The 223,819-nt window shown below is 67.9% G+C and carries 217 protein-coding genes, 1 tRNA gene and 3 pseudogenes (2 of these 221 cut by a window edge); 113 read left to right on the forward strand and 108 right to left on the reverse strand.

What is annotated here, in order from left to right:
- The 5 genes from AC1DGE_RS03750 to AC1DGE_RS03770 form a co-directional block, all read right to left on the reverse strand.
- Positions 1-231: the 5' portion of a glycerate kinase gene (locus AC1DGE_RS03750; protein WP_476909241.1), read on the reverse strand. Its footprint begins 759 nt before the window's first position; only the first 231 of its 990 coding nucleotides appear in the window; it begins with the start codon at positions 229-231; its stop codon lies off the left edge, out of view.
- Positions 232-235: 4 nt separating this feature from the next.
- On the reverse strand, positions 236-1,168 hold the full coding sequence (gene kce, locus AC1DGE_RS03755) for a 3,5-dioxohexanoate:acetyl-CoA acetone transferase (RefSeq protein WP_476916932.1): 933 nt from the start codon (positions 1,166-1,168) through the stop codon (positions 236-238).
- A 20-nt stretch (positions 1,169-1,188) separates the two neighbouring features.
- Positions 1,189-1,953: an SDR family oxidoreductase gene (locus AC1DGE_RS03760; protein ID WP_476909243.1), complete on the reverse strand. Its 765-nt coding sequence runs from the start codon at positions 1,951-1,953 to the stop codon at positions 1,189-1,191.
- A 104-nt stretch (positions 1,954-2,057) separates the two neighbouring features.
- Positions 2,058-3,377, reverse strand: a complete 1,320-nt coding sequence (locus AC1DGE_RS03765; RefSeq protein WP_441416644.1) for an MFS transporter — start codon at positions 3,375-3,377, stop codon at positions 2,058-2,060.
- A 118-nt stretch (positions 3,378-3,495) separates the two neighbouring features.
- A complete protein-coding gene (locus tag AC1DGE_RS03770) occupies positions 3,496-4,554 on the reverse strand; it encodes a LacI family DNA-binding transcriptional regulator (protein WP_476891929.1) in 1,059 nt (352 codons plus the stop codon).
- A gap of 575 nt (positions 4,555-5,129) precedes the next feature.
- Between AC1DGE_RS03770 and clpB the strand changes: the two genes are divergently transcribed.
- Positions 5,130-7,787: an ATP-dependent chaperone ClpB gene (gene clpB, locus AC1DGE_RS03775; protein ID WP_476916933.1), complete on the forward strand. Its 2,658-nt coding sequence runs from the start codon at positions 5,130-5,132 to the stop codon at positions 7,785-7,787.
- 73 nt (positions 7,788-7,860) lie between these two features.
- Here the strand turns inward: clpB and AC1DGE_RS03780 are convergent, their stop codons facing one another.
- From AC1DGE_RS03780 to AC1DGE_RS03795, 4 genes are all read right to left on the reverse strand, one after another.
- On the reverse strand, positions 7,861-8,673 hold the full coding sequence (locus AC1DGE_RS03780; RefSeq protein WP_476909246.1) for a class I SAM-dependent methyltransferase: 813 nt from the start codon (positions 8,671-8,673) through the stop codon (positions 7,861-7,863).
- Positions 8,674-8,682: 9 nt separating this feature from the next.
- Positions 8,683-10,296 (reverse strand): putative bifunctional diguanylate cyclase/phosphodiesterase, encoded by a 1,614-nt coding sequence (locus AC1DGE_RS03785; RefSeq protein WP_476916934.1) that lies wholly within the window; start codon positions 10,294-10,296, stop codon positions 8,683-8,685.
- Entirely contained in the window at positions 10,283-10,663 is a 381-nt protein-coding gene (locus AC1DGE_RS03790; RefSeq protein ID WP_476916935.1) for a DUF7793 family protein, read from the reverse strand. The genes AC1DGE_RS03785 and AC1DGE_RS03790 overlap by 14 nt, the downstream gene beginning before the upstream one ends.
- A 114-nt stretch (positions 10,664-10,777) precedes the next feature.
- Complete coding sequence (locus tag AC1DGE_RS03795) at positions 10,778-11,548, reverse strand: septum formation family protein (protein WP_476916936.1); 771 nt, start codon at positions 11,546-11,548, stop codon at positions 10,778-10,780.
- Positions 11,549-12,121: 573 nt separating this feature from the next.
- Here AC1DGE_RS03795 and AC1DGE_RS03800 point away from each other — a divergent pair.
- Both AC1DGE_RS03800 and AC1DGE_RS03805 read left to right on the forward strand, forming a co-directional pair.
- Positions 12,122-12,355, forward strand: coding sequence for a DUF3073 domain-containing protein (locus tag AC1DGE_RS03800; RefSeq protein WP_476917052.1), 234 nt, complete (start codon positions 12,122-12,124; stop codon positions 12,353-12,355).
- Positions 12,356-12,678: 323 nt separating this feature from the next.
- Positions 12,679-13,455 carry a VOC family protein gene (locus tag AC1DGE_RS03805; RefSeq protein WP_476916937.1) on the forward strand — a complete coding sequence of 259 codons (777 nt, stop codon included), beginning with the start codon at positions 12,679-12,681 and terminating at the stop codon, positions 13,453-13,455.
- Between the two features lie 28 nt (positions 13,456-13,483).
- Here AC1DGE_RS03805 and AC1DGE_RS03810 read toward each other — a convergent pair whose 3' ends face one another.
- Positions 13,484-13,786 carry a helix-turn-helix domain-containing protein gene (locus tag AC1DGE_RS03810; protein ID WP_476916938.1) on the reverse strand — a complete coding sequence of 101 codons (303 nt, stop codon included), beginning with the start codon at positions 13,784-13,786 and terminating at the stop codon, positions 13,484-13,486.
- A 67-nt stretch (positions 13,787-13,853) separates the two neighbouring features.
- Between AC1DGE_RS03810 and map the strand changes: the two genes are divergently transcribed.
- Positions 13,854-14,630, forward strand: coding sequence for a type I methionyl aminopeptidase (gene map, locus AC1DGE_RS03815; protein ID WP_441416653.1), 777 nt, complete (start codon positions 13,854-13,856; stop codon positions 14,628-14,630).
- A gap of 2 nt (positions 14,631-14,632) precedes the next feature.
- Here the strand turns inward: map and purM are convergent, their stop codons facing one another.
- The 3 genes from purM to AC1DGE_RS03830 all read right to left on the reverse strand — a co-directional run bounded on the left by purM (position 14,633) and on the right by AC1DGE_RS03830 (position 17,923).
- On the reverse strand, positions 14,633-15,802 hold the full coding sequence (purM, locus tag AC1DGE_RS03820; protein WP_441416654.1) for a phosphoribosylformylglycinamidine cyclo-ligase: 1,170 nt from the start codon (positions 15,800-15,802) through the stop codon (positions 14,633-14,635).
- Positions 15,799-17,520 (reverse strand): amidophosphoribosyltransferase, encoded by a 1,722-nt coding sequence (gene purF, locus AC1DGE_RS03825; protein ID WP_476916939.1) that lies wholly within the window; start codon positions 17,518-17,520, stop codon positions 15,799-15,801. The genes purM and purF overlap by 4 nt, the downstream gene beginning before the upstream one ends.
- A 76-nt stretch (positions 17,521-17,596) precedes the next feature.
- On the reverse strand, positions 17,597-17,923 hold the full coding sequence (locus AC1DGE_RS03830; RefSeq protein ID WP_476916940.1) for a hypothetical protein: 327 nt from the start codon (positions 17,921-17,923) through the stop codon (positions 17,597-17,599).
- Positions 17,924-18,119: 196 nt separating this feature from the next.
- On the opposite strand from AC1DGE_RS03830, the gene AC1DGE_RS03835 reads away from it, so the two are divergent.
- The gene (locus AC1DGE_RS03835) at positions 18,120-18,968 is read left to right on the forward strand and encodes a class I SAM-dependent methyltransferase (RefSeq protein WP_441416657.1); all 849 of its coding nucleotides are present in this window, start codon (positions 18,120-18,122) and stop codon (positions 18,966-18,968) included.
- Positions 18,969-19,070: 102 nt separating this feature from the next.
- Here AC1DGE_RS03835 and AC1DGE_RS03840 read toward each other — a convergent pair whose 3' ends face one another.
- From AC1DGE_RS03840 to AC1DGE_RS03850, 3 genes are all read right to left on the reverse strand, one after another.
- Positions 19,071-20,018 (reverse strand): hypothetical protein, encoded by a 948-nt coding sequence (locus AC1DGE_RS03840; RefSeq protein WP_476916941.1) that lies wholly within the window; start codon positions 20,016-20,018, stop codon positions 19,071-19,073.
- Between the two features lie 168 nt (positions 20,019-20,186).
- Positions 20,187-20,666: a thioredoxin-dependent thiol peroxidase gene (bcp, locus tag AC1DGE_RS03845; RefSeq protein WP_175322394.1), complete on the reverse strand. Its 480-nt coding sequence runs from the start codon at positions 20,664-20,666 to the stop codon at positions 20,187-20,189.
- 117 nt (positions 20,667-20,783) lie between these two features.
- Positions 20,784-22,244: a chitinase gene (locus AC1DGE_RS03850; protein ID WP_476916942.1), complete on the reverse strand. Its 1,461-nt coding sequence runs from the start codon at positions 22,242-22,244 to the stop codon at positions 20,784-20,786.
- Positions 22,245-22,538: 294 nt separating this feature from the next.
- Here AC1DGE_RS03850 and AC1DGE_RS03855 point away from each other — a divergent pair, with 294 nt between their 5' ends.
- On the forward strand, positions 22,539-24,860 hold the full coding sequence (locus tag AC1DGE_RS03855; protein WP_476916943.1) for a glycosyltransferase family 2 protein: 2,322 nt from the start codon (positions 22,539-22,541) through the stop codon (positions 24,858-24,860).
- A 44-nt stretch (positions 24,861-24,904) separates the two neighbouring features.
- Here the strand turns inward: AC1DGE_RS03855 and AC1DGE_RS03860 are convergent, their stop codons facing one another.
- Together AC1DGE_RS03860 and AC1DGE_RS03865 are read right to left on the reverse strand one after the other, a co-directional pair.
- A complete protein-coding gene (locus AC1DGE_RS03860) occupies positions 24,905-25,705 on the reverse strand; it encodes a hydroxypyruvate isomerase family protein (protein WP_476916944.1) in 801 nt (266 codons plus the stop codon).
- Positions 25,706-25,733: 28 nt separating this feature from the next.
- Entirely contained in the window at positions 25,734-25,895 is a 162-nt protein-coding gene (locus tag AC1DGE_RS03865; RefSeq protein WP_441416662.1) for a hypothetical protein, read from the reverse strand.
- A gap of 38 nt (positions 25,896-25,933) precedes the next feature.
- On the opposite strand from AC1DGE_RS03865, the gene AC1DGE_RS03870 reads away from it, so the two are divergent.
- The gene (locus AC1DGE_RS03870) at positions 25,934-26,917 is read left to right on the forward strand and encodes an aldo/keto reductase (protein ID WP_476916945.1); all 984 of its coding nucleotides are present in this window, start codon (positions 25,934-25,936) and stop codon (positions 26,915-26,917) included.
- Between the two features lie 27 nt (positions 26,918-26,944).
- On the opposite strand, the gene AC1DGE_RS03875 is transcribed toward AC1DGE_RS03870, so the two are convergent.
- Complete coding sequence (locus AC1DGE_RS03875; protein ID WP_441416664.1) at positions 26,945-27,469, reverse strand: DUF488 domain-containing protein; 525 nt, start codon at positions 27,467-27,469, stop codon at positions 26,945-26,947.
- Between the two features lie 89 nt (positions 27,470-27,558).
- On the opposite strand from AC1DGE_RS03875, the gene AC1DGE_RS03880 reads away from it, so the two are divergent.
- Complete coding sequence (locus AC1DGE_RS03880) at positions 27,559-28,209, forward strand: uracil-DNA glycosylase (RefSeq protein ID WP_476916946.1); 651 nt, start codon at positions 27,559-27,561, stop codon at positions 28,207-28,209.
- 50 nt (positions 28,210-28,259) lie between these two features.
- On the forward strand, positions 28,260-28,550 hold the full coding sequence (locus AC1DGE_RS03885; protein WP_476891939.1) for a hypothetical protein: 291 nt from the start codon (positions 28,260-28,262) through the stop codon (positions 28,548-28,550).
- A 70-nt stretch (positions 28,551-28,620) separates the two neighbouring features.
- Here the strand turns inward: AC1DGE_RS03885 and AC1DGE_RS03890 are convergent, their stop codons facing one another.
- Together AC1DGE_RS03890 and AC1DGE_RS03895 are read right to left on the reverse strand one after the other, a co-directional pair.
- Complete coding sequence (locus AC1DGE_RS03890; RefSeq protein WP_476891940.1) at positions 28,621-29,094, reverse strand: hypothetical protein; 474 nt, start codon at positions 29,092-29,094, stop codon at positions 28,621-28,623.
- A gap of 309 nt (positions 29,095-29,403) precedes the next feature.
- A complete protein-coding gene (locus tag AC1DGE_RS03895) occupies positions 29,404-30,240 on the reverse strand; it encodes an alpha/beta fold hydrolase (protein ID WP_476916947.1) in 837 nt (278 codons plus the stop codon).
- A gap of 167 nt (positions 30,241-30,407) precedes the next feature.
- Here AC1DGE_RS03895 and AC1DGE_RS03900 point away from each other — a divergent pair, with 167 nt between their 5' ends.
- Positions 30,408-30,569, forward strand: coding sequence for a hypothetical protein (locus AC1DGE_RS03900; RefSeq protein ID WP_476916948.1), 162 nt, complete (start codon positions 30,408-30,410; stop codon positions 30,567-30,569).
- Between the two features lie 123 nt (positions 30,570-30,692).
- On the opposite strand, the gene AC1DGE_RS03905 is transcribed toward AC1DGE_RS03900, so the two are convergent.
- The 3 genes from AC1DGE_RS03905 to AC1DGE_RS03915 are packed head-to-tail and all read right to left on the reverse strand — an operon-like array spanning position 30,693 to position 33,964.
- Positions 30,693-31,637, reverse strand: coding sequence for an acetamidase/formamidase family protein (locus tag AC1DGE_RS03905; protein ID WP_476891942.1), 945 nt, complete (start codon positions 31,635-31,637; stop codon positions 30,693-30,695).
- Complete coding sequence (locus AC1DGE_RS03910; RefSeq protein ID WP_476916949.1) at positions 31,634-33,067, reverse strand: APC family permease; 1,434 nt, start codon at positions 33,065-33,067, stop codon at positions 31,634-31,636. Before AC1DGE_RS03910 ends, AC1DGE_RS03905 begins: the two co-directional genes overlap by 4 nt.
- A 36-nt stretch (positions 33,068-33,103) precedes the next feature.
- A complete protein-coding gene (locus AC1DGE_RS03915) occupies positions 33,104-33,964 on the reverse strand; it encodes a proline iminopeptidase-family hydrolase (RefSeq protein WP_476891944.1) in 861 nt (286 codons plus the stop codon).
- A gap of 140 nt (positions 33,965-34,104) precedes the next feature.
- Between AC1DGE_RS03915 and AC1DGE_RS03920 the strand changes: the two genes are divergently transcribed.
- Positions 34,105-34,866, forward strand: a complete 762-nt coding sequence (locus tag AC1DGE_RS03920; protein ID WP_476891945.1) for a FadR/GntR family transcriptional regulator — start codon at positions 34,105-34,107, stop codon at positions 34,864-34,866.
- Positions 34,867-34,968: 102 nt separating this feature from the next.
- Complete coding sequence (locus AC1DGE_RS03925) at positions 34,969-35,889, forward strand: 2-hydroxyacid dehydrogenase (RefSeq protein ID WP_476916950.1); 921 nt, start codon at positions 34,969-34,971, stop codon at positions 35,887-35,889.
- A 15-nt stretch (positions 35,890-35,904) separates the two neighbouring features.
- Here AC1DGE_RS03925 and AC1DGE_RS03930 read toward each other — a convergent pair whose 3' ends face one another.
- From AC1DGE_RS03930 to AC1DGE_RS03940, 3 genes are all read right to left on the reverse strand, one after another.
- On the reverse strand, positions 35,905-36,720 hold the full coding sequence (locus AC1DGE_RS03930; RefSeq protein WP_476916951.1) for an MBL fold metallo-hydrolase: 816 nt from the start codon (positions 36,718-36,720) through the stop codon (positions 35,905-35,907).
- Positions 36,721-36,907: 187 nt separating this feature from the next.
- Entirely contained in the window at positions 36,908-37,960 is a 1,053-nt protein-coding gene (locus tag AC1DGE_RS03935) for a S66 family peptidase (protein WP_476916952.1), read from the reverse strand.
- Between the two features lie 57 nt (positions 37,961-38,017).
- Positions 38,018-38,455, reverse strand: coding sequence for a VOC family protein (locus tag AC1DGE_RS03940; protein WP_476916953.1), 438 nt, complete (start codon positions 38,453-38,455; stop codon positions 38,018-38,020).
- A gap of 140 nt (positions 38,456-38,595) precedes the next feature.
- Between AC1DGE_RS03940 and AC1DGE_RS03945 the strand changes: the two genes are divergently transcribed.
- The 6 genes from AC1DGE_RS03945 (at position 38,596) to AC1DGE_RS03970 (ending at position 47,675) form a co-directional block, all read left to right on the forward strand.
- Positions 38,596-39,585: a DUF808 domain-containing protein gene (locus AC1DGE_RS03945; RefSeq protein WP_476916954.1), complete on the forward strand. Its 990-nt coding sequence runs from the start codon at positions 38,596-38,598 to the stop codon at positions 39,583-39,585.
- A gap of 116 nt (positions 39,586-39,701) precedes the next feature.
- Positions 39,702-41,438 (forward strand): ABC transporter ATP-binding protein, encoded by a 1,737-nt coding sequence (locus tag AC1DGE_RS03950; RefSeq protein WP_476916955.1) that lies wholly within the window; start codon positions 39,702-39,704, stop codon positions 41,436-41,438.
- On the forward strand, positions 41,435-43,453 hold the full coding sequence (locus AC1DGE_RS03955; RefSeq protein WP_441416678.1) for an ABC transporter ATP-binding protein: 2,019 nt from the start codon (positions 41,435-41,437) through the stop codon (positions 43,451-43,453). Before AC1DGE_RS03950 ends, AC1DGE_RS03955 begins: the two co-directional genes overlap by 4 nt.
- A 551-nt stretch (positions 43,454-44,004) precedes the next feature.
- Positions 44,005-44,223, forward strand: a complete 219-nt coding sequence (locus AC1DGE_RS03960; RefSeq protein WP_441416679.1) for a hypothetical protein — start codon at positions 44,005-44,007, stop codon at positions 44,221-44,223.
- A gap of 382 nt (positions 44,224-44,605) precedes the next feature.
- Positions 44,606-46,129: an SNIPE associated domain-containing protein gene (locus tag AC1DGE_RS03965; RefSeq protein ID WP_441416680.1), complete on the forward strand. Its 1,524-nt coding sequence runs from the start codon at positions 44,606-44,608 to the stop codon at positions 46,127-46,129.
- A gap of 418 nt (positions 46,130-46,547) precedes the next feature.
- Positions 46,548-47,675: an ATP-binding protein gene (locus AC1DGE_RS03970; RefSeq protein ID WP_476891951.1), complete on the forward strand. Its 1,128-nt coding sequence runs from the start codon at positions 46,548-46,550 to the stop codon at positions 47,673-47,675.
- Between the two features lie 224 nt (positions 47,676-47,899).
- On the opposite strand, the gene AC1DGE_RS03975 is transcribed toward AC1DGE_RS03970, so the two are convergent.
- Both AC1DGE_RS03975 and AC1DGE_RS03980 read right to left on the reverse strand, forming a co-directional pair.
- Complete coding sequence (locus AC1DGE_RS03975; protein ID WP_441416682.1) at positions 47,900-48,601, reverse strand: SCO1664 family protein; 702 nt, start codon at positions 48,599-48,601, stop codon at positions 47,900-47,902.
- A 13-nt stretch (positions 48,602-48,614) separates the two neighbouring features.
- Positions 48,615-49,280, reverse strand: coding sequence for an MSMEG_4193 family putative phosphomutase (locus AC1DGE_RS03980; RefSeq protein WP_441416683.1), 666 nt, complete (start codon positions 49,278-49,280; stop codon positions 48,615-48,617).
- Between the two features lie 92 nt (positions 49,281-49,372).
- Here AC1DGE_RS03980 and AC1DGE_RS03985 point away from each other — a divergent pair, with 92 nt between their 5' ends.
- The 3 genes from AC1DGE_RS03985 (at position 49,373) to AC1DGE_RS03995 (ending at position 53,436) form a co-directional block, all read left to right on the forward strand.
- Complete coding sequence (locus AC1DGE_RS03985; protein WP_476916956.1) at positions 49,373-50,761, forward strand: sigma 54-interacting transcriptional regulator; 1,389 nt, start codon at positions 49,373-49,375, stop codon at positions 50,759-50,761.
- 19 nt (positions 50,762-50,780) lie between these two features.
- Complete coding sequence (locus AC1DGE_RS03990; RefSeq protein WP_476916957.1) at positions 50,781-52,784, forward strand: vWA domain-containing protein; 2,004 nt, start codon at positions 50,781-50,783, stop codon at positions 52,782-52,784.
- Positions 52,785-52,908: 124 nt separating this feature from the next.
- On the forward strand, positions 52,909-53,436 hold the full coding sequence (locus AC1DGE_RS03995) for a hypothetical protein (RefSeq protein WP_476916958.1): 528 nt from the start codon (positions 52,909-52,911) through the stop codon (positions 53,434-53,436).
- Here AC1DGE_RS03995 and AC1DGE_RS04000 read toward each other — a convergent pair.
- The gene (locus AC1DGE_RS04000) at positions 53,433-54,326 is read right to left on the reverse strand and encodes an alpha/beta fold hydrolase (protein ID WP_476916959.1); all 894 of its coding nucleotides are present in this window, start codon (positions 54,324-54,326) and stop codon (positions 53,433-53,435) included. The two genes, AC1DGE_RS03995 and AC1DGE_RS04000, sit on opposite strands and share 4 nt — an antisense overlap.
- 196 nt (positions 54,327-54,522) lie before the next feature.
- On the opposite strand from AC1DGE_RS04000, the gene AC1DGE_RS04005 reads away from it, so the two are divergent.
- Both AC1DGE_RS04005 and AC1DGE_RS04010 read left to right on the forward strand, forming a co-directional pair.
- Entirely contained in the window at positions 54,523-54,846 is a 324-nt protein-coding gene (locus AC1DGE_RS04005; protein WP_476916960.1) for a YciI family protein, read from the forward strand.
- The gene (locus AC1DGE_RS04010; protein WP_476916961.1) at positions 54,843-56,078 is read left to right on the forward strand and encodes an RNA polymerase sigma factor; all 1,236 of its coding nucleotides are present in this window, start codon (positions 54,843-54,845) and stop codon (positions 56,076-56,078) included. Before AC1DGE_RS04005 ends, AC1DGE_RS04010 begins: the two co-directional genes overlap by 4 nt.
- A gap of 13 nt (positions 56,079-56,091) precedes the next feature.
- Here the strand turns inward: AC1DGE_RS04010 and AC1DGE_RS04015 are convergent, their stop codons facing one another.
- The gene (locus AC1DGE_RS04015; protein ID WP_476916962.1) at positions 56,092-56,574 is read right to left on the reverse strand and encodes a hypothetical protein; all 483 of its coding nucleotides are present in this window, start codon (positions 56,572-56,574) and stop codon (positions 56,092-56,094) included.
- Between the two features lie 180 nt (positions 56,575-56,754).
- Between AC1DGE_RS04015 and AC1DGE_RS04020 the strand changes: the two genes are divergently transcribed.
- A complete protein-coding gene (locus tag AC1DGE_RS04020; protein ID WP_476916963.1) occupies positions 56,755-57,096 on the forward strand; it encodes a YciI family protein in 342 nt (113 codons plus the stop codon).
- Positions 57,097-57,149: 53 nt separating this feature from the next.
- On the forward strand, positions 57,150-57,497 hold the full coding sequence (locus tag AC1DGE_RS04025; RefSeq protein WP_476916964.1) for a hypothetical protein: 348 nt from the start codon (positions 57,150-57,152) through the stop codon (positions 57,495-57,497).
- Here the strand turns inward: AC1DGE_RS04025 and AC1DGE_RS04030 are convergent.
- From AC1DGE_RS04030 to AC1DGE_RS04070, 9 genes and pseudogenes are all read right to left on the reverse strand, one after another.
- Positions 57,494-58,903, reverse strand: coding sequence for an MFS transporter (locus AC1DGE_RS04030; RefSeq protein ID WP_476891955.1), 1,410 nt, complete (start codon positions 58,901-58,903; stop codon positions 57,494-57,496). The two genes, AC1DGE_RS04025 and AC1DGE_RS04030, sit on opposite strands and share 4 nt — an antisense overlap.
- A gap of 79 nt (positions 58,904-58,982) precedes the next feature.
- Entirely contained in the window at positions 58,983-59,927 is a 945-nt protein-coding gene (locus tag AC1DGE_RS04035; protein WP_476916965.1) for a hypothetical protein, read from the reverse strand.
- Between the two features lie 109 nt (positions 59,928-60,036).
- The gene (locus AC1DGE_RS04040) at positions 60,037-60,849 is read right to left on the reverse strand and encodes an alpha/beta fold hydrolase (RefSeq protein ID WP_476916966.1); all 813 of its coding nucleotides are present in this window, start codon (positions 60,847-60,849) and stop codon (positions 60,037-60,039) included.
- A 22-nt stretch (positions 60,850-60,871) separates the two neighbouring features.
- A pseudogene (locus tag AC1DGE_RS04045) lies at positions 60,872-61,018 on the reverse strand (pyridine nucleotide-disulfide oxidoreductase); the annotation flags it as partial.
- Positions 61,019-61,611: 593 nt separating this feature from the next.
- Entirely contained in the window at positions 61,612-63,270 is a 1,659-nt protein-coding gene (locus AC1DGE_RS04050; RefSeq protein ID WP_476916967.1) for a cytochrome b/b6 domain-containing protein, read from the reverse strand.
- Between the two features lie 2 nt (positions 63,271-63,272).
- Entirely contained in the window at positions 63,273-64,256 is a 984-nt protein-coding gene (locus AC1DGE_RS04055) for an electron transfer flavoprotein subunit alpha/FixB family protein (RefSeq protein WP_476916968.1), read from the reverse strand.
- A gap of 10 nt (positions 64,257-64,266) precedes the next feature.
- Complete coding sequence (locus AC1DGE_RS04060) at positions 64,267-65,043, reverse strand: electron transfer flavoprotein subunit beta/FixA family protein (protein WP_476916969.1); 777 nt, start codon at positions 65,041-65,043, stop codon at positions 64,267-64,269.
- 211 nt (positions 65,044-65,254) lie between these two features.
- On the reverse strand, positions 65,255-65,827 hold the full coding sequence (locus AC1DGE_RS04065; RefSeq protein WP_476916970.1) for an MOSC domain-containing protein: 573 nt from the start codon (positions 65,825-65,827) through the stop codon (positions 65,255-65,257).
- Positions 65,828-65,870: 43 nt separating this feature from the next.
- Positions 65,871-66,518 (reverse strand): M15 family metallopeptidase, encoded by a 648-nt coding sequence (locus tag AC1DGE_RS04070; protein WP_476891965.1) that lies wholly within the window; start codon positions 66,516-66,518, stop codon positions 65,871-65,873.
- Between the two features lie 157 nt (positions 66,519-66,675).
- Here AC1DGE_RS04070 and AC1DGE_RS04075 point away from each other — a divergent pair, with 157 nt between their 5' ends.
- On the forward strand, positions 66,676-67,485 hold the full coding sequence (locus AC1DGE_RS04075; RefSeq protein WP_476891966.1) for a GOLPH3/VPS74 family protein: 810 nt from the start codon (positions 66,676-66,678) through the stop codon (positions 67,483-67,485).
- Positions 67,486-67,525: 40 nt separating this feature from the next.
- Here the strand turns inward: AC1DGE_RS04075 and AC1DGE_RS04080 are convergent, their stop codons facing one another.
- On the reverse strand, positions 67,526-67,873 hold the full coding sequence (locus tag AC1DGE_RS04080) for a cupin domain-containing protein (protein ID WP_441416706.1): 348 nt from the start codon (positions 67,871-67,873) through the stop codon (positions 67,526-67,528).
- Positions 67,874-68,781: 908 nt separating this feature from the next.
- Positions 68,782-69,852, reverse strand: a complete 1,071-nt coding sequence (locus AC1DGE_RS04085; RefSeq protein WP_441416710.1) for a LacI family DNA-binding transcriptional regulator — start codon at positions 69,850-69,852, stop codon at positions 68,782-68,784.
- Positions 69,853-70,024: 172 nt separating this feature from the next.
- Between AC1DGE_RS04085 and AC1DGE_RS04090 the strand changes: the two genes are divergently transcribed.
- From AC1DGE_RS04090 to AC1DGE_RS04110, 5 genes are all read left to right on the forward strand, one after another.
- Positions 70,025-70,912, forward strand: a complete 888-nt coding sequence (locus tag AC1DGE_RS04090) for an ABC transporter substrate-binding protein (RefSeq protein WP_441416711.1) — start codon at positions 70,025-70,027, stop codon at positions 70,910-70,912.
- 107 nt (positions 70,913-71,019) lie between these two features.
- On the forward strand, positions 71,020-71,808 hold the full coding sequence (locus tag AC1DGE_RS04095) for an amino acid ABC transporter permease (RefSeq protein WP_175323740.1): 789 nt from the start codon (positions 71,020-71,022) through the stop codon (positions 71,806-71,808).
- Positions 71,805-72,584 carry an amino acid ABC transporter ATP-binding protein gene (locus AC1DGE_RS04100; protein WP_346957928.1) on the forward strand — a complete coding sequence of 260 codons (780 nt, stop codon included), beginning with the start codon at positions 71,805-71,807 and terminating at the stop codon, positions 72,582-72,584. The genes AC1DGE_RS04095 and AC1DGE_RS04100 overlap by 4 nt, the downstream gene beginning before the upstream one ends.
- Positions 72,584-73,624, forward strand: coding sequence for a Gfo/Idh/MocA family protein (locus AC1DGE_RS04105; protein ID WP_476891967.1), 1,041 nt, complete (start codon positions 72,584-72,586; stop codon positions 73,622-73,624). The genes AC1DGE_RS04100 and AC1DGE_RS04105 overlap by 1 nt, the downstream gene beginning before the upstream one ends.
- A gap of 72 nt (positions 73,625-73,696) precedes the next feature.
- Positions 73,697-74,818: an NAD(P)/FAD-dependent oxidoreductase gene (locus AC1DGE_RS04110; RefSeq protein ID WP_476891968.1), complete on the forward strand. Its 1,122-nt coding sequence runs from the start codon at positions 73,697-73,699 to the stop codon at positions 74,816-74,818.
- A gap of 93 nt (positions 74,819-74,911) precedes the next feature.
- Here AC1DGE_RS04110 and AC1DGE_RS04115 read toward each other — a convergent pair whose 3' ends face one another.
- On the reverse strand, positions 74,912-75,115 hold the full coding sequence (locus AC1DGE_RS04115; protein WP_476891969.1) for a hypothetical protein: 204 nt from the start codon (positions 75,113-75,115) through the stop codon (positions 74,912-74,914).
- A 394-nt stretch (positions 75,116-75,509) separates the two neighbouring features.
- Between AC1DGE_RS04115 and AC1DGE_RS04120 the strand changes: the two genes are divergently transcribed.
- A complete protein-coding gene (locus AC1DGE_RS04120; RefSeq protein WP_476891970.1) occupies positions 75,510-75,959 on the forward strand; it encodes an RDD family protein in 450 nt (149 codons plus the stop codon).
- On the opposite strand, the gene AC1DGE_RS04125 is transcribed toward AC1DGE_RS04120, so the two are convergent.
- The 4 genes from AC1DGE_RS04125 to AC1DGE_RS04140 all read right to left on the reverse strand — a co-directional run bounded on the left by AC1DGE_RS04125 (position 75,935) and on the right by AC1DGE_RS04140 (position 79,891).
- The gene (locus AC1DGE_RS04125) at positions 75,935-76,876 is read right to left on the reverse strand and encodes an alpha/beta fold hydrolase (RefSeq protein WP_441416716.1); all 942 of its coding nucleotides are present in this window, start codon (positions 76,874-76,876) and stop codon (positions 75,935-75,937) included. The genes AC1DGE_RS04120 and AC1DGE_RS04125 overlap by 25 nt on opposite strands.
- A gap of 116 nt (positions 76,877-76,992) precedes the next feature.
- On the reverse strand, positions 76,993-77,997 hold the full coding sequence (locus AC1DGE_RS04130) for a PDR/VanB family oxidoreductase (RefSeq protein ID WP_441416717.1): 1,005 nt from the start codon (positions 77,995-77,997) through the stop codon (positions 76,993-76,995).
- 60 nt (positions 77,998-78,057) lie between these two features.
- Complete coding sequence (locus tag AC1DGE_RS04135) at positions 78,058-79,155, reverse strand: aromatic ring-hydroxylating oxygenase subunit alpha (protein WP_476891972.1); 1,098 nt, start codon at positions 79,153-79,155, stop codon at positions 78,058-78,060.
- A gap of 154 nt (positions 79,156-79,309) precedes the next feature.
- Positions 79,310-79,891, reverse strand: a complete 582-nt coding sequence (locus AC1DGE_RS04140) for a PadR family transcriptional regulator (RefSeq protein ID WP_441416719.1) — start codon at positions 79,889-79,891, stop codon at positions 79,310-79,312.
- Positions 79,892-80,156: 265 nt separating this feature from the next.
- Between AC1DGE_RS04140 and AC1DGE_RS04145 the strand changes: the two genes are divergently transcribed.
- From AC1DGE_RS04145 to AC1DGE_RS04155, 3 genes are all read left to right on the forward strand, one after another.
- Complete coding sequence (locus tag AC1DGE_RS04145) at positions 80,157-81,500, forward strand: MFS transporter (RefSeq protein ID WP_441416720.1); 1,344 nt, start codon at positions 80,157-80,159, stop codon at positions 81,498-81,500.
- 166 nt (positions 81,501-81,666) lie between these two features.
- The gene (locus AC1DGE_RS04150; RefSeq protein WP_441416721.1) at positions 81,667-82,017 is read left to right on the forward strand and encodes a DUF3846 domain-containing protein; all 351 of its coding nucleotides are present in this window, start codon (positions 81,667-81,669) and stop codon (positions 82,015-82,017) included.
- 74 nt (positions 82,018-82,091) lie between these two features.
- Complete coding sequence (locus AC1DGE_RS04155; RefSeq protein ID WP_441416722.1) at positions 82,092-82,472, forward strand: hypothetical protein; 381 nt, start codon at positions 82,092-82,094, stop codon at positions 82,470-82,472.
- 30 nt (positions 82,473-82,502) lie between these two features.
- Here AC1DGE_RS04155 and AC1DGE_RS04160 read toward each other — a convergent pair whose 3' ends face one another.
- The 3 genes from AC1DGE_RS04160 to AC1DGE_RS04170 all read right to left on the reverse strand — a co-directional run bounded on the left by AC1DGE_RS04160 (position 82,503) and on the right by AC1DGE_RS04170 (position 85,984).
- On the reverse strand, positions 82,503-83,072 hold the full coding sequence (locus tag AC1DGE_RS04160; RefSeq protein ID WP_441416723.1) for an acyl-CoA dehydrogenase family protein: 570 nt from the start codon (positions 83,070-83,072) through the stop codon (positions 82,503-82,505).
- Positions 83,073-83,205: 133 nt separating this feature from the next.
- The gene (locus tag AC1DGE_RS04165) at positions 83,206-84,927 is read right to left on the reverse strand and encodes a phospholipase C (RefSeq protein ID WP_476916971.1); all 1,722 of its coding nucleotides are present in this window, start codon (positions 84,925-84,927) and stop codon (positions 83,206-83,208) included.
- 28 nt (positions 84,928-84,955) lie between these two features.
- On the reverse strand, positions 84,956-85,984 hold the full coding sequence (locus AC1DGE_RS04170; protein ID WP_441416725.1) for a DUF6454 family protein: 1,029 nt from the start codon (positions 85,982-85,984) through the stop codon (positions 84,956-84,958).
- A gap of 196 nt (positions 85,985-86,180) precedes the next feature.
- Between AC1DGE_RS04170 and AC1DGE_RS04175 the strand changes: the two genes are divergently transcribed.
- The 4 genes from AC1DGE_RS04175 to AC1DGE_RS04190 all read left to right on the forward strand — a co-directional run bounded on the left by AC1DGE_RS04175 (position 86,181) and on the right by AC1DGE_RS04190 (position 89,646).
- Entirely contained in the window at positions 86,181-86,612 is a 432-nt protein-coding gene (locus tag AC1DGE_RS04175) for a DUF7793 family protein (RefSeq protein ID WP_441416726.1), read from the forward strand.
- Between the two features lie 146 nt (positions 86,613-86,758).
- Positions 86,759-88,693, forward strand: coding sequence for an ATP-binding protein (locus AC1DGE_RS04180; RefSeq protein WP_476916972.1), 1,935 nt, complete (start codon positions 86,759-86,761; stop codon positions 88,691-88,693).
- Positions 88,694-88,746: 53 nt separating this feature from the next.
- The gene (locus AC1DGE_RS04185) at positions 88,747-89,136 is read left to right on the forward strand and encodes an ArsR/SmtB family transcription factor (protein WP_476916973.1); all 390 of its coding nucleotides are present in this window, start codon (positions 88,747-88,749) and stop codon (positions 89,134-89,136) included.
- A 12-nt stretch (positions 89,137-89,148) separates the two neighbouring features.
- Entirely contained in the window at positions 89,149-89,646 is a 498-nt protein-coding gene (locus tag AC1DGE_RS04190) for an SRPBCC family protein (protein WP_441416729.1), read from the forward strand.
- A 78-nt stretch (positions 89,647-89,724) separates the two neighbouring features.
- Here AC1DGE_RS04190 and AC1DGE_RS04195 read toward each other — a convergent pair whose 3' ends face one another.
- Positions 89,725-90,264, reverse strand: coding sequence for a TspO/MBR family protein (locus tag AC1DGE_RS04195; protein WP_476891973.1), 540 nt, complete (start codon positions 90,262-90,264; stop codon positions 89,725-89,727).
- A 93-nt stretch (positions 90,265-90,357) separates the two neighbouring features.
- Here AC1DGE_RS04195 and AC1DGE_RS04200 point away from each other — a divergent pair, with 93 nt between their 5' ends.
- The 3 genes from AC1DGE_RS04200 (at position 90,358) to AC1DGE_RS04210 (ending at position 93,851) form a co-directional block, all read left to right on the forward strand.
- Positions 90,358-91,137, forward strand: a complete 780-nt coding sequence (locus AC1DGE_RS04200) for an SDR family NAD(P)-dependent oxidoreductase (RefSeq protein ID WP_476891974.1) — start codon at positions 90,358-90,360, stop codon at positions 91,135-91,137.
- Positions 91,138-91,260: 123 nt separating this feature from the next.
- Positions 91,261-92,949 (forward strand): long-chain-fatty-acid--CoA ligase, encoded by a 1,689-nt coding sequence (locus tag AC1DGE_RS04205; protein ID WP_476916974.1) that lies wholly within the window; start codon positions 91,261-91,263, stop codon positions 92,947-92,949.
- Positions 92,950-92,951: 2 nt separating this feature from the next.
- Complete coding sequence (locus AC1DGE_RS04210) at positions 92,952-93,851, forward strand: MBL fold metallo-hydrolase (protein WP_441416733.1); 900 nt, start codon at positions 92,952-92,954, stop codon at positions 93,849-93,851.
- A 97-nt stretch (positions 93,852-93,948) separates the two neighbouring features.
- On the opposite strand, the gene AC1DGE_RS04215 is transcribed toward AC1DGE_RS04210, so the two are convergent.
- Positions 93,949-95,784, reverse strand: coding sequence for a glycosyltransferase family 2 protein (locus AC1DGE_RS04215; RefSeq protein ID WP_476891975.1), 1,836 nt, complete (start codon positions 95,782-95,784; stop codon positions 93,949-93,951).
- A 359-nt stretch (positions 95,785-96,143) separates the two neighbouring features.
- Complete coding sequence (locus AC1DGE_RS04220; protein ID WP_441416735.1) at positions 96,144-96,377, reverse strand: hypothetical protein; 234 nt, start codon at positions 96,375-96,377, stop codon at positions 96,144-96,146.
- A gap of 201 nt (positions 96,378-96,578) precedes the next feature.
- Here AC1DGE_RS04220 and AC1DGE_RS04225 point away from each other — a divergent pair, with 201 nt between their 5' ends.
- Entirely contained in the window at positions 96,579-97,175 is a 597-nt protein-coding gene (locus AC1DGE_RS04225) for a DnaJ family domain-containing protein (protein WP_441416736.1), read from the forward strand.
- 172 nt (positions 97,176-97,347) lie between these two features.
- Complete coding sequence (locus AC1DGE_RS04230) at positions 97,348-98,034, forward strand: hypothetical protein (RefSeq protein ID WP_476916975.1); 687 nt, start codon at positions 97,348-97,350, stop codon at positions 98,032-98,034.
- 82 nt (positions 98,035-98,116) lie between these two features.
- Here the strand turns inward: AC1DGE_RS04230 and AC1DGE_RS04235 are convergent, their stop codons facing one another.
- The 4 genes from AC1DGE_RS04235 to AC1DGE_RS04250 all read right to left on the reverse strand — a co-directional run bounded on the left by AC1DGE_RS04235 (position 98,117) and on the right by AC1DGE_RS04250 (position 102,443).
- Complete coding sequence (locus AC1DGE_RS04235; RefSeq protein ID WP_441416738.1) at positions 98,117-98,767, reverse strand: NADPH-dependent F420 reductase; 651 nt, start codon at positions 98,765-98,767, stop codon at positions 98,117-98,119.
- A gap of 68 nt (positions 98,768-98,835) precedes the next feature.
- Positions 98,836-99,153: a DUF6221 family protein gene (locus AC1DGE_RS04240; RefSeq protein WP_175323884.1), complete on the reverse strand. Its 318-nt coding sequence runs from the start codon at positions 99,151-99,153 to the stop codon at positions 98,836-98,838.
- Positions 99,154-99,187: 34 nt separating this feature from the next.
- A complete protein-coding gene (locus tag AC1DGE_RS04245) occupies positions 99,188-101,062 on the reverse strand; it encodes a Na+/H+ antiporter (RefSeq protein WP_476916976.1) in 1,875 nt (624 codons plus the stop codon).
- Between the two features lie 52 nt (positions 101,063-101,114).
- A complete protein-coding gene (locus tag AC1DGE_RS04250; protein ID WP_441416740.1) occupies positions 101,115-102,443 on the reverse strand; it encodes an ammonium transporter in 1,329 nt (442 codons plus the stop codon).
- Between the two features lie 424 nt (positions 102,444-102,867).
- Between AC1DGE_RS04250 and AC1DGE_RS04255 the strand changes: the two genes are divergently transcribed.
- A complete protein-coding gene (locus AC1DGE_RS04255) occupies positions 102,868-104,346 on the forward strand; it encodes a purine-cytosine permease family protein (protein WP_441416741.1) in 1,479 nt (492 codons plus the stop codon).
- 113 nt (positions 104,347-104,459) lie between these two features.
- Here the strand turns inward: AC1DGE_RS04255 and AC1DGE_RS04260 are convergent, their stop codons facing one another.
- From AC1DGE_RS04260 to AC1DGE_RS04280, 5 genes are all read right to left on the reverse strand, one after another.
- A complete protein-coding gene (locus AC1DGE_RS04260) occupies positions 104,460-105,917 on the reverse strand; it encodes a S8 family peptidase (protein WP_441416742.1) in 1,458 nt (485 codons plus the stop codon).
- Between the two features lie 119 nt (positions 105,918-106,036).
- Positions 106,037-107,008 carry a CapA family protein gene (locus AC1DGE_RS04265; protein ID WP_441416743.1) on the reverse strand — a complete coding sequence of 324 codons (972 nt, stop codon included), beginning with the start codon at positions 107,006-107,008 and terminating at the stop codon, positions 106,037-106,039.
- 77 nt (positions 107,009-107,085) lie between these two features.
- Positions 107,086-108,603 (reverse strand): carboxyl transferase domain-containing protein, encoded by a 1,518-nt coding sequence (locus AC1DGE_RS04270; RefSeq protein WP_441416744.1) that lies wholly within the window; start codon positions 108,601-108,603, stop codon positions 107,086-107,088.
- Between the two features lies 1 nt (position 108,604).
- Positions 108,605-109,846 carry a CaiB/BaiF CoA transferase family protein gene (locus tag AC1DGE_RS04275; RefSeq protein WP_441416745.1) on the reverse strand — a complete coding sequence of 414 codons (1,242 nt, stop codon included), beginning with the start codon at positions 109,844-109,846 and terminating at the stop codon, positions 108,605-108,607.
- Between the two features lie 64 nt (positions 109,847-109,910).
- Positions 109,911-111,302 (reverse strand): SLC13 family permease, encoded by a 1,392-nt coding sequence (locus tag AC1DGE_RS04280; protein WP_441416746.1) that lies wholly within the window; start codon positions 111,300-111,302, stop codon positions 109,911-109,913.
- A gap of 131 nt (positions 111,303-111,433) precedes the next feature.
- Here AC1DGE_RS04280 and AC1DGE_RS04285 point away from each other — a divergent pair, with 131 nt between their 5' ends.
- A complete protein-coding gene (locus tag AC1DGE_RS04285; protein WP_441416747.1) occupies positions 111,434-112,135 on the forward strand; it encodes a FadR/GntR family transcriptional regulator in 702 nt (233 codons plus the stop codon).
- A 90-nt stretch (positions 112,136-112,225) separates the two neighbouring features.
- Here AC1DGE_RS04285 and AC1DGE_RS04290 read toward each other — a convergent pair whose 3' ends face one another.
- The 3 genes from AC1DGE_RS04290 to AC1DGE_RS04300 form a co-directional block, all read right to left on the reverse strand.
- The gene (locus tag AC1DGE_RS04290; protein ID WP_441416748.1) at positions 112,226-112,477 is read right to left on the reverse strand and encodes a DUF2630 family protein; all 252 of its coding nucleotides are present in this window, start codon (positions 112,475-112,477) and stop codon (positions 112,226-112,228) included.
- Positions 112,478-112,619: 142 nt separating this feature from the next.
- Positions 112,620-113,648, reverse strand: a complete 1,029-nt coding sequence (locus AC1DGE_RS04295; RefSeq protein ID WP_476916977.1) for a hypothetical protein — start codon at positions 113,646-113,648, stop codon at positions 112,620-112,622.
- Between the two features lie 90 nt (positions 113,649-113,738).
- Positions 113,739-114,350, reverse strand: coding sequence for a hypothetical protein (locus AC1DGE_RS04300; protein ID WP_476891981.1), 612 nt, complete (start codon positions 114,348-114,350; stop codon positions 113,739-113,741).
- A gap of 559 nt (positions 114,351-114,909) precedes the next feature.
- On the opposite strand from AC1DGE_RS04300, the gene AC1DGE_RS04305 reads away from it, so the two are divergent.
- Positions 114,910-115,476, forward strand: a complete 567-nt coding sequence (locus AC1DGE_RS04305; RefSeq protein ID WP_175323873.1) for a type 1 glutamine amidotransferase domain-containing protein — start codon at positions 114,910-114,912, stop codon at positions 115,474-115,476.
- Between the two features lie 159 nt (positions 115,477-115,635).
- Complete coding sequence (locus AC1DGE_RS04310) at positions 115,636-116,049, forward strand: VOC family protein (protein WP_441416751.1); 414 nt, start codon at positions 115,636-115,638, stop codon at positions 116,047-116,049.
- 19 nt (positions 116,050-116,068) lie between these two features.
- Here the strand turns inward: AC1DGE_RS04310 and AC1DGE_RS04315 are convergent, their stop codons facing one another.
- Positions 116,069-116,317 (reverse strand): hypothetical protein, encoded by a 249-nt coding sequence (locus AC1DGE_RS04315; RefSeq protein WP_441416752.1) that lies wholly within the window; start codon positions 116,315-116,317, stop codon positions 116,069-116,071.
- Positions 116,318-116,449: 132 nt separating this feature from the next.
- Between AC1DGE_RS04315 and AC1DGE_RS04320 the strand changes: the two genes are divergently transcribed.
- The 3 genes from AC1DGE_RS04320 (at position 116,450) to AC1DGE_RS04330 (ending at position 118,446) form a co-directional block, all read left to right on the forward strand.
- Positions 116,450-116,797 carry a cupin domain-containing protein gene (locus tag AC1DGE_RS04320; protein ID WP_441416753.1) on the forward strand — a complete coding sequence of 116 codons (348 nt, stop codon included), beginning with the start codon at positions 116,450-116,452 and terminating at the stop codon, positions 116,795-116,797.
- A gap of 168 nt (positions 116,798-116,965) precedes the next feature.
- Positions 116,966-117,766 carry an alpha/beta fold hydrolase gene (locus tag AC1DGE_RS04325; RefSeq protein ID WP_441416754.1) on the forward strand — a complete coding sequence of 267 codons (801 nt, stop codon included), beginning with the start codon at positions 116,966-116,968 and terminating at the stop codon, positions 117,764-117,766.
- The gene (locus AC1DGE_RS04330; RefSeq protein ID WP_441416755.1) at positions 117,763-118,446 is read left to right on the forward strand and encodes an esterase/lipase family protein; all 684 of its coding nucleotides are present in this window, start codon (positions 117,763-117,765) and stop codon (positions 118,444-118,446) included. Before AC1DGE_RS04325 ends, AC1DGE_RS04330 begins: the two co-directional genes overlap by 4 nt.
- 12 nt (positions 118,447-118,458) lie before the next feature.
- Here the strand turns inward: AC1DGE_RS04330 and AC1DGE_RS04335 are convergent, their stop codons facing one another.
- Entirely contained in the window at positions 118,459-119,193 is a 735-nt protein-coding gene (locus AC1DGE_RS04335; protein ID WP_441416756.1) for a GAF and ANTAR domain-containing protein, read from the reverse strand.
- A 311-nt stretch (positions 119,194-119,504) separates the two neighbouring features.
- Between AC1DGE_RS04335 and mgtA the strand changes: the two genes are divergently transcribed.
- The 3 genes from mgtA (at position 119,505) to AC1DGE_RS04350 (ending at position 124,125) form a co-directional block, all read left to right on the forward strand.
- Positions 119,505-122,252 (forward strand): magnesium-translocating P-type ATPase, encoded by a 2,748-nt coding sequence (gene mgtA, locus AC1DGE_RS04340; protein ID WP_476891982.1) that lies wholly within the window; start codon positions 119,505-119,507, stop codon positions 122,250-122,252.
- 101 nt (positions 122,253-122,353) lie between these two features.
- The gene (locus AC1DGE_RS04345) at positions 122,354-123,715 is read left to right on the forward strand and encodes a phosphoribosyltransferase family protein (RefSeq protein ID WP_441416758.1); all 1,362 of its coding nucleotides are present in this window, start codon (positions 122,354-122,356) and stop codon (positions 123,713-123,715) included.
- Complete coding sequence (locus AC1DGE_RS04350) at positions 123,712-124,125, forward strand: DUF302 domain-containing protein (protein ID WP_441416759.1); 414 nt, start codon at positions 123,712-123,714, stop codon at positions 124,123-124,125. The genes AC1DGE_RS04345 and AC1DGE_RS04350 overlap by 4 nt, the downstream gene beginning before the upstream one ends.
- A gap of 163 nt (positions 124,126-124,288) precedes the next feature.
- Here the strand turns inward: AC1DGE_RS04350 and AC1DGE_RS04355 are convergent, their stop codons facing one another.
- The 4 genes from AC1DGE_RS04355 to AC1DGE_RS04370 all read right to left on the reverse strand — a co-directional run bounded on the left by AC1DGE_RS04355 (position 124,289) and on the right by AC1DGE_RS04370 (position 126,568).
- Positions 124,289-124,549, reverse strand: coding sequence for a DUF6480 family protein (locus tag AC1DGE_RS04355; RefSeq protein ID WP_441416760.1), 261 nt, complete (start codon positions 124,547-124,549; stop codon positions 124,289-124,291).
- A 116-nt stretch (positions 124,550-124,665) separates the two neighbouring features.
- Complete coding sequence (locus tag AC1DGE_RS04360) at positions 124,666-125,343, reverse strand: hypothetical protein (RefSeq protein WP_476916978.1); 678 nt, start codon at positions 125,341-125,343, stop codon at positions 124,666-124,668.
- On the reverse strand, positions 125,340-126,107 hold the full coding sequence (locus AC1DGE_RS04365) for an SRPBCC family protein (RefSeq protein WP_441416762.1): 768 nt from the start codon (positions 126,105-126,107) through the stop codon (positions 125,340-125,342). The genes AC1DGE_RS04360 and AC1DGE_RS04365 overlap by 4 nt, the downstream gene beginning before the upstream one ends.
- Positions 126,104-126,568 carry a universal stress protein gene (locus AC1DGE_RS04370; protein WP_441416763.1) on the reverse strand — a complete coding sequence of 155 codons (465 nt, stop codon included), beginning with the start codon at positions 126,566-126,568 and terminating at the stop codon, positions 126,104-126,106. The genes AC1DGE_RS04365 and AC1DGE_RS04370 overlap by 4 nt, the downstream gene beginning before the upstream one ends.
- Before the next feature lie 148 nt (positions 126,569-126,716).
- Here AC1DGE_RS04370 and AC1DGE_RS04375 point away from each other — a divergent pair, with 148 nt between their 5' ends.
- Together AC1DGE_RS04375 and AC1DGE_RS04380 are read left to right on the forward strand one after the other, a co-directional pair.
- Entirely contained in the window at positions 126,717-127,589 is an 873-nt protein-coding gene (locus AC1DGE_RS04375; RefSeq protein ID WP_441416764.1) for an NAD-dependent epimerase/dehydratase family protein, read from the forward strand.
- A 37-nt stretch (positions 127,590-127,626) separates the two neighbouring features.
- On the forward strand, positions 127,627-128,658 hold the full coding sequence (locus AC1DGE_RS04380) for an aldo/keto reductase (RefSeq protein WP_441416765.1): 1,032 nt from the start codon (positions 127,627-127,629) through the stop codon (positions 128,656-128,658).
- A 73-nt stretch (positions 128,659-128,731) separates the two neighbouring features.
- Here AC1DGE_RS04380 and AC1DGE_RS04385 read toward each other — a convergent pair whose 3' ends face one another.
- A complete protein-coding gene (locus tag AC1DGE_RS04385; RefSeq protein ID WP_175323859.1) occupies positions 128,732-129,466 on the reverse strand; it encodes a FadR/GntR family transcriptional regulator in 735 nt (244 codons plus the stop codon).
- 134 nt (positions 129,467-129,600) lie between these two features.
- Here AC1DGE_RS04385 and AC1DGE_RS04390 point away from each other — a divergent pair, with 134 nt between their 5' ends.
- From AC1DGE_RS04390 to manD, 7 genes are all read left to right on the forward strand, one after another.
- On the forward strand, positions 129,601-130,890 hold the full coding sequence (locus AC1DGE_RS04390) for an ABC transporter substrate-binding protein (RefSeq protein ID WP_441416766.1): 1,290 nt from the start codon (positions 129,601-129,603) through the stop codon (positions 130,888-130,890).
- 158 nt (positions 130,891-131,048) lie between these two features.
- Positions 131,049-132,014, forward strand: a complete 966-nt coding sequence (locus AC1DGE_RS04395; RefSeq protein ID WP_441416767.1) for a carbohydrate ABC transporter permease — start codon at positions 131,049-131,051, stop codon at positions 132,012-132,014.
- Complete coding sequence (locus AC1DGE_RS04400) at positions 132,011-132,901, forward strand: carbohydrate ABC transporter permease (RefSeq protein ID WP_441416768.1); 891 nt, start codon at positions 132,011-132,013, stop codon at positions 132,899-132,901. Before AC1DGE_RS04395 ends, AC1DGE_RS04400 begins: the two co-directional genes overlap by 4 nt.
- Before the next feature lie 7 nt (positions 132,902-132,908).
- Positions 132,909-134,057, forward strand: coding sequence for a galactonate dehydratase (dgoD, locus tag AC1DGE_RS04405; RefSeq protein WP_441416769.1), 1,149 nt, complete (start codon positions 132,909-132,911; stop codon positions 134,055-134,057).
- A gap of 5 nt (positions 134,058-134,062) precedes the next feature.
- Positions 134,063-134,737: a bifunctional 4-hydroxy-2-oxoglutarate aldolase/2-dehydro-3-deoxy-phosphogluconate aldolase gene (locus AC1DGE_RS04410; RefSeq protein ID WP_476891983.1), complete on the forward strand. Its 675-nt coding sequence runs from the start codon at positions 134,063-134,065 to the stop codon at positions 134,735-134,737.
- Positions 134,734-135,723, forward strand: a complete 990-nt coding sequence (locus AC1DGE_RS04415) for a sugar kinase (RefSeq protein ID WP_441416771.1) — start codon at positions 134,734-134,736, stop codon at positions 135,721-135,723. The genes AC1DGE_RS04410 and AC1DGE_RS04415 overlap by 4 nt, the downstream gene beginning before the upstream one ends.
- A gap of 65 nt (positions 135,724-135,788) precedes the next feature.
- The gene (gene manD, locus AC1DGE_RS04420; RefSeq protein ID WP_346957868.1) at positions 135,789-137,018 is read left to right on the forward strand and encodes a D-mannonate dehydratase ManD; all 1,230 of its coding nucleotides are present in this window, start codon (positions 135,789-135,791) and stop codon (positions 137,016-137,018) included.
- Positions 137,019-137,146: 128 nt separating this feature from the next.
- Here manD and AC1DGE_RS04425 read toward each other — a convergent pair whose 3' ends face one another.
- On the reverse strand, positions 137,147-137,356 hold the full coding sequence (locus AC1DGE_RS04425) for a hypothetical protein (RefSeq protein WP_346957867.1): 210 nt from the start codon (positions 137,354-137,356) through the stop codon (positions 137,147-137,149).
- A 116-nt stretch (positions 137,357-137,472) separates the two neighbouring features.
- Positions 137,473-138,570, reverse strand: coding sequence for a DNA alkylation repair protein (locus tag AC1DGE_RS04430; protein ID WP_441416772.1), 1,098 nt, complete (start codon positions 138,568-138,570; stop codon positions 137,473-137,475).
- Positions 138,571-138,693: 123 nt separating this feature from the next.
- Here AC1DGE_RS04430 and AC1DGE_RS04435 point away from each other — a divergent pair, with 123 nt between their 5' ends.
- Positions 138,694-139,473: a phosphatase PAP2 family protein gene (locus tag AC1DGE_RS04435; protein ID WP_441416773.1), complete on the forward strand. Its 780-nt coding sequence runs from the start codon at positions 138,694-138,696 to the stop codon at positions 139,471-139,473.
- 29 nt (positions 139,474-139,502) lie between these two features.
- Here the strand turns inward: AC1DGE_RS04435 and AC1DGE_RS04440 are convergent, their stop codons facing one another.
- On the reverse strand, positions 139,503-139,790 hold the full coding sequence (locus tag AC1DGE_RS04440) for a MerR family transcriptional regulator (protein WP_441416774.1): 288 nt from the start codon (positions 139,788-139,790) through the stop codon (positions 139,503-139,505).
- A gap of 149 nt (positions 139,791-139,939) precedes the next feature.
- Here AC1DGE_RS04440 and AC1DGE_RS04445 point away from each other — a divergent pair, with 149 nt between their 5' ends.
- From AC1DGE_RS04445 to AC1DGE_RS04460, 4 genes are all read left to right on the forward strand, one after another.
- Positions 139,940-140,365, forward strand: coding sequence for an Hsp20/alpha crystallin family protein (locus tag AC1DGE_RS04445; RefSeq protein WP_441417825.1), 426 nt, complete (start codon positions 139,940-139,942; stop codon positions 140,363-140,365).
- Between the two features lie 120 nt (positions 140,366-140,485).
- Positions 140,486-140,905, forward strand: coding sequence for a DnaJ domain-containing protein (locus AC1DGE_RS04450; RefSeq protein ID WP_441416775.1), 420 nt, complete (start codon positions 140,486-140,488; stop codon positions 140,903-140,905).
- Positions 140,906-140,998: 93 nt separating this feature from the next.
- Complete coding sequence (locus tag AC1DGE_RS04455; protein ID WP_441416776.1) at positions 140,999-141,388, forward strand: hypothetical protein; 390 nt, start codon at positions 140,999-141,001, stop codon at positions 141,386-141,388.
- A gap of 127 nt (positions 141,389-141,515) precedes the next feature.
- Positions 141,516-143,069 carry a glycoside hydrolase family 1 protein gene (locus AC1DGE_RS04460; RefSeq protein ID WP_476916979.1) on the forward strand — a complete coding sequence of 518 codons (1,554 nt, stop codon included), beginning with the start codon at positions 141,516-141,518 and terminating at the stop codon, positions 143,067-143,069.
- Here AC1DGE_RS04460 and AC1DGE_RS04465 read toward each other — a convergent pair.
- The gene (locus tag AC1DGE_RS04465) at positions 143,066-144,148 is read right to left on the reverse strand and encodes an App1 family protein (RefSeq protein ID WP_441416778.1); all 1,083 of its coding nucleotides are present in this window, start codon (positions 144,146-144,148) and stop codon (positions 143,066-143,068) included. The two genes, AC1DGE_RS04460 and AC1DGE_RS04465, sit on opposite strands and share 4 nt — an antisense overlap.
- Positions 144,149-144,197: 49 nt before the next feature.
- Positions 144,198-144,962, reverse strand: a complete 765-nt coding sequence (locus AC1DGE_RS04470) for a DUF72 domain-containing protein (protein WP_441416779.1) — start codon at positions 144,960-144,962, stop codon at positions 144,198-144,200.
- A 170-nt stretch (positions 144,963-145,132) separates the two neighbouring features.
- Here AC1DGE_RS04470 and AC1DGE_RS04475 point away from each other — a divergent pair, with 170 nt between their 5' ends.
- The 4 genes from AC1DGE_RS04475 (at position 145,133) to AC1DGE_RS04490 (ending at position 149,300) form a co-directional block, all read left to right on the forward strand.
- Positions 145,133-146,896 carry a glycoside hydrolase family 15 protein gene (locus tag AC1DGE_RS04475; protein WP_476891985.1) on the forward strand — a complete coding sequence of 588 codons (1,764 nt, stop codon included), beginning with the start codon at positions 145,133-145,135 and terminating at the stop codon, positions 146,894-146,896.
- 144 nt (positions 146,897-147,040) lie between these two features.
- Entirely contained in the window at positions 147,041-147,343 is a 303-nt protein-coding gene (locus AC1DGE_RS04480; protein ID WP_441416781.1) for a YegP family protein, read from the forward strand.
- A complete protein-coding gene (locus AC1DGE_RS04485) occupies positions 147,330-148,046 on the forward strand; it encodes an HAD family hydrolase (protein WP_441416782.1) in 717 nt (238 codons plus the stop codon). The genes AC1DGE_RS04480 and AC1DGE_RS04485 overlap by 14 nt, the downstream gene beginning before the upstream one ends.
- A 78-nt stretch (positions 148,047-148,124) precedes the next feature.
- On the forward strand, positions 148,125-149,300 hold the full coding sequence (locus AC1DGE_RS04490) for a zinc-dependent alcohol dehydrogenase (RefSeq protein WP_476891987.1): 1,176 nt from the start codon (positions 148,125-148,127) through the stop codon (positions 149,298-149,300).
- A 30-nt stretch (positions 149,301-149,330) separates the two neighbouring features.
- Here AC1DGE_RS04490 and AC1DGE_RS04495 read toward each other — a convergent pair whose 3' ends face one another.
- On the reverse strand, positions 149,331-150,257 hold the full coding sequence (locus tag AC1DGE_RS04495; RefSeq protein WP_476916980.1) for a CHAD domain-containing protein: 927 nt from the start codon (positions 150,255-150,257) through the stop codon (positions 149,331-149,333).
- Positions 150,258-150,403: 146 nt separating this feature from the next.
- Here AC1DGE_RS04495 and AC1DGE_RS04500 point away from each other — a divergent pair, with 146 nt between their 5' ends.
- Positions 150,404-151,165 carry an SDR family oxidoreductase gene (locus AC1DGE_RS04500; RefSeq protein ID WP_476916981.1) on the forward strand — a complete coding sequence of 254 codons (762 nt, stop codon included), beginning with the start codon at positions 150,404-150,406 and terminating at the stop codon, positions 151,163-151,165.
- A 49-nt stretch (positions 151,166-151,214) separates the two neighbouring features.
- On the opposite strand, the gene AC1DGE_RS04505 is transcribed toward AC1DGE_RS04500, so the two are convergent.
- The 3 genes from AC1DGE_RS04505 to AC1DGE_RS04515 are packed head-to-tail and all read right to left on the reverse strand — an operon-like array spanning position 151,215 to position 154,301.
- A complete protein-coding gene (locus AC1DGE_RS04505; RefSeq protein WP_476916982.1) occupies positions 151,215-151,613 on the reverse strand; it encodes a sterol carrier family protein in 399 nt (132 codons plus the stop codon).
- 3 nt (positions 151,614-151,616) lie between these two features.
- A complete protein-coding gene (locus tag AC1DGE_RS04510; RefSeq protein WP_476916983.1) occupies positions 151,617-152,633 on the reverse strand; it encodes an asparaginase in 1,017 nt (338 codons plus the stop codon).
- A 36-nt stretch (positions 152,634-152,669) separates the two neighbouring features.
- Positions 152,670-154,301: a molybdopterin-dependent oxidoreductase gene (locus AC1DGE_RS04515; RefSeq protein WP_476916984.1), complete on the reverse strand. Its 1,632-nt coding sequence runs from the start codon at positions 154,299-154,301 to the stop codon at positions 152,670-152,672.
- 545 nt (positions 154,302-154,846) lie between these two features.
- On the opposite strand from AC1DGE_RS04515, the gene purD reads away from it, so the two are divergent.
- The gene (gene purD / locus AC1DGE_RS04520; protein ID WP_476916985.1) at positions 154,847-156,169 is read left to right on the forward strand and encodes a phosphoribosylamine--glycine ligase; all 1,323 of its coding nucleotides are present in this window, start codon (positions 154,847-154,849) and stop codon (positions 156,167-156,169) included.
- A 2-nt stretch (positions 156,170-156,171) separates the two neighbouring features.
- Complete coding sequence (locus AC1DGE_RS04525) at positions 156,172-157,119, forward strand: phosphoribosylaminoimidazolesuccinocarboxamide synthase (RefSeq protein WP_476916986.1); 948 nt, start codon at positions 156,172-156,174, stop codon at positions 157,117-157,119.
- Positions 157,120-157,152: 33 nt separating this feature from the next.
- Here AC1DGE_RS04525 and AC1DGE_RS04530 read toward each other — a convergent pair whose 3' ends face one another.
- Positions 157,153-158,418, reverse strand: coding sequence for a helix-turn-helix domain-containing protein (locus AC1DGE_RS04530; protein WP_175321502.1), 1,266 nt, complete (start codon positions 158,416-158,418; stop codon positions 157,153-157,155).
- A 143-nt stretch (positions 158,419-158,561) separates the two neighbouring features.
- Between AC1DGE_RS04530 and AC1DGE_RS04535 the strand changes: the two genes are divergently transcribed.
- A complete protein-coding gene (locus tag AC1DGE_RS04535; protein ID WP_175321501.1) occupies positions 158,562-158,807 on the forward strand; it encodes a hypothetical protein in 246 nt (81 codons plus the stop codon).
- 227 nt (positions 158,808-159,034) lie between these two features.
- Here the strand turns inward: AC1DGE_RS04535 and AC1DGE_RS04540 are convergent.
- The 5 genes from AC1DGE_RS04540 to AC1DGE_RS04560 all read right to left on the reverse strand — a co-directional run bounded on the left by AC1DGE_RS04540 (position 159,035) and on the right by AC1DGE_RS04560 (position 166,672).
- Positions 159,035-159,111, reverse strand: a tRNA-Pro gene (locus AC1DGE_RS04540).
- Positions 159,112-159,225: 114 nt separating this feature from the next.
- On the reverse strand, positions 159,226-161,058 hold the full coding sequence (locus AC1DGE_RS04545; protein ID WP_476916987.1) for an ABC transporter ATP-binding protein: 1,833 nt from the start codon (positions 161,056-161,058) through the stop codon (positions 159,226-159,228).
- A complete protein-coding gene (locus AC1DGE_RS04550; protein ID WP_441416792.1) occupies positions 161,055-162,872 on the reverse strand; it encodes an ABC transporter ATP-binding protein in 1,818 nt (605 codons plus the stop codon). Before AC1DGE_RS04550 ends, AC1DGE_RS04545 begins: the two co-directional genes overlap by 4 nt.
- Positions 162,873-163,370: 498 nt before the next feature.
- Entirely contained in the window at positions 163,371-164,318 is a 948-nt protein-coding gene (locus AC1DGE_RS04555) for a metallophosphoesterase (RefSeq protein ID WP_476916988.1), read from the reverse strand.
- On the reverse strand, positions 164,318-166,672 hold the full coding sequence (locus tag AC1DGE_RS04560; RefSeq protein WP_476916989.1) for a transglycosylase domain-containing protein: 2,355 nt from the start codon (positions 166,670-166,672) through the stop codon (positions 164,318-164,320). Before AC1DGE_RS04560 ends, AC1DGE_RS04555 begins: the two co-directional genes overlap by 1 nt.
- 37 nt (positions 166,673-166,709) lie before the next feature.
- Between AC1DGE_RS04560 and AC1DGE_RS04565 the strand changes: the two genes are divergently transcribed.
- The 3 genes from AC1DGE_RS04565 to AC1DGE_RS04575 are packed head-to-tail and all read left to right on the forward strand — an operon-like array spanning position 166,710 to position 168,366.
- A complete protein-coding gene (locus tag AC1DGE_RS04565; protein ID WP_175321496.1) occupies positions 166,710-166,865 on the forward strand; it encodes a DUF4177 domain-containing protein in 156 nt (51 codons plus the stop codon).
- A gap of 2 nt (positions 166,866-166,867) precedes the next feature.
- Positions 166,868-167,437, forward strand: coding sequence for a RidA family protein (locus AC1DGE_RS04570; protein ID WP_476916990.1), 570 nt, complete (start codon positions 166,868-166,870; stop codon positions 167,435-167,437).
- A gap of 17 nt (positions 167,438-167,454) precedes the next feature.
- Positions 167,455-168,366, forward strand: coding sequence for an NUDIX hydrolase (locus AC1DGE_RS04575; protein ID WP_441416796.1), 912 nt, complete (start codon positions 167,455-167,457; stop codon positions 168,364-168,366).
- Between the two features lie 671 nt (positions 168,367-169,037).
- On the opposite strand, the pseudogene AC1DGE_RS04580 reads toward AC1DGE_RS04575, so the two are convergent.
- Positions 169,038-169,678, reverse strand: a pseudogene (locus AC1DGE_RS04580) (Crp/Fnr family transcriptional regulator).
- A gap of 193 nt (positions 169,679-169,871) precedes the next feature.
- Here AC1DGE_RS04580 and AC1DGE_RS04585 point away from each other — a divergent pair.
- Positions 169,872-171,053, forward strand: a complete 1,182-nt coding sequence (locus tag AC1DGE_RS04585; RefSeq protein ID WP_476916991.1) for a MarP family serine protease — start codon at positions 169,872-169,874, stop codon at positions 171,051-171,053.
- A gap of 40 nt (positions 171,054-171,093) precedes the next feature.
- Here the strand turns inward: AC1DGE_RS04585 and AC1DGE_RS04590 are convergent, their stop codons facing one another.
- From AC1DGE_RS04590 to acs, 5 genes are read right to left on the reverse strand one after another with little or no spacing between them, the layout of a single operon-like run.
- On the reverse strand, positions 171,094-172,140 hold the full coding sequence (locus tag AC1DGE_RS04590; RefSeq protein WP_441416798.1) for a DUF2332 domain-containing protein: 1,047 nt from the start codon (positions 172,138-172,140) through the stop codon (positions 171,094-171,096).
- A gap of 2 nt (positions 172,141-172,142) precedes the next feature.
- Positions 172,143-172,616 carry a type II 3-dehydroquinate dehydratase gene (aroQ, locus tag AC1DGE_RS04595; RefSeq protein ID WP_476916992.1) on the reverse strand — a complete coding sequence of 158 codons (474 nt, stop codon included), beginning with the start codon at positions 172,614-172,616 and terminating at the stop codon, positions 172,143-172,145.
- 57 nt (positions 172,617-172,673) lie between these two features.
- Positions 172,674-173,096, reverse strand: coding sequence for an SRPBCC family protein (locus AC1DGE_RS04600; protein WP_476916993.1), 423 nt, complete (start codon positions 173,094-173,096; stop codon positions 172,674-172,676).
- Complete coding sequence (locus tag AC1DGE_RS04605; protein ID WP_476916994.1) at positions 173,093-174,334, reverse strand: protoporphyrinogen/coproporphyrinogen oxidase; 1,242 nt, start codon at positions 174,332-174,334, stop codon at positions 173,093-173,095. Before AC1DGE_RS04605 ends, AC1DGE_RS04600 begins: the two co-directional genes overlap by 4 nt.
- A 43-nt stretch (positions 174,335-174,377) precedes the next feature.
- Positions 174,378-176,414, reverse strand: coding sequence for an acetate--CoA ligase (acs, locus tag AC1DGE_RS04610; protein WP_476917053.1), 2,037 nt, complete (start codon positions 176,412-176,414; stop codon positions 174,378-174,380).
- Between the two features lie 442 nt (positions 176,415-176,856).
- Between acs and AC1DGE_RS04615 the strand changes: the two genes are divergently transcribed.
- The 3 genes from AC1DGE_RS04615 to AC1DGE_RS04625 all read left to right on the forward strand — a co-directional run bounded on the left by AC1DGE_RS04615 (position 176,857) and on the right by AC1DGE_RS04625 (position 179,850).
- On the forward strand, positions 176,857-178,296 hold the full coding sequence (locus tag AC1DGE_RS04615) for a hypothetical protein (protein WP_476916995.1): 1,440 nt from the start codon (positions 176,857-176,859) through the stop codon (positions 178,294-178,296).
- 106 nt (positions 178,297-178,402) lie between these two features.
- A complete protein-coding gene (nth, locus tag AC1DGE_RS04620) occupies positions 178,403-179,173 on the forward strand; it encodes an endonuclease III (protein WP_476892285.1) in 771 nt (256 codons plus the stop codon).
- Positions 179,170-179,850 carry an NUDIX hydrolase gene (locus tag AC1DGE_RS04625; protein ID WP_476916996.1) on the forward strand — a complete coding sequence of 227 codons (681 nt, stop codon included), beginning with the start codon at positions 179,170-179,172 and terminating at the stop codon, positions 179,848-179,850. The genes nth and AC1DGE_RS04625 overlap by 4 nt, the downstream gene beginning before the upstream one ends.
- A gap of 13 nt (positions 179,851-179,863) precedes the next feature.
- On the opposite strand, the gene AC1DGE_RS04630 is transcribed toward AC1DGE_RS04625, so the two are convergent.
- Positions 179,864-180,124, reverse strand: a complete 261-nt coding sequence (locus AC1DGE_RS04630; RefSeq protein WP_476916997.1) for a YegP family protein — start codon at positions 180,122-180,124, stop codon at positions 179,864-179,866.
- 167 nt (positions 180,125-180,291) lie between these two features.
- Positions 180,292-182,001: a bifunctional 3'-5' exonuclease/DNA polymerase gene (locus AC1DGE_RS04635; protein ID WP_476916998.1), complete on the reverse strand. Its 1,710-nt coding sequence runs from the start codon at positions 181,999-182,001 to the stop codon at positions 180,292-180,294.
- Between the two features lie 223 nt (positions 182,002-182,224).
- Here AC1DGE_RS04635 and ssd point away from each other — a divergent pair, with 223 nt between their 5' ends.
- The 7 genes from ssd (at position 182,225) to AC1DGE_RS04670 (ending at position 187,451) form a co-directional block, all read left to right on the forward strand.
- Positions 182,225-183,388: a septum site-determining protein Ssd gene (gene ssd / locus AC1DGE_RS04640; protein ID WP_476916999.1), complete on the forward strand. Its 1,164-nt coding sequence runs from the start codon at positions 182,225-182,227 to the stop codon at positions 183,386-183,388.
- A gap of 56 nt (positions 183,389-183,444) precedes the next feature.
- The gene (locus AC1DGE_RS04645; RefSeq protein ID WP_476917054.1) at positions 183,445-184,656 is read left to right on the forward strand and encodes a TadA family conjugal transfer-associated ATPase; all 1,212 of its coding nucleotides are present in this window, start codon (positions 183,445-183,447) and stop codon (positions 184,654-184,656) included.
- 197 nt (positions 184,657-184,853) lie between these two features.
- Entirely contained in the window at positions 184,854-185,498 is a 645-nt protein-coding gene (locus tag AC1DGE_RS04650; RefSeq protein WP_476917000.1) for a type II secretion system F family protein, read from the forward strand.
- On the forward strand, positions 185,498-186,109 hold the full coding sequence (locus tag AC1DGE_RS04655) for a type II secretion system F family protein (protein ID WP_476917055.1): 612 nt from the start codon (positions 185,498-185,500) through the stop codon (positions 186,107-186,109). Before AC1DGE_RS04650 ends, AC1DGE_RS04655 begins: the two co-directional genes overlap by 1 nt.
- Before the next feature lie 141 nt (positions 186,110-186,250).
- Complete coding sequence (locus AC1DGE_RS04660) at positions 186,251-186,550, forward strand: DUF4244 domain-containing protein (RefSeq protein ID WP_441416809.1); 300 nt, start codon at positions 186,251-186,253, stop codon at positions 186,548-186,550.
- Between the two features lie 170 nt (positions 186,551-186,720).
- The gene (locus AC1DGE_RS04665; RefSeq protein ID WP_476917056.1) at positions 186,721-187,062 is read left to right on the forward strand and encodes a TadE family type IV pilus minor pilin; all 342 of its coding nucleotides are present in this window, start codon (positions 186,721-186,723) and stop codon (positions 187,060-187,062) included.
- Positions 187,062-187,451: an Rv3654c family TadE-like protein gene (locus AC1DGE_RS04670; protein WP_476917057.1), complete on the forward strand. Its 390-nt coding sequence runs from the start codon at positions 187,062-187,064 to the stop codon at positions 187,449-187,451. The genes AC1DGE_RS04665 and AC1DGE_RS04670 overlap by 1 nt, the downstream gene beginning before the upstream one ends.
- Positions 187,452-187,463: 12 nt before the next feature.
- Here the strand turns inward: AC1DGE_RS04670 and AC1DGE_RS04675 are convergent, their stop codons facing one another.
- Positions 187,464-189,878, reverse strand: a complete 2,415-nt coding sequence (locus tag AC1DGE_RS04675; RefSeq protein WP_441416811.1) for a DEAD/DEAH box helicase — start codon at positions 189,876-189,878, stop codon at positions 187,464-187,466.
- 71 nt (positions 189,879-189,949) lie between these two features.
- On the reverse strand, positions 189,950-190,642 hold the full coding sequence (locus AC1DGE_RS04680) for a GNAT family N-acetyltransferase (protein ID WP_441416812.1): 693 nt from the start codon (positions 190,640-190,642) through the stop codon (positions 189,950-189,952).
- 211 nt (positions 190,643-190,853) lie between these two features.
- Here AC1DGE_RS04680 and trhO point away from each other — a divergent pair, with 211 nt between their 5' ends.
- Positions 190,854-191,750 (forward strand): oxygen-dependent tRNA uridine(34) hydroxylase TrhO, encoded by an 897-nt coding sequence (gene trhO / locus AC1DGE_RS04685; protein WP_476917001.1) that lies wholly within the window; start codon positions 190,854-190,856, stop codon positions 191,748-191,750.
- Positions 191,751-191,802: 52 nt separating this feature from the next.
- On the opposite strand, the gene AC1DGE_RS04690 is transcribed toward trhO, so the two are convergent.
- From AC1DGE_RS04690 to AC1DGE_RS04700, 3 genes are read right to left on the reverse strand one after another with little or no spacing between them, the layout of a single operon-like run.
- Positions 191,803-192,345, reverse strand: a complete 543-nt coding sequence (locus AC1DGE_RS04690) for a hypothetical protein (RefSeq protein ID WP_476917002.1) — start codon at positions 192,343-192,345, stop codon at positions 191,803-191,805.
- Between the two features lie 58 nt (positions 192,346-192,403).
- Complete coding sequence (locus AC1DGE_RS04695; RefSeq protein ID WP_476917003.1) at positions 192,404-192,952, reverse strand: hypothetical protein; 549 nt, start codon at positions 192,950-192,952, stop codon at positions 192,404-192,406.
- A gap of 40 nt (positions 192,953-192,992) precedes the next feature.
- A complete protein-coding gene (locus AC1DGE_RS04700) occupies positions 192,993-193,448 on the reverse strand; it encodes a hypothetical protein (RefSeq protein ID WP_476917004.1) in 456 nt (151 codons plus the stop codon).
- 198 nt (positions 193,449-193,646) lie between these two features.
- Between AC1DGE_RS04700 and AC1DGE_RS04705 the strand changes: the two genes are divergently transcribed.
- Together AC1DGE_RS04705 and AC1DGE_RS04710 are read left to right on the forward strand one after the other, a co-directional pair.
- Entirely contained in the window at positions 193,647-194,402 is a 756-nt protein-coding gene (locus AC1DGE_RS04705) for a MerR family transcriptional regulator (protein WP_476892007.1), read from the forward strand.
- Positions 194,403-194,475: 73 nt separating this feature from the next.
- Positions 194,476-196,113, forward strand: a complete 1,638-nt coding sequence (locus tag AC1DGE_RS04710; protein WP_476917005.1) for a DUF7059 domain-containing protein — start codon at positions 194,476-194,478, stop codon at positions 196,111-196,113.
- A gap of 57 nt (positions 196,114-196,170) precedes the next feature.
- On the opposite strand, the pseudogene AC1DGE_RS04715 reads toward AC1DGE_RS04710, so the two are convergent.
- Positions 196,171-197,424 (reverse strand): annotated as a pseudogene (locus AC1DGE_RS04715) (MFS transporter); the annotation flags it as partial.
- A 78-nt stretch (positions 197,425-197,502) separates the two neighbouring features.
- Between AC1DGE_RS04715 and AC1DGE_RS04720 the strand changes: the two are divergent.
- From AC1DGE_RS04720 to AC1DGE_RS04760, 9 genes are all read left to right on the forward strand, one after another.
- Complete coding sequence (locus tag AC1DGE_RS04720; RefSeq protein ID WP_441416819.1) at positions 197,503-198,165, forward strand: ArsR/SmtB family transcription factor; 663 nt, start codon at positions 197,503-197,505, stop codon at positions 198,163-198,165.
- 169 nt (positions 198,166-198,334) lie between these two features.
- Entirely contained in the window at positions 198,335-201,058 is a 2,724-nt protein-coding gene (gene topA, locus AC1DGE_RS04725; RefSeq protein WP_476917006.1) for a type I DNA topoisomerase, read from the forward strand.
- 140 nt (positions 201,059-201,198) lie between these two features.
- Entirely contained in the window at positions 201,199-202,224 is a 1,026-nt protein-coding gene (locus AC1DGE_RS04730) for a type IV toxin-antitoxin system AbiEi family antitoxin domain-containing protein (RefSeq protein WP_476917007.1), read from the forward strand.
- A gap of 130 nt (positions 202,225-202,354) precedes the next feature.
- On the forward strand, positions 202,355-202,804 hold the full coding sequence (locus tag AC1DGE_RS04735) for an SseB family protein (RefSeq protein ID WP_476892010.1): 450 nt from the start codon (positions 202,355-202,357) through the stop codon (positions 202,802-202,804).
- Positions 202,805-202,895: 91 nt separating this feature from the next.
- The gene (locus tag AC1DGE_RS04740) at positions 202,896-203,915 is read left to right on the forward strand and encodes a Ppx/GppA phosphatase family protein (RefSeq protein WP_476908381.1); all 1,020 of its coding nucleotides are present in this window, start codon (positions 202,896-202,898) and stop codon (positions 203,913-203,915) included.
- Positions 203,916-204,114: 199 nt separating this feature from the next.
- Positions 204,115-204,456, forward strand: coding sequence for a YciI family protein (locus AC1DGE_RS04745; RefSeq protein ID WP_441416824.1), 342 nt, complete (start codon positions 204,115-204,117; stop codon positions 204,454-204,456).
- Positions 204,457-204,703: 247 nt separating this feature from the next.
- Positions 204,704-205,537, forward strand: a complete 834-nt coding sequence (proC, locus tag AC1DGE_RS04750; protein WP_476892012.1) for a pyrroline-5-carboxylate reductase — start codon at positions 204,704-204,706, stop codon at positions 205,535-205,537.
- Positions 205,538-205,593: 56 nt separating this feature from the next.
- The gene (locus AC1DGE_RS04755; RefSeq protein WP_476917008.1) at positions 205,594-206,178 is read left to right on the forward strand and encodes an HhH-GPD-type base excision DNA repair protein; all 585 of its coding nucleotides are present in this window, start codon (positions 205,594-205,596) and stop codon (positions 206,176-206,178) included.
- A gap of 75 nt (positions 206,179-206,253) precedes the next feature.
- A complete protein-coding gene (locus tag AC1DGE_RS04760) occupies positions 206,254-207,771 on the forward strand; it encodes an FAD-dependent oxidoreductase (protein ID WP_476917009.1) in 1,518 nt (505 codons plus the stop codon).
- A 34-nt stretch (positions 207,772-207,805) separates the two neighbouring features.
- Here the strand turns inward: AC1DGE_RS04760 and AC1DGE_RS04765 are convergent, their stop codons facing one another.
- Both AC1DGE_RS04765 and AC1DGE_RS04770 read right to left on the reverse strand, forming a co-directional pair.
- Positions 207,806-208,444, reverse strand: coding sequence for a potassium channel family protein (locus AC1DGE_RS04765; protein ID WP_175321539.1), 639 nt, complete (start codon positions 208,442-208,444; stop codon positions 207,806-207,808).
- A gap of 40 nt (positions 208,445-208,484) precedes the next feature.
- Positions 208,485-209,918: a TrkH family potassium uptake protein gene (locus AC1DGE_RS04770; protein ID WP_441416828.1), complete on the reverse strand. Its 1,434-nt coding sequence runs from the start codon at positions 209,916-209,918 to the stop codon at positions 208,485-208,487.
- Between the two features lie 102 nt (positions 209,919-210,020).
- On the opposite strand from AC1DGE_RS04770, the gene AC1DGE_RS04775 reads away from it, so the two are divergent.
- Both AC1DGE_RS04775 and AC1DGE_RS04780 read left to right on the forward strand, forming a co-directional pair.
- The gene (locus tag AC1DGE_RS04775; protein ID WP_476892016.1) at positions 210,021-211,244 is read left to right on the forward strand and encodes an acetoin utilization protein AcuC; all 1,224 of its coding nucleotides are present in this window, start codon (positions 210,021-210,023) and stop codon (positions 211,242-211,244) included.
- Positions 211,245-211,333: 89 nt separating this feature from the next.
- Complete coding sequence (locus tag AC1DGE_RS04780) at positions 211,334-211,876, forward strand: ArsR/SmtB family transcription factor (RefSeq protein WP_441416830.1); 543 nt, start codon at positions 211,334-211,336, stop codon at positions 211,874-211,876.
- A gap of 87 nt (positions 211,877-211,963) precedes the next feature.
- On the opposite strand, the gene AC1DGE_RS04785 is transcribed toward AC1DGE_RS04780, so the two are convergent.
- Positions 211,964-213,334 (reverse strand): alpha-hydroxy acid oxidase, encoded by a 1,371-nt coding sequence (locus AC1DGE_RS04785; protein WP_476917010.1) that lies wholly within the window; start codon positions 213,332-213,334, stop codon positions 211,964-211,966.
- Between the two features lie 290 nt (positions 213,335-213,624).
- On the opposite strand from AC1DGE_RS04785, the gene AC1DGE_RS04790 reads away from it, so the two are divergent.
- The 3 genes from AC1DGE_RS04790 to AC1DGE_RS04800 all read left to right on the forward strand — a co-directional run bounded on the left by AC1DGE_RS04790 (position 213,625) and on the right by AC1DGE_RS04800 (position 215,435).
- On the forward strand, positions 213,625-214,737 hold the full coding sequence (locus AC1DGE_RS04790) for a 3-deoxy-7-phosphoheptulonate synthase (RefSeq protein ID WP_441416832.1): 1,113 nt from the start codon (positions 213,625-213,627) through the stop codon (positions 214,735-214,737).
- 192 nt (positions 214,738-214,929) lie between these two features.
- The gene (locus AC1DGE_RS04795; protein WP_346957799.1) at positions 214,930-215,142 is read left to right on the forward strand and encodes a helix-turn-helix domain-containing protein; all 213 of its coding nucleotides are present in this window, start codon (positions 214,930-214,932) and stop codon (positions 215,140-215,142) included.
- Positions 215,143-215,336: 194 nt separating this feature from the next.
- On the forward strand, positions 215,337-215,435 hold the full coding sequence (locus AC1DGE_RS04800; RefSeq protein ID WP_003792170.1) for a 30S ribosomal protein bS22: 99 nt from the start codon (positions 215,337-215,339) through the stop codon (positions 215,433-215,435).
- A gap of 163 nt (positions 215,436-215,598) precedes the next feature.
- Here AC1DGE_RS04800 and AC1DGE_RS04805 read toward each other — a convergent pair whose 3' ends face one another.
- Entirely contained in the window at positions 215,599-216,417 is an 819-nt protein-coding gene (locus tag AC1DGE_RS04805) for an HAD family hydrolase (protein WP_441416833.1), read from the reverse strand.
- Positions 216,418-216,538: 121 nt separating this feature from the next.
- Here AC1DGE_RS04805 and AC1DGE_RS04810 point away from each other — a divergent pair, with 121 nt between their 5' ends.
- Together AC1DGE_RS04810 and AC1DGE_RS04815 are read left to right on the forward strand one after the other, a co-directional pair.
- Positions 216,539-216,811: a glutaredoxin family protein gene (locus AC1DGE_RS04810; RefSeq protein ID WP_441416834.1), complete on the forward strand. Its 273-nt coding sequence runs from the start codon at positions 216,539-216,541 to the stop codon at positions 216,809-216,811.
- A 103-nt stretch (positions 216,812-216,914) separates the two neighbouring features.
- Positions 216,915-217,610 carry a redox-sensing transcriptional repressor Rex gene (locus tag AC1DGE_RS04815; RefSeq protein ID WP_441416835.1) on the forward strand — a complete coding sequence of 232 codons (696 nt, stop codon included), beginning with the start codon at positions 216,915-216,917 and terminating at the stop codon, positions 217,608-217,610.
- A gap of 47 nt (positions 217,611-217,657) precedes the next feature.
- Here the strand turns inward: AC1DGE_RS04815 and AC1DGE_RS04820 are convergent, their stop codons facing one another.
- The 3 genes from AC1DGE_RS04820 to AC1DGE_RS04830 form a co-directional block, all read right to left on the reverse strand.
- The gene (locus AC1DGE_RS04820; protein ID WP_476917061.1) at positions 217,658-218,515 is read right to left on the reverse strand and encodes a GtrA domain-containing protein; all 858 of its coding nucleotides are present in this window, start codon (positions 218,513-218,515) and stop codon (positions 217,658-217,660) included.
- A 214-nt stretch (positions 218,516-218,729) separates the two neighbouring features.
- Positions 218,730-219,314 carry a hypothetical protein gene (locus AC1DGE_RS04825; RefSeq protein ID WP_476917011.1) on the reverse strand — a complete coding sequence of 195 codons (585 nt, stop codon included), beginning with the start codon at positions 219,312-219,314 and terminating at the stop codon, positions 218,730-218,732.
- Positions 219,315-219,523: 209 nt separating this feature from the next.
- Complete coding sequence (locus AC1DGE_RS04830; protein WP_175321455.1) at positions 219,524-220,072, reverse strand: YceI family protein; 549 nt, start codon at positions 220,070-220,072, stop codon at positions 219,524-219,526.
- Between the two features lie 214 nt (positions 220,073-220,286).
- Between AC1DGE_RS04830 and AC1DGE_RS04835 the strand changes: the two genes are divergently transcribed.
- The 4 genes in view from AC1DGE_RS04835 to resB are tightly spaced (at most 10 nt apart) and all read left to right on the forward strand, a layout consistent with a single transcriptional unit that may run on beyond the window.
- Entirely contained in the window at positions 220,287-220,952 is a 666-nt protein-coding gene (locus tag AC1DGE_RS04835; protein WP_476917012.1) for a histidine phosphatase family protein, read from the forward strand.
- Between the two features lie 2 nt (positions 220,953-220,954).
- Positions 220,955-221,566: a TlpA family protein disulfide reductase gene (locus AC1DGE_RS04840; protein ID WP_441416838.1), complete on the forward strand. Its 612-nt coding sequence runs from the start codon at positions 220,955-220,957 to the stop codon at positions 221,564-221,566.
- A gap of 10 nt (positions 221,567-221,576) precedes the next feature.
- On the forward strand, positions 221,577-222,332 hold the full coding sequence (locus AC1DGE_RS04845) for a cytochrome c biogenesis CcdA family protein (protein WP_441416839.1): 756 nt from the start codon (positions 221,577-221,579) through the stop codon (positions 222,330-222,332).
- On the forward strand, positions 222,332-223,819 hold the 5' portion of the coding sequence (gene resB, locus AC1DGE_RS04850; protein ID WP_476917013.1) for a cytochrome c biogenesis protein ResB. Its footprint extends 342 nt past the window's final position; only the first 1,488 of its 1,830 coding nucleotides appear in the window; its start codon is at positions 222,332-222,334; the stop codon falls past the right edge of the window. Before AC1DGE_RS04845 ends, resB begins: the two co-directional genes overlap by 1 nt.

The following is a 223,819-nucleotide window of genomic DNA, read 5'->3' on the forward strand; positions in this document are numbered from 1 at the left end:
CAGCGCGATGACCGCCTCGACGTCGTCGCCCCAAGGTCCCACCGTGCGGACCCGGACCGGCCGGGCGTCGAGGCCCCGGACCAGCACGTCGAAGGTCCCCTCGCCGCCGTCGGCCACCGGCAGTTGGACGGCGGCCGCCCCGGCCGCGCGGATCCCGGCAGCGATGTGGGCGCAGACGTCCGCTGCCGGGAAGGTCCCCTTGAAACTGTCCGGGGCAACGAGGATGCTCACCGGCCTAGAATCCCACTTTGTCGCGGCCCTTGAGCTGCAGCATTTCGCGGGCCTCGTCCGGGGTGGCGATCTCGAAGTTGAGCGCCTCCAGGATGGTGCGGATCCGGGTGACCTGCTGGGCGTTGGACGTGGCGAGCTGGCCGGGGCCGATCCAGAGCGAGTCCTCCAGTCCGACGCGGACATGCGAACCCATGGCCGCACCGATCGTTGCGAGCGGCATCTGGTTCTTGCCGGCGCCCAGGATGGACCACTGGTAATCATCGCCCAGCAGCCGGTCAGCGGTGCGGCGCATGTGCATGAGGTCTTCCGGGTGGGCGCCGATCCCGCCGAGCAGGCCGAAAACGGACTGGACGAACAGGGGGCCGCGGGCCAGGCCGCGGGCGTGGAAGTGGGCCAGGTTGTTCAGGTGGGAGATGTCGTAGCACTCGAATTCGAACCGGGTGCCGTTCTCGTTGCCGATGCCGAGGATGGTTTCAATGTCCTGGAAGGTGTTCTTGAAGACCAGGTCGCGGCTCTTATCGAGTCCTTCGCGCTCCCACTCGTGGCCGAAGTCCGTGAAACGGTCCAGCATCGGGTAGAGGCCGAAGTTCATCGACCCCATGTTCAGCGAGGCCAGTTCGGGCTTGAACAGCGCGGCAGGCTGCATGCGCTCCTCCACGGTCATGTGGGGGGAGCCGCCGGTCGTGATGTTGATGACGGCGTCGGTATTGCGCTTGAGCTTGTCCAGGATCGGGGCGAAGTGCTCCGGGTCCTGCGAGGGCCGGCCGTCCTTCGGGTCGCGGGCGTGCATGTGCACGATCGCGGCGCCGGCCTCGGCGGCACCGATCGCGGCGTCGGCGATTTCATCCGGCGACACCGGCAGGTGCGGGGACATGGACGGGGTGTGGATGGCGCCGGTGACGGCGCTGGTGATGATGACTTTGCGTGCAGCAGCCATGGGGGTCGCTCCTTCGGGGCTCAGTAAAGCTTTTCGGTGTTGCCGTCGACGGCGAGGGCCTGGCCGTTGACGTTGCGGGCCAGGTCGCTCGCGGCGAAGGCGGCCATGTTCGCGATGTCCTCCGCCTCGATCAGCCGGCCGAGGGAGGACTGGTTGTGATAGAGCTCGGAAACCTGGTCCGCCGGGAGGTCCAGCATCTGCGCCTTGGCCGCGATGACGGCGTCGATCCGGGGCCCGTTGACGGCGCCGGGGCAGATCGCGTTGACCCGGATCCGGTCCGGTCCCAGTTCGATTGCGAGCGTCTTGGTCAGCCCGACGACGGCCCACTTGGACGCGGAGTAGGCGCTGCGCCCGGCCATGCCGAGCCGTCCCGCCGCGGAGGAGAGGTTCACGATCGAGGCGCCGGTGCCCTGCCGGAGCAGGGGCAGCGCGTGCTTGATGCAGTAGAACTGGCCGTGGATGTTGACGTCGAAGGTGGCCTTCCAGGCGGCGGCGTCGAGGGTTTCGAGCGGGCCGGTGGGGCCGGCGATGCCGGCGTTGTTGACCAGCACGTCCAGCCCTCCTAGTTCGTCGGCCACGGTGGTCATGAGGGCGCGCACCTGGGCTTCGTCGGAGACATCGCTGACCGCAGCGGCGAGGCCGTTGACGCGGGCCTTCTCGACGGCGTCGGGGTCAATGTCGGTGACGAAGACGGCGGCGCCGAGTTGCTGGAACTTGCTCGCGATGGCCAGGCCGATGCCGTTGGCGCCGGCGGTGACCAGAACGCGTTTTGCGGTGAAATCCATGGGTATTCCTTGCGGTGGTGGTTCGGTGAGCCGCTCCGCCGGCGCGCAGGGGCGCCGGCAGAGCGTTGGCGGTGGAGCGTTCGGTGGCGGCCGGCGTCGGGCGCTTAGTGGGCAGCGGGGACGACGTCGGGCTTCTCGGTGCCGCGCTTGAGCATCAGGGACAGCAGTGCACCGATGATGCACATGCCCACGATGAACCACAGGCCGGAGAGCTTGGAGCCGGTGGCATCCTGCATGAAGCCCATGACGTAGGGGCCGAGGAAGCCGCCGAGCAGGCCGATGGTGTTGACGAACGCGATGCCGCCGGCGAGGGCGGCGCCGCTGAGGCGGGTGGCCGGGTAGGTGAAGAGGATCGGCTGCAGGGCGAAGAAGTTGAAGGCTGCCAGGCAGAAGCCGATCATGCCGAGCAGCGGGCCGCCGACGGCGCCGAGCGCGAAGCCGGCGATGATGCCGATCATGGTGCCGGTGACCAGGAGGCGGGAGCGTTTGCCGTCGGTGGCGAAGCGGGGAACCAGCAGCGCGCCGGCCGCGGAGAAGATCCACGGGATGGCGGTCAGCAGGCCGATCTGCAGCGGGTTGAGCTTGCCGTAGGTGCCGATGATGGAGGGCAGGAAGTAGGACAGGGCGTAGACGGCAATCTGGTGGGTGAAATAGACGCCCACGACCAGGAGGATCTGCTTGTCTTTCAGGACGTCGCGGAGGCGGTGGTTGCCGGAGGCTTCCGCGCCGGCCTTCTCTTCGGCGGCGATCCGGGCCTCGAGGTCGGCGGCCTCCTCGGGGCTGAGGAACGTGGCTTTGCTGGGCCGGTCCGGGAGCTTCTTCCAGACGACGTAGGCCAGGACGCAGGCCGGCAGGCCCTCGACGAGGAACATCCACTGCCAGCCGTGCAGGCCGCCGAGGCCGTCCAGGGTCAGCAGCAGCCCGCCGAGCGGGGCTCCGACGATGTTGGCGATCGAGACGCCCAGCAAGAACATGCCGTTGGCCTTGGCGCGGTCCTTGACCACGAACCACTGGGTCAGGAAGTACATAACGCCTGGGAAGAGCCCGGCCTCGGCGACGCCGAGCAGCATCCGCATGATGTAGAAGGACCACTCTCCCTGCACGAAGGCCATGCCGGCCGAGATGATGCCCCAGGTGATCATGATCCGCATGATCCAGAAGCGTGCGCCCACCTTGTGCATGATCAGGTTCGAGGGGATTTCGGAGAGGGCGTAGGTCAGGAAGAACAGGCCGGCGCCGATGCCGTAGGCGGTGGCGGAGATGCCGAGGTCAATCTCCAGGCGGTCCTTGGCCATACCGATGTTGGTGCGGTCCAGGAACGCCATGATGTAGGCGCCGATCAGCAGCGGCATGACTCGGCGCAGGATCACGCCGTTAATTTCCTGCGGTGTGCGCATCTTCGTTGGTGCGGATACAACTGACATGGGTCTTCGTCCTTGAATTGAGGTCAGGATTGATGGTCAGGGCGGACAGCGGGCAGCGTTCAATCGGCAGCCGACGCTGCGAGGTGGTGCGTTTGGGGAGTTGCGGTTGGTGTGGTGACTAGGTGAGGGCGGGGGTACAGCCGCAGGTGCGGCCGATATGGAGGCGGTGCCGGCACACCAGCGAGGTGTAGTTCCGGGACGGGGCTTCGATGCGTTTGAGCAGCATGGCGAAGGCCTCATGGGCCATCTCCTGCTGCGGCTGGACAATGCTGGTCAGGTTGATCAGTCCGGAGCGGCTGTGCGGCAGCCCGTCGCAGCCGGCCACGGCCACGTCCTCCGGGATCCGCAGGCCCCGCGCCAGGGCGTACTCCATCACGCCGATGGCGAGCTCGTCGCTGCCGCAGACCACTGCCTGCGGCGGGTTTCCGGAGGCGAAGAGACGTTCCGCGGCCAGCCGGCCGCCTTCGTTGTTCACCCGGGTGCTGATCTTGCGGTCCCCGCTGATGACGACGCCGGCGGCGGCCGCCGTCCGCACGAAGGCCTGTTCCCGGGCCAGTGAAGCGGTGGAAAAACGGGGGCCGATCACGGTGGCGATCTCGGTGTAGCCGTGGGCGAGCATGTGCTGCATCAGCAGCGTCGCGGCGGCGTCGTCGTCGATCCCGACAAAGTCTGAATCGAGGAAGTCCGCCCGGCGGGACAGGCAGACGTAGGGGATCCGGGCGGACCTCAGGGTGCGGAGGGCGCGCGCATCGTCCCGGAGCGAGGCGGCGAGGATGACGCCGTCCACGTTGCGGTTCGCGAGCGTGGACGTGACCTGGGCGAGGACCTCCGGATCGTCCTGGGTGGTGGCGACAAAGACCTCGTAGCCGGAATCGGCTGCCGCGGAAATGACGCCCTGCGCCCAGCGCGGGAACATCGGGTTGATGATGTTGGGCAAGATCAGGCCGATCACGCGGGTGCGCTGCAGATCGGTGGACTGGGAGGACTTACGGGGCCTGAAGCCCAGCTCGTTCGCCACGTGGATGATGTGGCGCCGGGTCTCCGGCGAGACACCGCCCTTGCCGTTGAGGACGTAGGACACCGCGGCGGAGGAGACGCCGGCCGCGCGGGCCACTGCGGCTGCTGATACCGGCGCAACGGGGCCATCGGCGGCAACGGTGGTGGCCTGTTCCTGCATTCTGACCCTCCTTCGCGTCGGTTTCGGTCCCTGTGACCTCAGTTACAGTAATTAGCCCGCGCATCGTTAAGCAACGTTAAGTGATGTGGGGTGGGATGTCCGGGTGTGGCATCCGGTCCGACGGACATGCTCTGGCCTGGGTTCGCTCGGTTTCCGCAGCCAGCCCAACGGACATGCCCATCCTTGGACTCGGCCAGTAGACATATCCGGACTATGTCCATTCGTAGGCGCGAGGAATGGGCATGTCCGGACGCTCCAAGGGCTGAGGCCGGGCATGCCCAGCGCCCCGAGCCAAGGATGGGCATGTCCGGAAGCTCGAAGGGTGGCGGCTGAGCATGCCCAGCGCCCCGCGCGAAGGATGGGCATGTCCGGACGCTCGAAGGGCTGAGGCCGGGCATGCCCAGCGCCCCGCGCGAAGGATGGGCATGTCCGTAAGGACGCCCGGCCGCGCCGGAGGACTCCGGCCCTAGACAGCAGTTTCGCCGTGGGCAAACATGGAGCTAAAGGAGCCAATTCCAAAGTTGAGCGGGCTAGACTCAACTTTGACGACAGTTTTATCCCGGAAGGAGCTCTCTTTGGACGCGAAATTCACTACCAAGAGCCAGGAGGCTCTTTCGGCAGCAGCCATGAACGCCTCGACGGCCGGAAACCCGCAGCTGGAACCGGCCCATCTGCTTAAGGCGCTCATGGACCAGCGCGAGGGGGTCGCCGTCGCGCTCCTCCGCGCCACCGGAACCGATCCGGATGCCGTCAGCGTCCAGGCCAGCTCCGCCATCAAGGCCCTCCCCTCCACCTCGGGCGGCTCCGTGCAGCAGGCCCAGCTTTCCCGCGCCGCGATGCAGGCCATCAAGAACGCGCAGAACGAGGCGGAACGGCTCGGCGACACCTTCGTCTCCACCGAGCACCTGCTGCTGGGCCTCGCCTCCGGCAGCGACGACGTCGGGCGGCTGCTCCGCGATGCCGGCGCCTCCCACGAGGCGCTGCTCGCAGCGCTGCCCGGGGTCCGCGGCGACCGCAAGGTGGACAACGCCGACCCCGAAAACACCTTCCAAGCGCTGGAGAAGTTCGGCACCGACCTGACCGCGATCGCGCGCTCCGGCAAGCTGGACCCGGTGATCGGGCGCGACGCCGAGATCCGCCGCATCATCCAGGTCCTCAGCCGCCGCACCAAGAACAACCCGGTGATCATCGGCGAACCCGGCGTCGGCAAGACCGCCGTCGTCGAAGGCCTGGCCCAGCGGATCGTGGCCGGCGACGTGCCCGAGAGCCTGCGCGGCAAGACCCTGGTTGCCCTGGACCTGGCCTCGATGGTGGCGGGCGCCAAGTACCGCGGCGAATTCGAGGAGCGGCTCAAGGCGGTGCTGGAGGAGATCAAGAGCTCCGAGGGCCAGATCGTCACCTTCATCGACGAGCTCCACACCGTGGTCGGCGCGGGCGCCTCCGGGGACAGCTCGATGGACGCCGGCAACATGCTCAAGCCCATGCTCGCCCGCGGTGAACTCCGGCTGATCGGCGCCACCACGCTCGACGAATACCGCGAGAACATCGAAAAGGACCCGGCGCTGGAACGCCGCTTCCAGCAGGTCTTCGTCGGCGAACCGAGCGTGGATGACACGATCGGCATCCTGCGCGGACTGAAGGAACGCTACGAGGCGCACCACAAGGTTTCCATCTCCGACTCCGCCCTCGTGGCCGCGGCGACCCTGTCCAACCGGTACATCTCCGGCCGGCAGCTGCCGGACAAGGCGATCGACCTCGTCGATGAGGCCGCGTCCCGGCTGCGGATGGAGATCGACTCCGCCCCGGAGGAGATCGACCAGCTGCGCCGCCAGGTGGACCGGCTGACCATGGAGGAACTGGCCCTGGCCGGCGAGACCGACCCGGCCTCGGTGGAACGCCTTGCCGCTCTGCGCGCCGACATGGCGGACAAGAAGGAGGAGCTCGCGGCCCTGAACGCCCGCTGGGAGACCGAGAAGGCGGGCCTGAACCGTGCCGGCGACCTGCGCGCCAAGCTGGATGAGCTGCGGTCCGCGGAGGAAAAAGCTGAGCGCGAGGGCGACTTCGAGACGGCGTCCCGGATCCTCTACGGCGAGATCCCGGCCCTGGAACGTGAACTCAAGGCCGCGGCCGAGGCCGAAGCGGCCGTGACCGACAAGTCCGGGCAGATGGTGGCCGACGAGGTGACCGCGGATGACATCGCCGAGGTGATCTCCGCGTGGACCGGCATCCCGGCCGGGCGCATGCTGCAGGGCGAGAGCCAGAAGCTGCTGGAGATGGAGCGCGTCCTGGGCGAACGGCTGATCGGCCAGACCAAGGCGGTCACCGCCGTCTCCGACGCCGTGCGCCGGGCCCGCGCCGGTATCAGCGACCCCAACCGGCCCACCGGATCCTTCCTCTTCCTGGGCCCGACCGGCGTCGGCAAGACCGAGCTGGCCAAGGCGCTCGCGGACTTCCTCTTCGACGACGAGCGGGCCATGGTGCGGATCGACATGTCCGAGTACTCGGAGAAGCACTCCGTGGCGCGGCTGGTCGGGGCGCCTCCGGGCTACGTGGGCTACGAGGAGGGCGGCCAGCTGACCGAGGCTGTCCGCCGTCGTCCGTACTCCGTCCTGTTGCTCGACGAGGTGGAGAAGGCCCACCCGGAGGTCTTCGACATCCTCCTGCAGGTGCTCGACGACGGCCGCCTCACCGACGGCCAGGGCCGCACCGTGGACTTCCGCAACGTGATCCTGGTCCTGACCTCCAACCTGGGCAGCCAGTTCCTCGTGGACCCGAACCTCGACGCCGCTGCCAAGCGGGATGCGGTCATGGCCACGGTGCACGCCTCCTTCAAGCCCGAATTCCTGAACCGGCTCGACGAGGTGGTGCTTTTCGACCCGCTGAGCGTCGAGGAACTCGCCGAGATCGTCGAGCTGCAGGTCAAGGAGCTGGGCGAACGGCTCAAGGGCCGCCGCCTGACTCTCGAAGTATCGGAAGGCGCGCGGGCCTGGCTGGCCGTCACCGGCTTCGACCCTGCCTACGGCGCCCGGCCGCTGCGCCGCTTGGTGCAGCGGGAGATCGGAGACCGGCTGGCCAAGTCCATCCTGGCCGGCGAGATCGCCGACGGCGACACGGTCCTGGTGGACACCGCCCCGGATCTGATGGAGCTCACCATGGGCGGCGCGGACGTGTCCGCGCGGCCCGACGGCGGAGCGTCCACCGGCAGCGGGCTCTCGGTCCGCCGCAAGGAGTAACGCAAGGAGTCACGCCGCGAACGGCAAGGGCCGCCCGCCGGATTCCACCGGCGGGCGGCCTTTTCGTTGAATGTCAGCTCTGCTGGCCCGGGGCTTTGCCGGTTCCCGCCATAAGGGCGAAATATCCCGGAACGCTTTGGCGGGCATTCTCGGACCTCATGGGGACCACCTCGATGCTGATCGGGCCGTCCTCGATGAGCTGCCAGTCCGCGTCCGGGAACAAGGCGTGGCGTTCGCGGGCACCGAAGCGGCCCGGCCGTGGCAGGTTTTCCAGCGCCCGGCGCAGCTGGCGCGGTACGTTCTCTCGGGTGGCCCCGAGCTCCGCCAAATAGTCGAGGCTGTTGCCGGGGAAATTGGTTTCCGCCAAAAAGATCCGGCCCTTGTCCCCGACTGCCGTCCGCAGGTTTTCCACCATGGCGGCTTGCTTGTCGGGTTTCAGGACGTGAAAGACTCCGCGGACGAAGACGTTGACGGGGCCCAGCCGCTCCAAGCTAAGTCCTCCCGTGCCTGTATCCGCAGCATCCAGGACCATAAACTCCGCATTGGGGACATCTTCTGCTTCCGCAGCCGCTCTGTCGATTGCGCCGGCGGACACATCGATTCCGATCACCCGTGGAAAAAGCCCGGCCAGCCACCGGGTGTACGTCCCATTGCCGCAACCCACGTCAACGACCGGAAGAGCCGGATCAAAGTGGGCGCGGATCAGATCGGCGTACTGCCCGCGCTCCGTAGCGGAATCGGCGTCCCAGAGAACGTCTCCGGCCCTGCCCGTCGTGTCGATGCCCTTCCAGTACTTGTCCCAGGCGGCATGCGGATCCCTCGGTGCCCGGGATGCGAGACGAACCACTGTCGGGATAAGCCGCATGCGGTCCCAGAGCTTTGCCATGCCGTCACTTTACCTTTGCTGTCCGGCAGCGCGGAGCCGATTAAGTGCGTCTACAGCGGGCTCCGGACGTCCGAAGTAGTAGCCCTGCCCGTAGAGACAACCCATAGCCCGGAGTTCTGCGGCCTGCCCGGCCGTTTCGATGCCCTCCACAATCGCCTCGAGCTCGGCCGCTGAGATCAGCTGGAGGATGGCAGAAACGAATTTCTGCTGCCGGGGGTCGGACTCAAGGTCCTTGATGAGGGAGTGGTCCACCTTGACTGTGTCTGCGGGAAGCGTCCGGAGGTAGCTGATGGACGAGTACCCGGTGCCGAAGTCGTCAATCTGCAGTCCCACACCCATGGCGCGGAGGGCTCTCAGCACCTGTTCCTCTCCCGCTCCGGGGGACATCAGGACGGTTTCGGTGATCTCAAGCACCAGCCGGCCCGGTTGCACGTCGTTCTTTTCCAACGTGTCCCGGATGTCCTGCAGCAGGTCGCCTCTGAGGAGCTCGGCGGCCGAGAGATTGATGTGCAGCCGGAAATCGGTGAGATCCGGTGCCTCCCTTTTCCACCGGCTCAGCTGAGAGATTCCTTCGTGCAGGATCCATCGACCCAGCTCGACGATGAGGCCGGTTTCTTCCGCGATGCCGATGAAGTTGTCCGGCATGATGGTTCCGTGGACCGGGTGGTGCCACCGGACGAGGGCCTCCACGCCGGCGACTCGCCCGGAGGCGAGTTCAATGACCGGCTGGTAGAGAAGTGCCAGCTGTCCCTCGGAAGCCGCCGTGCGCAACTCGGCTGTTATCCGCGATCGCTCCCTGACGGCGTCGAGCATATCCGGGTGGAAGCGCTCGATTCTGTTCCGGCCCTGGGCCTTGGCTTGATACATGGCGATGTCGGCATCGCGCATGAGTTCCTCCGAGCTATGTCCGGGATTGCGAAGGCAGATCCCGATGCTCGCCGTGGTCCAGACCGTTTCGGATCCCACGTGTATGCACTCCTGCAGGGCTTCCCGCGCCCGCTGCGCAATGTGGACGACTTCCTCTTCGGTCGCCCCTGCAATGACGACGGCGAATTCATCCCCGCCGAGGCGCGCCACGGTGTCCGAGGTCCGGACCACGGAGCGCAAACGGCTGGAGACCTCCACAAGCACGGCATCGCCGGCGCTGTGCCCCATGGTGTCGTTGATGGCTTTGAAGGAATCCAGATCCAACACGAGAACGGCCGCGGCGCTGCCGCCCTGTGCGCTGGCGCCGATCGCGTCCTGGATTCGCTCGCTGAGCAGGGTCCGATTGGCCAGGCCCGTCAAAGCATCGGTTTTGGCCATCTGCTCCAGCTCGACCTGGGTGCGCCGCAACATGGCGGTGCGGGCAGCCACCCGTTCTTCCAGGTCCGAATGGATATGGCCGAGTTCTTCGGCGAGGAGATTGACGCCGGTAATGACGGCATCAATCTCATCGCGTTGGTCCGAGGGTTCGATCCGCGCACTCAGCTCGCCGGCAGCAAGCCGGACGATGCCGTCGACCAGCAGTTGCAGGCGGCCGTCTACAGCCCCGTCGGCCGGAGCCGTGTAGGGAAGAGTCTCAGGAACGTCGACAGTTGCGATGCTGTCTTGTCGTTGCCGATCCCTTTCACCGGTCGGCACTGAGCCATTCCATGGCGTCGTTGCGCGAGGTGAAAAACCGTGTTGGGCAAGGCGGTATATGAACCCCCAGGAAGAAGTTCGCCAGGACCCGGTCCACGGGCGACCGTCCCAGCAGGGCGATGCGGGAGGCGCTGCACGGGATGGACCAGATGCTTCGGGCTTCACGGCTGACGGAAGCCACCGCCGCCATGTCGACAAGCATCGGATAGGGGACGCCCTGGCAGGCCTCGTTCACTTTCGCCATCGCCGCCCGGGCATCCGCGACCTCAATGCTGATCCCGGGCAGCCACTGCAGGTGGATGTAGCCGTCAGCGAGGAGTTTGACGCTCCCCTTTCCACCGTCGACAGAATCCGGTGCCACGACCATGTCTCCTCCTGAATGGGCAGCCGAGAGATTCAGCAACACCTCAAAGGTACCGTTGGTTCCGCTGGTGTCCATGAAAAACCCGCCGCCGGGCGTGAAGAATACGCTGACGGAGCCCTAGAGCCGCGGGATCAGGGATTCCTTGATGACGTTTCCGCCGTCGGCCACGAAGTAGCAGTCCACCCGCCGGTCGCCGGTGCCCCAGCTGGAGGAGCTCGGATAGGCCAGTTTGTAGCTGAACTGGTAGTTCCCGGACTTGTCGGTGAGCTGGGCCGCCTTGCAGGTGTCCAGCGCCTTCTGCTTCAGCGGGTCACGGCCCGGGTAGGCGTCGGCGGCGGCGTAACTGTCCACTGCCACCAACTGGGCCGAATGTCCGGTGTCACAGGCCACGACAGTGGAGGTGGGGGCGTTTGCGTCGAAGTCCTTGAAGCAGTCGCCGAGCCGGAAGTCCATCGGGTTGACGCCTTCCAGCGGCAGCGGGCCCCGGGCCGCGGGGGCCGCGGACGAGGACCCGGCCGGAGCGGGCGAGGTGCCGGCCGTGGGTTGCTGGGTGGCGGCACCCAGCGAGGTCAGCCACCAGATCACCAGCCCCAGCACGACGACGGCGGCCAGGGCGGCGCCGACCCTCGCCAGGCCCAGCCGTTGGGCGGCGGCCCAGAGGGTCCGGCCCGCGCGTCGGGCGCTCGCGCCCAGCCTGCCGCCGAGCTGCCGGGCGCGGGGCCCCAGGTCTGAGGTCCTGAGTTGCGCCACCTGGGCGGAGAGCAGCTTGCCGAATTGGGAGGCGCCGGAGGTGGTCTTCCGGTTCCCGGACTTCCGTTTCGGGGCCTCGACGCCGGCGCGTCCGCCGTCTGCGGCCGGCGTCGTGGACCGGGTTTCGGCTCCCGCCAAGGTTTCGGTTCCCGCCCGGGCTTCGGACCGGGCAGCGGCCCGCCGGGAGGACGGTGCGGTGGGTGCAGGGGCAGTGGCGCCCGGCGCGGTGCTGCTTAGGGGAGTGGTGCTTGAGGGAGTGGTGCTTGAGGCGGTGCTGCGCGGGACAAACGGAACGGCGGACGTCGGCGGCGCGGAAGGCCGGGGCGGGATGCGGACGGAAGAGGGCATGCGGGCCGGCGGGGCCGGGACCGGCCGCTCTCCGGGGCTGTCCGCAGGGGGAACGTCAGAAATTCCGGCATCGCCGCGCCTGGCGTTCTCGTCGCTCACAGGCTTTTCGGTCACCCGGGAATTCACCTCTTCCGTGCGTCTTTGCCGGGGCTGGATGCCCGACTCCGGGCCGCGTTTCCGGGAGCCCATCAAGAGACTCTATCGAAGAAGGCTGCCGGGCCGCATGCGGAGGCGCTCGGGCGGCGAGCAGTGACCGCCGAAAGCATGTAATCTAGGTGTACGACAAATTGACCAAACATTCCGGGGCCTCACCGAACGCCAATGGTGACCACCTCCGGTCCGAGTACAAAAGGGGGTCACGCCATGGGGCGCGGCCGTCAAAAGGCAAAAGCTACCAAGCAGGCTCGGGATATTAAGTACTATTCCCCGAACACTGACTACTCTGCGCTTCAGCGTGAGCTCAAGAGCTCGGAGGGTCGTGCGCCGAGTCGCTTCTCGAGTGAGCCCGTTGAGCCGGATTATTCGGCTTATGTGGATAAGTACGCGGACGATGTGGACGAGGACGACGACGAGGTAGATTCCCGTCGGATAGGTTAGTCGACACTTCATCCGGTCACCCTTGCCAATCGAGGGTGCCGACCAAGTTTTACAGGCCCGCCGGCCACACCCTCTTCGGGGCGTGCCCGGCGGGTTTTTTGCGTCCGGCAACCACCCGCCCCTGCCGCCCTCCCTCCGGTGCCGGCCCCGCTGCCCCGCCGCTGAACCGCCGTTTAGACGGTTCCGCGCCCAGCCGATGCTTCTAAACGACTTGTGGGCAGCGAACCATCGAAACGGCGGGCGAGGATCGGTTGCTGGGCCAAGCGCCCCGGGCTAGTTTGGACTTGCCGGGCTGTCCGGCATTTCTCTGGGAAGGGCTTTCCATGGCGATTCGTTCGGGGTATGCCGAAGGCGAGGTCTGCTGGGCCGATCTCCAGACGTCCGATGTGGCTGCGGCCAAGGAGTTTTACGCCGCCATCTTCGGCTGGCGGTACGAGGACCAGCCCACCCCCGACGGACGCAGCTTCGCCCAGGCGTTTTTGGGCCAGGAACTGGTTACCGTCATCGCGCCGCAGAACCCGCAGCAGCAGCGGGCGGCGGCCCCGGGACAGTGGAACGTCTACTTCGCCGTCGACGACGCCGCCGGGCTCGCCGCCGAACTGCCGCACACCGGCGGGGTGCTCGAGCTTGGGCCGGAAGCTGTGGGCGGAACCGGCGTGATGGTCTTCTTCGCCCCGCCCGGCGGAGGGACCACGGGCGCCTGGCAGGCCGGCACGCACTTCGGCACGGCGCGGAGCGAGGAAGCGGGCGCCCTGGCCTGGGTCGAGTTGCTCACGCCCGAGCCGCAGGCCGCCGTCGGGTTCTTCCAGCAGCTTTTCCGCCACGAGGTGACCGAGTACCCTCAGGACGACGGCGGAACGTACACCACCCTGATGGTGGACGGCACAGAGGTCGCCGGGATCGCCACCGTGCCGGCGGCCGAGCGCAACCTTGAGCCGGGCTGGCAGGTGTATTTCGGGGTTCCCAGCGTCGCCGAAGCCGTGGCGACGGCGCGCGCTGCGGGCGGCGTCGTCCTCATTGAACCGGCGGACGATGAAGCCGGTGCCATTGCGACGCTCCGGGACCCGCAGGGCGGCGTGTTCAGCGTGCTGGAGGTTTAGCCGGGCCCCCGAAAGAGAGCCGGAACGCCTACGAGGCAAGCCGCGCGCGTGCGGTGCTGCCAGGGCCCGCAGCTTCATCGCCGGACCCGGGCGGGCTCACCTCGGCCCACACGGCATCGAGGGAGAGGCCCAGGACGCCGGCGATCGCGGCGATGGTCGGAAAGGCCGGCGTGGCCACGCGGCCAGACTCGATCTTTCGAAGGGTTTCGGGCGAGACGCGCGCATCGAGGGCAACTTCAAGCATGGAGCGGTCACCCCTCGCGCGGCGCAGCAGGACACCGAGGCGCTGTCCGCGCTCGACTTCAGCGGTTGTGAGCGGCAATCTGACCATGGATCCAATTCTAATACCGGGATAATATGACCGGTATAGTTATTGGTTTTAGACGAAAGGGCGCCACATGATCGAGTTCCTGAACCACACCGAGTTGGCGCGTGCGAAAGTGACGGGCCGCCTGGTCGCAGACATCCTGCAGACGCTGAAATCGCGGAGTTCCATCGGCACCAACCTGCTGGACATCGACCGGTGGACGTCGGAATTGATCGCCGACGCCGCGGCGGAGTCCTGCTACGTCGATTACGCGCCGTCGTTCGGGCGCGGGCCGTTCGGCCACTACATCTGCACGGGCGTCAACGACGCCGTCCTCCACGGACGCCCCCACGACTACGCGTTGGCCGACGGGGACCTGCTGACTCTGGACCTCGCCGTCGCCAAGGACGGGGTGGCCTCGGACTCCGCCATCAGCTTCATCGTGGGTGGGACGCGGCCGGCCGGGAGTGTCGCCATGATCGACGCCACCGAACGCGCACTGAGCGCCGGGATAGCCGCGGCCGGACCGGGAGCCCGCATCGGGGACATCTCCCATGCCATCGGCGCGGTCCTCAGCGAGGCCGGGTATCCGATCAACACGGAGTTCGGCGGGCACGGCATCGGATCGACGATGCACCAGGACCCGCATGTTCCCAACACCGGCCGGCCAGGCCGGGGTTACACCCTGCGCCCCGGGCTGCTGCTCGCGCTGGAACCGTGGGTCATGGCGGACACCGCCAAGCTCGTCACCGACGCCGACGGGTGGACCCTCCGAAGCGCGACCGGCTGCCGGACCGCGCACAGCGAACACACCATCGCGATTACCGACGACGGCGCCGAAATCCTTACGCTGCCGACGCAGCAGTAAGGCTAGGCGTAGGCGTTGACCATCCGGACGGCGCCGCCGTCGACGCCCTTGGCGCCTTGGACGTAGTCCGGGCCGGACTTGAGAACCGAGTCGGAGTTTTCCCCGACGGTGCCCATGATCCACGACGGCAAGCCACGGGCATTCAGGTGGTTCACGGCGGCGTCGGCGGCCTCGGGGGAGACGATCGCGACCATGCCGACGCCCACGTTGAGGGTGCGCTCGAGGTCGGCCAGTGGGACGTTGCCCAGTTCGGAGACCAGCTTGAAGATGGGCGGCAGCTCCCAAGTGGCGCGGTCCACGGTGGCCAGCAGGCCCTGCGGCAGGACACGGGCCAGGTTGGCGGCCAGTCCGCCGCCAGTGACGTGGCTGAAGCCGTGCACGGCGCGGCCGGCAGCGGAGCCGTCCACCGGGAAGGTGCGGGCCAGGTCCAGGCAGTCCGCGGCGTACACGCGGGTGGGCTCCAGGAGCTCCTCGCCGAGGGTGCGCTCGAATTCGGAGACGTGGCGGTCCAAGGCCCAGCCGGCGTGGTTGACGACGCGCCGGACCAGCGAGTAGCCGTTGGAGTGCAGGCCGGAGGAGGCCATGCCGATCACCACGTCGCCCGCGCGGACGCGCTCCGGGCCCAGCAGAGAGTCGGCTTCGACCACGCCGGTGGCGGCGCCGGCGACGTCGTACTCGTGCTCACCCAGCAGGCCCGGGTGCTCGGCGGTTTCGCCGCCCACCAGGGCGGTACCGGCGACCGAGCAGGCGGCGGCGATGCCGCGGACGATGTCGGCGATGCGCTCCGGGACGACCTTGCCGCAGGCGATGTAGTCGGTCATGTAGAGCGGCTCGGCGCCCACCACCACGATGTCGTCCACCACCATGCCCACCAGGTCGAAACCGATGGTGTCGTGGATGTCCATGGCCTGGGCGATGGCGACCTTGGTTCCGACGCCGTCGGTGGAGGTGGCCAGCAGCGGCCGCTTGTAGGTCAGCAGCTTCGACACGTCGTACAGGCCGGCAAAGCCGCCGACGCCGCCGATCACCGAGGAGTTGTGGGTCGCCTTGACGGCGTCCTTCATGAGTTCGACGGCGCGGTCGCCCGCTTCGACGTCGACGCCGGCAGAGGCGTAGGTGATGCCGGTGTTCTGGGCATCGTTCATGTCAGCGGCCGTGGAGGCGGAAGTCATACTGGCTCTTTCTTGTCGGCATCAAGTTTGTCGGCGGGTACGCGGTCGGCGTCGGTGAGCAGTTCTTCGAACTCGGCGTCGGGTCCCGGATCGCAACCCGTGGCGCCGGCCTTCTCGGCCGGATCCTCGTCGGCCGGGATGGCGGCGTCGGACACGGCGTTGGCGGCGGCGTCGGCCGCGGGAATCCCGGCGGCCGCGCTCCCGGACGCTGCGGGGGCCACCGTGGCGGGCAGGCCGACAGGCTGTCCGACAGAGTCGGGGCGCTCCAGCAGGTTCTTGCCGAGCTTGTCGGCGCCGGGCAGCTCGATCGGGTACTGCCCGGTGAAGCAGGCCGTGCACAGGCGTTCGCGCGGCTGCCGGGTGGCGCCGATCATGCCGTCCTCGGAGATGTACGCGAGCGAATCCGCGCCGATGGCCTGGGAGATCTCGTCGATCGTGGCGCCGTTGGCGATCAGCTCAGCGCGGGAGGCGAAGTCGATGCCGTAGAAGCAGGGCCACTTCACCGGCGGGGAGGAAATTTTGATGTGCACGGCCGCGGCGCCGGCTTCCCGGAGCATCCGCACGATGGCGCGCTGGGTGTTGCCGCGGACGATCGAGTCGTCCACCACCACCACGCGCTTGCCGCGGATTACAGACTCCAGGGCGTTGAGCTTGAGCCGGATGCCGAGCTGGCGGAGCGTCTGCGAGGGCTGGATGAAGGTGCGGCCCACGTAGGCGTTCTTGACGAAGCCGTGCGCGAACGGGATGCCGGATTCCTCGGCGTAGCCGACGGCGGCCGGGGTGCCGGATTCCGGCACGGGGATGACGATGTCCGCTTCCTGGGTGTTCTCGCGGGCCAGTTGGCGGCCCATTTCCACGCGGGATTCGTACACCGAGCGGCCGGCAATCGCGGCGTCCGGGCGGGCGAGGTAGACGTACTCGAAGACGCAGCCGGCCGGCGTCGGCTCGGCGAAGCGCTGGGAGCGGACGCCCTGTTCGTCGATGGCGATGAATTCGCCCGGTTCGATCTCGCGGATGAAGCTCGCACCGACCGTGGCGAGGGCGGACTGCTCGGACGCCACCACCCAGCCGCGCTCCAGCCGGCCCAGGACCAGCGGGCGGATGCCGTAGGTGTCGCGGGCGGCGTAAAGGGTGCCTTCGTCCATGTAGACGAAGCAGAAGCCGCCCTTGATCTTGGGCAGCAGTTCCAGCGAGGTCTGTTCGAGGGACTTGCCCTCCTCGCCCTCCAACAGGGCCGTGACCAAGGCGGTGTCCGAGGTGTTGCCCTGCTTCATTTCGCCGGTGAGCTGGCCGCCGTTGCGGTCCACGATCATGGCCTTGAGCTCGGCGGTGTTGGTGAGGTTGCCGTTGTGCGCCAGGGCGACCGTGCCGGTGGCGGTGGCGCCGAGGGTGGGCTGGGCGTTGGCCCAGTGGCTGGCGCCGGTGGTGGAGTAGCGGCAGTGGCCGACGGCCAGGTGCCCGGTCAGGGTGTTCAGCGTGGTCTCGTCGAAGACCTGGGACACGAGCCCCATGTCCTTGTAGACGTTGATCCGCTTGCCGTCGCTGGTGGCAATACCAGCCGACTCCTGACCGCGGTGCTGCAGCGCGTACAGCCCGTAATAGGTGAGTTTTGCTACCTCTTCGCCGGGAGCCCAGACCCCGAAGACGCCACATGCGTCCTGCGGGCCTTTTTCGCCAGAGAGAAGGTCATGAGAAAGTTTTCCATCGCCGCGTGCCACTGGTCGATTATCTCACGTTGTGCGCTAGGACTTTTCCGGAGGCCGGTTTATGACCTGCCGGCCGGCCTTCGCCTGCTTAGGCGCGGTCCTCGCCGTCGGTGTCCGGAGCAGAGTCCGGGACGGACTCGACGACGGCGCGCTCGGCGCGGCGGACGCTCAGCCGGTCCAGCACCAGTGCGACGGCGGCGCCCAGGATGGCCCCGCCCGCGATGCAGAAGGTCAGGAAGAAGCCGAAGACGGAGTTGGCGTCGTAGCCCTCGTCGGCCGGCAGGCCGTAAGCGATAACGGCGGCCACTACGACGCCCAGCAGGCCGCCCAGGATCAGGAATGGGACGTATCTCGGAGCGCGGCGGACGGTGACGGAGCGGCGTTCGGGCGCAACGGGGGTGTCTTCAGGAGCCATGCCGTTAAGCCTACTGCCCGCGCGGGCGCTGCTTTTTCGCCGGGCATTTTCGCGCCGTTTGCGGACCGCCGCTGTGGGGATCCGCGGCGCGGAGGACCGATTCCTTGGCGGAAATCCGGGACCCTAGCGGGAACTCGGGCGGCGGAGCACACTAGGGGGTGGGGGAGGGGGCGGTCCGGACTTTTAAGGACGCACCATGGCAGTTGCAGCGGACAGTATCCGGGACCGGCAGCGCATCATCTGGGACCAGTTCGCGGCAGGCTGGAAAAAGTGGGACGCGGAACTGCTCGGCTGGCAACGCCCTTTCGGCGACGCCGTGATCAAGGACGCACGGCTCCGACCGGACTCGATTGTGCTCGATGTCGCGTCGGGCACCGGCGAGCCCGGGCTCACGGCGGCCGCCCTGGTGCCCGACGGCGAGGTGGTGCTCACCGACATCTCGGCCGGCATGCTGCACGTGGCCGAGGAGAAGGCCTCCGCCCAAGGGCTGGCCAATGTGAGCTTCAACGTGTGTGATGCCGCGGAGCTGCCCTTCGAAGACGCGACGTTCGACGCCGTCCTGTGCCGTTTCGGCTTCAACTACTTTCCCGACATGCGGGGCGCCGTGCGGGAAATGGTGCGGGCGGCCAAGCCCGGGGCCAGGATCAGCGCGGCCGTCTGGGGCCGGACCGCGGAAAACCCCTGGGCCGCCCTCGTCCTTGGCTCACTCGCTCAGCATGCGGAGCTGCCGCGGCGGCCCGATGTCATGCCGGGGCTGTTCCGTTGCTCCGCGCCCGGCTTCATGACCCGGCTGTTTCGGGATGCCGGCTTGGTGGACGTGGCCGAGCACAAGGTCAGCACGGACCTGGTGCACGACTCCCCGGACAGCTACTGGGAATTCATCACTGATATCGCGGCCACGGTGGCCACGGGCCTGGCGAAGGCGGACAAGGAAGCGCGGGCGCTGATCCGCTCCGATGTCTTCCAGCTGCTGGGACGCTACGAGCACCAGGGCGCGCTCAGGCTCCGGTCAGCGGCGACGATCGTGGGGGGCACCAAGGCGTAGGCCCTGATCCGCGGCATTTCCGCGCCGGTTTCGGACTGGTGCGCCCCGGATCCGGGGAGCGGCTGACCGGAACCGGCGCGGATTTCCGATGCCGGCGCGCCATCACCGACGGCAGGCCGGCTTGGTCAGCCTCGGGACCCCGCGGGAAGTGAGAAACGCGGCGAATTTCGCCGGCCCGGAGATCTCGGTCCAGGTCCAACGGATAACCCGCCGGCCGGTGGCGCGTATCCGGTCCTCGCGGGCCTTCTCGTCGATGACGACTTCGGAGGTGGTCCGTCCCTGCAGGTATTCGGCTTTCTGGTACTTGACCAGGCCGTCGAATTCCCCGCACAGCCCCTGCTCCGGCCATTCGAAGTCCGTGTAGGCGGCCAGTCCGCGGGCATCGCGGATGGGGGTTTGCAACCGAGGGGGCTCGAAGCCCAGCCGATACATTAGGGCACGGCTCACCGATTCGCCGGGTGATCCCGATGCCGGGTCTGCGAAGTCGATCGCGGCCCGGATTCCGCGCACCGCTGCCGCGCTGTAATCGGCTCCGATGCCGCCGTCGAGCTCCTCCTTGCTCAGAGCGGGCAGCCCCGGCTGCGGACGCAGCACGTGGTCCAGCGCAGCGACGGCCTGTTCAAATGACTCGAACGCCGCCAGATCCAGGACGGTCCGGAGCCGCCCCGTGACCAGCAGCCCCCGGCGCTCTTCGACCTGCAGGGTCAGCGGATCGGTGTAATGCCGCCGGACACCCGCCCGCGAGCGGCCGCCGCCGTCGTCGGACGTGCAGGCATGCACCAGCGTGGGGCGGCCCAGCACCGGAAGGTCCCACAGCGCGGCCGAGGATTTCCGGCAGAACACGGTACGGCTTTGCAGCGTCGACGCGGCCGCCTGGATGAGGAGCGTGTACCGGTTCCAGCTCGGGAGCGCGTCCCATGCCACCGACTGAACGTAGACGCCCCGCCTGATGCGGCGCAGCTCGCCCGCCGCGGCCCGGCGGCACAGCTCGCGCGCGTCCCGGCCGAGCCGTGCCGAGTCGCTGCTGAGAATGAGTCGGGGAAGTTCCATGCCCCGATGCTCTCCGGCCGCCCGGTCGTCGGCAACGGGCACGACGGCGGATGTGGACAAGTCCGGCTGTGGCTGCGGATTTTCGCTGCGCTTTCGGACGCAGGCAGGCCGGATCGGGTGCGCGCCTGTCCGGAACCGGCGCGGATTTCCTGATCCGCGGCGGAATTCCTAGACGCCGAGTTCGTCCTTGAGCGCGGCGACGTGGCCTTCGGCCTTGACCTGGTACTGCGCCAGCTTCACCTTGCCCTCGGGATCGAGGACGACGGTGGAGCGGACGATGCCCTCGGTGATCTCGCCGCGGACCAGTTTCTCGCCCCAGGCTCCGTAGGCGAGGGCCACGGCGTGGTCCTCGTCGGCCAGCAGCGGGAAGGTCAGGGCGAAGTCGCCGGTGAAGTGCGCCAGTGCCTCGGGAGCGTCCGGGGAGATGCCCAGGACTTCATAGCCGGAGCCCTGCAGGGAGGCCAGGCTGTCGCGGAAATCGCAGGCCTCGGTGGTGCAGCCCGGGGTGGCGGCCTGCGGATAGAAGTACACGATGACGTTCTTGCCGCGGTAGTCGGCCAGGGAAACCGGCTTGCCCTCGGCGTCGGGCAGCGTGAAATCCGGGGCCGGGGTTCCGGGCTGAAGCTTGACGGTGAGGTTCTGGCTCATGGGGGAGTCCTTCGCTTGGAGGGCGGCTGGAAGTTGGTCTGTGATGCACAACATTCCGGGCGGATTCGGTATTCCGCTGGCCCGCCGCGGACATTGCGCGCCGGACGACCGCCCCGGCTACTTTGCCGCGGGGGACTGGATTTGGGCTGGTGTCAGCTTCATCCAGGGCGAGTCTGGCGCGCCTTCGAGCATGGCCTGCGGGCTGTCCGACTGTGTCCACCACTTGGCTTCGAAGGCGTAGCCGTCGAACAGGATCCGCGAGCCGCGTTTGTAGACCGTCGTCGAGGACCATTCCGGGAACGTGCCGGCGGCGACAGTGGTCCGAGGGCTGGGGCGGTCACCGGGAAGCACGGGGCCGATGAGTTTCCAGGGAACCGTGGCGCCCTGGTCCACGGGGTTGTCCGGGCTGTCGCCCTGGGTCCACCACTTGGCCTCGTAGACATTGCCGTGCCACACGATTCGGTCGCCGCCAACGTAGCGGGCCGACTCGTTCCAGACCGGATACGGGCTGGTGGAGGGGTCATCCGTGACGGTGGGGCTGGGGCTGGCGGACGGCGGCGCGGTCTGGGCGGCGGCGAAACCCGTGGGGATCACGTCCGCACCCAGGACGGTGGAGAACAGCGCGTCGCCCTGGTTGATGCCGCTGCAGCTGTCGGAGACTTTAGCCACGTTCGGGTAGTTGCTCCCGCAGGTACGGTCCCGGTTGAGCGACCACATGGACACCCGGCCCACGCCCTTGGACTTGGCATAGGCGTTGAGCGCGGACGCGTCGTCGAGCGTAAAGACTTCTCCCGCAACATCGTTTTGTCCGATCATCGGGGTGATCCCGAGCCGGCGCCAGGCCGTGTCCGATCCGATGTCCTGGCCGTTCGCGCGGTACAGGGTCTGCAGCTGGGCGTGTGCCGCCTCCGCTGCGGACGCGGACGCGTCATACATGGACTGGCCGGCCGGCTTGCTGCCGCCAAAGTCCATGGTCATGATGTTGACGCCGGTGACGTCGACGCCGGCGCGAAGCGTCCGTGCGACGACGTCGCGCCCCGTCTGGGTCAGCCCGGCCGGATCGGCAGGGAGGGTCAGCCACACATCGAGAGTCTTTCCCATCTTCTTCCGGTCCGCCTGGAGCGCCGCCACGGCCTGGGCCCGGCGGTCGACTGAGGCTGTGTCGGCAAGGGCGGTGCCCTCGATGTCGAGGTCGATGGAGCTCACGTCGTAGCGCTCCACAACATCGCGGTAGGCGCCGGTGAGACGGCCCGGATCGGTGCACCCAACGGCCAGCTCGGTGTTGATGGCGCCGCCGAAGGAAATGGACACGGCTCCGCCGGACTGCCGAAGCCGGGCGATCCGCCGATCCAGGTCCAGCTCTGCTTCGGCCGCAGTAAGGCTGTAGGCGGCGCCCCACGACGGCGCGCAGGGGTCACCCTTGTCAGAAACAATGAACGACAGGACCACGCTCTTGGCCTCGGGAGTGGCCGCGGACTCAAACGAGTACCGCGGCGTGGCCGTCACATCCACATAGCCGGAGAAGACCGAAGGAATTGAGGAGGCCGCGTTTGCGTCCTGGAATGAGCGAAGTCCCAAAATAGAGCCACCCGTAAGGGCAGCGACAACAAGCAGCAGAATTCCGAGCCGCAATTTGGAAAGGCGGCGCCCGGGAAAGCGGTTCGACACAGGTATACCCCACTACTTGTCAACGTTTTTACTGCCCCGGCCGCGTGGATCGCGGCCCATCGAAGTACTTTCCAGCCATCTGATGATCACTGGTAAATAGTTAGGGGTCGTGCGCTTAGTATAAGGGCAGGTCAGGACCCGATTTGACGGGAGGATGACCTCCTGTGTGTCCGCTGGGGACACGCATGACGTGGATGGGGATGCATGTCTAACCTTTTGGCCAATTCGCGGCCGGATGAAATTACGGCCGATGACGAGAGTGCAAAGAGCCGTAAGCGCCAATGGGGTGCGGAACGGCGCTCGGAGCCGTTGGCAATCGTGCACCCCGAACCCTCGCGCCGGAAAATTATTCTTGGCAGGGTCGGCATTCTTGTTACGGTGCTGGCCTGGGTCGGCTACGTGGTGACCACAGTGCTCAGGGCGCTGGTCAATGACCCGACGGCGGGATTCAGATTCCGGGCAGAAGCGGTGTCGTATGTCGTCGTCGTAACATTCCTGACGTTTTCTGCCCTGATGTACCTCCTGGCCCGGCAGGGTGCGCTGAACCGGTTCCGTGAGCACCGCAGGGTTCCCCGCGGCGAGCTGGACCGCCATTTCGTCGATTACGACAAGGCCGTCACCGTGCTTGTGCCCTCGTATGCCGAGGAGCCGCAGGTTGTCCGGGCCACGCTGTGGTCCGCCGCGCTGCAGGAATTCCCGGACCTGTCCGTCGTCCTCTTGCTCGACGACCCGCCGTTCCCAGCGGACCCTCAGGACCAGGAGCGGCTGCAGGCGACACGGGAGCTCGCCGCCGGTATCAACCGGGCCCTCCACGAGCCAGCCAGCCGCCTAAACGCCGCGAGCGACTCGTTTAACCTCCGCGCCAGCAAGGGCAAGGCCGCCGGCGGGCTGCCGGCGCTCATCGCCGAGTACGAGTACGCCGCGGACTGGATCGAGGCCATGGCCGAGACGGAACGGGTGGATGACCACGTCGATGAGTTCTTCGTGGACCTCGTCCTCATGGGCCTCGCCCGTGAACTGCGGCTCGTCCTGACGGCCCTCCACGCGGCTCAGGCGCAGGGCACGGAGCCGGAGGTGCCCCGCATGCGGGAGTTGTACGCCCGGCTGACCTGGATCTTCAACGCCCGCGTCTCCACGTTCGAGCGCAAGAAGTACGCCAGCCTGTCGCACGAGGCGAACAAGGCCATGAACCTGAACGCGTACTTGAGCCTGATGGGACACCGCTGGCGGAGCGAACACACCGCCGACGGCACCGTGCTCCGGCCGTCCACCGTGCCGGCGGGCGATGACCTCATCGTCGAGGACAGCACCTACGTCCTGACCCTGGACGCCGATTCGCTGCTGCTGCGGGACTACTGCCTGCGTCTGGTCCACTTCCTGGAATCGCCCGGAAACGAGCGGGTGGCCGTGACCCAGACGCCATATTCGTCCTTCAGGGGTGCGCCCACCCGGATCGAACGTGTCGCCGGCGCCACCACCGACCTCCAGCACGTCCAGCACCAGGGCATGACGCGGTACGGGTCCACCTTCTGGGTCGGCGCCAACGCCGTCATCCGCAAGGTCGCGCTGGAAGACATCGTGGAAGTCTCCGCCGAAGGCGGGTTCGAAGTGCGGACCTATATCCAGGACCGGACCGTGATCGAAGACACCGAATCGAGTGTGGACCTGGGCCGCGAGGGCTGGGAACTCGTCAACTATCCGGAACGGTTGAGCTACAGCGCCACACCCCCGGATTTTGGTTCCCTCGTGGTCCAGCGCCGGCGGTGGGCCAACGGCGGCCTGCTGATCCTGCCGAAACTCTGGGACACGATCCGGCACCGCCGGGGCACCGACCAGGCCATGCGTAGCCGGGAAATCATGCTCCGCGTCAACTACATGGCGTCGATCACCTGGGCGAGCTTCGGGCTGCTGTTCCTGCTGGCTTACCCCTACGACAGCAGGCTACTGAGCCCCCTGGTCTTTGCGGCGGCCCTGCCATACTTCCTGGCCATGGGCAGCGACCTGCGTGAATCCGGCCACCGCTTCAGCGACATCTTCCGGATCTACGGGTTCAACCTGGTGCTGATGCCGGTGAACCTGGCCGGCGTCATGAAATCACTGCAGCAGGCCGTCACGGGTGACAAGATCCCGTTTGCGCGGACCCCCAAGGTCAAGGACCGGACGGCCGCCCCGGCGATCTACGTTTTGGCGCCGTACGCCATTGTCGCGTTCTCCCTATTCACTGTCTGGCGCGATGCCATGCAGCAAAACTGGACCAATGCCGCCTTCGCCGCCTTCAACGCCGTTATGGCCGCGTACGCCATCCGCGCCTACATCGGGCTGCGGAACTCGGTTGTGGACATCTGGCTCGGAGTCCTCAACTGGCTCTACATCAAGCCAAAACAGGCCGCCCCCGCGGCTCCCAGCATCGTTCCCAAGACGCCCGAAGAGGTCAACTGGGAGGGGATCCTCTATTACGGCGACCGCCGCCTCAACCGCGACCTCCGCGGCGGCAAGGACCGGCGCAAGCGGGCCGGAACGCGCTAAGAGCGGCGCGCCGTCGCGGTGCCGGCTTGCCCGACGTCGGCCCCTCAGCGGGCCGCGGGCTGGCGGCGGGCCCAGTCGAACGCCGTGGCCGCGGCCGCCTGGTATTCCAGGCCGATGCGGCCCGCGTAACCGAGTTCGCGGCTGCGGGCGGTCCATGCCGCCAGAGGCAACTGACCGGTCCCGGGGGCTCCTCGACCGGGGGCGTCAGCGATCTGGATGTGGCCAAAGTCTTTGGCGTGGGCTTCGATCACGGCGTCGACGTCGTCACCGTTGACCGAGAGGTGATAGAAGTCGGCGAGCAGCTTGATGTTCCCGGCACCGGTTTCCTCCTTGACCCTGGCGATGACCCGGAGGGCGTCGTCGGCGGTGCGGAGCGGGTAGTCCGGGGCGCCGCTGACGGGTTCGAGCAGCACGGTGCCGCCGATCCGGGCCACCGCCGCGGCCGCCGCGGCCAGGTTCCGGACTGCCAGTTCGTCCTGGGCCTCGGGGGCGAGCCCCGCCTGCCGGTTGCCGTAGAGAGCGTTGAAGGACGTGCAGCCGAGCCGTCCGCCGATGCCGGCCACCACATCGATGTTGTCCCGGAACTCATCGGACCGGCCCAGCCAGGACACCAGGCCGCGGTCGCCGGCGGGCATGTCGCCGGCGTTGAAGTTCAGGCCGACCAGCTGGACCCCCTCGTCCGTGATCGCGTGCTCGAAGCGGCTGAGCTCGGCGTCGCCCGGGACGGAGCTGGCGAACGGCCACCAGAACTCGACGGCGTCAAAACCGGCAGCCTTCACCGCGGCCGGGCGCTCCAGGAGCGGCAGCTCGGCGAGCATGATGGAGCAGTTCACCGAAAAGGTCATGAGGGTTCCTTCAGATGCGGGAGCGGCCCTACCGCTTCGTTGGGTCCTTGCGGGCGGCCAGGCCGATCAGCGCCCCGACGGCCACCCCGATCAGGAGCCCGGTAAAAGGCTTGTCGGCCGTGGCCACGCCGATGGCAAAGCCGAGGGCAGCGCCAACCAGCATTCCGATCCACAGCCTCTCGTACTTCACAGCCTCAGGCTAGCAAGGCAACACCCTATAGTCGGATCATGGAACAAAGAATCTTGGGCAAGACCGGTCGGAACGTCTCCATCATCGGGCTGGGCACCTGGCAGCTCGGAGCGGACTGGGGCAACGTGGACCCGGCGCAGGCGCAGACCATCCTGGCCGCCTCCGCGGAAGCCGGCGTCACGTTCTTCGACACCGCCGACGTCTACGGCGACGGCCGCAGCGAGCAGGCCATCGGCGCCTTCCTGGCGGACAACCCCGGCCTGGATATCACGGTGGCCACCAAAATGGGCCGCCGGATGGAGCAGCGGCCGGAAAACTACAACCTCGCCAACTTCCGCGAATGGACGGACCGGTCCCGGCGGAACCTCGGCGTCGAGCAGCTCGACCTGGTCCAGCTGCACTGCCCGCCCACCGCCGTCTACAGCAACGCCGAGGTGTACGACGCGCTGGACACCCTGGTGGCCGAGGGTGCCATCCGGAACTACGGCGTCAGCGTGGAACGGGCTGACGAAGCCCTCGAGGCCATGCGCCACGACGGCACCGCCACCGTGCAGATCATCCTCAACGCCTTCCGGCTCAAGCCGCTGGACGAGGTGCTGCCCGCGGCGGTGGCCGCCGGCGTCGGCATCATCGCCCGCGTGCCGCTCGCCTCGGGGCTGCTTTCCGGCAAGTACACGGCGGACACGTCCTTCGCGGCGGACGACCACCGGAACTACAACCGCGCCGGCGCGGCGTTCGACGTGGGGGAGACCTTCTCCGGCGTGGACTTCGGGGAGGGCCTCACGGCGGTGGCCGAGTTCCAGGAACTGGTGCCCGACGGCGTCAGCACCGCCCAGGCGGCCCTCGCCTGGATCGCGGCGCAGGAGGGCGTCAGCACGGTGATCCCGGGGGCCCGGAACGTCGAGCAGGCCCGCGCGAACGCCGAGGCGGCGTCGGTCAGCGGCATTGACTCAACTTTCGACATCGGCGTCCACGAAATCTACGACCGCTACTTCCGCGAATCCGTCCACCCGCGCTGGTAGGGGGCGGTCCGGTTGGCGCCCCGGCTGTCACTCCGCCGGGTACCAGACCCGGTGGCCGTCGACGCGGGCGAACGAGGTCAGGGTATGTGGTTTGGCGGACTTCGCCGTCATGATGTCCAGCACTTCGGCATTGCGGACCAGGAGCGCGTCACCGATCAGCGAACGGTGGCAGCGCCATGGGACGGCTTCCGCGCACATGATCGCCGCATCGTTGCTCCGCCCGCGCTCCAGCAGCTGGCCGACGGCGGCGGAAAACTCCTCGGTCTGCATGTAGTCCGCGTAGCCCCGGAACGAGGCGTTGCGCCAGGCGCCATTGGCACTGTCCTTGGTGGTGTGCCGCAAACCGCCGAGGGATTCCATCCGCCGGTAGGTGATGCCGTTGGCCCGCACGCTCGCTGCGAGTGCGTCCGCGTTGAACTGCGGGTTGTGCCGCGACTTCGGGACGGTGCGGACGTCGATCAGCTTCTTAATGCCGTGGGCCTTGAGGATGCCGATGAATTCGTCGATGGGGTGAGTGGAGTGCCCCACCGTAAAGATGGTCGTGTCCGTCATGTCCCCATGCTAGGGCGGCGCCGGCGCCCGTGCGGACGTTCCGCGGATAGCCTGGGTGACCCACGAGCCGCCAGGAGGGCAGGTCCGGAATGATTGCACCCTCCATCGAGGACTTTGTGCACCGGCTCGCGTCCGTGGAAACCGGGCCGGGGTGCGCCAACTTTTTCGACCACAGCGAGCCCGCGAATGAGCAGCGCCGGCGCAATCTGGCGATCTACCTGCAGGAACTGCGGGCCCGTTCGCCCAAGGTGCTGCTGGTGGGGGAGGCCCCGGGTTTCAGGGGCATGCGGATCACCGGGGTTCCGTTCACCAACCGCCCCATTTTGGAGGGGCCAGCCAACGCTTTTGGCCTGTTCGGACCGGGCAAGGGCTACGTTCTGCCGCCGGACGCTGCGGGCATTGCCGCCGAGCCGACCGCGACGGTGATGTGGGAGGTGCTGGCCGAGCTGGAGTTCCTTCCGCTGCTCTGGAGCGCCTGCCCGTGGCACACCCACGTGCCAGGGCGGCCCCTGTCCAACCGCACCCCCACGGCGTCCGAAGCGGCGCTGGGAACCCCCTTTTGGCAGGCGCTGAAGCAGGAATTTGCGATCGAGACGGTGGTGGCCGTCGGCAACGTGGCGCACCGCAGCCTGCAGCGCAGCGGGCTGGACGTGCCGAAAATCAGGCATCCCGCCCACGGCGGCCGGTCCGGGTTCAAGCGCGGGCTGGAAGAACTGATCGCGTCCGGCGCCGCCCGGTAAGGCTCCAAGTTAGTGTGGGAGAAGTCCATCCGCGGATGAAAGGCAGTGCAATGAGTGATCCGAATGAGCCAAGCAACGACCCCGCCGGCCTGCGCGGTCCCGGCGACCCCGAGGCCGCGAAGGAGCGCCAGCAGCAGGGCGACTCCGACGACGTCGAGGCCCGCCAGCCGCACGCCGAGCCGGGCCACACCGAGCCGGGCCGCGCCGGCAACATCCGCGAGGAACAGCAGACCCAGGCCGCCGGAACGGTGCCCGCGGCGTACATCGGGTCCGGCGACCCGACGTCGGACGACAAGCCGGAAGACGCCGTCGGCGCCGGCGGGTGGGACGACGAGGTCTAGCGCGCAGCACACCGGAAAGCCAAGGGAACCCCTTGGCTTTCCGGTGTATTGGCACTTTCGTGGAAGACGTTCAGTGCCGGAGCGTTGCCACCTCGCTCTTCTCCCAACGGGTCCAGTTGGACCAGTGGTTGCCCACGCGGACGCGGAACGAGACGAGCTGGTAAACCTTTTCCTCGCCGCGGCGGTCAGGGACGAAGCGGTAGCTGTGGACGGTCGTCGACTCGTGGCGCCGGTTGAAGGACTCCCAGAACGTTGAGCCGCCCAGGAAATCGTCGTGCCTGCGGCCGCGCTCGTCTTCATAACGCAACTGCCTTATCTGCACGGTCCTGTTGTCCCGGCAGTCCACCTTGATGCGGAAATCGACCCAGTGGCTACGGTCGGTTGGCCTCAACGGGTCGACGGTGCAGCCACCCTGGCGGGTCGACGCGTCAGCCGGTGCGGCCAAGGCGACGGGGCCGCCGATGAGCCCCAGGGTGATGGCCGAGACCAAGGTGAACTTGGCCGCCCGGGGGTGGGACGTGGTTGGTGATGTGGTGATGGACATTTCTTTTGGTGCTCCTACTGGAGGATGCGGTTCAAGAGGGTCGGACGGCGTGTGCCCGTCACGATCACGCCGCGGTGGCACCGCAGTCGCGGTGGCACGTCCGTCCAGTTTCGATTAGCTCGCCCGTGCTAAATAGGGCGTCGGCCGGGGGTCTGCGCCAGGGCATTCCCGGTACGTTAATCGTGCGCCTGTGGACCCGCATGCGCCAGCCCCTCCGACGCTTCCGGAAAACCGCTACGGACGCGGACGGGCGCACCCCGGACCCGAGGTGCGCCCGTCCTGAACCGGCGCGGAAACCGCCGCTGCGGCCTACTTGGCCAGGAACCCCAGCAGCACCTTGTTGACCTCGGCGGCGTGGGTCCAGAGCATCCCGTGCGGGGCGCCGTCGATCTCCACGTACTCCGCGTCCGGCAGGGCCTTGGTGAAGCGGCGGCCGGTGACGTCGATCGGCAGGATCCGGTCCGCGGTGCCGTGGACGATCAGGGCCGGGACGTCGATCTTGGGGATGTCGCCGCGGAAGTCGGTGAGCCAGGTGGGCTGCGCGGCAGCGGACGCCGTCGGGCCGCCAGCGGTGGCGAGGTTCCAGCCGGCCCGCATGACTTCCTCGCTGAGCCGCGGTGTGCCCAGGAAGGTGTCGCTGTTGTAGAAGTTCTTGAAGAAGTCGGTGAAGAAGGCGTAGCGGTCGGCCGTGACCGCTTCCATCAGGCCGTCGAACACGGACTGCGGGACGCCGTCGGGGTTGTCCTCGGTCTGCAGCACGTACGGTTCCAGTGAGCCGAGGAAGACGGCCTTGGCCACGCGCGCCGAGCCGTAGCTGCCGAGGTAGCGGCCCACTTCGCCAGTGCCCATCGAGAAGCCCACCAGCACGGCGTCGTTGAGGTCCAAGCCGGTCATCAGGGTGTTCAGGTCGGCGGCGAAGGTGTCGTAGTCGTAGCCGTCGGTGGGCTTGCTGGACTGGCCGAAGCCGCGCCGGTCGTAGGTGATCACGCGGTAGCCGGCGGCCAGGAGCGCGGCGGTCTGCTTCTCCCAGGACGAGCCGTCCAGCGGGTAGCCGTGGATCAGGACCACCGGCTGCCCGGCTCCGTGGTCCTCGTAGTAGAGCTCGACGTCGGTGCTGTTCTCGGTTCCAACCTTGATGTATGCCATGAAGCGATCCTCTCGGTACGGTCTGAAGTCAGTGCGTGCGTCCCTTCGACGGGTCCCACTGTAGGAAACTAACGCCCTTGGGCGGGATGGTGTTCCATGAACTTGCGCAACATACCCCCCGGGGTATAGTGGAGGGGTAGACCCATACCGACAAAGGGAGACACCAGATGTGCCGACAGGTTGCATGCAAGAAGTGCGGCAAGACCACGTGGGCCGGCTGCGGCCAGCACGTTGACCAGGTCATGCGCGGCGTCAAGAGCGCCGACCGCTGCAAGGGCCATGCAGACGAGTCCAAGACCGGCTTCTTCGCCAAGCTCTTCGGCCGCTAGGCACTCCCCGGCCCGGACGACGACGGCGGCAGTCACGTGCCGCCATCGTCCGCGCCGGCCCTTCGACTAAGAGGCTGAGCCCGCCGCGGTATCGCGCCGGGCTCAGCCTCTCGGGGTTTGGACTCAGGAATGGGCTTTCAGCACACTCTTGGGCAGGCGGTGGACGGTGACTGCTCCCACCGGACTGAAAGGATGGAGCGGATCCGGTGTCGAGGACCCGGTCGGACCGCCTAGCCGGGAGTCCCCGACGGCGCTCAGAACGGCGTAAGCGTCTTCCCGTTGCCAGCCATGGTCTTGGACGAGGAAGTGGAACATATCCTCGTAGCCGCGGGTGATGCTTTCCTGCACAGGGTCCCCTAGGCCAACGAAGATCCAGTGCTCGCCGGTTTCAATTCTGGGCGCCCGAAGATTCATCGCCTTGGCGAGTTCGATGCTCACGACGGCTGTTCCCTCAGCCTCAATTGCCACGAAGGAAGACTCCCCCTCCGCCATCAGGGCATGAATATCTCCGATAGAGAGGTAAGCGCCCTCCACCATGACGGGAAGGTAGACCTTCGAGCCCGGCCGGCAGCCAGTCAGGTCCATATTGCCGCCCCCCGCGAAGCTCGGCATGACGGTTGAATTCTCCCCCTCGGCCGGTGCCGTGCCGATACAGCCGATCATGGGCTGGGCATCGAAGATGTGGCGGTCGGTCACGTGCACGCCGTCTGCATCGATAGGGATCCGGCGGGTGAACATCTCCTCGCCCATCACGTGGCGCAGCGCTCCCGTTCCCGGCAGGCTAACGGACCAGCCGAATTCTTTGAGCAGGATCTCGTGAATCGTGACGACCAGGGCATCGCCAGGCTCGGCTCCGTCCACGAAAACCGGTCCCGTGACCGGGTTGATGCCCACGGAAAGTTGGTCCAGGTCGTGATGCTCGTGCAATTCCGCGTACACGGCGTCGTTCGTCTCGAAGGCGATCCGCTCGCCGGTCCCTGGAGCGATCCGAAGCGCGGGCTCCTCGTGTGCGGAGAAAGAGAATTTCCCGTTGGATTTGTCGAGGAAATGATCAGCGGTTACGGTCACGGCTGGGATTCCTTTCCGCTCATGACGAGCTCTGGATCATCGCTGCTGCCGTCCGACAAGTCCGGCGTCCGGCCGGTGAATTTGTAGTAGGAGAAGACAGCAGCGCCCACCACGAGCCAGATAGCGCCGCCGATTTTGGCCTCGGGAGCCGCGTTGAGCAGGACATAGCCAATGATCAGGAAGCCCAGGATGGGCACCGCAAGATGCAGGAGGTAGTTCTTCGACTTTTTGCGCACGACGTAGTGAACGATGACTGAGAGGTGCAGAAGCAGGAACCCAAACAATGCCCCGAAGTTCACAAGAGCGGAAATGACGTCGATCTGTCCTACGAAGAACAGGACTAGGATCGCCGAGATGGCGGACACCATAATGATGGCGTTCCGGGGTACCTGGCGGGAATCGATCCGGGACAGGAACTTGGGCAGCTGACGGTCTCGGCTCATTGAGTAGAGAAGCCGCGAGGTGGCGGCCTGCGCCGCCATGGCGTTTGCGACGCCGATCGCGAGCACGTTGACGACAAAGAAGGCCGTCATCCAGCCGCTGTTGGAGGCAGCCTCAACGATGGTGAAGAAGGCGTTGCCCACCTCGTCGTCGTTGAATGAGGGGCGGCCTGCCGCCAGGGCGCTGGCCAGCCAAGTCTGCACGATGAACAGGAATGCCACGAGGAACAGTGCCAGAACCATTGCGCGGCCAGCCGCATTGCGGCCGCCGGTAGCCTCCTCCGACATGGTCGAGATGCCGTCAAATCCGAGGAAGCTCAACACTGCGATAGACAGTGCCGAGGCGATCAGCGGGCCCGTGACCTTACTCGCGTCCCAGATCGGGTTCATTGTCAGCTCGGCCCCGGGGACGGTGTGTCCGGCCAGGGCATTGACCGCGATGACGATGAAGATCACGACAAAGATGAGTTCGATCGCAAGGAAGATGCGGTTCATCCGCTTGATGGAGCTGATGCCAAGCAGGTTGACTACGGTGTTGACCGCCACAAAGATCAGCGCCCACAGCCAGCGCGGCGAATCGGGGAAGATCCCCACCATCGACTCGGCGGCGAATACGTACAGCAGCGTCGGGACCAGAAGATAGTCCAGCAGGATTGCCCAGCCCGCGAAGAACCCGGCCGTGGGATGGATTCCGCGTCCTACGTAAGAGAACACAGAGCCGGCGAGCGGGATGGACTTTGCCATTTGCTGATAAGCGAGGGCGGTAAAGATCATAGCGACAAGGCCGATCACGTATACGAGCGGGACCATCCCTCCCGCCGCGTTGTAGACGACGCCGAAGATCGCCCACGGAGCGATCGGCACCATGAAGACGAGTCCGTAGACCAGTAGATCCGTGGTGGAAACCGATCGTTTGAGTTCCTGTTTGTAGCCGAAGGCTTCGAGCTGCTGTTGGGCGCTGAGTTCAGGGGGGCTTGATGAGTTTGCCATCGAGTTCTTTCTGGGAGTGAGGTGGTTGTGGTGGTCCTAGACAAGGGTGTGGTGGTCGTGGCGGGCTAGGTGGGCTGCGATGACGGCCCGGAAAGCCTCGGGTTGTTCGAGGTGTGAGCAGTGGCTTGCCCCGGCGAAGACGTGGCTGGTGACATCTGGAATATTGGCGATGAAAGGTGCCCAGGTAGCAGGGGTTGCTTCGTCATGTTCACCGGCTACCACCAGCGTCGGGGCGGTGACCCGCTCCAACCGGTCGACGATGCTCCAGTTGCGCAGTGTTCCGATGACGTGGAACTCGTTGGGGCCGTTCATTGTGTGGTAGACCGTCGGTTCGGCTTCCATCTGAGCCACGCTCTCCTCGAAATCTGCTGGGAAAGGCGTGGTGCGGCAAACATGGCGCTCGTAGAAGGCCATGGTGGCAGCAGCGTACGCAGGGGAAGTTACCGTGCCCGCGTTCTCGTGGAACGTCAGCGCATCTTGGACATCTCGGGGCAGCCGCTCCCTGAGATCTGTGGCGGCGTCCGCCCACAGCCCCATTGAAGCGGGGGAGTTGCAGATGGATAGGCTCGCCAAACCTGGCGGCTGTCGCACGGCGATTTCCGCGCCCAGCATGCCACCCCAGGACTGCCCGAGAAGATGGAAGTCCTCGATCTGGAAGTGCGCAAGGAGGCTGAGGAACTCATCGACAAACAGCTGCGGAACCCAGAAATCCGCCGGGGCATCGGGTAAATGCGAGCTATTTCCACAGCCCAACTGGTCGTAAAGGATGACAGTGCGGCCGGTTTCCGTCAGGGCCGCCAGGTTCTGCAGGTAGTTATGAGCCATGCCCGGTCCGCCGTGAAGCACGATAAGCGGGAGAGCTCCAGCTAGGGGGAGATCCGGGGTGAAGATCGCCACCCAGGTCTCCCACTGGCGGAAGGGGACTCTATGTGTTGTGAGGGTTGTCACGCAAAATCCTTTGGTCGGGCGTGAGCATCATCCTTGCGCACTAATGGTCCAATTCCAAGACCTTTTACAAATATGTATAAGTTGGTGCCATGGGCAAGAGCAAAGATGACGGGCCCGAAGGGTCGCTGGACATGCCTCTGGCCGCGATGTCCCGGGCCGATGAAATCACCGACCGGCTAATCACGGCGATTGCGGTAGGCGAATATTTGCCGGGCGCCCGCTTGCCGTCGGAACGCGACCTGGCAAAGTCCTTGCATGTGGGACGGATGACGGTCCGAGCCGCCATTGGCCGTCTCGTCGACCAAGGCTTGCTATCGACACAGCGGGGCCGTGCAGGTGGCTCGTTCGTCCGGGAACAATGGACAGCGGCGTCCAACGCGTCAGTGCAAAGGACTCTCTCGTCCCGCTGGGAATCGCTGCGCGACACCTGCGAGGCCATGGTCCACCTTCACGGCACGATCGCCCGGGCCGCGGCAGAGAACCGGACCGACGCTGACGCTGCTGTGCTCAGGGAGCGGCTGGAAGCCTACCGGGGGGCCGAATCGGGCACCGCCTCCCAAAAGGCCGACGCGAGGCTCCACACGGCTATCGCGGAAGCGTCACACAACCTGACTCTCAAACGCATTCTCCTAGAGCTCGAAGCGCAGATCGGGCTCGCGGCGCCAGCCCATCTCTGGGGTTTCCCTGAGGGCATGCGCGAAATGGAGCTCCGCGCGTTAGCCGATCATGAGCGGCTCGTTGAGGCTATTTGCGCGCAGCGCCAAGCCGAGGCGGCAGCCATAGGGTTAGCGCATGCCCGGATCGACATCGAGTTGCTGGAAGCGGCGCTGAACAGAGCTGGCTCGAACTAGGCGCTGTCCACACTCAGCGCCCGTGACTCACCACGGTCGCGGACGACGACGGCGGCCGTCACCTGCCGCCGTCGTCCGCGCCGGCCTACTAGGCTGGCAACTATGCCGAAGAAAATTACTGTCAGCCTGCCGGACGCAACACTGCGTGAATATCTCCAGCCCCACCCGGATGTCACCGTCCTCGAGTGGGACCTGTCCGGCGAAGCACCGCAGCCGAGCATCGACATCGTCGTACCGCCCTACATGGGCGGCTGGTCCGCGCTGCGCGGGCTGGAGGGCGTGGAGACCGGGCTGGTGCAGAGCCAGTCGATCGGCTACGACGGCGTCGAAGAGGTGCTGCCCGCGGGCCGCGTTTTCGCGAATGCCGCGGGCGTCCACGAGGCGTCCACCGCCGAACTGACCCTGGCCCTGATTCTGGCCAGCCAGCGTGAATTCCCCCGAATGCTGAAAAACCAGCAGGAGGGCCGCTGGGAGAGCCGTCCCACCGCAAGCCTTGCGGACCGGCGCGTGATGATTGTCGGCTACGGCGGCGTCGGCAAGGCGATCGAGGACCGGCTGCTGGCCTTCGAAACCACCGTGACCCGGGTGGCCAGCAAGGCGCGGTCCGATGCGCGCGGCCAGATCCACGGCATCGACGAACTGCACAGCCTGCTGCCGGAGCACGACATCGTGGTGGTGGTGGTTCCGCTCAGCGACTCCACCCGCCACCTGATCGACGACGCCTTCCTCGCCGCCATGCCCGACGGCGCGCTGCTGGTCAACGTCGCCCGCGGGCCGGTCGCGGACACCGAAGCCCTGGTGAAGCACACCGCCTCCGGCCGGATCCGCGCCGCCCTGGACGTCACCGACCCCGAACCGCTGCCGCAGGACCACCCGCTGTGGGCGACTCCCGGCGTCATCATCAGCCCGCACATCGGCGGCGCCACCTCGGCCATGCGCCCGCGGATGGGCAAGCTCCTGCAGCGCCAGATCGAGCTCATGCTCGCGGACGAACCGCCGGCGAACGTGGTGATCGGCGGGTAGCTCAGCGCGGGGCCGCTATTCGGGCTTCCCGGTTCTTTGGGCGAGCTGTTGTACCTGCCCTTGATGCACTTCGGCCAGCCATTCCAAGGGAGCCGACGGACCGAGCCGCGGGTCATCGGGCTCTTCGCCGTTCCGCAACGCCGCCACATACGCCCGGTCCTGCCGGAGTCGCGCCCGCAGCTGCTCGGCTCCCCCGACTGAGCCGTGGCCGGGGACGACGGCGGCGACGTCGCCGGCGATGCCCTCGAAGAGCGTCAGGGCGGCGAGGTAGTCACCGATCGGATCCGCGGCCCTCAGATCGAGGAACGGCATCTGGATGTCGGAAAGCATGTCCCCGGCGACAAGGAGGCCGCGATCCTCGATCAGCAGCGCGGCGTGGCCCGCGGCGTGGGCCCGATGCTCGATGATCCGGACTTTGGGGCCGTCCCAGGGAAGCTGCGCGGCGTCGGCAGGCAGGCCGGTGACAAGGCCCAGAAGTTCCATTGGGATCTCCCCGGCGAACTCCGGCGGCAGCACGCCGGCTACGCGGTCCTTCCAGCCCGGCTGCGACAGCAGCTCCTGGATCGGTGCCGCGCAGCGGGCCGAGGCGTACCGTGGCACGTCGCCGAAGTCCGGGTGCCAGAGCACGTGGTCCCAATGCGGATGCGTCGAAAAGCCTGCCACGACGGGCTGGTCCAACGCGCGAAGGTCGTTCGCGAGGTCCGCCATTTCGCCGCGCGTTATCCCGGGGTCGATGAGCAGCACCCCGGCCCGGCCCTGAACGATGACGGAGTTGCTCTGCAGGAACTCGCTCTGGTGAACCCAAACGCCCTCGGCGACTTGCTTCAACACGGCATGCCTTCCGCTCGTGGTAGCTCCTGCTTCTCGAGACGGTATTCCGGGCGGGAGTGGAGCGCAAGGACTACAGAGCAGAACGGTCAGGATCGGCGCTCCGGCGAGGATGAACGCGATCCAACGCCCGGACCGCGGGCTTCGCCGTTTAGCCAACTTGGTCGCTGACTTTCGAGCTCCGCGACGCTTAGGAATAGTTCGCGGTGATCGTCTTTGCTTCGCCGTTGAGTTGGATCTGACCGCCGTAGGGGATGATCCACTGTGGCCGGGTATGCCCGAACGGGACCCCGATGCAGACGACGGCGTCCGGGTTGTATCGTGCGATTTCGGCGGCGGCCACATCCCGCTGTGCCGCGCGCAACTGAGCCCGTTCGACGGCGGGCGGGATCTGCCCGTGGCTGCTGACGGGTGGCCTGGCGACCATCACGCCGTCGACTGCCTCCAAGACACCACGCTCGCCGAGCGCTCGAATCCACCGCTTAACCCAGTCTGCGGGAGCCAGCAGTTCGCTGGTTTCGAGGAGCAGGATGCTGCCCCGGAGTGCGTCGAGGGCGGGCAGCCTGTCGGCGATGGCCAGCTGGTCGAGGACTTCGATACAGCCGCCCCATGTGGGACCGGAGACGGTGCGTGCCGGACCCGTCCACGTCCAGGGTTCGGTGGGTTCGCGGTCGCCGTATTCGACGAGCGCCCGTGGCTCGAGCCAATCCGGCCCGAAGTCCTCTGATTCCCCCGGATCGGTGACCTCAAGTTCGCCTCCGGTGAGCAGCGCCGCGCGCAGGGAAGCGAGGTGGACGTCGTCCGCACCCGGCCCGGCGCCGAGGTGAACCTGGGTGGAACCGCCGTAATATGCGGGTATCCCAAGGGACCACAGCCAGTTGAGCAGATTGGTGTTGTCGCTGTAGCCGATGAAGATCTTCGGATCCGCTTCCGCCGCCGCGGCGTCCAGATGCGGCACGACCGTGATCTGGTCGTCGCCGCCGATGGTCGCGAGAATCGCACGGATGCCGGGATCGGCGAACGCCGCATTGATGTCCGCCGCCCGTTCCTCTGGACTGGACCCGAGTTTGCGGGTCGTTGGGAACTCCGCCGGTACCAGGCCAGTGGCCGCAATGAGGCGCCGCATGGCCTGCTCATGCACGGCAGGGGCGAATCCAGGCGCGGCAAAGGACGGCGAGAGGACCGCGACCCGATCGCCCGCGGTGAGCTTCGGAGTGGGCAAGTTCAACTGCGAATGTTCCATCCGCTCATCGAACCAGACTGCGCGCCCGTCCGGCGAACGGGCGCACTGGCCCGGCCCTCAGCTTTTCTTCAGCTCCTCGGCGAGCATCACGAGGATGCCGCTGGGGCCGCGGAGGTACGTGAGTTTGTAGACGTCCTTGTAGGTCGCCACACCGCGGAGCGGATAGCAGCCGTGCCGCGCGGCGATCTCCAGGGCTTGGTCGATGTCCGGGACGGAGAACGCGACCCGGTGCATGCCGATCTGGTTGGGACGGGTGGGCGCCGTCTCGATCGCCTCCGGGTGGATGTATTCAAAGAGCTCGAGGCGGCCACGGCCGTCCGTCGTTTCGAGCATGGCAATGTTGGCGTGATTGCCGTCAAGCCCGACGGCGGTGTCGGTCCATTCGCCGCTGACGGTGTCCCGCCCAACGACCGCCAGACCGAGGTCGGTGAAGAACGCGATCGCCTCGTCGAGGCTGCGCACGGCGATGCCGACGTTCTCAAGTCTGATGTTCATGCTCATCACGCTACCGAGCCGCCCCGGCAGAGATCCAGAGCCGACGGGCTATCCCTCATATAATTGAGCATGCCGATCACGCACCCAGACCAGGGCACCCCCGTCCAGCCGTCCGCCCCCAAACAGTACGGACGCGGGCTGTGAGCGGCGGCCTGGTCGCCCTGCTGGACGACATCGCAGCCCTGGCCAAGATTGCGGCCGCCTCGGTGGACGACGTCGCCGCCGGAGCAGCCAAAGCGGGGGCCAAGGCCGCGGGCGTGGTCATTGACGACGCCGCCGTCACCCCTCAGTACGTGTCCGGGGCGGACCCGTCCCGCGAACTGCCGATGATCAAGAAGATCTTCTGGGGCTCGCTGCGGAACAAACTCCTGATCATCCTGCCGGCGCTGCTGCTCATCAGCGCCTTCATCCCGGGCGTCATCCCGTTCATCCTCATGGCGGGCGGCACCTACCTCTGCTACGAGGGTGCCGAGAAGGTCTGGCACAAGCTCCGCGGACAGCACGACGCCGAGGAAGACACCCCGGCGGTCGACCGCGGGCCGGAGGCGGAGGCCAAGGTCACCAAGGGCGCCATCACCACCGACTTCATCCTTTCCTGCGAGATCATGGTCATCGCGATGAACGAGGTGGCGGCCGAATCCCTGTGGGTTCGGGCCTCCATCCTGGTCGCCGTGGCGATCGCGATCACGGCCGCCGTGTACGGCGCCGTCGCGCTCATCGTCAAGATGGACGACATCGGCCTGCACCTGACCACCAAGGAGTCGGCGGGCTCCCAGCGCTTCGGAGAGCTGCTCGTCAAGGGGATGCCGGCCGTGCTGACCACGATCACCGTCGTCGGGACGGGCGCCATGCTGTGGGTGGGCGGCCACATCATGCTGCAGGGCGCCCACGACCTCGGCTGGCACCTGCCCTATGATCTGGTCCACGCCCTCGAGCACCCTGTAGCTGGGATCCCGGTGGCGGGCGGCTTCCTTGCCTGGCTCGTGAACACCCTGTGCTCGGCCGTCCTGGGGCTCGTCTGGGGCCTCGTCGTGATGGCGGTCCTGCACCCGCTGCTCAAGGTGCTGCCGTTCGGCAAGAAGGAAAGCGGACACACGGACGACGACGTCCGCGCCGCCGTCGACGGCTGAGACACGCCCCCAATTCGCCCTGAGAGGAACCGGTTCCGCTCCCAGCCTCCGGACGTAAACTGGCGTTCGAATCACCGTGCGCGAACCGTGCGTGAACTAGGGACCGAGGAGACCGGATGCTCTGGAAACTGCTCGTCGAATACCTGAGGCCGCAGCGCCGGCTGCTGCTCGCCGTCGTCGTCTTCCAGCTGGCGGCGTCCATCGCCTCGCTGTACCTGCCCACCCTGAACGCGGACATCATCGACCAGGGTGTGGCGCGCGGGGACACGGACTACATCCTGCGCGTCGGCGGCGTGATGCTGATGGTCACCCTGCTGCAGATCGCCTGCACCATCGCCGCCGTCTACTTCGGCGCGAAGGCCGCGATGGCGCTGGGCCGGGACGTGCGCGGGGCGATCTTCACCCGAGTGGCGGAGTTCTCCGAGCAGGAGGTGACCCGGTTCGGTGCGCCCAGCCTGATCACCCGCTCCACCAACGACGTCCAGCAGGTCCAGCAGCTGGTGCTGATGTCCGCCACGCTGATGGTCACCGCGCCCATGCTGAGCATCGGCGGCGTCATCATGGCGGTGCGGCAGGACGTGCAGCTGTCCTGGCTGATCGCAGTCAGCGTGCCGGTGCTGCTCATCGCCGTGGGCCTGATCGTCACCCGGATGGTGCCGCTGTTCCGGCTGATGCAAACCCGGATCGACACGGTCAACCGGGTGCTGCGCGAACAGCTCACCGGCATCCGCGTGGTCCGCGCTTTCGTCCGCGAGGACATCGAGACCGCCCGCTTCGGCCGGGCCAACGAGGACGTCACGGACACCGCGCTGCGCGCCGGCCGGCTGATGGCGCTCGCGTTCCCCACCGTAATGCTGGTGCTCAACGTCTCCTCCGTGGCCGTGATCTGGTTCGGCGCGTTCCGGATCGAGGACGGCTCCATGCAGGTGGGCACCATGATCGCGTTCCTGAGCTACCTGATGCAGATCCTGATGTCCGTCATGATGGCCACCTTCATGGCGATCATGATCCCGCGCGCCGCCGTCTCCGCGGACCGGATCGGCGCGGTGCTGGGCACCGAATCCAGCGTCCGGCCGCCGGAGCACCCGGTCAGCCTCGCCGGTGCAGCCCGCGGCGAGCTGGAGATGCGCGACGTCGGGTTCGCCTACCCGGGTGCCGAGGCGCCGGTCCTCTCGGACGTGGACTTCACCGCCCGCGCCGGGCAGACGACGGCGATCATCGGCTCCACGGGGTCCGGGAAGACCACCCTGGTGAACCTGATGCCGCGGCTCTTCGACGCCACCTCCGGCTCGGTGCGGATCGATGGCGTGGACGTCCGGGAACTGCACCCGGACCTGCTCTGGGGGCACATCGGCCTGGTCCCGCAGAAGCCCTACCTGTTCTCCGGCACGGTCCGCAGCAACCTGCTCTACGGCAAGCCCGACGCCACCGAGGACGAGCTCTGGCGGGCGCTGTCCATCGCGCAGGCGGAGGACTTTGTCCGGGAGATGGAGGGCGGCCTGGACGCGCCCATCTCGCAGGGYGGCACCAACGTCTCTGGCGGGCAGCGGCAGCGGATCGCGATTGCCCGGGCGCTGGTGAAACGCCCCGAGCTCTATATCTTTGACGACTCGTTCTCCTCGCTGGACACCGCCACGGACGCCCGGCTCCGCCAGGCGCTCCGGCAGCACACTGCCGGCGCGACGCTGGTGATCATCGCCCAGCGGGTCTCCAGCATCGTGGACGCGGACCAGATTTTGGTGCTCGACGACGGCCGGATCGTCGCGCACGGCACGCACGAGGAGCTGTTGGAGACCTCGCCGACGTACAACGAGATCGTGAATTCCCAGCTCGCGGCGGAGGAGGCGGTATGAGCAAGGTCGAGTCCCGGACACCCGCTTCCGGCGCTGGGAGCGGAGCCGGCGCCGCCCAGGAGGCCCCGCTGCGGATCCCGCGCCCGCGCGGCGGCCCCGGCCACGGCGGCCCGTTCGCCGGGATGAACATCCCGGCGGAGAAGGCGATGAACTTCGGCCCGTCCGCGAAGCGGCTGCTGGGCGAACTCCGCCCCGAGCGGATCTGGCTGACGCTGGTACTGGCCCTCGCCGTCGTCAGCGTGACGCTGTCCGTGATCGGGCCGCGGCTGCTGGGCGAGGGCACCAACCTGATCTTCGCCGGCGTCGTGTCCAAACAGCTGCCCGCCGGGGTGAGCAAGGCCCAGCTGATCGCGCAGCTGCGGGCCGCGGGGGAGAACCAAAAGGCGGACATGCTCAGCGCCATGGCGCTGACGCCCGGGACCGGGATCGACTTCGCCGCGCTGTCCTCGGTGCTGCTGTGGGCGCTGGTGCTCTATGTGCTCGCCTCGGCGTTTATGTGGATGCAGGCATATATCCTCAACGGCGTGGTGCAGCGCACCGTGTACCGGCTGCGCGAGCGGATCGAGGCGAAAATCAACCGGCTGCCGCTGCGCTATTTCGACACCGTGCAGCGCGGCGAGCTGCTCAGTCGGGTGACCAACGATGTGGACAACATCTCCCAGAGCCTGCAGCAGTCCATCAGCCAGGCGGTGACCTCGGTGCTGACCGTGGCCGGGGTGCTGGTGATGATGGTGATCCTCTCGCCCACGCTGGCCATCATCGCCCTGGTGACCATTCCGCTGACCCTGGTGACGACGACGGTGATCGCCAAGCGCTCGCAGAAGCTGTTTGTGGCGCAGTGGAAGAACACCGGCGAACTGAACGGCCAGATCGAGGAGACCTACACCGGGCACGCACTGGTGAAGGTGTTCGGCCGGCAGCGCGAGGTGGAGGAGACGTTCCGGCAGAAGAACGTGGAGCTGTACCAGGCCAGCTTCGGCGCCCAGTTCATTTCCGGGCTGATCATGCCGGCCATGACGTTCATCGGGAACCTGGTCTATGTGGGGATCGCCGTGGTGGGCGGGCTGCAGGTGGCGTCCGGGGCGATGCAGCTGGGCGATGTGCAGGCGTTCATCCAGTACTCGCGGCAGTTCACCCAGCCGCTGGCCCAGCTGGGCTCGATGGCGAACCTGCTGCAGTCCGGCGTGGCGTCGGCGGAGCGGGTGTTCGAGCTGCTGGACACCGAGGAGCAGTCGCCTGACCCGGTGCCGTCCGTGGCTCCTTCTGGGGGCCGGGGGCGGCTGGTGTTCGAGGACGTGTCCTTTGCCTACTCGCCGGACAAGCCGCTGATTTCCAAGCTGAGCCTGGTGGCGGAGCCGGGGCAGACGGTGGCGATTGTGGGCCCGACCGGGGCGGGCAAGACCACGCTGGTGAACCTGATGATGCGCTTCTACGAACTCGACGCCGGGCGGATCACGCTGGACGGCGTGGACGTCGCCGCGATGTCCCGGCACGCGCTGCGCTCGCGGATGGGGATGGTGCTGCAGGATACGTGGCTGTTCGGCGGGACCATCCGGGACAACATCGCCTACGGCCGGCCGGATGCTTCGGAGGCGGAGATCCTGGAGGCGGCGAAGGCGACGTACGTGGACCGGTTTGTGAAGTCCCTGCCGCAGGGCTACGACACCGTGCTCGACGACGAGGGCGCCAACGTCTCGGCGGGGGAGAAGCAGCTCCTGACGATTGCCCGGGCGTTCCTGGCCCGGCCCTCGGTGCTGATCCTGGACGAGGCGACGTCCTCCGTGGACACCCGCACCGAGGTACTGGTGCAGAAGGCCATGAGCGCGCTGCGGTCCGACCGGACCTCGTTCGTCATCGCGCACCGGCTCTCCACCATCCGCGACGCCGACCTCATCCTGGTGATGGAAGCCGGCCAGATCGTGGAACAGGGGACACACGCGTCACTGCTGGAGGCCGGCGGGGCGTACGCCGCGCTGTACGCGGCGCAGTTCGCGGCTCCGGTGGCTGAGGTTTGAGGGGGCGCTCTCCCTTGGCCGCTAGGCGGAGCCCACGAGCGGACAACCCGCGTGCTTCAATACGGGCCCGCGTCCTAAGGTTCAGCCTCGCGGCCGTTTAGGAGCCGATTCTCGGCGTAATGTGTGACGGCCAACGCTTCCAAAGTCAGCGTGTCTGCTATCCGTCAAACCTCGGGCCCCGATAATCTGCCATGTGCCGCTCAAAGCAACTGGATCTCAGGTGCTGCATCAAGGGGCATCCAATATTCGAAGCGGTCCCTATCCGCTCTCCTGCCAGAAAGATTCTGTTGAAAAGATCGCTCGGACTTACCCTCATGCTGACACTGGCCCTAGCCGGGTGCAGCTCAAGCACCCAGGCAGCGGAGCCTTCGGTGTCGAGCGCCCCCTCCGAGGCACCTACCCCGACGGAGACCACCAGCACTGTCTCAGAAGTGGCCAGCGCCGTAGCTGAAATCCGTCCTCAGCTCACGGAGAACTTCGATGACTTCCGGACAAACCGATGCTCTGGCGTGCTCAGCAGCAGGCAGGCGGGAATAGACGCTGCTACGTGCGTGAGTAGCAAAATCGCCCTTGGTTCCTATGCGAAGGCCCTCAACATCACGCTCGAATCTCTGAAGCCATGGCCAAGCGAGATAGAGTCGCTCACTCAGCAAACCACCGAGCGCTTGAGGACCGTCGCGTCTGCATCAGAAGTAGACGACCCTGGAATGTTCGACACCGCCGCGCTGTTGCTCAACAGCAAGCTGCAAGGATGGGACCCATACCTCTAGTCAGCTTCCAGAGTGGCTCGGCTGCGACGGCCCGGTGGGGCGCCGCATACATCGCATCCCGATCCCGGCCCGAGGGTTCTGCGTTTCAACGCAGTCACCCTCGGCCTCTCCTACCAACATCGAGGCCAACTAGGGATCCCGAACCGCGGTGAAGAAACCGGCCCGATCTTGCACGCCACAGTCTCTTCGCTAGCCACCACCGCTCAGGTCGCTGCCTCCGTGACATGCCTGCTCCGCGACGGCGACAACGGCGCCATTCTCGCGTCCGACGGCGGCTGGCCGCGGTTACATCGGGCGGAGCAACCGCACCGCCGTTGAAGGCGTTTCTGTCTGCGTGTGCTGCTACCGTACGAGAAACAATCACGTGACTATTGGGGGAACCATGTCTGACTTGTCATCCGGCCCTGCGCAAGAACCTGAGAAACCGAAGAAGAAGCCCGTCGGCTTCGCGAGGCATATCGCTTTAGCCTCCACTTGCCTCATCGTCATGGCCATCCTTCCGACTCAGGCGTTCCTAGCCAGTCTGATCCTGGCGGGTGGTGTGCTGTGGGTCTTGCTTGACATCTTGAAGCAGTACAAGAAATCCTTCGGAGCTCCAGCTGAAGGGTTCGGGATAAGTGCCGAGAAAACTTACCGAACGGGCATCGGCGCCCCGCCACTGCCAGCGAACGGACTGAAGCAGTACGCGGATGAGGTGTACCTGGCCAATGTTCAGATGCTCGCCGATCTGCAGAGGTTTGGGGACATGGATACGTTGGACAAGGAACGCCATGTCGCCGAATTGGCGGGCAACATTGCCACGGCGGAGCGGGAGCTTGCTGCGGCGAAAGCCGAGCTCGTGGCGGTCCGAAGCGAAGTCCTTGATGTCCGGCAGGTCGCCGACCGGCACAACATCGGGTTCTACGACTACGAGCATCCCGCTGAGACCTCGGTGAAGCTCGCCGATGAGCTGGCGGCTGTCCGCGCCCGCATCAAAGACAAGCTGCGTGAGAAGACCGCGGTCACCACAGTCTCCGGGTTCACCTTCAACGGTTCCACGAAGGAAGGATCCAAGTTCGTCCGAGACCTTTCCGCGCTGTTGCTGCGCGCCTACAACGCCGAGGCCGAGAACTGCGTTAAGACGGTGAAAGCCGGGAACCTACATACCGCCTCGGCCCGTCTTGAGAAGGCACGTGAGCAGATCGCTAAGCGTGGCACCATGATCGGCCTTCAAATCACTAACGCCTTCCACGCTCTCCGCGAGAAGGAGCTCGAGCTCGCTGCCCGGCACTTGGAGGCCGTAGCCATTCAGAAGCAACTCGAGGCGGAAGCCCGAGCTGAAGCACGTGAGGCGGTCAAAGCCCAGCGCGAATGGGAAGCGCTTAAGGCCAAACAGAAGAAGGAAGTCGATCACTACGCCAATGTGCTTCTCCAGCTCCAGGCATCCGGAGACCTTGAGGGCGTACAGCGCGTACAGGAACAGCTGGACGAAGCCGAGGCGAAGCTTGCCGACGCCGAAGACAACGCTCTGAACACCCGTGCCGGGTACGTGTACGTTATCTCCAACCTGGGAGCCTTCGGGGACGGAGTGGTGAAGATCGGCATGACGCGCCGTCTCAACCCCATGGATCGTGTGCGCGAACTCGGAGATGCTTCCGTTCCGTTCCTCTTTGACGTGCACGCACTCTTCTTCTCAAAGGACGCGGTGGGCATCGAAACCATGCTCCACCAGCACTTCTCTGGCCGGCGGGTGAACCTAGTCAACTTGCGTCGCGAGTACTTCTACGCGACTCCGGCGGCGGTCAAGGAAGCCCTAGTGGAGCATCACGTCGAACTCGTCGAATATCAGGAAAACGCCCCGGCCGAGGAGTTCACCGCTTCTAAAGACTTGCGCGGTGCTAGAGAGCTCGCCGCCGCCAGTGTTTAGGAAATCGCAGGACTCGGACTGCGCCCTGAGTCGTCGGGCCACGCGGAATAGGCCGAGTCTGTCCGCCGACGCATCGGACGGAGTTACTCGGATGCTCGGATTATTTACCTTTGCAGCTGGAAAGTGCATCTGGCGGCCGTGACGATCCTGCAGTTGGAGCGTTCGCCTATACATAAAAGGGCGGGCGAAGGAGCAAAATTTCCCCGGCTGCCGAGGTAGGCCTCGGGACACACTCAGTTTCTCAATACACACATATGTATTTCTAACTACCCAAGAGGGATCGCACTTGACGGAAACAACAGAACGACGGTCCTCTAGGGAGGTTCGCGATTTCGCGGTTAGGGACCTGTCCGGCCCCGCTTCAGCTAGAAGGCTACTGTCCTGGGTAGCTTCTACGCCACTCGAGCAATCAATAGGCTTGGACTTCGAGCATACAGACAAGGTCTATCCCAACGGGGCTGTTCCTTTTGCTTGTGCGCTAGATTTTCTTAAGGAACGAGGACATACCTTCCACATTGGCAAAGTGGGGCATGAACGTTCTCTTGCGCACGTTCTCAACCCTATGAACGTTGCTGATGACCCCGACCACACAGCGCAACTCACGGACGTTGTTTGGAAATACCGGAATGAGAAGGAAGCGGGCGAGCTCACCCGGCGTTTCATGGGTTCCCTCCTGGATCGAATGCCCTGCGAAGAGGGCGTATTCGACACTTTGAACTGGTGTATTTATGAAGTTCTCGACAATGTATTTCAACATAGCCAAGCTTCGTGCGGTTACGTGATGATGCAGCTCCATACAGTCACCAGGCAGTGCGTGATTTCAGTGAGTGATTCGGGAATCGGTATACACCGCGCCATGGGAATGGGGGCAAAAGCAGGTAGATTTTCCTACGACTCCATCAAGACCGCAGATCAGGCAATTGGGCTGGCAGTCCAGCAGGGAATCACGAGTAAGGGCAGTCAAAACCAAGGAAACGGACTATTCGGTCTCAGCCGGTCTGTCGACCTCAATGGTGGTTCGCTCAGTATCCACTCTGGCAAAGGCACTTGGACCTTCAGGGAGCATGCCGTTGCCACGGCTGTCTCCGACGCTCATCGGCCGCTTTTGGACTTGGAATCTCACCACGGCACAACTGTGGATTGGCAGCTTAACTGCGAAACCAAAGTAAGTATCGGTGAGGTTTTGGGTTCTCGATTTTCATCCAGTGACCTTCTTGAATCCATCGAGACGGTTGACGGTTACTACGAACTCGATGCCGCCGAGCTTGAGAGCTCTATCGGCTCGAGGAAAGAGGGCAGCGAAATCCGGACACGAATCATGAACTACTTAAGTGCAGGTGTCCCCCAGATTGTTCTGAACATGACGCATCTCGACACGATTTCCTCAAGTTTCGCGGATGAGGTTCTGGGCAGACTTGCCGTGCAACTCGGGGAGACTGAGTTCGCCAACCGGATAGCGATCCTCGGTGCAAGCACGACAAATCGTCAAATCATTGCTCGGGCGGTCGAGCTTCGAATTGAAACCGAGGGGGCGAAGAGCGACTAGCGACGGACGTCAGCTATGTATCGTCCGGGTCGCGCCGCCGCTCTCATGCGCCTCGCCCCGCCGTTGTGTCTTCAACGCTGGCTGTGGGTCGCGAACCATGACCAATGTCGTCAGGTGCGTTCTGAAGTTTTTCTGACGAAGTTGTAGGCAGCGTCCGGTCGAGCGGCTGGGCTTCAGAACGTCATGGTCTCCGAGCGCACATCGCAAAATCGTGGGCGCCGTGCTTACACGAGCGGCCACGGGTAGCGCATTCCCGTGCGGTCCACTGGCAGCACCCCCGCGACTAGCAAGCGCTGGACGCGGCGCTGCAGGGCGGTGACCTCATCGTCGTCGAGCAGTTCCGCCAGTTCGGCGGGGACGAACTCGGCGAGCGGGGCGATGTCCTCCAGCAGGGCACCGGGGATAGGGTCGCCGGCGAAGTCCCAGATCACGGTGCGCAGCTTGAACGCTGCCGAGAAGCAGAGCCCGTGGTCGATGCCCCAGATTCGGCCATCGTCGCCGCGCAGCACGTGGCCGCTTTTGCGGTCCGTGTTGTTGGCGACGTAGTCGAACAGCGCGATGCGGGCCAGCTCGCGGTGGGTCTCGGGGGCGCCTTCGAACAGGGTGAAGTAGTGCTCCTGGAAGTCGCAGTCGATGAACCACTGCAGCGACCCGACGCCCAGGGGTGCGTCCTCCCGAATGACGGTGAAGGGCACTAAGCCCCAGCCCAGCGATTCGCTGAGCAGGTAGGCGGCAAGTTCGCGCTTATAGAGGCCAGGTTCGAAGTCGGACAACGGCCTTTCTCCGGCTTCCGGTTTGTAGACCGCGTACCCGATGTCCTCGCCGCAGGTGACCTGGACTAGGAACGTCTGGTTGCTGCTGCGCGGGATGAGGCCCAGCAGTTCGATGCTGCCCTCGGTGAGCAGTCTCAGCTCCCGGCCGGACACCGACTGCCCCTATTCATGACGCCCTCAGGCCGCTGAGCGGTTCCGACGTCGAGTTCACCATGTGCACCGCGGGATCCTGGCCGTCCACAAACGTGATGGCCGAGACCGAGCCCGGGCTGATCACAATCCGCTGGAACAGATCCAGCGGCGTGCCCAAGGCGTGGGCGACGGCGGCCTTGATCGGATCGGCGTGCGAAAAGCACACCACCACGCCCCCGGCATGGGCCTCCCGCAGCGCCTCCATCGCCCCGACAATCCGCGCCTGCATCTCCGGAAAGCTCTCACCATTCGGGAAGCGGAAGGCAGACGGGCTGTGCTGCACGGTCTGCCACTCCGGCAGGACCGCCAGGTCCGCGATTGCGGCGCCGGTCCACTCGCCGAAATCACACTCGAGCAGCCCGTTGTCGTGCTTCACTGCCAGACCCGTGCGCACCGCCGTCGGCTCCGCCGTCTCGCAGGCCCGCTCCAGCGGCGAGGAATAGAGGGCGTCCACCGGCAGGCCGGAGAGCCGTTCAGACACCCGCTCGGCCTGGGCCCGGCCGCGGTCGGACAGGTGCAGTCCCGGCGCCCTGCCCGGCAGCACCATGCCCGTCGTCGGGGTCTCCCCGTGGCGCACCAGAAGCAGAAGCGTGCCCTGCGGCGGGGGCTGCGCTGAAGGTCCGGACGTGGGTGCAGTCATCAAGATCCAGCCTAGGCCGCCCAGACGCCCAGTGCGCAGGAATCTCACCAAATCCCTCGATTCCCCGCCGGGTACAGGTCTACGGTGGAGGAGTGAGTGATCGCCCCGAAATCTTCACTGTTGGTGAACTGCGCGCCTCCGGCCACGTTCACAAGGACCTGCGCCGCGAAATCCGCGACAACCTGCTCGCCGCGCTCGCCGCCGGCCGCGACCCGTGGCCCGGGATGTACGGCTTCAGCCGCACCGTCCTGCCCCAGCTCGAACGCGCCCTGCTCGCCGGGCACGACGTCGTCCTGCTCGGCGAACGCGGCCAGGGCAAGACCCGGCTGCTGCGGACCCTGGCCGGGCTGCTGGACGAGTGGTCGCCGGTGATCGAGGACTCGGAACTGAACGAACACCCCTACGAACCCCTCACCGAGCACTCCCGCGCCCGCGTCCTCACCGAGGGGGACCGGCTGCGGGTGGCATGGCGGCACCGCTCCGAACGGTACGTCGAGAAGCTCGCGACGCCGGACACCTCCGTCGCGGACCTGATCGGCGACGTCGACCCGATGCGGGTGGCCGAGGGCCGCCGTCTGGGCGACCCGGAAACCATCCACTACGGTCTGGTGCCGCGCTCCAACCGCGGCATCATCGCCATCAACGAACTCCCGGACCTCGCCGAGCGGATCCAGGTTTCCATGCTCAACGTGATGGAGGAACGCGACATCCAGATCCGCGGCTACGTGCTGCGGCTGCCGCTGGACGTCCTGGTGGTCGCGTCCGCCAACCCGGAGGACTACACGAACCGCGGCAGGATCATCACGCCGCTGCGGGACCGCTTCGGCGCCGAAATCCGCACCGACTACCCGATCGAGCTCGACGACGAGGTGGCCGTCATCCGGCAGGAGGGCCACCTGGTGGCCGGCGTCCCGCCCGTCATCCTCGAAATCCTGGCCCGCTACACCCGGGCGCTGCGGCAGTCACCGGCGATCAACCAGACCTCCGGCGTGTCCGCCCGGTTCGCGATCGCCGGCGCCGAAACCGTCGCCGCGGCCGCCCTGCGCCGCGCCAGCGTGCGCGGCGAGGACCAGGCCATCGCCCGGATCATCGACCTGGACGCCGCCGTGGAAGTCCTCGCCGGGAAGATCGAATTTGAAGCCGGGGAGGAAGGCCGGGAACAGGACATCCTGGACCACCTGCTGCGGATGGCCACCGCCGAAGCCGTCCGGGCGCACTTCCACGGCCTCGACATGGGCGACCTCGTCGCCGCCCTGGACGGCCACACCACGGTGACCACCGGGGAACTGGTCACCGCGCGGGAGTTCCTGGACAACCTCCCGCCGCTGAACGGATCCAGCCTCTACGACGACATCGGCGCGCGCCTCGGCGCGGAAAACGACGGGCAGCGCGCGGCCGCCGTCGAACTGGCCCTGGAAGGCCTCTACCTCGCTCGCCGGATCTCCAAGGACTCCGACGACGAGGCGACCGTCTACGGGTAACGGCACCTAAGGAGGGCCCATGACCGCTCACCACCGGTCCCGCTACAGCCGCTACGCGGGCGGGCCCGATCCGCTCGCGCCGCCGGTGGACCTCGCGGAGGCGCTGGACGCCGTCGCCGAGGACGTGATGGCCGGCTACTCGCCCCGGCACGCCCTGCAGGAGTACCTGCGCCGCGGCGGCCGGAACCGGGAAGGTCTCGACGAGCTCGCCGGCCGCGTCCAGCAGCGGCGCAGGGACCTGTTGGGCCAGCACCGGCTGGACGGCACCCTCAACGAGGTCCAGAAACTGCTGGAGACCGCGGTGCTGGAGGAGCGCAAACAGCTGGCCCGCGACGTGCGGATGGACGACACGGACCGCGCCTTCCGCGAGATGCAGCTGCAGAACCTGCCCAAATCCACGGCGGCGGCGGTCAACGAGCTCGCCTCCTACGATTGGCAGTCCAGCACCGCCCGCGAGGCCTACGAGCAGATCAAGGACCTGCTGGGCCGCGAAATCCTGGACCAGCGGTTCGCCGGGATGAAGGAGGCGCTGGAGGGCGCCACGGAGGAAGACCGCGCGGCCGTCGCCGAGATGCTGGCCGACCTCAACGAACTTCTCGACAAGCATCGCCGCGGCGAGGACACCGACGCGGACTTCCAGGAGTTCATGGCCAACCATGGGCAGCACTTCCCGGAGAACCCGCAGTCGGTCGAGGAGCTAATCGACGCGCTTGCCCAGCGCGCGGCCGCCGCGCAGCGGCTCATGCAGTCCATGTCCGCCGAGCAGCGCGAGGAACTGATGCGGCTTTCCGCCCAGGCGTTCGGATCGCCGGAGCTTATGGCACAGCTGGGTCAACTCGATGCCAACCTGCAGGCGCTGCGCCCCGGGGAGGACTGGTCCGGCTCCGAACGCTTCGAGGGCGAGGAAGGGCTGGGCCTCGGCGACGGCACCGGCGTGCTGCAGGACCTTGCCGAGCTGGATGAGCTGGCGGAACAGCTCTCGCAGTCCTACAACGGCTCCCGCCTGGACGACCTGGACCTGGACGCCCTGGCCCGCCAGCTCGGTCCGGACGCGGCGGTGTCCGCCCGCACTTTGGCGGAGATCGAGCGGGCCATGCACGACGGCGGCTTCCTGCAGCGCGGCGCCGACGGCGACCTGAAGCTCTCCCCGCAGGCCATGCGGCGGCTCGGCCGGTCGCTGCTGCGGGACACCGCCAAGCAGCTCTCCGGCCGGCAGGGCCGCCGGGACACCCGGGTTGCCGGCGCGGCGGGGGAGCAGACCGGCTCCAGCCGGCCGTGGGAGTTCGGCGACGCCGAACCGTGGGACGTCACGCGGACCATCACCAACGCGATCCGCCGCACGATCGCCGACGGCGGCGACCCGCGGCACGGGCTGCGCCTCGCCGTGGACGACATCGAGATCACCGAGACGGAAGCTCGCACACAGGCCGCCGTCGCCCTGTTAGTGGACGTGTCCTTTTCGATGGCCGCCGAGGGGCGCTGGGTGCCGATGAAACGCACCGCGCTGGCCCTGCACCACCTCGTGTCCACCAAGTTCCGCGGCGACCGGCTGCAGCTGATCAGCTTCGGACGCTACGCGCAGACCATGGACATCGGCGAGCTCACGGCCCTGCCTGCATTCCGGGAACAGGGCACCAACCTGCACCACGGGCTGCTGCTGGCCGGCCGGTTCTTCCGCCAGCACCCGTCGATGCAGCCGGTCCTGCTGGTGGTGACCGACGGCGAACCCACCGCGCACCTGGAGTCCGACGGCGAGTCGTGGTTCTCGTATCCGCCGGACCCGGAGACCATCCGGGTCACGGTCGCCGAGCTGGACCGGCTGGGCCGCGCCGGCGTCCAGGCCACGTTCTTCCGGCTAGGCAATGATCCGGGCCTGGAACGCTTCGTCGCCCGGATGGCCCGGCGGGTCGACGGCCGGGTGGTGGCGCCCGACACCGGGGACCTGGGTGCCGCCGTCGTCGGGGAGTACCTCCGTGCGCACTTCCGCGGCCGGGCCTACGGGGACGACGACTGGGCGACGTAGGTCAGCTGCCGCCACACCCGCCGTCGGAGGCCGCTCAATGACTGGGATAAGCTCGCTTGCGATCGGAACAAGCAGCGAACCTAACTTTGAGCGGCGGACAATTTCCTTGGATTTACTGGGCGGCATGAGCCTCGACAACCTGCGCATCTTCCCCTGGATTGCGGCTGCCGTCTTTACGCTCGCGGCGGGCCTCTGGCGTCCGCGCCGGCTGCATTGGACCGCGCTAGGCTCCGTCCTGCTGTTCGCGGCCCTCAACGCGGGGGCCGGAATCTACATCCTGAACCACTTCGGTGATCCGCGCTGGTCCGGGGGAGAGCAGCCGCTGAGCGCGCCGTCGTTCGCGGGGACGCCCGTCGTGGGCGAATCTCTGGCTCCCCTGGACTCGGCCCTGAACAGCGTGGTCGGCGGGGTGAACGAGTTTCTGGCCTTCAAGCACGCCCTTCCCATCGCGCTGGACTTCCTGGCCGTGTCCGGCTGGGCCATGCTGGTGTCGTTCCCGCTGGCCGTGCTCGCTGCCGGCATCAGTTTCGCGATGGCCAGGCGCCGGGCGGCCGAGTTCGGAAAGTACCGCGCCACCGTCGACCGGCTCGAGGATGAGCTCGAACAGATCAAACGGCAGATCTCGTTGATGAATCCCGTCAATACGCCCTAATCGAGCAGGCTCACCACGGCCTGCGCGAACGCGCCCGGGTCCTCCTGCGGGACGTTGTGTCCAATGCGCGGCAGCAGGATTTCGCTGTAGGGGCCGGTGAAATGGTCCCGGTCCTCGCTCGCCGCCGGGCCGCCGACGCCGTCGTCCCCGCTCTCAAGCACCACCGTGGGAACGGTGATGCTCGGCTCCTTCGCGATTAAGTCCTCGAACCGCTGGTACCGAGGGTCGCCATCGGCCAGTCCGTAACGGTGGCGGTAGGAGTGGATAACGACGTCGACGAAGTCGGGGTTGTGCAGGCTCGGGGCGCTGGCGGGAAACGCCCCGCGTGCCCCGGCCCAGGACGGCGACCAGGTGCGCCACAGCAGCTCACACAGTTCGTCCCGGTTCCGTTCCAGCCCGCGGCGCCCGCGCTCGGAGTGGAAGTAGTACTGATACCAGTAGCTCCGCTCCCACTCCGGGTTCACCGGTTCACCGGACCGGGCAAGGTTGTGCATGTTGTAGCCGTTGACGGTGACCAGGCCGGCGACACGGTCGGGCTCCAGTGCCGCCACGATGCACGCCGCCCGGCCGCCCCAGTCGTAGCCGGCAACGACTGCCTTCTCGATGTTGAGGGCATCCAGGAAGTCGAGCAGGTCCTGCGCCAGGGCCGCCTGCTGTCCTGAGCGCATCGTTGCGGGGTCGAGGAAACGGGTCGGGCCGAAGCCGCGAAGGTACGGCGCCAGCACAAAGGCGCCCTCACCGGCGAGGATCGCGGCGACGTCGTCGTAGGCCCGGACGTCGTACGGGAATCCGTGCAGCAGGACCACCGGCGTCCCGCGCGAATCGCCGGTGGACTCGTAGCCGATGTCCAGGACGGGGGTTTGGGCGCGGCCGGAGGAGGTAAAGCTCATAATGCCGGTCCTTCCACTTCGAGTGGGTGGGTCCTAGGCTACGGCATCCGGGCCGTGGGGTTTAGGGCCGCCTGGATCGGGGCGAAATCGCGGTGCGGGCTGCTGCCATTTCCTGTCGAATAGCGGCAGAGTTGTTCGTAGTAAGGGTGAGCGGGCGTCCAGAAGGGGTGCCCCAAACCGCAGGAGATGACTCAAAATGCAGTATTTGCTGTCCGTGATCAACGACAAGCTTGAGCTCGCGCCGTCGGAGGAGATGGCGACCATTGACGAGTTCAACGACCAGCTCCAGGCCGACGGGCACTGGGTCTTCGCCGGCGGCCTCGGCTTTCCCAACACGGCCACCGTCATCGACAACCGTGGCGAGTCCCCGGTGGTGACCGACGGGCCGTTCGTGGAGTCGAAGGAGTTTCTGGCCGGGTTCTGGATCATCAACGCCCCCGACCTCGACGTCGCCCTCAAGCTGGCCGCCGAGGGCTCGAAGGCCTGCAACCGGAAAATCGAGGTGCGGCCGTTCCTGTGAACGGACCCGACGTCGGCGGCGCCGTCAGCCAGGCCTACCGGGAGAACTGGGCTCGACTGGTCGCCGCCCTGACCCGCCGCTTCGGCGACCTCGACCTCGCAGAGGAGGCGGCGGCCGAGGCGTTTGCCACCGCCGTCGAGCGGTGGCCGTCCGACGGCGTTCCGCCCAACCCCGGCGCCTGGCTGACCACCACGGCCAAGCGCAAAGCCATCGACAGGCTCCGCCGCGAAAACAAACGCGACGGCAAACACCAGGAGACCCAGTTGGTGTTCGACGACGACCCTCCCGAACCTCCCTCCGCCGTCGACGACGACCGGCTCCGGCTCATCTTCACCTGCTGCCACCCGGCCCTCGCGCTGCCGGCCCGGGTGGCCCTGACCCTGCGGATGGTGGGAGGCCTTACCGTGCCGGAGATCGCCCGGGCCTTCCTGGTGCAGGAGAGCACCATGGGCCAGCGGATCACCCGCGCGAAGGCCAAGATCAAGGCCGCGCGGATCCCGTATCGCGTGCCGGCCGCGGAGGACCTGCCGGGGCGTGTCTCCGGCGTGCTCGCCGTGCTCTACTTGGTCTTCAACGAGGGCTATCTGGCGACGGGACCGGACACGGACCCCGTCCGTTCCGACCTGACCGCCGAGGCCATCCGGCTAACCCGCCTGCTCCGCTCCCTGTTACCCGACGAGGGCGAAGTGGCCGGGCTGCTGGCCCTGATGCTCCTGACCGAGGCTCGCAGCGCCGCCCGGATCTCGGCAGGCGGCGAGCTGGTGACCCTTGACGAGCAGGCCCGGGGAATCTGGGACGCGGCGCTGATCGCCGAAGGCCACCGCCTGGTGCGGGAGCGCCTGGCGTCCGGGGCTGCGCCGGGGCCGTACCAGCTGCTCGCGGCGATCAACGCCGTTCACACCTCTGCCCGCGACTTCCGCGACACCGACTGGTCACAGATCGTCGCGCTCTACGACCAGCTGGTGGCCATCGACCCGTCGCCGATCGTCGCGCTCAACCGCGCCGTCGCGGTGGGGGAACTGGACGGGCCGCAGGTGGCCTTGGCCGCCGTCGACCGACTTGAATCCGACCTGACCGGGTATCACGCGTACTACGCCACCCGCGCGGAGCTGCTGCGGAGGCTGGGCCGCGCCCCGGAGGCGCGGGCTGCGTACGAGAAAGCCATCGAACTGGCCGGCAACTCGGCCGAGGCCGCGACACTACGGCGCCGCCGGGACCAGCTGGGGTCGTGAGCCAAAGTTTTCGTTAGGCCGGACTGAATTCCATCCGCCAATTCGTCTCCCAGGACTTTCCGCCGTCGTTGGAGAACGCTTGCTCCCACCGCGGATTCTGGGTCGTTGAGAACCAGGTAAACCGCACGCGAATAGGGCTGCCGTTCAGGTTGTCGTCCGCGAAGAAGGTCCCGATGCCGGAATCGAACTTTCCGATGACCGGAGTGTCAAGGGTGCCCGGGTTGCGGCCGTCCAACCACCAAATTGACCATGTCCCGAGGTCTGGCGAGTACGACCTAATGGCGATCGCCCGCGCATCGCCGTCGGGGAATCTCAGGAGGTTGTCTTCAAGGTTTCCGTAACCGCCGAGCGTCTTGGAAGTCGACGATAAGCCGGAGAACTCGGTCCACTCGGTGCATGCCGCGAAGAGCTGGTTGAGTCGCTCGTGTCGCACGGTCCAGCTTCCGATGATGAAGTCGAAGTCGCTCGGGCTGTCCTTGAGGTCTTCCAGCGGCATTGATGCTCCTTTTGTGGGTGACCATACTTTTGACATACTCCCACCCTGGGATGATTCTTTCCGCGTACTAATTGAGGGCGATTTCTGTGGCGCTCTGCGGGGCCGCGGAGATCTTGCACGGCATTGGGGCATCGGCAAGGATAAGCGCCATCCCTGTGCTGCGAAGAAGGAGTCGACGCCATGACCAAGTACCTGATCTCGTTTCCGAGTGCCGCCATGGTTTTCCCCGAGGAAGAGCTACAGTCCGTATCGGATGCGTCGCACGCGGTGGTCCAGGAGGCGAAGGACGCCGGCGTCTGGGTGTTCGGCGGCGGCATCGACGAGAGCATCCCGCCTGTCATGGTCGACGGCGACGGGACCGTGCGCGAGGGCACCTACCCGCAGACGGCGCAGCTTGAAGGCGGCTATTCGGTGCTGGAGTTGCCCTCGTACGAGGCGGCCTTGGAGTGGGCAGCGAAGATCGCGGCCTCCTGCCGTTGCGCGCAGGAAGTGCGGGCTTTCCAGTACGACCCCGCCAGCTGACGGCGCCAGCCTTATCCGCGCGGCCGAGGCGGCCCCGTGCCAGACTTTCAGCCATGGAGCCCATGGATTGCCTGGTCATCTACGTCCCCACCGACGCTGCGCACGCCGTCCGGCAGGCCATTGGCGATGCCGGGGCGGGCAGGCTTGGCAACTATTCGCACTGCTCGTTCAGCCTCGAAGGGATCGGACGCTTTACGCCGCTGCCGGGCGCGAACCCGGCCATCGGCGCCGTCGGTTCCGCCGAGGAAGTCCCGGAAACCCGGATCGAGGCCATTTACCCGCGGTCCCGGCGCAGCGCCGTCGTCGACGCGGCACTGTCCGCGCACCCGTACGAAACCCCGGCCTTCATGACCTTTCCAATCGATGCCAGCCTGCCTGACGGAACCGGTCCCGCGTCCTAGCGGCCGTCCACCAACGGCGACACACCGGCATCCGTCCCCGCGTACGACGCCGAGACCCGGCGGTAGACCGGGGCCAGGAAGGCCAGCAGCGCGGCCGCAATAAGGATGATTCCTGAGATCAGGAACACCAGGGCGATACCGCGGGATGTCCCCTCTCCCAGCAGCGGGGCTAGTTGGGCGGCCCCCTCAGCGGACCGCGCGTACGGGATGATCCAGACCTGGGCGATCGGCGCGATCAGGAACGCTGTGATCGGCGCGGCGGCGGATTCGAAGGCCATGGCAAATCCAAACACGCGCCCCTGCCGCTGCAGCGGCACCACCCGCTGGATGACGGTCTGCTCGGCGGCCTCGACGACAGGCACCAGGACCAGGTACAGCCAGATGCCGGCGACGTACAGCCAGGCCCACTCCCGGAGCGTGAAGACCGCGCCGAGGAGGCCCATCAGGATCACTGCGAGGAGCATGGTGCGCAACGGGTTGGATCCCAGTCCGAATTTGTTGACCAGCGCCCCTCCTACGATGAAGCCGGTGGCACCCAGTGCCAGGAACGTGCCCCACAGTTCTACCGGGAACATTTCCAGGCCGTAGGGGTCCATCAAGGCCATGTAGACGCCGCCGATGAAATTGTTGAACGTGGAGAAGAGAATCAGCGCGAACAGTCCGGCAACGGCGGCGACGGCGGCGAGGGAGCCCCGCAGGTCAAAGCCGCCCTGCGCGTCCGTGGCGGCAGCGCGGACCTCCTCGGGCATGCGCAGGGTGAGCACGTGGGCGAAGGCCAGCGCGGTGAGCGCCACGGCCACGACGATTGTCCAGCCCATGCCCAGCAGCCCGACCGACACACCGGAAAACACCGAGGTGACGATGAACATCAGCCCCTGCACCATCCCGACCAGCCCGTTGGCGTTGGCCCGCCGGTCCGGGTCGATCAGGATGGTCACCGTGGCCGCGAGCGCGATGTTGCGCATGTTCTCCACCACGGCGCCGAGCAGGACGATCAGCATGAATGTCCAGAACCACGGCTGCGTCAGGTCCAGCAGCGAGTCGGCGGGCGTCAGCAGGAACATCACGCCCGAAAGCACGAACATCGCCAGGGTGAAGGCGGCGGCAAAACGCATGACGGCCAGCTTGCGGTAGCGGTCGACGTACGTGCCGAAGCTGATGCTGGAAAGGGCGATCAGCAGCATGTACGCGCCGCCGACTACTCCGGTGGCGATCACGTTGCGCGTCCCCAAATACACCCAGAATGTCAGCGCAAACCACAGGTAACTGGTGGTGATGTTGGCCAGGCCGGTGTTCAGCAGGATCCCGTAGAAGGTGCGGGAGCGCTGCTTCGAACTTCGCAAGGGGGCGTCGACGGCGTCGGGGGCCACAGCGGTGTGCGGCGGGACCGGTTCGTGCTCGGTCATGCGTCCCAGTGTAATGACGACCGGCCGGTAGGAACACAGCCGCGGCCTGGCGGAAGCCGGCTGCGCTGTTACGGCCGGGTCAGTCGGCGGGCAGGGCCCGCCGACGGCGAACTGCGACGGTCCGGGCACCCAGCCCTGCCAGGCCGAGGACGAAGGCCAGCAGGACGAGGGGTCCTGCCCCGCCCGCGGGTCCCAGGGTGGCCGCCAGGATCTGCCGGCTCATCAACAGCATCTCCTGCAGGTCGCCCGCCCCCACGCGCGTTCCGAGGACGTAATTGACGGAGATAAACAGGGCCGGAACCACCCACAACAGGGCCAGGTCCACCAGCCACACCACGGCACGACGGGCAGGGCGAAGGCCGCACCACGCCAAGGCGCAGCCGACCAGGATGGCGGGAATCCAGCGGGCGGCCGTCGGCGCGGCTGCCGGGATGTTGAGGGGCCCGACGACGCCGGCAACCCACTCCACCATCCACGAAGCAAACGGCACCGCCATGAGTCCGACGCCCAGTGCGACCGGGGCCCGCGACGTCGACGAGACCAGCAGGAGGGCGACGAGGGCCGCCGCGACGGACAGGACCACGCCGGCCAGCAGGCCGGCGAAGTACAGGCGGGCCATCGTTCCGCCCGCGAGTCCGCCGTCGAGCACGGTGAAGGACTGGACGGACGCGGTGAACTGGACACCGAGAACCCCGGCTGCCGCGCACCACGTCGCCAGTCGGCGTCGGGCGGGGGACCAGAGACGCACCGCGAGTCCGGCCGCCGCGCCGCCTACCGTGAGGAGGGCGACGATGGTGGTCAGCTCGTACTGGCTGAGCGGCAGAAGCGACGCCGGCATCCGGTCCGGAGCGACGTCGGCGGCCCACAGGTTCTGCAGGGGCAGTTGTGCCCCGGTGATTAACCAGGGGCCCAATCCGAGAAGCCCTGCCAGGATGCCGATCAGCCCGCCCTGCATTGCGTCCCGGGCGGGGGCGTGGCCCGGCCCGTTGTCGGAGACCGTCAGTTCCGTTGCTTGCGGGCCCACGAGGCTCCTTGGTCTGAGGGTGAGGGGGACCGGTGCAAGAGCTGCCAGCCCATCGGAATACTATACCGAATGGATTAACCGGCTCCGGGTGGACTCTAGAGGGGGCGTATCAGGCCGCGGAGTGCTCACGCACCCGCGCGAGCCATTCAACGATCAGGGCTTGAGCCAGGGCGGGCTGCTCATGCAACAATGCATGGCCGGCGTGATCGAGGACGGCCAGGGTGCAGCGCGGGTACTGCCCCGCGAGATCGGCCGGGGCGGCGTAACCGGCGGTGGAATCCTGCCGTCCCGCCAGGATCAGGACGGGATGCGGATAGGTCTTCACACTCTGCGGGCGCTCCTGCAGTTCCCAGCGCGAAAAAATCCGCGTCAGGGCGGATTCGTCAACGAGCGGCGCCGCCGGGGCCACGGCGTCCCGGAACCGGCGCAGCGTTTCAGCCGTCTGGACCACGAAGTAGCCGCGGTAGGAAGCCTCGAGCTCCGGGCTGAGCTCGACGTCAAGACCGGCCGATGAGGCAAGAACCGTGTGTTCAGGCACGTTTCCGGTGCGGGCACCGACCGGGCAGACCAGCGCCAGCCCGATCACCTGCTCCGGTCTGTGCTGGGCAACGGCACGGGCTAGATACCCGCCATAGGAGTGGCCTATGACAAGAAGAGGTCCAGCCCCGATGGTGTTGTCGATGAAGCCGAGCAGGAGGTCCAGGACATCATCGTTGCTGGCGAGGGCCGCGGGCGCCGGCGTGAGGCCCATCCCCGGCAGGTCAGGGTACAGGCGCCGAAACCCAGGAGCTGCAGTGAAGACCGGTTCGAGGGCGTGGGCCATTTCGCGGTGGTCCACGCCAACGCCGTGCAATGCGAGAACCGGCGTACCGCTGCCGGACTCGACGTAATGCACAGGAACACCGCGGACCGTAGCCTCCATCCAGCCAGTGTAGAGCGCGGGGCTACGCGCGTCCCTTCAGGATCAGGTTCCAGTACACCCGAGGAAAGATGTCGCGGTCCACCACCCAGGATGCGCGGCTCTCTTTCCACGTTGGCACCTTCGGAATGGAGGGCATGGGCCGGTATTCGTCGTCGAACTCGGCGAAGGCTGTGTCACGGCAAGACGCGGGATCTGCTGCACGGTTTGGCTGGTCGCCCAAGCGGGGGCCTTGCGGTACGGGCGTACAATAAAGATAGAGTCCGCCGCGTTGAGCACCCGCTCCCAGGAGCGCGTATGGCCGTGGATCCGTTCCAGCGTCTACTGGAACAGGAATAAGGGACACCAGATGCCAACCAGTCCGTCTTCGCTTCCGGAACGCAGTCATGGCAGGCCCGGGATTTCGTGTTCCGGCCCCGACGGCAACAGGGCCACCGGAGCTTCAGGCGAGAAGCGGATGCCGGAGATCCGACGCCTGGCCATGACCATCATCGGGGCCTTGATGGCGGACGCCGACCCGGAGCGTGAGCGCGAAAGACAACATCTCAGCGGACTCGTGGAAACGTATCCCGGCCAGCCGGATGTGGCGCTGGCACAACATTTGTTGGCCGTCAGACGCCCCCTATTCGATGATCAGAATGGCTGGACGGCGGCCGGCCCCCGTTCTCCGGAATCCAGCGCAAACAGGGAACAGGACCGATAGTTCCAGCCTCGACGGTCTGCCTCGATAGCGATTCGCGATCGAGGCAGACCGTCGTTTGACGCCTACCGGCTGCTCACCTTGCCGAACAGCTTGGCGAGGGGTGCAAGCACGAGCGGCCGGGCGGCGTACCACCCGGCCGTGGTGATGGCGATGGCGGCCGCGAAGAGCCAGAACCCCACCCAGTTCATCTCGTCGGTGCCGGCGAACATGTGGTTCAGGTTGCGCAGCGCACCGGTCGCGAACACCAGGAACACGTGGACCAGGATGAACAGCACGAAAAACAGCATTGTCGGGAAGTGGAGCGCGCGCGCCACCTCCACCGGGTAGGCCTTGTTCAGCGTCGTCGCGTTCTTGGGCCAGAACTCGCTCATGCGAGCCCCCGTGATTGCCGCGAGCGGGGCCGCGACGAACACCACGAGGAAGTACATCAGCTGCTGCAGGCTGTTGTAGTTCACCCAGCCGTTCTCGACCGGCCAGTCCAGTGTCATGTACTGCAGGAGTGCAGAGAGCGCATTCGGGAACACCTCCCAGCTGGTCGGGACGATCCGCATCCAACGGCCCGAGGCGAACAGCAGCACCGCGAAGATGAGCCCGTTGGCCAGCCATATGACGTCGAGCGACTGGTGCAGCCAAAGGTTGATGCTGATCTTCTTACCACCGCGCTTAGGGGTCCAGAACGCGGGCGGTTTCTGCTGCGTGCGCACCTGGTAGCCGGAGCGGATGATGAGCACCATCAGGAAAATGTTCAGGAAGTGCGTCCACTGCGCCCACCACGGGAAGCCGGTCTCGGCGGTGTCGGGCAGGCCATATTCGCCGGGGTACCTCTCGAGGAACTCCGGCACGCCCGGCAGCGTGGTCACTCCGCGCGCGGCGAGGACAAGAACTGCGGCGGCGGCCACGGCGACGACGGCGAGCTTGACCCACTGGGCCGGGGTGCGGGAGCCGTAGAGCTTTGCTGCGGCCTTCGGCCTTCCGGGCTTTGCGGGCTTTTCGACGGCGACGACGGGCGTTGCCACGGGTGCCGGAGCGGCCGCGGCCGCGGGGGATGCGGGGACCGGTTCGTTCGGCGGCGCCGGTGGCTCCGCTTGGGCAGTGGTCTCCGCGATGACGACGGCGGCAGCCGGGGCAGGAGCCGCGGTAACAGGTTCCGGGGCCGCCTGCACCGCAGCGACAGGAGCGGGGCTGGCAGCACGCGCCGGAGCGGGGCCTGCCGGAGGCCACGGTTCACCGCCGGGGACGCGGGGGAGCCCGCGGCGCAGCTGGGGGGACCCCGCCGCCGTCGTCTGCGCGGCTGGTGCGGTGACCGGAGCAGCCGCCGACGACGTCGCCGTTGGTTCCGTTTGGGGGGTGGCAGCGGCGAGCTTCGCTTGCGCGACCGGCGCGGCCGGCGTCGGCGCAGGCTCGCCGCCTGGGGCCGGAGCCTCTGACACGGATGCCACCGGTGCCGCGACCTCGCCGGCGGGCGGCCAGGGCTCGCCGCCCGGCACCCGCGGCAAGCCCCGGCGAAGCTGCCGCCCGCCCGCAGCTGCTGCCGGGACGTCCACGGCAGGAGCGCTGACTGCGGGCACCGGAGCGGACAGCGCCGTCGTATCTGGTGCCGTTTCCTGCGCAGCAGCCGCGGAGGAAAGCAGGCGCGCGGGTGCTTGGCCTGCTGGCGGCCAGGGCTCGCCGCCCGGCACGCGCGGAAGGCCCCGTCGGATGGACCCGGAATGAGTTGCCATCGCTATTTCTTCCGGGCCTCAAGGGCGCTGATCAGCTGAGGGACAACCTTGAACACGTCGCCCACCACGCCGAAGTCGGCGATCTCGAAGATCGGCGCGTCCGCGTCCTTGTTGATGGCGATGATCGTCTTGGCGGTCTGCATGCCGGCCCGGTGCTGGATCGCGCCGGAAATACCAAGCGCGATATACAACTGGGAGGACACCGAAACCCCGGTCTGCCCGACCTGCTGCGATTGCGGAACGAAGCCTGCGTCCACCGCGGCACGCGAAGCACCAACGGCAGCGCCGAGCGTATCGGCGAGCTGATCAACGAGGGCGAACTGTTCGGCCGAGCCGAGGCCGCGGCCACCGGCGACAACCTTGGCGGCACCGCGCAGCTCCGGCCGCGAGGTGGCGGCGACGGCCTCCTCGAAGGAGTCGACCCGCGCTGCCGGCTTCCCGGAGGGGGTCACCGCCAGGGTTTCCGACGCCGGCGGCTGGGCCGCAGCCCGCGCTTCGATGGAGCCTTGGCGGACCGTGATGACCGGCGCCCCGAACGTGGACGTCGACGTCACGTTGTAGGCGCCGCCGTAGACGGAGTGGTGTGCCACCACGCCCTCGTCATCGCGGGACACACCGACGGCATCGACGCACACCGCTGCCCGTGACCGGGCGGCGTACCGGCCGGCCAGGTCCCGTCCGTTCAGGGAATGCGAAATCAGGATGGCGTCCGGCTGCACCTGCTCCGCCGCGGCGGCAAGCGCGTCGACGCCCGGCACGCCCAGCGCGGACGGATCCGTAGACTCTGCGATCAGCACGCGGGCGGCCCCCAGGTCCGCGGCCTCCGCGGCGGCGGCCGTTCCGGCGCCGGGCTCGGCAAGCACCAGGGCAACCGGCGTGCCCACCGCGGCGGCAGCGCCGAAGAGCCCGGCCGCAGCCTTCTCAAGTTCACCGGAAGCCAGGGCTTCCACGACGACGAGGATTGCGTCACGAGGGAATTCAGTCATGTCGTTACTCCTACGCCAGTCGGTTTTCGATCAGGAAGTCGGCGAGCTTCTCGCCGGCATCACCCTCGTCAACGATCTTGACGCCGGCAGCGTGCGGGGGCTTCTCGGCCACCGCCAGCATGATCGACCGCGCCGCGTCCGGGTTGTCGGCCGAGATCCCGAGGTCGCCAAGGGTCAGCACCTCAAGGGGCTTCTTCTTCGCGGCCATGATTCCCTTGAAGTTGGGGAAGCGCGGCCCGGGAAGCGCCTCGGTAATGGAAATAACCGCAGGCAGCTTCGCCGATACCTGCTGCACGCCGGATTCCACGCCCCGGGTCCCGGACACCGCGCCGTCGCTGATCTCCACGGCGCTGAGACCGGAAGCAAGCGGCACGTCAAGCAGCTCGGCGAGCATCGCGGGAATCATGCCGCCGGATCCATCGGTGGAGACGTTGCCGGTGATGACCAGGTCAAACTCGACGCGGCGGATCGCGGCTGCGAGGGTTTCGGCGGTAAGCCCCAGGTCAGCGCCCCGGAGCGCCTCGTCGGAGACGTGGACGGCGCTCGCCGCACCCATCGCCAGCCCCTTGCGGATGGTGGCCGTCGCGCCCTCGGGAGCGAGGGAAAGGAGGGTCACCTCGGGGCCCTCGTTCGCGTCGGCATACGTCAGGGCCAGCTCCAGGGCCCGCTCGCCGATCTCATCAATGACTGTCTCGCTGGCTTCACGGTCGGCGAGGCCTGTTTCAAGGTTCAGTTTTCGGTCCCCGTAGGTGTCGGGGACCTCCTTGACTAGGACGATAATCTTCATCGATGACTCTTCCTGTGGCGGGCATGTCTCCGGAGGGGACACGTCGGATCTCCCTAGAGTCTACGAAAGCGAAGCCCGGCCTGGCTGACCGGTCCCGTGTCGCGAACCGGCGGGCCGGGACTTTGCCCTCTTTTGTCAGGACCGCCCGGCGTTCGGATACCGTCTGCTCGTGCCCCTGTGTTTCGTCGGCGAGTCGACGGCATGCGTCGGACTAGGGCAAGCGCGACGGGCGCAGCAGCGTCGGTTCGCCCGCGCGGTCCGGGTCAAGCGGGACCGGACTGATCAGCACTGCCGGGCCGCGGTGCAGGACCCCGTCCGAAAGCACCTGGCACCGCACACCGCCCCGCCCGCGCATAGCTTTGTGGGCGCCCGGGGCGAGCATCGCATCCATCCAGGCGCACGGATGGGCCGGCCGCCCGGCCTTGAGCCGCACCACCTCGCCGCCGGATTCCAACGCGAATTCGTGACCGAGCAGCGGGGCCAGGTGGGCTCCCCTGATGTGCACATTGCGACGTGTGAGCAGTGGGTCAAGGGCTGCCGTTCCCAGCTCTGCGGCGATGGCTTCGAGGGCCTCGACGGCGAACACGGTGACGGCGGCATCCATGTGCGCGGCCTTGCCGAAGAACCGGTCGCCGACGATGCCCTTGCCGGCCAAGAACGTGGCCTTCTCGGCGTCTGCGGTGGGGACGTCGGCGGCGCCCTCCCGTGCGCGGCCGAAGTAGGCGTGCGCCGGCGACACGAGCAGGTGCAGGATCTCGACGTCGTACCTATAGCTAGCCGTCATTCCACCAAGTTATCGCCTCGCGGGGTCCTGGGCGTTCGTTGGCTTAGAGGTAATCAGGGGCGGGTTCCAGCTCGAAGTAATCCTCGAGGGTGGGGAAGTCCTTCATCTCCTGGGCGATGGCCTTTCCCACGAAACGCAGGTGCCAAGGCTCGTAGGTGTAGCCGGTAACGTCCTCGGCCCCCGCGGGGTAGCGGATGATGAATCCATAGCTCGCGGCATTCGCGGCCGCCCACTTACCGGCCGGGGTGTTTGCGAAGCAGGCCTGCAGGGCGCAGACCCCACTGGCGTTGCCGATGTCCATCGCCAGCCCGGTCTGGTGTTCGCTGAAGCCGGGCCGCGCGGCGAGGGTATCGGCCGTCGCCTGGCCGTACTGGCGCACGTAGCTGTCGTAGAGGCTTGCCTGCTGGCTGTAAGAACGGTAGCCGCTGACCGGAATGATGTTCACGCCGGCCGACTTGGCGGCTTTGGCTAACTGTTTGTAGGCGTCCGCGGCCTCGGTCCGCAGCTGTTCCCCCTGGACCCTGACCAGCCGGGCCGGCACGTAGGTGGCGGGGTCCAACGGCCGGTGTTTGTTGACCACCACCTGCAGGCTGGAGGCGGAGTCGATGTCGTAGCCCGTCGAGGCTACAGCCGGCACTGATGGTGCGATCATGCCGAGCGTGAGCAGCAGCCCCGCCAGTGCGCCTGTCATCCTGCTGATTCGCTTGAGCACCATGGCCTCCAGAAGTGTCCGGAACAGATGCGGGGAACCTTACCGGTCGGCACGGCGGGAGTCGAGGGCATTTATCTCCGGGGACCCGGGACGAAATCCTCATGCGGCGGCTGACCAACCGCGCCACCATGTTGGTATGAACGCTGAAACGCCGAAGCCGGCGGAGCTGAACCTTCCCCAGGCCTTCCTGCTGTTGGCGACGAACGACAAAGACGGCAAACCGGAGGTGCCGGTGTTTGCACTCAGAACCACGCTGGCGGGGGCAATCTTGGCCGAGCTGGAGCTGATCGGTGCCATCGAGCTGCAGGGGAAGAACGTCCGGGCTACCCGCGCCGCCCCGCCGACGGATTTCCAGCACGAGCTGGAGCTCATCCGCGGCAAATCACGGCCTCACACTCCCAAACGGTGGGTCGCCATGCTGGAGGGCCGCGCCGAAGTGCAGCGTGTCTACGAGCGGATGGCGGCACTGGGCATCGTGGAACATGTCGGCGAAAAACACCTCGGCGTGTTCCGGTCCACCCGGTACCCCGAGGTGGACCACGCTTCGAAAGCTGCGCTTCTGAAGAAGCTCGAGGCTGCACTCAGCGGTGCCGCACCGGTCCCCGGCGCACCTGATGCGAAAACGTCCGACGCCGGGGCGCCTCCTTCGACGGGGCCCGACGCCGGGACGTCTCCTTCGACGGGGCCCGACGCCGGGACGTCCGCGGCAGGGACGCCCGTGGCCGGGACGCCCACCGGGGCCGGCACGCCGGCTGCGCCCGCGCCCGACGCTAGGACCACGGCGCTGATTGCCCTGCTGCAAGCGGCCGGCCTGTTCGGCAAGCTCTTCCCGGCGGCAGACCGAGTCCGCGCCGACGAGTTGGCAAAGGACTACTGGCCCGCCCGAGCCGTGGAGGACGAGCTGCGGATGATCAGACTGGCCCAGGAAGAAGCCGCAACCCTCTAGGCCGCCGGATGGCTGGCGTCTCGGCGTGAAGGACGCGGGATTACTCCTGGCTGACGATGTCGACCGAGATCTCCACCGCCGGAACGGTTCCTCTGTTCTCCAGCCAGTGAAGAGTTTCCCTATCCTCGGGCCATCCTGCCCCCGGCCCGTAGTCGGTAGCGACTCCATTCCGGTGGTCGGTGATCGTTCCCTGCAGAATGTAGACGAGGCCAGGCCGGCCTTTGTGGTCGTGAACCGGACCGAAGACGCCGCCCGGCTCGATGGTCACCATCCGCATTCGAAGCTGGCGCCCTGCCATGCCCTCGATCTCCGGGCCAAGGTCAACCGTGGCAAGCAACTCCGACTTAACACCTTTGGTCTCCGGTGCCGTGTGGTCCTGGCTCATCATGCTCTGCTCCCATCCCTCGACTGGCCCTTCTTCTTGGCGGGGCTTCCGCCAGGGTTCCAGTATGTGATGCAGCTCACCTGAATGTGAATGCGACCGTGAGGCTGTTCGCCTGCTGGGTGTTGACACATTGTTGACCCACGGATCAGTCTGGGCACAGGGGCTGAGACCAGGAGGCGACATGGACCAGTCGCAAAGGGACACGGCGGCTAAGGCCGCATGGATAACCGGCGGATTCGCCTTGGCGGGAACGTTAGTTACGGCGCTATTCACCAGTGGCACTCTCGCGGGCTTCCCTGCCGGTGGGGCACCTTCGCCTGTACCCGCCAGCAGTTCAACGGCGTATGTCGGCGCGTCATCGGTAGTCTCAAGCACGCCACCGCCGGTCACCCCAACTCCGACGCCCCTTGTACCCGAGGGCGTGGAAGGACATTGGAAGGGGGGAGGGGCCGTATCAGAGAACTTTCATCTGACCATTGCGAACGACGCCAGCTGGACGTTGATCAACGGGAACGACATGCAAGCCGCTCACGTAGCAGAAGGGAAAGTCGTCTTCGACGGGGCGCAGGCCACCTTCTACTATGCCGACGGCAGGGCCCCGCTGGTTGTTGACTGGGCCTTAGTCAAAACCCCGACCACAACCGTACTGCATCTTGGAACCTACACCTATACCAAGTAGGCCAAGTTCGCATGCCGGACCAAAGCTGGAACGCGACCGCCACCTTGCCGAGCTTTCGATCGAGATCCTGGGTCCCGGCGGGCAGCGCCGGCCGGTGCTCTCGGTGACCCGGACCGCGGACAGGACCGAACCGCGGGACCTTATGATCTTCTGCTCAGCCCCGGAGCGGCGGCGCTACGAGCGCGAACTGGCCAACGCGCGGCAGCCTGCGCGAGGCTTCCGACGTCGTCGCCTAACCGCGCGCCGGTGCCGCGACGGAGCCCCGGCGGATCAGCTCGGCCGTAAACACCGGCGCGGCCGCAGGCGCCTTCCGGCCCTCCATCTGCCGGATCAGGGCCGCGGCTGCGGCTACGCCCATCTCGTACACTGGCTGCGCGATGACCGTAAGTGGAGGCGTGGTGAGCCGCGTCCAGGCGAAGTCGTCGTACATGAGGAAAGAAACATCCTCCGGAATCGACAGGCCGAGCTCCTGGATAGCCTCGACCACACTCAGCCCGATCAACCCGTCGGAGGCGATGATCGCCGTCGCCGGGTCCGGGCGTTGCAGCAGCTCGCGGGTGATCTTGCGGATCGACTCGTCATCGCCGGCGTTGAGGCGGATCAGATCATCCGGCGGCTGCAGGCCAGCGTCTGCGAACGCGCGTTGCAGGCCGGCGCGCCGGTCCGAAATCTGGGACGAGTCCAACGGCATCCCCTCGCGGTACGGCTCGTCCGTCCGGAGCGTGGAGATGAAGGCGATTCTGCGGTGGCCGGTATTGATCAGGTAACTCGTGGACTCATGGGAGATATCCTCCATGTCGACGGCGATGGTGTCGACATCGAGCCCGGGCGCCTTGCGGTCCAGCAGGACCAGCGGACGGCCCGACTCGTGAACGCGCCGCAGGTGTTGCGTCTCGACCGAAGACGCGGGCGCCACGATCAAACCGTCCACGCGCTTGTCCAGCAGCACCCTCACGGCATCGATTTCCGCGGCTGTGTCCTCGTCGGTGTTGATCAGGATGACGTTGTAGCCGCTGCGCTTGGCGGTATCCGTAATGCCCCGGGTGGCGAGGCCGAAATGGGGGTTCTCGATGTCGCCCACCACCACCCCGATGGTGTGCGACTTTCCCGTGTTCATGCTGCGGGCGAGCTCATTAGGCCGGTAGTCAAGCTCCTCGGCGGCGGCCAGCACCCGCTCGCGCACGTCCTCGCTCACGGCGCCGTAGTTGCCCAGGGCACGGGCCGCCTGGGCCTTGGACACCTGGGCAGCCCGGGCGACGTCGGCGACGGTGACATCGCGGCGCCGGGAAGCATCACTCTTCATGACGGCCTTTCGTAGCGGACCCTTGACGCCCCATGTGGCTTCGATTACATTTCTAGCAATCGATGTGAGTCCGGTCTCAATCCTAGGGACTGAGACCGGACTCAGCAAGACCCGCATCGGCCCTTACCCACTACGGGGCACACTGCCCGCCTACCCGCTCCCCACCCCACGATTGGAAAACGCTGTGAACACAGGAAACAAGCTGCGCCCCGGGGCGCTCATTGCCGCTGCTGTTGCCGCGGTTCTCGCACTGTCCGGCTGCGGCGGAGCCTCCTCCGCCTCGTCGTCGCCGGCGGACAACCCCTACGGTCTGATCGAGCCCGGCACCATTCGTGTAGCCAGCCTCGGTGACTCCAAGCCCTACACCTTCGCCGACGCGCAGGGGAACTTCACCGGCTTCGACGTCGAACTCTTCAAGGATGTCGCCCACCGCGCCGGTATCGACAAGGTCGTCTTTACCGGTCAGGACTTCTCCGGGCTGCTCGCCGCCGTCGCCAACGGCCAGTTCGACGCCGGCGTCGCGGCGATCGGCATCACGGACAAGCGCAAGCAAACCGTCGACTTCTCGGATGGCTACCTGGCGGGCTACCTGACCGTCATCACCACCAAGAACTCGGGCATCGCCAACGCTGACGCGCTCGCCGGAAAACGCCTCGGTGTCGTGCAGGGAACGCTCCAGGAGGCCTACGCCGTCAAGAACTTCACCTCGGCCAGCCTGGTGCGCTTCCCGGACAACAACACCGCTATTTCTGCCGTGAACAGCGGATCCGTGGACGCCCACTTCCTGGACTACGAGGCAGCCAAGGCCTACGAAGAGAAATACGGACTGGTCAGCGCGGCTGACATCCCGTCCTTCGACGCCCCCGCCGGGTTCGCCGTGGCGAAGGGCAAGACGGCCTTCAAGGACGCGCTTAACAAGGGACTGTCCGCCGCCATGGAGGACGGCACCTGGAAGAAGCTGTACCAGAAGTGGTTCCCGGGATCGCCGATGCCCAAGCAGTACCTGCCGAAGGCCGAGCAGGCGGCAAGCCCGTCGCCGAGCCCCACGTCCAGCAAGTAAGCCGCACGGCGGACACCTCCGGCAGCCGCCCCGCTGCCACCTGACCGGGCGGGCCGCACCACGCGGCCCGCCCGGGATCCACAAGCTACCTACGTCTGAGAGACACCATGGACTGGTTAAGCACCATCACCCGCACCTTTTTCGACTTCGGCGCAATGGCCGAAGTGCTGCCCCAGCTTCTGGGAGTCGGCCTCCTCAACACCCTCATAATCTCCGTCGCCGCCACCATCCTCGGTGTTGCCCTCGGCATGGTCGTCGCCGTGATGGGGATATCCCCGTCGGCCTGGCTCCGTGTCCCGGCCCGGATCTACACGGACCTGTTCCGCGGGCTGCCGGCCATCCTGACCATCCTGCTGATCGGCCAGGGATTCGCCCGCATCAGCCAGTCGATATTCGGCCCCTCGCCCTACCCCCTGGGAATCATCGCGCTGAGCCTGATTGCCAGTGCCTACATCGGCGAGATTTTCCGCGCCGGTATCCAGAGCGTGGACAAAGGCCAGGGCGAAGCCTGCCGGGCGCTGGGCATGAGCTACGCGAAGTCGATGGCTCTCGTGGTTGTCCCGCAGGGTGTCCGCCGGGTCCTGCCCGCCTTGGTCAACCAGTTCATCGCCATTGTGAAGGACTCCTCGCTGGTCTACTTCCTGGGCATGCTGGTCTCCGAACGGGAGCTGTTCCGCGTCGGCCAGGATGCCGCCGTCCTCTCCGGCAACCTCTCCCCGCTGGTCCTGGCCGGGATCTTCTACCTGGTGGTCACGGTCCCGCTGACCCACCTGGTCAACTACTTCGACAACCGCTTCCGCACCGGCCGACGCCGCCCAGCCGCCCCCAGCAGCGGCCTCAAGGAAGTCAACGAACTCGCCGCGGCCTCACCGCTGACCACCGGGAGCAACACATGAGCCTCGCAAGCAACACCGCCAGCAATACCGCGCCGGACATTGAGACCTTCCACGGTTCCAGCCTGGAACTGAGAAACCTGACCATGGCCTACGGGGACATCGAGGTGCTCCGGAACGTCAGCCTCAACGTTGCGCCGGGCACCACCACCTGCATCATCGGGCCCTCCGGCTCCGGCAAGTCCACCCTGCTCCGCGGGGTCAACCGGCTGCACGAACCCAAAAGCGGGGACGTCCTCCTGGCCGGTGAGAGCGCCCTGCAGGTCAAACCGGATCTCCTGCGGGCCCGCATCGGCATGGTCTTCCAGCACTTCAACCTCTTTCCGGACCACACCGCCCTTGAGAACGTCGCCCTGGCCCTCTGGAGCGTCAAGGGAATGCCGAAAGCCGAAGCGCGGGAACGCGCCCGCCGCCGCCTCGCCGAGGTGGGCCTCGCCGAGCGCGCCGACCACCGTCCCCGGGACCTCTCCGGCGGACAGCAGCAGCGCGTCGCAATCGCCCGCGCCCTGGCTATGGAACCGGAAGTCATGCTCTTCGACGAGGCCACCAGCGCGCTGGATCCGGAACTGGTCAAGGGCGTGCTGAACCTCATGGCGGGACTGGGCCGGCGCGGCATGACCATGTTGGTGGTCACGCACGAGATGGGCTTTGCCCGCAAAGTCGCCGATCAGGTCGTCTTTATGGACGAAGGCGAAGTCGTCGAATCCGGCACCCCCGCCCAGCTCTTCGACAACCCGCAGAGCGAACGGCTCCAGCGGTTCCTCTCGGAGGTGCTGTGATGGGCAGCGGCGCAGCGGAGCCCATCCGTACCGCCGTCGTCGGCTTCGGTGTCTCCGGCAAGGTCTTCCACGCGCCGCTGATCGCGGCTCATCCCGGCTACTCTCTGGACGTCATTGTCACCGCGGATCCGGCCCGTGCCGGGGAGGCGGCCAGGCTCTACCCGCACGCCCGGATCGTGCCGACGCCGGAGGCACTGTTCACCCTCGCCGGAAGCCTGGACCTGGTTGTTCTCGGGACGCCTCCGCAAACCCACTACGACCTCGCCGCAACGGCAATGGACCGCGGCCTGCACCTCGTGGTGGACAAACCATTCGTCACCAGCCCGGCCGACGGTGAAGCTCTCATCTCCCGGGCGGCCGACGCCGGCGTGCAGCTCACGGTCTTTCAGAACCGGCGCTGGGACGCCGACTTCCTGACGCTCCGGGAACTGGTTAGGAAAGGAGCGCTGGGCGACGTCCGCAGCTTCGAGTCGCGCTTTGAGTGGTGGCGGCCGGACGGTTTCGGGAACTGGCGGGACACTGCAGCGGCGTCCGACGGCGGCGGCATCCTCAACGACTTGGGCGCCCACCTGATCGACCAAGCCGTCCAGCTGTTCGGTCCCGTCGCGGAGAGCTACGGGGAGACCGCCAACCACGGACACCCAGACGGCGCCGATACCGAAGCCTTCGTGTCCCTGCTCCACGAATCCGGAGTCCGCTCACGGCTCTGGATGAACGGCATGGCGGCCCGGGTCGGCCCGCGATTCCACGTTCTGGGCTCCAGGGCCGGGTACACCAAGTGGGGTCTGGACAGTCAGGAACCCGCGCTGGCAGGCGGCATGTTGCCGTCGGATCCGGCCTACGGCGTGGAGCCCGAGGACTCTTGGGGGGTCCTCGGCGTAAACGGAACCTCCGAGGCGGTGCCTGCCCGGCCGGGCGCTTACCCCGAGTTCTATACCCGGCTGGCCGCGGCGCTCCGAGGGGAGGGCCCGCTGCCGGTCGACCCCGAGGAGTCACTTGAGGTCCTGAGGGTTATCGACAACCTCCGCGCCTTCGCCTAGCCATACCTCGCGCCGCCCGGGCAATGCCAGCGCGAAATTTCAAGCACCCATTACGGAACGAAAGGGAGACCCATGTCCTCCACGCCCTCAACCAAACGAGTCGCCGTCATCGGCGGCGGTATCCTCGGCGTCTCCACCGCCGTCCACTTGCTCCGCGAAGGGGCCTCGGTGGTCCTGCTGAGCGAACACGGCCTGGCCAGCGAGGCCACCGGCCGCTCGCTGTCCTGGCTGAACTCCGCCGGAGAACGCTCCACCCCGTACCACCAACTCCGGGTCGCCGGCGTGGACCGCTACCGAACCCTCTTCGCTGCGGATCCGGACCGGGACTGGCTGCAGTTCGGCGGCGGCCTCATGTGGCACGCCGCGGGACAGCAGGCTGCCACCCTCGCCCGCCATGACTACGAGGAGTCCATCGGCTACAACTCCAAACTGCTGGCGCCCGAACAACTCCCTTCAGCCGTTCCCGGCGTCGACCCGGATGCCGTGCCCGAGAGTGCCATCTTCAACCCCGGCGAGGGGTGGGTCAGCCTGCCTGAACTGGTGGAGTTTCTGATGGAGGAGTTCCACGAGCTGGGCGGTGAACTGGTGCTCAATGCCGGCAAGGTCTCCGTCGCGGTCGACGCCGGGCGGGCCAGCGGCGTGCAGACGGCCGCTGGCGATACTTACGCAGCGGATGCCATCCTGGTGGCGTGCGGCGCCGCGACGCCCGCAGTCGTCGCTCCCCTGGGCGTTGACATCCCCAACGCTTCCCCGGTCTCCATGCTGGTTCTGACCAAGCCAGTGGATCACGGACTGAAGGCCGTGCTGAACACCCCGCGGGCGGCCGTGCGGCCAAACCCCGGAAACGCCCTGGCCCTGGACCACGACTGGTACGAAGAGCACATCAGCGAACACGCCGACGGTACCTTCAGCATTTCCGACGACGTGGTTCAGGAACTCGCCGATGAAGCGTCCAAGCTGATCGCCGGCCATCCTGAGCTCAAGCCGGCCTCGTGGAAGATCGGGTACAAGCCCATCCCGGGCGACGGCGAACCGGTCCTTGGGGAGCTCGGCCAGGTGCCAGGTTGCTTCGTGGCCTTCACCCACTCGGGGGCGACGCTTGGCCTTATTGCCGGCGAGCTCCTCGCGGGCGAGATCATGACCGGGAAGAAGCACCCCATGCTCGCCACCTTCCGGCCGGCCCGGTTCTCCTGACCGGTGGGCGGCTGTGCCGCCCGCTCGCAAACGCGACGACGACGGCGGGAAGCTCCCGCCGTCGTCGTCGTCGTTTAGTGCTGCGCTGTGTTCTTAGGCGGAGGCCGAGTCCAGGTTGGCCGCGCCGTGGTCCAGGCTGAGCGTGAACGTGTTCGGGCCGCTGGCGTGGACCGCGATGTTGGACTTCGCGGTGTTGTGCCGGACCGAGAGATCGTGGACCAGGGCGTCCAGTTCGTGGTGCATCGTGGAGCGGTCCCAGAGCTTGTGGGTGACAGTGTTGGCAGTTTCAAACGTCATTGTTCAGTGCTTCCATTCATGAATCCGGGTGTCCGGCTGCCGCACCGATGCGGAGCCGCCGTAGGCCAAACCAGGAACGCCTGAGACCGTGGGCAGCTCTGCGAGCTCACCGGTTTGGCCTCATTGCGTCCACCAGGATGGTGCCCCTGATTCGATTCGGACGCGGAGCGTCGGAGCGAACCTCGGGGCTGCGCGGGCGGGGATTCGAGCCCCTGCCTGCCTTTTCATGATGCACAGCGCCGAGTGGCCGGCTCAAGCCAGAGGGCGATTATTGCGGGTGAGACTGGTCACAGCCGCAGACGGCAGGTGCCGGATGGGCGCGGCGTTGAACAAATCTGATCGGATCCGGTGTCGCATGGGCGGACCACCGATTGCCGCGTGCAAGAATCACTGCGTGAATACCCCCGAACCAGCGATCGTCGACTGGCCTTCGCTGCTGTTCGCGCTTCTTATCGATTCGCTTCTGGTCTGGGCTCCGACCGTATTGCTGTTCGTACTCGCGCCCGGCCGCTGGATCCCTCTTGTCTTGATCCTCTTCACCGCCTTGGCCACCAACTGGGCGCTCTATGCCCGCGGGACTTCGCTTGGCAGCTACCTTGGCGGCTTCCGGCTTCGTACCCGCCATGGCCAGCCGCCGGGGCCGGCCTACGGGCTGATCCTCACAGCGCTGACCTTCCTGTCCATATTCGTAATTGCCGCAGTCATCGCCGTCAGCTTCACCCCGAGTGGCAATGCGTCCAGCCCGCTGGGCAGGCCGGAAAGCCACCCCCTCTTCGGAGAACGAATCCGGCGCAGGCGCTTCCTGCAGTCCGCGGACGACTACTGGGAACGCTGGGCGGGTTGAATCCGGCGGCCCCAAAGACCATCGAGCAGGCGCATTACTTGCAGCGGGCGCTCGAAGGTGGCGAAGTGGCCGCAGCGCGGGATCGTCACCAGTTGGGCGTGCGGGACCACTTCGCCCAAACGGTGCAGATCGGACTGCGGGGTGAAGACATCCACGTCCCCGCGGGTCGCCAGCACCGGGCAGCGGATGCTGCGCCACCGGTTCAAGTCGTAGTGGGCCGCGGCCCGGGCGGCGGCGGAGAAGCTTGCCGGGCGGGCGTCATCGCCAAGCCCGCGCACAACCCCTGCGGGGATGGCTGCGGGAGCTGCGAAAAACGGGGACATCAGTGGCCGCATCACGGGAGCCCTGCCGGTCGCACGTACCAGCGCTGACCCGGCCGGGCCGAGGGCCGCCAGGGTGCGCATGAGCAGGAGCATGCCCACGAACGCCGGGAGCCTGACGAGGCCGCGCAGCGGGTTCCGGGCCGCCTCGGACACACCGAAGGTGGTAGCCGAAATGGCGGCGACGCTGACCACCTGCTCGGGCCAGGCCGCGGCGATATGCAGCGCGAGGAAGCCTCCCATGGAGTGCCCCACCAGATTCCACCGACGGTACCCGAGCGAGTCGAGGATCCCCGCGACAGCCCGGCCCGCGGCATCGATGCTGAAGTGTTCCATCCGGGCATTTTCGGTGGATCCACCCCAGCCCGGCAGGTCGATCAGCACCCGCGCCCGGTCCGGCACTCCGGCGAGCAAGGGCTGGAAGGTGGTCCAGGATCCCGCGGCGCCGTGAAGGTACACGTCCGCAGTAGCCGACGCCGGCCCTCGTTGCTTGAGGCCCGACTGGACATGCACAGTGCAGGGACCCAGTTCCGTCGGGAGGACATGCCGCCACAGCATTGTTGCCTCGGCGGCAGTCGCTTCCTGCTGAACGCGCATGGGCCCCCTCTGCTTTCGGTCTCCATGTTGATTCGGAGCCGAGCTGGTGCCGGACCGGACGCGCGGCGCCTATCGAACCGATCGAATGGGCGGCAGGCAACAGGCGCCGGGTGACCTCAGACGTCGATGGTGACGACGGCGCGTTCCCCTGTTGCATCCGCCCGCGCTCCGGTTTCCGAGCTGACGGCCCGTGAGACGCAGCAGCACATCTTCGCCGCAGCCTGCTGCTGGCGCTCGCTGTAGAACACGTCGCGGTGGTCGACGGTGCCCTGCAGGCCCAGCAGCCGCACTTCACAGAGTCCGCATTCGCCCTTGCGGCAATCGAACATCATGTCCACTCCCGCGCCCTCGAGGGCTTCCAGCATGGACTCGCCGGGACCGACGGTCGTCTCCACGCCCAGCCGGGGGACGCGGACGACGAACTCCTCCGGGTCGAACCACCCGCTGTTGCCGAAGGTCTCGTACCTCAGGTTCGGCACGCTCAGGCCGCGCGTGTCCCAGCCGCGTTTGACCGCGTCCATGAGCCGGATCGGTCCGCACATGTAGAGCTCCGTCTCCGGATCCACCCCGGCCAGCAACTCATCGACCTTCAGCGCCGTGCCCTCGTCATCCACGTGCACCCGCAGCGCGTCGCCGTGCAGCGCTTCCAGCTGGGGCAGGTAGGCCATGGCGGCGCGGCTGCGGCCGGCGTAGACCAGGGTGTAGTCCGCCTTGATGTTGCGCAGCACCCGCGCCATGTTGACCATCGCGGTGATCCCTATGCCCCCGGCCAGAAGCACGTAGCGCGGGGCGCCCACCCGGAGCGGGAAGTTCTGCAGCGGCTGGGTGATCTCCAGTTGGTCCCCGACTTCCAGGCCCTGCATGAAGACCGAGCCGCCCCGGGACTGCGGCGCCCGGAAGACGCTGATGGCCACGCGCCGGCCATCCTCGCTGGAATCCACCACGGAGTAGGAGCGCTTGTGGCGTTCCCCGTTGATCGTGACCATGACGTCGATATGCGAGCCGGGCTCCGCCTTCTTCGGTAGCGACTGGGACAGGACCAGGCGCCGGGTTTCGGCGGTGACGGACTCCGCCTCGACGACGGTTCCGGTCTGCCAGACTTCGATGTTGCTTGCTGCCATGACTTTCTTCTAACTTCTCGCTGGGCTGGAGGGGTCCGGGCTGGACGGGTCTGGGGTCGGTCAGACGGTGGGAATGAGCCGGCCCTCGGCGGCGAGCTGGCGCTCGATCAGCCTGCGGACCCACATCCCGCCGGCGTCGATGTTGAGGTTGTAGAACTCGTAGTCCGGGTTCGCGTCGATCGCCTCCTGCTGCGCCTTGAGCATGGCCTCGTCCTCGCCGAAGACGCCGTGGACGCCGTTGCGAAGCTGGGTGGTGATCAGCTGGCTCTCCAGCCGGTAGTTGCGCATGAAAGCCCAGAAGTAGTGGCAGGTCTTGGCGGTTTCGGGGGAGATGGTGTTCATGACGAAGCCATTCACGCCCTGGCTGCGGTCGCCTTCCGGCGCCCCGGTGCCTGCCTTCGCGACGCCGACGTCGATGTTGATCGTCGACGGCGACTGGAAGGTGATGATCTGCCAGCGGTCCACCTTGCCCTCGAAGCCAGGGAACTTGTCGCGCATGTTCTTGAGCCAGAACGGCGGCGCGTCGATGTCGAGCATCCAGCGGGACACGGTGACGGTGTCGCCGTCCTGGGTCACCTTAAAATCGGACTCGCTCAGTTCGTCCTGCCCGATCGAGGACGAATGGACGAACTCCTCGTGGGTGAGGTCCATCAGGTTGTCCAGCACCAATTGGAAGTTGCACGGGGCAAAGATGGTCTCGCCGTCGCCGGCCCATTCATCCGAGCTCATCTGGTGCATGTCCGGGACCAATGTTGGGTCGGCCTGGGTCGGATCGCCCAGCCAGACCCAGACATACCGGTACCTTTCGATTACCGGGAAGGACGGGACCGTGGCGCTGGGGTTGATGGTTTCCTGCGCCGGCATCGAGACACAGCGGCCGGCGGAGTTGTAAACGATGCCGTGGTACGGGCACTGGATCTCATCCCCGGCAAGCGTCTTGCCCATGGAAAGCGGAGCCAGCCGGTGCCAGCATGCGTCCGCCAGCGCCACGGCCTTGCCGTCCTCCGTGCGGTACAGGGCGAGCGGGCGGTCCGCGATCCGCCGGGACATCGGCTTCCGGGTCACTTCATGGTCCCAGGCGGCTACATACCAGGCATTAAGCGGGTACCCCAGCACCTTGTTGGTTGTCGAACTAACGGACTGCATCATCGCGGTCATGTCATTCCTTCGCTATATCTATCTACATAGGTAGTGGTCTGCGTCACAGCATAACTATGTTCATAGGTAGTGGCAAGGGGTGAGTTTCCGACGGCGGGCGTGCCGGGGCATGCGAAAGGCCCGGAAGCCCTGCGGCTTCCGGGCCGTTCTCCGGTCAGGATTCCAGTTTGTCGATCAGTTCCAAGCCGCGCCTGGCCCACTGGATTTCGGCGTTGGCGCGCTCGATCATGCCCTCGTAGGTGAAGATCTTGTAGCCGGCAATCTTGGCCCTATCGGCTTCAGGCGCCGCCTCCAGGCGGGTTGCCAGGATGGGATTGCTCCGGTCCTCCAGGGCGGCAATCATCTCCTGCCACTGCTGTGCGCGCGAGGAGTGGTAGGCGATGTGCGCCTGCATCTGCGCCCGCGCGGCATCCGGCTCGGCCCACTCCAGGTATGCCGCCTTGAGGTGGATCGGGTCCCGCTCGCGGGTGTAGTCGAGGGTGGTGTTGATCCAGGCGCGGAAGGCCTCAACGCCCTCCGGGGTGATGTGGTAGCGCTTCTTCTTGCCCTTCTTCCCCCAGGCTTCCTCGACGCCGCGCAGCAGGCCGTCCTTTTCCATGCGGCGGAGCTCCGGGTAGATCTGCGAGTCCGGAGCGTGCCAGACGTAGCCGACGGATTGTTCGAACTGCTTGAACACGTCGTAGCCCGTCAGGGGCTGGGATGTCAGCAGGGCAAGCAGGGCGTAGCGCAGACTCACCTCGCCACCGGTCCTTTCCATCGGGCCCGTCGGCCGCATCGCGACATACGGGCCCTGCTTCATCAAAACTCTTGTCAACTAACTATGTTCATAGTTAGGCTGTGTCTCACGCCACATCTAGCTATCAGTATAGATAGTTGTCCGGCTACCGGGAGTTCGACGACGATCCCCGGCGGCGGGCTTTGGCACCGAAGGCGCACACCCGCCGTTCGGCACGCAACTTTGTACCCGCCCGGACTGTCCGCGGCCTCCAGAAAGTAGTCTCATGCAACTCCAAGAACGCATCGACGCGTCCCGCATGTCCCTGTACCAATGGCTGATCGTCGGATTGTGCATCATCCTTAACGCCCTCGACGGCTTCGACGTTCTGGCCATGGCTTTCACGGCCAACAGCGTCACGCGCGAGTTCGGCCTCAGCGGGGCCGAGCTGGGCATCCTGCTGAGCTCCGGCCTGGTCGGCATGGCCATCGGGTCGCTGGGCCTTGCACCGTTCGCCGACGTCATCGGCCGCCGGCCCATGGTCTTGGTCTCCGTTGGCCTTGCCACCGCCGGCATGCTGCTCGCCTCACTGGCACATTCGGCAGTGGAGTTGGGGATCTGGCGCGTCGTCACGGGCCTGGGCATCGGCGGCATCCTGGCCTGCACCAACGTGATCGCCAGCGAATACTCCTCCAAACGCTGGCGCGGGCTGGCCATCAGCATCTACACGGCCGGCTACGGCATCGGCGCGACGCTGGGCGGCGCTGCCGCGGTCTCCCTCCAGGCAAACTTCGGCTGGCGCTCGGTCTTCGTGTTCGGCGGCATTTGCACCGGCGTCGTCCTGGTCCTGCTGGCGGTCCTGCTGCCCGAATCGGTGGACTTCCTGACCAGCCGTCGCCCGCGCAACGTCCTCGATCGCCTCAACAAGATTGCCCGCAAGATCGGCCAGCCCGAACTGACCCAGATCCCCGCGTCCGCCGCAGTGGCGCTGCACAGGAACAAGCTTTCTGAACTCTTCACCGCCGGCAACCGCCGTTCCACCTGGCTCGTCTGGCTGGCCTTCTTTGCCACCATGTTCGGGTTCTACTTCGTGAACAGCTGGACGCCGCGGCTGCTCGTCACCGCCGGCATGACCGAGAGTCAGGGCGTGATCGGCGGCCTCATGCTCACCCTGGGCGGCACCTTCGGTTCCCTGCTCTACGGCCTGCTCACCATCCGCTGGAACAGCCGCAAGGTGATGATCGCGTTTGCGGTCCTCTCGGCCGCCACCATGGTGATGTTCATCTCCACCGCGGGCATCCTCGCCCTGGCGTTCGTCGCGGGCGGCGTCGTCGGCATGCTGATCAACGGCTGCATCGCCGGCATGTACACCATCACCCCCGCCCTGTACGGCGCGTCCGTCCGGAGCACCGGCGTCGGCTGGGCGATCGGAATCGGCCGCGTCGGCGCCATCGTCGCCCCGCTCATCACCGGCGCCCTGCTGGACGCGCACTGGACAGCTTCCATGCTGTACATGGGCGTCGGCGCCGTGGTTCTCGTGGCGGGCGGCGCCGTAGCGGCGATGCGCCCGGCGCGGCAGGAGCCGGTTGCGCAGGACGACGTGGCGGAGGAAGTCCCGCTGTCCGTCTGACCGGAATTCGGCCGGCGCGGTTGCCGGCAAACCACGCAAGCGGACGACGGCGGGAAGCTCCCGCCGTCGTCCGCCTGCGTTTTGAGGGTCTCCCGGGGCGGCGGGGCTGCCTCCAGCCCCCGGGAACACGGCGAACTACGCCGTTGTTATTAACAGCGGACCTAAAATGACTAAGAGATATACAGCACTGATAATCCCGGCCCGGATCAGCGAACCTGTCCGGGTGGAAACCATCGAAACCGACCAGCGAACCCTACAAGGGCTGGTGGGCGGAGACCTTGAAAGAGTCAGCCGCGGAAACTGGCACGTCTACCTCAACGCCGAAGGCGTGATTACCCAGCTCCCGGCGAACCTGCGCGCCGCCCAACTGATGAACGACTGCGGCCTGGACCTCGCCGGCGTCGCGCGGGGCACCGCCGTGATCCTCGGCCATGGTGGCCATGGCGAGGACGCCGACGTCCCTGAGCACCTGATCCGGCTCGCGGAAGAGTTCTTTGACACCCGGCTGATCGCCTGAGCAAGGACCGGCAGCGCGGCTGACGGTCGCGCCGTAACCACGGCCGCTCCGTCCAGCCCGCTAGTCTTCAGCTCATGGTGCCGGAAATCCCCCTCGCGTTCTGTGCAGTGCTCGGAGCACTTGCCGTGTTTCAGTTGCTGCTGATCGTCGGGCTGCCGCTCGGCCGGTTTGCCTGGGGCGGCCAACGCGCGGTGCTTCCGGCGCGGCTCCGCGTCGGAAGTGCCGTGTCGATCGTCGTTTACGCTGCCTTTGCGCTGGTTGCCCTGGACCGGGCGGAATTCATTTCAGTCCTGCCAGCGCCCTCCATTGCGGTGGTGGCTATGTGGGTGATCGCGGCCTATTTGCTGTTCAGCGTCCTGCCCAACCTTGCCTCAAAGAGCAAGGACGAACGGCGTGTCATGGTCCCGGTGTCCCTTGTGCTGGCCGGCCTGGCGTTCCTGGTAGCCCTGGGCTGAGCTGCGCGGGGCTGGGCCAGGGCGTCGGCCTTAGCCGGCCAGAAAGCTCTCGACAGCAGTGAACGCCTGGACTTGGGACGACAGGGAAGCGCGCCAATCGTTCGGAATTTGCAGGGAGTGGTCGGCACCCGGGATTTCGACGAACGTGCCTGCAGTCTCGGATAAGCCGTCGATAACCCATAGCTTGTCTTTGGAGCCGCCGATCAGCAGATCACGTTTCCGAGTGCCGGTAAGCGTTCTCCGAATCACCCCATCCGTGAGGATAGGCGTAAGCCAAACACCCGGTACTTGAGCCTCTTCTGCCCAAGGAATAGCGAGGGTTCCAAATGATTTGGCCACGATGAGCCGTTCGGCGGCGCGCGGGGCCCCGGCAAACGCTTGTTCGACCGCCCGGGCGGCGAAGCCGCGGGGATCATCGCCGGGCTCGTCGTCCTCGGTCCAGCGGATTCCGTGAACTTGCCATCCGCGGTCCTTCAGCTGCTCCGCGGGCCAGAACAGTAGGGGAGATTCGACTTTGTAGCCCGCCCCCGGGACAAGCACGGCGACCTTGGGTTCACCTTGGGGATCGGACGCGCAGCCTGGCCAGAGGAAGGTCTCCATGTCGAAGATCCTAGGGTGTTTGATTCCTGGAGGCGGGTATTGCGCTTCCATGAGCCAGCACAGAGACGCCACCCGGCCATCGCCGGGTGGCGTCTCTGGATGGCCGCCCGCCTTCGGCAGGTCGCGGCGCGTGTTACCTCCGGCGGCTGGGGTCGCCGTCGTTGTTGGTGATCGACGCAACCGCGCCGGTCTGTTCGTCGAGCAGCACCTTGCCGGTGCGCTGCTTGTTGAAGTTGAACATGCCATTCACCGAGCCGGCGGTGGCGTCGGCGGAGGCGTCGCCGATCCGGCCGGTGTGCCAGTTGTCCTCGATGAAACGCAGGATCGAGGCCTGGTCAGTCTCGGTGTGGTCCACGAAGTTCTTTTTCGCAAAGGGGGAAATAACGACCAGCGGCTGGCGCGGGCCCGGGCCGCAGCGGTCGGCATAACCGCCGGCCATCGGGACGCCGCTGGCCGCGGCGCTCTGGCACCACGCGGCGTCGTCGGCACTGTTGGAAGAGTTCTTCACCTGGGCGGCGACGTGGTCGTACCAGCCGTCCGAGTCGTCGTAGGCGAGCACCACGGCCGTGTTCTCCCAGTTCTTGGACTTCTGGATCTGGTTGACGGTGTTGGTGATGAACTTCTGCTCGTCGACCGGGTCGGAGTAGGCGGCGTGGCCGTCCTGGTACATCCCCGCCTTCAGGAAGGAGACGGCCGGCATGTTGTCGGTATTGACCACCTTGTTGAAATCGGTGAGGTCGTACTGGTGGTTGGCCCTGCCGTTGTGGCCGATCTCTGCGTCCGACGCCGGCGCCACGTGGTGCGGGTTGGCGGTGGACGCGTAGTACTGGAACGGCTGGTGGTGGGGGGAGTAGTCAACGACGCTGGCGCCGGCGGCGTTCGTGTGGCTGGACAGGCACGACGCCGGGGTGGTTCCGGTCGCGGGCGTGGTCGGTGTGAAGCCGCCCTGGAACCAGCCCCAGGACGTGCCCTTTGCGCTGAGCAGGTCGCCGATGTTCTTGCCGTTCAGGCCGGCCAGGTTGCCAGCCTTGGCGTGGCTGTTGTTCGAGCAATCGTCATAGACCGGGTCCGGGTCGTTGATGACCGTGCCAACGCCGTTCGCGTCTGGCTGGCGGACAGTGCTGCTGCCGCCCGCCGGCGTGGCCACGGGCTGCCCGGCAGCAGTGTATTCGGTGGCCCCGTGGGTCTGGCCGGAGACCAGGTTGAGCGCGCCCGGGGTGGAGGGCCCGAATACGGTGCTGAAGTGGTTGTCGCTCATAGCGTAGTTCTGGGCGTAGTTCCAGATGCCCGTGACGGTGTTTCCGTCGTAGTAGTCCATCGTCAACCCGGGGCGGCCGTACTGGTTGGTACCGCAGGAGTCCCGGCTGGTGTACTCAACGAATTTGTCCATCGCGCCGCCGTTGTAGGCCTTCTGCTCGGCGCCGTAGTTGTGGTCCTGGTCGCAGGTGACGGCCTGCATTGGCGAAAGCCGGGCCGGCTGCGCGGCGTTCGGGTTGTCCGGAGCCAGCAGGCCCGCGGTGGCGAGCGTGTTGATCTTCTTCGGCGTGTTCTTGGCCGCGGTGAACGCAGCCGCCTTGGTGCCGGTGCCCTGCTGGGTTTCACCGGGAATGTTGGCGGCCTTCGGATAGGTGGCGAAGTAGTGGTCGAACGAGACGTTTTCCTGGAAGATCACCACCACATGCTTGATCGGCGTTGCGGTTCCTTCGTGTTTTTCGCCGGCGGATGCCGGGCCCACGCCAACGCCGATCAGGCCGGCGGCCAGCGCCGATGCCGCCAGAGCGGTGGCGCTCGTGGCGGCAACGAAGCGTTTACGGGTGAAGCGGTTAGGGGAGAAGTGCTGCAAGGGGGTATCCAATCGTTTCTTTTCCAAGGCGTTGGGCGCGCTACTTGGCGGGGGCGACGGTGGCTTCGTAGGTGAGGATCTCGGTGCCGTTGCCCTCGTCACCGTTGTCCGGGGCCAGCTTCAAGGTGAGGTGGTTCCCGTCGGCGGTCATTTTGAACGGGTTGCGGGTTGCCACGTGCCCGGCGGTGGACCACTGCTGGAACGGGACGTCGCGGGTCACGCTGCGGGTCTTGAGATCGATCATGGCCATCCCGCCGAGTTCGTAGCTGGCGCCGGGGCCGCCAGCTCCGGGGGCCTGCGGGAGGTTGGTGATGCCCCCACAGAGCATCTTCGAGGTCGGCACGTACTGGCAGTCCTGGTAGTCGATGAAATAGTTCGGGTTCTGCCAGGTGGAGAGCTGCCTGCCGCGCAGGTCCCATTCGGCGAAGCGCCGCGATCCCCAGGTGTTGCCCACGAGGTGGCCGGTCTGCTTGTCCATGACGATGCCGCCGAAGTGGTCTTTCACCTCGAACTGCTTGTGCACGTCGAGGGTTTTTGCGTCCACCCGGTAGATGATGGCGCTGCTGCTGGGCCGGTACTGGGCAACAGGGACCCAGACGTTGGCGCCGTCGAAGTCGATGCCGCCGGGGTGGTACATGTCGCCCTCGCCCAGGATGATGTCCTTCTGCAGATTCCCGGCCTTGTCCATGACGAACAGGTGGCCGACGCCCTTGCCCGCCGTGCGGTCGAATCCTCCCTGCGGGGACGGGAACTTTGTGGTCGGCTCGATGATCTGCACGGCCGAGAGGAAGATGTGCTCCTGGCTGAAAGCGATTCCTTCCGTGTGGTACGTCGGAAACTTCAGCTTCAGCTTGCCGGTCTGCTGCCAGTTCGTGCTGCGGTCGACGCCGTTAAAGGCCTCGGCCAGCGCGCTGTCCGTTTCGCGGTGGCTGCCGGAACCGGCGCTGTTTGCGTTGGGCCGATCGTTGGTGCCGGCGGCCTGGGCTGCCGCCGTGCCGCCGATTGCGGACGCCGCCAGGACGAAGGCTGCGGCGGCCGTGAGGATGCCTCGGGTTCGAGTCGCGCTCATGGGGGAGCCTCTCAATGGATGGTTCTCAACAGGACCACCCCAAGTTACTTATCGGTAATGAACCCTTGATGGAGGGCTGGTAAACAGCCGGCTTCCCCCATGGCGGCGGCTTTGCCGGCAAAGGGTCGAGGATGGAGGCACGCTTCTGCGCCGTGTTGTCCACGCGAGCGGACTGAGCGCGCCTAGAATTGGCCAGATGATGCCAGAACCAATCCGCGCCGCGAACGGGAAGAATTCCCTCCGCATCAGCGACGGCATCATCGAGTCCGTCTGGGCCCCCGGCTCGTTTGTCGACGTCGGTGACGCCCGGGATGCCATGCGGGCCACCGAGTTGATCAGCCAGGGCCGGCAGATGCCGATGCTCTCCGTCATGACTGACGTGGAAATCAGCGCCGCCGCCCGGTACGAGTTCGCCAAGTCTGTCGACGTTCTCGCCATTGCGGTCCTTGGCTCCAGCGCTGTCGACCGCGTCGTGGCCGCTGCCACGAGCCGGGACACAAAATACCCTCACGAATTCTTCACCTCTCGGCCCGACGCCGTCGCGTGGCTGAGCGGCTTTATCGAGAGCCCGGCAGAACTTGGGACGGACGACCTGGAAGCCTCGGTTCCCAGGCCCGCCTCGCACTAGCAGCCGACCGCCCTCGCCGCTGCCTCGATTTCGCACACCCGCGCCAAATAGCCCGGAACTGCTACGCTCCACGTATCGGGCCGGACCTGCGGCTACGGGTTGAGGAACGGCCGGCAACAACTTCAGTTGTGAGCGAGGGAATCAGCATGACGGTTGCCGAAATCCAAGTGGACCAGCGCGTGATCGGGATCGACTCGCGGCGCTTCGCCTCGGTGGAGAAAGCGCTCGTGGAGCTGATTACCAACAGCGACGACAGCTACGCGCGGCTCGAAAAGGCCGGCGCCCACGTCAGTGGCCGGATCCATGTCCGGTACGAGCGGCACCTCACCGGGGCCGTGCTGATGGTCAGCGACCAGGCGGAAGGGATGTCCTTCGATCAGGCCGGCCGGATCCTCAGCTACGGCGGCGCGCACAGCCCGCTCGCGCGCGGCGAGGGTGACGGCCGCGGCTACTTCGGCCGCGGCCTCAAGCAAGCGATCTTCGGCCTGGGCCACGGTTGGATCGAGACCATCCAGGGCGGCCGCTTCACCCGGATCGACGTCTTCCGCGGCGAGAACGGCGGCTACCTCTACGACGACGGCGGCGAGGACCGCCGCGCGTTCCCGGCCGACTACGCCCGGCTGGGGATCGACGAAGCACCGGCTGCCAGCGGCACCCGGGTGAGCATCGTCGTCGACAATCCCCGCGTCCGGATCACCCAGTACAGCACCCTGCTGCAGTCCCTGTCCGACAACTTCTACCTGCGTGCGGTGCTGGGCCGGCGCAGCGTGGAGCTGGAGCACGGCCAGCCCGGATCGGGCGACCACCGAAGCGAGCCGGTCAGGTTCCAGGAGCCGCCGGCGGACCTGCTGCTCGGCCCGGACCAGGGCGGAAGCGTCAGCTTTGAAGGCCGGGCGTATCCGTTCACCCTGACGTTGAAACGCGCCACAGGGACCGAGCTGACACTCAAGGGAGACGAGCGCACCAACGGCCTCGTCGTTCTGTCCGGGATGGCCGCACTGGATTGCCAGCTGTTCGCGTTCGAAAACCAGGTGGGCACCGAATACCTCTTCGGCGTCGTATCCTGCGACGCGCTGACCGGGATGCTGGGCCGCGGCCGGGCGATCATCAGCGACGAACGCGAGGGACTGAACCCCCGGGACCCCTTTGTGGCGGCGTTTTCCGAGGCCGTCAGCCGGATGATCGCCGGCGCCGTGCAGGCCGAGAAGGAAAAGCTCACGCATCTTGAGCGCGCCACCACCTCCGGGCGCACCGCCGAAATGATCGAGCACCTGCTGCAGCACATGAACGAGGCCGCCGTCGTCGACCTGGGCCTGGAAACCTCCCCGGCGCCCGGTGGCGGCTCCCCTGCGGGGGAGCGGCCCGCGGCGTTGCGCTTCACCACCCCCTTCTACTACCGTCCGCCGGGGCATCCGTTCCGTGTTTCCCTGCTGCTGGATCCGGCCCGGTTGCCCGACGGAATGCTCACGTTCGAGGTGGACCTGCCCGGCACGCTGCGGATCGACCCGGAACCTGTCCCGATCGCCGTCGGCGCGCTGGGGGAAGCGCGGCGGCTCGAATGGACCGTGACGGGGGAGCGGCCGGACGAACGGGGCCAGGTGACCGTCCGGGCCGGCGACTACTGGGCGTTGTGCGAAATCGTCATCGCCGAACACGCCTCGCACCGCAGCGCCGACCAGCCCCCGCATCATGCGGTGCCCGCCGATGCGCCGGTGCAGCCGGCGGCGCACCCGGAGGCCCGCCGCCCGAGCCGGGACCACGGCGTCGACCTCTTCACCGGCTACGAGTTCCGCAGCCTGCACAACAGTGCCGACCGTGCCGTCTACAGCGTGGACGAACGGAAGGTCATCATCAACACCGCCGCGCCCACGGTCCAGCTGTACGTTGACGGCCGTGGACGCTTCCGCGATTCGGCGCGCCTTTTGTTGGCCGAACTCTTCCTGGACGTGATCGCGGACGAGCTAGCCCGGCGCCGCGTGGAGCAGCACGGCCACGCCGGAGACCTCGAAGCTTTCAGGAGAGCCAAGCGGGACATCATCGGCCGCTACGGCAGCGACATCCACCGGACGTTCCTGGGGTGAGGCGCACGGCCACCCATTGACACTCCTTTGGCGCGGGCCTATTCTACAACCAAATGGTTGTAGATCAGTTGAGTGACGAAGCAGTCGACCGCTTGTTCCAGTCGTTCGCCGACTCGACCCGCCGGGACATCGTGCGCCGCGTGACGGTGGGGGAGTACTCCGTTTCCGGGCTCGCCGCGCTCTACGCCATGAGTTTCGCCGCCGTACAGAAGCATGTGGCGGTGCTGGAACGCGCTTCCCTGGTGACCAAGGAGAAACGCGGAAGGGAGCAGATCGTGCGGGCCAACCACGCGGGCTTGCACAAGGCCCGCAGTCTGCTCGATGAGTACGAGGTCATTTGGCGGCAGCGGACCGAACGGATCGCCGAGTTGCTGGGGCAAGCGGATCCACAAACCAACCAGAAGTCAGCAGGCAAGGCAGAAGGCACCGAAGCAGAAGCATAGGAAGGGTTCGACATGACAGTCATCAGTTCAGTCAAGAATCTTGAGGCCCTGAGCCTCAGCGTCGTCGCGGAGTTCGACGCCGGCGTCGAGCGCGTCTGGCAGATCTGGGCGGATCCGCGCCAGCTCGAGCGCTGGTGGGGCCCGCCCACCTGGCCGGCCACCTTCGAGAAGCACGACTTTGTCCCCGGCGGCGAGGCGAGCTACTACATGACGGGACCGGACGGGGAGAAAGCCCGCGGCTGGTGGCGCTTTGTCGCCATCGATGCCCCGCGCGGCCTGGAGTTCGACGACGGCTTCTCGGACGACAATGGCGAGCCGGTGGCCGAGATGGGCACGATCCATGGCGTCGTGACGCTGGAGCCGACCGGCGACCGCACCCGGATGACCGTGCTGTCCACCTTCGAGACGGAGGAGCAGATGGAGAAGATCGTCGCCATGGGAATGGAGGAGGGCATGAAGGGCGCCCTCGGCCAGGTGGACGCGATCCTCGCCGAGCACGCCAACGCCTGAGCGACGGGCGAACGTGCCACAGCGTTAACCAGGAGGACGACGGCGGAACTCAGCCCGCCGTCGTCCTCTGGGTTTGAACTAGTTGTTCAAGGCCGCGTACAGGTTCAGGCTGGCCGAGAACACCAGCCACGAAACGTACGGCAGCATCAGCACCCCGGCAGTCGTGCTGATCGGCCCGAAGTGCAGCACGGCCACGGTCGCGAACGCGGCGTGGGCGGCGATCACAAGCAGCGCCAGCCACAGGGCCGCGGTGCCCATCACCGGATAAAGGCCGAAGAACATCAGCGGCCACAAAAGGTTCAGCAGCAGCAGCCCGCCGTAGACTCTGAGCGCCGCGCGGCGCGGGAAGAGCCGTTGCCGCCACACCAGCCAAGCCGCCACGGCCATGGCCGCGTAAAGTACCAGCCACGCCGAGCCGAACATCCACCCCGGCGGGGTCCACGGCGCCGTGTCCGCGGCCGCGTACCAGTCGCTGTTCATCCTGATCGGCAGCGAACCGATTAGCGATACGGCCAAGGAAGCCGCCAGAAAACCGACGAGGGCCGCAATTTGCTGCCGCGGCGGGCGGGTGCCGGGGGCACGGGTGCCCGGGGCGCTTTGTTCAACGTTCAAGAGCACTGACCCACTGTGGACAACCGTGCGCCCTCCCGTCAAACTACGACGGCGGGACCTTGCGCAGTCGTCACCGTCATCTACGTCTGGAAGGACATCATGGGCAACGAAGCTTCATGGCAGGAAACCATCACTCCGGGCCGTTTTGCCGGCAGGACCGTTATCGTCACGGGCGCCGGCTCCGGCATCGGCCTGGCCACCGCGCTGCGCGTCGCGAAGGAGGGCGGCAAGGTCATCGCGGCGGACATCAGCAAGGAACGTCTGGATGACCTCGTGACCCGGAACGCGGGTCTGGATCTTGTGCCGGTGGCCGGCGACATCTCCACCGAGGAAACGGTCGCCGCCGTCGTGGCCGCCGCGGGCGGCCGCGTGGACGCGCTCGCGAACGTCGCAGGCATCATGGACAACTTCGCCCCGATCCACGAGGTGGACGACGCCGTCTGGGAGCGGGTCTTCCGGATCAACGTCACCGCCCTGAAGCGCCTGACCCGCGCCGTTGTGCCGCTGATGCTCGAGGCCGGCACCGGCTCCGTGGTCAATGTGACTTCCGAGGCCGGGCTGCGGGGGTCCGCCGCCGGCGCCGCCTATACCGCGTCCAAGCACGCCGTCGTCGGCCTGACCAAGAACTCCACGGTGATGTACGGGCCGAAGGGGCTGCGCTTCAACGCGGTGGCGCCCGGGGCAACGATCACCAACATCGTCGCCGACTGGGGCTCCCAGCTGGCCGCCGAGCGGCTGGGCCCGCTGATGGGCGCCAACATCCCGACCCCGGCCACAGCGGCGCAGCTGGCGGCCTCGATCACCTTCCTGCTCAGCGACGACGGCACCAACGTCAACGGTGCCATCCTTGCGTCCGACGGCGGCTGGTCCGCGCTGTAGGACGCCCAACTGACTGGCAGTAGTTGACGTTTTGAGGGCTCATAACGACAACTACTGCCAGCTAGTTGGGTGGGCGGGGCCCGGGATTCGCCCTCAGCCCGGAGTTCGCGAAATGATGTGGGCATGGAGCATACCGACCAGCAGCCCTGGGTGAAGAACTACCAGCCGGGCGTCCCGGCCGAGATCGAATTGCCCACGGAGTCGCTCGTCGCGATGCTGGAGCGGTCCGTGGCCGAGGCCGGAACCGCCCCCGCGCTGGAATTCTTCGGCCGCCGGACCAGCTACTCGGAGCTCGGCGAGCAGGTGGACCGGGCCGCCGAGGGGCTTCGCCGACTTGGTGTCCGGGCCGGCGACCGGGTCGCGCTGATCCTGCCGAACTGCCCGCAGCACGTCGTCGCCTTTTACGCGGTGCTGCGCCTGGGCGCCGTCGTCGTCGAACATAACCCGCTCTACACCTCCCGCGAACTGCGGCACCAGTTCGAGGACCACCAGGCCCGCGTCGTGATCGCCTGGGACAAGGCCGCCGCCGCCATCCGCGAGTTCCCCGCAGACATCGAAATCGACCACGTGGTCTCGGTCAACCTGCTTGAGGCGTTCCCTGCGGCCAAGCGCCTGGCCTTGGCCCTGCCGGTCAAGAAGCTGCGCGAAGCGCGGGCCTCGCTGACCGCCCCAGCGCCGGGAACCACGCCGTGGAAGCAGCTCCTGGGCCACGGCAGGATCGACCCCGCGCACCCGCGTCCCTCGGTGAACGACCTCGCCGCGATCCAGTACACCTCGGGCACCACCGGGCGGCCCAAGGGTGCGATGCTCACCCACTTCAACCTGTACTCCAACGCCCTGCAGGGGGAAGCCTGGATGGCCGGCGCGGAGTACCGCAAGGAAGTGTTCTACGCGATCCTGCCGATGTTCCACGCCTTCGGCATGACGCTGTATCTGACCTACGGCATCCGCAAACAGGGCCTGCTGGTCCTCTTCCCCAAGTTCGACCCGGACCTGGTGCTGGACGCGATGAAGAAGTCGCCCGCCACCGTGTACTGCGCGGTCCCGCCGATCTACGAGCGCACCGCGATGGCCGCGAAGGAGAAGGGCGTCTCGCTGCGCTCCTGCAGGTACTGCATCTCCGGCGCCATGAACTTGCCGGACCATGTCGTGGAGCTCTGGGAATCCGTCTCCGGCGGCCTGCTCGTGGAGGGCTACGGCATGACGGAGTCCTCTCCGGTGGCGCTCGGCAACCCCTTCCACCCCACACGCCGCACCGGGACCATCGGCGTCCCCTTCCCGTCGACCCTGATGAAGGTGGTCGACGTCGACGACCCGACCGTGGAGGTCCTGCAGGGCCAGCCTGGCGAGCTGCTGATCAAGGGGCCACAGGTCTTCCAGGGCTACTGGAACAACCCCGAGGAAACCGCGAAAACCCTCACCGCCGACGGCTGGCTGCGCACCGGCGACGTCGTGACCGTGGACCCGGACGGCTTCACCACCGTGGTGGACCGGGCCAAGGAACTCATCATCACCGGCGGTTTCAACGTGTCGCCCACCGAGGTGGAAGCGGTGCTGCGCCTGCACCCGGATGTCAGGGACGCCGCCGTCGTGGGCAAGCCGCTGGAGCGCGGCGGAGAAATGGTGGTGGCCGTCGTCGAACTTGAACCGGGCACCGCACTGGACGAAGACGCCCTCCGCGCCCACTGCCGCGAGCACCTCGCCGGCTACAAGGTCCCGCGCCGGATCGTCCCGGTGCCGGATCTTCCCCGCTCCATGCTCGGCAAAATCCTCCGCAAGCAGGTCCGCGAACAAGTCCTGCCGGGACTGTAGCCATGGGAGCATCCGCAGCGATCGACTTCACCTCCGACGTGCCCCGTCCCGGTGACCTCAACGTGTCCTGGATCCACGGCTCGGAGTCGGCGAAACACAACACGGACCCCGACATCCAGGTGCACGCCTATGACGCGCACACCTTCGTGCTGCGCCAGAATATGGCGGTCAATTACGAGGCGCCGTTCATGTTCCTGCTGTTCGGCAATGCCCGGGCCGTGCTGATCGACACCGGCGCCACGGCCTCCGCGGAGTTCTTCCCGCTGCGCCGCGTCGTCGACGGACTGATCGACACCTGGCTGGCCGCGCACCCCCGTGAGGGCTATGGGCTGCTGGTCCTGCACACCCATCCGCACGGTGACCATGTTGCGGGCGATGCCCAGTTCGCGGGCCGGCCGGGCACCCTTGTGGTGGATGCTGAGCAGCGCAGCGCGTGGGAGTTCTTCGGATTTGGGGACGACGACGGCGGTCCCGCCGGCGGTCCCGCAGACCGGCGGGCCCAGGTGGACCTGGGCGGCCGGGTCCTGAAGTGCTGGCCCAGCCCGGGACACCACAGCGCCGCCGTCACCTTCCACGACCCGTACACCGGCATCCTGCTCACCGGAGACACCGTTTACCCCGGGCGCCTCTACATCCACGACTGGCCGGCGTTTGTGGACACGATCGACCGGCTGATCCGATTCTGCGCCGCGCACCCCGTCAGCCATGTCATCGGCTGCCACATCGAAATGTCGCGGGAACCCGGCGTCGACTACCCGATCTACACCACCCACCAGCCGGACGAACCGCCGCTGCAGATGTCGGTGGACCAGCTGCAGGAGCTCGGCCGGGCGATCGACGTCGTCGGCGGGCGTCCCGGCCGCCATGTCTTCCCCGGCTTCGTGCTCTGCCTGAACAACTGAAAAGCCCCCGAGATGGCACTTCGCGGCAATGTTTGGGCGCAACACCGCCGCGAACTGTCATCTCGCTGCGCGCGGCGAGGGGCCAAGGGGCCTGTTGTCAGCGCCCCCGCAGGGACGCGGCAGCGGGTACTCCGGGCGGGAATTCGGGCAGCGCCCCGGCGGGCGTGTGGAAGATCCACAGCGAGAGCGCACGGTGGACGGCCCAGTCGTCGTCGGCTGCCCGCAGGGAGGCGACCTGGGATCCGTCCGGTTGCTCCGTGAGCCTGACGACCCGCAGCGGGACCGGGTCCGCCTCCGGCAGCCGGAGCATGATCACGCCGGACGCTGGAAGTGTTCCGTGCGGGAAACGGACGGCCGCGCCACCCACTGAAATGTCCAGCAGTTCACCCCTGGTGCCCGCTGCCTCCACCGGCGCCGCGACTTCCACGCGATAGGCGTTGCGGCGGGAGGTAGCGAATTCGACGGCCCGGATCCGCCGTGTGCCCAGAACCAGAACAGCGCCGGCCAGCACCAGCCAGGCGCCCGACGCCACCGTGGAACCTGCCGTGGTGCGCCAGGGAACCAGTCCGGCCAGCCCGGCCGCAGCGTAGAGAATGACTGCGGTGATCAGGACAACCATCACGATTAGGATGCGTGGCGTGCGGCCGCGGAGCCGTGAATCCGCGGCTCCCTTAGGCGTGACCTGGAACTCGAGGACGTTGCGGGACATAAGCCACCAGAAACATGCCAGGCCCACCGGTACGCGGAAGATCCGCAAAGCGAAGGCTGTGGGCCAGTGGATTTCGTTCCGCATGAGTTGCTTCGAACCCCAAAGCCGCACTGTGAACATGACCAGGAAGACCCCGAGGAACAAAAGGGGCCCGGCGGTGGAGGTCTGCGCCCCGGAAACCATGATCAGGACCGGAATCAGGAAGGCCACAAGCGTTGCGATGCCCTCCAGCCACCACAGCGTGCCGTTGAGGTACTCGTGGTAATTCCGCCACGACATCCAGCCCTTTGCAGCCCACAACTTCTCGTGCACGAGGATCTGCATCGCCCCCATGCCCCAGCGCCGGCGCTGCAGCAGGTACTGGTCCGGCGTAGCCGGTGCAAGCCCGACGGCGAGGGTCTGGTGGTGGTAGACGGTCCGCCAGCCGCGCCGGATGAGTTTCAGCGTGGTGTGCATGTCCTCGGTGATGGTTTCGGTGGCGACGCCGCCCACCTCTTCCAGCGCACTCACACGCAACAACGACGTCGACCCGCACCAGAACGGTCCTGCGCCGGGGACGTTACGGGAGGCCATGAGGACGTTGAAGAAAGTGCCCTGCTCGCCGGTGATGCCATCGTCGTCGAACGCGCCGCCGTTGTAGAACGACTGCGGACCCTGGATCAGGGCGACCTCTGGGTCCTCGAACCAGCCCAGGGTAGCGGTGAGGAAAGTCGGAAGCGGAACATGATCGCAGTCGAGCACCGCAATGATGTCGATGCCGGGGCCGCCCGCGGCACGGTCTGCGGCCATAAGGCCCAGGGCGTGGTTCATGTTGCCGGCCTTGGCATGGTCGTGGACCTCGCGGCGGACATACCGGGCGCCGTAGGCCGCGCACATTTCCTCCACCCAGGGTCGGTCACCGTCGTCGAGAACCCACGTTTCGTGCGCCGGGGCAAGCTCACAGGCCGCCGCCACCGTGGGCGTTAGGACTTCGATGGGCTCGTTGTACGTGGGGATCAGGACTGCCACCCGCATGCCGTTGGGGGCTTCGGCCACAGGGGCCGGCGGGTGGCTGTCGATGTTCCACACGGACCACGCCTTCAGGACCAGGCCGGCCAGCGGCAGGGCCTCGAAGGTCAACAGAATCCAGGCGATGGTCAGGTTCCACTCGCCGGACGGCAGAGTGAACAGCAGGCGCCAGGCCAGGTACAGGACCAGGGCGGCGATGGCGGCGATGCCGCCCACGTGGGCCAGCCGACGGGACCTGGGCGCCTCCGGCCCGGGGGTCCCAGCCGGGCGGCCCAGCCGGCAATACCCGCTCGGGTCAGCGACGTGGCGTCGAGTGGCGCAGGGCGGGATGGCGGTGCCGCACTGGTGTTGGCGGCGGGTGGTTCTTCAGACGGCGCGCTTTCGGAGCGCAGCCGCAGGGCCTCACGGGGCACCTGATCTCCCTCAGCTAGATCGGCTGCTAAAAATCTGATCATAGCTGTGGGACGGCGCACCCGGCCGAGGGTGCCGTTTTTCCTTGCAGAAAACTGCGGCTGTGCCGCGGGCGGGCCGTTTTTGCGGGGCCGTTTTCGCGGGGTGCCCGCGCGGTTGCGAGCCTAGTGGACTGCGATGGTCTCCGCTTCCTCGGGTCCGACAAAGCTGCACGCGCCCGGGTGGCGGACCGGCAGGGTGCAGGTGCGCCCGGTGGGCAGATGGACGTTGGCGCAGCGGCCGGCCATGGCCACGTCTTCCCGGACATGGGTGACGTGCGTGCTGCTCAGCTCGTGGGGCGAAGCGCCGCCGCTGGAGGGCAGGGGGCTGTCGGACGGATTGTGCTCTTGGCTGTTCACGGCTGAGACTCCTTGGGATCTGCTGTGCAGGAAGGGTTCTGTGCTAATCCGAAGTCACCAGCCTCGCACGGGCGGATTAACGCCGCGTTACCGGGGGGTTAGGTTCCCGTCTCATCGCTGCCGCACCTTTTGCCGCCGCCTTGATTTGCGCATACTTGAACCCAGATTTGGGATTCCGGCAGCCGGGAAGGACGGTGGCTCATGAGCGGCGGGGGAGGCTCGGCGTTCCGGCGCCGGGTGGAACGGGCGGCCGAGTTGCGCTCCATCCGGGCCAGCGGCAGCACGGTCCAGGAGAACGACGAGTTGAGCGCCGCCGAGGAGGAACTCCGGCAAAAACGCGCAAAGGTAGACGACGCCGCCAAGGCCGAATACCTGATCCGCGACGCCATGGCGCAGGGGAAGTTCGACAACCTGAAGTACGCGGGCAAACCCATCCCGGGCCTCGGCGAAGTCTACGACCCGGACTGGTGGGTGAAGGGTTTGCTCCAGCGCGAGAACCTCACCGGCCTGGGCCCGGCGGCGATCCTGCTCCGCACGGAGGACGCCGGACTCGACGCCCGCCTGGATGCCCAGTTCACGGAGAAACAGGTGCGCGATATCCTGGCCGACTTCAACGCCCGCGTGGTCGACGCCCGCCGGCAGCTCCAAGGCGGCCCCCCGGTCATCACCAAGACCCGCGACGTCGACGCCGAGGTGGCCCGCTGGCGCGACCGCCGGGCGGCCCGGGCCGCCGTCGTGGCCCCGGCCGAGCCGGAACCGCAACGGCCTTGGTGGCGCCGGCTCTGGAAGCGCGGCTAGAACGCTGTGGTCCCGAACGTCCAACCAGCGTAGCCTGCGATTAGAAGAACCCATCGCGCAATTGCGCGTCGGCACGAGGCGGGCGATGCCCATGAAAAAGTTGGGAACCGAGGGCAGCCAAAGCCCGCGGCCGGCGGATTCTGCCGAACCGGGGCAGCCGCCACCTGCCCGGTTGCGCCTAGGCTCCGCCCTGGCGTTTGCCGGCTTCGCGGTCTCCGTGGTTGCCGGGCTGTTTCATGCCGATTCCGCCAGCGCGAACGACCACCCGGCGACCTTCGCCGAGTACGCCCGAAGCGGCATCTGGACCGCGGTCCACCTGGGTCAGTTCGCCGGTATGGCGCTTCTGGTCGCCGGATTGCTGGTCCTGCTGATGATGCTGAAGGCGCCGGAGGGGCCGATCGCCTGGGCGGCGCGGTTCGGTGCTGTTGCGGCCGTGACCGCGCTGGCGCTGTACGCCGCGCTGCAGGCCGTCGACGGGGTGGCCCTCAAGCAGGCCGTGGACGCCTGGGCTGCCGCGGCGGAACCGGAGAAGGCAGCCCGCTTTGCGACCGCCGAGGGTGTCCGGTGGCTGGAGTGGGGCATGCGGAGCTACCAGAGCTATGTGCTGGGCGCCGCGCTGGTCCTGACCGGCGCCGTGGTTGTCGGCGCGGGCGGGACCGCCCGACTGGCCGGATATCCGATGGCGGTCTCCGGGCTGGCCTACCTTGCCCAGGGCTGGATCATCGGCTCCGAGGGATTCTCGGCGGCAAACACCATTCCCACGTTGGCAGGAATAGCCCTGATCCTGGTGTGGTCCGTGTGGCTGCTGGTCGTTGCCTGGCCGAAGCGGGCACCGTCCCTCGGCCGCACGCCACGGTGAACCCGGCCGTTCAGGCTGCACGAAGTGGCAGTTCACGGCAGTGTCCAGGCGGAACACTGCCGTGAACTGTCACCTCGGCGGGCTAGTGCGCGCGGACGGTGCGCGGCGCCTTCGCCAGGTTTTCCCGCAGYTCGGCCGCATTCTGGCGGACGACRTAGGCCGGGCGGTCCCGTTCCACGCGCCAGCTTTCGGAGAGCGGGCCGATGTTGACGGTGTCGAAGCCGAACTCGTCGTAGAGCCGCGTCACAAGCTCCGCCGCCTCCGGGAAGTCGCTCGCGGTGGCCAGTGCGCGGCGGTTCTCCGTACCGGCCGGGGTGCCGTCGGTGGCGATCTGGGTGGACATGATGTGGTTGAAGCCCTTGGCGACCTTGGATTTGGGCAAGTGCTCCTGGAGCAGCCCCGAGGTGGTGGCCTCGCCGTTGTCGAGCGCCGGGAACCGTCCGTCGCGCTCCCAGTAGTAGTTGTTCGTGTCGACCACGATCTTGCCCGCAAGCGGTTCCGCCGGGATGTCCTTGATGTTCTTCAGCGGGACCGTGACGACGGCGAAATCGCCGGCCGCCGCAGCCTCCGCCGCGGTTGCCGCGCGGGCATGCGGGCCCAGTTCGGCGACGAGTTCCGCCAGGGTTTCCGGCCCCCGGGAGTTGCTGATCACGACGTCGTAGCCGAGCTGGACCGCCTTCCGGGCGAGCTGGCTGCCAATGTGTCCTGCACCGATGATTCCGATTGTTGTCATATCCGGGCTAACGGCATCCCGGCCGCGGATATTTCAGGGGACGCGGGCCGGGCGTGGCGGGCCGCAGTTCAGGGGTGCAACCAGCCTTGCTCGAAGTCCGGGTGGTCGTAATAGGGCAACGCCAAGGCCTGCAGGGAGCGCTCCATCCAGTCCAGCGACCGCGGCGCCCAGTGGGCCTCCTGGAGTGAGTCGCTGACCATCGAGGCCAGCGCCGACTGCCGAGCCGCTTCGACGACGCCGATCAGCCTCCGCTTTGCCTCGCATTCGAGCAGCAGCCGTTGTTCGTACCATTCGCCGGATTTGGAGACGGTCCGGTCGCTGAGGAGTGTCCGGGCTGCCGCCTCGTCCTCGGAAATGCGCTCGGACAGAAACTCAACAATGTCCACAAACCGAGGGTACGCGCGGCGGGCGGACTTGGCATCACCCGAGCAGGTCGTCCTCGTAGCACCAGCGCCAGTCCTCGCCCGGTTCGATGCTGCGCATGACGGGGTGGCCGGTCGCTTCGAAGTGCCGGGAGGCGTGCGTGCCGGGGGAGGAATCGCAGCAGCCCACGTTCCCGCACGCCAGGCACATCCTGAGGTGCACCGGCGTCGTGCCTTCGCGGCGGCAGTCCGCGCAGAAGGGCTCGCGCGGAACGTCAGGGTCGGGTGCGGACTCGAGGTGGCCGCATACCCCGCCGGGCCTCGCGATCCCTTCGCCGCCGCCCTCGGCGGGGGTGTCCAGCTCCTCAAGCGAGATGTCCAGCATGGACTCCTCAACGTCCAGCCGGTCCAGAACCTCGCTGAGAACCTCGTGGGCGTAGGCGCCGCCGCGCCGCAGTTCCAGCACCTTGGCCCGTTCCGCTTCCAGCATGGCGAGCCGCAGCTGGGCGTAGCGCTGGCTGGGGGTCGCGGCCTCCGAGGTCGGCCGGCCGAGCCGCTCCCAGGCCGCCAGCCCGCGCTCCTGGGTGCGCCGCTTGAGCATGGCCACCACCTCCGGCGGGTCGTTGTCGGTGCGCAGTTCCTGCAGCCGCTCCACCCCGGCCGCGGTAGCCAGCTGCATCAGGGACGCCTGGTTCAGGGCATCCTCGCGCTGGTCCGGGCCCTGGACCCGGAGCAGCCGGACCAGTGCCGGCAGGGTGAAGCCCTGCAACGCCAGCGTCCCGCCGACCACCACCATCGCGGCCAGGATCAGCACGGACCGGTGCTCCAGGTCCGCGGGCAGCACCAGCACCGCGGCCAGCGTCACCACCCCGCGCATCCCGGCCCAGGACACGATCGCGGCGAACTGCCACGGCGGCGCCGGGTCATCGCGCCGCACGCTCGGAATCAGCCGGGGCAGGTATGTCGCCGGGACGACCCACACCGGCCGGAGCAGCAACACCGCCAGCAGAATCACCGCGCAGCCCGCCCAGATCCGGCCGGCGCCAAGCGAGTCGTCCTGGATGCCCTCGATGATGGTCCGGACCTGCAGTCCGATCAGCAGGAACACGGAGTTTTCCAGCAGGAACTGCACCGTGTTCCAGTTACTTCGCTGGCTCAGCCGGGCCGCGCCGTTGGGCATGGAAGGCGCTTTGGTTCCCATTACGAGCCCGGTGACGACGACGGCGAGGACACCGGAAGCGTGGATCGCCTCGGCCGGAAGGTAGGCGACGAACGGGGCCATCAGCGACGTCGAGGTGTTGATCGCGACGTTGCGGATCCGCTTGCGGAGCTCGGTCAGCACGTAGGCGGCAGCCAGTCCGACCACCAGCCCGCCGCCGGCCGCGAGCAGGAAGCCGCCGGCGATCCCGGCCGCGGACACGGTCCCGGCGATCGCCGCGATGGCGGCGCGCAGGCAGACCAGCGCGGTGGCGTCGTTGACCAGGGATTCGCCCTCCAGGATGGTAACAATCCGGCGGGGCATGCCCACCTTCCGGGCGATGGCCGTCGCGGCCACGGCATCGGGCGGTGCGACGACGGCGCCGAGGGCGATCGCGGCGGCCAGCGGGATTTCCGGGAACAGCCACCAGACCACGAAGCCGACGGCGAGGGTTCCGAAGATGACGTAGCCCACCGAGAGCAGCGCGATGGCGCGGCGGTTGGAACCGAAATCGAAGAGCGAGGTCCGCAAGGCGGCGGCGTAAAGCAGTGGGGGCAGCAGCCCGACGAGGACCAGCTCCGGGTTCAGCTCAATGCGCGGGACAAAGGGGAGGAAGGACCCCGCGACGCCGGCCAGCACCAGCAGYAGGGGAACGGAAACGTTGAGCTTCCGGCCCAGTGCGCTGCCGGCACAGACAACGGCCACGAGAACCAGCAGTCCGAGGGCGAGTTCCATGAGGCCATTCTGTCAGGCGGTTGATTCGGCCGTGCTCCGTGCCCGGCCGCGCTTAGGCGAGGCTGTCTTCCTTGACGCGCTCCTGCTGGCCGTGCGGTGCAGCGGCGGCGTGGTGCGCCTGGGCGTGGTGGCCGAACGGGTTGAAGCGGCTGTGGGCCAGGCCGTCGAATTCGTAGGCGGTTTCGGCGTGCTCGGAGCGGTCCACGCCGGCCACCTCGGCTTCGTGGCTGACACGGAAACCGACGGCCTTGTGGATCGCGAGCCCGATGACCGCCGTGGCCAGGCCGGACAGCGTGACAGTGATCAGCACGGCGACCGTCTGGGCGACCAGCTGGTGCAGGCCGCCGCCGTAGAAGAGCCCTCCGCCATGTCCGTCCGCCGGCAGGGCGATGAGGCCGAGCGCGAGCGTGCCGATCAGCCCGCCGCCGAGGTGGACGCCGACGACGTCGAGCGAGTCATCGAAGCCGAACTTGTACTTCAAGTCCACGAACACGCAGCAGGCGGCGCCGGCCACCAGGCCCAGTCCGACGGCGGCGAGCGGGCTGACGTTGGCGCAGGAGGGAGTGATCGCGACGAGGCCGGCCACCACGCCGGAGGCCGCACCGAGCGAGGTGGGGTGGCCGTGGCGGACCTTTTCGACCACGAGCCAGCTCAGCATGGCGGCCGCGGGGGCGGCGAGGGTGTTGACCCAGATCAGGCCCGCCTGTTCCACCGTCGTCGCGGCACCGGCGTTGAAGCCGAACCAGCCGAACCAGAGGATCCCGGCGCCGAGCATGATGAACGGGATGTTGTGCGGGCGGTGTGCCGGGTCCTTGCCGAAGCCGTGGCGGTTGCCCAGGATCAGGACCAGGACCAGGGCGGCGGTGCCGGAGCTGATTTCCACCACGGTGCCGCCGGCGAAGTCGATCACCTGGCCGAAGACGGAACTCACGGCACCGCCGGCGCTCATCAGCCCGCCGCCCCAGACCATGAAGGCCAGCGGGCAGTAGACGACGGTGATCCAAACCGGAACGAAGAGCGCCCAGGCGGTGAACTTGGCGCGGTCGGCGATGGCGCCGCTGATCAGGGCGACGGTGATGATCGCGAAGGTTGCGCTGAAGCCGGCCTTGAGGAGGTCGGGGGAGCCCATGAGCCTGGCCAGCCCGAAGTTGGCGAAGGGATCCCCGAAGATGCCCAGGAAGCCCTTGCCGGTGGTCATCGAGTAGCCCCAGAGTACCCAAACGACACCCACGATGCCGGCCGAGACGAAGCTCATCATGATCATGTTCAGGGAGGCCTTGGCCCGGGTCATGCCGCCGTAAAAGAGCCCGAGGGCGGGGGTCATCAGCAGCACTAGGGCTGCCGAGAACATGATCCAGACGTTTCCCGCGGTGAGTTCCACCTGCGTTCCCTTCCAACAAATCGCCGTACCGGGACACCTCGCCGCCGGTCCCCAACCGGGTTCAATCCTCCCGGCGGCGTGTTTCAGGCAGTCGGGCGCAACGTTGCGGGGAAGTTACAGAAATCGTCCCTTCGTGAAGGGCGCGTGTCGGGTTTGTTTCCGGGAGGTAAACGGCGGCTATCCGGCGCGGTTCCCCCGCCGTTTCGACGGTTCCGTGCACACCGGACGTTTCCTAGCGTCGAACCGGCAGGGAACCGTCGAAACGGGTGCCGGCCGGCTGCGGAAGAATCGGGCGGGAGCGTGGGCATCAGTCTGCCAACTGTCCGGAATCCCGGACACAAGCGCCGGCTACCCCCGTGATGCAGATCACGGGACGTGCTCAGATGGACGGACAAACCCACCCAGATCTCTAGTGAGGACGAGCATGCAAGCTTCGACACGAACGGAAACCGCCGGGCGGCGCGTCGAGCGCCGCTCCATCGACTTCGTTCCGGAAAATGAACGCCACGGATCTCCCGGGCAGCAGTTCACGCTGTGGTTCGGGGCGAACATGCAGATTACGGCGATCGTCGACGGCGCCCTTGCCGTGCTGTTCGGCGCCGATGCGCTCTGGGCAATTCTGGGGCTTCTGATCGGCAATCTGCTCGGCGGCGCGGTGATGGCTCTGCACGCGGCCCAGGGACCGAAGCTCGGCCTGCCGCAGATGATCTCCAGCCGGGCTCAGTTCGGCGTCTTCGGGGCGGTGATTCCGCTGGTGCTCGTCATCATCATGTACCTCGGCTTCGCGGCGACCGGTACCGTCCTCGCAGGCCAGGCCATTGATCAAATCACCCGCACCGGAACCCCCGCCGTGGGCATGGTGATCTTCGGCGCGCTAACGGTGCTTGTGGCCACGCTGGGCTACAAGTACATCCACGTGCTGGGCCGCATCTCGACCGTCATCGGCGTACTGGGTTTCACCTACCTTGGCATCCGGCTCTTCGCGAGCCAGGACGTCGGGGCCCTTCTCGCCTCCGGCACCTTCGAGTTCCCCACTTTTCTGCTCGCCATCTCGCTGGGCGCCGGCTGGCAGCTGACCTACGGTCCCTACGTCGCGGACTACTCGCGCTACCTGCCCTCGAAAACCCCGGCACGGAAGACCTTCCTGGCCGCCTTCCTCGGCACCGTGCTGGGCTCCCAGTGGTCCATGACGCTCGGCGCGCTGTTCGCGTCGCTGGCGCTGCCCAAGGGCCAGCGGTTCCTGGACGGCCAGGTTGCCTTCCTGGGCAACCTCAGCGGCGGCGGCCTGATCGCCGTCGTCATCTACTTGGTCATTGTGACCGGGAAGCTGACAGTCAACACCCTGAACGCCTACGGCGGCTACATGACCATGCTGACGTCCGTCACGGCCTTCACCCGCAAGACCGCCGCCCGGTCGCGGACCCGGTTCGCTTACGTGATCGGCTTCATCGGACTCACCGTGCTGATCGCCATGCTGGCCTCCCCGGACTTCCTCGCCAACTTTAAGAACTTCGTGCTGCTGCTGCTTATGGTCTTCATCCCCTGGAGCTCCATCAACCTCGTGGATTACTACCTGATCTCCAAGGAAAAGGTCGACATCCCGGCCCTGTACGACCCGAACGGCCGCTACGGACGGTGGAACAAAACGGCGCTGATCTCCTACGCGATCGGCATCGTCGCCCAGATTCCGTTCCTGGCGCAGACGCTCTACACGGGCCCGATGACCAAGGTGCTGGGTGGATCCGACATCTCGTGGCTGGTGGGCCTTGTGGTCACCGCCCTGGTGTTCTACCCCCTGGCCAAGCGCAACTCCAACGCGCCCGCAGAGATGATCTATCCGAACGACGCCGGCGTCGCGGCGGAGCCGCCGGCCGGCCGGCTCGCAGGCGCTCCGGTGGCCTGACCCGCCGTCGGCTCCCGCTCCGCCGTTTCGACGGTTCCGTGCACCCTCGACGTATCCAAACGTCGATTCGGCAGGGAACCGTCGAAACGGGCAGCGTGGCTGCGGCGGGCGCCTTAGAGCCGGGTGATTTGAGTCAGATAGCCGTAGTACTTCGCACCGGCCGGCCGGAGCGGATCTCCAATGAACCCGAAGTCCGGGTGCCGGCTGTTGTACGACTCGGCGGTGTCCAGGAACTGCTGGGTGAGCTCCGCGCCCGATCCCTGGCAGGCTCCCTGGTCGATGCACAGGGCCACTGCGCCTGCCACTGCCGGACTGGCGAAGCTGGTGCCATGGTTCACGCCGTAGCCACCGGGCACGGTGGACAGGATGCACACACCCGGCGCGGCGACCGTGTGCTCCTTGTCCCTGGCGTTGACGGCGAAGTTCGAGAAGAACGCCGGCCGGTCGTCCAACTGTCCGAGGCGCCGCCAGTCATCACGGCCGCACAGACTGGCAGCTAGTCCGTCGGGCTTTCCGTCGAAGTCCGCCATGGCGGTCGCGGTCAGCACCTCGTGGTAGGCCGCGGGGACCGTCCCGGCGAGGTCCGCGGCCGAGTTTCCGGCTGCGACGGCGTACGCCACGCCGGCCCTGACCGAGCGGCAGATCGCGTAGTGCATCGGGTCGGTGCCCTTGCCGCAGTTGGCGGTGTCGGAGCCCGGGCCGCCGATGCTGATATTGGCGACGGCGATGTCGTTGTCCTCGTTGTCGTCCTTGTGGGTTGAGGTCACCCAGTCAATGGCGCAGATCAGGCTCTCCTCGGTGATGGAACCGGTGTTGGAGACGACCCGTACGGACCAGAGCGGGGTGCCCGGTGCCACGCCGATGATGCCGGAGCCGTTGTTGCGGGCACCGATGACACCGGCCACCGACGTGCCGTGGCCAAGCACGTCAATGGGCGTCACTTCGACCGGTTTCCCGGAGGTGCAGTCGATCCCTCCCTGGACGTTCAGGTCGGGGTGCTTGCCGTCGATGCCGCTGTCGATGACCGCCACATTGACTGCGGAGCCATTTTCATTGCCAGTGCCGGCACGTACGGCGTCCTTGGCCGCTTCCGGATCGCCGCCGATCCGTTGCCACCACAACGGAGCGATCTCGGTGTTGGGTGTGGTGGGCTCTTCGGGCTCCTCGAAGTGCCGGCCGAGCGTGACGAAATCGACGCTGGGATCGGCGGCGAGGTTCTTGGCCTGGCTGGCCGTCATGGTGCCGGCGTAGCCGCTCACAGCGCTCCGGTACACGTTGGAGCCACTGAAACCGAACTTGGCCTGCTGGGCCGCGGCCAAGGCCCCGGCATCGCCGGTGCCGTCCTTGAGCACGACAATGTAGCTTTGTGCCGGTTCGGCGGCGGCAGAAGGCGCAGCGGCCGCCAGGCCCCCGCCCGTTACCAGCAGGAGGGCTGCCAGGCCGCCCACGAAGCGCCGCGGCCGTGTGCCGTCCGGCGGGGGAGCAGCAGCGCCGGGCCGGGGACGGCGCCAGCCGGGATCCACGAATGTTTTTTGCACGTGCGGGAAAAGATTGCGGATAGTGGTAAACATCGTGGCCTCCCAGTAAGCATGGTGCTTTTCGAGTGCCCCCCGTCCATATGGTAGGCCCTGCAGCGTGGATTAATCAGGGGCTATCGGACTCCGCGTCCGGCGGCCGGCGGCAGCGGCGGCTACGCCAGAGGGATTTCCAGGCACCTTTCGCCGGCATTCCAGCTGCTTCCGGTGCCCAGCTCCCCGCACAGCCGGGACATCCGGTCCGCGACATCCCGGGCGTCTCGGACTGCCAACCGGGCCTGGAAGTCGGCGATGAGGGTGGGAAACAAGCGCAGCTGCCGCGGCGCCCCGCCGTCGGCCTCCAGCAGGAAGATGAAGGAAAAGTCGTTGCGCTCCTCGGGGTCCACCGCATAGTCATCGACGAAGTCCCCGGCGCCGTAGATGATCGGCCGGTTCCGGTACACCTCGACGCCGCGGAAGATATGCGGCGAATGCCCGAACACGACGTCGGCGCCCGCGTCGACCAGCTGCCGCGCCAGTGCGCGATGCTCGGGCGGGGCGCCGGAGCCCCAGTTGCCGCCCCAATGCGCCGAAACGACGAGCAGCTGGACACGCGACTTGGTCCGCTCCACCAACTCGAGCAGCTGCCCGACCCGCTCCCCGCGGTCTGCAACAGGGACGTAGTACACGCCTGGGGACCCGGGCGCTGCCTCCCAGTCCGGCTGGTTGTCCGTAAACGCCACGAACCCGACGGCGGTGCCGCCGACCCTGCGGACGGCCGGGCGCCGGGCCGAGGCCGGGTCCGTGCCAGCGCCCGCATGCAGGATCCCGTGCCGGTCCAGTGCAGGCAGCATTTCCCGCAGGGCGTCCGGACCGTAATCGAGGACGTGGTTGTTGGCGAGCGACACCAGGTCGATCTGCGCGGAGACCAGGCTGCGCACGTTCTTCAGGTCGCTGCGGAAGGTGAAGACCTTGCCGGGCTCGGGTCTGCCGCCGTCGGCCAGCACGCATTCCAGGTTGGCGATCCTCACGTCCGCCCGCCGCAGGACCGGCAGCGTGTCACCCCAGGGATAGGCGGGACCGGCGGTCTTCAGGTAGTCGTTGACCAGCCGGCCGAGCATGACGTCGCCCAGGAACGCGATCTGCATGGCACCAGCATGGACCGCCGGCCGGGCAAGCGAAAGGACGACGGCGGAACATTCCCCCGTCGTCCCCTCGCGATGCCCTAGGCGCGGAGGCTGCGGCCCAGATTCGCGTACTTTTCGAGCCGGCGCGGAATGAGTTCGCCGATCCCGGAGGCCGAGACCAGGGAGAGCTCGTATTCAATTGCCTGTCCCATCCGCCGGCAGAACGCCCGGGCCTCCAACGCGGCGTCGGGGCGTTCGTCAACGATGTGGTCTATTAGTCCGTTGGCGTGCAGGGCCGCGACGTTGACGCCCTGGGATGCGGACATCGCCGGCGCAAACTCGGTGCTGCGGTGCACGATGGCGCTTGCTCCCTCGGGCGGCAGCGGGGACAGCCAGGCATGCTGGGCTGCCACGGTCCGGTCGGCCGGCAGCAGCGCCAACGCACCGCCTCCGGCGCCCTGCCCCAGCAGCACCGAGACGGAGGGCGACTGCAAGCCGATGAGGTCGTGGAGGGACCGGGCAATTTCGCCGGCCAAGCCGCCTTCTTCGGCCTCTTTGGACAGCGCCGCGCCGCCGGTGTCGATGACCGTCAGCAGGGGCAGGCCCAGCTCCTCCGCCAGCCGCATGCCGCGCCGCGCCTCACGGAGGGAAGCCGGTCCCATGGCCGTCTGCTGCGACGGCCTCGGCCGCGAGTGGCCGAGTACGACGCAGGACCTCTCGCCAAAACGGGCCAAGGCCAGCAGCAGCCCGGGGTCCTTCTCGCCCTGGCCGGTGCCGTTGAGCGGCAGGACGTCCCGTGCCCCGTGGGCCAGGAGCTGGCGGAGGTCGGGCCGGCGGGGATTCCGCGAAATCTCAATCGAGGTCCAGGCCCCGGCGTCCGAGGGGGCCACGCTGAGAGTCGGCGGCGGACCCACCGGCGCCGGGGAGCCGGGGCTGAGGATATCCAGCGCACGGTTGACGATATCGGGCAGTTGCCCCGGCGGAACCACCGCGTCGACGAGTCCTTTGTCGAAGAGGTTCTCCGCCACCTGGACGTTTTCCGGGAAGGGCTTGCCGTGCAGCGCCTCGTAGACCCGCGGGCCAAGAAACCCCAGAAGCGCGGCCGGCTCCGCCACGGTGATGTGGCCGAGCGAACCCCAGGAAGCCATCACGCCGCCGGTGGTGGGGTGGCGCAGATACACGAGGTAGGGAAAGCCTGCCTGCCGGTGTGCGCGGACGGCGGCGGTGATCTTGATCATCGACAGGAACGCCAGCGTCCCCTCCTGCATCCGCGTGCCGCCGGACGCAGGTCCCGCCAGCAGAGGCAGGCCTTCCGCGGTGGCCCTTTCGACAGCCAGGACGATTCGTTCGGCCGCGGCGGCCCCGATCGAACCCGCGAGGAAACGGAATTCGCTGACGATCACGGCGACCCGGCGGCCCCGGATCAACCCTTCACCGGTGAGGACTGATTCGTCCACGCCGGATTTCTCACGGGCCGCCGCCAGCTCCGCCCGGTAGGCGGGGCTTGGATCCGGGTCAGTCACCGGTTTGTCCCAGCTGCGGTAGGAGCCCGGGTCCAGCACCGTGGCTATCAGCGCAGTGGCATCGAGGTGCCGGACCTTCTGCTCTGCCAGCATGTCAGTGCCCGCCCCGGCCCTGGGCGCCGGCCGCCGTCGGGACGCCCGTGGCGCTGTCCAGCCAGCGGCGGATGTTGCCTCCGTCCTGGTCCAGCAGGGGTGGGGCGCTGTGCGAGGTCAGGGTGGTCTCCCGTGCGTCGCCCGGGTCGAAGAACCGCAGCGGGGGGCCGGGCAGGCTGATTTTTCCCAGGACCTGGTGGTCGACGTCGATCACCAGGCCCTGCGAGTGGACCTGCTCCCACTGGTAGACCTCGTCCAGGGTCCGCACCTTTCCGGCCGGGATGCCCACCTCGTTCAGCCTGGCCAGCAGGGGCTCGGCTTCATAGTCGGCAAAGGCGTCCTCGACCGCCTCAATGACCTTTTCGCGGTTGCGCACCCGGTCAGCGTTGGTGGCGAACTCCGGCCGGGTGGTGTCGATCCCGAACGCGCCGGCGAAGCTCTTCCACAGCTTCTCGCTGCCCACACTGATTTGCACCTTGCCCTGGCGGCAATGGAACAGCCCGTAGGGGGCGATGGATGGGTGGTGGTTACCCTGTGCCTGCGGCAAGTCTCCGGCGACGGTCTGCCGCGTGCCCTGGAACGCATGCACCCCGATCAGGGCCGAAAGCAGGGAGGTCCGGACGATCTGCCCCTTGCCCGTCCTTTCGCGCTGCAGCAGTGCGGCGAGGGTGCCGAAGGCCCCGTACATCCCGGAGAGCAGGTCGGCGATCGGCACCCCCACCCGCTGCGGATCGTCAGGCCCGGAACCGGTGAGGGACATCAGCCCGGCCTCACCCTGCAGGATCTGGTCGTAGCCGCTGCGGGCGGCCTCCGGCCCGTCATGCCCAAAGCCGGTGATCGACAGGATCACGAGTGCCGGGTTCAACGCATGCATTTCCGACGTCGAGAATCCGAGCCGGTCCAGGACGCCGGGGCGGAAGTTCTCCACCACGACGTCGGCCTTCGTGAGCAGTTCCCGCAGGATCTGGCGCCCGTCGTCGCTCTTCAAATCCAGGGCGATGGACTCCTTGTTGCGGTTGCAGGACAGGAAGTACGTGGCCTGCGGGTCGTCCTCGGGGCCTACGAAGGGCGGTCCCCAGCCGCGGGTGTCGTCCCCGGTGCCGGGGTTTTCAACCTTGATTACCCGAGCGCCGAGATCCGCCAGCATCATCCCGGCGTGCGGGCCGGCAAGGGCACGGCTGAGGTCCACCACGAGGTAGCCGGCCAGCGGGCCAGCGTTGGGGAGGTCGGATTCCTTGCTCATAATCGATCCTTTTCTTTTCAGTTCCAGGGTGTGCAGTGCGTGCGCCGGCATCGGCCGGGGGCAGCTACATCCAGCCGGGGACAACCATGACAAGCCAGGCGATGGCCGGCCCCGCGACGACGACGATGCCGCTGTAGGCGAGGATCTGCTTGTAGAACTTGTCCTTGTCCACGTCCTCCGGAGCGTTGGCCAGCACCAGGGCGCCGTTGGTGGAGAACGGCGAGACGTCCACGATCGTGGAGGAGACGGCCAGCGCGGCGATCACGCCGATGGCGCCGATTTCGCCGCTGGCCAGGAACGGGACTGCCAGCGGGATGAGCGCGGCCAGGATGGCGGTGGAGGAGGCGAAGGCGGAGACGATGCCGCCGATGTAGCAGATCAGCAGGGCCGCGAGCAGCGGCATGCCGAGGTCGGCGACGCTGTTGGAGACGAACTTGATGGTGCCGGCCTCTTCGAGCACGCCGACGAAGGTCAACATGCCGCAGATGAGCAGGACGGTGGACCAGCTGATCTTGTTCACTGCCCCCTTCTGGGCCTCGGGTGAGACCAGGGCCAGGATGATGGCGATCGTGATGGAGACGAATCCGACGTCGACCTTGAACCCGAGTGAGATCACGGCCAGCGCGATCAGGCCGAGGACGGTGACCAGCTGCGGAACGGTCGCCCGGGCGCCGGCGGAGGTGGCGGCGGTACTGTCGGCAGACGAACCCGCGCTGCTGCCCTTGGCGGACACGCTGGCGGGGGAGATGTCCGAACCTGAGCCCTGCAGGGTGACGCCGGCCGTGCGGGCGCCGACGCTGACTTTCATGCGGGTCTCGGCAGCCTGCTCGATGAGCCGGCCGGTCTTGGAGGAGAGCAGCTTGTTACCGCCAAGGACAATGAACAGCACGAGCGCGATGACGAGGTTGAAGAAGAAGCTCGCCAGGAAGATAGCCATCGGGCTCGCCGCAAGGTCCGTCTTGGCGATGATGCCGTTGACCGTGACGCCGTAGACGGCGATCGGCGAGAACCCGCCTGCCTGGGCGCCGTGGATCACCATCATGCCCATCATCAGCGGGTTGATCTTGTGCTTCGCGGCAAAGCTCAGGGCGATCGGCGCGATGATGGCGACGGCGGCCGGGGACAGGGCGCCGACGGCGGTGATTAGCGCGGTGATGGCGAACATGACCCACGGAATGAGGGCGACCTTGCTGCCCACCATCCGCACGGCGCCCCGGACCAGAAGGTCAATGGTGCCGTTGTTCTGTGCGATGGCGAAGAGGTAGGTCACCCCGACGATCGTCAGGAACAGCCCGCCGGGGAAATTGGCCAGAATCTCGTTGGTGGACATGCCAAGGAAAACCGAGCCAAGCAGGAAGGCGCCGACAAAGGCCAGCGCACCCATGTTGAGGGGCAGCACCGTGGCCAGCAGGAACATCACCGCCAAGACGATGATGGAAAGCACGGGAGCGGACATCTTTGTTCCTCCGGGGACTAGTGTGATGTGGATTACAGGACTACTGGCCTAGCCTCTTAGACACTAGGTGAGTTTGTCAATACGCCTCAGGGATAGGATGGGGGAGTCGCTACGTCGGGAGGATGTTGGAGATGGCAAAGAAGTCTGAGGTCCCGGAGATTTCCCGTGTGTCCAGGCCGCGTCTGTACGAGCAGCTCGTGGCGCAGCTCCTGGACTTCATCGAGTCGGCCCAGCTGGGCCCCGGCGACCTCCTGCCGGCCGAGCGGGACCTGGCCGAACGGCTCGGGGTCTCCCGCGCCACGCTGGCCCAGGCGCTCGTGGCGCTGGAGGTGCTTGGCGTGATTGACGTCCAGCACGGCACCGGAGCCGTCCTGGTGTACCGCCCCAACGTCCCCGCGGTGATCAAGGGCCTGCGCGAACACCGCAGCAGGCTTCCCGAGATCGTCGAGGCCCGCAGCACGTTGGAGGTCAAGCTCGCCGAACTAGCGGCCGCGCGGCGGACGGACCAGGACATGCAGGCGATTGACGCGGCGATTGACGTCATGGCCGAGGAGGTGGCCGCAGGCTCAAAGGGTGCGCGCGGGGATGAACTCTTCCATCAGGCCGTCACGGCCGCCGCCCACTCCGCGGTCCTGGGCCAGCTGATGGCCTTTATCGCTGAAATGATCCTGGAGACCCGGATCGAATCCCTCGGACAACCGGGGCGCCCCGAGCAGTCCATTGCCTCACACCGGAAGATTGCGGATGCCATCCGGGCGCAGGATGCCGCAGGCGCCGCCGAAGCCATGTTGGCCCACATCGACATGGTGTCCGACGTCGACCTGCTCAAGTAGTCGGAGCACCGGCGGCAGGGGCTGTTAAGACCTCCGCCGGGTAACCGGAATTAGAAGAGGCGATGCCGCCGGGGACCGGGGCTGTGGGGACTAGCCGTTGTAGCCCTCCACCTGCGTGACCGGGCGGGCCTCCGCATCGTCGGGATTCTCGCCGTATTGCCTCTTCGCCCGCCGTTGCCGCAGCAGGTCCCAGCACTGGTCGAGGTCCTCCTCGAGCTGCCTGAGCCGAAGCCGGTCCGGCACGTGGTCGTGGTCGGCGCTCGCGGACTCGGCCTGTTCCCGGAGCCCACGTTCCTCGTCCACAAGGGCGGTGATGCGCTGGAGGATGTCCCGTTCGTCCATGGTGTCCTACTTCCTGCGGTCCTGAAGCTGTGGATACACGCCAGCGTAATCACGGGCGTGCGTCGTGACCAGAGGACGGCCAGTGAGCGGACCCCGCCGAGCGACGGGGCCCACTCGCTGAGCCTTCCGATGCGAACCGGCTCTAGCCGTCCCGGCGCTGCAGTACGAGCCGCAGCGCTAGCAGCAGGCCGCCGCCGCACAGAAGGGCCAGCGCCACAAGGTGTAACCCGTCAGTGGTTCCCGTCATAGCCAACATGCCCGCTCCGGAGGCCGGAGCCTCGAGCCGCGCGGCCACGCCGGCAGGATGAGCAGCCTGGCCGGTCGACGGGAACTCCGCCGTCGGGAGGGTGCCCTGCATTCCGACGGCGGCGCCGGAACCGTCCGCGTTGCCTCCCGCTTCGCCTCCGGCGTCCAAGCCCGGCGGCGTGACGGCTTCTTCAGTTCCCGCCTCCGTTGGGATTCCCGCAGAGGCCTCGGAGTTGCCGAGGATCCCGATCGAGGCCGCCCCGAGCGTCACCGGTGCGGTGACGGGGGCGATGACCTGGGTGCCGGACAGGGTCCCGTCTTCGCCGGAGGTGGTGTTTCCGTCGGCGTCGGCCGGTGCCGGTGCGGTGGTCCCTCCGGTGGTCCCCTCGGTGGTGGCGGCGGAGTCGCCGAGGATCCCGATCGACGCCGCTCCGAGCGTCACCGGTGCGGTGACGGGTGCGATGGCCTGGGTGCCGGACAGGGTTCCGTCTTCGCCGGAGGTGGTGTTTCCGCCGGCGTCGGCCGGTGCCGCTGCGGTGGTCCCGCCGGTGGTCCCSYCGGTGGTGGCGGCGGAGTCGCCGAGGATCCCGATCGACGTCGCCCCGAGCGTCACCGGTGCGGTGACRGGTGCGATGACCTGGGTGCCGGACAGGGTTCCGTCTTCGCCGGAGGTGGTGTTTCCGCCGGCGCTGGCCGGCGCCGGTGCGGTGGTCCCGCCGGTGGTGGCGGCGGAGTCGCCGAGGGTCCCGATCGACGTCGCCCCGAGCGTCACCGGTGCGGTGACAGGTGAAGCGACCTGCGTGCCGGACAGGGTTCCGTCTTCGCCGGAGGTTGTATCCGCCGCGCAGGCGACGGAGGTTCCGAGGGCCAGGAGGCCGCCGGCAAAGAGGGTGCCAAGCAGCCCTCTGCGCAAGTTCGTATGCATGATGTTTTCTCCTGAAGATGTTGGTGTTGCGGACTGAATGGGCAGTCCGATGAGCCGTGGTCCGCCCGTTGCGGGGCAGAGGGGCTCCAACTAGTCGGGAGAAGATCCGGGGTCGAAAGACGCCGGTTTGGAAGCTTGGGGCAGCGGTTTGGTGGCCTCGCTCACGCCGGGCGGCGGTCGAAGATGGAAGGGTGTGGTCACGGTGGCTGCACTCGGTCCGGACGGACACTGGCTGCTGCCCGCCCCCGAACCAGGCACCCCGGGGACAACGCTAGGGAGTTCCTCACCGCCGAGGTCGCCGCCCGGCTGAAGTGGGGCGACGGATCCGCCTACTGCAGGCGTCACGGGGAGGGTCCCTGACTGTGGGGGGCTGTACTCATCTGCTGCCGGCGTGGGGACTGCTGCCGGCGTGGGGACTGCTGCGGCGTCGGCACGGGTGGCGTTCGGGTGCGAGGTCGCGGCCCCGCCCGTTCGTGCAGGCGTCGCGTCAAGTCGGGCGGCCTCCGGCCCCGCGGGGGCGGGCGGCGCAGAGGCGACGGGAGGCAGTGGGAGCGCCTGCGCGCCGGTCAGCACATCCCCCAGCGGCTCCACCGCGGGAGCGGTGGCGGGCAGCGCCTCGGTCGCGACGGGGATGATGGTCCCCACCAGGGCGGCGGCACCGGTGTCCACCAGTTCGACGGCGGGGGAAGCCAGGTCGGTCACCGTGCTCGCGGGAACAACCGCTGGCGCTGCGGGAATTGAGGCAATAACCCTTTCAACGGAGCCCGCGACCTGCCCCAAAACCGGGGACAACAGCCCAGAGCTGTCGCCCCCGGCACTTCGGGACGCTGACCTGCTCGCGGATTCCGGCGGGGTAGACGGAGAGGAAGATGCTGCGTTCAGGCCCCCCGGAATTTCCAGGTCCGTGCCGGTCTCTGCGCTGGCGGCTGTTGCGGAAAGTGCCAGCCACAGCGCCGTCGCTGCACCGGCCAGCAACACGGGTCGAAGCAGGCGCGGGGCGCGCCCGAAAGATCGTTCGTGCAACACGTGCAACACCCCCCAGGTGCGGCGCATAGGTCGAGACGATTAGTTCGGCATCTTCCGTCACCATAGCCACAGCAGCAACGGGAAGTCCATAGAAATACAACAAATCAACCACATAGTCAGCTTGCTTATTATTTTCCTGTTTCCTAGAGTTGACTGGGTAAGGCACCAATCTCTCCGCGTGGGACATGAACGGCCGAACGGCTCTTGGACCCTCGCGCTGGCTAGAGGAGGACACATGTCGGAACACAACATCGCAGGCAAGAAGGTCGCGTTTCTGCTGACGGACGGCGTCGAGCAGATCGAGCTGACCAGCCCGTGGAACGCGGTCAAGGACGCGGGCGGCGAACCCACCCTGGTGGCGCCCAAGAGCGGAAAGCTGCAGGGCTATGACGGCACGGAAAAGGGTGAGACCTTCGACGTCGACCTGACCGTCGACCAGGCCAACGCCTCCGACTTCCATGCCCTCGTGATTCCCGGCGGCGTCGTAAACGCCGACCACCTCCGCGTCGACAAAGGTGCCCAAGCCTTCGCCCGCGGCTTCTTTGAACAGCACAAGCCGGTGGCCTCGATCTGCCACGGCCCCTGGTTGCTGATCGACGCCGGCGTCGTGAGCGGTCGGAACCTCACCTCGTACCACACGCTTCAGACCGACCTGAAGAACGCGGGCGCGAACTGGACGGATGAGGAGGTGGTGGTGGACCAGGGCCTCGTGACGAGCCGGAACCCGGACGATCTGCCGGCGTTCAACGACAAGCTGCTCGAAGAAATCGCCGAAGGGGAGCACGCCGGCCAGACTGCCTAGGCGGCCTCCGACGGGAGCCGCCGCCGGGGACAGCTCCCTGGCGGCGGGCGGGCCCTATGAAGACTGCACGGTTTCGGGCAGGATATGCCTGTACGCTGCGGCGGAGCGGGCGTTGATTTCGCCCGCACCGCCGCCACCCGCTACCAAGGAGTCCCGGATATGACCACGCTTAACCCTTACCTTGGCTTCCGCGACAACGCGCGGGAGGCCATGACCTTCTACCAGTCTGTGTTTGGCGGCGAGCTGAATATGAGCACCTTCGCGGAATTCCAGGCCAGCGAGGACCCTGCCGAGCAGGACAAGATCATGCACGCCATGCTGACCGGCGAAAAGGGGCTGGTGCTGATGGGTGCCGACACCCCGAACAGCATGGACTACACCCCCGGCAACAACTTCTCGGTGTCCCTCAGCGGCACCGACGAGGCTGAATTGCGCGGCTACTGGGACAAGCTGTCAGATGGCGGCACCGTGACGATGCCGCTGGAGAAGGCCCCGTGGGGAGACACCTTCGGCATGTGCAAGGACAAGTTCGGAGTGGACTGGCTCGTCAACATCGCGCCGGCCGCCAGCTAGGCCGGCCGGCGGCGGCTGCTCAGTCCGGCGTGGTGTCGGTGGTGAGGCCGCGGTCGTCCGCTGTCTTTTCGTCGTCTTCCTCTGCCGGTCCAGGCACCGTCTGCGAGTCGCTCTTGCCCGGTGCGTGCGTTCCGGACGTGCCGGATTCCGGAGCGCCCGCCGCCGTCTGGGGAGTGTCAATGCCGCTACCTTCGCGCGGGACGGGCTTCTGGGCGCCCTCCACACCGTCATTCACGATGTCCTCGGGCTCGACTGGCTTGTTGCTCATGCGTTCCTCCGATGGTGGGTCCGTGGGTTTCACCCCCGGATGGTCACACCAAACTACAGTGGAGGCATGCCCTAGTACAGCCGGCCGCAGTACGCTCTGGCGCGCGACTTCCGCCGGGACTAGAGTCTGGCCATGGACCAGGATCCGGTGGCAACGAACCCGGGCTTGTACCGGGTGGTATTCGAGAATGAACGGGTGCGCGTGCTGGAGTACACGGACCAGCCCGGGGAAAATACCGTCGAGCATTCTCATCCCGACAGCGTGATGATCACGCTCAGCAGCTTCCGCCGCCGGCTCTCCGCCCACGGCCGGGAGGTCGACGTCGAACTTCCCTCAGGGCTGGCGCGCTGGCTGCCCGCGCAGTCCCACTCGGGCGAGAACACCGGCGACACCGAGACCCACACAATCTTCGTCGAGCTCAAGGAGGCTGCCCCGGAGCGGGAAAGCACCGAACAGCCCCTCGGTCCGGCGCCCAGCTAGCGGCGCCAGCCTCCGTTTCGCCGTTTCGCCGTTTCGACGGTTCCCTGCGCACACGACGTTTCCGCGGTACGGACCCGCAGGGAACCGTCGAAATGGGTCCGGGGCGCCCGGGGCCAGCGAGAGTCTGTCAGTATGCTTACTAGACACTGAACAGAAACGAGACCCACCATGAGCACGCCCGTGCGGATCGAGGTCGAGGCCGCTGGCCATCTGGGCCACGTCTTTGCCTCCCGGCGGCCGGCCGGAACGCAGGCGGCTGCACCCGCCGTCGTACTCCTCCACGGGATCGGGGCCTCACACCGCTACCTGCGCCGCCTGCACGGGCTGCTGGCTGACTCCGTTGACACGTTCTCGATCGACTTGCCGGGCTTCGGGGCCACGCCCACGCCGGAGCACACGCTCACCGTTGCGGAGCAGGCCACCTACCTCCTGGGCGCGCTCGAGCAGCTGGGAGTGCTGGAGTTCGTGGTGGTGGGGCACTCGATGGGGACCCAGTTCGCGGTGGAAGCCGCCCTGCAGCAGCCGCAGCGGATACCCCATGTGGTGCTGATGGGTCCGGTGGTCAATGACAAGCGGCCGACCGTAGCGCAGCAGGCCCTGGCACTGGGCCGGGACTGCCTGTTCTTCGAGAGCCCGTCCTCCAACGCCTTGGTTTTCACCGACTATCTCCGCTGCGGACCGGTCTGGTACCTGAAGAACCTGCGGATCATGATGGACTACCGCCTCGAGGAGCGGATCGGCGCGGTGAGCGCCCCCGTCCTCGTGCTGCGGGGCGCGAACGACCCGGTGGCCCCGGTGGACTGGTGCCGCCGGCTTGCCGGACGGGCGGCCACCGGACAGTTCGAAGAGATCCCAGGAACCGGGCACGTGGTCCAGCACAACCGTGCCGTCGAGGTTGCCGGCTCCATCCTTGCCTTCGCCGGCATCGCAGCTGATGAAAGCGAAGCGCCGCAAGGATTCACCGCGTGAGCACGCTCGTCCAGATCGCCGGCTGGTGGGCCCGGGACTATGCCTACGCCGTCGGCCGGCAGCTGCGCAGTGCGGTATCCCGCGTCAGTCCCGACGAATTCCTCAGCGGCACCGGACGGCCCGTCGTCGTCATCCCCGGCATCTACGAGGACTGGCGCTTTATGCTTCCGCTGATCCGGGAGCTGCACGAGGCAGGGCACCCGGTGCACGTGGTGACCGTGCTGCAGCGCAACCGGCTCGCGGTACCGAAGGCGGCGGCACTGATCGCCGACTACCTCCACCAGAGGGACCTCAGGGACACGATGATTGTGGCGCACAGCAAGGGCGGGCTGATCGGCAAGTACACGATGATGTCGCTGGACCAGACACGGCGCATCACCCGGATGGTGGCGGTGTGCTCCCCGTTCTTGGGTTCCCGATACGCAAGCTACATGCTGTTGCCGAGCCTGCGGGCGTTGTCGCCGCGCAACGCCGTCACCTTGCAGCTGTCCCGCGAGCAGAGCGTCAACGAACGCATCACCTCCGTCTACGGCCTCTTCGATCCGCACATCCCGGAGGGCAGCGTGCTTCCCGGAGCGCGGAACGTCCAGCTGGATACCGGCGGCCATTTCCGGATCCTTGCCGACGAGGACACCATCCGCACCGTGCTGGCAGAAGCGGGCGCACCGGCCCCGGTGTGAGGGGTCCGGTGCCTAGTCCTCGAAGTGGGTCCGCGTCGGGCCCTGGCCCAGACCGTCCACGATGGCGGAGGCGACGGCGTGAAGCTTGACGTTGCGGGTGCTTGATGCGGTCTTTAGCAGCTCGAAGGCCTCGGCCTGGCTGCACCGGTTCTGCGCCATGATGATGCCGACCGCGACGTCGATCGCGGTGCGCGTCTCCAGCGTCGCCTTGAGGTTGTCGGCCGTCTCGCTGAAGTGCGCGAAACGCACTGCCAGCCCCAGAGCCATGGTCGTTTGTCGCACGAAGATGCTCGCCAGCTCCTGGGCGCGTTCGTCAAAGCGGTGGGGACGGTGTGAATACAGGTTCAGCGCGGCGCGGGTTTCGCCGTCGAGCAGGAACGGTACGGCGAGGATGGAGCGCATGCCGTGCTCCCGGACCATGGCGGCGCACTGCGGCCAGCGCGTGTCGTCGTCGAGGTCGGCAATGTATACCGTTTCCTGTTCGCGGGAGGCCGTCACGCAGGGGCCGTCGCTGAAGCCGTACTGGATTTCGTCCATGGCCTGCGCAGCCGTACTGCTGCTGGCCACGGTGGCGGCTTTCCGTTGCCGGAGCAGCGTAATTCCACACAGGACTTCGTCGCCGGGCTCGGAAAGGCTGCGCGCCGAGACGCGGGCTAATTCGCCGAGGAATTCCTCCACGTCGGCGCTGTTCAACACGAGCTGATGCAAGTGCTGGTTGATCGATGTTGCGGTTGACTCGCTTACCACTATTCCTTGATGCCGTTTCGCTCGGGTCGAATCGAGCCGGCGAGGCGGGACGCACCACAGCAGCGAAAGAGGGCGGTGGTAGCGGCAGCGAAGCCGGATCGAAGAACTATCCAACGGCCTTCTGCTAAACCGTACCGGGAAAAATTATATACAGGACTTTGCAGCCGTTTTGCCGGGACATTCGCCGGATCCTTTCGGCGGATTCGCCGCGGGGCCGACAGCCCGGCCGCGAGCCTTTCCCGACCCAAATGACTCCCGGCGGCTCCCGACGTAGTCTTAGCGGTATCTCGAGGTAGTCGGACGGATTCTGTATGTCACAGCTCGAAACCAGGGAGTCCGCCTCCCCGCCGCTTACCATCGCGGACGCCGCCGGCACCGAGGCGGGCACAGTGCTCGCCCGGCTGGATTCAGCTGCGGGTGGCCTAAGCGAAGCGGAAGCGGCGGAGCGGCTTGCCGTGCTGGGGCCGAATGCGGTCCGCACGCATGAGGCAAGTGGCTGGTCCGTGCTGGGCCGGCAATTCCGCAGCCCCATCCTGATCCTGCTGCTCGTCACCGCCGGGCTCTCGCTCTTCCTGGGGGACGCCACCAACTCGATCGTCATCGGCGTGATCCTGCTTGTCAGTGTGGGCCTGGGCTTCAGCAACGAATTCCGGGCCGAGCGCGCCGCGGAGGCGCTGCATTCACGGGTCACGCACACCGCCGTCGTGCTCCGCGACGGCACCGCGCGCGAGGTGGACGTGACCGCCCTGGTGCCCGGCGACGTCGTGCAGCTGGGCCTGGGCGCAATCATCCCGGCCGACCTGCGCCTGCTGACGGTCAAGGACCTGCTCTGCGACGAAAGCATCCTGACCGGGGAGTCGCTGCCGGTGGGCAAGGATCCCGCGCCGGTGGCCGGCGGCGTCGCCCTGGGGGACCTGACGTCCTGCTTGTTCATGGGCACCGTGATCCAGTCCGGCAGCTGCACCGGGGTGGTGGTGGCGACCGGCGGCCGGGCGGAGTTCGGCCGGATTGCGCTCGGCCTGGGCGACCGGCAGCCGCAGACCGAATTCCAGCTCGGGCTCAAGCGGTTCTCCTTCCTGCTGCTGCAGGTGGCCATCGCACTGACTTCGCTCATCTTCATCGCCAACCTGCTGCTGCAGCGGCCGGTGATCGAGTCGCTGCTGTTCTCCCTGGCCATCGCCGTGGGAATCACCCCGCAGCTGCTGCCCGCCGTCGTCAGCACGAGCCTGGCCACCGGCACCCGCCAGCTGGCCAAACGCAAAGTGCTGGTCAAGCGGCTGGTCTGCATCGAGGACCTCGGCGACATGGACATCCTGGTCACGGACAAGACCGGAACCCTGACGGAGGGCAGGATCAGCTTCACGGCGGCCCTGCCGGTGGCGGCCGGCGTGTCCGCGGATAAGCTGTTCAGCCTGGGGCTGCTGGCCACCGAGGCGGACTACGCGGAGGCGAAACGGTCCGTCGTCGGGCAAAACCCGCTGGACGCCGCGCTCTGGCAGTCCCCGCAGGCGGCGGCGTTCGAACCTTCGCGCTATGAGCGGCTCGACGTGATCGACTTTGACCACCAGCGCCGGCGGACCAGCGTGCTGGTCCGCGAGGCCGGCGGCCCCGCCCGGATCATCACCAAGGGCTCGCCGGAGGACGTCCTGGCCCTGTGCGGCGCCACGCCCGCCAAGGTGCAGGCCCTGCTGGACGAACAGTTCGACGCCGGTTCGCGCGTGGTGGCCGTGGCCACCCGGGACGCCGCCGGCATGGAGGACATGTCACCGGCTGACGAGAAGGACCTGGTCCTGGCCGGCTTCCTGGTCTTCCTCGACCGGCCCAAGGCGAATGCGCGGGAGTCCCTGGACCGGCTGGAGGCGCTGGGAATTACGGTCAAGATTGCCACCGGGGACAACGCGAAGGTGGCCGAGCGGGTCTGCGACGAACTCGGTGTGCTCTCCGGCGGGACCATTACCGGCGCCGAGGCGGAGGCGATGTCCGACCCGGAGTTGAGCGCGGCGGCCCGCGAGGCCAGCATTTTCGCCCGCGTCTCGCCGGAGCAGAAGGCCCGGATTATCCGGCTGCTGCGCCAGAGCGGCGGCGCGGTCGGGTTCATGGGCGACGGCGTCAACGATGCGCTCGCGCTGCACCAGGCCGACATCGGCGTCTCCGTGGACAGCGCCACCGACGTCGCCAAGGACGCCGCCGACGTCGTGCTGCTGGACAAGGACCTCGGCGTGCTGGCCGACGGCGTCATGGAAGGCCGGCGGATCTTCGCCAACACCATCAAGTACGTGCTGATGGGCACCTCCAGCAACTTCGGCAACATGTTCAGCGCCGCAACGGCCTCCGTGGTGCTGAGCTTCCTGCCGATGCTGCCGGGGCAGATCCTGCTCAACAACCTGCTCTACGACACCGGCCAGCTGGCCATCCCGGGGGACCGGGTGGACAAGGAGCAGCTGCTGGCACCGGCGCACTGGAACATATCCTTCATCCGGCGCTTCATGTTCCTCTTTGGCCCGATCAGCTCGGTGTTCGACTTCGCGACGTTCGCCCTTATGCTCTTTGTCTTCGATGCGGTGCCGGGGGAGTTCCGGGCCGGCTGGTTCATCGAGTCGATCGCGACCCAGACGCTGATCATCTTTGCGATCCGGACCCGCCGGGTGCCCTTCCTGCGCAGCCGGCCGTCGCTCGGACTGCTCGGCGCGTCGCTGGGCGTGGTGGCCCTGGGGGTCTTCCTTCCGCTGTCCCCGCTGGCGGCGGTCCTGGGCTTCGATCCGCTGCCGGTTCCGTTCTTCCTGGCCCTGCTGGGCATGACCGTGGTGTACCTGGTGCTGGTGGAGCTGGCCAAGCAGTGGTTCTTCTCCCGGGCGGCGCAGCAACCGGCCGCTCCGGTGCTGCCAAGGGTCCGGCGCCGGGGCAAGGACCACCATGTGGCGCGCCGCGCCGCACGCTTCAGCACCACGGAACGGGCCACCCGTCACGCACGCAGGGCCCCGCTGGCACCCCGCCGGGGACGGCCGGTCCGGCGCAAACGAAACCGGGTACAAGGGCCCTCACATCCCGGGAACTCCTGACGGATAGTGGGATGAAACGGCCAACTTGGTCCGATGCCCGGCCTGCGGAGCGCAGCGCCGGATGAGCCCGGCGGCCGGCGCCCGATTGGAAAGCCAAGACAATGAGCATTTTTGAAGACAGGGTTGATGCCGGGCGGCAACTGGGGCGGCGGCTCGCGGATCTGCGCGGCAAGGACATTGTGGTCCTCGGCCTGCCCCGCGGCGGCGTCCCGGTCGCCTTCGAGGTGGCCGCGGCCCTGGACGCACCGCTGGACGTGATTGTGGTCCGGAAGCTCGGACTGCCCTACCAGCCGGAACTTGCCATGGGGGCGATCGGGGAGGGCGGCGCGAGGGTGCTGGAAGAGCATGTGCTGGCCCAGGCAAGGGTGAGCGAGCAGGAGCTGCAGGCAGTCGAGAACCGCGAACGGGCCGTGCTGGAGAACCGGGTGGCGCGGTTCCGGAAGGGGCGCGCGCGCCAGGACCTGACCGGCCGCATCGCGGTGATCGTCGACGACGGAATCGCCACCGGCTCCACTGCCCGGGTCGCCTGCCGCATCGCCCGCAAACTGGGCGCCGCCCGGGTGATCCTGGCCGTGCCCGTCGCCCCGGCGGACACCCTGGCGAGCCTGAGCGAACCCGACGAGGTGGTCTGCCTGGCCACTCCCCGGCACTTCGCCGCCGTCGGATACCACTACCGCGACTTCTCGCCCACCGAGGACGACGAGGTGATCCAGCTGCTCGACGCCGCCGCCCGGCGCCTTAAGGACTCGCCGCGTCCGGCCGGGACGACGGCGGTCTCCGAGGACCCGGTGGAATTCGACGAAGAGGTGGAGATCCCGTCCCGGGGTGTCCGGCTGCAGGGCCATCTGCACCTGCCCGTGCCGGCCCGCGCTGTGGTGGTGTTCGCCCACGGGAGCGGCAGCAGCCGGCACAGCCCGCGGAACCGCTTCGTGGCCAGCCTGCTCCAGCGCGCCGGGCTGGGCACCCTGCTGCTCGACCTGCTCACGCCGGGGGAGGAGCGCAACCGCGCCAACGTCTTCGACATCGAGTTGCTGGCGCGCCGGCTGTCCTCGGCCACCGACTGGCTCGCCACCCGCGAGGACACCGCCTCCTGCGCCGTCGGATATTTCGGGGCGAGTACCGGGGCGGGCGCCGCGCTGTGGTCCGCCTCCGAACCCTCCGCACGGATCGCCGCCGTCGTTTCCCGCGGCGGCCGTCCCGACCTGGCCGGCCCGAGGCTTTCCGCCGTCCGCGCGCCGACGCTGCTGATCGTGGGCAGCTTCGACTATGAGGTGCTTGAACTCAACCGCAAGGCCAAAGCCATGATGCGGTGCCCCAATCAGCTGGCCGTGGTCCAGGGCGCCACGCACCTGTTCGAGGAGCCCGGCACGCTGGCCGCGGCGGCCATCCTGGCCAGGGACTGGTTCGCCAAGTACCTCCTGCCCGTGTCCGAACCGACCCCACCAGCCAGGAGTGAGCCATGAGCTATACCTACACCGCCGTCCTGCCGCTGAGCTGGGCGGACGCCGTCGAGAAGACCCGGGCCGCCCTCGCGGGCCAAGGCTTTGGGATCCTCTCCGAGATCAACGTGCGCGACACCTTTGCCGCCAAGCTTGGGGAGGACGCCGCGCAGGCCCTGGGCGACTACGTGATCCTCGGGGCCTGCAACCCGCAGCTGGCAAGCCGCGCCCTGGCGGCCGAACCGGAAATGGGCGCCCTGCTGCCGTGCAATGTGGTGGTCCGGCGCGGCCCGGGCGCCGCCGATACGACGGTGGACGTGATCGATCCCCAGACCATGGTGCAACTCAGCGACAGCCCCGCGGTCCGTGAGGTGGCGGACGACGCCGGCGCCCGGCTCCGTGCCGCCCTGGCCCAGCTGTCGGCGGACGCCTAGGTGGGTGCCGGCCGCGGCTAGTCCGACGCCGGCGACGTTCCTGCCCGGTTCATCCGGTCCGCAGCCGGGGGAAGCCCGGCCCCCGCGCGGAACCGCGGCCCGTGTGGGGCCCGGGCCGCCAACAACCGGGCGGGAACGCCTCGGTCAGTCCCGTTAGGGTGCGTTACTCGCTGTGGCCTTGGTCGCGGCTCATCGAGCCCTCCGCCGGCGGCGTTTCACCCGGCGGGACACCACCGCCCGGCTCCAGCCCGGTAATCTTGCCGCTGAGTGGATCGGGATTGGGCGAAGCTCCCTGGTCGGCGGCCTGGGGCTCCTGATCGCCGCGCTGCGCCGCGTTCGGCACGCTCTGTGGACGCGCGGAACCGCCACCCGGTTTTGGCGGATCGGGGTTGGCCGGGTCATTTTCCGGATGGTACGTGCTCATGGTTATGCCTTCCCTGGTTACGGTAACTCTGGGTGCTTAATAAGCATGCTGATTATCCTAGTCGTCCGGACGTGGATCCGGCCATGAAAGGTCAACGGGGCCGGAGGAAGGAGCTCCTAGGCGCCGTGGGTCTTGTGCTGCCCGTTGTGGCGGGCGCGGAACGCGTACACCAGCAAGGCGATCCCGGCCAGGATCATGGCGGCCGGGAGGGCGAAGTCCACGGCGATGAGCACGGCCGTCGCCTGCAGAGCGAAGGCCACGCCAAGCACGGCGAGGACTGCCGCCGGGACCAGGGGCCACTTCATCCGGCCGGTGTGGTCTGGGGTCCGGACCGGAACCAGGGAAAGCAGCCCGAAGGTGGCCGCCAGCCCGAGGAACAGGACGGCGGCCACAGGTGTGCCCTGCAGTTCCTGCGGTAGGGCCACGACGATGGCCAGCGTGAACATCACCCMGCACGGGATCAGGGCCCACCAGTTGGCCCGTTCGCGCAGATAGACCGCGGCGAATCCGGCCGCCATGAACAGGAAAAGGAAGGCGCCGCCCGCGCGGCCGTCCGTGAGTTGCGTGGCGGTGATGACCGCGGCCAGGCCCAGGAACACCGAGCCGGGGATTGCCGCCCACCAGTTCTCCCGGCCCCGGAGGAAGATCGAGAGGAACAGCACGCCCACCGCGGCGAAGATCAGCGGCGCCAGATAGGCGGCGCTCTCGACGATGCCGAGCACATCCAGCAGCCACAGCACACCGACCGTCATCAGGACAATGCCGGCGAGAATGCTGGTCCTTGCCGATTTCACCGCGGCCCTCCCCGGCGGCGCCTGCTGCGGGGCCGGCGCCGCTCCACGCGGGAGCGGATTCCCAGCAGCATCCGGCGCTCCATCAGGAACTGCAGCGGTTCAAGCACGACGCGCAGCGGGATGCCCAGCGGCAGCGGCGAGTAGTCATAGCGGGTCCGCGAGAGCAACCGGGTGCTGCGGGCACCGAGCGGCTGCAGCACGAAGGTCCAGCCCAGTTCCAGGCGAGGTCCGGTCAGGCGGCGTCCCTCCGCCGCGGGATGCCCGGTGATGTGATCTGTGATGTGCCCGGTGATGTGCCCGGTGCGCGGATCCATGGTGCCGCCCAGGGCCAGCACCGCCCCCGGTTCGAGCCGCCGGACCGGGATGCCGGCGCCGGGGGCGAGCGGAATGGTGTCTCCGACAGAGAGCTGTTGAAATTCGGGCAGGATCCGATCCGCACTGTGCATGCCCAGCCCCACCGCATTCTCCAGGGCGTCATAGCTGTACATCCCGCCGCGGCCGGACCCCAGCTGGACGAGCCACGGCCACACCACGGCGGGCAGCGCGGCGATGTTGACGGCCCGTGTGCTTTGCAGGCGCGCGGTGGGTACCAGTTCATCGCCCGGCAGGGGGCCGGCCGCTTCCTGGGCGGTCGCTCCCCAGTGCAGCAGGCGGGGCCGTACGGCGAGCACGTAGCCTGCGGCCGCCGCCGCGGCAGCCAGCGCCGCGAGCGGCCCTTTCAACCGGGCGGGCAAGCGGGGCGCAGCCGTGCGGCCTGCGTTCATTCGGTCGGCTGGCCTTCGCCGGCCTCCTGGCCGACCACCAGCACCGGGCAATGGGCGTGGGCCGCACAGGCGCCGCTGACCGACCCCATCACCTGGGCGAGGAAGCCGCCCTGGCCGCGCCGTCCCACCACAAGCAGTTGCGCGTCCTTGCTCTCCTCGATCAGCACCTTGGCTGGCGGCCCGAACTTGATCTGCCGGCTCAGCTGCTCCGGGCGGGAGTTGCCGAAGGCCCGTTCCAGCGACTGTTCCACCAGGCGCTTGGCGGTCTCCTCGAGCTCGCCTGGCGAGGCGGTGCGTTCTTCCGGCAGGTGGGACGCGAGGAAGAAATCCGAGGTGCCCAGGCACGTGATGACCTCCAGCGGGGCGTTCAGGCTGGTGGCCATGCGCCCGGCGAGCCGGAGTGCCGTCGTTGAAAACTCGGAGCCGTCCACGCCCACGACTATCCGCTGATCTCCGCTCATGGCACCCACCCTGCCCCGTCACCGCGGCAGTGCCTAGGGCCAAAGGTCACCGCGGCGGCGCGCCCCGGCGGGTGCGGCGTGCACCGGGGACGCCGTCCGATCTAGGGTGGGGGGGACGGCAGCCGCCCCGACGACCGAGGAGACCTTGATGAGAATTGCAGTTACCGGAGGAAGCGGAAAGCTCGGCAGGAACGTGGTCCGCAGGCTCACCGACGACGGCCACCAGGTAACCAACCTGGACCAGGCGGGCGAGCGGGAGCACGGATTCACCCGCGTGGACCTGCGCAACTACGGGCAGGTCGTCGACGTCATCCTCGGCCTGGATGACCGGCATGAAGGCTTCGACGCAATCGTGCACCTGGCCGCCATCCCGGCCCCGGGCCTCGCTCCCGACGCCGCGACCTTCGAGAACAACATGCAGGCCACCTACAACGTGTTCCAGGCCGCGCGCCGGGCCGGCATCAAGAAGATTGTCTACGCCTCCAGCGAGACGGTGCTGGGACTGCCGTTCGACGTCGACCCTCCCTACATCCCGGTGGACGAGGAATACCCGGCCCGGCCGGAAAGCACCTACTCGCTGGTCAAGCACCTCGAAGAGCAGATGGCGATCCAGCTGACCCGCTGGGACCCCACGCTGAGCATTACCGGCCTGCGGTTCTCCAACGTGATGGACCCGGAGGACTACGAGGAGTTCCCGTCGTTCGACGCCGATGCCTCGCTGCGCAAATGGAACCTCTGGGGCTACATTGATGGCCGCGACGGCGCGCAGGCCGTGGCTCGGGCGCTGGAGCACGGCAAGCCGGGCTTCGAGGCCTTCATCATCGCCAACGAGGACACCGTGATGAGCCGCCCCAGCAGCGAGTTGGCCGCCGAGGTGTTCCCCAACGTCAAGGTGGTCAAGGAACTCGGCGAGCACGAGACGATGCTCTCGATCGACAAGGCCAAACGGCTCCTGGGCTACGCCCCGGAGCACAGCTGGCGGAACTACCACTCGCTGCGCACCACGCCCACCGAGGACTGAAGCGCGGCCTGACCCCCACCGACCACTGAGGAGTTCCATGCAATACCGCACCCTGGGCAACAGCGGCGCCGTTGTCTCCAACTATGCGCTGGGCACCATGACCTTCGGCGCCGAGGCCAGCGAGGAGCAGTCCCGCGCCATCCTGGACGCCTACTTCGAGGCCGGCGGCAACTTCATCGACACTGCCGACGTTTACAGCTCGGGGGTGTCGGAGGAAATCATCGGCCGGTGGCTGTCCGAACGGCCCGAGCTCCGGGACCGGGCCGTCGTGGCGACGAAGGGACGCTTCCCGATGGGCCAGGCACCCAACGACGTCGGGACCTCCCGCCGTCACCTGGCCCGGGCGTTGGATGACTCGCTGCGCCGGCTCGGCGTCGAGCAGATCGACCTTTACCAGCTGCACGCGTGGGATCCGGTGACCCCGCTGGAGGAGACCCTCCGGTTCCTGCACGACGCCGTCAGCAGCGGCAAGATCGCCTACTACGGCTTCTCCAACTTCCTGGGCTGGCAGCTGACCAAGGCCGTCCACGTGGCCAGGGCCCAGGGCTGGAGCGCGCCCGTGACACTGCAGCCGCAGTACAGCCTGCTGGTCCGTGAGATCGAGTCGGAAATCGTCCCGGCAGCGCTCGACGCCGGCATCGGCCTGCTGCCCTGGTCGCCTTTGGGCGGCGGCTGGCTGTCCGGCAAATACAAACGCGACCAGCCGCCCGCCGGCGCCACCCGGCTCGGCGAAAATCCCAAACGCGGGATGGAGGCGTGGGAGGCCCGCAACGGTGACCCGCGGACCTGGGACGTCATTGCCGAGGTGCAGGAAACGGCGGGGCGGCACGGCGTGAGCCCATCCCAGGTGGCGCTCACGTGGCTGGCGGACCGGCCGGCGGTCACCTCGGTGATCCTGGGGGCGCGGAGCACCGAGCAGCTCGCGGACAACCTGGCGGCAGCGGACCTCCGGCTTACCGACGCTGAGACGGATCGGCTGACCGAGGTCAGCCAGCCCCGCGTCGGCGTCTATCCGTACGGGCCCATGGCCCAGGAGCAGCGCAGCCGAAAGCTCGAGGGCGGCCGCTAGGGAACAACGCGGGGTCAGATACGGCCCATCCCGGGGCCCAACATGGGCCGTATCTGACCCCGCGTCGTGGTTCTTAGGCCGGACCGCCCTGGTGGCTGGACCAGATGTCGCCGATCTCCTCGGTGGACTGCTCCACGATCCGGCGCATCGCCGCGTGCGCGGTGTCCATCTCGCCGCGCTGGATGGCGCTGGCCACGTCCACGTGCAGCTGGAGCGCCTCGTGCTGGGGCAGGTGCGGCATCAGGCCGTGCTCGGTGCGGCCGGTGAGGACCTCGGCAACCAAGTTGTGCAGCTGCGAAAACATCGGGTTGCCCGAGGCCCGGAGCACGGAGGCATGGAACTCGATGTCGAGCCGCAGGAACTCGTCCTGGTTCCCGCGCTGCCCGGCCGCCCAGAGCCGCGCGGCCTGGGCGACGAGATCGCTGCCGGTGTCCCAGGAGGCCCGTTCGGCCGCCAGTCGGGCCGCCTGCGGCTCGATCGCGCCGCGGAGTTCGTTCAGCGCCCGCAACTGGTCCACCCGCCTGGATGAGGCCAGCCGCCAGCGGATCACCTGCGGGTCGTAGAGGTTCCAGGACTCCTCCGGCTGCACCACCGTGCCCAGCCGGCGCCGGGATTCCAGCATGCCCATCGAGGAGAGCACCCGGGTGGCCTCCCGCACCACCGAGCGCGACACGCTGTGCTGCGCCTCCAGCTCGTCCAGGCGGAGGATCGAGTGCGGCGCCAGGCTCCCCTCGGCAATAGCGAGCCCCAGGGTCTGGACGAGCACGGAGTGCAGGTCTGCTGAAGACTCCGCCTTTGGGGTTTGCATGAATAAATCATACGGGTGGGCGCAAGGGGTTGTTTAAGTCTGCTTTATTTCTCTAAGATCGCTCCAGAGCAGATGTAAAGATGCATCCGCGGGTGGCTGGAGCCTGATCCGGCCCTGAAGACAAGGGAGTCGTAATGAAGCGACGTTCAATTGTGAAGTACGCGGCCGTAGCCGCGGCGCTGTCGCTCGGGCTGACCGCCTGCGGCGGCGGTGGCGGCGACGCCAAGGCCGCCGGCACGGTCCGGGTCACGCTGGCCAACCACGTATGGACCGAGGGCATCAAGGCCGCCATTCCGGAATTCGAAAAGGCGACCGGCCTCAAGGTCGAACTCACCCAGCTCGGCGAAGACCAGCTTTCGGACCAGTACAACGTCAAGCTCAACGCCGGCAGCGACGAGATCGACGTGATGATGTACCGTCCGCTGCAGGAGGGCAAGGCGTTCGCCAAGAACGGCTACCTCGCTGACCTGACGTCCAAGGTCTCCTCGGACGCGAACTGGGACTGGAAGGACTACCAGGAAGGACCCGTCAAGGCCACCACGGTGGACGGCAAGGTCGTCGGCGTCCCGATCATCACCGAACGCGAAGTCCTTTACTACCGCAAGGACCTGCTGCAGGCCGCCGGCATCCAGGTCCCCAAGACCATGGACGAGCTCGAGGCCGCCGCCAAGAAGATCGCCGCCGCCAACCCGGACACCGCCGGCTTCGTGGCCCGCACCGGCAAGTCCGCGGCCGTGACCCAGTTCTCCAGCTTCCTCTACAGCTTCGGCGGTGACTTCACCGACGCCGACGGCAAGTCCGCCGTCGGCAGTGACGCAGCGAAGAAGGCCTACTCCTTCTACGGCGGCCTGATCAAGAACTACGGCCCCAAGAACGTCAGCACCGACATGAGCTGGCCCGAGGCGATGGCAATCTTCACCCAGGGCAAGGCCGCCTTCTACACCGAAGCGGACTCGCTCTACAAGAACGCCACCGATCCGGCCAAGTCCAAGGTCGCGGACAAGGTCGGCTTTGCCCAGCTGCCCGCCGGCCCCGCCGGTTCCAAGCCGTACAACATCCCGTCGTGGGGCCTGGCCGTCAACCAGGCGTCCGGCAACCAGGACAACGCCTGGAAGTTCATCCAGTGGGCCACCAGCAAGGAACGCACGCTGGCAGCACAGAAGGCCGGCGTCCCCGGTCCGCGTGCCTCGGTCTGGGCCGACCCGGCCGGAACCTCCACCTACCCGAAGGACCTGGCCGAGGCCATCGCCGCCAGCGCCAAGGCCGGTGTGGGCCACGACCGTCCCCAGGTTGTCACCGTGGGCAAGGCCCGCGAGATCGTCGGTGCCCCGATCGTCGCCACCATCACCGGGGGCGACGCCTCGGCAGCGGCTGACACCGCCAACGACGCCTTCCAGAAGTTCCTGGACAGCGAAAAGAAGTAGCGCTCCGGCGCACCGCGCCTGACGCAACTGCTTCGCAAACTGCGTCACAAACTGTGACGCAAACTGCCTGACGCAACACTGCCCGGCGGGACGGCTGCCCAGCCGCCGTCCCGCCGCGGCAACGCTCTTCACTTCACCCCCAACTCCTTAGGTGAACCATGTCTGTACTGAACACCTCCCGCGGCGGCACCACCCGCGGCGCCGGCCGCAGCGCGGCCCGCACGCCCGGCCCGGGGGAGAACTTCTCCGCCTGGGCCAACCGGCACCGCAAGTGGCTTTTCGCCGCGCCCGCCATGATCTTCGTGGGCGTCCTGATCATCTTTCCGCTGGCCTGGACGCTGTACCTGAGCCTGACGGACTCGCAGGGGTCGGTCCGCGCCGCATCCGAGTTCATCGGCCTGGAGAACTACGTGACGGTACTCTCCGACGTCGAACGGTTCTGGCCCGCCGTCGGCCGCACGCTGTCCTTCACCGGCGTCGCCCTGGTCTGCGAGGTCGTTCTGGGCATGGGCATCGCCCTGCTGCTGTGGCGGCCCTTCCGCGGCGAAAAATGGGTGCGGGTCGCCATCCTGCTGCCGCTTGTCGCCACCCCGGTGGCCGTCGGCATGATGTGGCGGCTGATCTTCGACCCGAACATCGGCTTCGTCAACCAGCTGCTCGGCATGATCGGCATCCCGCCGCAGCCGTGGCTGTCCGGCCAGGACACCGCCCTGGGCACCACGATCTTCATGGACATCTGGCAGTGGACCCCGATGGTCGTGTTGATCCTGCTTGCCGGCCTGACCTCGCTCTCCGAGGAACCGGACGAGGCTGCCCGGATGGACGGCGCCAACGCCGCCCAGCGCTTCTTCTTCATCACCCTGCCGCTGATGATGCCGACGGTAATCGTCGCCATCCTGCTGCGCGGCATCGACGCCCTGAAGACCTTCGACATCCTCTACGCCACCAAGGGCAAGGGCGGCGGCTCCTTCCACGAGGTGGAGACCCTCAACGTCTACGCCTACGGCCTGAGCTTTGACTACAACCAGTACGGGCTCTCCTCCGCGGTGCTGATCCTGTTCTTCATGATCATCATCGGCACCATGTGGCTGCTGACCATGCGCAAGAAAGCGGTAAGCAAATGACCGTCCAGACCCAAGACACCCAATCCCGGACCGCAGCCGCCCGGCAGGCACCGGCCCCGCGCCGCCGCAAGCCGCTGGCCACCCGCGCCTACAAGGTGTTCCGTGTTGCCGCCCTGGTCGCGGTGGTGCTGTTCCTGGTCGCGCCGCTGATCTGGATGCTGCTGGCGTCCTTCAAGACCAACGTGGACATTTACGACACGGCCAAGTCGTTCGTCTTCACTCCCACTGGCGAGAACTACGCCAACGTGCTGCAGCGGAACAACTACTTCGTCTTCATCTTCAACAGCTTCTGGGTGGCGTTCGTCTCCACCGCACTGTCGCTGGTCCTCGGCGTCCCGGCGGCCTACGCGATGAGCCGCTTCACCATGCACCGCTCGGCCCTGGTGGTCCTGATGGCCCGCGTCATCCCGGGCGTCTCGCTGCTGGTGCCCTGGTACTACGTCTTCTCCAACCTGAAGATGGTGGGCGGCTTCGAGGTGCTGATCCTCAGCCACATGTTCGTCGCGCTGCCGCTGATCGTCTACATCATGATGAGCTACTTCGATTCGCTGCCGCTGGAGCTGGAGGAATCGGCCCAGGTTGACGGCCTCACCCCGATCGGCGCGTTCCGCCGCATCACGCTGCCGCTGTCCGTCTCCGGTATCGCCACCGCCGGCATCCTGTCCTTCATCTTCTCGTGGAACAACTTCATGTTCGCCCTGGTGCTCTCCGGCTCCAAGACCAAGACCCTGCCGGTGGCGATCTTCGACTTCGTCTCCTACGCCAGCATCGACTGGGGCGGGCTGATGGCGGCCGCCACGGTGGTCACCATCCCGATCATGATCATTGCGCTCTTCACGCAGAAGTACATCGTCTCCGGTCTGACCGCCGGTGCGACCAAGGGCTAGGCAGCACATGACACGCATCAGCAGGATTGAAACCTTCCTCGTCGCGCCGCGCTGGCTCTTCGTCCGGATCGAAACCGACAGCGGGATCGTCGGCTGGGGCGAGGCAAGCTGCGAGGGCCGCAGCGAAACGGTGCGCACCGCCGTCGACCAGCTCTCCGAGCTGCTGATCGGCAACGACGCACTCCGGATCGAGGACCACTGGCAGGTCATGACCAAGGGCTCCTTCTACCGGGGCGGGCCCATCCTGGCCAGCGCCGTCTCCGGTCTGGACCAGGCGCTGTGGGACATCGCGGGGAAGCATTTCAACACCCCCGTGCACCAGCTCCTGGGCGGCCACGTCCGCGACCGGATCCGGATGTACGGCTGGGTGGGCGGGGACGAGCCGAACGAGGTGGCGGACCAGATCAGCGCCCAGCTGGAGGTAGGTCTCACCGCGGTGAAGATGAACGCCAGCGGCCGGATGAGCCCGATCGCCTCCGTCGCCGAACTCGACGGCGTCGTCCGCCGGGTCGCCGCCGCCCGCGAGGTGCTCGGTGACCACCGCGACGTCGCCGTCGACTTCCACGGCCGCTTTAGCCTGGCAAACGCCCGGCGCGTGGCGCCGCTGCTGGAACCGTACCGGCCCTTCTTCCTCGAAGAACCCGTGGTCCCGGAAAACACCCACCTGCTCCGGGAGTTCACCTCATCGACCACGACGCCGGTCTCCACCGGCGAGCGGCTTTACAGCCGGCAGGAATTCCTGCCCGCGCTGCAGGCCGGCATCGCCGTGGCCCAGCCGGACCTCTCACACGCCGGCGGCATCACCGAGGTCCGCAAGATCGCCTCGCTCGCCGAAATCTACGAGGTCCAGCTGGCCCCGCACTGCCCGCTCGGCCCGCTGGCACTCGCCGCCTGCCTGCAGGTGGGCTTCGCGACGCCCAACTTCCTGATCCAGGAGCAAAGCATCGGCATCCACTACAACCAGGGCGCCGAGGTCCTTGACTACGTGGTGGACAAGAGTCCGCTGAAATTCGTCGACGGCCACATCGAACGGCTGACCGGGCCTGGCCTGGGCATCGAGATCGACGAGGCCGTGGTCCGTGCCGCGGACAAGCGCGGCCACGCCTGGCGCGGACCGGTCTGGCGCCACCCCGACGGCGCCTTCGCAGAATGGTGAATGAGATGACATCCGAACCCACCCCCGAGAACCTGCTGGCCGGAATCCGTGAGACCCGCCTGGTGGCGATCGTGCGCGGCACCGACGGCGGGGCCGCCGCCAAGGCTGCCCTCGCGGCCATGGAGGAAGGCTTCCGCTACGTCGAGATCGCCCTGACCACCCCGGACGCGCTGGCAGCGATCCGCACGGTCCGCGCCGCCGCACCCGCCGGCTGCTTCGTCGGGGCCGGCACCGTCCTCACCGCCGCGGACGTGGAAGACGTCGCCGGCGCCGGCGGACAGTTCATGGTGACGCCTTCGCTCGCCAGCTCCATCCAGGAAGCCGCCCGCCTGCGGATCCCCGTTCTGGCCGGGGCCCTCACCCCCAGCGAGGCCTACGAGGCGATGAACCGCGGTGCCACCGCCGTGAAGCTCTTCCCCGCCTCCATCGGCGGTCCCGGCTACCTCAAGGCACTTCGCGACCCCTTCCCCGGTATCCCGTTCATCGCCGTGGGCGGCGTCGGGCTCGACGAGGCGGCCGGGTACTGGGACGCCGGCGCTATCGCCGTCGGACTCGGCGGCCCGCTGTTCGGCGACGCCGGCTCGGGCGGGAACCTTGCCCCGATGCGCGAACGGGCCCGCGCCTTCGTCGACCTGGCGTCCGGATACGGCCGGCGGATGGCCGCGGAGCCTGCGCGGTGACCGTCGACCTGCTCACCCTGGGCGAATCGATGGTCTCGCTGCGCTCCGCGGGGCCGCTGTCCGCCGGCGGCAGCCTCGGCATGCACGTGGCCGGGGCGGAGTCCAACGTCGCCGTCGGCGTCGCCCGGCTGGGCCACAGTGTTGCCTGGGCCGGCGTCGTCGGCGCGGATCCGCATGGCGAGTTCATCCTCCGGCAGCTGCGCTCCGAGGGCATCGCGGTGCAGCACCGGGTGGATGGGGCCCGGGCCACCGGGGTGATGTTCCTGGAACGGCGCACGGCGGACATCAGCCGGGCCTACTACTACCGGGCCGGTTCCGCCGGGTCCACGATCAGCCGCGAGGACGTGGACCGGGCCTTCGTCGCCGGCCCGCGCGTCCTGCACCTGACCGGTATCACCGCCGCACTGAGCCCGGATGCCCGGCGTGCCGTCGAATACGCGGCCGCGCGCGGCGCAGCCGAAGGCCTGGCGGTCTCCCTCGACGTCAACTACCGCAGCAAACTGTGGTCCCGTGACGAGGCCCGCGCCGTCCTCACCCCGATCGCCCGGCACGCGACCGTCCTGGTCGCCTCCGACGACGAACTCGGGCTGGTCGCCGGCATGGGGGCCGCAGGCCTGGGGGACGCCGGCAGCGGGGCATGTCCCGAAGCCGCCGAACTGGCCATGGCCGCCGAGCTCCTGGAGCGCGGTGTCCGGGAGGTCGTGGTCAAGCGCGGCGCCGCCGGCGCCGGGGTCCACACCGCAGCCGGCCGCTGGGAGGCCCCCGCCGTGCCGGTGACCAGTATCGACACCGTCGGTGCGGGGGACGCCTTCACCGCGGGCTATCTTTCCGCCCTGCTCGACGGCGGCGACGTCGCCGCCCGCCTCAAGCGCGGCACCCTCGCCGGCGCCTTTGCGGTCAGCACCGCCGGTGACTGCGAGGGCCTCCCCAGCGCCGCGGAACTGGCGCTGCTGGATACCGCCCCGGACGGAAGCACCCAGCGCTAAGACCCCCAACCTTCCGGAACCATCCCGGAATCCCTCCCGACCGACACCGAAAGCCTGGACCAGCCGTGAAAATCATTGCCGCCGAAGTCTTTGTGACCAGCCCCTCCCGCAACTTCGTCACGTTGCGGATCACCACCGAGGACGGTGTCACCGGTATCGGCGACGCCACCCTCAACGGCCGTGAGCTGGCCGTCGCCGCGTACCTGAAGGAGCATGTTGCGCAGCTGCTGATCGGCAAGGACCCGCACCGGATCGAGGACACCTGGCAGTTCCTCTACCGGTCCTCGTACTGGCGCCGCGGCCCCGTCACAATGGCCGCGATCGCCGCCGTCGACATGGCGCTCTGGGACATCAAGGGCAAGCTGGCCGGCATGCCCGTCTACCAGCTGCTGGGCGGGGCGTCCCGGAACGGCCTGCGCGCGTACGGCCACGCCTCCGGCTCGGACCTGGAATCGCTGTTCGACTCGGTCCGCGAACACCTGGAGCTGGGCTACAAGTCGATCCGGATCCAGACCGCCGTGCCCGGCATCAAGGCCGTGTACGGGGTCGCGGCGCAGGCACAGGCCTCGGGGGAGCGGTACGACTACGAACCCGCCGGGCGCGGTGCGTTCCCGCAGGAGGAGGACTGGGACACCCGCGCCTACCTGCGGCACCTGCCGACGGTGTTCGAGGCGGTCCGGAACGAGTTCGGACCGGAAATCCCGCTGCTGCACGACGGGCACCACCGGATGACGCCGATCCAGGCCGCGAAGCTGGGCAAGGCGCTGGAACCCTACGACCTGTTCTGGCTGGAGGACTGCACCCCGGCGGAAAACCAGGAGGCGCTGCGCCTGGTCCGGCAGCACACCACCACGCCGCTGGCCATCGGTGAAATCTTCAACACCGTGTACGACTACCAGACCATCATCAAGGAACAGCTGATCGACTACGTCCGGGCCGCCTCCACGCACTTCGGCGGTATCTCGCCGCTGAAGAAAGTCATGGACTTCGCCGCGCAGTACCAGATCAAGTCCGGCTTCCACGGCCCCACGGACATCTCCCCGGTCGGGTTCGCCGCGCAGCTGCACGTGGGCCTGGCCATCCACAACTACGGGATCCAGGAATACATGCAGCACTCGGATGCAACCAACGAGGTCTTCGAGCAGTCCATGACCTTCGTTGACGGCTACCTGCACCCGGGGGAGACCCCCGGCATCGGCGTCGAGTTCAACGAGGAGGCCGCCGCGGCCTACCCGTACCAGCAGGCCTACCTGCCCTACAACCGCCTCGTCGACGGCACCGTCCATGACTGGTGATTGGCCACGGCTGGTGAACCGCCGCTGAAGCCAAAAAGGTCCCGGGCGGCGATTCGCAGCTCAGCCGCCCGGGACCTGGTCTGGTTAGCGGCCGGGGCGCGTCGTCCCCGGGCCGCCGCGCCCGCGGCCTAGCGGACGACTTCCCGTGTCATCCCGAAGGGGACCTGGTCCGAAAGTGCGGCCGTGTAGTGCCCCGGCTTGTGCCGGGTCAGCAGGATGCCGTGGGTGCCGGTGAGCATGGCGAGCCGCTGCAGCCCCTGGACGGCGTCGTTGAGCCGGTCGTCCAGGAGTTGGCGATTGTCGACCTGGATCTCGATGCATTCGCTTGCTGTCGTCATCGCACTGTCTTTCCGGGAGGTGGTCGCCGCGGGGCCAACGGCTGAAGCGAGGATAACGTCTGATTTAAATGTGAGTCAAATCACCACGCGGGCACGCCGCCGTCCGTTTCCGGAGCCTAGGTCAGCACCGTGAAACCGGCCCCCGGATAGCGCACCCCGTTGACCTGCGGCTGCAGCGCGTGGTCGCCGGGGTGGTGGACCCGGGTGGTCATCTGGCGGAAGGCGTGGCGCTTCGAAAATGTCCTGGATTCACCCGGCCCGAGGACGGCCGTGCCGAGCTTGAACACTTTGTCCGCGAGGACGCCGTTGGCTTTGGCGTAGTGCACCACGTAGTCGACGGCGATGCGGGCCTCCGCCGGGCCGGTGTTGGCGACGTCGAAATCGAAGCCCAGGTCTCCCGGCAGTTCCACGACGGTGCGGTCGAGTCGGGGAGGCGTCACGGCGAGCGACGCCGGCGCGAAGCCGAGCAACTCCAGCGCGCCGGGGTGGGCCTTCTTGACCAGGGTCCGCAGGCCGTGGCGGACCACCCTGGCGGTGTTCGCGTCCGGCTCCGCCAGCCAGCGCGCTGCGGCGGCGACCACTTCGTCGGGGGCATGCCGGGCCAGGTCGTTCAGGTGGTTGGCCACCGACCGCCGGACATCCTCGACCGGGTCGCGGTACAGGGCGTCCAGGATCGGGAGGGTTGCCGCCGGCCGGGCCGTGAGTCCGGGAACACGGATTGCCCACGGCAGGTACGCCCGGGTGCCCTCGCTGGCGAGCCGTCGGACCTGCCAGTCGGGGTGGCTGGTCCAGCGCTGGATGACCGTCAGGGCCCGGTCGAGGTCCGCATCCAGGAGCCGCCGGATGGCGAATTCACCCGTGAGCCGCGGAGTCAGCTCGGCGAGCAGCGACAAGCAGTCCTCGAAATCGGCGGGGCCCCTCCGGGCAAGGGCGAGGGTGGCGGCCGCCTCGCTGACCGGCCAGATCATCCAGCCGGTGAAGTCCGGGTCCTTCAGCGCCTGGCGGAAGACCGCCGCCGCAGCGGTGTAGTCGGCGGGCAGATCGGTGAGCAGGGCGCTGCTGAGCAGGTCGGTGCGTTCGCGCAGGCCCAGCCCGTCCAGCTGCCCGGCCGTGCCGGCCAGTTGCGGGAAGCGGCGGCCGGGGGAAGCAGCGGCAAGGATCCGTCCCAGCGAGCCGACCACCCCGGGGTTGATCAGTTCGTTCATGACACCCATGGGTTCAGGCTACCGGCGGGAACGGCGCGGGACCGGCTGCCGGTCCGACGCGCCCGCGGCGCGGGAACCGGGATATTCTTCACGTTGGGAATGTCCACACACGGCGCAGAGGCGGATACGGCAATGGCAGAGCAGAAAACCGGGCAATCCGGCTGGTGGCGGGTCTTCCATGACAAGTTTGTGGTGGAGGAGCGCTACATGAGCGTGGATGCGCGGCGGAATCTGTACCGGATCGCCGTCGGGCTTATGGTCGTCGGCGTCGTGGCGTTCATTGCCATCCTGGTTAGCGTGCTGCAGCACGGCGGTATCACCGCCGTTGACGAGCCGGTGCGCTCCGGGCTCGTGGCCCTGCGCGGGGAGCCGGCCACGACCATCATGATCATCCTGGCCATTGTCTTCGGACCCATCGGCCTGCCGATCATCATCCTGGTGTTCACGGTGGCGTGGGGGCTGCTGGCCAAGCACGCCTGGCGGCCGATGGTGCTGGCCGGTGGCATGCTGACCGGGGTCATCCTGGCCCAGATCATCGGCCGGTCGGTCGGCCGGCAGCGCCCGCCGGTGGACCTTATGCTCTTCGGGGCTGACTCCACGTTCTCGTTCCCGTCAGGCCACGTCTTGGGCGCCTGTGACTTCCTGCTGATCACCACGTTCCTGATCTTTTCCCGCCGCAAGAACCCGAAAGCCGCCGTCGCGGGCTTCGCCGTAGCCGGCATCGGGATCTTCTTCGCCGCGCTCAGCCGGCTGTACCTCGGCTACCACTGGACCACCGATGCCCTTGCCTCGCTGTCCATCTCGTTCGTGATCCTGGGCGCCGTGATCCTGCTGGACACCTGGCGGACCGCCAGGATCCCGGGCGAGCGGATCACCGGTGAACTCTCCAAGCAGGAGACCGGCGCGGAGTAGGCGCCGGCGAAGACGGGGCGCGCTGCCGGTCAGCGCGCCCCGCGTCGTTTAAGCTCCGCACGGAGCTTGGCATTAGCCGTTTCCAGTTCCAGCACCTTGGCGACGCCGGCGAGGTTCAGCCCCTCGTCCAGCAGCTCACTGATCCGCCGCAGCACCACCAGATCCGTCTCGCTGTACTGCCGCGTTCCGCCCGCCGTGCGGTCCGGGGTCAGGAGTCCCCTGCGCTCGTAAAGCCGGATGTTCTGCGGCCCGGTCCCGACCAGCTGAGCCACCACGGAGATCGCGTACACCCCGACGTCCGCTTCACGTTCCGCCATGGCTCACGTCCCTTCGTGTGGTCGAAAAATTTCCTGTTGCATCAGTTTGGCACTGGTGCTATAAAAAATCTATATCCACCACCACAGATAACCGAGTGGGCTGGATAGGCAGGAAGATTCAAGACTCTCGTATGAAGGAGTGGGAAATGATGTTGATGCGTACGGACCCGTTCCGTGAATTGGACCGGCTGACCCAGCAAGTCTTCGGAACGGCGGCGCGGCCCGCCGCCATGCCGATGGACGCGTGGCAGGAGGACGGCGAATTCGTCGTCGCGTTCGATCTTCCCGGCGTCAATGTTGACTCGGTGGATCTCGACATCGAGCGCAACGTCCTGACCGTCAGGGCCGAACGGCGCGACCCGACGCAGCCCAACGTTGAATTGATCGCCTCGGAACGGCCGCGCGGAGTATTCAGCCGCCAGCTGATCCTGGGCGACACGCTGGACACCGACAAGGTCAAGGCGAGCTACGCCGACGGCGTCCTGACGCTCCGGATTCCGGTGTTGGAGCAGGCCAAGCCGCGGAAGATTGAAATCACGCACACGCAGGACAAGATGCAGGAGATCGGGAAGTAACAGCGCCGGCGGCGGACGCTTCGGACCGCTGGCGGTGCGGGGATCCGGCCGGCCGGAACGTGCGGCCGGATCCCCGCCTGATCGGCCCGAGCCCCGTCCGGCCAGCCAGGAGGTGAGCCGATGAACCGCGACCCGCGCGGCTTCTACGCCGCGTTGCACGTCGCGCCGGATGCGTCTCCGGCCGAGATCCAGCGCTCCTTCCGCGCGCTGATGCGCCGCCGCCATCCCGACGTCGAAGCGGCCGCCGGTGCGGCGTCCGGAGGCGGCCCGGATGCCCGGCCCGGCGCCGGGTCTGACGGCGGGGAGGAGGCGCGCCGCATCCTTGAGTCGTTCTCGGTGCTGCGGAATCCTGACGCGCGGGCCGCCTATGACGCCGCCGGTTCCGCGGCCCGGCCGGCCCGCCCGGCCCGCGTGGCAGACACCGGGGGCACCGCCGCCGGCCGCACCGCCGTCGGCCGGGACATTCCGGTGCGGCACCACCGAGGCGGGCAGCCGGTGCTGCGCGTGACCCCGGTGCGGTGGGAGCGGGGGCCGGAGTGACGCGGGAACCAGGGGCGGTGCCGCGTGCCGCACCAGGCAGGAAGCACCAGGCAGGAAGCAGCAGGCAGGAATACAAGAAAATGGAGGATAGCCATGAGCGCATGGCGGCGTTACGATTCGCACCTGATGCCCGCGTTCCACGAGCGGTTCGAGGAGAGGTGGGGCGAAGGAACCGCGCCCTTCCTTGACCCGGAGGCCCACGAACTGCCCCTTCCGCGCGCACAGTGGATCAATGTGGACACCGGCGCCGCGCTGGCGGTGGTGCCCATCTGGGCCGCCGAGGACAGCCAGCACCGCTCCTTCGGGGTGTTCTATCTACCGCCCGCCGGGGACATCTGGGTGCTCCGGCCCGGGTTTACCGGCTACCTTGAGCCCGCGGCGGACGAGGCGGAGCAACTCCTGAGCCTGCGGAATGACGCGTTCAAGAAGGCCGTCGCCCATGCCAAGGAGTTCCTCTTCGGGCCGGAGGAGTCCACCTACTAGGGCGCCGGGCTCAGGGGGCGGAGGCGCCGGACACACCGGCGGAGGTGCCGGCGCCGGTTGTGGCGTGGGCGCCCGCCGGGGCCTAAAATCAATCAACCACCAGCGCAACTGCATAGGGGATCCGCCAATGAATGCTTCCGCCCACGATCTGGCCGCTCTGCTGCCGGCCGATTTCACCATGGGCGTGGCGACCGCCGCCTTCCAGATCGAGGGGGCGCTGGACGAGGACGGGCGCGGACCTTCGGGATGGGATGTCTTTGCGGCTACCCCGGGCTCGATCGTCAATGATCACAGCCCCGCCATGGCCTGCGACCATTACCACCGGATGCCCGAAGATGTGGCGCTGATGAAGGAGCTGGGGATCGATTCCTACCGGTTCTCGCTGTCCTGGCCCCGCATCCAGCCCGGCGGCAGCGGTCCGGTGAATCCCAAGGGCCTGGACTTCTATGACCGCCTGATCGACCTGCTGCTGGCCAACGGGATCTCGCCGATGGCCAYCCTGTACCACTGGGACACGCCGCTGGAGCTGGACGAGGCCGGCGGCTGGATGAACCGGGACACCGCCTACCGGCTGGGGGAATTCGCCGCCATCGCCGCCGCGGCCTACGGGGACCGGGTGGCCCGCTGGGTGACCATCAACGAACCGGCCACGGTGAGTGCCAACGGCTACATGCTGGGCGTGCACTCCCCGGGCGAAGCGCACATGCTCAAGGCGCTGCCGAGCGTCCACCACCAGCTGCTGGGCCACGGGCTCGCGATGCAGGCGCTGCGGGCGGCGAAGGTGCCCGGTGAAATCGGCCTCACCAATGTCTATTCACCGATGGTCCCGGCCTCGGCCAACCCGCTGGACAAGGTCAGCGCCGGGCTGATGGACATGGCCCAGAACCGCCTGTACGCGGACCCGGTGCTGCTGGGCAAGTATCCGGACGCCATCAGGGCCGCCACTTTCTTCTCCTCCTTCAGCCCGTCCAGCGAGGACATGGAACTGATTTCGCAGCCGCTGGACTTCTACGGGCTGAACTACTACATGCCCACCCGGGTGGCGGCCGGACCCGGCGAGGGCACCGTGCCCCAGGGCATGGCCGAGGCCATGGGCAATGACCTCAACGGCGGCGGGTCCGGAACCCCGTTCCACATCGAGAGCTTCCCGGACACCGAGATCACCGCCTACGGCTGGCCGATCAAGCCCGACTACATGGCCGTGGCGCTCGCGGAAATGGCCGAACGCTACCCGGAACTGCCGCCGGTCTACATCACCGAGGGCGGCGCAAGTTTCGAGGATCTGGAGATCCACGACGCCGAAGGCCGCCTCATCGTCCCGGATGAGCGCCGCGTGCGGTACCTTGCCGAGCACATCGGGGCGGCCATCGAGGCGACCTCACCCGGCGGCTCCGCAGAGTCGATCGAGCTGCGCGGCTACTACGTGTGGTCGCTGCTGGACAACTTTGAATGGTCCGCCGGCTACAAGCAGCAGTTCGGCCTGCTGCACGTGGACCGTGACACCATGATCCGCACGCCGAAGGCCTCCTACTACTGGATCCGGGAGCTCATGGCGGCCCGGAAGAGGGACGCCGGGGCAGCTGCGATGGTCGCGGGCGACGGCGGCACGGCGGACAGCGCCACCGCCGACGTCGAAACCCCCGAAGCAGGAACCGCGGCCGAAGCCCCGGCGGCCGGCTAGAGGATCTCCAGCTCCTGCAGGCGCTTGGCCATGCCGGCGCCGTCGGGCGAGTAGACCCACGGGACGCTGGAGCCCGTGTGGTCGCCGGTCTCGGAATGTCCGCCCGCCAGCACGGCCTCGCCGGTGGAGAGCTGGCGGATGCCGATCGCGGCGACCCGGTCTCCGTGCTCCCGGGCGAACTGCGAATAGATGGCCTCGTCGTGCTGGCCGTTGTCGCCGAAGAGGAGCCAGCGCATGTTGGGGAACTCCTTGGCCAGCAGTTCCAGGTTCCGGCGCTTGTGTTCCTGGCCGCTGCGGAACCAGCGGTCGTGGGTGAGGCCCCAGTCGGTCAGCAGCAGGGTTCCGGAGGGGTACATGTTGCGCGTGATGAAGCGGGCCAGCGTCGGGGCGGCGTTCCAAGGGCCGGTGGACAGGTAGATCACCGGCGCCTCGGGGTGTTCCACCAGCAGCCGGTCCATCAGGACGGCCATGCCCGGGGTCGCCATCCGGGCCCGTTCGTTGAGCACAAAGGTGTTCCACAGGGCCAGGAACGGCCGGGGGAGTGCCGTGACCATGATCGTGTCGTCAATGTCCGAGACGATGCCAAGGGTGGTGTCCGGGGAGATGACATAGATCATCGCCTCCGCAGGCTCGGTCCCTTCGGCCCGCAGCACGGCGCGGTGCCAGCCGGGCGTAAGTGAAACCGGGACCACGGTGTCCACGATGCCACCGCGGTCGGCATGCACCCGGGTGGTGATGCCGCCGATCTCGATCTCCACCTCAATGAACTGGATCGGGACAGACGTAAACGCGCGCCAGCCGCGGACATTCTGGTTGCCGTTCTGCGCCGCCTGCTCCGCCCGGCTGCCGGGTGTGGGCTTGCTCGTGAGCAGGACGCGGCCCAGTACCCGGACCCACTCGGTGGAGCCGTAGCCCTGGTAGGCGATGGTTTGCGGGCTGAACTTCCAGCGCCTGGCTGCCTTCAGGCGGAGGTGGTTGACCGAGTCCGAGACCCAGTGGGCCAGCCGGAAGGCCTGGCTGCCCGAGACTTTCCTGTCCGGCTGCGGTTGCTGCGCTGGTTCCTGCGAGGCCAATTCCATAACTCCACTCTCCCACAGCGGCGCGTCCTGCCGGCGATTGGTCCGCCGGTCAGGCGTCGCCCAGCAGTTCACGCAGCCTGGTGGCGTTGCGCACGGCGTTGCCGCCGCCGTCGTTGTTGAAATAGGCGTAGACGTCCTTGCCCGACGCCAGCCACTCGCGGGTCCGTTCCGCCCACCAGCCAAGTTCCTGGTCGGAGTAGGAGCCGGCGTAGAGGTGGTCCCGGTCGGGCCCGTGCAGCCGGACGTAGACGAACCCGGCGGTAGCACGCAGGATGCACGGCAGCTGCGCGCCGCTCATGACGCAGTAGGCAGCGCCGTGCCGTTCGAGCAGCTCATAGACCGCCGGGTGGTCCCAGCTGGGGTGGCGGAACTCCACGCTCACGCGGATCCACTCCGGCAGGGCGGCCAGGAAGTAGCCCAGACGGGCGTCGTCGCGCGCGAAATCCGGCGGCAGCTGGACCAGCAGCACGGCCCGCTTGTCACCGAGTTCGTGCCAGCAGCGGGTGATCCGCTCCGCCCAGACCTCCGGGCCGTAGAGTTTCTTGCCGTGGGTCAGGCCCCGCGGCGCCTTGACGGACATGGTGAAGCCCTCCGGCAGGCGGCGCTGCCACCCGGCGAAGGAGCTCTCCCGCGGCCAGCGGTAGAAACTCGCATTCAGCTCCACCGTGGTGAAGCGCGATGCGTAATGGGCCAGCCGGTCCCGTGCCGGCAGCCCGGGCGGATAGAGCACGTTCTCCCAGTGGTCGTAGCTCCAGCCGCTGGTTCCGATGTGCGCCACGCCGTGGCGGTGTACCCCGTAGTCCTGTTCCGGCATGTTGGGATCCTAGTGCCGGCAGGCCGCCCGTCCCAGCCCCCACGCAGCGGAACCCGTTGCCCCGCGCAGCGACATCCGGTGCCCGCGCAGCGACATCCGCCCCGCAATCCGCCCCGCAATCTGCCACGTCGTCCTCGGCCGCCAGCACGGCGTGTGGCACTGTAAGACCCATGGCACGTATCGAGGATTACGCAATGGTCGGCGATCTGCACACCGCCGCATTGATCAGCACGGAAGGCTCCATCGACTGGCTGTGCCTGCCCCGCTTCGACTCGCCGGCCTGCTTCAACGCCCTGCTGGACAGCCCCAAGGCCGGCCGCTGGCTGCTCGCGCCCGCGTCCGGCGGCGAATGCACCCGGCGGCACTACCGCAAGAACACCCTCATCCTGGAAACCGAATGGGAAACCGATGAGGGCAAGGTCAAGGTGATCGACTTCATGTCGCCCCGCGACGGCGCGGCGGACATCGTGCGGATCGTGGTGGGGATCCGCGGCACGGTACGGATGCGCGGCGAGCTGGCCCTGCGCTTCGACTACGGCCACATCGTCCCCTGGGTGCGCCGCGACGAGCACGGGATCCACGCCGTGGCCGGCCCCGACGCCGCATACCTGGTCACCGAGGCCCCGCTCCGGGGCGAGCACATGCAGACCGCCAGCGACTTCACCGTCAAGGCAGGCCAGCGCATTCCCTTCGTGCTGACCTGGGCACCCAGCCACCTCGGCCGCCCGCGCAAGGTGGATCCGGAAGGCGTGCTTGAAGCCACCGAATCGTTCTGGCAACAGTGGTCGGCCAAGTGCCGGGTCACCGGCCCGTACCGCGATGCCGTGCTGCGCTCGCTGATCACCCTCAAGGCCCTGACCTTCGCCCCGACCGGCGGCATCGTGGCAGCCGTGACCACGTCGCTGCCGGAGGAGCTCGGCGGGGAACGCAACTGGGACTACCGCTACTGCTGGCTGCGGGACGCGACCCTGACGCTGCAGGCCCTGCTCGCCTCGGGCTACTCGGAGGAGGCCGCCGCGTGGCGTAACTGGCTGCTGCGCGCGGTGGCGGGGGATCCGGCCGATCTGCAGATCATGTACGGCCTGCACGGCGAGCGAAGGCTGCCGGAAATGACGCTGGACTGGCTGGCCGGCTATGAGGGGTCGGCGCCGGTGCGGATCGGCAATGCCGCAGCCGGGCAACTGCAGCTGGACGTCTGGGGCGAGGTCCTGGACTGCCTGGCCCTGACCCGGAGTTCACTGCTGCACGACGGCGATGACTCCTGGGACGTCCAGGTGGCGCTGATGGAGCATCTGGAGACCGCCTGGACCCGGCCGGACAACGGTCTCTGGGAGATGCGCGGACCGCGCCGGCATTTCACCCACTCCAAGGTGATGGCCTGGGTGGCGGCGGACCGCATGGTCAAGGGCGTCCGGGATTCCGGCCTCCCCGGCCCGGCGGATCGCTGGGAAGCGCTCCGCGACACGATCCACGCCGACGTGATGGCCAACGGTTTCGACGCCGAACGCAACACCTTCGTCCAGTCCTACGGCCGGCCCGAACTGGACGCCAGCCTGCTGCTGATCCCGCGCGTGGGGTTCCTGGCTCCGGATGATCCGCGGGTGGTCGGCACCATCGAGGCGGTGCAGCGGGAGCTCACCCATGACGGCTTTGTGCTGCGCTACCGGCAGGAACAGAGCGACGACGGCGTGCCGGGCGGCGAAGGCGTCTTCCTCGCGTGTTCGTTCTGGCTGGTGGAGGCGCTGCTGGGTGCGGGCCGGCGCCGCGAGGCAAGGGAGCTGTTCGAACGGCTGCTGGCGCTGCGCAACGACGTCGGGCTGCTGAGCGAGGAATGGGACGTTCAGGAGGCGCGCCAACTGGGGAACACCCCGCAGGCCTTCAGCCACTTCGCACTGGTGCGCAGCGCACTCGAACTGCAGGCCGACGGCCACTGACGGCATGCTCCAACGGTGCCCTGGCACCGGCTGACGGCGGCGAAATCCGCCGGACCGGGACCGGCCGCCGGACTTTCTTCCAGAGCTTAGATAAGTATACTTACTAATATCCCCGCACGGGGTGCAGGATTGAAGGAGTATGCAATGGCTGGATATTTCGAGCTCGTGGATGCGCCCGACGGCGGCTACCGGATTCGGATGATGGACGCTGCCGGCGGCCTGATGGCCGTCTCGGTCACGTTCCCCACCAAACGCGCGGCCGTGGCGGGGATTGCCCAGGCGCGGGAGATCGCCGGAACCGGCCTGATCCGTGACCGCAGCGGCGACGGCCAGTCCGCAGTGATGGCCTCGCTGGCGAAGCGGCGGACCGGCGGCGGCACTGGACGCGGCTCCTCGCTCTCCGGCGGCACCCTGGCGGCCACGAAGCGCACCCGTGCCCACCACTGACCCGTCGTCGGCCGGGCAGCACCAGGCCGCAGTCCTCTTCGACGTCGACGGAACCTTGGTCGACTCCTCCTACATCCACACGCTCGCGTGGTGGCAGGCCTTCCGGCAGGCCGGCTACGACGTGCCGATGGCCAGCATCCACCGCTCGGTGGGAATGGGCGGGGACAGGATCCTTGACCGCCTGCTGCCGGAAGACCGCGACACGTTCGGCGACGCCGACATCATGACCTCCCACGCCGCGGTGTTCTCCACCTTCTGGCCCTCGCTCCGGCGGCTCGACGGCGCCCGGGACCTGCTGGCGCAATGCTTCGACGCCGGCCTCGCCGTCGCCCTCGCGTCCTCGGCAAGGGACCGCGACCTGGAGATTCTCCGCACCACCATCGACGCCGACGCCTACATCCACGCCGCCACCAGCTCGGCTGACGCGAAGGAAAGCAAGCCCGCGCCGGACATCCTCGTCGCGGCGCTCAAGGCCGTCGGCGTCCCCGCCGGCAACGCCGTATACGTGGGGGACGCCGTCTGGGATATTTACGCTGCCGGGAAGCTGGACATCCCGGCGATCGGGCTCACCTGCGGGGGCACCAGCGAAGCCGAACTCCGCGAAGCCGGCGCCGTGGAGGTCTATGAAAGCCCGCGCGCGCTGCTGGACAACCTCGCCGGCAGTGCCATCGGCAAGCTGGCCGCGCGCGTCCGCGGCAGCTGAACCACCGGCCCTGCCGGGCTGCGCTCCGACTCTTCCTTCCAAATTTTCCCCTCCAGACCGCGACCGAAAGGCAAGCACATGAAGGCACTTACTTGGCAGGGCAAACGTTCTGTGAGCGTTGAAGAAGTTCCCGACCCGGTGATCCAGGAACCCACCGACGCGATCGTGCGCATCACGTCGACGGCGATCTGCGGCTCCGACCTGCACCTCTATGAAGTCCTCAGCCCCTACATGCACAAGGGCGACATCATCGGCCACGAGCCGATGGGCGTCGTCGTGGAAGTGGGCAGCGCCGTCACCAACCTGGCCAAGGGCGACCGCGTGGTCATCCCGTTCAACATCTCCTGCGGCCACTGCTTTATGTGCAGCCAGGGCCTGCAGTCCCAGTGCGAGACGACGCAGGTCAAGGAAAAGGGCTCCGGAGCCTCGCTCTTCGGCTTCTCCGAGCTGTACGGCTCCGTGCCGGGCGGGCAGGCGGAGTACCTGCGGGTGCCGCACGCTGACTACGGACCCATCAAGGTGGGGGCGGAACTCCCGGACGAACGCTACCTCTTCCTCTCGGACATCCTGCCGACCGCCTGGCAGGGCGTGAAGTACGCCGACGTGCCCGAGGGAGGCACCCTCGCGGTGATGGGCCTGGGGCCGGTGGGACAGTTCGCGTCCCGGATCGGCAAGCACTTCGGCCTGCGCGTCATCGGCGTCGACCCGGTGCCCGAGCGCCGGGCGATGGCGGAACGGCACGGCATCGAGACCCTGGATTACTCCAAGGGCGTCGCCGACGAACTGCGCTCCATGACGCAGGGCCGGGGTGCCGATTCGGTGGTGGACGCCGTCGGGATGGAAGCCCATGACTCGCCCGTGGCCTCGTTCGCCCAGCACGCGGCCGGGCTGCTGCCGGAGAAGCTGGCCCAGAAGGCCTTCGAGACCGTCGGGGTGGACCGGCTCTCCGCGCTCCACACAGCGCTGGACGCAGTCCGGCGCGGCGGCACCGTCTCCCTCAGCGGCGTGTACGGCGGAACGGCCTCCCCGATGCCGCTGATGCACATGTTCGACAAGCAGATCCAGCTGCGAATGGGCCAGTGCAACGTCCGGCGCTGGACCGAGGACCTGCTGCCGCTGGTGGAGTCGGACGCGGACCCGCTGGGTGTCATGGACCTCGTGACCCACCAGGCCAGCCTGGATGAGGCCCCCGCGATGTACGAGAAGTTCCAGAAGAAGCAGGACGGCTGCATCAAGGTGGTGCTGAAGCCCTGACCGGACCTGGCGGTGAGCCCCGCGGCCGCCTCAGCGGGCGGGAAACTTCCTCCAGAGCTTCAGGAAGGCCCGCTCCGAGGCGGCCGCCAGGTGCTCTTCCTTGGCGTGCAGCCTGCCGTAGCTGAAGCCGTTCTCCCCGCTGCGCAGCGCCCGGCCGCCCAGCTCGGCCAGCCGTTCGCGGGCCACGACGCTGTCCTGGTGCAGGCCCAGGAGCTGCTGGATCCGCCGGGCCGACTTGGCCAACCGCCTCGCGCCGCGGCGCTTCTTCCTGTCCGGCGCCAATCCATCGGGGGCCACCTTCGGCAGTGACAAGGCCAGCTCCGCGGAGTACCGCAGCCGTTTTGCCGCTTTGCGGACCTCATGCAGGCCCGCATTCCGGGCGGCGCCGCCGTCGTCGGCCGTGGGTGGAAGGGCCTTCACCGCGCGCTTCAAACGACGCCGGTCCTTGGCTACCAGCTTGCCGAACCTCGTCCCGGGAGCGCCGGCGGCCTTCGGCGACAGGGGCGCGTCGGCCAGGAATTGGTCCAGGGCCGCCAGCAGACGGGGGTAGCGCTCGTTCCCGAGCGCCTCGAGGACCGCTTCGAACCCGGCGGCCTCAAGTGCGTCGAGCTCCTCGTCGATCCGGATGGCGGCCGGGCCCTGCGGCCCGGACAGCGAGCGCAGCGCCTCGGGCTCCTGGGCGAGCAGCGTGGCCAGCCTTTCGTGGACCACGCCAGGGTCTCGGGCCGCCCCGAGCAGTCCCGAGAGCCACCGCAGTTCGGCGCGGAGCGGTTCCACCGCGTCGTCGTCGAACAACGGCCGGCCCGAAGCCAGCAGCGAGCGGAGGCGGCGCGCCGCAACACGCATCTGATGGACGGCTTCGGGTTGCTTCGACCGGACTCCGGGCGCATGCTGGCGCAGTTCAGCGAGCTGCTGTCCAAGATAGGCCAGCAAGGCTTCGCCCGCGGTGGTTGCCACGCTTCACTCTACGTCTTGGCGCAAGCCCCTGCAGGGCCGAGAGATGGCAGATCGCGGCAATGTTTGTCCCGGGCACTGCCGCGACGTGCCATCTCGGCATAGGCTGTCCGGGACCGGAATCGACCACGCCACCCTAGGAGCCCCGCATGACACACCAGCGCCACCTCGGCCGGGTCGCCGTCGTCACCGGAGCGGGTTCCGGGATCGGGCGGGCGGTGGCTCGGCTCATGCTGGCCGACGGCTACCGCGTGGTGCTGGCCGGCCGGCGGGAGAAACCGCTGCTGGAGACCGCGGCCGGGCACGCGCAGGCGCTCGCGTTTCCCTGCGACATCTCCCGGCCCGGCGACGTCGAACGGCTCTTCGCCGTAGCGCTTGAGCAGTGGGGCAGGGTGGACGTGCTGTTCAACAACGCCGGCGTGTTCGGCCCCGCGGCCTCGGTGGACGAGATCAGCGTCGAGGACTGGGAGGCCACGGTGGCCGTGAACCTGACCGGCTCCATGCTGTGCGCCGCCGCCGCGGTCCGGGCCATGAAGGCGCAATCGCCGCAGGGCGGCCGGATCATCAACAACGGCTCCATCGCGGCGCACTCACCCCGCCCCCGCACCGTGGCCTACACGGTCACCAAGCACGCCATTACCGGGCTGACCAAGAGCATTGACCTCGACGGCCGCGGCTTCGGCATCAGCTGCGGGCAGATCGACATCGGCAACGCCGCGACGGAGCTATTGGACGAGATTGGCGTAGGCGACGGCGCGCTCCAGGCCGACGGCAGCCGCCGGCCGGAGCCGACGTTCCCCGTCGAGGACGCGGCCCGCGCCGTGCTGCTGATGGCCGGCATGCCTGCCTCCGCCAGTGTGGGATCCCTCGTCATCACGGCCGCCGGGATGCCGTTCATCGGCCGCGGCTGACTCGTTAGGGCGGGCCTCGTGCCGCTGGCGCCTGGCCTACCCGGCGTGCCTAGAGCGGCAGCAGCCCGGACAGGTCGGCCCGCAGCCCCGAGGCGGCCACCCGGCCGGATTCGACGGCGTCGGCCCAGCTGAGTCGGCCGGTGACCATGGCAAGCCAGGTGGCGGCGTCGCATTCAATGACGTTAGGGGGAGTGCCGCGGGTGTGGCGCGGGCCCTCGACGCACTGGGTGACGCCGAAGGGCGGCACGCGGACCTCCACCGAGTTGCCGGGGGCCCGGGCGGTGACTTCCTCAAGGGAGTAGCGCACCGCCGTCGCGAGCGTATTGCGGGGTACTGCCGGGACCTCAGGCGCAGCGGCGCCGGAGGGCTCGGGCGCGGCAGCGTCGCGCCAGGCGGCCAGCGCCGCGCGGCCCTCATCCACGGGGATCCGGCGCCGTGACACAGCCACGGCCTAGTCCAGCAGCGCCGAGACGGCGTGGCCGAGGCGGATCTTGCCGACCGGCCGGCCGCCGCCCAGCACCGGGTCAACCACCTTTTCCAGCACGGAAGAAACCTCCGGGATCTCGACGGCGCCCGCGGCGGCGAGCAGGGTCAGGCCCACGAGCGTCGTGGCGCGGACGTTGCCGTCCAGGACCTTGATCGCCACCGAGACGCCCTTCGGGGTGGCCATGACCAGCACGCCCTCGGCGCCGATCTTGGCGATGATTCCGAGCTCGTCCATCACGATCGTGTTGGCCTGGCCCCGGCCCTGCACGGCCCACGGGTAGTCCAGCATGGACGTCGCGATCGTGGCGGCGCGGGCGTTGGAGTTGTTGTCCCCCGGAGCCTTGGCCAGCCGCGAGAAGGCACGGGCCAGGCCGGTGAGCGACACGGCGGCCACCGGGGCGCCGCAGCCGTCGATGCCGAGGTGGGCGATCCGCTCGCCGCAGTACTCCTCGATCACGGAACGGATGCGCTGCTGCAGGGGGTGGTTGGGTTCCAGGTAGCTGTGCGTGTCCCAGCCGTTCTCCGTGCAGGCCCACAGAAAAGCCGCGTGCTTCCCGGAACAGTTGAAAGCCAGCCGGGATTTTCCGCGCTCCGTCTGAACCAGCCAGGTCCGGGCCGTCTCGTCCTCGGGCCAGGCGGCGGGGCACTGGAGTTGGTCCTCCTTGACGCCGGCAGCCTTCAGCATGCCCTCCACCACGTCCATGTGGTCGAGCGAGCCGACGTGGCTGCCGCAGGCGATCGCCACCTGGGCGCCGCGCAGCGGAACGCCGGACTGCATCGAGGCGAGCGCCTGCAGGGGTTTGAGCGTGGAGCGCGCGTAGATCGGCGTCGTTATGTCGCCGAGTTCGGTGACCACGTTGCCGTCCGCGGCCATCACGACGGCGGAGCCGATGTGGCGGGACTCGATGAAACCGCTGCGTTCAACAACTGCCAGTTCGACGGCGGACTCAACAGTGAAGGTGGCATGCGGGTTCAAGGGCATGCTGCAAGTCTATGGTGCGTTGCGGGCCCAGCCCGGTTACTCCACGGTGACCATGACAGACTGCCAGCCGGAAGCGCCGTCGGGCACGGGATCGGCGCGCTTGTCCGTCTGGACCTCGCCGGTGCCGTCGGTGGCGCGGACCTTGATGTAGTGCGGTCCCGGGGTTGCCTCCCAGTCGAAGGACCACTGCCGCCAGGTCACCACGGAGGCCTCCGCCGAGAGCACGGCCGCCGTCCACGGGCCGTTGTCGATCTGGACCTCCACCTTGGTGATGCCGCGGGTCTGCGCCCAGGCGGTGCCGCCGATTGCGACCTTTCCGGCGGCGACCTTGGCGAAGGACTTGGGGACCTCCACCCGGGCCATGGTCTTGATCGGGCCGCGCTCGGACCAGCCGCGCTGCGTCCAGTAGGCCTTGTTGTCCGCGAAGCGGGTCACTTCCAGGTCGACCACCCATTTGGTGGCCGAGACGAAGCCGTACAGCCCGGGGACCACCATGCGGACCGGGTAGCCGTGCTCCAGCGGAAGGGGCTCGCCGTTCATGCCGATCGCCAGCATCGCGTCGCGGTCATCCTGCAGGACCTCCAGCGGCGTGGAGGCGCTGAACCCGTCGACGGACGTGGAGAGCACCATGTCCGCGCCATCCTTGGGCCGGGCCATCTTCAGCACGTCACGAATGGGCATGCCCAGCCATTTGGCGTTGCCGGCCAAGTTCCCGCCGACGGGGTTGGAGACGCAAGTCAGCGAGACGTGGGATTCGATCAACTGCGCATCCAGCAGGTCCTGGAAGCTGAGCCGCACTTCCTGTTCCACCAGGCCGTGGATCCGCAATTCCCAGGACCGGGCGTCGATTTCCGGCACGCTGAGCGCGGTGTCGATCCGGTAGAAATCCTTGTTCGGCGTGAGCCACGGGGTGACGCCGGGGGCCTTGGACTGGACGCCGGCGGGCACGGCGGCGGCGGCCTTGGCGGGGGCGGGCAGCTGCAGGACTTCGCGGGCCTGGGCCACGTTGCTGCGGGCGGCGCTCAGGAGCCGTCCGCCCGTTGCAGCTGCGGCGGCAGCGACGGCGGTGATGCCGCTGGCGGTGAAGAAGGCGCGGCGGCTGGTGGCGGGACGGTCCGGCTCCTTGGCGCCGAGGTCCGACGCCACCTCCGGCCATTCCCGGGTCCGCCACAGCTTGCTGATCAGGAACCGGAGCACAACCAGGCCGGCCACGGTGCCGATCAGCGAAGGGATGGCGTCCAGCGGTTTCACACTGGCCCGGGTCACCACACTGGCCACGATCACCGCGCCCAGCAGCAACACGCCGGCCACGCCCAGAGCCCACTTGCGGAAGGCGACGATGCCCAGCACGCAGGCCAGCAGCAGGATGGTCAGGCCCATCCCCACGAACAGGGCGGCCTTGTCATTCGTGCCGAAGGTTGCGATGGCGAAGTCCTTCATCCACGGCGGGGTGAAATCGATGAAGGTCGAGCCCAGGGCGATCAGCGGCGTCGCGCGGGCCGTGAAGAAGGCGCCGATCAGCTCCGCGACGGCCAGCACGACGGCGGCCGAGACTACCCCGGCCAGCGCGGCCAGGGCGGTGGGGCCGGAGAAGAGTGCGGGCCGCTTCCTTCTCTGGTTCCCGGGCCGCGGGGTAGTGCCGGGCTGCGGGGTGCTGGGCGTCTTCATACTGGATGTTCGGAGCGGCGGAGCCCGCGGATTGTCCGGCCGGGGCGTGGGATGGGCAAGCCTGGTGGACTGGGCGGCTTCCCCGGCGACGCACATGCCCATCCTTGGGCGTGAGGGATGGGCATATGCGCATTATGTCCAGTGGCTGCGGCGTGGAGTGGGCATGTCCGGTGGAGCTCTGGTCCGGAATCTCACATCGTGTGGACTGGGCGGCTTCCAGGGCGACGCACATGCCCATCCGTGGGCGTGAGGAGTGGGCATATACGCATTATGTCCAGTGGCTGCGGCGTGGAGTGGGCATGTCCTGTGGAGCTCTGGTCCGGAATGGCACGTCGTGTGGACTGGGCGGCTTCCCCGGTGATGCACATGCCCATCCGTGGGCGTGAGGAGTGGGCATATACGCATTATGTCCAGTGGCTGCGGCGTGGAGTGGGCATGTCCGCTGCAACCGTGGCCTGTGCGCAAATCCGGCGTGAGGAGTGGGCATGTCCGGTGGCAGTCACAGCTTAGGAGCCTGCAGGGTCCACAAAGTACCCTTGGGAACTGTGAAGGTACTTGTCATCGGCCCCGGCGGCCGCGAACACGCCATTGTCCGATCCTTGCTCGCCGACCCCAATGTTTCCGAGGTCCACGCGGCCCCGGGCAACGCCGGCATCAGCAAGCTGGTCCCCACACACGCCATCGACGCGAACAACCCCGACGCCGTCGCCGCGCTGGCCACCAAGCTCGCCGTTGACCTCGTGGTGGTCGGTCCGGAAGCCCCGCTGGCCGCGGGTGTCTCCGATGCCGTCCGCGACGCCGGGATCCCGGTGTTCGGCCCCAGCAAGGCCGCCGCCCAGCTTGAGGCCTCCAAGGCGTTCGCCAAGGAAGTCATGGCCGAGGCCGGCGTGCCCACCGCGATGGCCCGGGTGGCCTCCAACGCCGAGGAAGCCGCCGACGCGCTCGACACCTTCGGCGCCCCCTACGTCGTGAAGGATGACGGGCTCGCCGCCGGCAAGGGCGTCGTCGTCACCCGCAACCGGGATGAGGCGCTGGCGCACGCGCAGAGCTGCTTCGACGCCGGCGGCACCGTGGTGATCGAGGAATTCCTTGACGGCCCCGAGGTCTCCGTGTTTGTCCTCTGCGACGGCAGCACCACCGTGGCGCTCTCCCCGGCACAGGATTTCAAGCGCATCTTCGACAACGACGAAGGCCCCAACACGGGCGGCATGGGCGCCTATACCCCGCTCGATTGGGCCCCCGAAGGCCTCGTCCAGGAGGTCATCGACCGGGTCGCGCAGCCCACCGTCAACCAGATGGCCCACCGCGGCACCCCGTTCGTCGGCGTGCTCTTCGTCGGCCTCGCCCTGACCACCCGCGGCACCCGCGTCATCGAGTTCAACGTCCGGTTCGGCGACCCGGAAACCCAGGCCGTCCTGGCCCGGCTCAAGACGCCGCTCGGCGGCCTGCTGATGGCCGCCGCCAAGGGCGAACTGGACAAGGTCCAGCCGCTGCGCTGGTCCAAGGAGTCAGCGGTCGCCGTCGTCGTCGCCGCCGAAAACTATCCCGGCACGCCCCGGACCGGGGACCGGATCCGCGGCCTGAAGAAGGTCGAAGCCATTGAGGGCGTGCACGTGATCCATGCCGGCACCAAGCTCGACGACGAGGGCAAGGTCGTCTCCGCGGGCGGCCGCGTCCTCGCCGTGGTGGCGCTCGGGACGGACCTCGTGGAGGCCCGCGAACGGGCGTACGACGGCGTCGAACTCGTCCAGCTCGACGGCGGCCAGTTCCGTACCGACATCGGCGGCAAAGCCGCCCGCGGCGAAATCAAGGTGACGGCGCCCGGCACAGCGGCTGCCGCGGCCGCCGCGGCGAAAGCGAAGGCCTGAGCATGGACGCAACTGAATCCGCGATGCCCACCGGCGGCCTGCACACCGAGACGCTGGACCTGCCCGGATGGAAGCACGTCTACTCCGGCAAGGTCCGCGACCTCTACGTCCCGGCGGACGCGTCCATCACCGAACGCGTCGGCCACGAGTGCGTCCTGGTTGTCGCGAGCGACCGCATCAGCGCCTACGACCATGTCCTCGCGAGCGAGATCCCGGACAAGGGGCGCATCCTCACCCAGCTGAGCCTGTGGTGGTTCGAGCAACTGGGCGTGGAGCACCACGTGCTCGCGTCCACGGTCGACGGCGGCGTTCCCGCGGCGGTTGAGGGCCGCGCGATGATCTGCAAGAAGCTGGACATGTTCCCGGTGGAATGCATCGCCCGCGGCTACCTGACCGGCTCCGGGCTGGCCGAATACCGGCAGTCCGGGACCGTGTGCAGCATTCCGCTGCCGGCCGGCCTTGTGGACGGGTCCCGGCTTGCCGAGGCGATCTTCACCCCCTCCGCGAAGGCCGAGGTGGGCGAGCACGACGAGAACATCACCTACGACGCCGTGGTCGCGCTGGTGGGCCCGGACATCGCGGGCCGGCTCCGCGAGCTGACCCTGGAGATCTACACCAAGGCCGAGGAGATCGCCCGCGGCCGCGGCATCATCCTGGCCGACACCAAGGTCGAATTCGGCATCGACGCCGCGACCGGCGTCATCACGCTCGGCGACGAGGTCCTGACCCCCGACTCCTCGAGGTTCTGGGATGCCGCCACCTACGAGCCGGGCAAGGCACAGCCGTCATATGACAAGCAATACGTGCGGGACTGGCTGACGTCGGCCGAATCGGGCTGGGACAGGTCCTCCGACACGCCGCCGCCGGCGCTGCCGGCCGACGTCGTCGCCCGCACCCGCAGCCGCTACGTGGAAGCTTACGAGTTGCTGACGGGCCGGGCCTTCGCCTAGCCGTCCGCCTTCGCCTGGGGCCCGGCCGTCCGCCTAGCTTCCGGCAGCGGCGGCTTCGGCGCGGCGCTGGGCCAGGCGGATTTCCAGCACGGCGTCCATGGCCTGCTGGACCCGGTCCGAGGCCCCGGCCGCGCTGAACTCCTTTTGCGCTTCCTCGAGATAGACGAGGGCTTCCTCGGACTCGCCGGCGGCCTTGAGCGCCTTGCCGAGCAGCAGGGCCACCTCGCCGGCGACGTGTTTGGCCAGCGAATCCCGTTCGGCGTGGATTTCCCGCAGCTTCTGTACCGCGCCGACGATGTCCCCGGTGAGGTACAGCCAGCGTGCCCGGATGAAGGCCACCTCGAGCCGGTCGGTCTTGTTGCCGCCCACGATCGAGAGGGCCAGCTCGGCGCGCTCGATCGAGGACAGGGTTTCCGGTTCGACGATCCCGGAGGACAGACGGACCGCGGCGGAAGCCTTGTTAAACCGGGCCCAGAGGTCGATGTCGTTCGCCGGGGAGAGCAGCTTGGCCGCCTTCTCGTGGTACTTGATGCCTTCGGCGTAGTCATGCCGCATGAACGCCACGTTCCCGATCACCCAGGCGACCTCTCCGGCCAGCTGGGAGATGGACTGGTCATCCATCTGGTCGTTCATGTCCTGGCAGTACTGCCACGCCTCGTCGAGCCGGCCGCTTTCGGCGAGGGCGCCGATCAGGGCGCGCAGCGCGCCGATGATCAGGGTGGAGCCCTTAGGCAGCTGGGCGCAGAGCCGCACCGCTTCCTGGGCGTGCTCGACGGCGACCGCCAGCTGGCCCTGGCCGTGGCACACGGCGGCAAGCATCTGCCGGGCGCGCACCCCGAGGCCGGCCGATTCGGCAGCCATCGGGTGGTCCAGCAGCCGCTGTACCAGGTTCTGGCATTCCTTGAGCTGGCCCTGCTTCATCAGGCATTCGGCCTGCATGTAGGTCATGTTCCACCAGGCGCTGGTGTTCTTCCCCTCCAGCGCGATCTGGGCGGCCGTGGCGGCGTGGCTGGCGGCCAGCGGATAGTCGCGCAAGTCCCAGGCCTGCCGCGCGTACAGCCCGGCGAGCACGTATTCGGCGTCGCTGACGGACACGGGCTGGCTCCAGGCCTCCAGCGCCTTGGGGGCGAGCTCCAGCCGGCGGGCGAGCTCTTCGATGACATCCGCGGTCGGTTCACGGCGGCCGGTCTCCAGTAGCGAGATGTAGCTGGGTGAAAACAGGTCCTTACCCAGTTCGGCCTGGGTGAGGCCGCGTTCCAGCCGTTCCGCTCGGAGTTTTTCCCCGAATCCGTTCCCCACGGGATCCTCCTAATTCCGGACAGTCGATGTACTAAATGCTTGACAGTCTCTGTGCAAGTAATTTTACAATGTATGTCAACAAGGGCTGGTGCTGGCTTTGTAACTTTCCGAATCGTATTTCCGACTCGTATTGAGGAACCCACATGTTTAAGAAGATTGCTGCCTCTGTCGCCTTGGCTGGGGCTCTGGCGTTCTCCGCAGCGGCTCCCGCAGTGCTGTCAGTAAGTGCCATCGGTAACTGGCCGGACCCCATGAGCAACAGCACCCTGGCGATCGGCAACTGGCCCGATCCCATGAGCTCGAGCAATGGCACCCTCTCGGCCATCGGCAACTGGCCGGACCCGATGTCCAACTCCACCAACATCGGCAACTGGCCGGACCCGATGTAACCAACGCTCCAGGCAGCCCCGGGACACCCAAGGTGTCCCGGGGCTGTTCTTTGCCCCGGTCCCTCCGTCGATTGCTCCGAAGCGGACCTTTATGACGGGTCTAAACGGCGGTTGCGGAGCAGTCGATGGGGTACGACGGCGGCGGACGGTGCGGGCGCCGTCGGAAGGGCGCAAATATCGCAGGGCACACAAAAGAGGGCCTTCCGATTGGAAGACCCTCTTTAGATTGGTCGGGATGACAGGATTTGAACCTGCGACCTCGTCGTCCCGAACGACGCGCGCTACCAAGCTGCGCCACATCCCGATCCGTTACTTCAAAAGCAACTTCACAAGAGTATCCGATTCCGGCCCCGGATGCGAAATCGGCGCCGTCGAAGCGCCGCCCGAGCTTCGCCGAAGCGCCGCCGGAGCGGAGGAATCAGACGAGCGAGTCCTTCCAGGCACCGTGCAGCTTGGCGAAGCGCCCGCCGCCGCCGATCAGCTCCGCCGGCGTGCCGTCCTCCACCACCCGGCCGTCATGGACCACGAGCACCCGGTCCGCGGTCTCCACGGTGGAGAGCCGATGCGCGATGATCAACGCCGTGCGGCCCGCCTCGCCGGAGCTGACGCCCTGCAGCAGGCTCGCCAGCCCGGCCTGGACCATCCGCTCGGACGGGATGTCCAGCGAGGACGTCGCCTCGTCGAGGATCAGGACGGCGGGCCGCGCCAGGAAGGCCCGGGCAAAGCTGATCAGCTGGCGCTGCCCGGCCGAGACCCGGCCGCCGCGCTTGTTGACGTCGGTGTCGTAGCCCTCCGGGAGCGCCGAGATGAACTCGTGGGCGCCGACGGCCTTTACGGCGTCCTCGATCTCCTGCCGGGAGGCCTCGGGCCGGCCCAGCGCGATGTTGTCCGCCACCGATCCGCTGAACAGGAAGGCCTCCTGGGTGACCATGACGACGTTCCGGCGCAGGTCCGCCGTCGTCAGCTGCCGCAGGTCCACGCCGTCAAGCGTGAGCGAGCCGGAGGAGACGTCGTAGAAGCGGGCGATCAGCTTGGCCAGCGTCGACTTACCGGCGCCGGTCTGGCCCACCAGCGCGACCGTCTGGCCCGCGGGAATGTGCAGGTCCATGGCCGGGATAATGACCGGGCCGTCGCCGTAGCGGAACTCGACGTTCTCGAAATCGATGCTGCCCTTCGCCTCGGGCAGGGCCACGGGGTTTTTCGGCGGCCGGACGGTGGGGATTTCCTCGAGCAGCCCGGAGACCTTTTCCAGCGCCGCCTGGGCGCTCTGGAAGGAGTTGTAGAACATCGCCATCTGGTCCACCGGCTGGAAGAACCGCTTGGTGGAGAGGATCAGCGCCAGCAGGACGCCGACGGCGAGCTCGCCGCTGAGGACGCGGAAGCCGCCGGAAAGCAGCACGACGGCGACGCAGACGTTCCCGATCAGCACCAGGCCGGGCTGGAAGACGCCGTTGAGGTTGATGGAGCGGACGGTGACCTTGCGGTAGTCCTCGGAGAGTTCGGCGTAGCGCTCGGCATTCTGGCGCTCCTTGCGGAAGGCCTTGACCGCACGGATACCGGTCATGGTCTCGACGAAGTGCACGATCAGCCGGGCCGAGACGACGCGGGATTCGCGGAACGCGATCTGCGAGTGCTTCTGGTACCAGCGGGCCAGGAAGTACATCGGCACGCCGGCCGCGAGCACCAGCAGCCCGCTGCGCCAGTCCAGGGCAAACACCGTGACGGCGGTGAAGATCATGAACAGCATCCCGGAGGCGAGCGAGCTGACCCCCGAGTCGAGGAGTTCGCGCAGGGCCTCAAGATCCGAGGTCTGCCGGGCGATGATGCGTCCCGAGGTGTACTTCTCGTGGAATTCCAGGCTCAGCCGCTGGGTCTGCCGGAAGACCCGCACGCGCAGGTCCAGCAGCATCGCCTGGCTCAGGCGCGCCGTCGAGGTCACGTACAGGGCGGTGAGCCCGGCGGTCGCGACGGCCGCGGCGAGGTACGCGACGCCGGCCAGCACCAGCGGGAGGTTGTCCCCGGCGCGCAGGGCGGGCAGGGCGTGGTCAATGCCGAAGGCAATCAGGGCCGGCCCGGCGACGCGGGCGGCCTGGGACAGCACGACGGCGGCGATGGTCAGCCAGAAACGCAGGCGGACGGGACGGATCAGCGAGCCGAGCAGGGACAGGGAGCGGCGCCGGACGGCCTTGCTCTCGGATTTGGAAAGGTGGGCGTTGTCCTCGTTGGCGGTGCCGAAGGTGGCCGTGCTCATCGCGACACCTCCTCGGCCTCGAGGGCGGACAATTCGGAGTCCAGGTCCCTAGGTTCCGGGTCCAGGCTGGCGATCACGTAGCGGTAGTGGCTGTTCTCCGCGAGCAGTTCGGTGTGGGTGCCGACGGCGGAGATCCGGCCGTCCTGCAGCAGGGCCACGCGGTCGGCCAGGGCCACGGTGGAGGGACGGTGGGCCACGATCAGGGTGGTGGTGTCAGCGAGCACCTCACGGAGCCTGGCCTCGACGAGTTCCTCGGTGTTCACGTCCAGCGCGGAGAGCGGATCGTCCAGGACCAGCACCTTCGGCTGGGCCGCGACGGCCCGTGCCAGGGCGATGCGCTGCCGCTGGCCGCCGGAGAGGCTGAGGCCCTCCTCGCCGATCAGGGTGTCCAGTCCCTCCGGCAGGGAGTAGGCGAAGTGGGCCTGGGCGGTGTCCAGCGCCTCGGCCAGGATCTGCTCCCGGCGCTCCTCCGTCTCGTGCCCCTGCACGCCTAGGAGCACGTTGTCCCGGACGGAGTTGGAAAACAGGGTGGTGTCTTCGAAGGCGACGGCGACGACGGTGCGCAGCTCCTCCACGCTGAAGTCGCGCAGGTCCACGCCGTCGATCGTGACCGAGCCCGCCGTGACCTCGAACAGGCGCGGCACCAGCTGCAGCAGGGCACTCTTGCCGCTGCCGGTGATGCCCACCAGTGCCATGGTCTCGCCGGGGCGGATGTCCAGGCTGATGTCCTTGAGGATCGGCTTGTCCGGTGCGTCCTCGAAGGCGAAGGTGGCGTTGTGGAAGCCCAGGGCGCCCTTGAGCTCGGCAGGCCGGCGCGGCTGCGGCGGGCTGGTGATGGTGTTGACCGAGTCCATTACCTCAAAGTGCCGGTCCACGGCGGACTTGGCGGTGAGCGCCATCGCCAGCAGCATGCCGCAGAACTCCACCGGTGCGGCGATCACGGCGGCGGTGGCGAAAAAGGCCACGAGCGAGCCGATGCTCAGCTGCCCGTCGGCCGCGAGCATGACGCCGACGACGAGCCCGGCACCGAGGGCGAGTTCTGGCAGCAAGGTGACGACGAGGCTGAAGGCGGCCAGGTGCTTGGCCTTCGCGATCTCGGTCTGGCGCAGTTCCTCGGCCTGTTCATTGAAGTTTTCGAGCGCCTCGCGGCTGCGTCCGAAGGCTTTGAGCACGCGGATGCCGTGGACGGACTCCTCGACCGTGGTGGCGAGGTCTCCGGCCTGGTCCTGGCTGCGGCGGGCCACCTTGCTGAAGCGGGTCCGGAACCGGAAGCCGTAGATCATGATCGGCACGGCGGCGGCCAGGAAGATCAGGGCCAGCTGCCAGCTCATGGAGAACATCACGACGACGCCGATCACCACGGTCAGCGTGGTGACCACGAGCATGATCGCCCCGAACGCCATCCAGCGCCGGAGGAAGTTCAGGTCTGTCATGGCGCGCGAGAGCAGCTGACCGGAACCCCAGCGGTCATGGAAGGAGACGGTCAGGTCCTGCAGATGGTCGTAGAGCGACACCCGCATCCGGGTTTCCACCGTGGTGGCCGGGTTGATGACGAACTGGCGGCGCAGTGCCACCAGCCCGGCTTCGGCGATGCCCAGCAGCAGGATCACGGTCGAGGCGATCCAGACGGCCTGGCTGCTGCCGCCGGGTCTCAGCCAGTCGTTGATGAGTACGCGCAGCACCTGGGGGATGGCCAGGGCGACGACGCTGGCCAGCAGGGCGGACAGCAGGCCCATGACCAGCCGCGGCATGATCGGTCTGACGTGCGGATAGAGACGGCTGATTGATGAGAAAAACGGAGTCTGCTTGGCCATGCCTGCTTCTTAACTGCAACTGCGAAATGGATTACGCAACTGGATGTAGTTTCCTGTAGCAACTACCCTAGGCCATCGCGTGACCCGGTTCACAGGATATCGGGCCGTTCCGGAATCTGTCCCAGTAATTATGTTCCGCAATGGCACGGGGAGGTGCGGGCTTTCCCTGGGGACATGCCCATCGCTCGGCATGCCAGCGGGACATGCCCATTCCTCGGCGGTCGGCGGGACATGCCCATGGTTCAACCGTACGAGTTCTGGACATGCCCGCTCCTCGAGCACACGGGTTCGGGACATGCCCGTTCCGCGGACGCTCCGTTGAGCATGCTCATTCTTCGCGACCACCCCTGGGGGACATGTCCATCCCTGGACGCCGAGAGTGGGCAGGATGCCGTTATGTCCATCCCCGGGCGGCAAGACAGGGCATGTCCCACGGGGAGCAAGTGCCGGGGGTGGGCATGTCCCTCCGGAGCTGGCGCGGGGGAGGGGCCGACGGGCTCAGGGCCGGGCGGTGAGGGTGAGCAGCACGGCCTCGGGCTTGCAGGCGATCCGGACCGGGGCGAAGCGTGAGGTGCCGATTCCGCCGGAGACGTTGACCGGCGTCGTGCGTCCGTTGCTTTCCCAGTCGTGCAGTCCCTTGGCACGCCAGGTGGGCAGGTCGCAGTTGGCCACGAGGGCGCCGTAGCCGGGGACGCAGATCTGGCCGCCATGAGTGTGGCCGGCCAGCAGCAGGTCCGCGGCGTCCTCGGTGAAGTGGTCCAGCACCCGCTGGTACGGGGCATGCGCGACGGCGATCCGCAGGTGCGGTTTGGCGTCCTGGCCCTTGGTGCCGCGCGGCCAGCCGGCGTAGCGCTCGAGGCGAAGGTGCGGGTCGTCGACGCCGGAGAAGTCCACGCGCAGGCCCTTGATCACGAGCGACTGGCAGCGGTTGGTCAGATCCACCCAGCCGCCCATGCCGAAGCCTGACCGGAGCCGCGGCCAGTCGAGCTCGACGGGGTCGGGGCGCAATTTGGACGGCCCCAGCAGGTAGGATGCCGGGTTCTTCAGCCGCGGCGCGAAGTAGTCGTTCGAGCCGGGGACGAAGACTCCCGGGAACTCCATCAACGGCCGCAGCGCCTCCAGCAGGGGATCGACTGCCTTGGCGTGGCTGAGGTTGTCGCCGGTGTTTACCACCAGGTCCGGCTCCAGCCCGGCGAGGGAGCGCAGCCACGCGGCCTTGCGGATCTGGCCCGGGACGAAATGGATGTCGCTCAGGTGCAGCACGCGGAGCGGCCCGTACCCCGCCGGCAGGACGGCGAGCGACTCTTCCCGCAGCACGAACTGGTTCTTCTCCCACAACCCGTAGCCGGCAGCGGCGGCGCCCGCGGCGGCGCCGGCGGCGGCGGTTACGGCAAAGCCGCGCCCGATGCTTCGGGCGCGGCTGGCCAGGGTGGTTCCGGCGGTCACTACTTGTTCTTCGGGGGGTCGACGGGCTTGGCCGGGGCCTTGGGCGCGGGGGATGACGGCGCCGGTGCCGGGTTCTGCGTCGCCGGCGGCATGAAGTTGTTGTTCCGGCCCGCGTCGTTGTTGGTCGGCTGCTGGTACGGCTCGGACAGCAGGTTCGACGGCGGTTCCGGGAACGGCTCGGCGCCGTGCGAGGGGGCGATCTCGGCCATGAACTTGGAGAACATCGGCCCGGCGATCATGTAACCGTCGATGCCTTCGTAAAACTGGCCGTTGACAGTGATGTTCTGCCCGGAGCGTCCCTGGTCGCCGAGCGGGTCGCCAAACCAGGCCGCCGTCGCCAGACCGGTGGTGTGCCCGACCACCCAGGTGGAGCCGTTGTTGTTCGAGGTACCGGTCTTCGCCGCGATCGGGAAGTTTGTCACAGTGGAAATGCGCGGCTGGATGAGCGAGCCCGAGCCCCGGTTCAAGACTTCCTGCAGCGCGTAGTTCACGCCGCGCGCAACCTCGGGCTTGAGGGCGTCCCGGCAGTTTGTGGCCTGGGCGGGCAGCTTGGCCCCGGTCGCATCCGTCACGGAGGTGATGGCGATCGGCTCGCAGTAGCGGCCGTCGTTGGCGAAGGTGGCGAAGGCGCTGGCCATGGTCAGCGGCGCGGTCTGGGTGGAGCCGAGGAGGTTCGACAGCATCGACATGTTGATCTTCGGGTTCGGTTCCTTGATCCTCCCGTTCGCATCCAACACAATCTTCTGGTTCTGGTCACGGGTGGGCAGGCCGGAGTGCAGTCCTGCCGCGTCCACGATCTTTTGGATCCCGCAGAAGTCGAGCTGCGCGGCCGAGGCGAAGGTAATGGTGTTGATCGAGTTGTAGAGACCCTTCAGCACCGTCATGGGCCTGTAGTAGTCCGGCTCCGCGTTCTGGAGGTCCTCGGCGGCACCCAGTTGCGCGTCGTGTTCCGGGGTGCTGTAGGCGCCCGTGGTGACGCCGCAGGAGTTCCGCCACTGGAAGTCCAACGGGTATCGGCGCACGGAGCCGTCCACCACGGTATTCATGGACTTGCCCTCGTCCAGCCATTCGGCGAAAGTGAACGGCTTCATGGTGGAGCCCGGCTGGGCGCCGCCAAGGCCATTAAGGTCATTGCCCTTGTCGTCGTACTTGTCGACGTTAAAGTTCAGCTGGGTGTCGAACTTGCCCTTGCCCGGCAGCCAGGACGTGTTCTGGGCCATGTTGGTAATCTTGCCCGTCCCCGGCTCCACGGAGACCAGGGCTGCACCCCACTTGTTCGGGTTCGCGCCGGCAGCGGCGTCGACCTGCGCCTGCGCGACCTTCTGTGCCTTGGGCTCCAGCGTGGTCTTGATGGTCAGGCCGCCGCGGAAAATCTTGCGCTCGCGTTCCTTGGTGTCCGCCCCGTACGCCGGGTTGTTGAGCAGGAGGTGCAGCACGTAATCGCAGAAGTACGGCGACGTCGGCGAGTAGGCGCAGCCCTGGCGCGGCTGGGTCACCTTGGTCTTGACCGGGGTGGCGACGGCGGCGTCGTACTGCGCCTGCTTGATCTTGCCCTGCGAGAGCATGGCCTTGAGGACCAGGTTGCGGCGGACCTTCGCGTTGTCCGGGTTGGTGATCGGGTCATAGAAGGACGGGCTGTTGACAACGCCGGCCAGGAGCGCGGCCTGCGGCAGCGTCAGATTCTTGGCCGAGGTGCTGAAGAACAGCCGGGAGGCCGCCTCGATGCCGTAGGCGTCGCGGTTGAAGAAGACGATGTTCAGGTAGCCCTCAAGGATCTGTTCCTTGGTGAACTTCTTCTCCAGCGCGATTGCCAGTTTCATCTCGCGGAGCTTGTCGCCGACGCCCTTGTTGACACCGTTCAGCAGGACCTGGTCGCCCTTGCCCTCGGACTCCAGGGAGGAGTTGATGACGTTGTTCACGTACTGCTGGGTGATGGTCGAGGCGCCCTGCTTGTTCCCGCGCGCGGTGGCGACGAGCGCGCGGAGAATACCGGTGGTGTCGACGCCGCCGTGCTCGTAGAAGCGGCTGTCCTCGATGGCGATCACCGCGTCCTTGATGTACGGCGACATCTGGTCCAGCGACACGCGGGTGCGGTTCTCAAGATAGAGGTTGGCGATGACGCTGCCATCCGCGGCCAGGATCTTGGTCGACTGGCTCGGCGGGTCGACCTTCAGCTCGGCCGGCAGGGTTTCGAAGAACTTGATCGAACCGCTTGCTGCGTTGCCGGAGACGGCGGCCGCAGGGACCAGCAGGCCCGCCATCAGGACACCACAAATCGCGCTCACGCCCAGGAAAAGGATGAGCTTTCCGAGGGTGGTGGCCGTGTCGAATAAAGGGTTCTTACCAGTCGCCATGTTTTCCACTTTACCGGCAAGGACTAGGCTTTACTTCATGACCAAATGGGAGTACGCCACGATTCCGCTCATTATCCACGCGACAAAGCAGATCCTGGACCAGTGGGGAGACGACGGCTGGGAGCTCGTCCAGGTTGTTCCGGGCCCCGATGGAAACGGCCTGGTTGCCTACTTGAAGCGGGAGAAGAACTAGCCATGAGCATCCCCGAAACGGCGGCGCCGGCACAGGCCACGAGCCCCGCCAACGTGGCCCAAAGTGACGCCGGCACCGGCGCGTCGTCCGCCGTCGAACAGCGCCTCGCCGAGCTCGGCCTCGCCCTTCCCGAGGTGGCCGCCCCGGTGGCCGCCTACGTCCCGGCCGTCATCTCCGGCAACCACGTGTACACCTCCGGCCAGCTGCCTTTCATCAACGGCAAGCTTGAAGCCACCGGCAAGGTCTCCTCCGGGACCGAAGGGACCTCGGACGAGTCGACTGTGTCCCCGGAGTCGGCCAAGCGCTACGCCGAGGTCTGCGCCGTCAACGCGCTGGCCGCCGTGAAGAGCGTCATTGGGGACCTGGACCGGATCACCCGGATCGTCAAGGTGGTCGGTTTCGTCTCTTCCGATCCATCGTTCACCGGCCAGCCCGGCGTCATCAACGGCGCCTCCGAGCTCCTGGGCAAAGTCCTTGGCGACGCCGGCCAGCACGCACGTTCCGCCGTCGGCGTTTCAGTTCTGCCGCTCGACTCTCCGGTCGAAGTCGAACTGATCGCCGAATTCGCCTAGAGGGCCGGTCGCTTCCCTTGCCGCACTTAGCACGACGCCTGTTTAGCCTTCCCCCGGATCTTGAGGGGGCAGCCCGCAGCTGGCTTGAACACGGCGAGCGGACCCCCCGTGCCCCCCGCTACGCCTCCTCCGTGGTCCTGCTGCGGGATTCGCCCACCGGCCTGGAGACCTGGCTGGGCTACCGGCCCGGGTCCTCGCCGCTGGGCGTCCTCGCCTTTCCCGGCGGCTCGCTCGAGACGTCCGACGACGACGCCGTGGGCTGGCTTGGCCCCTCGCCACAGTGGTGGGCCGAGCAGATGGGCACGTCCGACGTCGGCCTGGCGCGACGTCACGTGGTGGGCGCCATCCGTGAGCTGTTCGAGGAGACCGGAGTCCTGCTGGCCGGTCCGGACCTGTCGACCACGGTGGAGGCGACGTCCACGGCCGAGTGGATGCGCGCCCGGGAGGCCGTCGCCGACCAGGAAAAGTCCTTCACCGACGTGCTCGCCAAGCGCGGGCTTTCGGTGCGGACCGATCTGCTCAAGCCGCTGGTGAACTGGCTCAGCCCCGACTTCGCCCACCGACGCTTCAACACCCGGTACTTTGCCGCGACCATCCCGATGAACCAGCAGCCCTCGCTGCTGGCCAGCAAGGGTGTCTGGGCGCGCTGGGTGTGCGTCCGCAAGGTCATTGCCGAGCGCGACACGACGGCGCTGGGCGATGAGGTGGGCCAGCCCAACACCGTGGGGCTGAAGCTCGGCCAGCTGCTGGTCCCGGGCTCGGAGATCATGCTGGAGAAGATGGCCGCCGCTAACGGCTGCATCGCCTACCTCAGCTACAAGCGCAAGGCCCACGCCTATCAGCCGGCCCTCGTGGAGGAAGACGGCAGGCTGATGCTGGAAGTCGAGGCCGCCAAGACCGTCGCCGGGGAACCGCAGCGGGAACGGTAGGGTCGCCCGCTTCGGCCCGACCATTGGACATGCCCATCGTTGGCGCCGGGCAATGGACATGCCCGTTGGGACCTGAGCTCATGGCTGGACATGCCCATTGTTGGCGCCGGGCAATGGACATACCCGTTCGGACCTGAGCCGATGGCTGGACATGCCCGCCCGGACCTGGGCCGATGGCTGGACATGCCCGCCCGGACCTGAGCCGATGGCTGGACATGCTCATCGTTGGCGCCGGGCAATGGACGTATCCGCCCGGACCTGAGCCCATGGCTGGACATGCTCATAGTTGGCGCTGAGGAATGGGCATATTGGGTATATGTCCATCCCTGGCGTGCAGGGATGGGCATGTCCGCCGGGCCTTCGCTCAAGGGGAGGACATGCCAGCTGGAGCCTCGCCTCGACCACCGGACATGTCTATTGCGCCAGTTGGGCATTGGACATAGTGGGTATGTGCCCCCTCGTGGCATCCAAGAATGGACATGTCCCGCGGGAGCGTTGGCGAAGAATGGACATGTCCCGCGGGAGCGTTGGCGAAGGATGGACATGTCCCGCCGGCCAGACCCAGATTCCGTGACGCCGGAAGAAGCCGAGAACAACACCTAAAACCGCAGAGGGCCGGCCCGTGGAAAAGGGCCGGCCCTCTGTGTCTAAGGCTTGTGTCGCGGCTGTGCCTAGCGGGAGCGCTGGCGGAGGCGCTGCATGTCGAGAATCACGACGGCGCGCGCCTCGAGGCGCAGCCGGTCTCGCGGGAGGCGCCGACCAGCTGGGCCAGTTCTTCCTGGGTGAGTTCGTGGGCCACCAGGACACCGTCCGTCGCCGGGCGGCCAAAGCGGTCGGCCAAGTCCAGCAGCGCCTTGGCCACGCGGCCCGGGACGTCCGAGAAGACAAGGTCGGAGAGCGAATCGTTGGTGCGGCGCAGGCGCCGTGCCAGGGCCTGGAGCAGCTGGGCCGAGACCTCGGGGCGGGTGCGCAGGAGGGCGTTGAGGCTCTCGTTCTTCAGCCCGGCCAGGCGGGTCTCGGAGACGGCGGTGGCCGTTGCGGTGCGCGGGCTCGGGTCGAACAGCGCCATTTCGCCGAACAATTCGCCCGGGCCGAGGATGGCGAGCAGCGACTCGCGGCCGTCGGGGGACGTGCGGCCGAGCTTCACTTTGCCGGAGACGATGAAGTAGAGCTGGTCACCCTGGTCGCCTTCCCGGAATACCGAGGCTCCGCGTGAGAGGTCCACCTCGGTGAGTTCGTCCGTCAGCAGACGGAACGCCTCGTCGTCGAGCGTGGCGAAAAGGGGTGCGCGGCGCAATACCTCGATATCCATGAAATCTCCTGACTTACTGTGTCGGCTGGGGCGCTTCAGCCATTGTTTCAGAATTTTGAGGCTTCTGTGACGTACTTGGCACCGAAACGCGTGAAACGCCGGGCGGGTGACGGTCCGGGCCGCCTTGGGCCCCCGGCAAACTGTCAGTCCGCGCCGGTAGAATGGGGTTCCTACCAGTCACTAAGGAGCCCCGGTGTTCGGCTTGACCATCTTGGACCTGGCGTTGATTCTGACGCTCTTGTCCTACCTGATCTATGGCCTGCGCAACGGCTTCCTGGTGACGCTGGGCGGAATCGCCGGGTTCGCGGCGGGCGCCGTGGCCGCCTTCCTGTCTGTCCCGATCGTCAGCGACCTCGTCGACGATCCCGGCTGGCGGCTCACCGCGATCATTGCCACGGCCGTGCTGCTGATGATGCTGGGGCACGGCCTCGGCACCATGATCGGGCGGCGCATCCGCAGCGTCGTCAAAATCAGTCCGCTCCGACTTGCCGACCGGGTGGTGGGCGGCGGGGTCAACCTCGCCGTGTCCGCCCTCGTGATGTCCATGTTGGCCTTCAGTATCAGCGCCCTCGGCGTTCCCTTTGTTTCCCAACAGTTGGCCGACTCCAAGGTGATCGGTTTCATCGACGGCGTCACCCCCACGCCGCTGAAGACGTCGATGGCGCAGTTGCGTTCGGCCGTGATCGGCGATGGCATCCCGACCCTGTTCGAGGGTGTCGGCGGACGGGCCGTGCCCGTGCCCGACGCCAGCACCGACACCCCTCCCCTGAACAAGGCCGCCGCCTCCGTGCTCAAGATTGCCGGGACGGCCTACCAGTGCGGCCAGAACCAGACCGGAACGGGCTTTGTGGTCTCGCCCGGCCGGGTCGTGACGAATGCCCACGTGGTGGCCGGCGTCCCGGAGCCCGTTGTCGAGGTCCCGGGCGGCGGAGCCCTCCCCGGCCGGGTCGTTTACTTCGACAGCCGGCATGACCTCGCCGTCCTGGCCGTGGACGGGCTGCGCGCCGCGCCGTTGTCGCTGGGCCGCGATCTTCCGGCCGGCAGCCCGGCCGCGTTCGCGGGCTACCCGCACGGCGGTCCGTTCCAGTCCAAGCCGGCCACGGTGCGGGACATCACCACCGTCCTGGTCCCGGACATCTACGGCAACAACGCCGCTGCCGAGGATGTCTACCGGCTCGCGGGCGACGTGCAGCCGGGGAACTCCGGCGGTCCGCTGCTGACCACGGGCGGCCAGGTGGCCGGCGTCGTCTTCGCGAAATCCACCTCCGAGCCCTCGCTGGGCTTCGCCATCACCATGAACGACCTCGGCCCCGTGGCCGCAAAGGCCCCCGGGCTGGGCGACGCCGTCTCGCCGGGCCAGTGCATTATGAAATAGCCGGCGGCAGGAAACCGGCGGGAACCGCCGGCTGGCGCCGTCAGGCCGGGGCCGCTTCGATCCACTCCAGGCTCTGGCCGTGCGGGCCGGCCATGGCCACGGGCAGGCCGTCCTCCAGCAGCAGGAAGCGGCCGCGGAGTCGGGATTCGTCCATTTCGGGAACCACGCTGGAGCCGTCCGCCTGCAGGATGACCGTGTGGCCCTCGTTCGAGATCCAGTGGCAGCCCCGGTCCGCGGCCAGCAGGGCGATGGTGTCGCGGAAACGTTCGCGGCCGGCGGCGTCGAGGTACGCCATGACGGCGCTGTGGAAGACCACCAGGGCGGTCTCCGGCGGCGCCTGCTGCGCCAATGACACAAGCTGTTCGTTGAGGTCCCCGGCCACCAGCAGCGGCGGATCCGTCCGTGCGACGGCGATCGCCTGGCGCAGCCGCTCGCGGCGGAAGTCCTGCTCCGGCCAGATCAGCGCTTCCAGCCAGGCGACGTCGTCGGGGTCCCGGATGTCCAAAGGGTTCAAATCGATGCCGGCGCGCCACACCACCGCGGGCAGCGCGGCCGGCAGCGGCACCGGGCCGGCCGTGGCGCACCGCAGCACGGGATAAGTCCCGGGCGCGGCACCGGCGGGGAGCAGCCGCGTCACGGCGCCGGAGCCGTCGTCGAACTCGTAGCCGTAGCGGTCCGGGTACAGCGTCAGTCCTGCCGAAGCGCCGACCTCGATGAGGGCCAGCGGGCGTCCCTCCGCGGCGGCGATCCGGGCCAGGGACGGGAGCAGGGCGGCGCAACGGCCGGCCTCGTTTGTCTGGGTGGACCGGGAGAGGACAATCCGGGAGACCCCGTCCCAGTGGGTATCCAGGAAGTCCCGGAACCCGGCGTAGGGGCCGATCCGGGCGCCGAGGAATCGGGCGGCGGCCAGCATCAGCAGCGGCTGGCGCTTGTTGTGCGGCCACTCGTCGATGCGCCGGATCAGCTCGGGGTCGTCCGCGATGGCCGTGGACCACTCCGCATAGCACGCGGAGTTGCCGGGCGCGTCAATGGTGCCGAAATGGCGGTACCAGTCGGCTGTCCCCGGGGGCTCCGGCGCGGGGGACATGATCAGCCCCGGCCCGCGTTCAGCTCGGCGAGGTACTCGACGGCGAAGCGGTACCCGAGGATGCCCGCGCCGGCGATCACGGCCTTGCTGATGTCCGAAAGATAGGAATGGTGCCGGAACGCTTCCCGGGCGTGCACGTTGGTGATGTGCACCTCGACGGCGGGCAGCTGCACGGCCGTTATTGCGTCCCGGATCGCCACCGAGGTGTGCGTGTAGGCGCCGGCGTTCAGGACGATGCCCACCGCCTTCCCGCGGGCGGCGTGGATGGCGTCCACGAGTGCGCCCTCATGATTGGACTGGAAGCACTCGACCTCGAGCCCGTGCGCCGCTCCGGTGTCCTTGGCGAGCTGTTCGACGTCGGCCAGTGTGGCCGTGCCGTACTTTTCGGGCTCACGGGTGCCGAGCAGGTTCAGGTTGGGCCCGTTCAGGACCAGGATGGTGCCGCGACGGGCGTCCGAGGGGGTGGCTTCGCTCATGCCTGCCAATGTATCGCGTTGGGCCGGACCGTACCCTGATGTTTCTTGCGGAGTTCATCAATCACGGTCAGGTCCGCGCCCGGCAGAGGTCCCCGGACCGGTTGCGAGCCGTTCTATCCGCCGCAGTGCCAGGGCGCAGACCGGCAGGTAGGCCGGTGCCCACCAGGGTACGGTGAAGGTGAGTAGACAGCCGTCGTCCTGCGGGGTTACCCGGTGGCCGGTGGCCGGGATGCCCGCAACGGACCATGACCAGTACCGGCCGGCGTCAAACCCTGTCACGGTGTACGGGAGCGCTAGCCCCAGGACGGTGCGTACCTTTCCGCGGCTGCCGGGCGCGAGTCCCGGGACGGCACCCGCATCGGTGGCAGGTTCGACGCCGGTGATCGATGGCCCCCACGCCGGCCACTTCCCGGTGTCCGTGAGCAGCTTCCACACCACGCCGGCGGGCGCGGCAACCCGGCGCGAAGCGGAGAATGTCACCCGGGCCGGCCCAGGACGGCCAGCGCGGCGCGGTGGCCGCTGACGAGCGCGCCCTGAATGGAAGCCGTCTCCCGGTGGTCGCCGCAGACGGTGATCCCGTCCGGGCCCTCCACGGGTTGCCGGGTCCGCAGCGGCGGTGGCTGGACGGGCAGGGCGTGCGCGATTTCGTGCCTTGCCACCAGTTCCCAGCCGGCCGTGGAGCAACCGAAAATGTCCCCTGCGTGCCGGAGGACGTCCGCCTCGCTGGGAACCGGCCGGCCCGCGCCGAACAGGGCAGAGGTCTGGATCAGCTGCCGGCCGGCAGGTGCGTAACTTGGTGCCGAGTTGGAGATGACGGCCGCGTTGAGCAGCGGTCCGCCGGGGCGGGTGCGGCCGTCGATGCAGAGCATGCGCGCGTCGGTGGGTGCCGAGTCGGCGGCGAACCAGTGCGTGAGCACTCCCTTCATGGCGGGCGCCTCGCTCCCGGCGAGCCTGGCCGCGTCGACCGGATCGGCGGCGAGAACGACGTGGCGGGCCCGGATGGCGGTCCCCGCGGCGGTGACCAGGGCCCCGTTCCCGTCCGGCCTGATCTTCTCCACCCGGGTGGAGGTGCGGACCGGGGCGGCCAGGGCATCCGCCAGCTGCTGCGGGAGGGCCTGCATGCCCTCGCGCGGCAGTCCGGGAACCCCGGCCGCGAAGACGCGTACCAGCTGCAAGGCAAGGTTGTTGGAGGTGCTGCCCTCGTCCTCCAGCAGTACGCCGGCGAGGAACCGCTCCACCACGGTGCGCAGTTCGCCCGAGCAGCCGGCCCGGTCGAGGGCGTCGCGCAACGCAACATCCTGGCCGCTCCGCCGAAGGGGCCCGGCGAAGGCCGGGACGGCCCAGCGCAGCAGCCCCACGACGGCGCGGGGGCTGAGAATTCCGCTGCGGAGGGTCTGCAGGATGAGCCCCGGCTCCCGCAGGGGGTGGGCCAGGACCGCCAGGTTGTCGGGCAGCCGGACCCGGAGGCCGGCACCGAAGACCTGCAGCGCCAGGGCGTCCACGTCGACCCACTGCCGGACCGCCGGGTACGCGGGGTTCAGGACCTGAAAGCCGCGGTCCACGAGGAAACCGTCCACCCGATCCGTCCGGATCCTGCCCCCGACGGCGTCGGAGGCCTCCCAAACCACCACCTCGCGCCCGGCGGCCTGCAGTTCCCGGGCGCACTGCAACCCGGCCAGACCGGCCCCGACCACCAGCACATCGCACGAATCCGTCATGGCCGCATGATTCCGTTCCGTGCAGCCCGGCCCGGGTCCGTGCTCACTTCTTGAGCGAGTGCGCGATCTGTGCCATCACGGTGTTGTCGGCCAGGGTGGTGGCATCGCCCACCTCGCGGCCCTCGGCCACGTCTTTCAGCAGCCGGCGCATGATCTTGCCGGAGCGGGTCTTGGGCAGTTCCGGCACCACGAGGATGGTCTTGGGCTTGGCGATCGGGCCGATCTCCTTGCTCACATGGTTGCGGAGCTCCTGGACGATCGCGTCGCCCGAGTTGACCGCGTCCCCGCGCAGGATCACGAACGCCACGACGGCCTGCCCGGTGGTCTCGTCCGCCGCGCCCACGACGGCGGCTTCCGCCACGGCCGGGTGGGACACGAGGGCGGATTCGATCTCGGCGGTGGAGAGCCGGTGGCCGGAGATGTTCATGACATCGTCCACCCGGCCGAGCAGCCAGATGTCGCCGTCGTCGTCCTTCTTGGCGCCGTCGCCGGCGAAGTACATCGTTTCGAAGCGGGACCAGTAGGTGTCCTTGAACCGCTCCGGATCACCCCAGATGCCGCGCAGCATGGCGGGCCACGGCTCGCGGATGACGAGGTAGCCGCCGGCGCCGTTGGGCACCGACTCGCCGGCTTCGTCGACGACGTCCACGGCGATGCCGGGCAGCGGGACCTGGGCGGAGCCCGGCTTGGTCGCGGTAACTCCGGGAAGCGGCGCGATCATCTGCGCGCCGGTTTCGGTCTGCCACCAGGTGTCCACGATCGGGGCCGGGTTCTCCTTCTTCTCCCCGTTCTTCCCGGCGTTGGCGCCGATGACCTCCCGGTACCACATCCACGCCTCGGGGTTGATGGGTTCGCCCACCGAGCCCAGGACGCGGATCGAGGACAGGTCCGACTTCGCCGGGATTTCCTTGCCCCACTTCATGAAGGTGCGGATGGCGGTGGGGGCGGTGTAGAGAATGGAGACCTTGTACTTCTCCACGATCTCCCACCAGCGGCCCTGGTGCGGGGAGTCGGGGGTGCCCTCATACATCACCTGGGTGGCTCCGTTGATGAGCGGCGCGTAGGCGACGTAGGAGTGGCCGGTGATCCAGCCGACGTCGGCCGTGCACCAGTAGACATCCGTTTCCGGGTGCAGGTCGAAGACCGCCTTGTGCGTGTAGGCGCCCTGGGTGAGGTAGCCGCCGGTGGTGTGCAGGATGCCCTTGGGCTTGCCGGTGGTCCCGGAGGTGTAGAGGATGAACAGCGGGTGTTCGGCGTCGTGGCCGACGGCGGTGTGCTCGGCGGACGCGGCGCCGACCGTGTCGGACCACCAGTGGTCCCGGCCCTCGTGCCAGTCGACGTCCTGGCCGTTGCGCTTGACCACCACGACGTTCTGGACGGTGTGCCCGGAACCGTCGCCCTCGTGGGCCAGCGCCTCGTCGACGGCCGGCTTGAGGGCGCTGGGCCTGCCGCGGCGGTAGGTGCCGTCGGCGGTGACCACGAGCTTGGCCTCGGCGTCGTCGATCCGGGAGCGGAGCGCCTCGGCGGAGAAGCCGCCGAACACCACCGAGTGGATCGCGCCGATCCGGGCGCAGGCCAGCAGGGTGATGACGGCTTCGGGGATCATCGGCAGGTACACGGCCACGCGGTCACCCTTGGCCACGCCGAGGGATTCGAACGCGTTGGCGGCCTTCTTGACCTCTTCGGTGAGCTGCGCGTAGGTGTAGCTGCGGGTGTCGCCGGGCTCGCCCTCGAAGTAGATGGCAACCCGGTCCCCGTTGCCGGCCTCGACATGCCGGTCCAGGGCGTTGTACGCGGCATTGATCTCGCCGCCGACGAACCACTTGGCGAACGGCGGGTCGGACCAGTCCAACGTCTGGGTGAAGTCCTTGCTCCAGCTCAGCAGCCCGCGGGCCTGCTTGGCCCAGAAGGCCGGCCGGTCCGCGTCGGCCTCGGCGTAGTCGGCGGCGGTGACCACGGCGTTGGCTGCGAATTCGGCCGAGGGGGCGAACCTGCGGTTCTCCTGCGACAGGTTTTCGAACGCATCGCCGTGCCGGGGCGTCTGAGTCGTGGTGGCGGAGCCGGGGGTCTGCTGGGACATGGTGAACCTCATCATTCATCGATCCGTGCTGCACGGAACGTCCGTGGCCGCCGCGGCGCCGGGCCGCTTGCGCGGCATCGGGCATCGGCTGGTCACGGGCGTACCGCAAAGAGCTGTTCCGAAATACACACTAACGCCCGGCTGCGACAGAACGTGTGCCCCGTCACAAAGGGCGCCGTGAGCGGTGTTTATTAAGCGCCGAGTGGTCCGGGTGCGGGCACGGCCGGCCCGGATCGGCGTCGCACCCCGGTTTACGCGCAGGGCGAAAGGGGCCGCGCACTGGTGCTGGAGTGACGTCCGGGCAGTAGTGATCGGTCCTGCACTTGGCTAGGCTGAGATGGAGTTGTGACATCCGATGGGGGCAACAGGACCGCTGGCGGTCCTGTTTTTGCCTGCCGTTAGGCGGCACTGTCCAGAGTGCGGCCATGCTAAGGAGAACAGAATGAACGAGCAAAGCAACGGGCAGCTCCATGCGCCCTCCCGCACCGAAGGCCAGACAGGGCCGGCGCAGTCCAGCGGGCGGGGGGAACAGCCACGCTTTACGGTGGACAAGCCGAACTCGAAGAACAACGAGGCCGTCCTGGGGCCTTTCACGGTCCGCGACCTCACCGTCTTCGGCTCCACGCTGGTGCTCTTTATCGCCTCCCTGATTCCGATGTTCGCCGAGCGCTACAACCTGTGGAACCTGGGCAGCCTCTTCTTCCTCGGCCTCGGCGTGCTGCTGCCGGTGATTGTCGCTGCGCTTTTCGTGGCGCGACGGGTCAGCCCGGGCACGAAAATCCGGATCGGCTCCCTCTCGATTGACCAGTTCGCCTCCGTTGTGGCGTCCTTCAGCCTGGCCTTCTTTTTCCTGGCGACCGCCGGCGCGTTCGTGCCGAGCCTCCTGCTGGGCCTCGTCGGCGCTCTCGGCCTCTTCACCGCGACCGTACTGGCGCGGTTGATTCCCAGCCTCGCCGGTGATTTCCTGCACCGCGCCGAAGTCCCCGCCCACGTTGTGGCACGGGAAGCCGCGGAGCCGGTCCGCAAGCCGCGTGCCCCCAAGGCCCCAAAGGCTGCCAGCGACGCCAAGACTCCCAAGGAGGGAGGCGGCGCGCTGGCCGGTTGGGCCAGGCGCATAGCCCCCGGCAAGCAGGGGGGCGAGGCCCAGGTCGCGCCGCAGGCCCACGAAGCCCACGGGGCATCGACGGGTGCCGCTGCCGGCACCGCGGCCGGTGCTGCTGCAGGTGCCGCCGGTGCCGCTGCCGCGTACGCCCGTCCCGCGGCTGCCGAGCCGGCCACCCAGGCGCACGGCGTCGTTCCTTCCGCGTCCCCGGAGCAGACCGCTTCCGCGTCCCCGGCGCCGACCGCTGCCGCCTCCCCGTCCCCGACGGCGGCGTACGCCCCGTCTGCCGCAGGAGAAGCGGTGCCTTCTGCCGCCGAGCAGACCCAGGCTGCCACGGCGCCCGCCGCGTCCGCTCCGGCAGAGTCCCCTGTCACCTCTCCGGTCACTTCACCGGCACCCGCCGCGCAGGGCGCGGGTCTGGAAGCGACCCAGGCGGCCAGCATCCCGGCGGGGGCATCGGCCGCGGCACCTTCCGCCGCAAGCCATGAAGCCCCCACCGCCCTCACCCCGCAGGTCCGTTCGCAGGAACCGATCGGCGCCACCGTGGACCCCGCAAGCCGTCCCGAGAACGAGGCGGCCCAGCCTGCCTACGAGGCCTTCTGGTTCGCCGTCGCCCAGCCCCGCACCGCGGTGGACGAGCGCAGCGGCGCCCCGGCGTTCGTCGTCGAACCCGGCGGCTGGGTCCTTGCCCTTGAGGACCGCGGCCACGAGTTCCTGGTCCAGCACACGGACGGCCGCGTCGGCGTGCTCCGGGACCTCAGCAACATCGAACGCGGCTAGCCGGACCGTGGCCACCGAACCCGGCAGCGCGAAACCCGGCAGGGCGAAAACCGGCACAGCCAAAACCGGCACAGCGAAGCCCCGTGCGCAGGCTGGCGGGGAGACGCTGCTGGGGCTCAAGCGCCGCGCCCGCCGGATCAACAAGGCACTGGCCGAGCAGTATCCCTATGCGCATGCTGAGCTGGATTTCCGCAGCCCGTTCGAACTGGTGGTGGCCACGGTGCTCTCGGCCCAGACCACGGACGTGCTGGTCAACCAGATCACGCCGCTGCTGTTCGCCCGGTACCCGGATGCCCGCAGCATGGCCGAGGCCGAGCCCGCCGACCTGGAAGCCATCATCAAACCCACCGGGTTCTTCCGGGCCAAGGCGCGGAACCTGATGGCGCTGGGCACCAAGCTTGTCGACGACTACGACGGCGAGGTGCCCGGCCGGCTGGAAGACCTGGTGAAGCTGCCCGGCGTCGGACGGAAGACCGCCAACGTCGTCCTGGGCAACGCGTTCGGGATCCCCGGCATCACGGTGGACACCCACTTCGGCCGGCTGGCCCGCCGCTTCGGCTGGACGGACTCGGACGATCCGGTCCGGATCGAATCCGACGTCGCCGAATTGTTCGAGCCGAAAGACTGGACCATGCTCTCGCACCGAGTCGTCTTCCACGGCCGGCGCGTCTGCCATTCCCGCAAACCGGCCTGCGGCGCCTGCGCCGTGGCGAACTGGTGCCCCAGCTACGGAGCCGGCGAGACCGATCCGGAGAAGGCCAGGAAGCTGCTGAAGTACGAACTGGCCCCGGGCCAGGAAGAACTGCTGGCGAAGCTGCTGGCCGAAACCCACCGGGCCGCGGAAATCCGGATGGAATCGCAGAGAAGGCCGCAATGACCGCCCGCCAGGACCTGATTGACCTTGTAGCCGCGGTGCAGGCCGGGACGGCCCCGTCGCCGGATCCGCGCTGGCGCGAACTGGCCGTTGAGCCGGGCGAACGGGTGCGCCGTGCCGCCGTGCTGATGCTGTTCGGCTCGCTGGACGATGTCCCGGCGACGTCGGTGAAGCTGCTGGCGCCGGCGGACCTGGACGTGCTGCTGCTCCAGCGCGCGCAGACCCTCGACGACCACCCGGGACAGGTGGCGTTCCCCGGCGGCGGCATCGACCCCGGCGAAACCGTGGTCGAGGCCGCCCTGCGCGAGGCCGAAGAGGAAACAGGACTGGATCCGCAGGGCGTTGAGGTCCTCGGCGTCATGCCCGAACTGGCGCTGCCCCGCGGGAACTTCCTGGTCACGCCCGTCCTTGGCTGGTGGGCGTCCCAGTCACCCGTCCGGGTAGTGGACTACGGCGAGTCATCACAGGTCTTCCGGGTGCCCGTCCGGGACCTGCTCGACCCCGACAACAGGGTGATGGCAACCGTCAGCCGGGCCGGCCAGACCTTTCAGAGCCCGGCCTTCACCGTCAACGGCGTGGTGGTCTGGGGTTTCACCGGCATGATCCTCAACCAGCTGTTCGACCAGCTGGGCTGGTCAGTCCCATGGGACCGGAGGCGCCTGCACGGGATCGACGGGTAGCGGCGCGCCTTCGCTAGCGCGCTGTCAGCAGCGGCGCAGGCCGCGAGGACGACGTCGCGGCGGGCTTGCTCGCGGACTGGGTGACGGCCTTCCGGGCGGAGCGGTCAACGACCAGCCCGGTCGCGGCGTTCTCGCGCACTGCCGTGATGCCGGCGGCCGCTCCCTTGATGGTGTTAAAAAGCGGTGAAACGGCAACTACTGTCCCGTCCGGTGCCGTCAGCTTGAAGAAATACGACTCGTCTCCGGCCGCTGCAATCTCGAATACGCCAGCCACTGTCTGCCTCCCCGGTTCCCTGCCTCGTTGCATTTGCGCCGGCGGATCACTCGGGATCATCGCCGGCCTTTTTCGACTGTAACGGGGCCCACGGAGCAGGCGCAACGCTACCGGCGGGTACGTTACCCGGGGTGTCCGGCCCGGCGTCGGGCAGCGGTTGAGGGCAGCTATTTGGCGTTGTCGTAGGAGTCCACGACGGCGATGCTGACCGGAAATTCCACCGGGATCCTGCCGAACAGCAGCTCCTTGGCGGCTGCCGCGGATTCCTCGATCGCCCGGATGCAGGCATCGACGGCGTCGGCAGGGCAATGGACCATGACCTCGTCGTGCAGGAAGAAGACCAGTTCCCCGGCCGGTGAGCCGTCAGCGCGCAGTCCCCGCAACCGCCGTCGTAGTTCCGCCAGCCAGCAGGCCGCCCAGTCGGCCGCGGAACCCTGCACCACGAAGTTGCGCGTGAACCTTCCGCGAGAGCGCGCCAGCGACTCGGCCCGGCGTTGTTCCTCCGCGGTGGCGGACTGCTGGCTGTGCAGCCACCGCTCCGAAGGCGGCGGGCTGCTGCGGCCCAGCCGGGACGTGACGGTCTTACCCGCCTCGCCCTCGCGGGCTGCCTGCTCCACGAAGCCGACGGCGCGCGGATAGGTCCGGGCCAGCTGCGGCATCAGCCGGCCGGATTCGCCGGTGGTGGCGCCGTAAATCGCGCCGAGCAGCGCGACCTTGGCCTTGGCCCGGTCACCGCCGAAACCCTGAGCGGCGATGCCGGCGTAGAGGTCTTTGTCGCGGGCGGCTTCCGCCATCTTGGAATCCTGTGCCAGCGCCACCAGTACGCGGGGCTCGAGCTGCGAGGCATCCGCGACGATCAGTTTGTGGCCAGGGTCGGCGTGGACGGCGCCTCGGATCTGGCGGGGGATCTGCAGCGCCCCGCCGCCGCGGGAGGCCCAGCGTCCGGACACGACCCCGCCCACCACGTATTCGGGCTGGAAGCGGCCGTCCTTGACCCAGGCATCCAGCCACGCCCAGCCGTTCGCGGCGTGGAGCCGGGCGAGCTTCTTGTAGGCCAGCAGCGGCTCGATCGCCGGGTGGCTGGATTCCTTCAGCTCCCACTGGCGCGTGCTCTTCACCTCGATGCCGTTCCGGTGCAGGGCCCGCATCAGTTCCTGCGGGGAGTCGGGGTTCAGTGCCGGGGACTGCAGCAGCCGGCGGAGTTCGCTGTTGAGGGCCTCGAGCTTGGCCGGACGGTGGCCCTGCGGCGGACGCGGACCGAGGTAGTCGGCGAGGATCTGTTCGTGCAGCTCCTCGCGCCAGGGAACGCCGGTGTGCTGCATCTCGGCGGCGATCATGGACCCGGCGGACTCGGCGGCCAGAAGGAGCTGGAGCCTTTGCTTTCGGCGGTCCCCGTCCAGAGCGACGCCCGCCAGTGCTTCCTGCTGCGCGGCGTACTCGGCGCGCAGCTCCTCGGGGGAGTGCCGCGGCGCAGCGCGCAGGCCCGGGTCCTCAAACAGGGCGCCCTGGTCCGCGGGCGGCGGAGGCGGCTGCAGGGCCCGTGGCGGCTGCTGGACGTCGTCATCCTGGGTGAGCTTCTCCGCGTTCCGGGCATACTCGGTGTGCGCAGTGAACTCCGAATGGGCCAGGATGGCGCCGCACAGCGTCAGGTCATGGCAGCGTTCCAGCTCGACCCCTGCGGCCAGCAGCGCCGGGTACCAGTCCTGCGTGCGGTGCCAGATCCAGCGCGGCCGCTGCAGCTCCAGCTGCCGCACGACGCCGGGCAGCTCGGCGGCGCTGACGATGCGTGGTTCCGGGGCGGCGGGATCGGGAGCGCCCGACGGCGTGAGTCGTTGTAGGGCTGCGCCGTCGGCGTGGGCGGCGAGCAGCAGATGCATAGGCTCAATTCTGCCCTGTCGTTGTGCTTCCGGCGGACCGGCCCGGGCGGGGGTCGTACCGGCCCGCCGGGACAAGCCGGGCGGGGCCGGGCCGCGCCCAAGTCGGGCCGGGCAGCGCCTAAGTCGGGCCGGGCAGCGCCGGGCCAAGCCGAAGGCGGCCCGGTTTTCCACATAGCCGAAGACGGCGGGCGGCTGCGGCGTCCGCAGCGCCGAAAGTGGAGGCATGAGCAGGCATCAATTACCCGAGCCAGTTACCAGTAAGGCGCCGTCCCGAAAGCCCGTGTCAAGGGCCGGGCCCCAAGCGGTACCGGACCCGGGGCCAGACCCCGGTTCGTGGCTTCCCGACGGGGCGGCGGAGACGCTGCTGGTCACCGGGTCCAAGGTCCTGCGCGGGGAGGTGGAACGGATTGTGGCCGCGGCGGRCCGGCAGCTTAGCCTGGCGGGGGATGCCGCGGAAGCGGTCCCGTACTGGGACTCTGCTGGCGCAGTGCTCGTGGGCAGTGACGTCCGGGAACTCCCGATCCGGCGTCGTGCACCGGCCGTTCTTGTAGGACTGAGTGGTGAGGGCGACAGGCTTTGGCAGCTGGCCGCGGCCATGGGTGCCGAACGGGTGGCCGTCCTCCCCGAGGGCGGACCCTGGCTCGCCGAGTACCTCAGCCGATCGCACGCCCCGGATCCGGGCGGGCATGTCCTCGGCGTGGTTGGTGGCTGCGGCGGCGCCGGGGCAACCACCGCCGCGATCTGGCTGGCCCAGGCCGCCGCGGGGCTGGGAGCCAGAGTCCTTTTGATCGACGGAGACCCCTGGGGCGGCGGCCTCGAACTGGCCCTCGCCGCCGAAGAAGAACCCGGGCTCCGTTGGCCGGACCTCGCCGAGGCCAGCGGCAGCATCGATCCGGATCAGCTCCACGAGGCGCTGCCCGAAGCGGGCGGGTTCTCTTTCCTGTCCTGGCCGGGCAGCCGGGAACGGCCGCAGGCCATCGAAGCGGCCGCGGTCGCTGGGGTGCTCGACGCCGCGCGTCGCTGCTACGAGCTGGTGGTGCTGGACGTCGGCCGCGGACGCGAGGCACTGCGGACCTTCGCCTGGGAATGCGACCGGGTCGTCGTGGTGCTGCCCGCCCAGCTCCGGGCGGCGGTGGCCTCCGCCCGTTTGGTGCCGGAGCTACCGCCTGTAGAGACCGCACTGGTGATCCGGACGAAACCCGGGGTCGCGTTCGACTACCAGCTGATTTCACAAGCCGTGGGGCTCCCGGTGCAGGGCATTATGCCCGAGGTCCGGGGGACGGCCGCCGCCACCGAACTCGGGCGCCTGCTGGACGCCGGGGGACGGCGGAGCGTTCAACGCTTCACCGAAGGAGTTCTGGCCTTCAGCACGGAGGGGTTCCCGTGAGTTCGCATCTGGCCGCGGACCCGCCGGAGCCGGAGAGTCCACGGTTCCGCAGGCAACTGCGCGCGCCCCAGCGGCGGGTAGATGCGCGGCTGCTCGAAGCGGTCCGCGAATCGGTCATGGCCGACGCCGGCCCGGTCACCCCGTCAAGGGTGGCGGCGGCCGTGCAGGCCAGCGGCAAGCTCCTTGGCACAGCGGGTGCCTTGGCCGCCGTCGAAAGCATCAGCGCGGAACTGAATGGGCTGGGACCGCTGCAGCCGCTGGCGCGCGACCCGCTCGTGACGGACATCTTCGTCAACGGTCCGGACTCGGTGTGGCTGGACCGTGGCCGCGGGCTTGAACGCGCCCCCGTCGCCTTTGCCAACGAGGCCCAGGTCCGAGCCCTCGCCGCCCGACTCGTGGCCGCCGGCGGCCGGCGGCTGGATGACAGCTCGCCCTGCGTGGATGTCAGGCTCGACGGCGGCTACCGGGTCCACGCAGTGCTGCCGCCGATCTCCACGACCGGAACGCTGCTGAGCGTGCGGATCCGCCGTGAGTCCGTTTTCTCGCTGGACGAGCTCTCCCGTGGCGGTATGTTCGGCCCGTTCATCCAGGACGTCCTCACGCGAATGGTGGCGCGCCGCCTGAGCTTTCTGGTGAGCGGCGCGACGGGCTCGGGAAAAACAACGCTGCTTGCCACGCTGCTCGGGCTCTGCGGACCTGGGGAGCGGCTGGTCCTGATCGAGGATGCTTCGGAGCTCAACCCGGTGCATCCGCACGTGGTGTCCCTCGAATCGCGCCACAGCAACCTGGAGGGCGGCGGCGCCGTTGATCTCGGCGAGCTGGTCCGGCAGGCCCTGCGGATGCGGCCCGACAGGCTCGTGGTGGGGGAGTGCCGCGGCGCCGAGGTCCGGGAGCTGCTCTCCGCGATGAACACCGGGCACACTGGAGCCGGCGGCACCATCCATGCCAACACCGCCGCCGCGGTCCCGGCCCGGCTGACGGCGCTCGGCGCGCTCGCGGGGATGGGGCCGGACGCCGTGCGCCTTCAGGCAGCCAGCGCCCTCGACGCCGTCGTCCATCTGGAACGTACACGGTTAGGCCGTCAGGTGGCGTGCGTGGGACTGGTCGGAGAAGGCGTGTCAGGCCTGGCCGTAGCCGTGGCGCTGGCAACGGTGGGCGGCGAGGTACGCGCCGGGCCCGCGTGGCCCGAGCTGGCGGCCCGTCTGGGCCTGGACCCGGCTGCTGGCCCCGGGACCGGCGTGCCCAGCCTGGCGGCCGGCCCGCCATGACGACCGTCTTGGCCGGAATTCTGGCCCTCGCGTCTTGGCTGGCATTCGCGCCGCCAGGGGCGTCCGGCCGGCGCCTCCAGCGGGCTCTGCGCTCCGTGGGCGCGGCCGGGGCACCGGCCCTCGGGCGGCCGGGACAAGGACGGCGTGGGCGCTTAGCGCTGTGGCGCGGGACGGGTAGAGCCGAGGGGGTGGTCCCCATGACTGTGGTGGTGCAGCAGTTGGCCGCCTTGCTGAAGGGCGGCCGGACTCCTGCCCGGCTGTGGGAGGAACTCTGGCTTCTCTATGGTGACCTGCGGGAGCCGGACCGGGCGAAGGGCGGCGGGGGTGGGCGTCCGAACCGCGCCGCGCCCGCTCATGGTCTGGGCGCGACGTCGCTTGCGATCCTGGCCGCAGCCCGGGCTGCGGCCTTGAGGGGTTCCCCGGTCGCCGCGGCCATCCGGAAGGGCGCAGGGACCGGCACCGGCAGTGCTGCGCGCCGCGGACCCGGCGGAAGGGAGCGGGCGATCTGGGTGGAACTCGCAACCTGCTTCGACATCGCCGAGGCCACCGGCTGTCCCCTCGCCGAGGTCCTGACGCGCTTCGCCGCTCACCTCGAGGCCCAGGACGACGCCGAAGCCGCACGGCAGACCGCACTGGCCGGACCCAAGGCCACCGTCCGGATTCTGACCTGGCTGCCCTTCCTGGGGCTCGTCCTCGGTGTCCTGCTCGGCGTGGATCCCTCGACCATCCTGCTCGGCACCCCCTTTGGCATGGCGGCCCTCGTTGCTGGGCTGGCCCTTACGGCCGCGGGCCGGATCTGGTCTGCCCGTCTCGTCCGGGCCGCTGCCGGGCGGCAGCGGTGATACCGCAGGCTGGCGGTCTCGCTGTGGCCGGCCTGCTGGCGTCCGCAGTGATCGTGGCGCTCGCAGACCAGCGGCGCGCGGGCCTGCGCTGGAGGCGGCTGGGCCGGCGTCCGCCTGGTCGGGCTCCCGCGGGTGCCCGACCGGACGGCACAGGCGCGGCGGCGGACTACGTAGGCGGTCTTCGTGATCCGGCCATGATGTTGGAATTGATCGGTGCCATGCTGGACGCCGGATCCGGGCTGGGGCGCTCGCTGGAGCTGATCGCCGTCCACGCCGACCCCGCGATCGGGCGTCCGCTGGCTCCGGTCGTCTCCGCCCTCGCGATCGGCGCCGACTGGGAGACTGCATGGCGTAGTTCCGGCGCGATCCCCGCCCAGTTGCAGGCCCTCCGCGATGCCCTGGGTTTTGCCGCGCTGACCGGCGTGCCGTCCTCGGCCATCCTCTATGCGCAGGCCGCCCGGCTCCGCCGCGAGCAGTTCCGGACCGCCGAGCAGCGGGCCGCTGCGTTGGGCGTGAAGCTGGTCATCCCCCTGGGGCTGTGTTCGCTGCCCGCCTTCGTGTGCCTGGGCATTGTGCCGGTATTGCTCGCGATGGTGCCGCATGGCTCCTGACGGCTGCCGCCCGGCGCGCCGACTCGTCCTCCACAGCCGAAGTTGTCCACTTGGCCATGCATCGCCCTTACCGGCGACGGGCGCGGGCGCGACATTGGAATCAGCCGGCAACTGCGCCGGCATCGCCTGAGAGGAAAGCTCATGACACTCCACCGAAACGCCCCCGCCGGCTCCGACCGCGCGGACGCCGACACCGGAACCGCGGAGGTGCGGGAGATCTACCCCGGCGCCCGGCAGGCACCGCCGGTGCGGGACTCTTCCCGGCCGGCCCGCAGCTGGAAAAAGCTCCCCGGCTCCGAAGCGGGAATGGCCACGGCTGAATATGCCATTGCCACGCTGGCCGCCGTCGGCTTCGCCGGCTTGCTCGTGCTGATCATGCGCAGCGACGAGGTCCGGGGGTTCCTGCTGAACCTTATCCGCACGGCGCTGGCACTGCCGTGACCCGGGGATCCCGGAGTGCGCCGGCGGCCCCGGCCAAGGCGTCCGCACAACCGKGATGGTGCCTTCCGAAGCACCTGGACGCAGCGAAGCGGGGATCCCGTGCGGGCCAAGCCGCAGCAGCCGCCCGGGGCGCGGTAACGGCCGAGTTCGCCGTCGCGCTGCCAGCCGTTGTGCTGCTGCTGGGGTTGTTGCTGGCGGGGTCCGCTGCGGGGTTGACACAACTCCGGCTGGAGGAAGCCGCGCGAGCCGGTGCGAGGGCGCTCGCGCGCGGTGAGGACGCCGCCGCCGTCGGTGGAATCGTCCGGCGGTTGGCCGGTGATTCGGCGCTGGCCGCCGTGGCCTCCGACGGGGTCTGGCTCAGCGTCACGGTGTCCGGAACCGTCAGCGGTGCGATGGGTCCGCTGGTTCCGTGGACCCTAACCGCGAAAGCGTGGGCGAGGAGTGAATCCTCTGACGCGCCTGCCCTCTCCGTTCCCGCGACGGCGGATCTTGCCCTGGGCTGGCGCGCGTGATGCCGCCTGTGGTGCGGGACCCTGAACTGGGTGCGGGCAGCGCCGTGGCGTTGGGCCTGGGGATGGTGCTGCTGCTCGCGATGACCGCTATCGTCTTGCTGGGCCAAGCCGCGGTGATGGCGTCGAAAGCCGCGGCTGCGGCGGATCTGGCGGCACTCGCAGCCGCGGATGCCGCCCGTGGACTCTCCGCCGGCGAGCCGTGTGCCGTCGCCGCCGACGTCGCCGGCCGCCATGATGCGCGGCTGGTGGGCTGTTTGGTCGAACCCGGCGACACCGTCCAAGTCCGCACGGAACTGCGATCCCGCACGGTGTTCGGTCCGGCCACCGGCCTGGCGAGGGCCGGACCTCCGCCGGCAGAGGACCCCGGACCGGCGTCCGGGATCCGGTAAGCGGGCGCCGGACTAACCCGGCTGGCTGATGACGTGCCCGGCGGCCGGGGCTGCCCCCTGCTCCTCGGCAGGGCCGCCCATAAGATCGGTGGCGTCGGTCAGCAGCATCTCAATCAGCGTGACGGCGGCGTCCTTGTCCAGCGGGTTGTTCTTATTGCCGCACTTGGGGGACTGCACACAGGACGGGCAGCCGGACTCGCACTCGCAGGCCTTGATGGCGTCGCGCGTCGCGGAGAGCCACACCCTGGCCTTGTCGTAGCCGCGCTCGGCGAAGCCGGCCCCGCCGGGGTGGCCGTCGTACACGAAGATCGTAGGCACCCCGGTGTCGGCGTGGATGGCCGTGGACACTCCGCCGATGTCCCACCGGTCGCTGGACGCCACCAGCGGCAGCAGCCCGATGGCCGCGTGCTCGGCCGCGTGCAAAGCCCCCGGGAACTGCGCCTCGATCAGCCCCGCGCCCGTCAGGGAGCGGTTGTCCATCACGAACCACACCGCCTTGGTGAACAGGTCCCGGGCGCCCAGTTGCAGCGGTTCCTCGCCGAGGATCTCGTTCGAAATCAGCGCCTTGCGCTGGAAGGAGACCACCTGTGTCGTCACTTTCACGTCACCGAAGTGCACCGCGACGTCCCCCCACTGCGTGGTGCGGAGTGTCTCCAGGACCTCGATCTGCGTCACGTCGCGCGCGGTCGTGTAGTAGTCGGGGTTGGCCCGGCGCACCACGACGCAGTGCTCGCCTTCGTTCAAATCCTCGACGACGTAGCTCTCGCCCTGATGAACGTAGATGGCGCCGGTGTGCGCCTGATAGTGGGTCTGGGGTGAATCCATGGTGCCGAGCAGGGAGCCGGTGTCAGCGTCCACGATGCTCACCGGACCGCCGCCGTCGGCCCGCAGGTTCACCATGGCCGCGGCGCTCTGGGGGTGGGTCCAGAACCAGCCCGCGGGGCGTTTGCGCAGGTAGCCCTGGACCACCAGCTGGTCCAGCAGCTTCTCGGCTGTCGGGCCGAACAGCTCCAGCTCCGCATAGCCCAGCGGAAGTTCCGCCGCGGCGGCGCACAGGTGGGGGCCCAGAACGTACGGGTTGGAGGGGTCGAAGACCGTCGCCTCTACCGAGACGTCGAAGATCGCCTCCGGGTGGTTCACCAGATAGGTGTCGAGCGGATCGTCGCTCGCGACGAAGGCGGCAATGGCGTCCTGTCCGGCGCGGCCCGCCCGGCCGATCTGTTGGAACAGCGACGCCCGGGTTCCCGGCCAGCCGGCGACCAGAACCGCGTCGAGCCCCGAGATGTCGATGCCAAGTTCGAGCGCGGAGGTGCTCGATACACCCAGCAGCTCGCCGGAGCGCAACGCCTTTTCCAGTGCCCGCCGTTCCTCCGGCAGGTACCCGGAACGGTAGGCCGCCACCCGCTGCGGCAGGCTGGGGTCCACTTCGTCCAGGAGGCGCTTGGTGATGGAGGCGATCGTCTCGGCGCCGCGGCGCGATTTGATGAACGCGATGGTCCGGATCCGGGAGGAGACCAGGTTGGCCAGCAGGTCCGAGGTTTCGGCGACGGCGGTTCGGCGTTCCTTGGCGCCGTTTTCGCCGCGCAGCTCGGTCAGTGCGGGTTCCCAGAACGCCACGGTCGTGGCGCCGTGCGGCGAACAGTCTTCGGACACCGCCCGGACCGGGGCGCCGATGAGCCGGCCGAAGGAGGTGCCGGGGTCGGATGCGGTGGCCGATGCGGCGATGAACACCGGTCCGGGGTGGGACGTGCCGGGGCTGTAGTAGGCACAGATCCGTCGGAGCCGTCGCATCAGGTTGGCCACGTGCGATCCGAACACGCCCCGGTAGCTGTGTGCCTCGTCCACGATCACGTAGCGGAGCCGGCGGAAGAATCGCGCCCACCAGGTGTGGTTCGGCAGGATCCCGAAATGCAACATGTCGGGGTTGGCCAAGATGACGTTGGCGTGGTCCCGGATCCAGCGGCGGGACGCCGGGTCGGTGTCGCCGTCGTAGGTTTCCGCGCGGACAGTGGGGAGCTTGAGCGAGCGGATGGCGGCCAGCTGGTCGGCGGCCAGGGCCTTGGTGGGGGAGAGGTAGAGGGTCACGGCGCCGTCGTCGTGGATCTTGCCCGGGTCGGCGAGAACGCGCAGCTCGGAGCGGTGGACCGCATCCAGCGCCGGCAGCTGGTAGGCGAGGGACTTGCCGGAGGCGGTGCCGGTGGCGATCACCACATGTTCGCCTGCGTGCGCCAGTTCGGCGGCCTGCACCTGATGACGGTAGGGCTCGTGGATGCCGAGAGAGCCGTAGGCCTGCACCAAGTCGGGGTGCACCCACTCCGGCCACGGTTCATTGACGGCCTTCCGGGCGGGAATCGTGCGCACATGCCGCAGCTGTTCCGGGTCCGGGCCGCGGCCCAGCAACGGGATCAGAGACTCATGTGGATTCACTCCAACATTGTTTCACCCGGGCTCAAATCGACCCGCGGGTTCACGGACCGACGCCGGGGCAGGGAACCCGCTCATCCCACGGAGAGGTCGGCGCCCTCGTCCGAGGCGGAAAGCATCAGCACATGGCACACCGTGGTCCAGCCGAGATGCGAGTACAGCTGCTGGCCGTCCAGGGAGGCCAGCAGGAGCCCGCCTTCGACGTCGTGTTCAAACGCCTGGGCGGCCAGTGCCCGCATGATGAAGCTGCCGAGACCGCGCCGCTGGAACCCGGGCTCGGTGACGATCTTGTCGAAGACGGCGGTATGGTCCGCGACGAACACCCGCCCGCTGGCGGCCACCTCTTCGCCGGCATAGACGACGGCATGGTGGACACCGCCCGTGGTCGAGGGCACCCAGCGCAGATCGTCGTCCGGAAGCCAGGGGTCCTCGGCGTCCTGGGTTTCCATGTCCACGATCATCATGGTCTGCGACGCCGAGGTGACGTTCAGCCCGTTCTTCTCGGCCAGGGCGGAGTAGCGAGCCACGTCGTTGGTGAGGATCGTAAGGATCCGGGCCGGGACCTCGGCGGTCTTGGCGGCCAGCTCCTCGAACTCGGAATCCGAGGGGTCATGGGCGAAATATTCCCACTCGTGGGTCGTGTCCGCCCTCAGCGCGGCGGGAAAACGGCCCTCCCTGCGGGTCTCATAACCCCGGCAACCGGCCCACCCGGCAACCCAGACCTCAAGGAGGTGGGTGGTGTCGTCAACCATGGCGTCAAGGCTCATGAGATGAGCGTATTCCAGCCCCGCCGCAAGCAACAGGGGCCGGGATCCGCGGGGCCGCTTGCTTACGCAATTGTGACAGTCGGGCTGGTCGCACGCCGCGGCGCCCGGGCGTATGGCGTCCGCGGCGGACCCCGGAGGGTGGGGCATCCGTGGCGCCTCCATCCCGCAACGCCCGGCGCCGGGTTTTGCCCCGCCCAGTACGCTTAAATACGTGGCTTTGAATCGAATTGTGCTCTTTTACGGCTTTACCCCGATCGCGGACCCGGACGCCGTCCGGCTCTGGCAGCGCGCCCTCTGCGAAAAGCTCGGGCTGACCGGCCGGATCATCATCTCCAAGGACGGCATCAACGCGACCGTCGGCGGCGAGATCGGCGCCGTCAAGCAGTACGTCAAGACGACCCGCGAATACAAGGGCTTCCGCGGCATCGACGTGAAGTGGTCCGACGGCGGTGCCGCGGACTTCCCCCGGCTGAGCGTCAAAGTACGTGACGAGATCGTCTCCTTCGGCGCCCCGGGGGAGCTCAAGGTGGACGAAAACGGCGTCGTCGGCGGCGGGACGCATCTTGCGCCCGAGGAACTGCACCGGCTCGTGGAAGCGAAGAAGCAGGCCGGGGACGAAGTGGTGTTCTTCGACGGACGCAACGGCTTCGAAGCCCAGATCGGAAAATTCAAGGACGCCGTCGTCCCCGACGTCGCGACGACCCACGATTTCATCAAGGAACTGGACTCCGGCAAGTACGACGCCCTCAAAGACAAGCCCGTGGTCACCTACTGCACCGGCGGCATCCGCTGCGAGGTCCTCTCGAGCCTGATGGTCAACCGCGGCTTCAAGGAGGTCTACCAGCTCGACGGCGGGATCGTCCGCTACGGGGAGGCGTTCAAGGACCAGGGGCTGTGGGAGGGCTCCCTCTACGTCTTCGATAAGCGGATGCACCTGGAGTTCAGCGAGGACGCAAAGACCATCGGCCAGTGCGTCCGCTGCGCGGCGCCCACCAGCAAGTTCGAGAACTGCTCCAACCCCAGCTGCCGCACCCTGACGCTGTACTGTGCTGACTGCGCCTCGGACCCGGCGACGCTGCGCTGCCCGGACGGCTGCGCTGCCGCCTGAGGACGCGCTCCGCCGCCTGAGGTAGCAATCGGAGGGCCGGCTGGTCGCTGACCTAGATCCGGCTCACGCGGTAGGCGAAATTCGCCGGCGCCAGGGACCCGATCCGGACCCTCAGCACCGTGTCCGCGCCGAGTTGCACCACGTTGACCCGTGGCGTGCCGCACCGCAGGCTCAAGTCCACCAGAATGCTCGCCTTGTCCACGATGGTGAACGACACCCGCCGGGTACTTCGGCAGACCAGGGTCAGGGCATAGGTTCCGCTCGGCAGCTGCGTGGTGGTCTCATTGCGCGTCGCGCCGGCGTCCAGCAGCCCGTAGCCGGTATGGAAGACCTGGCCCTGGGTTTCCGGTAACACTTCCGTCACCCAGTGTTTGAGTTCCGGCCCGGTCACCGGCCGGTTCAGGCCGGGGTCCTGGGGGAGGGCGGCGTCGCTGAACGTGGTCGCCTGCGACGGCGCATCACGTGCGGAAAGCCCGTCATCGTACTCATACTCGCAACCGGCCAGCCCCGAAGTGCACGCCAGTGCAACGGCCAGCACGACGGCGGTGAGCATGCCGCGCGACCGCAGCGGGAGGGGTGCCTGCGCGGTGGGCATACTCAGACTTTAAGCCCGGCCGCGGCGGCGGGCCAGAGCCCGGCTGTCCGGCGCGCTTCTAAGCGGAAGGGCGGCGCTCGAGCCGGAACCCGACGGCGGCGCCTGGATCCGACCCGGTTGAGCTCGGCTCGATTTGCACCATGGTCGGCCCCGATTCGAGCTTCACGGCTTTCTGGACGCTGCGCCCGCACCTGACGTTGAGCTGCAGTCTGGTTCCGGGCCGGCGGTCAGGCTGTGAAACGGTGAGGAGTACGTTTCGTGTTCCGGCGCAGGCCACTGTCACGGTATACGGGCCCTTGGCTGCGCCCGGCGTGGTCTGTCGGAAGCCGATCCCGCCTAGAGCCGACATCAGTTCGGTCTTGGGCAGCGGCCCGAGGATTCGCTGAACTTCCGTCAGGTTCTTGGCCGCTTCGGCGGCCAGCTCCGGGTCCTGCGTTGGCAGTGGCGGCCGCGGCGCAGCGGACCGGACCGATGGCCCGGCGTCGGTCGCCGGGAGCCCGACGTCGTCCGCGACTTCACAGCCGGCCAGCGCTACCGCCGCGCAGAGCGCCAGCGCGAACGTCGGCGCCCAAACACGGACCCCTTGCCTACCCCCACTAGCAACCATGCCCCGAGCCTAGCCACGCTTCCGGCCCGCGCAAGTCACATCAGTCTGCGGCCACCAGTTGGTAGGCAAAGATGAGCGGGGCGTCCACGCTCGAAGCGCTGATCTTCAGCGTGCCCGCCGCGGGCACCTTGATCCTGGCGGTCTCCCGGCTGCCGTTGCAGGCGGCCCCGGCTTCCGTGAGGTGGTTTCCGTCGAGGGTGACCTCGAAGAATTCCTTGCCGCCGCCGTCGCAACTCATCGTCAAGGTGTAGTTGCCGGCCGGGACGCTGGCGTCCTTGGCGACCGGATCGCGGTTAAGGATCTTGCCGGCGTCCGCCAGGACGATCCCGCTGGCCGACGGCAGCGCGGTCGCCTTCCAAGCGTTCACGTCGGCGGATTCGATAGAGCCCCCGGCGGAGCACGCCGAGGCTCCCAGCACGACGGCGACGCCGGCCGCGGCGGCGAAGAGGCGCCCGAGAGCGCGAGGGCGGGAGGGTGAGGGCGGAGCGAAAAGCATGCCTCCAACTTACCCGCTGGGGCGTGCCGTCCCTGCCCCGCCGTCGTCCCTTGGCCGCTAGCCGGCAATCAAATCCCGCGCTCGTCCCCGGCACGGGCCAGGCGAGAAGAAGCCTTGACCTTGACGCCGCGTCAACATTTAGGCTCGGGGTAGCGGCCGGATAGTCCGGGCGCTCCAGGGTTGAGGAGAACGACAGCCATGGACTGGTCCGTGCAGCAGATCGCGAAGATCGCGGGCACCACGAGCCGGACGCTGCGCCACTACGACGCCGTCGGGCTGCTCAAGCCCAGCCGCACCGGGGACAACGGTTACCGGTACTACGACCAGGCCGCACTGCTCCGGCTGCAGCGCATCCTGCTGTTGCGGGAACTGGGCCTCGGCCTGCCGGCAATCGCCGAGGCGCTCGCCCGCGAGGGGGAGGCCGAACGCGCGCTGGCCGGCCACCTCAAGTGGCTGCGCCAGGAGCAGGACCGGCTGGCGCGGCAGATCGCCTCGGTCCAACACACACTCAGGGAAGTCAAGGCAGGAAGGGAACCCATGGCAGAGAAAATGTTCGACGGCTTCGACCATACGCAGTACAAGGACGAGGTGGAGGGGCGCTGGGGCACGGCCGCCTATGCGCAGGGCGACGCCTGGTGGCGCGGCATGGGCGCCGCCGAAAAGGACGCCTGGAAACAGCGGTCCAAGCAGCTGGGCCGGGACTGGATTGCCGCGGCCGAATCGGGTGCCGCCCCGGACGGTCCGGAAGCGCAGGACCTCGCACGGCGCCAGGTCGAATGGCTCACCGGTATTCCGGGGACCCCGGCGGCCGGCGGAGGGAACGTGAGGGAATACGTGTCAGGTCTCGGTGACATGTACGTGGCAGATCCGCGTTTCGCCGCGAACTACGGCGGGGCCGCCGGCGCCGCGTTCGTGCGGGACGCGCTGCGGGCCTACGCGAGCAAGAACCTTTGACGCGGCAGCACCTCCGCTTCGGCGGGGGCCGGCGGGCCCGCACCTAAACCTGTGCCGCGCCTAAACTTGTCCGGTGACTCCTTCTACGCTTTTCACGGCCGGCAACACCCCCGACGCTCCCCGCAGCGACTTCCCGGACCTGCTCCAGGCGCTCGCCGCGGACCTGCGCGCCATCGGCTACACGGTTGACGGCGTGGCCGAACTCCTGGGCCCGGCCGCCCACGCGGCCCTGGGCCGGGACCAGCTCATCCCCGCCCTGATCGCCACCGAGGCCGCCGTCGGTGGCGGGACGACGACGTCGGCGCTCGCCGCCGTCGTCCGCCTGTGGCTGCTGGCCGAACCGCAGCCGGCCGGGACCCTTGACGCCGCACTGCCCGGCATCCGCACGGCGGGCCTGGTGGAACTGGGCCTCGTGGAGCCGTCCCCGGAGGGCCTGGTCCAGGCGAAGGTGGATCTGCGGCCGTACGGCTGGGAGGGCGCCGCCGGTGAAGAGACAATCAGCAGCGGCGGGGCCGAGCTCTGGGTGGCCAGCGACCTGGCCGCCCACCAGCGCCCGGGCGTGCTGCGCCATGACCACGTGCTGGGGATCGGTCAGGCGTCCACCACCCTGGTGCAGGTCACCGCCCGCCGGCACGTGGCCCGAGCCTTGGACCTCGGCACCGGCTGCGGCATCCAGACCTTCCACCTCCTGCACCACGCCGAGCACGTCACTGCCACCGACATCTCGGAGCGTGCGCTGGCGTTCACCCGCTTCAACCTGATGCTGAACGCGGCGGCGCTGCACCTGGACCCCGCCGAGCCGGAAAGCCGGGTGAGCCTGCGGCTGGGCTCGCTGCTGGATCCGGTGGCGGGGCAGGAATTCGACCTGGTGGTCTCCAACCCGCCGTTCGTCATCACTCCGCGAGGGGCCGGGGAGACCGCCTCGGACCAGTTCACCTACCGCGACGGCGGCCTGCCGGGCGATGACATCGTCGCCGCGCTTGTCCGGGACCTCCCCTCGGTCCTCGCCCCCGGAGGGACAGCCCAGCTGCTGGGCAACTGGGAGATCCCGGCGGGCGCCGCATGGGCCGACCGGCCGCGAAGCTGGGCCAGCCCGGACGCAGACGTCTGGTTCATCCAGCGCGAGCAGGTCAGCCCGGAAGAGTACGCAGAGACCTGGCTGCGGGACGCCTCCGAGGCCCGCGACCGGCGGCTCTACCAGGACTCCTATGCCGCCTACCTGGACGACTTCGCGTCCCGGAACGTGGAGGCCATCGGCTTCGGGATGATCTGGCTGCGGCGACCCGCGGCCGGCGCCCGGCCGGTGATGTCCCGGTTTGAGGAGATTACCTACCCGATCGAACAGCCCGTTGGCCCGCACCTGGGCGCCGCCGTCGAGCGCGCCGACTGGCTGGCCGCGCACGAGCTGGAATCCGCGCACCTGCTGGTGGCCGACGATGTCACCGAGGAGCGGCACCAGCGTCCCGGCGCCGAACACCCCGGCGTGATCCTGCTGCGCCAAGGCGCGGGGCTGCGCCGCACCAACCTGCTCAGCACCGAGCTGGCCGGCTTTGTCTCAGCGTGCGACGGCGAGCTCTCCGTCGGGCAGATCATCGGCGCCCTTGACGCCCTGCTGGGCGGCTACGAGGGATATGACAGCGCGGCGTTCCGGCAGGGGCTCCTCGACGAGGTGGCCAACCTGGTGCGCGACGGCTTCCTGCTCCCCGCCTGAGACGGACGACGGCGGCACCGCGACCGGCACCGGGACCGCGAGCGGCACCGCGCCTTCGCGGCCGAAGCGAGGCAGCACGTAGGCGGCGACGGCGAGGGCCACGAGCACGCCGCCCGCCCCAGTGATGAGGAAACTCAGCCGGACCGGCAGCAGTGCGCCGAGCAGGCCGCCGATGGCCAGGGCGGCAATGGAGACGGCGCGGGTCATGCCGCCGATGATCGCCATCGCCTGGCCCCGCCCGCTCTCCGGGATGCGCAGGATCGCGATCGCACCGAAACAGGCGTTCAGGGCGCCGCAGGCCGTGCCCATCGCCGTGTAGGCCACGAACAGCAGCCCCACGCTGGGCACCAGCCCCATCACTGCCAGAAAAGCCGAGGTCAGGGCCATGCTGGCGAGCAGCACACGCAGCCGGGCCGGCGGCGTCTTGATCCGTCCGGCCAGCGCCGCGCCCACCGCCATGCCGAGCCCGAAGGCCGCAGCGAGCAGACCGTACTGGGTCTCGGTGGCGCCGAGCTCGCCCCGGGCCAGGAAGACTTCCAGCACGTTGGTGGCCTCGCCGACGACAATGAAGAACAGCGCGCCGAGCACCAGCGCCCACACCAGGCTATCCCGGCGGATCAGCCGCAGGCCATCCAGCAGCGCCGGTGCGTCCCGGCCGGCCAGCTCGGCCGCGGTCCCGCGTCGGGTGCGGATCAGCAGGGCACCGGCGCCCATGGCCAGATAGCAGCCGCTCGCGACCGCAAACACCAGCCCCGAGCCGCCCCAGCCGCTGAGCAGGCCCCCCGCGGCCGGGCCCGCCATTCCAGCGATCATGATGGTGGCCTGCATGGTGCCCATCGCCCTCGGGGTGCGCTCCTCGCCGACGATCCGGGGCAGCAGCGCCTGCCAGGTCGGCCCCGCCACGGCCTGCGCGGCGTCCAACAGGAACGTCATGGCGAACAGCACGGGGATGTGGTTGTCCAGGTACTGCAGGCTTACGCCCATGCCCGCCACGGCCACGGCGCTGACCACGGACGACGCCGTCGCAAGCGTGCGGGAATCACGCGTGTCGGCGAGCCGGCCCGCCCACGGCGCCAGCAGGACCAGCGGCAGCGCCGAGCACAGCAGGTAAGCCGCCACGAGCCATGGGCCGGCAGCCGGTGCCGCACCGTCCGCCGCGACGTTCTGCAGGTGCAGCATGACGCTGACGACGACGGCGCCCATGCCGCCGGTCGCCAGGAACCGGGAGCTGCTGGCGAGCAGGAAGTCGCGGTTGCGCCAAAGTGAAGGCTCGCCGGATGCGCCGCGCACTTTATGAAGTATGTGTTTCATAACCGCAAGGTATCCCGCCCCTGCAGGTAGTGTCAAGCATTTCTTTCATAGTTTGGCAGGCGTCGGTAGACTGAAAGCGTGAATGCAGAAACTCCCAAGTCGGTCGGCCCCGCCGAGACCGCCGCTCCGGCCGCCAAGCGCAGGCCGCGTCCGGAAAAGAAGGTCGAAATCACCGACCCGAAGGCGATCCGGGCGCTGGCCCACGCCGCCCGGCTCGAGGTCATTTCCGAGCTGTATTCCACCCAGGTAAGCCGAACCGCCACTGAACTTGCCGCCCAGACCGGCCTCACCCCGAGCGCCATGAGCTACCACCTGCGCGCTTTGCAGAAGTGGGGCATCGTGGTGCCCGCGGCCACCGCCGGCGATGCCCGCGAACGCCGCTGGAAAGCCGCCGGCACCGACTTCACAATCAATTCGGGCGGGGGAGTGGCCAGTCCGGAATTCGCCGTGCTGGACTTGGAGCTAGACGCCTACCGCCGGCGCGTCAACGCTTACGCCAGGACCCGGGACGAGCGGCGCCAGCGCGGCGAAGCCGTGGACGGCACCTCCTCCGTGGTGCTGGCCAGCAACCTGCTGTACCTGACCCCGGCCCAGGCCGGAGAGCTGAACGAGAGGCTCTTCGACCTGCTGAGGGACTACGAGCTCGAGGACCCGGACCGGGTGCCCGAGGGGGCTGTCCGGATGGCCACCATGTGGTCGATGATTCCGGACGACCGGGGCAAGGCCGCGCCGGCGTCCTAAGCGGCAGCGCGGCGCTCCCGAAGGCCGCAACTGTGGGTGCTTCGTTACGTTTGCAAGACGTGCCCGGGAGACTGACTTTTGCACCCGGATGCGCGGGAATCTGCAAAATATGGTGAACTAGGCGGGTATGGGCGCATCTGCCCGAGCAACCTTTTTCTGTAGGAGCACCGTGCCAAGCAAGGCCCCCACCGGCAAGAAACTCGTGATTGTGGAGTCTCCCGCCAAGAGCAAGACCATCGCCAAGTACCTGGGCGAAGGTTTCATCGTTGAGGCCTCCATCGGTCACATCCGCGACCTGCCGCAGCCTTCGGAGCTCCCCGCAGAGTTGAAGAAAACGCCGCTGGGCAAGTTCGCCGTCGACATTGAACACGACTTCAAGCCGTACTACGTGGTGTCTCCGGACAAGAAGAAAAAGGTCGCCGAACTCAAGGCCCAGCTCAAGGGCGCTGACGCCCTCTACCTCGCAACCGATGGGGACCGCGAGGGCGAGGCCATCGCGTGGCACCTGCTGGAAGTCCTCAAGCCCAAAGTCCCCGTGTACCGGATGACCTTCGGCGAAATCACCAAGGAAGCCATCCACCGCGCGATGGACAACCTGCGCGACGTGGACCAGGACCTCGTGGACGCACAGGAAACCCGCCGCGTGCTGGACCGCCTCTACGGCTACGAAATCTCCCCGGTACTGTGGCGCAAGGTGGCCCGCGGCCTGTCCGCCGGCCGCGTGCAGTCCGTCGTCACCCGCATGGTGGTGGACCGGGAACGGGAGCGGATGGCGTTCAAGTCGGCGTCCTACTGGGACCTGACCGGCCAGTTCGGCGCGGAATCCGGCTCCTTCAAGGCCAAGCTGGCTGCTGTCGATGGCTCCAAGGTCGCCAGCGGACGGGACTTTAACGACGCCGGCGAGCTCACCTCGCGCGGCGTCGTGCACCTGAACGAGGAACTCGCCGGCGCCCTGGCCGCCGGCCTGCAGGAGGCGGACTTCCGCGTCCGCTCCGTCGACACCAAGCCCTACACCCGCCGTCCCGCGGCGCCGTTCACCACCTCCACGCTGCAGCAGGAGGCCGGCCGCAAACTGCGCTTCTCCTCCAAGAGCACCATGCAGGTGGCCCAGCGGCTCTACGAAAACGGCTACATCACGTATATGCGTACGGACTCGAATGCGCTGAGCAACGAGGCCATCACCGCCGCGCGGCGCCAGGCCTCCGAGCTGTACGGCCCCGAGTACGTCCCGGCCTCGCCCCGCGTCTACAGTGGCAAGGCAGCCAACGCGCAGGAAGCCCACGAGGCCATCCGCCCCGCCGGCGACTCCTTCCGCACCCCGGCACAGGTCGCCAAGCAGCTCTCCGGCGACGAGTTCCGCCTTTACGAGCTGATCTGGAAGCGCACCGTCGCCTCCCAGATGGCCGATGCGAAGGGCTCCACGGCGACCATCCGACTGGGCGCCGTCACCGTGGGTGGCGCGGCGGACGGCCGGGACGCCGAGTTCTCCGCCTCCGGCACCGTCATCACCTTCCCCGGCTTCCTCGCCGCCTACGAGGAAGGCAAGGACGAGAGCCGCGGGGACGAGGACTCGGAGGAAGCGCGCCGGCTGCCGAACGTGGCCAAGGGCGACGCCCTGACCGCGTCGGAGATCGTCGCCGTCGGACACGAGACCTCGCCGCCGCCGCGCTTCACCGAAGCGTCCCTGACCGCGGAACTGGAAAAGAAGGGCATCGGCCGCCCGTCGACCTACGCCTCCACGATCTCCACCATCCAGGACCGCGGCTATGTCCGGAAGCAGGGCTCCGCGCTGGTCCCGAGCTGGATCGCGTTCTCCGTGATCCGGCTGCTCGAGCAGCACTTCCACGACTACGTGGACTACGACTTCACGGCCGACATGGAAGCCGACCTCGACAAGATCGCCAACGGCCAGGAAGCCGGACCCGCCTGGCTCAAGCACTTCTACTTCGGTGCGGATTCCGAGCCCGGGCTGCTGAGCATCGTCAACAACCTCGGCGAGATCGACGCCCGCGAAATCAACTCCATCCCCATCACGGACGGCATCACGCTGCGCGTCGGCAAGTTCGGCCCGTACCTGGAAAGCTCGGTCCCCACCGTGGACCCGAAGACCGGCGAAGTCATCGAGTCCGCCCGCGCCAACGTCCCCGAGGACCTGGCTCCGGACGAGCTCACCGCCGCCAAGGCAGTCGAGCTGATGGAGACCGCCGCCCCGGAGGAGCGCGTGCTGGGCACGGACCCGCACACCGGGCACACCGTTGTGGCCAAGAACGGCCGCTACGGCGCCTACGTCACCGAGATCATCCCGGAGATGACCGAGGAGCAGCTCGCCAACCAGCCGGTGGAGTACTACAAGAACGGCAAGCCAAAGCCGCCGAAGAAGCCGGTCAAGGCCAAGCCGCGCACCGGCTCGCTGTTCGCCTCCATGAGCGTGGACACCGTGACCCTCGATGAGGCGCTGCAGCTGATGAGCCTGCCGCGGGTGCTGGGCCAGGACGCCGAGGGCAACCCCATCACGGTGCAGAACGGACGCTTCGGCCCGTACCTGAAGAAGGGCACGGACTCCCGTTCCATCGGCTCGGAGGAGGAAATCTTCACCATCACGCTGGAACAGGCACTGGAGATCTACTCGCAGCCCAAGCAGCGCGGCGCCCGCGCCGCCGTCCCGCYGCTGGCGGAGTTCGGCCCGGACCCGGTCTCGGAGAAGAACATCGTGGTGAAGGAAGGCCGCTTCGGCCCGTACATCACCGACGGCGTCACCAACATCACGGTGCCGCGCAGCACCGCCATCGAGGAACTGACCCGGGAACGCGCCGTCGAACTCCTCGCCGAGAAGCGGGCCAAGGGCCCGGTCAAGCGAACGACGACGGCCCGCAAGGCCCCCGCCAAGAAGTAAGGTGCACTTCGCCCCCGCTCGCGGGTTCCTTCCCAGCTCGACGTCAGAAGACGCCGACGGCGGACGGAACCCGCGAGTGGTTGTGCACATAGGTCCATCGCGGACTTTCGGAAGGGGAGCGGTGGCGGCAGGCTGGCGCCATGGAATACCCCGCCACCCAGCCTGAGGACCCCCTCGCTGTTGTATGGGCCGGTTCCGCTGAGTCGGCCCGTCCGTTGACGCCGGGCCCGGGACCTTCGGCAGCAGCCCTGGACCCAAAGCTTCCCGAAGCCGTCAACCTGTGGCGGACCGAGGAACTGCTGGACCGGGGCCTGTCCGCACGGAAAATTCGGCAGCTGGCTGCCGGCGGCGCCCTCCTCAAGCTGCGCCGCGGCTGCTATGTCCGCCGCTCCTTCTGGGCAGCACTCGATGCGGACGGTGCCTCGCGCTTCCGAATCGAGGCCTACGCCCACCGCTGCCTGACAAGCTCAACGGGCGCCTACGTGTTCAGCCACACCACGGCAGCCCGGCTCCACGGCCTCTTTCTGTGGCAAGTAGACGACACCATCCACCTCACGGTGCCGTTCCTCCCGTCGACCGGTGGCCACGCGGGCGACGTGCAGGCGCATACCCGTGCGCTGACTCCCGCCGACGTCGTGCACGTGGCCGGGCATCGCGTTACGTCGCTGGCCCGAACGGCCGCGGACAGCTGCCTCGTCCTGAACTATGCGCAGGGGCTGATTCTGATGGACCATGCCCTGCGACTCGGTGCCGGGCGGGAGGCGGTGGAGCTGGAGTGCGCCCGGCTCCGCGGGGCGCCGGGCGTCTCGACGTTGAAGAAGGTGCTCGCCCATGCGGATCCGCTGTCCGAGTCGCCGGGTGAAACGCTACTCCGCGATCTGGTCCGGCGGCTGAGGCTTCCTGCTCCGCAGCTCCAGTTCGAGGTCCGGACGCGGCTCGGTACGTACAGGCTGGATTGCGCATGGCCGGAGCGGCTGGTGGCGATGGAGTTTGATGGCCGCGGCAAATACTTCGACTATGACCCCACTGCCGAGGCCATTTTTGCCGAGCGGCGCCGCGAGAAGGCACTGATGGAGCTGGGCTGGAGGTTCATCCGGGTCGAATGGCGGGACCTGTTCCGCGAGCACGAGCTGAAGACGAGGCTGCTTCAGGTGCTCGGGCGCTGAGATTGCCGTCTGCTCGCGGCTTTGAGCCGGGCTCGCGGTGTCAGTACCGCGAGCGTGGACGGAGACCGCGAACCGGCCGGGCGCCCAGGAAGGAATTGCGGACCGGGGCGTGACGTGATCGAGTAGGAACATGACTGAACAGCCAGAACCCATGGATCTCCAGCCGCTCAACGACCTCGAAGAGAAGCTCGCCCGGGGGGAGCAGCCGGACGCCAACCCGGTGGAGGTCATCCTGTCCTTCCTCAACAACGAGGTCTACATCGTCAGCTCCGACACGATCGACGGCCCGGACTCCCAGGTGGAGCCGCTGGTGCTCGCCAACGCTGCGGGAGAGCCCGTGCTGGCCGTCTTCTCGCACCCGAGCCGTGTGGCGGAACAGTTCCTCGCCGCGGCGCCGAACGTGCTCGGCACCCAGGGCTCGGCAATCATCGGCAACCTCGGCGACCAGCTGGGTATGGTCATCAACCCCGGCGCCGTCTACGGCTTCGAAATCGACCCGGAGGGCGTGGCGAACATCCGCCGGGACTTCAAGCCGTCCGAGCAGGAGCCGGACTCGGCCCAGGACGACAGCCAGGCCTAAGCGCCCGGGCCTAAGCGGGACGGGCCACGGCGCGAGGTCTCGCCGCTGCGCCCGGTTAGGGCACAGCCCCTCCGGGGAGAATAATGGCAGCATGCGGCTAGGCGTCCTCGATATCGGGTCCAACACTGTCCACCTCCTCCTTGTGGACGCCCACCCCGGCGCGCGCCCGGTCCCGTTCGCCTCGCACAAGCGCCCACTCTCCCTGGTGCAGTTCCTCGACGCGGACGGCAACATCAACGACGCCGGCCAGCATGAACTGATCGAGTTCGTCCTCGAAGCCTGGGAGTTCGCGGCTAAACACAAGGCCGAGGACCTGCTGGCGTTCTGCACCTCCGCGATCCGCGAGGCCACCAACGGGTCCGCCGTCCTGGCCCGCGTCAAGCATGAAACCACCGTGACGCTCCGGGAGCTGACCGGCAGCGAAGAGGCGTCGATGACGTTCTTCGCCGTCCGCCGCTGGTACGGCTGGGGCGCGGGTCCCGTGCTGAACCTGGACATCGGCGGCGGTTCCTTCGAAATGGCCTACGGGGAGGACGAGCTGCCCGAACTGGCGACGTCGGTCCCGCTCGGTGCGAGCCGGCTCACCCGTGACTGGCTGCAGGAGGACCCGCCCTCGGCCAAAAGCGTCAAGGAGCTTCGCCGTTATATCCGGACCACCCTGAAGCCCGTGGTGCGGGACTTCGCGAAGCTGGGCAAGGCCAACCACGTGGCCGGCACTTCCAAGACCTTCCGCTCGCTGGCCCGCATTGCCGGGGCCGCCCCCAGCGGGGCCGGGCCGTACGTCAAACGGGAACTGTTTGCCACGGACCTGGGCCTGTGGGCGCAGCGCATCTCGGCCATGGAGGTGGAGGACCGGTTGAATCTTCCCGGTGTCTCCGAAGCCCGCGCCCACCAGCTTCTGGCCGGCGCGCTGGTGGCGGAAGCGGCCCTCGAAATGTTTGAGTTTCCAAGCTTGGAGATCTGCCCCTGGGCCCTCCGCGAAGGTCTGATCCTCCGCCGGCTGGATCAGCTGGTCTTTGAGGGGCCGCTGCAGCCCGCGCCCCACGTAGCCCGGGCCGACGAGCCCGCCGAGCCGCAGTCACCGGACGCGGACGGGCCCGGCGCCACGTAACAAGCGCCACGTAACAAGCGCTCCGTAACAGGCGCCACGTGACAGGCGCAACGCAACATCGGTCGGCCGGTGACGGGTGGACGGTTTTCGCTCCGAACCGATAATTCCGGCAGCAAGGTGTCGAACCGGACGCACGCCGTTCGTCTACAAGGTGAGAGGCCGGTAAGGAACCGGCCCAATTGTCAAGGAGGACAGCACCATGGCCCAGTACCTGCTCAGCGTTTACCAGCCCGTCGGCCCGGCCCCCGCCCCGGAAGTCCTGGAACCCATCATGCGGGACCTGGAGGCCCTGAACCGCGAAATGAAGGCGGCCGGCGCCTGGGTTTTCGCCGCGGGGCTCCACCCCACCGACACCGCAAAGGTCGTGCGACCGGAGGGCACCGAGCTGCTCATCACTGACGGTCCATTCGTTGAAGCGAAGGAACACCTTGGCGGATTCACCGTTATTGAGGCACCGGACCTCGACGCCGCCCTCGGCTGGGCCGGGCGGCTGACCCGAGCCACCACCCTTCCCATCGAAGTGCGGCCTATCCAGCACTAGCCCAGCACCAGCCGGACCGGTGTGCTGCTTACGGGGCTGTTAAACGGCGAAGGCACCGGCGGTCTGGAACGGGAAAATGGGGGAAACCCGCTACAGCCCACCGGTGCCGGGCAGACATCCGCATGACTGCCTATCATCACTCGCACCCTCAATGAGGTAGTACCTACGCTAATCCCCGATTTTGTGAGCAAGCTGCGCCCAGGATGTGAGCTGGCTGTGAATCGGGCCGGACTGCAATGATGGGGGAATGAGCAACCGAATCGCATTCCTGGGCTGTGGGTCAATGAACGAGGCAATCATGGGCGGCATGATCGCGGGCGGCACGGACCCCGCGGACATTGTCGCCACGGTGCGCCGGGCTGGTCGGGCGGCCGAACTGGCTGAGCGGCACCACGGCATCACGGCCATCGCCGGCGAAGAAGAGCCGGAGAACAACACGCAGGCCGCCACCGGCGCCGCCGTCGTGGTGCTGGGCGTCAAGCCGGTGGGAATCGCCGCTTTGGCCCGGGAGATCAGCGGTTCGCTCTCGCCGGACACCATCGTGGTCAGCGTTGCCGCTGCGGTGTCGCTGGAGCAGCTGGAAGCGGCGCTCCCGGCCGGACAGCCGGTGATCCGCGCCATGCCGAACACGCCCGCTCGGCTTGGCCGCGGCGTCGTCTCCGTCTCGGCCGGTAAGCACTGCTCGGCGGAGCAACTGCAGCAGGCAAAGGACATCTTCGCGGCCGTCGGCACCGTCGTCGAGATTCCCGAGGAACAGGTGGATGCGCTGTCCGCGATCAGCGGCTCCGGCCCGGCCTACGCCTTCTACTTGGCCGAGGCAATGGCGGCCGCCGGGGCAGAACTGGGACTGGACGCCGAGCTCTCGCTGCTGCTGGCACGCGAAACTGTAGCCGGCGCCGGGTTCATGCTGGCCGAGCCGGGCGCCGACCCCGCGGCGCTGCGCAAGGCAGTGACCAGCCCGAACGGCACCACGGAACGGGCGATCGCCACCTTCGACGAGCGCGGACTCCCGGCGATAATCGCCGACGGCGCCCGGGCCGCCGCCGAGCGGGCCGCCGAAATCACCAGGCAGCTCGGCTAGCCGGAACGCGGTCGCAACCCATGACTCAGCCCGGACCGGGTGGCAGGATAGGACCCATGGAACTGCACATCACAGGGGATCCCGCAGCGGACAAACTCCTCAGCGACGACGCGTTTGCCCTGCTCACCGGCATGCTGTTGGACCAGCAGGTGACCATGGAGTCGGCCTTTGCCGGCCCGGAAAAGATCCGGACGCGCCTCGGGTCCATGGACCCCGCCGCGATCGCCGGTTACGATCCGCAAGGGTTCGTCGAGTTGTTCAAGGAGCGCCCGGCCGTCCACCGGTTCCCCGGATCAATGGCCGGCCGCGTCCAGGCCCTTGCTGAGACGGTACAGACTGACTGGAACGGCGACGCCACGGCCATCTGGACGCAGGGCGGGCCCGACGGGCAGGAGGTGCTGCGCCGGCTCAAGGCGTTGCCGGGATTCGGCGAGCAGAAGGCGAAGATCTTCCTGGCGCTGCTGGGAAAGCAGTRCGGGCTCCAGGCCGAAGGCTGGCGCGAGGCCGCCGGCCACTATGGACAGGAGAACGCCTTCCTGTCCGTCGCTGACATCGTGGATCCGGAGTCGCTGAGCAAGGTGCGGGCCAGCAAGCAGGCAGCCAAGGCCGCCGCGAAGACTGCGAAGACCGCCGGGCCCTGACCCCGCGGTAGCTCAGCCAGCGACGCCGGGACGCGCCCGACGGCGGAGGGAACCTAGTGCGTGGAGGTCGGGACCGTGACTGAACAGGCGGCAGGACGGCTACTCTCCCTTTGGTCTGCCACCGGCGGAACCGCAACGTACGCGCCCCTCGACGCGTCCCTGGACGTGGACGTTGCCGTGATTGGCGGCGGCATTGCAGGACTGACCACCGCGCTGGCCCTGAAACGGGCGGGCCAGTCGGTGGCCGTGCTCGAGGCGGCGCGGGTGGGCACCGGCGTCACCGGGAACACCACGGGCAAGGTCACCTCACTGCACCGGCTTGCCTACTCCGACCTTGCGGCCCGCCACGGCGATTCCACGGCTGGCATCTATGGGCAGGCCAACGAGGCGGCAATTGAACACGTCGCGGCCGTTGTGGCAGCGGAGGGAATTGACTGCGGCTTCCGGCGGGTGGCCAATTACACCTACGCCGAATCCGTGCAGGCCCTTGCGCTGGTCCGGGAGGAAGCGGCGCTGGCCGCGCGGCTGGGGCTGCCGGCATCCTTCACGACAGAGGTGCCGCTGCCCTTCGCGGTCCGGGGCGCCGTCCGGTTCGACGGCCAGGCTCAGATCCACGCGCTCAGGTATGTGCAGGGTCTGGCCCGTGCGGTGGACGGGAACGGCAGCTTCGTCTTTGAGCAGTCGCCTGCTACGAGCTTCCGCGACGGCGCTCCGGCCGTGGTAGTTACGGAACGGGGATCAGTCCGGGCCAAGGAGATCATCGTGGCGACCAACCTGCCGTTCGGGGACGGCGGGCTCTACGCCGGGCGATGCTACGCGCACCGCTCGTATGTCGTCGCCGGCAAGAGCCCAGTTGCTCCGCTGGACGCAACCTTTGTCAGCGTTGATGAGCCGATGCGCTCGATCCTGACCGTCGACGTCGAAGGTACCAGTTACGTGCTGGCCGGCGGCGAAGGACACCCGGCCACCGAAAGCGTTGATTCCGCCGAACGATACCGGCGGCTGGCGGCGTTTGCCCGCGACCGCCTGGGCGCCGGGGAGATTGCGTTCCGCTGGTCCACCCAGGACGCCATGCCTGCCGACGGGCTGCCGTACGTGGGCCGCATGGCTCCGGAGTCCCGGCATGTCCACGTGATCACCGGGCTGCGGAAGTGGGGCCTCACCAACGGCACTGCCGCCGCCCTGATCCTCCGGGACACACTGGGCGGCACCGCCAACCAGTGGGCCGCGGTGTTCGACAGCAACCGAAGCGGCGGCGCCGCGCAGGCGGCGCCGCCGAGCCCGGCGGAGGAGGTTTCCGGCGCCGACGCTGTTCCGGCGTCGGTGGCCCCGGGAGAGGGGAAGGTGTTGGACGTCAACGGCGCCAAAACTGCCGTGTACGTCAGTCCCACGGGGGGCGTCCAGGCGGTCTCGGCCGTCTGCACGCACCTTGGCTGCACCGTGGAGTTCAATCGGACGGACGTGACGTGGGACTGCCCTTGTCACGGTTCCCGGTTCAGCACTGACGGCACCGTGATCCAGGGGCCGGCCACAAGGAACCTGGCCGCCGGCCCCGCCCCGGACGTCACTGCTTCCAGCCACCGAGGCCTCTAGGCCCGGCGACGGCCGCCGGCACGGGGGAGCGTTGCTACGGCCTTGCGGCGAACCGTTCCAGCAGGTCCACGTGACCGGAGACAATGAGCATGTCCCGCGCGGAAACCTTGGTCTCGGGCCGGGCGTAGGTGAAATCCTCGCCCGGGGATTTCACGCCCACTATCGTGACGCCGTACTTCGAGCGCACTTTCGATTCGTCGAGGGTGAAGCCCACGGTCTCGCGCGGCGGGTACATCTTTACGATCGCGAAGTCGTCGTCGAACTCGATGAAGTCCAGCATCCGGCCGGACACGAGGTGCGCGGCCCGGACCCCCGCGTCGGCCTCCGGGTAGATCACGTGGTTGGCGCCGATTCGGGTCAGGATCTTGCCGTGCGAGGGCGTGATCGCCTTGACCCAGAGGTGCTCGATGCCGAGGTCCACGAGGTTGACCGTGATCAGCACCGAGGACTCGATGGAGGTGCCCACGCCCACGACGGCGGAGCTGAACTCCTGCGCGCCGAGCTGGCGGAGGGCGTCAATGTTGGTCGCGTCGGCCTCCACCACGTGGGTCAGCACGCTGGCCCATTTCTGCACGAGGTTCCGGTCGCGTTCGATGGCCAGCACCTCGCGGCCCTGCTTCACCAGCTGTTCTGCGGTGGACGCGCCGAAGCGGCCAAGCCCGATGACCAGCACGGGCGCATTGTGGGCGGGACGGTTGACGGCGCCTGAGGAACTAGCCAATGATCGGTCTCTCTTCCGGGTAGTGGTACAACTGGCTGCGCTGGCGCAGGGCCAGCCCAGCGGCGAGGGTGACGGTGCCGACGCGGCCGGCAAACATCAGGACGGTGAGGACATAGACGCCGGCCGGGGGCAGCTCTGCGCTGAGGTTGGTGCTCAGACCCACGGTGGCGAACGCTGAAATGGTTTCGAACAACACCCGGTCCAGCGATGCGCCGCTGATCTGCAGCAGCAGCAGCGCCGAGACCGCCACCAGGGTGGCGCCGGCGACTATGACCGAGATGGCCACCCGCATGGTCCCCTCCGGGATGGTGCGGCCGTAGATCTTCACATCAGCGTCGCCGCGGGCCTCGGCGATGATGGCCAGGAACATCACCGCGATGGTGGTCACCTTGATGCCGCCGGCGGTCGAGGCCGAGCCGCCTCCGGCAAACATCAGCGCGTCGGTCAGCAGCATGGTGGTGGAGTCCATCTGGTTCTGGTCCACCAGGTTGAAGCCGCCCGAGCGGGTCATCACGGAGGCGAAAAGCGAGTGCGTGATCTTGTCGCCCAGGCTCATGCCGCCGATGGTGCGCAGGTTCTCCCACTCCATCAGCCCCCAGAGCACGGTGCCCGCGGCCAACAGGATCAGCGAGACCTGGATGGTCAGCTTGGTGTGCAGGTTCCATTTCTTCCAGTTCAGGCCGTTCTGCTGCAGCACCATGACGACCGGGAAGCCGAGGCTGCCAAGGAAGACGCCGATCATCAGCGGAATCAGGATCCACAGGTCGGTTTCGTACGGCACGATGCCGTCCGAATGGGGCGTGAAGCCGGCGTTGTTGAACGCCGAAATGGAGTAGAATACGCCGTGCCAGAATGACTGGCCGACGCTTTCGCCCAGTGCCAGGAACCTCGGAACCAGGGCAGCGGCCAGGGCCGCCTCAATGACCACGGAGGTGACGATGACGATCCGCAGCAGCGTGCCCACCTCGCCGAGGCGGCCCGCGTTGTTCATGGCCTCCTGCGCGATGAGCTTGCCGCGCACACCGAGTTTCTTGCTGACCATCAGTGCCAGCAGCGACGCCAGGGTCAGGGTCCCGAGGCCGCCGACGAAGATGCCGACCAGGATCACCAGCTGGCCGAAGAAGGACCAGTGCACCGCCGTGGACACAACGGTCAGCCCCGTCACGCATACCGCCGACACCGCCGTGAAGAGGGCTTGGTGCAGCGGGGTCACCTGCCCGGTCGCCGAGGACACGGGCAGGGTGAGCAGGACGGTAAAGATCAGGACGACCACGGCGAAGGCGGAGACGGCCAGGCGGGCCGGGGAGGTGTTGGCGATGTCGTCGACGAAGTCGCGCAGCCGGGTGAAGATCCACAGGCCCTCGCGCTCCGGCTGGCCGGGGTGCCAGCTGGCCGGGCTCGGTGACCTCGACTGGCTTTGCGTCATGTGCGGCTTGTCCTCGGTTGAAACGGCGTCCTTCAGTAGTAAACCACTATATTCCGCGCAACGACGGGGATCGGGGCGGTGCGCTCCGGTAGCCTGTGATTGATGACCTTCCTGCCCGGACTCGCCCAGACCGCCCTGCCGACGACGGTGGTGTGGGACTCCGCCATGACGGCGTACAACTTCGGCCACAGCCACCCGATGGCGCCCGAACGTATGGAGCTCACCGCGCGGCTGGCCCGGAGCCTTGGACTGTTGGACCTGGACCACGTCAGCGTGGCGGCACCCTCGGTGGCTACCGACGAGGAACTGGGTGCCGTGCACAGCGCGGAATATGTCGCCGCCGTCCGCCGCGTCAGTGCGGACCCGGACACCCCGGATCTGGAACGCGGCCTCGGCACCGAAGACGACCCGGCCTTCGCCGGCATGCATGAGGCCAGCGCGCGGCTGGCCGGCGGCTCCCTGCTGGCCGCCGCCGCCATCCTGGACGGCAGCGCGGTCCGGGCCGTGAACTTCGGCGGCGGCATGCACCACGCCTCCCGCGAGCGGGCCAGCGGCTTCTGTATCTACAACGACGCCGCCCTGGCCATCCAGCGGCTGCTCGATGGCGGCGTGCAACGGGTGGTGTATGTCGATGTCGACGCGCACCACGGAGACGGAACGCAGAGCATCTTCTGGGACGATCCCAGGGTGCTGACGATCTCGCTGCACGAGACCGGGCTGACGCTGTTCCCTGGCACCGGGTTCGCCAACGAGATCGGCGGCCCGAACGCCCAGGGCAGCGCCGTGAACGTGGCGCTCCCGGCCGGGACCGGAGATGCCGGCTGGCTGCGGGCCTTCCACGCGATCGTTCCGCAGTTGGTGGGAGCCTTTGAGCCGGAGGTCATCGTCAGCCAGCATGGCTGTGACTCGCACCGCCTGGATCCGCTGACGCACCTGAACATCAGCGTGGACGGCCAGCGGGAGGCCGCCACGGCGATCGGCAACCTCGCGGCCCGCTACTGCGAGAACCGCTGGATCTCCACCGGCGGCGGGGGCTACAACGTGATCACAGTGGTCCCGCGCTCCTGGAGCCACCTGATCGCGATCGCCGCCGGGCGCCCGGTCCCGCTGCGGACCGCCGTCCCCGAGGACTGGCGGCAATATGTGCAAGAAAAATATGGAGCCAAGTACGGCGTCGAACCGCCTACGGTGATGGGCGACGACGTCGATCTCTGGTGGCGTTCCTGGGAGGTCGGGTTCGACCCCAACGACGAGGTGGACCGCACCGTGATGGCCACCCGCAAGGAAGTTTTCCCGCTCTACGGACTGGATCCCTGGTTCGACTAGGCTGCGGTTCCGGGCTGCCGGGCGAGGGCTGCGCAGACGCCCGTAATTAGTGGATGCCATCCGGCGTATATGTCGCTAGGGTGGAGGGCATGGTGACAGACGACGTATTTGCCGTCATTGCTGAGGCAACCCGGCGTGACATTCTGGTGTCCCTCCGCAACGGGGACAAAGCGGTGGGGGAGCTGGTCCAGGAGCTCGAGGCGAGCCAGCCCACCATTTCCAAGCACCTTAAGGTCCTGCGCGAAGCCGACCTGGTCAGCATGCGCGCCCAAGGCCAGAAGCGATACTACGCGCTCAACCCCAAGCCGCTGGCCGGCGTCGCCAGTTGGCTCGAGACGTTCGACGTCGGCCGCGCTGCCGCTGCCGAGCCCTCGACGCCGCCCGCCACCCCGGCACCCGGCCCGGACAGTCTTGCCGCCGCCGTGACTACCCCGCCGACTGCAGCGGAACCGGCCGCAGCGGCGTTGGCCGAACGTACCGCGGGCAGCACGCTCAGCCCCGCCGTCGCCCTCCCCGTCGGCACCGCCGGGGAGGACAAACGGCCGCAGCAGATCGGCCGGACCGTTGGCCGCGCCGCCACCCGCGCCGCGGACCTGCTGGCGAACCTGCCAAAATTCGGCCGGAAAAAGTAGCAGGCCCCACTGCCGCGCCCAGATGGCAGTTCGCGGCAGTGTTCGGCACAAACACTGCCGCGAACTGCCCTCTCGCGGAACCGTGGGCTATCTGGCAAGGAGCCGGACGTGGTCCGGGGTGAGCTCGGAGATCCGGCTGACGCCCAGCAGCGCCATGGTGCGCCGCATATCCGTCTCGAGGATCTGGATGGCCCTGTCCACCCCGGCCCGGCCGCCGGCCATCAGGCCGTAAAGGTAGGCGCGGCCGATCAGGGTGAAGTCCGCACCCAGCGCCAGTGCCGCGATGATGTCCGCGCCGCTCATGATGCCGGTGTCCAGGATGACTGCAGCGTCGCTGTTGTCCGCCTTGAGCGCCGCGGAGACCTCCGGGAGCAGGTGGAAGGGGATGGGGGCCCGGTCCAGCTGGCGGCCGCCGTGGTTGGAGAGCACGATGCCGTCCGCGCCGTGGTCCACGACCTTGCGCGCGTCGTCGACGGTCTGGATGCCCTTGACCACGAGCTTGCCTTTCCAGGTTTCACGCAGCCAGTCGAGGTCCGCGAAGGTCAGGGTGGGATCGAACATGGAGTTGATCAGGTCTGCCACGGTGCCGGTGTAGCGCGACAGCGAGGCGAAGGTCAGCGGCTCGTGCGTGAGGAAATTGAACCACCACGCGGGCCGGTAGGAAGCGTCCAGCACGGTCTTGAGCGTCAGCGCCGGAGGGATGGTCATGCCGTTGCGGACATCGCGCAGGCGGGCGCCCGCGACGGCGGTATCCACCGTCACCATGAGCGTGTCGTTGCCTGCCTGGGCGGCGCGTTCGATCAGTTCCAGCGAACGGTTCCTGTCCGTCCACAGATACAGCTGGAACCAGTTGCGGCCGTCCGGGGCCGCGGCGGCCACGTCCTCGATCGACGCGGTGCCCATGGTGGAGAGCGTGTACGGAATGCCGGCGGCCGCGGCGGCCCGGGAACCGGCGTACTCGCCCTCGGACTGCATCATCCGGGTGAAGCCGGTGGGCGCGATGCCGAAGGGCAGCCGGGCGGCCTTGCCCAGGATCTCGGTGCCGAGGTCCACGCTGGAGACGTCGCGCAGGATGCCGGGACGGAATTCGATGTCCAGGAAGGCCTGGCGGGCCCGGCGCAGGGTGATCTCGGCCTCGGCCGCCCCGTCCGTGTAGTCGAACGGCGCCTTCGGGGTGCGACGCTTGGCGATGTCCCGCAGATCCCAGATGGTGCTGGCCCGGCGCAGCTTCGCCTCGCGGCCGAAGTCCGGCTTCTGGAATTGCATCAGCGGTGCGAGGTCAGCGTACTTTGGCACCCGGCGCTTGAGGGCGGCAGGCAGTCCGCCCACGCGCGGCACCGGGCCCCTGCCGGCGGTGGGCGTCCCGTTGGCGGACGTCCCGCCGGTGTGATGGCTGGTGGCGGTGTCCTCCGCTGTCGTCGGGGCCTCGGGGTTGCCCATGATGGGGGGTTGCGTCATTGCTGCCTCCGGTGCGTCTCGTCACAGTCTGTGGTCCAACCACACTCTAAGGGACGCCGTCGGAATATTACGGCGCCGCTTTGCCCTCCGGCTGTTGACGGAGCTATGGTCGGTGGCATGACTAACCGTTGGTATGCGTATTTTTCGTTGGCTCTGGAGGGGCCCGCGTCTAACTGACACGCATCCAACACACCTTCAGAGCCAACAGGGCAGAGATCATCCTCTGCCCTTCGCCATTTCTCCGGCGGGTTCTGATCAGGGCCCGCTCCGCACCCGGAACAGGACCCACCATGAGCATCGAAGCAGCCCCTGACAGCCAGCAGACCACGTCCAACCTGCGCGTCAGCCAATTCACCGCGCTGCCCACCCCGCAGGAGATGATCGCGGAACTCCCGCTGGATGCCCGCGGCTCCGAGGTCGTCGGCCGCGGCCGGGACGAGGTCCGCGCGATCATGGACGGCGTCGACGACCGGCTCCTGGTGATCGTGGGCCCGTGCTCCATCCACGATCCCAAGGCCGGACTGGAATACGCCCGCCGGCTGGTCAGCCAGGCCGAGAAACACCGCGAAGACCTGCTGATCGTCATGCGCACCTACTTCGAGAAGCCGCGCACCACGGTCGGTTGGAAGGGCCTGATCAACGATCCGCGGCTCGACGGCAGCCACGACATTGCCGCGGGTCTGCGCGCCGCCCGCCAGTTCCTGCGCCAGGTCACTGCACTGGGACTGCCCACCGCCACGGAATTCCTCGAGCCCATCAGCCCGCAGTACATGGCGGACCTCGTCGCCTGGGGTGCCATCGGGGCGCGCACCACGGAAAGCCAGATCCACCGCCAGCTGGCGTCCGGGCTGTCCATGCCGATCGGCTTCAAGAACGGGACCGACGGCGGCCTGCAGGTAGCGCTTGACGCCTGCAGTGCTGCGGGTGCCGCCCAGGCCTTCCTGGGGATCGACGGCGACGGAAGGGCCGCGCTGGTCAGCACCGCCGGAAACCCGGACACCCACGTCATCCTGCGCGGCGGCAGCGACGGCCCGAACTTCTCCGCCGCCGACGTCGAAGCCGCCTCCGCCCGGCTCGCCGCCAGGCAGCTGAACCCGCGGCTGATCGTGGACGCGAGCCACGCCAATAGCGGCAAGAACCACCACCGGCAGGCCGAGGTCGCGCTGGAGATCGGTGCCCAGCTCGAGGACGGCGGGGCCTCCGCGTCCGCCATCGCCGGCGTCATGCTGGAGAGCTTCCTGGTGGGCGGGGCGCAGTCCCTTGACGTTGCCGAACACGCCGCGGGAACCGACCAGCTGCTGTACGGCCAGAGCGTCACGGATGCCTGCATGGACTGGGACGTGACGGCGTCGCTGCTCGGCCAGCTGGCGGCGTCGGCACGCACCCGGCGGGTCCGGGGTTGAACGCGGGGGCGCAGGAGGGGCCAAGCGGGAAAATCCTGCGGAAATCCTTCGCAGAATCCTGCGGAAACCTTTCACATTGGCACCATGAACCCCTAGAGTATCTAGCACATGGTTGTTTGATGGCTCAGCATCGGCACACCGCCATGTCGTTCAGACGGGGCAGCCGTTCGCTTGAGCAAAAGGAATAGGGAAATGTCTTCGGAGGCCAACTTCTCCAACGCGCGCTTTCTCACCGTGGCCGAGGTCGCGGATGTAATGCGGGTATCAAAGATGACCGTGTATCGCCTGGTGCACTCCGGCGAAATGCCGGCGGTGCGCTTTGGTCGCTCCTACCGGGTTCCGGAAAACGCCGTCGAACAGTATCTCAAGGGTGCTGTTGTTGACGGACGTACTGAGACGGCCTGAGTCTTCCGCTGTCGCACCGGGCCGCGGCAGACCCCTTCGCGGGGCCTGCGGTCGTGGTGTGCCCCGGATAGGCGGTACCCTGTTAAGGAACGTTTTACGTCATTGTAAGAACCTGTCAGTTGTTCAGTCTGCTTGCTTAGCCCGCGGACCCTTCCCAACGGGCAGGTACTGCATCTAGCCGGTAAGGAACTTTCGTGGGTTCAGTTATTAAGAAGCGTCGCAAGCGTATGGCCAAGAAGAAGCACCGCAAGCTGCTTCGCAAGACGCGCCACCAGCGTCGCAACAAGAAGTAGAGATACTTCGAACAGCGTCAATGCCCGTTGCCTTTTCGGCGGCGGGCATTTTCTTTTCGGCAACGCGCGGCGGATCCGGCAATACGCGGCGGATCCGGACAGGGGCACCCGGGATCCGGGGTGCGCCCGTCCGAACGCGTAGCGGGCTGGCCCCGGAGTGCGCTTAGGCCGTGGGGCCGCGGAAGCGGGAGAAGCCCCGCCAGAGACCGTAGATGGCCCCGCCGACGGTTGCGGCCTTCAGGCCCAGGGTCGCGGCGCGACGGCCGGACCGGAAGTCGTAGACCGGCCAGTTGTGTTCGCGGGCGTGGCGGCGCAGCCGGGCGTCGGGGTTGATGGCCACCGGGTGCCCGACCATGCTGAGTAGCGGAATGTCATTGTGGGAGTCGCTGTAGGCCCAGCAGCGGTTCAGGTCCAGGCCCTCCGCCTCGGCAATGCCGCGGACTGCGACGGCCTTGGCCGGGCCGTGCAGGATCTCGCCCACCAGCCGTCCGGTGTAGGAGCCGTCGTGGATCTCGCCCACGGTGCCGAGAGCGCCGGTGAGGCCCAGCCGGGTGGAAATGACGGTGGCCACCTCGATCGGCGTGGCCGTGACCAACCAGACCCGGCGGCCCACCCGCAGGTGCTGTTCGGCCAGGGCCTTGGTGCCGGGCCAGATCCGGGACTCGATCATCTCGTCGTAGACTTCCTCGCCGAGGGCTTCGATGTCCTGCACGGTGAAACCCGAGGCGAGGCTCAGGGCGGTGTCGCGGACGGCGTGGACGTCGTCCATGTTCTCGCCGCGGAACACGAACATCAGCTGCTTCCAGGCAAAGCCCGCCGCCTGGGGAATGGTGAACGCCCCGCGCTGATGCATTTTGCGGGCCACGTGGAAGAGACTGGCGCCCCTCATAAGGGTGTTGTCAACGTCGAAGAAGGCGGCTTCGCCGTGCTGCGGTGACGCAACAGGCCGCGTGGCCACAGCGACGATCTTCTCCTCGGGCATGCCACGAGTCTAGTCAATGGCGGGGGATCCCACGCGCAGAAAGGGCCCCGCCGCACCGGCCGCCCGGCTGGAACACCAGGTCGCGTCGACGCCGGGCCGGGCGCCGGGCTACCGTGGAACCATGGCCATACCCGCGCCCCTTCCCGATGTCGTACTCATCACCAAAGCTGACTGCCACCTGTGCGCGGACGCGCGCGACGCCGTCGGCCGGGTCACCGCTGCGCTGGGACTCGGCTGGTCCGAGCGGTCCATCGACGACGACGATGTCCTGCGCGAGCGCTACGCCGAGGAGATCCCGGTACTGCTGGTGGACGGGGTCCAGCGGGATTTCTGGCGGATCGACGAGGTTCGGCTGGCCCGAACCCTGCGCCGCGCCCTCGGCCAGTCAGCCTGAGTGCACCCCGGGCAAGCGGCTGCGGCGACGCGGTCCCCGGCTTTGTGGCCCGAACTGCGGGGGCTCTAGAGTGGAGTCACAACGCGACGCAATGGAGCAGATAGTGACTTCGCTGGATTCTTCACCCGACGCCCTGCCCGGGGCGGCCGGACCTGCTGCCAAGCAGATCCCGCCCGCGGCCGTGGCGCGGCTGACGATCTATTTGCGCGCCCTGACCACTTTGCTGGCCGAGGGGGTGGACCGGGTCTCCTCTGAATCGCTCGCCGAGGCTTCGGGCGTCAGTTCCTCCACCCTCCGCAAGGACCTCTCCTATGTGGGGTCCTATGGAACGCGGGGCGTGGGCTATGAGGTGCAGTACCTGAACCGGCACATTGCCGCGGCCCTGGGTTTGACCCACGACTGGAAAGTTGCGATCGTCGGCGCCGGCAACCTCGGCAAGGCCCTCGCCCGGTACGGCGGCTTCGAGTCCCGGGGCTTTGACATCGTGGCGATCTTCGACGCCGACCAGATGGTGGTGGGCAGCGAGGTTGGCTGGCTGCGGGTGAGCGACGCCGCAGATCTGGAAGCCGTGCTGCGCCGCACCGGGACCAACATGGTGGTCCTGGCGCTGCCCGCGGCCGTGGCGCAAAGCGTGTGCGACCGGGTAGTGGCCGCTGGCGTGCGCAGCATCCTGAGCTTCGCCCCGGTCATGCTGCAGGTCCCGCCGGGAGTCAATCTCCGCAAGGTGGATATGGCCACCGAACTGCAGATTCTCGCCTACCACGCACAAAGGGCGCAGGACCCGGAAGACGCCGACTGACTTCAGTCGGCCCATCCGGCTCCCGCGCCCTCTGCAGCGGTGCTTGGTTAGCGGCCGTAGGGGTTCTGCGCGTACGGGTTGGAGAACGGCTGCTGCTTCTGGAAGTAGGGGGAAACCGTCGGCAAGTACAGGATCACGATGCCGGCCACGCCCATCAGGATCACGATGATCTGCAGCACGCCGGAGAGGGCGCCGAAGGCGAATACGCCGCCGAACAGGCCAAACAGCGACAGGGCGGCAAAGACCGTTCCCAGGATGCGGGCCCAATTCTTGCCCTTGCGGACCGGGAATGCGACCAGTGCGTAGAGCCCGAAGGAGATGAGGCCGCCAATGATGCCGCTGATGGGGACGATTGCCCGCACCGCATTGAGTTCGTCCGCTGAGAGTCTCCTGCCCTGCTGGGCGCCGGCCTGCTGCATCGCGGTCTCAAAGTAGTCCGCCCCGGTAAAGGACACAACCAGGCTGCTGATGAGGGACAGGATGCCCGCACCGATGATGAGCCAGAAGGCGAGGTCGAGCTGCGGCGGCCTGGTCCCGGCTCCACCGGTGGGGAGTTCCGACGGATACTGCGCGTAAGGGGATTGGCCGTAGGGGCTCTGGCCGAACTGGCCCGGGGCCTGCCCGTAGGCCGGCGGCTGCTGGCCATAGCCGGGAGCCTGCTGGCCGTACTGGGGCCCGGTTTGCCCGTACTGCGGAGCCTGCTGCCCGTACTGGGGCGCCTGCGGGGCGTTCTGGCCATACTGCGGAGCCTGCTGGCCGTACTGGGGCGCCTGCGGGGCATTCTGCCCATACTGCGGAGCCGGCGGCTGCTGTCCGAACTGGGGAGCATTCTGGCCGTACTGCGGAGCCTGCTTGCCCGACTCGGGTCCGTCCGGGCTGGAAGGCTCGACTGGCGGGTTACTCATGGCGGTCCTTTGCATTTCGATGACGGGATGGGCTACCGGGACCAGTGTCTTCACCCTGCCCCCAGCATGGTTTAACTACACCGTACCCCGCGCTTGCGGCGGTTTGGGTCATTCCGCGGAGGTATTCTGAGGGGCATTTTTGGAGCCGCCGGCACGCGGGTATCCGCGTTTCCGGAGGCAAAGCCACCGAGGAGCAGCCTGGTGCCGAGGAAGGTCAGGAACGGCCCTTGAACGCGTCGAACCAGGCCTGCGACTTCGGCAGCCACATCAGCACGGTCGCCACCAGGCTTATGACGAAGCCGGGCCAGCTTCCGCCCCCCGCGACGCCGATGCTGGCCAGGGCGAGCACCAGGCTGACGCCAGCGGCGATGGTGAGGGCGAACCTGGCCCATTCCCAGCCCTCCTTCATCTTCATCGCCAGCGTGACCTGTGCCGCGGCCAGGGCCACCGCCACCAGCACCAGCAATAGCAGCAGGATGCCGGCCGGGGGCGAGACCACAAAGAGGACCAGGGTGCCGAAGAGCCCGATCACGCCTGCGAGCAGGCCGAGTAACCCGCCAATCACCCAGACCCAGTAGGAGATCTTCAGCTCCGTGGGCATGGCCGGGAGGTTGAGGATCCCGGAATAACCGCCCAGGGGGAGCGCGTCCCGGAAGTTCCGCGGCCGGTCGGCCGGCCACTCGATCCGGAACCCGCCGAACCGCCCGGGCTGACCCGGTCCGACCGGCGGAACGCTGCCCCGTTCCGGCGGAATGGCGCCTGGCTGATCGGGCTCGGGGACGTCGCCGGTATTGCTCATGGATTTCACTTTAGACCGCGGAACCGGTGGTTCCTAGCTGACTCCGGGGCGGGAGCGGAGGCCGCCCGGCGCGCTCGTGGAACGCGCCCAAGTCAGCCCCCGAAGCGGTCCCGGTTAAACCAAACACCCCGCGCCATCCGGGGATGGCGCGGGGTGTTGAAGAGGGCGTCGCGTGGACGGGCCCTGTCCGCCGCTCGGGGCGGCGCGGACTACGCTGCGGGGGCGATGAAGGCCAGTTCGAGGTTGATGGCAACCTTGTCGCTGACCAGCACGCCGCCAGCCTCGAGGACGGCGTTCCAGGTCAGGCCGAAGTCCTTGCGGCTGATTGTGGTCTCGGCGGTCAGGCCGGCGCGGGTGTTGCCGAACGGGTCAACGGCCACGCCGTTGAGCTCGGTTTCCAGCGCTACGGGACGGGTGACACCCTTGATCGTGAGGTCGCCCTGGAGCTCGTAGGCGTCGCCCTTGGGGACGATGGCGTTGGAGACGAAGGAGATCTCCGGGAACTTCTCGACGTCGAAGAAGTCTTCGCCGCGGACGTGGCCGTCGCGGTTGACGTCGCCGGAGTCGAAGCTCGCGGTCTTGATGGTGGCGTTCACCTTGGAGTCGGCGACGTTCTCGGCGAGGTCCAGGGTTGCGTCGGCTTCCTTGAACTGGCCGCGGACTTTGCTGATGCCCGCGTGGCGGACGGTGAAGCCGATTTCGCTGTGCGAGGAGTCGAGGGTCCAGGTGCCGGTGGTGAGGTTGGCGGGAAGTGCCATGGTGATTCTCCTTGAGTCGGGTGGGTCGTGCGGAAGTTCATCTGATCGTCGGTCTTCACTTCATTGGTTGAAGTCTCAACTAACTGCGTCACCCAGTATAAACATGCATTTGCATCTTTTATTCCACCCCCGGGGAACATTTCCCAAAAAGTTTCAGTTCTACCTCTTGTAGAAGATTTCGTCATTGCCCCTGCCCTTTGAGAAACTGGTACACATGCCCCAAGCCACTGTTCACTTGCTCCGCCACGGCGAGGTCCACAATCCCGAAGGCGTCCTGTACGGCAGGCTGCCCGAGTTCCACCTCTCCGAACTGGGTCAGCAGATGGCCCGGATGCTTGCCGAGCACTTCAGTGACCGCGCCGCGCAGGGGGCGAAGATCGTGCACCTCGCGGCGTCCCCGCTGACCCGTGCGCAGGAAACGGCGCAGCCGATCTCCGAGGCCCTCGGCCTTGAAATCGCCACCGAGGAGCGGATCATCGAGGCCGCCAACTACTTCCAGGGGATGCAGGTGTCCAAAGGCGAGATCTTCAAACCGAAGCACTGGCCGATGCTCCGCAACCCGCTCCGGCCGTCCTGGGGCGAGCCGTACAAAGAGCAGGCCGCGCGCGTGACCGCCGCGGTGCAGGACGCACGCCTGCGGGCCGTCGAGCTCGGCGGCGACGGCGCCGAGGCCATCCTGGTGAGCCACCAGCTGCCCATCTGGGCCACCCGGCTCAGCGCCGAGGGCAGGCCGTTGTGGCACGACCCGCGCAAGCGCGAATGCACGCTCACCTCCGTGACCTCCCTCGTATTCAACGACGACGGGACGCTGCTTCGCGTCGACTACAGCGAGCCCGCCGTCGTCCTCCTGCCCGGTGCCTCCAGCACCCCGGGAGCCTGAACATGTTCGACGACGACTCCCGTCTGTCCCGCCGCGGCGTCCTCACCGCCGGCGGTGCGGCCCTGGCCGCCATGCTGGGCCTGACCGGCTGCGCCCAGGAGGACGACCTCGCCAAGCAGGCCAAGGCGGGGGATAACAAGAACTACGTCGCCGGCGACGGCTCGGTGACCGAATTCGCCGCTGCCGACCGGAAAAAACCGGTGGAGATCAAGGGCACCCTGTTCGACGGCACCGAAGTCACGGCGTCGCAGTTTCAGGGCAAGGTGACGGTGCTCAACTTCTGGTTCGCCGCCTGCGCGCCGTGCCGGGTGGAGGCGCCGTCGCTGGAGGCCCTGCACCAGGAGTTCAAGAGCCAGGGCGTCCAGTTCTTCGGCGTCAACCTGAGGGACGAAAAACCAACGGCTGAAGCGTTCGACAAGACCTTCAACCTGACGTACCCGAGCTTCAACGACAAGGACGGCGCGGTTCTGCTGGCCGTCTCCGGGCTGGTTCCGCCCGGCGCGGTCCCCACCACGCTGGTGCTCGACAAGCAGGGCCGAGTCGCCTCCCGGGTGCTTGGCGAAATCCAGAAGGGCACCCTCAAGTCCCTCATCGCCGCCGCCGTGGCCGAGTAAGGCCGGCGCCGTGAACAGCCCCTTCGCCGAAGCCATCCTGAACGGTTCGCTGCTGCTCGCCATCCCGGTGGCGCTGCTGGCCGGACTCGTATCCTTCCTCTCGCCCTGCGTGCTGCCGTTGGTGCCCGGATACCTCGGGTACGTGACGGGCCTGACCGGCGTCGACCTGCAGAAGCAGAAGCGGGGCCGGATGCTGGCCGGGATCGGATTGTTCGTCCTCGGCTTCTCGGTGATCTTCGTGCTCCTCGGCGGGGCCTTCGGCCAGCTGGGAACGCTGATCACCGGCTCGCAGAACGCCTGGATTACGCAACTGCTCGGCGTGCTGGTGATCGTGATGGGCGTCGTGTTCATGGGCGGCTTCTCCTGGCTGCAGCGCGACGCGAAGATCCACGCCAAGCCGCCAGCCGGGCTTTGGGGTGCGCCGCTGCTGGGCATCACCTTCGGCCTCGGCTGGGCCCCGTGCATCGGCCCGACCTATTCGGCGGTGCAGCTGCTGAGCCTTTCCGGGGGATCGTCCGCGGCGAAGGGCGCCCTGCTGGCCTTCGTGTATAGCCTTGGGCTGGGCATTCCCTTCCTGCTGATCGCCCTGGCCGTCCGCCGCGGCGTCGGGGTGCTCTCCTTCTTCCGCAAACACCGGCTCGCCATCCAGCGCACCGGCGGCGGAATCCTGATTGTGCTGGGCGTGCTGATGGCCAGCGGGGTGTGGGGTGCCTGGGTGTCCGGGCTGCAGTACTGGTTCCAAACCGATGTGAAATTGCCGATCTGATGAGCGAGCGAGTGAACGTAGAGAAGAAATCCCCGTCCCCCGGCACGCCCGATCACGGAACCAGTCCCGTCGAAGCCGCGAAGGCAGGCGCTGTGCTGCCCTCGCTGGGGCCGGTGGGCATGCTCCGCTGGGCGTGGACGCAGCTGACCAGCATGCGCACCGCGCTGTTCCTGCTGCTGCTGCTCGCCGTCGCCGCGGTGCCCGGATCGCTCTTCCCGCAGCGGCCCGCTAACCCTGCGGTGGTCACCCAGTACATCAAGGACCACCCGGACTACGGCAAGATCCTGGACTCCCTGCAGCTCTACGATGTCTACTCCTCGGCGTGGTTCTCCGCGATTTACATCCTGCTGTTCATCTCGCTGATCGGCTGCGTCGTGCCCCGCGCCATCGTGCACTACAAAGCCATGCGCTCCCAGCCCCCGCGCACCCCGGCACGGCTGTCCCGGCTGCCCGAGTACGGCACCCTGGTGGTCCCCGCCGACGCCGGGATCCCGGCGTCGCGCGCCATTGACGACGCCGCCGCCCTGCTGAGGAAGCGCGGCTACCGCGTCGATGTGCGGGACCGCGACAGCGAACGGCCCTCGCTCGGCGCGGAACGCGGCTTCTTCCGGGAGGTCGGCAACCTTGTCTTCCACACCGCCCTGATCGGTGTCCTGGTGTCCGTCGCGGCCGGTGGCTTGTTCGGCTACAGCGGCCAACGGATCCTGGTCGAGGGGGACACCTTCGTGAACACCCTGGTGGGCTACGACCAGTTCACCCCGGGCACCAATTTCCAGAGCAGCCAGCTGGAGCCGTACTCCATCCAGCTGGACAAGTTCCACATCACCTTCGACCGCGAATCGAAGGGCAAGTTCGGCCAGCCCATCGACTTCAAGGCTGACGTCACCACCAAGGAGAACCCGGGCGCGCCTGCCAAGCAGGAGGTGCTGAAGGTCAATGACCCGCTCAGCCTGGGCGGCACCAGCGTCTACCTGACCGGCAACGGCTACGCCCCGGTGGTCACGGTGCGCGACGGCGCCGGCAACATCGCCATGCAGGGACCGGTGGTGGCCAAGCTGCAAGGCGACAACTACTACTCCTCCGTGGTCATCAAGGTCCCCGATGCCAAGCCGGAGCAGCTGGCCTTCGCGGGCTTCTTCCTGCCTACCGCGTTCATCACGAAGGAAGGAGTTTCCTTCAGCGGCGATCCTGAACTGTTCAACCCGCAGCTGACGCTGAACTCGTACTACGGCGACCTCGGACTGAACAGCGGCTCGCCGCAGAACGTGTTCGAGCTCGATGTGAAGAAACTGACGCCGCTAAACGCCCGCAACCTGCCCACCAAGGGCATCGTGCTGACCCCCGGGACCACCCACACCCTGCCCAACGGCAAGGGCACCATCAGCTTCGACGGCGTGAAGCGTTACATCGGCGTGGACATCCACCACAACCCCGGCCAGGGCTACGCCTTGTTCTTCGCCCTGCTCGCCGTCGCCGGCCTGGTCACG

This window comes from Arthrobacter sp. 05N425, assembly GCF_056397125.1.

Bases quoted from the DNA above. Each gene is read 5' to 3' on its own strand.
- kce (WP_476916932.1), bottom strand. From the start codon at position 1,168: ATGGCTGCTGCACGCAAAGTCATCATCACCAGCGCCGTCACCGGCGCC.
- AC1DGE_RS03760 (WP_476909243.1), bottom strand. From the start codon at position 1,953: ATGGATTTCACCGCAAAACGCGTTCTGGTCACCGCCGGCGCCAACGGC.
- AC1DGE_RS03765 (WP_441416644.1), bottom strand. From the start codon at position 3,377: ATGTCAGTTGTATCCGCACCAACGAAGATGCGCACACCGCAGGAAATT.
- AC1DGE_RS03770 (WP_476891929.1), bottom strand. From the start codon at position 4,554: ATGCAGGAACAGGCCACCACCGTTGCCGCCGATGGCCCCGTTGCGCCG.
- AC1DGE_RS03780 (WP_476909246.1), bottom strand. From the start codon at position 8,673: ATGGCAAAGCTCTGGGACCGCATGCGGCTTATCCCGACAGTGGTTCGT.
- AC1DGE_RS03790 (WP_476916935.1), bottom strand. From the start codon at position 10,663: ATGGTCGTGGCACCGGATTCTGTCGACGGTGGAAAGGGGAGCGTCAAA.
- AC1DGE_RS03800 (WP_476917052.1), top strand. From the start codon at position 12,122: ATGGGGCGCGGCCGTCAAAAGGCAAAAGCTACCAAGCAGGCTCGGGAT.
- AC1DGE_RS03805 (WP_476916937.1), top strand. From the start codon at position 12,679: ATGGCGATTCGTTCGGGGTATGCCGAAGGCGAGGTCTGCTGGGCCGAT.
- AC1DGE_RS03810 (WP_476916938.1), bottom strand. From the start codon at position 13,786: ATGGTCAGATTGCCGCTCACAACCGCTGAAGTCGAGCGCGGACAGCGC.
- map (WP_441416653.1), top strand. From the start codon at position 13,854: ATGATCGAGTTCCTGAACCACACCGAGTTGGCGCGTGCGAAAGTGACG.
- purM (WP_441416654.1), bottom strand. From the start codon at position 15,802: ATGACTTCCGCCTCCACGGCCGCTGACATGAACGATGCCCAGAACACC.
- AC1DGE_RS03830 (WP_476916940.1), bottom strand. From the start codon at position 17,923: ATGGCTCCTGAAGACACCCCCGTTGCGCCCGAACGCCGCTCCGTCACC.
- AC1DGE_RS03835 (WP_441416657.1), top strand. From the start codon at position 18,120: ATGGCAGTTGCAGCGGACAGTATCCGGGACCGGCAGCGCATCATCTGG.
- AC1DGE_RS03840 (WP_476916941.1), bottom strand. From the start codon at position 20,018: ATGGAACTTCCCCGACTCATTCTCAGCAGCGACTCGGCACGGCTCGGC.
- bcp (WP_175322394.1), bottom strand. From the start codon at position 20,666: ATGAGCCAGAACCTCACCGTCAAGCTTCAGCCCGGAACCCCGGCCCCG.
- AC1DGE_RS03855 (WP_476916943.1), top strand. From the start codon at position 22,539: ATGTCTAACCTTTTGGCCAATTCGCGGCCGGATGAAATTACGGCCGAT.
- AC1DGE_RS03860 (WP_476916944.1), bottom strand. From the start codon at position 25,705: ATGACCTTTTCGGTGAACTGCTCCATCATGCTCGCCGAGCTGCCGCTC.
- AC1DGE_RS03870 (WP_476916945.1), top strand. From the start codon at position 25,934: ATGGAACAAAGAATCTTGGGCAAGACCGGTCGGAACGTCTCCATCATC.
- AC1DGE_RS03875 (WP_441416664.1), bottom strand. From the start codon at position 27,469: ATGACGGACACGACCATCTTTACGGTGGGGCACTCCACTCACCCCATC.
- AC1DGE_RS03880 (WP_476916946.1), top strand. From the start codon at position 27,559: ATGATTGCACCCTCCATCGAGGACTTTGTGCACCGGCTCGCGTCCGTG.
- AC1DGE_RS03885 (WP_476891939.1), top strand. From the start codon at position 28,260: ATGAGTGATCCGAATGAGCCAAGCAACGACCCCGCCGGCCTGCGCGGT.
- AC1DGE_RS03890 (WP_476891940.1), bottom strand. From the start codon at position 29,094: ATGTCCATCACCACATCACCAACCACGTCCCACCCCCGGGCGGCCAAG.
- AC1DGE_RS03895 (WP_476916947.1), bottom strand. From the start codon at position 30,240: ATGGCATACATCAAGGTTGGAACCGAGAACAGCACCGACGTCGAGCTC.
- AC1DGE_RS03900 (WP_476916948.1), top strand. From the start codon at position 30,408: ATGTGCCGACAGGTTGCATGCAAGAAGTGCGGCAAGACCACGTGGGCC.
- AC1DGE_RS03910 (WP_476916949.1), bottom strand. From the start codon at position 33,067: ATGGCAAACTCATCAAGCCCCCCTGAACTCAGCGCCCAACAGCAGCTC.
- AC1DGE_RS03920 (WP_476891945.1), top strand. From the start codon at position 34,105: ATGGGCAAGAGCAAAGATGACGGGCCCGAAGGGTCGCTGGACATGCCT.
- AC1DGE_RS03925 (WP_476916950.1), top strand. From the start codon at position 34,969: ATGCCGAAGAAAATTACTGTCAGCCTGCCGGACGCAACACTGCGTGAA.
- AC1DGE_RS03935 (WP_476916952.1), bottom strand. From the start codon at position 37,960: ATGGAACATTCGCAGTTGAACTTGCCCACTCCGAAGCTCACCGCGGGC.
- AC1DGE_RS03940 (WP_476916953.1), bottom strand. From the start codon at position 38,455: ATGAACATCAGACTTGAGAACGTCGGCATCGCCGTGCGCAGCCTCGAC.
- AC1DGE_RS03955 (WP_441416678.1), top strand. From the start codon at position 41,435: ATGAGCAAGGTCGAGTCCCGGACACCCGCTTCCGGCGCTGGGAGCGGA.
- AC1DGE_RS03965 (WP_441416680.1), top strand. From the start codon at position 44,606: ATGTCTGACTTGTCATCCGGCCCTGCGCAAGAACCTGAGAAACCGAAG.
- AC1DGE_RS03980 (WP_441416683.1), bottom strand. From the start codon at position 49,280: ATGACTGCACCCACGTCCGGACCTTCAGCGCAGCCCCCGCCGCAGGGC.
- AC1DGE_RS03990 (WP_476916957.1), top strand. From the start codon at position 50,781: ATGACCGCTCACCACCGGTCCCGCTACAGCCGCTACGCGGGCGGGCCC.
- AC1DGE_RS03995 (WP_476916958.1), top strand. From the start codon at position 52,909: ATGAGCCTCGACAACCTGCGCATCTTCCCCTGGATTGCGGCTGCCGTC.
- AC1DGE_RS04000 (WP_476916959.1), bottom strand. From the start codon at position 54,326: ATGAGCTTTACCTCCTCCGGCCGCGCCCAAACCCCCGTCCTGGACATC.
- AC1DGE_RS04005 (WP_476916960.1), top strand. From the start codon at position 54,523: ATGCAGTATTTGCTGTCCGTGATCAACGACAAGCTTGAGCTCGCGCCG.
- AC1DGE_RS04015 (WP_476916962.1), bottom strand. From the start codon at position 56,574: ATGCCGCTGGAAGACCTCAAGGACAGCCCGAGCGACTTCGACTTCATC.
- AC1DGE_RS04020 (WP_476916963.1), top strand. From the start codon at position 56,755: ATGACCAAGTACCTGATCTCGTTTCCGAGTGCCGCCATGGTTTTCCCC.
- AC1DGE_RS04025 (WP_476916964.1), top strand. From the start codon at position 57,150: ATGGAGCCCATGGATTGCCTGGTCATCTACGTCCCCACCGACGCTGCG.
- AC1DGE_RS04030 (WP_476891955.1), bottom strand. From the start codon at position 58,903: ATGACCGAGCACGAACCGGTCCCGCCGCACACCGCTGTGGCCCCCGAC.
- AC1DGE_RS04040 (WP_476916966.1), bottom strand. From the start codon at position 60,849: ATGGAGGCTACGGTCCGCGGTGTTCCTGTGCATTACGTCGAGTCCGGC.
- AC1DGE_RS04050 (WP_476916967.1), bottom strand. From the start codon at position 63,270: ATGGCAACTCATTCCGGGTCCATCCGACGGGGCCTTCCGCGCGTGCCG.
- AC1DGE_RS04055 (WP_476916968.1), bottom strand. From the start codon at position 64,256: ATGACTGAATTCCCTCGTGACGCAATCCTCGTCGTCGTGGAAGCCCTG.
- AC1DGE_RS04060 (WP_476916969.1), bottom strand. From the start codon at position 65,043: ATGAAGATTATCGTCCTAGTCAAGGAGGTCCCCGACACCTACGGGGAC.
- AC1DGE_RS04065 (WP_476916970.1), bottom strand. From the start codon at position 65,827: ATGACGGCTAGCTATAGGTACGACGTCGAGATCCTGCACCTGCTCGTG.
- AC1DGE_RS04070 (WP_476891965.1), bottom strand. From the start codon at position 66,518: ATGACAGGCGCACTGGCGGGGCTGCTGCTCACGCTCGGCATGATCGCA.
- AC1DGE_RS04075 (WP_476891966.1), top strand. From the start codon at position 66,676: ATGAACGCTGAAACGCCGAAGCCGGCGGAGCTGAACCTTCCCCAGGCC.
- AC1DGE_RS04080 (WP_441416706.1), bottom strand. From the start codon at position 67,873: ATGATGAGCCAGGACCACACGGCACCGGAGACCAAAGGTGTTAAGTCG.
- AC1DGE_RS04085 (WP_441416710.1), bottom strand. From the start codon at position 69,852: ATGAAGAGTGATGCTTCCCGGCGCCGCGATGTCACCGTCGCCGACGTC.
- AC1DGE_RS04095 (WP_175323740.1), top strand. From the start codon at position 71,020: ATGGACTGGTTAAGCACCATCACCCGCACCTTTTTCGACTTCGGCGCA.
- AC1DGE_RS04100 (WP_346957928.1), top strand. From the start codon at position 71,805: ATGAGCCTCGCAAGCAACACCGCCAGCAATACCGCGCCGGACATTGAG.
- AC1DGE_RS04105 (WP_476891967.1), top strand. From the start codon at position 72,584: ATGGGCAGCGGCGCAGCGGAGCCCATCCGTACCGCCGTCGTCGGCTTC.
- AC1DGE_RS04110 (WP_476891968.1), top strand. From the start codon at position 73,697: ATGTCCTCCACGCCCTCAACCAAACGAGTCGCCGTCATCGGCGGCGGT.
- AC1DGE_RS04115 (WP_476891969.1), bottom strand. From the start codon at position 75,115: ATGACGTTTGAAACTGCCAACACTGTCACCCACAAGCTCTGGGACCGC.
- AC1DGE_RS04125 (WP_441416716.1), bottom strand. From the start codon at position 76,876: ATGCGCGTTCAGCAGGAAGCGACTGCCGCCGAGGCAACAATGCTGTGG.
- AC1DGE_RS04130 (WP_441416717.1), bottom strand. From the start codon at position 77,997: ATGGCAGCAAGCAACATCGAAGTCTGGCAGACCGGAACCGTCGTCGAG.
- AC1DGE_RS04135 (WP_476891972.1), bottom strand. From the start codon at position 79,155: ATGACCGCGATGATGCAGTCCGTTAGTTCGACAACCAACAAGGTGCTG.
- AC1DGE_RS04145 (WP_441416720.1), top strand. From the start codon at position 80,157: ATGCAACTCCAAGAACGCATCGACGCGTCCCGCATGTCCCTGTACCAA.
- AC1DGE_RS04150 (WP_441416721.1), top strand. From the start codon at position 81,667: ATGACTAAGAGATATACAGCACTGATAATCCCGGCCCGGATCAGCGAA.
- AC1DGE_RS04155 (WP_441416722.1), top strand. From the start codon at position 82,092: ATGGTGCCGGAAATCCCCCTCGCGTTCTGTGCAGTGCTCGGAGCACTT.
- AC1DGE_RS04160 (WP_441416723.1), bottom strand. From the start codon at position 83,072: ATGGAGACCTTCCTCTGGCCAGGCTGCGCGTCCGATCCCCAAGGTGAA.
- AC1DGE_RS04170 (WP_441416725.1), bottom strand. From the start codon at position 85,984: ATGAGCGCGACTCGAACCCGAGGCATCCTCACGGCCGCCGCAGCCTTC.
- AC1DGE_RS04175 (WP_441416726.1), top strand. From the start codon at position 86,181: ATGATGCCAGAACCAATCCGCGCCGCGAACGGGAAGAATTCCCTCCGC.
- AC1DGE_RS04180 (WP_476916972.1), top strand. From the start codon at position 86,759: ATGACGGTTGCCGAAATCCAAGTGGACCAGCGCGTGATCGGGATCGAC.
- AC1DGE_RS04185 (WP_476916973.1), top strand. From the start codon at position 88,747: ATGGTTGTAGATCAGTTGAGTGACGAAGCAGTCGACCGCTTGTTCCAG.
- AC1DGE_RS04190 (WP_441416729.1), top strand. From the start codon at position 89,149: ATGACAGTCATCAGTTCAGTCAAGAATCTTGAGGCCCTGAGCCTCAGC.
- AC1DGE_RS04200 (WP_476891974.1), top strand. From the start codon at position 90,358: ATGGGCAACGAAGCTTCATGGCAGGAAACCATCACTCCGGGCCGTTTT.
- AC1DGE_RS04205 (WP_476916974.1), top strand. From the start codon at position 91,261: ATGGAGCATACCGACCAGCAGCCCTGGGTGAAGAACTACCAGCCGGGC.
- AC1DGE_RS04210 (WP_441416733.1), top strand. From the start codon at position 92,952: ATGGGAGCATCCGCAGCGATCGACTTCACCTCCGACGTGCCCCGTCCC.
- AC1DGE_RS04225 (WP_441416736.1), top strand. From the start codon at position 96,579: ATGAGCGGCGGGGGAGGCTCGGCGTTCCGGCGCCGGGTGGAACGGGCG.
- AC1DGE_RS04255 (WP_441416741.1), top strand. From the start codon at position 102,868: ATGCAAGCTTCGACACGAACGGAAACCGCCGGGCGGCGCGTCGAGCGC.
- AC1DGE_RS04260 (WP_441416742.1), bottom strand. From the start codon at position 105,917: ATGTTTACCACTATCCGCAATCTTTTCCCGCACGTGCAAAAAACATTC.
- AC1DGE_RS04265 (WP_441416743.1), bottom strand. From the start codon at position 107,008: ATGCAGATCGCGTTCCTGGGCGACGTCATGCTCGGCCGGCTGGTCAAC.
- AC1DGE_RS04270 (WP_441416744.1), bottom strand. From the start codon at position 108,603: ATGCTGGCAGAGCAGAAGGTCCGGCACCTCGATGCCACTGCGCTGATA.
- AC1DGE_RS04275 (WP_441416745.1), bottom strand. From the start codon at position 109,846: ATGAGCAAGGAATCCGACCTCCCCAACGCTGGCCCGCTGGCCGGCTAC.
- AC1DGE_RS04280 (WP_441416746.1), bottom strand. From the start codon at position 111,302: ATGTCCGCTCCCGTGCTTTCCATCATCGTCTTGGCGGTGATGTTCCTG.
- AC1DGE_RS04285 (WP_441416747.1), top strand. From the start codon at position 111,434: ATGGCAAAGAAGTCTGAGGTCCCGGAGATTTCCCGTGTGTCCAGGCCG.
- AC1DGE_RS04290 (WP_441416748.1), bottom strand. From the start codon at position 112,477: ATGGACGAACGGGACATCCTCCAGCGCATCACCGCCCTTGTGGACGAG.
- AC1DGE_RS04305 (WP_175323873.1), top strand. From the start codon at position 114,910: ATGTCGGAACACAACATCGCAGGCAAGAAGGTCGCGTTTCTGCTGACG.
- AC1DGE_RS04310 (WP_441416751.1), top strand. From the start codon at position 115,636: ATGACCACGCTTAACCCTTACCTTGGCTTCCGCGACAACGCGCGGGAG.
- AC1DGE_RS04315 (WP_441416752.1), bottom strand. From the start codon at position 116,317: ATGAGCAACAAGCCAGTCGAGCCCGAGGACATCGTGAATGACGGTGTG.
- AC1DGE_RS04320 (WP_441416753.1), top strand. From the start codon at position 116,450: ATGGACCAGGATCCGGTGGCAACGAACCCGGGCTTGTACCGGGTGGTA.
- AC1DGE_RS04325 (WP_441416754.1), top strand. From the start codon at position 116,966: ATGAGCACGCCCGTGCGGATCGAGGTCGAGGCCGCTGGCCATCTGGGC.
- mgtA (WP_476891982.1), top strand. From the start codon at position 119,505: ATGTCACAGCTCGAAACCAGGGAGTCCGCCTCCCCGCCGCTTACCATC.
- AC1DGE_RS04345 (WP_441416758.1), top strand. From the start codon at position 122,354: ATGAGCATTTTTGAAGACAGGGTTGATGCCGGGCGGCAACTGGGGCGG.
- AC1DGE_RS04350 (WP_441416759.1), top strand. From the start codon at position 123,712: ATGAGCTATACCTACACCGCCGTCCTGCCGCTGAGCTGGGCGGACGCC.
- AC1DGE_RS04355 (WP_441416760.1), bottom strand. From the start codon at position 124,549: ATGAGCACGTACCATCCGGAAAATGACCCGGCCAACCCCGATCCGCCA.
- AC1DGE_RS04365 (WP_441416762.1), bottom strand. From the start codon at position 126,107: ATGAACGCAGGCCGCACGGCTGCGCCCCGCTTGCCCGCCCGGTTGAAA.
- AC1DGE_RS04370 (WP_441416763.1), bottom strand. From the start codon at position 126,568: ATGAGCGGAGATCAGCGGATAGTCGTGGGCGTGGACGGCTCCGAGTTT.
- AC1DGE_RS04375 (WP_441416764.1), top strand. From the start codon at position 126,717: ATGAGAATTGCAGTTACCGGAGGAAGCGGAAAGCTCGGCAGGAACGTG.
- AC1DGE_RS04380 (WP_441416765.1), top strand. From the start codon at position 127,627: ATGCAATACCGCACCCTGGGCAACAGCGGCGCCGTTGTCTCCAACTAT.
- AC1DGE_RS04385 (WP_175323859.1), bottom strand. From the start codon at position 129,466: ATGCAAACCCCAAAGGCGGAGTCTTCAGCAGACCTGCACTCCGTGCTC.
- AC1DGE_RS04390 (WP_441416766.1), top strand. From the start codon at position 129,601: ATGAAGCGACGTTCAATTGTGAAGTACGCGGCCGTAGCCGCGGCGCTG.
- AC1DGE_RS04395 (WP_441416767.1), top strand. From the start codon at position 131,049: ATGTCTGTACTGAACACCTCCCGCGGCGGCACCACCCGCGGCGCCGGC.
- AC1DGE_RS04400 (WP_441416768.1), top strand. From the start codon at position 132,011: ATGACCGTCCAGACCCAAGACACCCAATCCCGGACCGCAGCCGCCCGG.
- dgoD (WP_441416769.1), top strand. From the start codon at position 132,909: ATGACACGCATCAGCAGGATTGAAACCTTCCTCGTCGCGCCGCGCTGG.
- AC1DGE_RS04410 (WP_476891983.1), top strand. From the start codon at position 134,063: ATGACATCCGAACCCACCCCCGAGAACCTGCTGGCCGGAATCCGTGAG.
- AC1DGE_RS04425 (WP_346957867.1), bottom strand. From the start codon at position 137,356: ATGACGACAGCAAGCGAATGCATCGAGATCCAGGTCGACAATCGCCAA.
- AC1DGE_RS04430 (WP_441416772.1), bottom strand. From the start codon at position 138,570: ATGGGTGTCATGAACGAACTGATCAACCCCGGGGTGGTCGGCTCGCTG.
- AC1DGE_RS04435 (WP_441416773.1), top strand. From the start codon at position 138,694: ATGGCAGAGCAGAAAACCGGGCAATCCGGCTGGTGGCGGGTCTTCCAT.
- AC1DGE_RS04440 (WP_441416774.1), bottom strand. From the start codon at position 139,790: ATGGCGGAACGTGAAGCGGACGTCGGGGTGTACGCGATCTCCGTGGTG.
- AC1DGE_RS04445 (WP_441417825.1), top strand. From the start codon at position 139,940: ATGTTGATGCGTACGGACCCGTTCCGTGAATTGGACCGGCTGACCCAG.
- AC1DGE_RS04450 (WP_441416775.1), top strand. From the start codon at position 140,486: ATGAACCGCGACCCGCGCGGCTTCTACGCCGCGTTGCACGTCGCGCCG.
- AC1DGE_RS04455 (WP_441416776.1), top strand. From the start codon at position 140,999: ATGAGCGCATGGCGGCGTTACGATTCGCACCTGATGCCCGCGTTCCAC.
- AC1DGE_RS04465 (WP_441416778.1), bottom strand. From the start codon at position 144,148: ATGGAATTGGCCTCGCAGGAACCAGCGCAGCAACCGCAGCCGGACAGG.
- AC1DGE_RS04470 (WP_441416779.1), bottom strand. From the start codon at position 144,962: ATGCCGGAACAGGACTACGGGGTACACCGCCACGGCGTGGCGCACATC.
- AC1DGE_RS04475 (WP_476891985.1), top strand. From the start codon at position 145,133: ATGGCACGTATCGAGGATTACGCAATGGTCGGCGATCTGCACACCGCC.
- AC1DGE_RS04480 (WP_441416781.1), top strand. From the start codon at position 147,041: ATGGCTGGATATTTCGAGCTCGTGGATGCGCCCGACGGCGGCTACCGG.
- AC1DGE_RS04490 (WP_476891987.1), top strand. From the start codon at position 148,125: ATGAAGGCACTTACTTGGCAGGGCAAACGTTCTGTGAGCGTTGAAGAA.
- AC1DGE_RS04500 (WP_476916981.1), top strand. From the start codon at position 150,404: ATGACACACCAGCGCCACCTCGGCCGGGTCGCCGTCGTCACCGGAGCG.
- AC1DGE_RS04510 (WP_476916983.1), bottom strand. From the start codon at position 152,633: ATGCCCTTGAACCCGCATGCCACCTTCACTGTTGAGTCCGCCGTCGAA.
- AC1DGE_RS04515 (WP_476916984.1), bottom strand. From the start codon at position 154,301: ATGAAGACGCCCAGCACCCCGCAGCCCGGCACTACCCCGCGGCCCGGG.
- AC1DGE_RS04525 (WP_476916986.1), top strand. From the start codon at position 156,172: ATGGACGCAACTGAATCCGCGATGCCCACCGGCGGCCTGCACACCGAG.
- AC1DGE_RS04535 (WP_175321501.1), top strand. From the start codon at position 158,562: ATGTTTAAGAAGATTGCTGCCTCTGTCGCCTTGGCTGGGGCTCTGGCG.
- AC1DGE_RS04545 (WP_476916987.1), bottom strand. From the start codon at position 161,058: ATGAGCACGGCCACCTTCGGCACCGCCAACGAGGACAACGCCCACCTT.
- AC1DGE_RS04550 (WP_441416792.1), bottom strand. From the start codon at position 162,872: ATGGCCAAGCAGACTCCGTTTTTCTCATCAATCAGCCGTCTCTATCCG.
- AC1DGE_RS04560 (WP_476916989.1), bottom strand. From the start codon at position 166,672: ATGGCGACTGGTAAGAACCCTTTATTCGACACGGCCACCACCCTCGGA.
- AC1DGE_RS04565 (WP_175321496.1), top strand. From the start codon at position 166,710: ATGACCAAATGGGAGTACGCCACGATTCCGCTCATTATCCACGCGACA.
- AC1DGE_RS04570 (WP_476916990.1), top strand. From the start codon at position 166,868: ATGAGCATCCCCGAAACGGCGGCGCCGGCACAGGCCACGAGCCCCGCC.
- AC1DGE_RS04590 (WP_441416798.1), bottom strand. From the start codon at position 172,140: ATGTCCCCCGCGCCGGAGCCCCCGGGGACAGCCGACTGGTACCGCCAT.
- aroQ (WP_476916992.1), bottom strand. From the start codon at position 172,616: ATGAGCGAAGCCACCCCCTCGGACGCCCGTCGCGGCACCATCCTGGTC.
- AC1DGE_RS04605 (WP_476916994.1), bottom strand. From the start codon at position 174,334: ATGACGGATTCGTGCGATGTGCTGGTGGTCGGGGCCGGTCTGGCCGGG.
- acs (WP_476917053.1), bottom strand. From the start codon at position 176,414: ATGTCCCAGCAGACCCCCGGCTCCGCCACCACGACTCAGACGCCCCGG.
- AC1DGE_RS04615 (WP_476916995.1), top strand. From the start codon at position 176,857: ATGAACGAGCAAAGCAACGGGCAGCTCCATGCGCCCTCCCGCACCGAA.
- AC1DGE_RS04625 (WP_476916996.1), top strand. From the start codon at position 179,170: ATGACCGCCCGCCAGGACCTGATTGACCTTGTAGCCGCGGTGCAGGCC.
- AC1DGE_RS04635 (WP_476916998.1), bottom strand. From the start codon at position 182,001: ATGCATCTGCTGCTCGCCGCCCACGCCGACGGCGCAGCCCTACAACGA.
- AC1DGE_RS04650 (WP_476917000.1), top strand. From the start codon at position 184,854: ATGACTGTGGTGGTGCAGCAGTTGGCCGCCTTGCTGAAGGGCGGCCGG.
- AC1DGE_RS04660 (WP_441416809.1), top strand. From the start codon at position 186,251: ATGACACTCCACCGAAACGCCCCCGCCGGCTCCGACCGCGCGGACGCC.
- AC1DGE_RS04670 (WP_476917057.1), top strand. From the start codon at position 187,062: ATGCCGCCTGTGGTGCGGGACCCTGAACTGGGTGCGGGCAGCGCCGTG.
- AC1DGE_RS04680 (WP_441416812.1), bottom strand. From the start codon at position 190,642: ATGAGCCTTGACGCCATGGTTGACGACACCACCCACCTCCTTGAGGTC.
- AC1DGE_RS04690 (WP_476917002.1), bottom strand. From the start codon at position 192,345: ATGCCCACCGCGCAGGCACCCCTCCCGCTGCGGTCGCGCGGCATGCTC.
- AC1DGE_RS04695 (WP_476917003.1), bottom strand. From the start codon at position 192,952: ATGGTTGCTAGTGGGGGTAGGCAAGGGGTCCGTGTTTGGGCGCCGACG.
- AC1DGE_RS04700 (WP_476917004.1), bottom strand. From the start codon at position 193,448: ATGCTTTTCGCTCCGCCCTCACCCTCCCGCCCTCGCGCTCTCGGGCGC.
- AC1DGE_RS04705 (WP_476892007.1), top strand. From the start codon at position 193,647: ATGGACTGGTCCGTGCAGCAGATCGCGAAGATCGCGGGCACCACGAGC.
- AC1DGE_RS04730 (WP_476917007.1), top strand. From the start codon at position 201,199: ATGGAATACCCCGCCACCCAGCCTGAGGACCCCCTCGCTGTTGTATGG.
- AC1DGE_RS04735 (WP_476892010.1), top strand. From the start codon at position 202,355: ATGACTGAACAGCCAGAACCCATGGATCTCCAGCCGCTCAACGACCTC.
- AC1DGE_RS04740 (WP_476908381.1), top strand. From the start codon at position 202,896: ATGCGGCTAGGCGTCCTCGATATCGGGTCCAACACTGTCCACCTCCTC.
- AC1DGE_RS04745 (WP_441416824.1), top strand. From the start codon at position 204,115: ATGGCCCAGTACCTGCTCAGCGTTTACCAGCCCGTCGGCCCGGCCCCC.
- proC (WP_476892012.1), top strand. From the start codon at position 204,704: ATGAGCAACCGAATCGCATTCCTGGGCTGTGGGTCAATGAACGAGGCA.
- AC1DGE_RS04770 (WP_441416828.1), bottom strand. From the start codon at position 209,918: ATGACGCAAAGCCAGTCGAGGTCACCGAGCCCGGCCAGCTGGCACCCC.
- AC1DGE_RS04775 (WP_476892016.1), top strand. From the start codon at position 210,021: ATGACCTTCCTGCCCGGACTCGCCCAGACCGCCCTGCCGACGACGGTG.
- AC1DGE_RS04780 (WP_441416830.1), top strand. From the start codon at position 211,334: ATGGTGACAGACGACGTATTTGCCGTCATTGCTGAGGCAACCCGGCGT.
- AC1DGE_RS04785 (WP_476917010.1), bottom strand. From the start codon at position 213,334: ATGACGCAACCCCCCATCATGGGCAACCCCGAGGCCCCGACGACAGCG.
- AC1DGE_RS04790 (WP_441416832.1), top strand. From the start codon at position 213,625: ATGAGCATCGAAGCAGCCCCTGACAGCCAGCAGACCACGTCCAACCTG.
- AC1DGE_RS04795 (WP_346957799.1), top strand. From the start codon at position 214,930: ATGTCTTCGGAGGCCAACTTCTCCAACGCGCGCTTTCTCACCGTGGCC.
- AC1DGE_RS04805 (WP_441416833.1), bottom strand. From the start codon at position 216,417: ATGCCCGAGGAGAAGATCGTCGCTGTGGCCACGCGGCCTGTTGCGTCA.
- AC1DGE_RS04810 (WP_441416834.1), top strand. From the start codon at position 216,539: ATGGCCATACCCGCGCCCCTTCCCGATGTCGTACTCATCACCAAAGCT.
- AC1DGE_RS04820 (WP_476917061.1), bottom strand. From the start codon at position 218,515: ATGAGTAACCCGCCAGTCGAGCCTTCCAGCCCGGACGGACCCGAGTCG.
- AC1DGE_RS04825 (WP_476917011.1), bottom strand. From the start codon at position 219,314: ATGAGCAATACCGGCGACGTCCCCGAGCCCGATCAGCCAGGCGCCATT.
- AC1DGE_RS04830 (WP_175321455.1), bottom strand. From the start codon at position 220,072: ATGGCACTTCCCGCCAACCTCACCACCGGCACCTGGACCCTCGACTCC.
- AC1DGE_RS04835 (WP_476917012.1), top strand. From the start codon at position 220,287: ATGCCCCAAGCCACTGTTCACTTGCTCCGCCACGGCGAGGTCCACAAT.
- AC1DGE_RS04840 (WP_441416838.1), top strand. From the start codon at position 220,955: ATGTTCGACGACGACTCCCGTCTGTCCCGCCGCGGCGTCCTCACCGCC.